The organism is Actinoallomurus sp. NBC_01490 (genome assembly GCF_036227085.1).
GTDB lineage: Bacteria > Actinomycetota > Actinomycetes > Streptosporangiales > Streptosporangiaceae > Actinoallomurus > Actinoallomurus oryzae.
Map to the genome: position 1 here is coordinate 5,215,606 of NZ_CP109433.1, position 230,686 is coordinate 5,446,291.

Genomic DNA, 230,686 nt, shown 5'->3' on the forward strand with positions numbered 1-230,686 from the left:
GGCGTCGAATCGCGAGATCGGGTTGGTGTACGCCTTCTCCGGGTCGGGGTAGCCGAGGGCCAGCAGCACGGTCGTGGTGTGTCCGGTTTCGCGGATCTTGAACGCCTTGTCGACGCTGGCCGGGTCGAACCCCTCCAGCGGCGTGGCCTCGACGCCGAGTTCGGCGGCCGCCATCATGGTCATGCCCACCGCCATGTAGGTCTGCTTCTCCATCCAGTGGTTCAGATCCTTGTAGCCGTAGTTGCGCAGGTTGAGGAAGTCTCGGGTCATTGATTCCCACAACTCCTGCTTGGACGGGTCGGGGAACCGGCCGTCGGCCCTCTCCTTCGTGAACACCGCCTCGAGATGGCTGTCGGGCAGATCCGCCCGGGTGGTGAGGATGATGGTGTGCGAGGCGTTCAGGATCTTCTCGCCGTTGTCCTGGAACCGTTCGCCCAGGTTGTTGGCGAGCCGCTCTTTGCCTTCGGGCGTGGCGAGGACGTAGAAGTGGTTGGGCTGCACGTTCACCGATGACGGCGTGGAGCGCAGGAACCTCAGCAGCTGTTGAAGGGTTTCTGCCGGGATGGTCTTGCTGGGGTCGAAATACCTGGTGAGGTGCTTGTTCATGAGCTTTTCGAGATTCATGGCTGCTTTCTTCTTGATCGGTGTCGATGTGACAGCGGTGACGATCGCGGCGAGTGCGTCGAGGTCGGGTGGGTAAGGGCGTAGAGCACATCCGCGCCGGCCTCGGCGAAGGCCGTCAGGCGCCGGATGGTGTTCATGCGGTTGACGGCGTCGTCGAAGTCGCGGATCGGTTGATCGGGATTGCCCGAGGTGTCCTCGATCCCGATGCCGGCCAGGCCGAACTCGACGGCGGTTTGCGTCGGCCGGCATCAGCGCCGAGAGGCCGTCCCATGCGTTCGGCATGAGGAGGCCACCGTCGCGGGTGTGCAGTGCCGTGAATCGCTCATCGAGTCCGGAGCCCGGCATGAGGCACCTTTCCCGGTTGATCGTTGGAGACAGTGACGGATCGAGCGGCCAGGTACGCCGCCTCGACGAGGACGCCGACGCTCATCCCGGCGTACCGACCGAGCTGACGGCGGGGAGGTCGATGTCGGTCTGGTTGACGTTGTTGATGAAGTTGGTCAACAGGACCTGCACCGCCACCGTGACGATCGCCAGGATCTGCGGGTCGGTGTACCCGGCACCTCGCACAGCCGCCAGGTCGGCGTCACTCACCTGCCCGCGGCTCTCCACCACCTGCTGAGCGAAGCGAGCGGCCGCGGCACGCTTGGGATCGACCGAACTCCCGGCCCGGGCCAAGTCGATGTCATCGCTCGACATGCCACCGAGTTCGGACGATACGTACGTGTGCATCGCCAGGCAGTAATCGCAACCGTTGGCTTGCGACACGGCGAGCGCGATGGTGTGCCGGGTTCTCGCGTCCAGTACCCGGCTCAAGGTGCCCTGCAGTGTCATGACGACGTCGAGGACGGTCGGGTTCGACGCGAGCGTCGCGAACATGTTCGGGACGAAGCCGAACTGTGCGCCGATGTTGTCGAGGATGTGCTCCACCCCGTCGGGGACCTCGTCAGGAGAGGGAGCGTTCAGTCGTGACATGGCGAATCAGCCTCCGGTGAGTCGGCCTGGCTTGTCCTTGAGAACTTTTGGGCTTGTCAGCCCACTTTTTGAGTGAACACCGCTCGAGACTGGGCTGTCAAGCCCAATCCAGGTATCGTCTGAAGCATGAAGACCACCTCAGGAGCTCGGGAGCCCCACAAGCTCACCGGCAAGGGACAGGCGACGCGGGCCCGCATCCTGGAGCACGCCGCGGAGCTCATCTACACCAAGGGGGTCCACGCGACGAACAACGAACAGCTCCGCCGTGCCGCCGGCGTCAGCGGATCGCAGCTCAACCACTACTTCCCGACCAAGGAGAGTCTCGTCCTGGCCGTGATCGCCTGGCAGGCCGAGCGCGTTCTCGGGTTCCACCGCGGCGAGCGATTCGCCTGCTTCGACAACCTCGACGCGTTCCGGGCCTGGGCGGCCTTCTACGTCGGCTACGAGCGCGCCTACCAGGAAGGCTGCAGCCTCGGCTCCCTGGCGAGCGAGATCATCAAGACGGACCTTGACGTTCACGACGAGCTCGCGAGTGCCTTCGACCAGTGGAGGGACATCTTCCGCGATGGAATCGAGCGCATGCGGCAGCTCGGCCGCGTCAGCGCCGAGGCAGATCCCACTCAGCTGGCCAATCTGCTCCTTGCCGCCTTCCAGGGCGGAATGCTCCTCGCCCAGGTCGCGCGGGACATCACTCCACTGAAAGATGCGTTGCAGACGGCCATCGACTACGTGCAGACCTTCGCGACGTCTCACGACGCCGACGTACTCCAAGCTCGGTAGCCGCGTCGAACAGCGGCTTCGACCCGTCCCCGGTCGTCCAGGCCCGCGTGTCCGGCCACCCCCGCCGGCACCTGCCGCGGGTCCGGCATGAACCGCTCGGCTCGAGTGCCGGCCTGCCGGCTTCGGTCATGGAAGAGCAGAAGCTGTGCCTGCTGGTGATGATCGGGGTTCGCGCCGATGGCCGCGAAGAGCTCATCGCCCTGGCTGATGGCCACCGGGAGTCCACCGAATCGGGGGCCGACCTGCTGCGTGACTGTGCCCGCCGCGGCATGCGCGCTACGCCTTGACCGGTCCCGCTATCCCTGGCAGACCGACGACCACCCCATCCACAGGTCTCGCTGCCGTTGGCGTCTGAAGGCGATACGTCCGTAGGGTCTCCGGTGTGTCGATGCGATATGTGGGAGTCGTTCCCGATGAAGAGTGGAGGGCGCTGCTGCGCGCCCACCTCGACCGCGCGGACGAGTTCCGGGTGCGCATGCCGGACGGGGAGGGCCCGCTCAGCCATGGACGGGCGCAGTTCGCGGCGCTGCCCGAGGTCACGGTGGGTCCGTGGAGTGGCATGCGCGACGCCGTCGAGTTCGCCGGACCGTTGACACCGGCCGTCCGGGAGCTGTTCGTCGAGATGGAGCCGTCCCTCGAGGAACTCCCTAAGCTCTGGGACTACAAACTCCTTCAGAACGGCGAGGTCATCCTGTCGATCGGCGACTTCCATGATGTGCTGATCGACGTGCCGAGCTGACCCGCTGTCGGTAGACCGCTTTGAACACATGCGGCCGGATCAGGCGGAGGCGCGTCGCACGAGTTCTGGTGCGAAGACGATCCGGCGCGGTGGCTCACCGGGGCCCTCGTCGATCCACTGGGCCAGCAGCCGGATCGCCTCGGTCGCCATCGCGCCGATCGGGTTGCGGAAGGTCGTGAGCGGCGGGTCGGTCCGCTCGGCGGTCCCGAGGTCGTCGTACCCGACCAGGGCGACGTCCTCGGGGACCCGCCGGCCGCGCGCCGCGAGCTCGCGTATCGCACCCGCGGCCATCAGGTCCGACGCGGCGAAGATGCCGTCGAGGCCGGGGAACTCGTCGAGGAGAACGCCGCAGGCTCGCGCGCCGCCGACCTCGGTGAAGTCCCCGTGCACGACCGCGTCGACGCCCAGTCCGGCCTCGCTCAGCTCCTGCCGCCAGCCTTCGAGCCGGTCGTGGCCGGCGTGCATGTCGGCCGGGCCGGCGATCGTCCCGATGGCCCGGCAGCCGCGGTCGATCAATAGCCGTGCCGCCTGACGACCGGCGCCGATGCCGTCGCTCTCAACGATGGACACACGATCGGTACTCGTCCAAGGCGACCCGATGAACACGGTCGGCAGTCCGAGGTCGGCCAGGCTCTTCGCGAGTCGGTCACCGCGGTGGTGCGAGGCGACGACGACACCGTCGACGAACCGTCCGCGCAGGTATCGCATCAGCCGCTGCTCCTCCTTGCCCGGCTGGGTGAGCAGCAGCACCAGCTGCAGGTCGTGCGCCTTCACCGACCTCGTGACCACGTGCAGCATCCGCGCGAAGAACGGGTCGGCGAAGATCCGCTCGTCCGACTCCGGCACGATCAGCCCGATCGAACCCGTACGCCGGGTCGCGAGCGAGCGGGCCGCGGCGTTGGGGATGAAACCGAGTCGCCGTACGGCGTCGTCGACGGCTGCCTGAGCCTGCGGGCTGACCCGCGCCCCGCCGTTGACCGCACGCGACGCGGTGGCCTTGCTGACACCGGCCAGCCGGGCAACCTGATCTAGCGTGGGCGTCTCGCCCTCGGACCGCACCATCGCCGCCTACGGTACTGGAACGGCGTTGCGTGCGATGACGTCGGCGTACCAGAACGCGCTGCCCTTCGGCGTCCGCACCTGGGTCTCGTAGTCGACGTGCACGATGCCGAAGCGGTGCCCGTATCCGTAGCTCCACTCGAAGTTGTCGAGCAGCGACCACACGAAGTAGCCGCGGACGTCGACGCCGGCATCGATCGCGTCGAGCGTGGCGTGCAGGTGCCGTTCGATGAAGTCGCGTCGAGCGTCGTCGTGCACCTCCCCGTCGACGACGACGTCGTCGCACATCGCACCGTTCTCGGTGATGTAGATCGGAGGCGCGGCGTACTCCTCGTGCAGCCGGACGAGCAGCCGGGTGAGCGCGGCCGGATCGATCTCCCAATCGCGGTCGGTCGTCGGCAGGCCGCGGCGCGGGAAGACGAACCCTCCGCCCGGGTACGGCGAGGTCCGCGGCCGCGCCGGCCCCTGGATCCGGCTTCCGAGCAGCTCGTCGGGGGCCGCGTCGTACGGCAGCGCGGCGGGTACGTCGCCGTGGTAGAAGTTCACGCCCAGGAAGTCCAGCGGCGCCGAGATGAGCGCGAGGTCGCCGTCGTGCACGTACGACGACCACGGCCGCCCCTCGAATGCCATGCCCTCGGTGTCGGCGGCCAGATCGTCGGCGTACCTCCCCCGCAGGAGCGGGTCGAGGAAGACCCGGTTGTGCAGTCCGTCGAGGCGCCGGGCCGCGTCGACGTCGGCGGGCCGCGCCGGGTCGAACGGGTCGGCGACGGTGAGGTTGAGCGTGATGCCGAGTTGCGGCCGACGGTCCGGCGTGGCGCGGCGACGCACCTCGTCGACGACCAGGCCATGCCCGAGCAGCAGGTGGTGCGCGGCGACGATCCCAGCGGCTCCTTCCTGACGACCTGGTGCGTGCTGGCCGCCGGTGTAGCCCATGAACGCCGAGCACCACGGCTCGTTGAGCGTGGTCCACGCCTCGACCCGGTCGCCGAGTGCGTCGTACACGCTGACGGCGTACTCGGCGAAGCGGTGAGCGGTGTCACGGTTGGTCCAGCCGCCGGCGTCCTCGAGCACCTGTGGCAGGTCCCAGTGGTAGAGCGTGGGCCACGGAACCATGCCCGCCTCGAGCAGTTCGTCGACGAGGCGGCTGTAGAAGTCCAGCCCCTTCTGATTGACCGCTCCGCCATCCGGCCGGACCCGTGGCCAGGCCACCGAGAAGCGGTATGCCGCGTGGTTGAGGCGCTTCATCAGCGCGACGTCCTCGGGCATCCGGTGGTAATGGTCGCAGGCGACCTCAGCGGTGTCGCCGGCGACGATGGCGCCCGGGACCCGGGTGAAGGTGTCCCAGATCGAGTCGGTACGCCCGTCCTCGTCGTAGGCGCCCTCGATCTGGAAGGCGGCGGTGGCAGCGCCCCACAGGAAGTGCTGCGGGAAGGCGCGGTATGTCGAAGTCATCCCTTGATGGCTCCTTGCATGATGCCGGCGACGAGTTGCCGGCCGGCGACGAAGAACAGGAGGAAGAGCGGGACCGTGGCCATGATCGTGCCGGCCTGCAGAAGCGCCATGTCGGCGATCCCCTGACCAGGCGCGATCTTGAGGTGGTCCAGCGCGGTCTGCAGGGTCTGGACGTCGGAGCCCTGGAGCACCACCAGTGGCCACATGAAGTCGGTCCACACCTGCATGAAGGTGAACAGGCCGAGGATCGCCATGGCCGGCCGAGCAGCAGGTACCGCGATGGACCAGAAGGTTCGGAACATCGACGCACCGTCGACGCGGGCTGCCTCGATCAGCTCGTCCGGCAGCGCGTCGACGAGGTACTGCCGCATGAAGAAGACGCCGAACGCGGTCACCACCCACGGCAGGATCACGGCCGCACGGCTTCCGCTGAGCCCCATGTTGCTGAACTCCTTCAGCATCGGGATCAGAGCGAGCTGGGTCGGGACCGTCATCGTTGCGACGATGAAGATCATCATTGGGCCGTTGCCACGGAAGCGCAGCTTGGCGAAGGCGAAGCCCGCGAGGGTGGAGAAGAAGACCACCGATGCCGCCGAGATGCCCGAGATCAGCACCGAGTTCCCGAGCGCAGACCAGAAGTCGATCTGATGGAAGACGCGGCGGGCGTTCTCGAAGAAGTGGCCGCCCGGGACGAGTGGCGGCGTGCTCGCCGCGGCGCGCTCCTTGGTGACCGAGCCGATCACGAACGACCAGTACAGCGGGAATACCGAGCCGACGACGAACGCCGCCAGCAGCGCATAGGTCATGAAGCCGGGACGACGGGCCATCAGGAGCTCCTTCGTTGCGCCGCGCGTGTCAGCAGGAAGCTGCCGAGCGAGACCACGATGATCAGCAGGACCTCGATCCAGGTCGCGGCCGCTGCCCGCGGATAGGGGTCGGTGGAGCTGTTGGCGGTGTTGAAGACGTACATCGTGAGCGTCTGGAACTCATAGTTCGCACCACCCTGGTGCTGCAGGTTCGTGTCGAAGAGCCGCGGCTCGGTGAAGATGTGCAGCCCGCCGATCGTCGAGGTGACGATCACGAAGAGCAGCGTGGGGCGGATGCTGGGCACGGTGATGCTCAGGAACTGTCTGACCCGGCCGGCGCCGTCGAGCGAGGCGGCCTCGTACAACTCGTTCGGGATCGCCTGCATCGCCGCGAGCAGGATCAGGGCGTTGTAGCCGGTCCAGCGCCAGTTGACCATCGTCGCGATCGCCAGCCAGCTGGCCGGACGGTTGGAGTGCCAATCGACCCCCGACAGCCCGAGCCCGTGCAGCGCGCCGTTGACCAGCCCGGACTGGTCCGCGAACAGTGAGCCGAAGATCAGCGCGGTCGCGGCCGGTGCCACCACGAACGGCGACAGCACGCTCATCCTCCACCATGTCCGCCCGCGTAGCTCGGTGTTGAGCAGAGCCGCGACGATGGTCGCGATGATGATCTGCGGGACAGAGGAGATCACGAAGATCCCGAGCGTGTTGACCAGCGCCTTGCGGAAGATCGGGTCGTGCAGGACGTGGCTGTAGTTCGCCCACCCGACCCCGGGCCCGTGCGCCACGCCGAACCGCGGCCAGGAGAAGAAGGACAGGTAGGCCGAGTAACCCAGCGGGTAGAGCCCGATGATCAGGAAGACCACGAAGAACGGCAGCACATAGACGTACGGCGACAGCTTCGTGTCGAGGAGTGAGAGCCGCTGGCGGAACGTGAGCCTGGGACGGACGGGAGGTGCTGTCTCGGCCGGCACGGCCCCCGCCGCCGTGCCGACCGAGGCAGGAGTGTTGTCGATCATCGACTCAGGAGAGACCGGCAACGGCCTGGACGAACAGCCGCCACGACTCGTCCGCCGACTTGCCCTCGTCGACACGCTGGATCGCCGACTTGAACAGACCGAGGACCTCGGCGTACTTGTCGCCCTTGTACGGCAGCTTCGGGTCGACCGCCTTCGCCCGGTTAGCGAGGATCTTCGAGGTGGGCGCGCCGTGGAAGTACGCATCGGTCGCGTTCTGCGCCGCCAGGACCTGTTCCGAGGCGAGGTTGGCCGGGTAGTTGCCTGCGGCCTTGAACGCCGCGACCTGCTGGTCCTTGTCGGTCAGCCAGTTGGCGAACCGCTTGGCCTCGGCTTGGTGCTTCGACTGCCGCGGTACGGCGAGGAACGACCCTCCCCAGTTGCCACCGCCGCCGGGGAAGGCGTCGGCGATGTCCCAGCCGGTCGAGTGCGGCGCGGCGGCCTTGATGTTGGCGAACATCCAGCCGGGGCAGGGCATCGTGGCGACCTTGTTGCCGGCCATGTCCCTGGTCCAGTCGGGGGTGCCCTGCTGGGCACCTGTGGAGAGCGTCGGGGCGTACTTGGCGACGGTGTTGAAGACCGTGCGCAGTTCGTTGTTGTCGACGTTCACCTTGTTGTCGGCGGTCTGGAAGGGGTACTTCGTCTGGTTCAACATCGCCTGCCCGACCGAGACGCTGTCGTCGATCCACTTCGCGCCGGGGACGGCCCTCTCGAACTTCACGCCATAGTCGAAGTAGGAGTTCCAGGTCGAGAAGATCTTCGCGACCTGGTCGCGGTCGCTCGGGAAGCCGGCCTTCTTGAACAGGTCGGCGTTGTAGCAGAACGCCTCCGGGCCGGCGTCGGTCGGATAGCCGATCTGCTTGCCGTCGGCGGTCTGCCCGGCCTTGTACTTGTACTCCAGCCAACGATTCGCGAGCGACGGGTCCTTCAGGTCGACGAACTGGTCGGAGGCGCCGGCGGCGAGGAACTCCGGCATCGAGTCGCCCTCGATCGCCACGATGTCGGGCAGCCCGGTGCCGGCCTGCAGGTCGGAGGTCAGGGTCTGCTTCCAGGGATCCCAGTCGGCAATCTTGGTCTGCTTGACCAGGAACGGGTGCTTCGGGTCGGCGTTCCACTGGTCGACCAGCTTGTCGTAGCCGAAGTCGCTGAAGGTCGTGATCTTGAGGGTGTCGTCCGGGCCGAGAGCCGTCTTGCTCGAGGAACCGCTCGAGCCGCCGCAGGCGGTGGTGAGCCCCACGATGAGGGCAGTGGCCGCGCCGAGCGCGGCCACCCGGCGTACGCCACGGCGGCCGCCGGGCTGGGAAAGGGGGTTGTGCATCGGAACGCTCCTGGGTCGGGCGTGTGGGGGGTGATGTGATGCGTGGAACCGGTTCCACGCATCACTGGCCGATGACTATGGCTCAGATCACAGGATCCCGTCAAGGAGTGCGCGAGAACGCCGATATTTTCGCGTCCGAAGACCGCCCAAGCGTGAGATCGGTTCCACAAAATGCGGAAAGGCGGCATGAAACGCTGTGGGCGGGCGAGTACCATCTGCTCCTCGCCCGCCCACACGAGGGCCGTGCCCTGCAGAACACCCAGATCGCCAACGGCGACATCCTGGACCGCGACTCCGAGCACGCCTGCTCCCGCTGCGGACCGGTCAGACCGGACCCGCCGAAGCTCCGAAAGAGTGAGCGGCGTGGTCAGACGGGCTGGCCCATGGGCCGGATGGTCAGGGTGTTGAGGTCGACGCCCGCCGGCTGGTCGAGGGCGAAGCAGATGGCCTCGGCGATGGGCTGGGGAGGCAGGGCGAAGGGGGGAACGCCGGCGCCCTGCCAGAAGGGGGTGTCGATCATGCCGGGGTTGACGAGAGTGACACCGATGCCGCGGGTCGTGGCGTGCAGACGCAGGTTCTCGGCGAGTCCGGTGGTAGCCCACTTGGTGGCCGAGTAGAGATTGGCGGGAGAGTTCTTCAGCCCGGCGACGCTGCCGATGAGAACCAGCCGTCCGCCAGTGGCCTCTAGGTGGGGCAGGGCGGCATGGGCCAGCAGGGCGGGGCCGAGGACGTTGGTGAGGACCATGGGCGACCACAGTGTCGGGTCGCCGGCCCCGATGGAGTCACCGGACATGAATCCGGCGTTGGCCACCGCCGCGTCAAGGGCACCGAAATGCTCCACGGTGCGGGTCACGACCGACTCGGTGGCCTGCCAGTCTGCCGCGTCCGCGACAAGACCCAGCAGCCGGTCGGGGTGGCCGGCCTCGTCGAGGAAGGTCTTCAGTTTGCTCTCGTTGCGGCCGGTGACCGCCACACGGTGGCCGCGGTCGAGGAGCAACCGCGCGGTGTGGGCGCCGATACCGCTGGTCGCGCCGGTGATCAGTACGGTCTTGCTGGGCATGGTCATGCTCCTGAGGTGTGGATGGGGAGGCGGACGGCGGCCCGCGATGAAGGGTGCCGTTCAAGTGCGCCGACCCCAGGAAACCGGCGCCGTCAGAGGCGGGCAAGGTCGCGCTTATGGGGGGTATGAACACAACCTCTCTATCGGCCGGACCATGAGTACCCTGGACGAATGGAACCCCCGTCCGAAAGCCACACCGGTGATCCCACCGACAATCGCTCGGACATCCGCGACTTCCTCATCAGCCGACGCGCCAAGCTCACCCCGGAGCGGGTCGGACTGCCCACCAGCCGACGTCGCCGGGTTCCGGGACTACGGCGCGAGGAGGTCGCGGCCCTCGCCGGCGTGAGCACCGAGTGGTACACACGGTTGGAGAAGGGCCACATCGGCGGTGTCTCCGAGGACGTGCTGGAAGCGGTCGCGCGGGCATTGCTCCTCAATGAGGACGAGCGCACCTACCTGCTCGATCTGGCCAGAGCGGCTCGCCCCACCCGCCGCAGGTCGCACCGTCGCAAGGACGTCAAGATCCCGTCCAGCGTCCAATGGATGGTGGACTCCATGACCATGGCCCCCGCCTTCGTGCGCACCGGCCGTTTGGACATCGTCGCGAGCAACGCGCTGTGCAGGGCCCTGTACTCACCGATGTTCGGCAGCGACACCACCGGTGACCGGGGCTGCGCCAACTTCCCCCGTTACTTCTTCCTCGACCCCGGCTCCCACGACTTCTTCGTCGACTGGGAGGAAGGCGCGAGGGCCACGGTCGCGATGCTCCGCGCCGAAGCCGGACGTGAACCTCACGACCGGGCCCTGCGTGAGCTTGTCGGCGAACTGTCCACGCTCAGCCCCGACTTCCGCACCATGTGGGCCAGTCATGACGTCCGAATCCATCACGAAGGCGTCAAGCGGCTGAACCATCCCGAAGTCGGCCGTCTGGAGATGACCTTCCGCTCCCTGAACCTGCCGCTGCCTCAACGGGCCGTACACGACCTGATCATCTACGCCGCCGAGCCGGGCACCCCCTCGGAGGACCGCCTCAAACTCCTCGCCAGTTGGACAGCACCGCAGACCGCACCCACGGAACCGATCCGCCCGCCCCGCTGACCTCACGCGTTCATGAGGTGGCTGTCCAAGAAATGCGAAAAGTGTCCTTGACCTGCAACACAGGAATTGCTGAGGGTCCTGTCGACGGCAAGGAAAGTGGAAGGCAGGCGGTAGCATGTCCGTGCCGGTGACCGTCCCCGAATGGCGTGAGTTCCTGACCGGTCCGGGCACCGAATGGCCCGGCACGCGGCCTGCGGGCGAGGACGCGGTCCGCGCCGCCGAGCAGCGACTCGGCGTCCCGCTGCCGCCCAGCTACCGCAACTTCCTGTTGGTCAGCGACGGCTGGGCCGAGATGCCGACCAACGCGGGCACGTTGCGAACGGTCGACGAGATCGGCTGGTATCCGGAGGCGGACCCCGAGATGTGGACCGCCTGGTTCGGGCCGGACATGGACTCGCCCGAGCTGGAGTCCGAGCTCAGACGGTGCGTACTGATCTCCACCGACTCCTACCAGGGCGACGTCTGGGTGCTCAGCGCGGACCACATCGGCGCGGACGGCGAGTGGCGGGCCTACGAGTGGTGGGCGGGCGACGGCGGCGACCTGCTGCCCCACGACAGCTTCGGCGCGCTGCTGCTCAGTGCACGCGACAAGTGGCTGGCCGAAGCGGAGGCCTGACGCTCACGTTGCGTGCGGTGTCGGTTCCTGCCACCGCGTGCCAGGCTGTTCCGCGACACACGGGCACCCGGCGAGCACCCGTGCGACGCGATGCCGGACCAGCATCCGGTGAAGAGGTTCATCCGGCGACGTGGCAACCTTCTGGCCGCAGCGCCGGCAATTCTTTTGACCTGCGGCCTTGTCAAAAGATCATGCATGATCAGAGCTGTGGATCAAAAGTCCACGGCTCTACGAGACGTGCCGCATTCCTTCAGCCCCGCCGCCAGGGTGTTCTGCCAGGAAGCGGCCGGCCACGACTGGAAGCTGATCGAACGGCACTGGCGCGACCTGATGCGGATGGCCATCTCCATCAGCTAGGGAGAGCCGAGCCGTCGACGCTGATGCGCCGGCTGCGGTCCAACTCCCGTAAGAACCGCCTTGATGGCGTTTGGGGGGCTTCTTCGTCAGCTCCTCAACGGGGCCAGGGGAAGGGTGATGCGCAGGCCGTCCTCGCCGCCGACGGCGACCGCTTGATGAGCGACACGGATCCGGGTGGCCGTTGCGGTCGGCTCTCCGTTGCCGAGGTTGCGGTTGTAGTAGGGGTGGGCACCGCTGGCGAGCACGAGGCGGAGGCGGTGGCCGGCCGCGAAGTGGTGACCGATGGGGCCGAGGTCGACCTCGACGGGTACGCCTTCGCCGAGGCCCGGATCTGTGACGCGGAGAATGCCGTCGGCGATGTTCTGCACCTGCCCGTTTTCGTAGACGTCCAGGACCCGCAGGAACAGGTCGGCGCTGGGCGCGTCCGAATAGAAGGTCGTGGCGGCGGAGGCGTGACCGGCCAGGTCCAGCGGCTCCCGCAGAGGAGGACTGGTGAAGACGCGCACATCCGCCCGTTGTTCGAGGGCGCCGCTGTCCCAGAGGCCGCTGACGTCGCCGGTGCCGATGGTGAGGAACCCGACGGACGGGGTGGGGTCGGCCGGGTCGTAAGTCCATTCCACGCGTTCGGCCAGCTCGCTGCGGCCGGTCAGCAATTGCCCGTCGGAGCTCGCGTAGAAGACGGTGGTCTCCGGTTCGTGCCACTTATCGAGCTCGTGCCAGCCGGCGTCGACGCCGGTGCGGTGGTAACGCAGGGTGCCGAAACGGTCCGTACCGTCGCCACGCACGTAGGTGTCGAACCAGGCGAGCTTCTCGGCCATGGAGATGCGCGGGTCGAGGACGGCGTGCGGCCACGGCCCGATGACGAAGCGGTACGGCACGTCGCCGGTGTTCCGGCTCAGGCGCTCGAAGTCGTGCCAGAAGTAGTTGCGGTGGTAGTCGTACCAGCCGTCGATGTGCAGGATCGGCGCCGGAGGGTCGTCCAGCAGTTCGGCGAAGTTCAGGGCCTGCCAGTGCGGGTCTTCGCCGTCGTGCACGAGGCGCTCCTGGTAGAAGTCGAGGGTGGTTCCGGTGGCGGCGACGTCCGCCTGGTTCAGCGGCAGATGGTTGTACGGGTTCTCGCCGACCTCGGCGCCGTTCGCCTGCTGTATGGCGGTCCAGCTGAGGGCCAGTTCGAGAGCGAAGCCGCCGCCGGGGTACCAGGAGCTGACCCGGTCGGTGCTGTACATCGCGGTGGCGATCGCCTTCAGACTGGCAGGCCGCGTGGAAGCGGTGGCCCAGGAGCTGAAAGCGTGGTAGCTGGCGCCGGTGAGGCCGAGGCGTCCATCGAACCACGGCTGCTTCTCCATCCAGCGAACGGTGGCGGAGCCATCAGCGGCTTCGTCGAAGTACGAAGTGGTGGTACGCGTGGTCTGCACGAGGCAGGCATATCCATGGGACGCCCAAGCGATCACTTCGCCCATGTAGAAGGCGGCCACTTCGGGCCTGAATGATGCGGGGTCGTAGGGCGAGCGGATGAGCACGGCAGGTACCTTGTCGCCCCCTGCCGGGAGCGCCAGGACGCCTTTGAGCTCGAAGCCGTCGTCGGCACTAACGATCACTCCGTCGATGAGTTCGACGGAGTGCGGGCCGAGCGGGCCGTACTGCTGCTCGATCGTCTGCCGCTGCTGCTCGTCAACGGTAGTGGTGCTCATTAGTCTCTCCTCGTGGCTGAGCGGATAGGAGCGGGTATTCGGTGCCTGGTGCCACGCCCTGCCGCGCACCGGAGCCCGTGCCCCAGGGGATGCGTGCCGCGGCAGGCGGTCCTCGAGCCAGTTGGCGGTGGCGAGGTGAGGCCCGATATGAGGCGCGGGCCGGTAGTTGGTGACGGGTGTCGCGGAGAAGTCGACCGGGAAGCGAATGAGCTTTTAGTCGCCTTCGGTAGGGTGCCGGGCGTCGATGAGGGCGTGGCGCGCGGTAGGGACGAGAGTGCGGCTCCATCCGATTTCGCCTACCGGGGGGATCGAAAGATCTGCCGCCGAGATGCTCGACCAGGTTGAAGGCGAGCATCGTGTCGGGGCCATGGGCACGTCGACCCATTGTCCTTCTCCCGTGGTCGCCCGACTGTGCAGCGCGGCGAGGACGGAGCTTAGGATCACGAGGCCGCAGATCTTGTCGGCCAGCACGGAGGGTGAGAACTGGGGCGTTCCAAACGCGCGCAGGTAGAGGTCCGCCATGCTTCGCCGCCATCGAGCACGGCGCTGCGCTTGTTGCGTCCCAGGTTCAACGTGATGGCGCTCACCGATGTGATGTCCAGCACGCGCAAGCCGGCCAGTGGACCGCTCATGCACTCGCCTCGGTCGGCTTCGCGTAGTGCTCGAGGCCCGTGACCGCCCGTCCCAGAGCGGGCTCGCCTGCCGAACTCGCCGACGAGATTCATGGCGTGATGATCAATTTGCCCCGCTTGGCCATGCCGTTCTGCTCGAGTTCGGTCAGCGCCGGGATGGCTTGCGAGAGCGGGACGGTGCGGGCGATCGGTAGCCGCAGTGTGCCCTGGCCGGCGGCTCGGGCGACCTCTTCCAGGTCTTTGGTGACCGGCCGGGCGATCATGGCGTGGAACGGTCCGGGCAGGACACTTCTTGCCAGGTTCGATGGGGTGGGGTGGATGCTGATGATGCGGCCGCCGGGCTTGAGCATCGTCCGCGCGGCTTTGACTGGAAGCCTGCCGGCGGCGACGAGGACGAGGTCGAACCGTCTCGCGAGCGAGGTGGGGTCGAAGCCGAAGTCGACGACCGGGTCGATGCCGAGGTCGAGTGCTTCGGACCTGGCCGTATCGCGGCAGCTACCCGCGACCGTGGCCTGGTGTGCGAGGGCGATCTGCGCGGCGGAGCGGCCGACGCCGCCGAGGCAGCTGTGAACGAACACGGCCTGGCCCGGCTGCAGCCGTCCCTTCGTGATCAGAGCCTGCAGGGCGGTGATCCCGACTGTCGGGATCGCGGCGGCGTCCTCGAACGAGAGGTTCTCGGGCTTGTGCACGATGCCCTTCTCCTGGGCGACGACCACGTCGGCGAACGCGCCTGCGGACTTGATCGTCGTTCCGCCGAGCACTTCGTCGCCGACGTGCAGTCGGGTGACGCGGTCGCCGACTGCCTCGACGACGCCTGCGAAGTCATAACCCATCGCGCGCGGGAAGCGCCGACCGGTCACGTGCTTCATGCGGCCGGCGCGGATTCCGAAGTCCATCGGGTTGGCCGCGGCTGCGCGCACACGGACCAGGACCTCGTCGGCGCCGGGCGGTGCCGGTTCGAAGTCTTCGAGCCGCATGACTTCCGGCCCGCCGTATTGGTGGTACTGGATTCGCTTCATCGTCGTCATCCCTTCATCGCTTCCCCGTGAGGTCTTTCAGGTGCGGTCACAGCGTGACCACGACTTTGCCGTGGACGTGGCGTCCGGCCTGCAGCGTCACGGCGTCGCGGATTTTCTCGACCGGAAATGTCGCGGCGATGGGGACGGTGAGCTTGCCGGCGAGGATCGCGTCGGTGATCTGGTCCAGGGCGTCCGTCGCCGCGGCGACGGCGCCGGTGGCGCGTACGCCGCCGGGAGGGTTGGGGCCCGCGGCGACCGTGGAGATCCGCTCGGGCGCCACGCCGAGCGCCAGCGCGGCCTCGGCCGTCTCCGTGCCGAACAGGTCGGTCGCTGCGGTCACCCCGCCGGGTGCCAGCGCCCGAATTCGGTCCACCAGCCCGGCACCGTAGGCCACCGGCTCGGCACCCAGCCGCCGCAGAAACTCGAACGTGCCCGGCGAGGCGGTGCCGATCACGGCGGCGCCGGCGAGCCTGGCGAGCTGCACGGCGAACACGCCCACGCCGCCGGCGGCTCCCCCGATCAGAACGGTGTCACCGGGCCGCGGGCCGATCGCCGCCAGAGCGGCGGCGGCGGTGGCGCCCGCCACCGGAAGCGCGCTCGCCACCTCATCGCTGATGCCCTCCGGCGTATGCCACAGCGAATCGGCAGGGGGCCTGACCACCACGAAGTCGGCGACCGCCCTGCCCAGGGCGCCGCCGTAGACGCGGTCGCCCACGGCAAAGCCCGTGACGCCGTCGCCGACCTCGTCGATCACCCCGGCTAGGTCGGACCCGAAGCCGGACGGCACGGTGATGCCGAACCGCGCCGCCGCCTCCGGCCGCGAGGCGATACCCCAGTCCATCGGGTTCAGCCCGGCGGCCGTCACGCGAACGCGGACCTCACCCGGGCCGGCGTGCGGCTCGGGAACCTCCCGCAGCTCCAGCACTTCGGGGCCTCCGAACGCTTCGTAGATCACAGCTCGGCTCACTGGCAGACTCCTTGCAAGGCAACTGACGGAACTTGGTTCCATCACCATACATGAGTGACGGGACCAAGTTCCGTACACTGTCCTCATGGCTCGTTGGGAACCGAACGCACCAGAACGGCTCGCTCAGGCCGCCCTCGACCTGTTCGCCGAGCGTGGCTACGAGAACACCACCGTGATCGACATCGCGCAGCGCGCGGGACTGGGGAAGACCACCTTCTTCCGGCACTTCCAGGACAAACGGGAAGTACTCTTCGGCCGCGGCACGATGGACGAACTGCTCGCCAAGGCGATAGCCGCAGCCCCGGCGGCCACCACCCCGCTCGAAGCGGTCGCGCACGCGCTGGACGCGGCCGGCAGAGAGGTCTTCACGCCCGCACGCCGCGAATTCATCGCCCGCAGACAGGCAGTGATCGCCGCGAACCCCGAACTCCAAGAACGCGAAGCGCTCAAGAACCTCGGCCTCATCGCATCAATGACCGACGCGCTCAAACGACGCGGCGTTCCGGACTTGACCGCTCGCGTGGCCGCAGAACTCGGCGCGCTCGCCTCCTCGATCGCCTTCGAACGCTGGAGTCAGACGAGCGACGGCGACGACTTCAGCGAGATCGCGCGACAAGCACTCGACGACGTGCAAGCATCCACAGCCCTCTGCTGACGCGGCGACTGCCTTGAACAGGCCGGAGATGGCTGCCACGACTCGCAGCCCCACGGGGTGATGCCCGGAGTGATGTTGCCCCGGTTTCGTAGACACGTTTGGTCTGCCCCGGGACCGGTGGAGTCGGATTTTTGGATCTCATACCACGGTGGGGGTGTTTTCGAACTCTATCGGGGTGAGCATGCCGATGCTGCTGTGCCGTCGTTGGCGGTTATGCCAGATCTTCAGATACTCGAAGACGGCGTTGGCGAGTTCGACGCGGGTGCGCCAGCGGTGCCGGTCGAGCAGTACGACCTGTATTCGCGACCAGAATGACTCCTCACCGCGTTGTCGTAGCAGTCCCCGACGCTGCCCATCGAGGGCACCAGGCCGGAGTCTTTGGCGCGCTGGGTGAAGGCCCAGGAGGCGAACTGCGTGCCCTGGTCCGAATGGATGATCGCGCCTTTCGGTGGTGTCCGGCTGTCGATGGCCATGCCGAGTGCGTCGGTCACCAGTGCTGCGGTGGGTGAGGAGTCGATGGACCAGCCGACCACCCGGTGGGAGTAGGCGTCCAGGGCGACGGCGCAGTACACCTTGCCTTCTCGAGTGAGATGCTCGGTGATGTCGGTGACCCGCAACTGGTTCGGGCCGGTGCGGGCGAACTGCCGGTCGACCAGGTCTTTGGCGATCTGGTCCGGTTTGGTGCGGCGCGGCGCATCAACAACTCGACCGCGCCGTGGCCGACGATGATGTCGCGGGCGAGCCTGAGTTCGGCGTGCACGCGTCGCGCACCGTAGATGCCACGTGAAGTCTGGTGGACGTCGGTGATGAGGTCGGTTCTGGGAATACCACATCGCGCACCAGCTCGACGGCACGCCGACTCGCATTGTGGCTACGCGGCAGCATAGCCCGGTGGTTGGGCATTCCTCCTTCCGTACTCGGCGGGGCTGAGCATGCCCGCGTCGAATGACGGCGGCAGGGGGCGCGGTTACCGGCGGCGGTACCAAGCAGGCCGCCTTGGCCTGTGTAGCCGCCTTTGCGGCAGATGGTGGTGGTGATCGCTAACAGCGATCCACCTGTAACGAATCCGTCACCCATCGTGCGATGCAGGAGGCGAACTCGCTTTCCCGTTCGGCCAGGTCAGCACGCGCCACCGTCCGGGCAGTAGCGCCCTCAACAGATGGGGACATGCCGACTCACTCGCACACTCTGATCGCTGACCGATACTCATTAATCACTAACGGCGATCTGGTGATGTAGTACTAGTGGGTCAGCGATCCGTGTCCGGTGTCGGGGTCGTTGAAGGAATAGTCGATTCCCTTGCCGGTCCGGTACCTGAGTGTGATCACCGTGTCGTCGACGCAGTTGGCCTGCCCCGTCGTGATGTGCTCTTCCACCATCAGACGGCCGGTGGAGGCTTTGGTGAGCTTGAGCTCTCCGCCGCATCGCAGCGTCGGGTACGAGGAACGGCCGACGACGGTGCCGACCCGGCCCTGGGTGAGGGTGAGTACCACGGGGTACGGGCTGTTGAGTGAATCCTCCTGGTCGACCGAGCCGTGCCACTTTCCCAGGAACTTGGCCGGCACGTCACCTCTGCCCCGCCCCGACGTGCCCGGTGAGGCGGTCGCCCCTGACTTCCGGGAGGACGAACGATCGGCCGATGATCCCGAATCCGGCACCAGCATCGTCACCGCCACGATGACGACGGCCGGCACGGCGACGATCGCCAGCAGGCCGATGACCAGGCAGGGAAAGCGTTTCCGTGGACGTGGCGGAGGCGGCGGCGGCGGCGGTGGAAACGGCGCATGCCGTACGCGGTGGGGGCGCACGACCGGCTGCCCGTGCATCGTGATGGTGGGCGACTGTTGCCGTCCGCTCGTGGAAGGGCCCGGTGGGTTCGTGGAAGGGTCCGGTGGGTTCGTGGAAGGGTCCGGGGTGTCCGGGCTGTGGCCGGTCAGGCGCGTCAGTAGTTCGGGGACGCCGGGGCGGGCCTTGGGGTCCTTGGCCAGCGACGCTTCGACGATGCCGCGCAGCGAGGGGTCGAGGCCGTCCAGGTCCGGCGGCTCGTAGACCACGCGGTGCAGGATCTCCGGGAGCGTACGGCCGTTGAAGGGGTCGCGTCCGGTGCCCGCGAAGGCCAGGACGCATCCCCAGGAGAACACGTCGGCCACCGGGGTGACCTCGCCGCCGGTGATCAGCTCGGGCGCCAGGTACGCGGGCGTGCCCACCAGTTGTCCGGTCCGGGTGACCGCCGTACGGCTGTCCAGAGCCCGGGCGATCCCGAAGTCGATGACGCGGGGTCCAAAGGATGAGAGCAGGACGTTGGTGGGCTTGAGGTCCCGGTGCACCAGTCCGGCGTCGTGGATGGCCGACAGCGCGGTCGCCATTCCCACGGCCAGGCCCTCCAGGTCCGATCCGCGCAACGGCCCCTCGGACTCGACCGCGTCCTGCAGAGTGGGGCCGGTGATGAACTCGGTGACGACGTAGTAGGGAGGGCGATCGATTTCGGCGTCGAGTACGGGAGCCGTGCAGAACCTGCGGACGCGGCGCGCCGCCCGGACCTCCTGCCGGAAGCGCTCGGCGAAGGCGGTGTCGCTGGCGAGTTCCTGGTTGATGACCTTGATCGCGGCCTGCCCGCCGTCATCGTCCTCGCCCAGGTACACCGTCCCCATGCCACCACGCCCCAGCCGGCTCAGCAGGCGATAGCCGCCCAGACGTCGAGGGTCGCCGGGCTGAAGATCCTCTGGCATGCGCGGTCCGTCCAAGGGCGAGGCGGCGTCATGATCAGACTACTGACCGCACACCGCCCAGGGGGCGAATCGTCCTAGTGCCGCATCAAGCAACGTTCGCCTTGTTGACGACCTCGCGTAGTCGCTGGTCGGTGGCGTGTTTGTTCCGCCAGATGATGTAGCGGCGGATCATGCTGCCTTGTTCCTTGTGGCTTGCATGGTCGGTGCCGTCGAGGGCGAAGTAGCGCAGGGCGGTGAACTGGGCTTCGATCCGGTTGAGCCATGAGGAGTTGGTCGGGGTGTAGGCGATCTCGACGTTGTTGGCTTCGGCCCAGTCGGTGACCCGATGGCATCGCTTGGTGGTCAGGTGCGGGGAGTAGTTGTCGCACACGATCGCGATGCGGACGGTTGCGGGATAGAGGCTGCGCAGGTAGCGGCAGAATTCCAGGAACTTCGAGCGGTTCTTGGTCTTCTTGATGTGCCCGTAAAGCTTGTCTTGGCCCAGGTCGTAGGCGGCGAACAGGTGCCGGACCCCGTGCGGGCGGGTGTAGGTCGCCCGCCGGCGGGGCCTGGGTTGGCGGTCGGGGTCCTTGTGCCGGCCGCCGCGTTCGGCCCAGTGGCGGCCCGGGTGGGGCTGGAGGTTGAGCGGGCCGAACTCATCCAGGCAGAAGACGACTTCAGGTTCGCCTTCCTCGGGGATGACCTCCCCATCGGCGACCGCGTACAGGTGCTCGATGCGGGCTTTCTTGGCGGCGTAGTCCGGATCGCGGGAGGTCTTCCAGGTTTTCACGCGTTGAAACGAGACGCCTTCCTCGCGGAGCAGGATGCGCAGGCCCTCGTGGCTGATGTCGTCGACCACCCCCTCGGCGACCAGGAAGTCGGCCAGCTTGGCCAGGCTCCAGGTCGAAAACGGCAGGCCGTGCTCGGCCGGCCTGGACTTGGCGATCTTCTTGATCTCCCGGCGTTCGGCCAGGGTGAACGTCTTCGGCCGCCCGCCGGAGTACTTCGGATACAGCGAATCGAAGCCATCGGCGTTGAAGTTGTGGAGCACATCCCGGACACGGTCACCGCTGGTGAATGTGACCTCGGCGATCTTGTTGACGCTCATGCCCTGAGCGGACAGCAACACCATCTGAGCCCGTCGCCAGGTCACCACCGACCCGGTGCCCCTGCGGATGATCCGCAACAGCCGACGGCCTTCGTCCTCATCGATCTCACGGACCCGTACCCGTTCTGCCACCCGCACAGACTGGCCGTGACCTACCGCCTGGGGCCAGCATCCCGACGGCGCGTCACCGCAACAGGGCAAACGTTGCTTGATGCGGCACTAGCTCGCCCGTGGCCTCGCTGCGCGCGGCAAGGCTCGCTACGGGAGCGTCGCGATGGGCGTCGAAGATCTCGGTACGGGCAATGTTGAGAGCGCAGGCCAGGCCGCCGTTGAAGTCGCCCTCCAGCCGCCGCAGCGGATGCCGGGCGGGCTCACGCGGGGTTCTCCCCAAGCGCGACGCCGCGCACCAAAAGCTCCTCCATCGCCTTTTGGCTGCTCGGCGATCGGCCATGTCAGCTTCTTCTGCTGAACCGAAGAAACCGCAGGTCGATGGTTAGGTGAGCGGTAGGGCGCCCGGGGCTCGAACCCGGAACCTATGGTTCAAAAGTCCACAGCTCTGATCGAATCGCCTATTTGATGCGCCATCGCGTCCTGCTCCGTAGTACCGCTACGTGCTATTTGATCCGCGTGCGCCATTAACTTCGTTGAGTGTCGGTCCGATGCTGCATCGGGTGCTGCCGGGCAGTACCGCGACATGTGGGCGAACTGTAACCGGTAGTCAGTATGCATTTCACGTGCAGTGTCCATTTCGAATATTGCAGGGAAATCGCATCGTCTTGGGTTCGGGTGAGATGAACTTCGACTTGGATAAAGCGCCGTACGATGACGGGGCGAAAGTGGTTGAAGGTTTCCTTTCTGCGGCAAGGCCAGAAGTTCTTAGGGTATCGATAAATGGTTTCGGTGATGTTCGGATCGAGATGGATCACGAGATTAAGCTCGAAATATTTCCGACGTCATCGAGCTCTCGGCCGGAGGAAAGGTGGAGGTTCCTTGCTCGTTTTGGAACCCACTACTCTTTTCCTGATGGGCTTGACCGCCCAGCTTGATGAGGCTGAAGCGGTGGTGAGTCGCTGCAAAGTCCAGTGACGCAAAGGCCGCCGGGGGCTGTCATGTCAGTCGAGGTTTTGGGGGCAGTCCGGGACTGCAGGCGCCAAGGGATGGTGGCCGGATAACAACCTGCGGGCTGGCGTCAATTCTTCCACTGGGCATGGCAGGTTAGTTTGGTATGTGAGTCCTAAGCGCGCCCAGGCGTCCGGCGATGAGAAGTTTCAGTGAGCGGCCAGCCGAACGCCTGAGCGGTCACCAGCTGGTCGTCGGCAACAACGGATTGTGCGTGGACGTGTACGGCAACTCGGGTACCCCGGATGCGGCGATCGAGCAGTGGTCCGGTAACGGTCAGTCGAGCCAGCAGTTCCAGTTCGCGCCCGGTTCGAACGGCTACGGGGAGCGGGCAGGCGCAGAACTCCGGTCAGGTGGTGGCGGTCGCCGGCGGTTCGACCTCACAGGGCGTCCCGGACATCGTGCAGCAGGCGCGTAACGGCGCGGCGAGTTCGATGTGGCGACCGGGGCGCAGTCCGACGGGTCATGGGCGTTCCAGAACCAGAACAGCGGCCTGTGCCTGGACGTCTACGGCGCGGGCAACAACGCGGGTCAGCAACTGGACCAGTGGCCGTGCAAGAACGCGGCCGGCGCTCAACCAGGAGTTCACCTCGCGGTGAGCCCTGCCGCGGACGTGACCGCCGCGGTCGGCAACGCCGGCCGGTCGGGGAGGCGCGCGACCCGCCGCCGGCCCGCATTCCGCCCGACCGCCCTTGGACGAGGGCGGGTGTTCCATGGCGCGCTCTCCATGGGTTCTTGCCGCCGCTCGCGCGGATGTCAGCCACGGATTCGTTTTCACTGGTTTTCACGCCGGTGTCACCGGCGCCGACGCACGGCACGGGGCGTTTCCAGGCGTGTCTCCTCGTCGGTTACACCTCATTAACAAGCCGGACATCGTCCTCTTGACAGGAGCTCGTACGCCTTGGATGGTGTGGGAGCGCTCCCACATCCGCCGGCCGAGCCCCCGCGCTCGAAGGGAGTCCTCGCCGTGACCCGGACGGAAACCACCACGCCCTCCGAGGTGATCAGGACGCCGACACTCGCCGACGTCGCGGCGCTCGCGGGAGTCTCGCCCGCGGCCGTCTCGCGCGTCATCTACGGCAGTGTCCGTGTCAGTCACCACACCCGCTCGCAGGTCGAAAGCACCATGGACCGGCTCGGTCACGTGCGCGACCGGGCCGTGCCGTACGGCCGTTCCATCGCCTTGGTGATCTGTGAGGACGACGGGCGGGTCTTCACCGACGACTCGCCGGCCCGGCTGTGGCCGCCGGGTGAGTCCGACGGCTCCAGCTCGGCGATCTCCAACGACGAAGGCAAGGGCTTCGACCGGATGTGCGACCCGGTCCATGGCGGCAACGCCCGCAACGGCAACAGCGCGCACTGGCGAACGCCCCGCTGTCCAGGCACTGGCTCTCGCCCAGTTCCACCAGTTGCCGCAGAACGCCTATCCGGCGGTGTCCTGACGGCACACGACGGAGCGAGGACGTCCACGGCGTCCCCCGCCCTCGCCGTGTCGCCGGCCGTCGCCCCCGGTGCCGTACGCGCCGGAGGCCTGAATCGCGTAACGCGAGATGAGGTGGTGTCATGCTCGTCCCCGGAACACACCCGAGGACCAGGTCTTTGTTGGTGGTGGCTTTTCTCCTGACGTTGCTCGCCGCCTTCACCGGCGGTGTCTCCCTCGCGCCGAAGGCTCGCGCCGCGGGTGGTGGTTACTGGCACACCAGCGGCCGGCAGATCCTCGACGCGAGCGGCCACCCGGTGCGCATCGCGGGCATCAACTGGTTCGGCTTCGAGACGGCGAACCACGTGGTGCACGGCCTCTGGAGCCGGGACTACAAGGACCTGCTGAACCAGGTGAAGTCGCTCGGCTACAACACACTCCGGCTGCCGTACTCCGACGACATCTTCAAATCCGGCACGGTACCCGACAGCATCGACTTCTCCAGCGGCAAGAACGCCGACCTGCAGGGCCTCACGTCGCTCCAGGTGATGGACCACATCGTCGACTACGCGGCGTCCGTCGGGCTGCGGGTCATCCTGGACCGGCACCGCCCCGACTCCTCCGGTCAGTCCGCCCTCTGGTACACCTCCAGCGTCAGCGAGGCCACCTGGATCGCTGACCTGAAGGCGCTCGCGACCCGGTACGCGAACAACCCGGCGGTCGTGGGCATCGACCTGCACAACGAGCCGCACGACCCGGCCTGCTGGGGCTGCGGAGACACCTCGATCGACTGGCGGCTGGCCGCCGAACGAGGAGGCAACGCGGTGCTCTCGGTCAACCCCGACCTGCTCATCTTCGTCGAGGGCATCCAGACCTACAACGGCGACTCCGGCTGGTGGGGCGGCAATCTCGAGGGTGCGGGCACCTACCCGGTGCGCCTTTCGGTGGCGAACCGGCTGGTCTACTCCGCGCACGACTACGCCACCAGCGTGGCCGACCAGACCTGGTTCCACGATTCTTCGTTCCCGGCCAACCTGCCCGGCGTCTGGAACCGGTTCTGGGGCTATCTGTTCACTCAGAACGTCGCGCCGGTCTGGGTCGGTGAGTTCGGCACCACGCTGCAGTCCGGCATCGACCAGCAGTGGCTCGCCGCGCTGGTGAAGTATCTGCGTCCCACCGCGCAGTACGGCGCGGACGCGTTCCAGTGGACGTTCTGGAGCCTCAACCCGAACTCCGGTGACACCGGCGGGATCCTCAATGACGACTGGACGACCGTCAACACCACGAAGGACGCCTATCTCGCCTCCATCAAGTCCACCGCCTTCGATCCGGTCGGCGACGGGGGAGGCGGCGGCGGGGGAGGGTCGGGCAGCGCTGCCTGCGTCGCCTCCTACCATGTGGACAACGACTGGGGCTCCGGCTTCACCGCCACCGTGACCGTGACCGGTTCCGGAACCACCGCCACGAAGAACTGGAAGGTGACCTGGTCCTTCGGCGGCAACCAGTCCATCACGAACGCCTGGAACGCCACCGTCACCCAGTCCGGCGCGAACGTTACGGCGACGAGCGTCTCCCACAACGGCGTTCTCAGCCCCGGCACGTCGACGACGTTCGGAGTGCAGGCGACCTACTCGGGCGCCAACCCCGCCGTCACCCCGGTATGCACCGCTGCATGACCCGTGCCTGATCGCGGTCCGAGAAGGGCGTCCGCGGTGACCGCGCGACCGCGTCCACCGACCGGCCCGTTGGCCGAGAACGGGTCGGTCTCGGTGGAGAGGCGCCCTGGGGTTGGCCGGTGGCCGACGACGGCGGACACGCGAAGGCATGACCCTGGAAGGGCGGATCGATGGTGAGCAACGCGGCGCCGACCTGGCGAGCCTGAGGTGCCTCAGGCTGGTGAGTAGCAGGGGGCTTGCCGTTGGAAGCCATTGCCGGGCGGCATGCCGGACAGGGTGGGTCCGGACCTCGTTGGTACGGGTTCCATACCGACGGCGGCGTCGCCGTTGTCGCGTCCGGCGCTCACGCTGATCGAAGCGCCGGACGCGACAACGGGCGCGGTGGGCGGAATGTCATCGCTGACGATCCGGACGGTCGATCGAGCTCCTTTCTTCCGCGGGTCGGTCGAAGGTGGTGGTGGGGCGGAGCAAATATGAGTCGGGGAGGTATGTCAAGCGCCCGCTGCGCATCGCGAATAACGCTACGAGCCTGACTGTGGCTCAGCTGGTGTTATCGGCGTGAATACACCTGGCCGGTGAAGCACCGTCATGAAAGTTTTCATTGGCGATTCACGCTCAGTGGGAGATCGTCGAAAGGTTTCGGTGGCATACCCGCCCACTGGGAAAGGTACGGGACAGAGGCGGACCGTGATCAGTAACCGAAACATTTTCGAAAGACTTGACATGTTTTCGGGGCGCTATCCACACTGATTCTCCGAGGCGGTTGGGCGTGCCCGGCGTGGCAAGGCCCACCAACTGGCGATGCCTTGGTGGTGTGCGTTCCCGGCGAAGGGACGCGGCGTCGATTCCGCGGGGCTGTCCCCGCGTTTCCGGCATTTCCCGTGCTTCAGTTATGGAGGCTCAGGAGTGAGCACCAGAGAAAAACTTTCGCCCGGAACCCGGCGATCCGTCCGCCGTTTCCGCCGGGCCCTGGTCGCCCTCGCCCTCGGCGTCGTCGGGACGACGACCGTCGCGCTGGCGGGGGCGGTTCCTTCGAATGCCGCGGAGAGTACGCTCGGCGCGGCGGCGGCGCAGAGCGGGCGGTACTTCGGCACCGCCATCGCCTCCGGCAGGCTCGGCGACTCGGTGTACACCACGATCGCGGGCCGCGAGTTCACCATGGTGACGCCCGAGAACGAGATGAAGATCGACGCCACCGAGCCCCAGCAGGGGCAGTTCAACTTCAGCGCCGGTGACCAGGTCTACAACTGGGCGGTGCAGCACGGAATGCGGGTCCGCGGCCACACCCTGGCCTGGCACAACCAGCAGCCCGGCTGGATGCAGAGCCTCAGCGGCAGCGCCCTGCGCCAAGCGATGATCAACCACATCAACGGGGTGATGGCCCATTACAAGGGCAAGCTCGCCTACTGGGACGTGGTGAACGAGGCCTTCGCCGACGACGGCTCCGGCGGCCGGCGCGATTCCAACCTGCAGCGGACCGGCAACGACTGGATCGAGGTCGCCTTCCGCACCGCGCGGGCGGCCGACCCGAACGTCAAGCTCTGCTACAACGACTACAACATCGAGAACTGGAACGCCGCCAAGACCCAAGGCGTCTACAACATGGTCAGGGACTTCAAGTCCCGCGGCGTCCCGATCGACTGCGTCGGCTTCCAGTCCCACTTCAACAGCGGCGACCCGTACAACAGCAACTTCCGCACCACCCTGCAGAACTTCGCTGCCCTGGGCGTCGACGTGGCCATCACCGAGCTGGACGTCCAGGGCGCCTCGCCCACGACCTACGCCAACGTGACCAACGACTGTCTGGCCGTCTCGCGCTGCGTCGGCATCACGGTCTGGGGGGTACGGGACAGCGACTCCTGGCGGTCCGGCGACACTCCACTCCTCTTCGACGGGAACGGCAACAAGAAGCCCGCCTACACCGCCGTCCTCAACGCCCTCAACGGCGGGTCGTCCTCCCCGCCGCCCGATGGCGGTGGACAGATCAAGGGCGTCGCCTCCGGCCGCTGCCTGGACGTGCCCAACGCGAGCACGACCGATGGAACCCAGGTGCAGCTGTGGGACTGCAATGGCAACAGCAACCAGCAGTGGAGCTACACCTCCGCCAATGAGTTCAAGGTCTACGGCAACAAGTGCCTGGACGCCGCCGGCACCGGCAACGGCGTCAAGGTGCAGATCTACTCCTGCCACGGTGGCGACAACCAGAAATGGCGCGTCAACTCGGACGGAACCATTGTCGGCGTCCAGTCCGGACTGTGCCTGGACGCCGCGGGCCAGGGCACCGGAAACGGCACCCAGATCCAGCTGTACTCCTGCTGGGGCGGCAGCAACCAGAAGTGGTCCGTCTCCAGCTGACCCGGGAGGTCCCCATGTACAGATCACGTATCAGGAAGAAGCGCCGCGCGCTGACTTCGACGCTGGCAACGGTGGCCACGACCGCGGCCGTCCTCGCGGTCGCGCCGATGGCCACCCCGGCTCGGGCCGACGTCACCGGTGCCCTGCGCGGCGTCGGCTCCAACCGGTGTCTGGACGTGCTGGGTCAGAGCCAGACCGATGGCACCTACCTGCAGCTCTATGACTGCTGGGGCGGCGCGAACCAGCAGTGGACCTCGACCACCGACGGCCGGCTGACCGTGTACGGCAGCAAGTGCCTGGATGTGCCGAACCATGCGACCGCCGCCGGCACGCGGGTGGAGATCTGGACCTGCAACGGTGGTGCCAACCAGCAGTGGCGCGTGAACTCCGACGGCACGGTGGTCGGCGTAGAGTCCGGGCTGTGCCTGGAGGCCGTGGGCGCCGGCACGGCCAACGGCACCGCGGTGGACATCGGGACGTGCAACGGCGGTGCCGGCCAGCAGTGGACCGGCCTGTCGGGCCCGCCCGCGACGTGCTCTCTTCCGTCGACGTACCGCTGGACGTCGACGGGTGTGCTGGCGACACCGCAGCACGGGTGGGTCTCGCTCAAGGACTTCACCAACGTCGTCTACAACGGCAAGCACCTGGTCTACGCGTCGAACGTGTCGGGATCCTCCTACGGTTCGATGGCCTTCAGCCCCTTCACGAACTGGTCCGACATGGCCTCGGCCGGCCAGACCGGGATGAGTCAGGCCACGGTGGCGCCCACGCTGTTCTACTTCGCGCCCAAGAACATCTGGGTGCTGGCGTACCAGTGGGGTGCGTGGCCCTTCATCTACCGGACGTCGAGCGACCCCACCAATCCCAATGGCTGGTCCTCGCCACAGGCGCTGTTCACCGGCAGCATCTCGGGTTCCGGCACCGGCCCGATCGACCAGACGCTGATCGGTGACGGTTCGAACATGTACCTGTTCTTCGCCGGTGACAACGGCAAGATCTACCGGGCGAGCATGCCGATCGGGAACTTCCCGGGCAACTTCGGCTCGTCGTACACGACGGTGATGAGCGACTCGACGGCCAACCTGTTCGAGGCGGTCCAGGTCTACAAGGTCCAGGGTCAGAACCAGTACCTGATGATCGTTGAGGCCATGGGGGCGAATGGGCGGTACTTCCGCTCGTTCACGGCCTCCAGCCTGAGCGGTTCGTGGACTCCGCAGGCCGCCAGCGAGAGCAACCCGTTCGCGGGCAAGGCCAACAGCGGGGCCACCTGGACCAACGACATCAGCCATGGTGACCTGGTCCGCAGCAACCCCGACCAGACCATGACCATCGATCCCTGCAACCTCCAATTCCTCTACCAGGGCAAGTCCCCCAGCGCCGGCGGCCCCTACGACCAACTGCCGTGGCGTCCGGGTCTGCTGACGCTGCAGCGCTAGCCCGCGTGATCACGGTGATCGCCGGCCGGTGACCGCCGGGGTGCAGGTGAGCCGGGTGCCCCTTCCGCAACGGAACCGACGGTGTCGAGTCGACCAGGTTCCCGCGCGGGAGGGGCACCTTCACAGAGCGGTGCGATCAAGAGGTGGATGCCGTGCGCGCGTGGCGGCGTGCGGAAGCTCGGACGGGGGAGGGCCGGTTCATCGACCTGCGGAGCGGGCGTCAAACCCGGACCGGTGCCCGCCGAACGGCGGCGTCGTGAAACCGGACACGGTCAAATGACCGTCGAACGAGCGAAAGCCCGGCCACCGTCTCCGTTGTCCGGGCTGCTGACCAGATGAAACCTGGTGGGTGATACTGGGATTGAACCAGTGACCTCTACCGTGTCAAGGTAGCCCGGGGGAGCGGGTGACCAGCGGGGATGCGTGAAGGCGCAGGTCAGCGGTGTCGATAGAGCGCCGTTGAAGGACGTTCGGCGAGGGCTGGAGAGGTTGGCATCGCCCATTCGACGCCCAACCTCGGACGGAGCCATCTCAAGACCATGGACGTGATTGCGACCAAGCCCTGCTGGGCTGGCCGGCGTCGCCCAGCTTCGGTCGGGATCGTCAAGGAAACGCAGCCTCTCGGTCGTTGATTGATGTCTGGCTACTTAGCGACCTCGATTTAGCGACCTCGATTCCAGCCACTGCTCGTCCGCGGCGAGATGGGGTTCAAGTCGGCGGGGGCGAACCGAAGGCACATCCTTTGTGCTTAGAGGTCGTTTCATTGGGGCGATCAGTAGGACCCTGCCGGCTCGATGGTGGAGCGTCTGGTTCCCGACGAGTTGTGGGAGTTGTTCGAACGGGTCGTGCCGCCGAAGCCGACACGACCCCAGGGCGGTGGCCGGCGCCGGTACGACGATCGTCAGGTGCGGGGACCTGACGGGCCCGAATTCTGTCGATCGCGGCAAGAACGGGTCGAAGATCCTTGATCGCCGAACGGGGTGGACTGCCGATCTCTGTCGGGATCTCGGCGGCCAGCACCCACGACAGTCAGGCGCTGGTGCCGCTGGTGCAGGGCATCCCGCCGATCCGTTCCCGGCGCGGGCCGCGTCGCCGCAGACCGGCCAAGCTTCACGCCGACAAGGGCTATGACTACGACCATCTCCGCGTGTGGCTGCGCAGGCGCCGAATCAAACCGCGCATCGCCCGCTGCGGCATCGAGTCTTCCCAGCGGCTGGGCCGGCATCGCTGGGTGGTCGAACGCACGATGTCGTAGCTGAACGACTACCGCAGACTCCACCGCCGCTACGAACGCAAGGCCGACCACTTCCTTGCGTTCGTCGCCAGCCAGCCGTAGGCCGGGACGCTCGCTGGCCAGAGGAGGTCACAAGCACACAAGGAGCATTCGGTCAATCCTGTGCGGCTTGAGGTGGTTGTCGCCCAGCTAGCCACCCGCAGCGTGAAGCCGAACGTATTGCCGTCTACCCTGCCGTACCCGCTGGCCGTAGATAGCCACCCTATGGGCCGGGTTCTGTTTGGGGCGTCTCTCTGATCTGTGACTTCTCGGTCGCGCGCTCGGTCAAGAAGGCAATCATGTGCTGCATGTTGATGAAGTTCCTGCCATAGTCGACCAGAGTCAGCGGTACCAATGGCCGACTGGACACCTCCACCTCACAACCAGCACCCATCGGACGGGCGGTGACGGTGACCCGTTCCCCCCAGCTTTGCAACGACATCCGTGTCACAGCGGTTATCTTCGGTCGGCCCGCGTCTACCCGCCGGACCTTCCACCTCCAGGATCGAGCCGCCCAATCGACTAGTCGGATGGCCTCCTCACACGACAAGGACAGGGCAACAGTCCGGTTATGACGAACTGAGCCCCATAGACCCGGCTCGATTCCAAGTCGTCGCACCCGTCTTACGTGTTGGATCGTGAGGATGGAGGCGACGATGACACCGAAGATCACTGCGGCCGGTACCATCACAAGGTCAGGCGGCCAGCTTACCGAAAGCCACATTGCGATTGTGAATATCACAAAACATTTGAAGAAAATGTTCAAAGCGGCAACGCTCGCCTTATTGGCAGCCACCATCACGGGCCTCCCAATCTGTTCCTCTAGTCCAAGCAAGCATTGCAGCAAGCGCTGGCAACCGACCGGTTTGGCTCATGCTTTGTAGTGGATCATGGTGCGTATGGTCGGTCGATGTGGTTGTCGCGGATCTGGACCGGGTGCACGCGCGGCCCGCGGACCGGTTTGTTCAGTCGGAGCTGCGCGAGCGGGTCCGGGAGTACATGTCAGGGCTGGAGTGTAAGAACGGGTGGACGCTGGCCGAGCATGCCGGTGCGATCGTCTCGGGACCGAGTAGGCTGAACCCAGCAAGACTCAGGCCAGCCCAGCTATTTTTGACCTGGTCAGGCGTAGTTCGGCAAGGAAAAGTTGGCGGCGGACCGCCAGGCTGCCGCCCTTGACCTCAAACGGATCATTTCGACAATGCATCTCATCTACCCGCTAAGTTTGCGGCTGTCTCGCGACAGGTCGCGGGACAGCCGCAGCCTGTTCCCCGCGAAAGATCAGATCGGATGCAGCCTAGTATTCTCCGACCGCAAGGTACCACGGCTCAGGCTCATGACTCCCGTAATACGAGCAAATGTACCAGTCGTATCCGTGACGCAGGAAATAGGCGGCCCCGCCCTCGCACTGCGTCTTCGTCTGATACCAGCCCACCCCCATTGACGAGGAGCTGGAGGATCGCGTACTAGCGGATGCCGTACCAGCGATCAGACTGAGGGTGGCAGCGGTGGTCACGCCCGCGATAACTGCCAAGCGAGCGATTCGTGTTCGCACTATTTAGCCCTTTCGTAAATGGTAGTTACGATGCTCCGGCCGCTCAATGTGACCGGAACCCACTCAAGGGACTGTCCGCTGCGACCGCATACCGGCAAGGGTTCCTATCTACTTTATTCGACCGTTCCTGCTCGGTAGCTCTGGCGGCCGGTGGTCGGCAGACAGGAGCGGTCGGCAGCCTCCTCACCGACCCTCTGCCGGGCCGCCACGTCCTGTCAGCGTCGAGCGCATCGCCCTCACCTCTGCGGGCCGGAACGGATAGCGCTGTGCGCGCTGCTGTGGTGTAGCGGTCACGGCTGGACCTGGAGGTACGTCTGTCGCCCGGGTAGCTCACCGAGCCGAACAAGCGGCGGATGATGCGCGGCCGCCCGACCGGAATCGGTCGTCTGGCTCCCGGGCATTGCGACTTTTTACCCCATCCACGGGAAATGCCACATGCCGTAACCCTCCTTTCAACGGAGGCCTAAGGCGACGACGCATGCTCGGCGCCATCGCCCTCACCGGCGTCGTGGCTGGCTGGACGCACGTAACCGGCACGACCCGTCACATACCGAGCCGCTCAAGGCGGGGAAGACGTATGGCCTCCGCTGGGACTTCCAGCCGAACGACTACGTCTTCAAGGCCGGTCACCGGCTCGTTGTGGTCGTGATCTCCACTTCCTACGACTACACGTTGCGCTATCCGGCCGGTGCGAAGGTCACGGTTTCAGCCCGGCGGCAGCGTCGCTCACCTGCCCGTCGTTCCTCGCTGACGACCCGGCCGCCGTGATCACCTGACGGCCGGTCGCGTGATCACGGCGCAGTCATTGCCGGCTGACGCATGCGCCTTGTTACCCGTCGGCGCCGTGTTGCTCAGGTGCCCGAACGCCCTGTTCACCGCACCCCCCGACCGGCGACCACCACAACCGGAGCTGGGCGGTAGCTCCCACCGACCTCGACATCCCCGGCTGAGATGCGAGGAGGTCCTCGACGGCCTGATCAACGAGTACAGAGCCGTGGCGAAGAAGGCAATGGTCACGGCCGTAATCGAGTATCTGCACCCCACAGGGCTCGCGGAGTTGAACCTGGCCGATCGTGGCCTCGGATTGTGATGGATAGTGGCTTGATTTATTTGCCGCCTAAAGAGTAAATAAATACTGTTTGTCCGTTTCTTGGGGGATCTTGCGGTATCTGTCGACGCCTTCATCCGTTCACACCGAGAGGCCTCCATGAGGATGATTCGCAAGCCTGCCTGGGCGAAAGGGCGCAGGAGATGGCTCGCCCTCCCACTGGCTCTGATGCTGTGTCTCCCCCTGATACCGGTTGCCAGTGGCGCGGTCACGCAACCCGGCCTCGTACCACCGGACCGCAAGTCCAGCTTCGAGCAGGACGGCGTGGCGCTGGTGCGCATCGTCGTACCCGACCAGGCCGGCATCGAACGGCTCCAGCAGATGGGCGTTGACCTGGCCGAGTACACCAAGCCGGTGGCCGGCGGCATCGAGGTGAACGCCGTCCTCAGCCCGCAGGAGTCCGCGGACCTCAAGGCCAAGGGCTTCGACGTCCGTGGCGCCATCGCCGACCAGGCCGACGCGGCAAAGGTGCGCCGGCAGCGGTCGCAGACGTTGAACTCGCTCGCCGCCCAGGCGCAGGGCACCGACACGCTGACCGCGCTGCGGGCCGAGTGGTTCACCAGCCTGCCCGACGGGCAGCGGTTCCTGAACGTCGAGGTGAAGACGAGCGACAGCTCGGCGACCAACATCCTCACCGTCGCCTGGGACAGCGGGCGGGGCACCGAGATCGGCTCGGGCGGCACCGCGACGATGTCGCGGTTCACCGACGACGGCCAGTACATGTACGACCGGTTCAACTCACCGCTGCCGGTGAACGTGACGCCCAGCAAGGTGCGGATCACCAGCACGAGCGGCGGGTCGGTCACCGTCTCGGTGACGAAGTGGCTGGGTGAGCCCCGCAAGAAGCCGAACCCGCACTACGTGAGCGACTTCGTCGACCACTACATGGACCCGGAAGAGGTCTATCAGCGGATCGACTCGCTGGCCAAGGAGTTCCCCGAGCTCACCCAGTTGATCAATCTGCCCTACAAGACGAACGGCTACCGCCGCGCGGCGCAGGCGCAGTTCGGCACCGCCGCCGCCAGCACGTTCTACGTGTCGTCGAAGGCGTATGGTTCGGACGGCGGCAATGACATCTCGGTGGCGCTGGAGAACCCGGGCACCGCCGGCGCCGCCCTGTCGGTGTCCGTTACCGGCAAGGACGTCGTCGTCCACCTCGCCACGGACGCCGCGGGACAGGTCGCGAGTACGGCCGCGCAGGTCGTGGCGGCGCTTGGCGCCGACGCGTCCGCGGCGAAGCTGCTCACCGCGAGCACGTACCGGGGCGACGCGGGAGCCGGCGTGGTGGCTGCCGCGCCGGCGACCAGGCTCTCCGACGGCCTGAAGGCTCCCGCGAGCGTCAAGCGTCAGCCGTTCCAGGTGCAGGCGTTGCGGATCGGCACGAAGCGCAACGGGTCCCAGCCCGGCGTCTTCCTCTACTGCCAGGAGCACGCGCGTGAGTGGGTCACCCCGCTGACCTGCGTGGAGACCGCCGAGCGGCTGCTGCGCAACTACCAGCACGACCCGGCCACCCGGAAGCTGGTCGACAACCTCGACATCTTCGTGGTCCCGTCGGTCAACCCCGATGGCGCCAACTACAGCATGTACGACTACAACTTCCAGCGCCGGAACATGACGAACTACTGCGGCCCGGCGGACTCCGACCCGGCACGCCGTAACGCGTGGGGCGTCGACGTGAACCGCAACTTCTCGGTCGGCTCGTACTTCGACGGCTACAGCGGCGGGTCCGCGAACTGCCGCGGCGAGACGTACTCCGGGCCGAGTGAGCTGTCCGAGCCCGAGGCCAAGAACGAGGTGTGGCTGACCCAGAAGTACTCCAACATCAAGTTCGCGATGAACACCCACTCCTACGGCGGCTACTTCATGTGGCCTCCAGGGGCGTACAAGCTGGACGGCCGGCAGACGCTGCCGCCGGTCGACCTCGGCACCGAGACCTACTTCTGGTCCGCGTCCGACCACATCCTCAACGCGGTGCAGCAGTGGCGCGGCACGGCCATCTGGCCCGGCCGCACCGGGCCGGTGACCGACGTCCTGTACTCGGCGGCGGGGAACAGTGCCGACGAGGCCTGGTACAACAAGGGCATCATCGGCTGGGACTTCGAGGTCGGCGCGGACAAGTACAACGCGCAGACCGGGGAGTACGACGAGGTCGGCTTCCAGCCCGACTTCGCCGAGGGCCACGAGGAGGCGATGGAGTTCGCCAACGGCCAGATCGGCATCCTCGAGGTCGCCCTGGCGTACGGCAAGGACAAGAAGGACCCGAGGTCCAGCCTGTCGGTGACCGGCCAGGACGCGAGCAGCACGAAGTTCACGTTCAAGGTGAACGAGCCGGCGACCGTCTATTACACACTCGACGGCAGCCGGCCGACGCTGAAGTCGCCGAAGCTCGAGGCCGCCGGCCTGCGCGAGGGCGCTGAGTCACTCACCGTTGACAAGACGACCGACGTGAGATGGTTCTCGGTCGACATCGCCGGCAACGTGGAGAACAACTACAAGCCGGACGGACGGCACACCGGCTACCGCCATGAGGTCGTGAGGGTCGGCGGTCACTAGGAAATGATCACGAGAGGGAGGTACCGGCTCCGGTCGGTACCTCCCTTCGTCGTCACCCGGCTCAGACGGTGAGGCGGGTGATCACGTCGGCAACGGATGGATTCACCCCACGGTCGGCGGGAGCAGCTCCTCCGGCAGGCCCTGGAAGGTGACCGGGACCTGGAAGCGCCGGATCGCGGCCGTGCCGACGGACGTGTGCAGTGGTGCCGTCGTCGCGGGCCACGGCCCGCCGTGGTGCATCGCCCGGTTGACCGCGACGCCGGTGGGCCAGCCGTTGTAGACGACGCGGCCGGCGTGCCGCGTCAGCTCGGCGACGAGTCCGCGCGCCAGGTCGGTGTCGGACGGCTCGGCGTGCACGGTCGCGGTGAGCGAGCCGGGTACGGCGGCGGCAGCGGCGCGCAGCTCCTCCTCCGAGGCGTACTCGACGATGACGGAGGCCGGGCCGAAGCACTCCTCCGTCAGTTCGGGCCGGGCCGCGAACTCCTCGGCGGTCACCGCGACCAGGTGCGCCCCGGCGCTCTCCGCCACGATGCGCGTCCCGGCCGCGAGCCGTTCGACCCCGGTACCGAACGCGGCCGCGATCTGCGGTGTGAGGAGTGACGGCGCCTCGACCGACGCGACCGCCTCCGCCAGCACGGCGTCGAGCCCGTGCCCGGCGGGCAGGAAGAGCAGCCCCGGCTTGGTGCAGAACTGCCCGGACCCCAGCGTGAACGAGCCGACATACCCGCGCGCGATCTCCTCCCCGCGGGCGGCCACCGCTCCCGGCGTGACGAACACGGGGTTGACGCTGCCCAGCTCGCCGTAGAAGGGGATCGGGTCCGGGCGGCTCACGGCGGCGTCGAACAGCGCCCGCCCGCCGCGCACCGAGCCGGTGAACCCGGCCGCCCTGACGTTCGGGTCCTTGATGAGCGCCAGGCCCGCCTCCAGCCCGTGCACGATCGCGAACGTCCCCTCGGGCGCGCCCGCCTCGGCGAGCGCGTCCGCGATGACCTCCGCCGTACGGACGGACGTGCGCGGATGCCCGGGGTGGGCCTTCACGATGACCGGGCAGCCGGCCGCCCACGCGGACGCCGTGTCGCCGCCCGCGACGGAGAACGCGAACGGGAAGTTGCTCGCGGCGTACACCGCGACCGGTCCGATCGGCAGCAGCGCCCGGACGAACCCGGGCTCGGCGGCGTCCCGCTGGAAGCCGTCGCGGCGTGCCTCACCGGCCAGCAGGCGCAACTGCCCGGTGGTACGTTCCAACTCCCCGGTAAGGCGGGCACGGCCGAGCGCGGTCTCGGCGTCGGCCAGCGGCACCAGCTCGTCGGCGGCCGTCTCCAGTGCGCCGGCGACGGCGTCCAGCAGCGCGGCACGGTCGGGCAGCGGCAGCTCCGCGAGCGGGCGGGCGGCGTTCGCCGCCGTCACGCCGAACGCGGCGACCGTGTCGGGGCCGGTCTCCGGCACGCCCGGCTCCAGACGCGCGCCGGTCCGCGGGTCGATTCCGTACAGCAAGGTCATCGCGGGTCTCCGTCGGCGGGGAAGCGGTTCAGGGCTCCGGGCAGCCGCGAGCCGAGCGGGGACATGTCCCCATCCGCGCCGAGACGCTCCAGGATGTCCAGCGTCAGGCGGCCGCGGTGCACCCGCTCCCGCATGGCGTTGACGGCCAGGTCGCGCAGGTGGCGGCCGACCGGGTAGACGCCGGGTGTGTTGCGCAGTCCGAACTTCAGGTAGATCGGCGCGCCGCAGCGGATCAGCTCGGCCGCGTCGTAGAGGCGGACGAAGCCGCCGAGGTCGTCGGGGGCCTCGACGTAGAAGTCCATGGGCGCGTCGCTCTGCGCCCGCAGTTCGGCGATCTGCCCGATGGTGAGGTCGCTCGGCACGTTGATGGAGTCGCCGCCGAGCCTCTCCCAGATCGTGTACGCGGCCGGGTTGACCGGTCCGACCAGTGCCGACACCTTGAACGTGACGTCCTGCGGCAACACCCCCGCGGCGCGCAGCCGGTGCAGCGTCCACAGCACGCCCTCGTCGGCGACGAGCAGGCAGCGCACGCCGAGCGCGACGGCGCGCTCGGCCTCCTCGACGCACTGGGCCAGCTGGTCACGGCCCCGGGCGCGCGGACCGGAACCTCCGGACGACGCCTTGACCCCGGCGCCGATGTCCCATGTGCCACGCGGGCCGACGAACAGGCACAGCTCGACGTCGCGCTCCTCGCACGCCTTCACCATCTCGGTGATCTCGGCGTCGGTGAGCATCCAGATGCCACTGCCCTGGCTGATGCGGTGGACCGGCACCTCCAGGCGGTCGATCTCCTCCAGGGCGGCGGCCAGGACCTCCGGCCCCTCGCATGAGGGCAGCTCGGTCCGCCAGCTCCCGCCGTCGGGGAAACGGGCCTCCGATCCGGCGGGGGCGGCGCTGCGGGCGGGCATGCCGAGCCGGTCGAGCAGATGCTCGCCGGGATGACGGGAAGGGCTCATCACGGACTCCTAGGGTTAAGAATGATCTTGCCGACGTTCTCGTCGCCCTGGCCGAGCAGCGCGACCGCGTCGGGGTAGGCCTCGAGCGGCAGCTCGTGGGTGACCAGGGGGGCGAGGTCGAGCAGGCCGGAGGTGAACGCACGTACGGCGTACGTCCAGGCCGCCGCCGGAGCGCCGAAGACGCTGGTCACCGTCAGCTGGCGGCCGACGATGCTCGAGGGGGAGAGCCCCTCCGGGGCTCCGCCCGGGATGCCGGTCAGCACAAGCCGGCCGCCCCGGCGCACCTGCCGGGCGGCCGCCGCCGCCGAGTCACGGGCGCCCGCGGTCTCCACGACGACGTCGAGGTCCAGCGCGTCGAGCCGGTCCGGGTGGAAGTAGGCCGTCGCGCCGCCCGCCCGCGCGACCGGCTCCCGGCCGGCGCGGGGGTCGCTGACGACGAGCTCGGCGGGGGAGGAGGCGGCCAGCAGCTGGATCGTCAGCAGGCCGAGGGTACCCGCGCCGACCACGCCGACCCGTTCTCCGGCGAGCGGAGCAGCCTGGAGAACGGCGGCGGCGGCGACCGCCGCCGGTTCGAGCAGCACGGCGGCCCGCAGGTCGGTGCCCGCCGGCAGCGGATGCAGCAGCCGCGCGGGCACGATCAGGTGGTCGGCGAACGCGCCGGGCCGGGTGAACCCGATCTCGTCGTAGCCGGCGCCGCACAGGTTGGTGTCCCCGGCGCGGCATCGGTCGCAGACCTGGCAGTTCACGAAGCCCTCGCCGACCGTCGGCCGGCCGACCAGGGACGGGTCGACGCCGGGCCCGGCCTCCTCGATCGTCCCCGACCACTCGTGGCCGGGGACGATGGGGAACGTCCGGTACGGCTCGGGGCGGCCGCCCTCGTACAGCTCGCGGTCGCTGCCGCAGATGCCCGCCGCGGCGACGCGGACGAGGACCTCACCGGGCCCGGGGCCGGGCACCTCTCCCTTGACCACCCGCTGGCGGCCCGGCGACTCCAGAAGTACCGACCGGCTCACTTGGTCCTGGCCGGGTCACGTAGGTGCCAGTTGTCGGCGAACAGGTTGAAGTTGGCGCGCTGCCGGGGGAACGCGGCGAGCGCGTCCAGGTCCAGCTCGACACCGAGGCCGGGGGCCTCCGGCAGGGTGAAGTATCCGTCGACGACCTCGGGGAGGCCGGGTGCCACGCCCTTGATCGCCGCGTCGGCGAAGTCGTTGAAGTGCTCCTGGATCTTGAAGTTGGTGGTGCAGGCGGCCAGGTGGAGGTTGGCGGCGGTGAGCACGGGGCCGCCGACGTTGTGCGGGGCGATGAGCACGTAGTGGGTCTCGGCGGTGGCGGCGAGCTTGCGGGTCTCGGCGATGCCGCCGATGTGGGAGATGTCGGGCTGGATGACGTCGACGGCCTGGAGTTCGAACAGTTCGCGGAACTCGAAGCGGTCGTGGATGCGCTCGCCGGTGGCGATCGGCAGGTCGGTGTGGGCGGAGACCTTGGCGAGGGCCTTGAGGTTCTCCGGCGGGCAGGGCTCCTCCAGCCAGCTCGGCTTGAACGGCGCGAGTAGCCCGGCCAGCCGGATCGCGGTCGCCGGGGAGAACCGGCCGTGCATCTCGACGAGAAGCTCGGCCTCCTCGCCGATGGCGTCGCGGACCGCCTCGACGAGGCTGACCGAGCGCATCGTCTCGGCGTGGTCCAGCTCCATCGTGCCGGTGCCGAACGGGTCGAACTTCAGCGCCTGGTAGCCGCGTTCGACGACCTTCTTGGCGGCGGCGTGGAAGGCTTCGGGGGTGCGTTCGACGGTGTACCAGCCGTTGGCGTACGCCTTGATCCGGTCCCGGACCTTTCCGCCGAGCAGCCGCCAGACGGGCTGGTCGAGGGCCTTGCCGACGATGTCCCAGCAGGCCATCTCGACGCAGGCGATGCCGGACATGACGATCTCGCCGGCCCGGCCGTAGTCGCCGTACTTCATCCGGTGGACCAGGTCCTCGATGTCGAAGGGGTCCGAGCCCCTGATGTGGTTGACCTCGGCCTCGGCCAGGTAGCCGATAAGCGCGTCGGTGTGGTTCAGCATCCGCGCCTCGCCCACACCGACGAGCCCCTCGTCGGTATGGACCTGGACGAACGTGAGGTTGCGCCAGGGCGTGCCGGCGACGTGTGTCGAGATACCGGTGATGCGCATGTGTACGAAGTGCTCCTCGTGTTGCGGGACCAGAGGCGGGGCCACCACGACCTCACGACACGCGGATGTTACCGGTCGCATAGGCAAAGTCAACGGCTAGAAGGTGGTGGGCCGTGTTTTCGAACTGTGTCTTGACATCAGATTTGTGACCGGTAACACTCCCGGACACGGCAGCGAAATCCAGTCGTAACCCCGGCGTAGCCGCCTGGCCCGACCCAAGGTGGGACATGAGATTCACTAAAATGGCCACGATGGCCACGGGGCTGTTCATGGCCCTCAGCGTGACCGCAGCGTGCGGCTCGAGCACCAAGACCGTCGACAAGAAGGGTGCGGCGGGCGCCGACTCGGCGAAGGGCGCGCTGGTCGGCGTCACCATGCCGACCAAGTCCTCCGAGCGGTGGATCCACGACGGCCAGAACGTGAAGGCCTCGCTGGAGAAGCTGGGCTACAAGGTCGACCTCCAGTACGCCGAGAACGACATCCCCACCCAGGTCAACCAGATCGAGAACCAGATCACCCGGGGCGCCAAGCTCCTGATCATCGCCTCGATCGACGGCACCTCCCTGACGACCCAGCTGCAGGAGGCGGCCGACAAACACATCCCGGTCATCGCCTACGACCGGCTGCTCACCAAGTCGCCGAACGTCGACTACTACGCCACCTTCGACAACTACAAGGTCGGCGTCATGCAGGCCACGTCCCTTCTCGTCGGCCTCGGGCTGAAGAAGCAGGACGGTTCCGACGGCACCGCCAAGGGACCGTTCAACATCGAGGTCTTCGCCGGGTCGCCGGACGACAACAACGCGACGTTCTTCTACAACGGCGCGATGGCCACCCTGAAGCCCTACATCGACAAGGGCACCCTGGTCGTCAAGAGCAAGGAGACGGACTTCAAGACCGTCGCGATCCTGCGCTGGGACCCGGCCACCGCGCAGAAGCGCATGGAGGACCTGATCACCAAGGCCTACGGCGGCGGCACGAAGGTCCAGGGCGTGCTCTCGCCGTACGACGGCCTGTCGATCGGCATCCTGTCCGCTCTCAAGAGCGCCGGCTATGGCACCTCCGGCCAGCCGTACCCGGTGGTGACCGGCCAGGACGCCGAGCTCGCCTCGGTGAAGTCGATCATGAAGGGTGAGCAGTACGCCACCATCTACAAGGACACCCGCCAGCTCGCGGCGGTCACCGTGAAGATGGCCGACACGGTCCTCAAGGGCGGCAAGCCCGAGGTGAACAACACCAAGGACTACAACAACGGCGACAAGGTCGTCCCGTCGATGCTCCTCCAGCCGGTCACGGTCTACAAGACCAACGTCCAGAAGACCCTCATCGACACCGGCTACTACACGGCTCAGCAGCTGCAGTAGCGGGCCTGGGGCGGGCGGCGCCGTGTGCGTCGCCCGCCCCTCCGCCGTGATCTGAAGGGCATGACATGACCGACGACGCGATTCTGCGGATGAGCGGGATCACCAAGGTGTTCCCCGGCGTCAAGGCGCTGCAGGACGTGAACCTGGTGGTACGGCGCGGCGAGATCCACGCGATCTGCGGCGAGAACGGCGCGGGCAAGTCCACCTTGATGAAGGTGCTGTCCGGGGTCTACCCGCACGGCTCGTACGAAGGCGAGATCGACTTCGACGGCGAGCCGTGCCGCTTCTCCGGCATCCGCGACAGTGAGAAGCACGGAATCGTCATCATTCACCAGGAACTGGCGCTCAGCCCGTACCTGTCGATCGCCGAGAACATCTTCCTCGGCAACGAACGCGCCCATCGCGGCCTGATCGACTGGAACCGGACCAACGCCGACGCCGCCGAACTCCTCGCCCGCGTCGGCCTGGACGAGAACCCGGTCACCCCGGCGATGGACCTCGGGGTCGGCAAGCAGCAGCTCGTGGAGATCGCCAAGGCGTTGTCCAAGGACGTGAAGCTGCTGATCCTGGACGAGCCGACGGCGGCGCTGAACGACGCCGACTCCGCGCACCTGCTCGACCTGCTGCGCGGTCTGCGCGAGCAGGGCATCACCTGCGTGATCATTTCCCACAAGCTCAACGAGATCAAGGCGATCGCGGACTCGACGACCATCCTGCGCGACGGCCGCACGATCGAGACCCTCGACATGGAGAAGGACCTCGTGACCGAGGACCGCATCATCTCCGGCATGGTCGGCCGCGACCTGGAGCATCGTTTCCCCGAGCACGAGCCGACCATCGGCGAGGAGGTGCTGCGGATCGAGGACTGGACGGTGCACAGCCCGACACAGCACGAGCGCCTCGTCGTGTCCGGCGCCAACCTCACGTTGCGGCGCGGTGAGATCGTCGGCCTGGCCGGCCTGATGGGCGCCGGCCGTACGGAGCTGGCGATGAGCGTGTTCGGCCGCAGCTACGGCGTCGGCATCACCGGCCGGGTCTACAAGGACGGCAGGGAGATCCGCATCAAGTCGGTCGGCGACGCCATCAAGCACGGCATCGCGTACGCCACCGAGGACCGCAAGCGGTACGGCCTCAACCTCATCGAGGACATCAAGCGCAACGTCTCGACGGCGGGGCTGCGCAAGCTCGCCAGGCGGGGATGGGTCCCCGACAACGAGGAGTTCCGCGTCGCCGAGGGCTACCGCAAGAGCATGAACATCAAGGCGCCGAGCGTCCTCGCGGTCACCGGCAAGCTCTCCGGCGGGAACCAGCAGAAGGTCGTGCTGTCCAAGTGGCTGTTCACCGACCCGGACGTGCTGATCCTCGACGAGCCGACCCGCGGCATCGACGTCGGCGCGAAGTACGAGATCTATTCGATCATCAACGAGATGGCCGACCAGGGCAAGGCCGTGCTGGTCATCTCCTCGGAGCTGCCCGAGCTGCTCGGCATCTGTGACCGCGTCTACGCGATGTCGGCCGGGCGCATCACCGGTGAGGTCTCCCGCGCAGAGGCCACGCCCGAGCGGCTGATGCAGTTCATGACCAGATACGACGAGGAGCAGATCGCCCAATGAGCAGCGTCGCACCGGCCCGCCCGGACAAGGGCGAGGCTCCGCCCCCGTCCCGCGGCGGCGTGGCCGACCGGATTTTCTCCGTCAACCTGCGGCAGAGCGGGATCTACGTCGCGTTCGCGCTGATCGTCGCGCTGTTCGCGATCCTCACGCACGGGAGCCTGCTCTCCCCGGAGAACATGTCCAACGTTCTCGTGCAGAACTCCTACATCCTGATCCTGTCGATCGGGATGATCCTCGTCATCATCGCGGGCCACATCGACCTGTCGGCCGGCTCGGTGGTCGCCGTGTGCGGTGCGATCTCGGCCGTGCTGATGGTCAACCACCACGTGCCCTGGCCGCTCGCGGTGGTGCTGACGCTGGTCGCGGGCGCGCTGATCGGCGCGTGGCAGGGCTACTGGATCGCCTACTTCGAGATCCCGGCGTTCATCGTGACGCTGGCCGGCATGCTCATCTTCCGTGCCCTCACGCTCACCGTGCTGGGCAACCAGGGCATCGGCCCGTTCCCCGACCAGGTCCGCACGCTCGCCAACGGCTTCCTGCCCGGCTACTTCGGCAACGTCGGACTGGGCCCGCTGGGCGGCGCGGACCTGTTCACCCTGATCGTCGGCGTGATCGGCGTCGCGGGCATCGTGCTCACCCAGTGGCGGGCCCGCCAGGGCCGCGCGGGGTACGGCCAGAACGTCGGTCCGCTGCCGGTATTCATCGTGCGGATGGCGCTGGCCGCCTTCGTCGTGATGTTCATCGTGGTGCAGCTCGCGCGGTTCAAGAACCTGCCCGTGGTGCTCATCCTGCTGACCGTCCTGGTCCTGGCGTACACCCTGCTCACCACCCGCGCGGTCTTCGGCCGGCACATGTACGCCCTCGGCGGCAACCTCCAGGCCGCCCGGCTGTCCGGCATCAAGACCAAGTCCGTGGTGTTCCTGCTGTTCGTCAACATGGGCGTGCTGGCCGCCATCGCCGGCGTCATCTTCGCCGGACGGCTCAACCAGGCCGGCCCGACCGCCGGCACCAACTTCGAGCTCGACTCGATCGCGGCGGCGTTCATCGGCGGCGCGGCGGTCCAGGGCGGCGTCGGCAAGGTCGTCGGCGCCATCACCGGCGGTCTCATCATGGCCGTGATCAACAACGGCATGTCCCTGCTGGGCGCGCCCAGCGAGCGGGTCATGTTGATCAAGGGCCTGGTGCTGCTCGCCGCCGTCGCGTTCGACGTTTGGGCAAAGCGCCGGGCCGGCACCTCCCGATAAATAGGATCAATCCCATGACCACTGAGCCCGACGACCGGGGCGACGCGCGGGTCACGGCGCGCCCCGGCCTTCGGGACGTGGCCAAGCTCGCCGGGGTGTCGCACCAGACCGTGTCCCGGGTCTTCAAGGATCACCCGAGGGTGAGCACGGAGACCCGGGCGAAGGTCCTGGCAGCGGCCGCCCAGCTGGACTTCCGGCCCAACGCGTTCGCCCGTGCCCTGGCCACCGGCCGGTCGCGCACACTCGGCGTGGTCAGCTTCGACGCGACCCAGTTCGGGCCCGCCTCGATGATCAGTGAGATCGAGCGCTGCGCGCGGGAGGCCGACTACTTCACCAGCGTCATCGCGCTGCAGTCGGCCAGCGAGCGTTCGATCGCCGAGGCGGCCGAGCGGCTGCGCGGCCAGGGCGTGGACGGGCTCATCGTGATCCCCGGCCATGCCCCGCTGACCCAGACCATCAAGCACCTGCCACGGGACCTGCCCGTTGTGGTCATGGAGAGCGAGACGATCGTCCCAGCCGTCGGGGTGGACCAGTACACCGGGCCGAGGGCGGCCACCCGCTACCTCCTCGACCTCGGCCACCGGACCGTGCACCACCTGCCCGGCCCGATGTCGTGGCTGGAGGCGCGCGAGCGCCACCGCGGCTGGCGCGACGCGCTGACCGATGCCGGAGCACCGGTGCCGCCGACCATCCCCGGCGACTGGAGCGCCGGGTCGGGATACGAGCGCGGCCTGGCGCTGGCGGCCGACCCGGAGGTCACGGCGGTGTTCGCGGCCAACGACCAGAACGCTCTGGGCCTGCTGCGCGCCCTGCATGAAGCAGGCCGCAGGGTGCCCGAGGACGTCAGCGTGATCGGCTTCGACGACATCCCCGAGGCGGCGTACTTCATCCCGCCGCTCACCACGATCCGCCAGGACTTCGCCGCCGTCGGCCGGTCCAGCGTGAACCTGCTGCTCGAGCAGATCGAGAGCGGTCGCCGCAGCGAGAGCAAGATCATCATTTCTACCGAGCTGGTCAGCCGGAACAGCGCCGGACGGGCACCCGCGTAGCCCGTCCCATCCCCGCGCTCGCTGCCCCGTGAAAGGAAGACCATGTCGGCCCATGCCGTCACCGCGTCCACCGCTCGTACGTCCGTGCGGCTCGCGGATGGAAGAGAGATCATCTACTTCGACGACGCGCCCGGGCAGGATCGTTCCACACCCGACCGGCGGGACCTGCCCCCGTACGCGCCCGCCGCCGAGCTGCGCTATGACGTGCTGCACGGCGAGGAGGTCCTCGTCGCCGCCCACCGGCAGAACCGCATCTACCAGCCGGCGCCCGGCGAGTGCCCGCTGTGCCCCTCTCGCGGTGACCACCTCAGCGAAATCCCGGCCGCGGACTACGACGTGGTGTCGTTCGAGAACCGCTTCCCCTCGCTCGGCGGCTCGGCCGGCGGACGCTGCGAGGTGCTGTGCTTCACCAGCTACCACGACGGGTCCTTCGCGGCCCTTCCGCCGGAACGGCTGGCCACCGTCGGCCGCGCCTGGGCCGACCGCACGGCGGCCCTCGCGAAGCGCCCCGACGTGGAGTACGTCTTCTTGTTCGAGAACCGCGGCGCGGCGATCGGCGCCACCCTGCCGCACCCGCACGGCCAGATCTACGCCTTCCCGTATGTCCCGCCCACCCCGCGCCGGATGCTCGCCGCCGCCGAGCGGTTCCTCGAGGAGCACGGCCGATGCCTGATGTGCGAGGTGGTCGCGCGCGAAGCCGCCGGGCCGCGCGTCGTGGCCGAGACCGATGGCTTCCTCGCGTATGTGCCCGAGGCCGCCCGCTGGCCGTACGAGGTCTACGTCGCCCCGCGCGTCTGCGTCCCCGACCTGCCCGCCCTCGACGCCGCACGGCGCGACGAGCTCATGCGCCTGTACGCCGACGTGCTGCGCCGCTTCGACGCTCTCTATGAGCACCCGACGCCGTACATGGCCTACTGGTACCAGGCCCCGGCTCGTACGAAACGCGACGCGGCGCACCTGTGCGCCCGCGTTTACACGCCCCAGCGCACCGCCGACAAACTGAAGTTCCTCGCCACGAGCGAGACCGGCGGCGGCGCGTACATCAACGACGTGCTCCCCGAGGCCGCCGCTGCGCGCCTCCGTGAGCTCTGAGCCGTTGCTTCATGCTCGACATGCTGGGGCGATCGTGTTCGTTCATGCCGACAAAGGCTTTCATGTATCCAAGGACGGCTACGAGTTCTTAGAGATCTTGGCGCTGCGGCACCAGCTGGACGATTTTGCAGCGCCAATCGGCCAAGCCGGCGTTCACGCCGGCCGACCTGTGCCGCACGAAAATAGGGTCGGGGTGTTGACCTGCGCGGTCTTGCTGCGGAGTAGTCGGTGGGGCCGGGAGTCTCGCGGGGTGCTTTTGACGTTCCTGCCGATCGGCTGTGGTTATCCGCGCTGGCTCGCTTGATCCCTCGGCATCGGTGGACCGAGGTGTTCGGTGTCAGTCCGGACACATTGTTGCGGTGGCATCGCCGGTTGGCGGCCCGGAAGTGGACGTATCCGCACCGGAAAACTCTAGGCCGGCCGTCCACGCCGACGGCGGTCAGGCGGTTGGTGGTGGCGATGGCCCGACAGAACCCGGGATGGGGGCACCGCCGTATGCAGGGTGAACTGGCCCGGCTGGGCCACAAGATCGCATACTCAACGGTGTAGGAGATCTTGAAGAAGGCCGGGATCGATCCCGCGCCGACCCGCAGACTGAGTTCGAGTCGATCATCGATGCGTTGCCCGATGAGCAGTGGCGCCTGCTGGCTGAGGTCGCGATCGGTGGCGGGTTGCGCTGGGGTGAGCTGGTCGAGCTGCGCCTGGGCGACCTCGATGTGGACAGTGGTGTGCTCACCGTGGCGCGTACCGTCGTCGAGCTGCGGCCGCGATTTCATCCGGTTGGCGGGCGGTTCCTGGTCAAGGAGTATCCGAAGAACGGGGAGTTCCGGAGGCTCAAGCTCAGCCGTTCGCTCATCACCTGGCTCGTCGCCTACGCCGAGGCTCGTCGGCTCAGGCCGGGCGATCTGCTGTTCACGGCGCCTACTGGGCCCCGGAGATCGCCGTCACGGGCCCTGTCCTTTCCCGGGGATCTGGGTGTTACGGCTCCGAATGCGGCGGGGCGCCGGTATCGGCATGGCACGCTGAGCGGATACCCGATGGGCGGATGCCGATGTGGGCACTGCCGGGGTGCCTACGCCCACTACCGGGCAGTGCGCCGCGCGGCCGGCAAGGACCATCCACGGTCCGGTCGGAGGCTGGACACCGACGGGCACATCCCTCGCGACTGGTTCCGCCAGCAGATCTGGGACCCGGCGGTCATGGCTGCCGGCATCGATCGAAGGATCCGAGTCCGGGATCTGCGGCACGCGCATGCATCCTGGGTGCTGGCTGGGGGAGCGGATTTGCAGACCGTCCGGGAACGTCTGGGCCACGCGGGACTGCGGGCCACCGAACGCTACCTGCACACCCTGCCGGACGCCGACGACACGGCACTCGAGGCGTTCGCCCGGACTCGAGCCGGTGTCCGCTGGGCGGCGGCACCGTAACATGGGCCACGGTCAAATGACGGTCAGACGATCGAAGCCCGGCCACCGTATCCGGTGTCCGGGCTGCTGAACCAGGTAAAACCTGGTGGGCGATACTGGGATTGAACCAGTGACCTCTACCGTGTCAAGGTAGCCCGAGCAGGCGGGCGACCAGTGGCGATGCGTGAAAGTGCAGGTCAGCGGTGTCGATTGAGCGCGGTTGAACCACGTTCAGCGAAACTCTGGGAAGTCGGCGTCGCCCAATTGTCGCCCAGAACTGCGGGTGCGCGATACGCAGCAGGTCCATCAGCCGGGGGTCGGCCGCCTTGCACGTGGTGGGGTCCGGGTACGCCATCGCCGACGGCGCCCTGGCCGTGCCCGATCATCGCCGAGCGGCCCCCGCCTGCCGGCACGCCGTACTACGGGGCGACCCCGCTGCCGCCCCCGACCGTGCCCGCAGGATCGGTGCGGATCCAGCGACGGGCGCACGCCAGTGGCCGGTTCATGGTTAACGGCCAGTTCATCAAGCTCGGGCCCTGGCACGCCGGCAAACTCTCACCGTCGTCATCGAAGACACCCAAGGGATTCTGCACGGCGAAAAGGACTCGTCGTCCGGCCGCGCCGCGACACCACACCCATCACCCGGCTCTACTCCGGACCGCAAGTCCAGCTTCGAGCAGGACGGCGTGGCGCTGGTGCGCATCGTCGTACCCGACCAGGCCGGCATCGAACGGTTCCAGCGGATGGGCGTTGACCTGGCCGAGTACACCAAGCCGGTGGCCGGCGGCATCGAGGTGAACGCCGTCCTCAGCCCGCAGGAGTCCGCGGACCTCAAGGCCAAGGGCTTCGACGTCCGTGGCGCCATCGCCGATCAGGCCGACGCGGCAAAGGTGCGCCGGCAGCGGTCGCAGGCGTTGAACTCGCTCGCCGCCCAGGCGCAGGCGACGTTCTGTACTCGGCGGCGGGGAACAGTGCCGACGAGGCCTGGTACAACAAGGGCATCATCGGCTGGGACTTCGAGGTCGGCGCGGACAAGTACAACGCGCAGACCGGGGAGTACGACGAGGTCGGCTTCCAGCCCGACTTCGCCGAGGGCCACGAGGAGGCGATGGAGTTCGCCAACGGCCAGATCGGCATCCTCGAGGTCGCCCTGGCGTACGGCAAGGACAAGAAGGACCCGAGGTCCAGCCTGTCGGTGACCGGCCAGGACGCGAGCAGCACGAAGTTCACGTTCAAGGTGAACGAGCCGGCGACCGTCTATTACACACTCGACGGCAGCCGGCCGACGCTGAAGTCGCCGAAGCTCGAGGCCGCCGGCCTGCGCGAGGGCGCCGAGTCGCTCACCGTTGACAAGACGACCGACGTGAGATGGTTCTCGGTCGACATCGCCGGCAACGTGGAGAACAACTACAAGCCGGACGGACGGCACACCGGCTACCGCCATGAGGTCGTGAGGGTCGGCGGTCACTAGGAAATGATCACGAGAGGGAGGTACCGGCTCCGGTCGGTACCTCCCTTCGCCGTCACCGGGCTCAGACGGTGAGGCGAAGCACCGGAGTGACACGGATGATGAGCCGGATCTTGCCGGGCTCGGTGGGCGGGACACCGAGATCGCCTCGAGGACCGGGCCATCGGCGGAACAACCCATACACCGCCTGCCAGGAACCACAGCATTCCGGCACATCCCGCTACGGCGCGCAACCCGCGCCCGCCATCGGATCCCATCGATCAACTGCCGTTTCGTCCACCTCGACGGCCGGCCTGGCCTCTTGGCCGCGGCAGTAACGGCTCCAGCCGCGCCCACTGCGCATCACTCAGGTCGAACCGCCTCGTCGCCGCTAGGGTGGCCACGAGGCCTCCGGTGAGTTGTTGATGCGCCAGGTACGGCACGCCGCTGCCCGAGAAGGCGCTGGTCGCGCTGCAGGTACCTAAGCCGAGCCCCGCGGCAGGCGAGGTCGGGTCATACGCGGCTCATGCGAAGCTACTGTAAGCGCGGTCACCGGCCGGGGGTGACCGTACCGGGCAGTCCGGCAGTGCCGTGAGCAGGTCGTAGAGCTGACGCGCGTTGCGGGGGGCGTAGTCGCGGTAGGCGTTCTTCATGATCACGTGTGTGCTGGATGCCTGCCGGGCGAGTTCGCAGATTCTGGGTGCCCACTCCTTCAGCTCCCGCGGGGAGTACAGGTACCCGAAACGCTCGTACTTGTCGTGGCCGATCCATGCGTCGCTGCGTCCATGGAAGCGAACCTCCGCCAGGTCGGCGGTGACCGCGGCAACGGGCGGGATCGAGCACGGACGGCCTTGAGGCATGTCGACGCACACGTAGGGGATCGCATACGAGCGTAGGAAGTCGAGCGTCTCTTCCCGGTTCTCCTCGGTCATCCAGGTCCGGTTGCGGAACTCCACCGCGATCGGCAGCGGCTCGCAATGCCGCTTGCACTCCAGGATGTGCTCCTTGTTGCGCTTGCCGATCGGGAACCAGCGTGGGAACTGGAACAGGACCGCCCCGAACTTGCCCGCCTCCCACAGCGGTGCCAGCGCGGTCACGAAGCGTTCCCAGACCTGCTCGACGACCGCCGTCTCGACGTCGCGGATGTAAAGATTCTTGGCATCTAGTGGGAGCGCCCTGCGCAGGTCCTTCGGAAACGCCGTTACGCGCGTGGGATGACATGTGAGGAGGGAGAACGCTTTGGCGTCGAAAGTGAAACCCTCCGGTGTGCGCTGCGCCCAGAGCCGCGTCGTACGCTGCGTGGGCAGTGCGTAGTAGGTCGAGTCCACCTCGACGAGGGGGAACCGGCTCGCGTAGTAGCGCAGTCGCTGCGCCGGCGTCCGGACATCGGGCGGGTACCAGCCCGACTCGAGCAGCGACTCGTCGGTCCATGACGCCGTACCGACCAGGACGTCACCCATGTTCCCACCTTAGGCGGATCGCCGACCCCGTGCGCGGAGCGTGGTGTGCGGAGTGCGGCCAGGTGATCTGTGGGCAACTGTTGCCTCCAGGCCGGTGAGATCGGGGTTGCGGATCCGCCCAATCGAGCATGACCGGTGTGGCGGGCACGGGGCGCGGGTAGCCAATAGCGGCGCGTCCGCGCAAGGGCGGGCGGTGCTGTACCGATTCAACTGGCCGGATCCGGATGGTTGGTGCCCATGTCAGGAGACATGCACGGAGCGAATACCCCGTCCTCCTCGGGCAGCTCTGATGCGGGGACGGCCTTGCCGGGTCACGACGGGCCCGATGCTGTCATCCGACTGCTGGTCAACTTGGAACACGTTCTTCTCTATATAGTCGCCTTCGGCCTTCTGGTGGTGGGCGCGGCTGTCCTGGTGTCCTCGACCGCCTCGGCCATCCTTCAACATGGATCCTGGACTGGACGCCTGATCACCAGCGTCGAACGAATCCTGCTTTTCTTGATCATCATGGAGATCTTCATAACGATCCTGACCCATGCTCGCGGTGGGCGTATTCAGCTGGAGTTCTTCATCGTGATCGGCGTCATCGCGCTCGTGCGGCACATCTTGTCGGTCGTCGTCAGGCTCACGATTCCGACGTCACCGCCGGCGAGCCGACCGCAGCTCTGGGACCTGGCGGTCGACGCTGGGGCCGCCTTCGTACTGGTCGTCGCCCTCGCGATCGCGCGCTGGTCCGCGCGGAGGACGGATGTCGCGTGACCGTCGGGGTTCGCGGCCGCCCGCGACCATCGCCGCCGCTGATGCTCCAGCCGTTACACAATCTCGCTGCCGCACGTAGGCCAAGACCACGGAGCCCCCGGGTGCAACATGCACTTCATCGCACGACGACTACAAACGACGACTGCCCCGTGGGATGAGGTTTCGCTCGCTTGCTGTGGGCGGCGGGCTCTGTGCATGCGCGGCGTGCTGTAGGCCAAGTGCCGCGTTCCCGGTCGAGCACGTCACTATCGTGGGCACCGGCCTCGGATCCAAAGAGACCGTACTCGGCCGCTTGACGCTGGGCCGGGTTCTGGTCGCCGGGGCAGTTGCGGGCGGCTGGATCGGCTAGGCGAACCGTCAAGAGACTGACGAGCCAGAGCCCCGTTGGCCAGCGCTGGCGGTGAACTGCCGGACGGCTCTGGGGACAACGTTGGTCATTCCACTGCGTGATTGATGCGCGGACTCGGGCGGTGGCCGAGAGGCCCAGAAAACGATGGAGATCTTTTACGGTTCGGCGTGCACGTCCTCGGGACTCTTGTCGGGGCGGAGGCCGCGCCAGCTCGGGTGCCGGAGCATGCCGTCGGCGGTCCGCTCGGTGTAGGCGACCTCGCCGACGAGTTCGGGCCGTACCCAGTGGGCGTCTCGCGCGTGGCTGCGTGGTACGTCGGTGGCGAATGGGCTCGTCTGGCGTTCCAGCGGCTCGAGCGTGGCCGCGAGGTCGCGCAGCATGGTGTGGGTGAACCCGGTGCCGACATTGCCGGCGTACTCCAGTCCTCGCTCGCCGGGGATGCCGACGAGCAGCGATCCGATCATGTCGGTGCGGCGGCCCTTGCCGGGCCGCCATCCGCCCACCACAACCTCCTGGTGACGGACGTTTTTGATCTTTAGCCAGTCGTCGGTCCGCCGTCCTGGCTGGTAGCGGGATTGTAGGCGCTTGGCGATTACGCCTTCGAGTCCCTGCCCGACGCTGGCCGCCAGCACATCTTGGCCGCTGTCCCTGAACCACGGCGGAGTCCGGATGCTCCGTCCGGATAGGGCGAGATTCTCCAACGTCGCGCGGCGTTCGGTATACGTCAGGTCGAGAAGAGATCGATCGTCTAGGTGCATCACGTCGAATACGTAGTACTTCACCGGTACGGTCTGGAGGAGATGTTCGGTCGGCCGCAGCACGTGCATGCGTGATTGCAGTAGCCCGAAGTCCGGTCGGCCGTCGCGGAGGGCGACGATCTCCCCGTCGAGCACTGCCAGCCGTCCAGCCAGCTTCACGAGCTCGGCGAGCTCCGGATACGAACCGGTGATGTCCCGGTCGTTGCGGGACAACGCCCGTATGCGCCCGTCCCACACGTAGGTGACCGCCCGGGCCCCGTCCCACTTGAACTCATACCCCCAGCGATCGTCGTCGGTCGGCAGCCTGGGTGTAAGAATCGCCTTCATCGGCCGGATCAGTGGCAGGTCTCCCATCGATGACACTTCGGAGTGCTACCCGCAACCGGTCGGTCCTGACCAAGACGACGTCCGCTAAACGACGAAGTCGCAGGTCAACGCCATGGCCGAATAAAGGACAGCCTTCAGGGGGCAGTATGGGCATCGAATCCGGACCGGAAGAGAGCGGCGCGTGCTTGTGATGCGACCGGGCTTCTGCGTACGGCAGGCGGGCTGTTCCGCCACTCCTGATGCTCCGGCGGCGAGTCGTACGAGCATTGCGGGGGGACGCGCGTGCTAGATGTACTCGGCCGTGAGGTTGGTGACACGCCGGGTTGGTGGTTGATCGATGAGAAGACCTCCGAGTGCGGTGGAGATAGCCGTCTTCACCCGTCTCGGAGGTCTTCGTGGCCCACGCTAACGCCCGGTTGACGTTCCTTGGCCGCTGTCTGCTCGTGGAGCGTGTCCGCGGCCAAGGCCGCCCCATCGCGCACGTCGCAAAGGAGCTGGGAGTCTCCCGGCAATGCGCGCACCGCTGGGTGCGGCGCTATGACGAGCACGGCCGGGCCGGGCTGGTCGATCGCTCTTCCCGGCCGCATCGCAGCGGTACCCGTACCCCCGCCCGCAAAGAGGCGCACGTGCTGGCCGCCCGGAGCCGGCAGCGGCGTGGGCCGGCGTTCATCGCCGCCACCACCGGCGTGCCCGAACGCACCGTCACCCGGATCCTGCGCCGTCACCACGTGCCTCGCCTGGCCGAGTGCGACCCGCTCACCGGCACACCCATCCGCGCCAGTCGCCGCACCACGCTGCGCTACGAACACGACCAGCCCGGTGATCTGATCCATCTCGACGTCAAAAAGCTCGGCCGCATCCCCGACGGCGGTGGCTGGCGCGCCCACGGCCGCAGCGAACCAGTCCGAGGACGCGGGATCGGGTACGACTACCTCCACACCGCCATCGACGACCACTCCCGCCTGGCCTACACCGAGGCCCTGCCCGATGAGAAAGGCACCACCGCGGCCGCTTTCCTGCTCCGCGCTGCCGCCCACTTCAACGCCCACGGCATCGACCGCATCCAGCGCGTCCTGACCGACAACGCCTGGTGCTACCGCAACAGCCGCGACTTCGCCGCCGCCCTGGCCACCCTGGGCGCCCGCCACAAACTCATCCGCCCACACTGCCCCTGGCAAAACGGCAAAGCAGAACGCTTCAACCGCACCCTGGCCAGCGAATGGGCCTACCGGCAGGTCTTCACCACCAACACCCAGCGCACCAACGCCCTGGCACCATGGCTGGAGTACTACAACACCCAACGCCCCCACACCGCACTCGGCGGCCACCCGCCCATCACCCGACTGTCACCAACGTGACGGCCGAGTACAGCTAGAGCATCGGCAGCGGCTGATGAACCATGTCCAGATGGACAGGGCCTCGCTGATCTATCAGCTCACGACGGCGAGTCCCGGCTCCGGCCGACTCTCGGTCGGCAAGCTGGCGTCGGGCGGTTCCGGTAGACGGTCCAGACTCCGCTGACCGACGGCTTACTCCGTCAAAGCCCGAGCCTCTATTTCGCGAACTGAGGCTAACCTCCTCTAGCGCGGGTGGGGCTGAAGGGACCAGATGAGCGGATGAGGCGCGCGCCAGCTGTCGTTTGGTCGATGGTGGCGGGACGGAAGGCCCTGTTCCGGTGCGGCTGTGCGGCCGGAGGATGGCAAGAAGTGAACGGAGGCCTGATCATGCGTACCAAGACCGCTCAATGCGTCCTTGACGATCTCGATCAAGCCGTGGCCGCAGTGATCTTCGGCGTGGATGGTGTGATTGTGGACACCACCCGAGCCTCGGCTGCGGCTTGGAAGTCGGTGCTCGATCCGTTCCTGCAAACCTATGCGCAAGTACACAGGACGGCGTACGTCCCGTTCGATGCCCGCGCCGACTACCTGCGGTACATGCGCCGTAGGCCACAGTTGGATGGGGTGCGCGATTTCCTCGCCTCCCGCGCAATCACCTTGCCCTACGACGATCTGCGCGCCCTCGCGGTGCGTCACGAGGAGTTCTTTCTCGGTGAGGTGCGCAAGCACGGCGTCTCACCGGTCGCCTCGACGGTCTCCCTGGTGCTCAAGCTACACCGGTGCGGAGCGGGCACCGCCGCGGTCTCCGAGCAGTGCTGCGGTTCTGAGCTGCTCAGGAGGGCGGGAGTGGCGGAGATGTTCGACGTGCTGCTGGACGGGTTGGACACTCCCGGTACCGCGCTTCCGGCCCGTCCGGACGCACGCCTGTTCCGGGAGGCGGCGGCGAGGCTGGGCACACCGCCGAGACGGACGGCCGTCATCGAGGCGTCGCCCTCCGGCGTGGCGGCGGCCCGGTGTGGTGGTTTCGGCGCTGTCATCGGCGTCGATCCGGCTGGTGGGGCGTCGAGGCTGGGCGAGCACGGCGCAGAACTTGTCATCGCGGACACCTCGGAGCTCCCGCTACATGAGCGACGCGTCGCCTGAACGACGGGCGCCATCACAACCTGGTGCGTCGGCCACGAGGGCTTCGATCCCCCTGGGGAGAAGCGTTTGCGGGAGGCGCTGTGCACGCCTGGCAATGGCAACTTTGCCACCTAGGGGCGGCCCCGGAGGCGGCGGTCGAGAACGCATTACCCGGTAACTGAATCGCCGGGTGTTATGACCGGATGTCGACGCGGACAACATGCAGGTGTCCATGGACGATGGGGTTCTGACGCTTCGCATCCCTAAAGCGCGCCAGTCCCAGGGCCACCGCATCGAGATCGGCGGCGGACAGCCCAAGGGCAAGGAGAACAAGGCGAAATGCAGCATCTGAAAGGCGGGGCGGGAATCTGAATCAGGCGGCCTGTTGAGCGGCGGCGGCCCTGGGCGACAGGTCGGCGAGCTGCAGCCGGCGCGCGGGCTCTTCGGGCACGGCGATCCGGCTCGTGACACGGGGGCCGGGGCCGACGTGGAGGAGCTCACCGGGCTCCAGCAGGCGCCAGCCGAGGCTGTCGTCCATCGGTTCGCTGGCGATCACCACGGCAGGGACGCGGGCCATGTCGGCGCAGTGCACGCGCATGCGGCCCGCCGTGCCGCTGTGGTCCAGATGGCGGGCGCCGTGGTGGCCGCCGCCGGGACGCTGAAGCACGTACAGCTCATGGGTGTCGGGGTAGCGAAGCGCCCAGAGTTCCTCCGCGCTCGCGAGGATCAGGTTGAGGGCGTAGAGCCGCAGATTCCGGGCCACCCACCGTGCGGCGCATTCGATGCCGCCGGCGACGTCACTACGCTTCCTGATCTCTCGGGTGATCAGCGCGAAGAGGCGCTCAGAGTCGGTCTCTCCTTCGACCATGGCCAGGTCCGTACCCAACTCCGCGTCGAGTTCGTCCAGATCCTCGATCACCCCGTTGTGCCCGAACAGCCGTCCGTCCTGCTCGAACGGCTGGGTGTTGCGGTACGCCACTCCACCGGTGGTCGCGTAGCGTAGGTGGGCCACAAAAACGGCCGATTTCACCTGCTTGGCCTGCTCGGCGAAACACTGGTCCTGGTAGGCGGCGATGGGGGTCTTGTAAACACGAGGGGTCCTGTCGGCGTCGAAGAAACCCAGGCCGGCCCCGTCAGGATTGCGATGACTCTGGTCGCTGAGACTGTCTGGTGCGTCCAGCAGCCAGAAGGTCGCGCAGGTGCGCTCAGGGGCGCTGCTCATGCCGAACAGACGGCACATATCACGACCTCTCTTACCGGACGACCGGCGTTAGTGATGGAAACTTGTCGCGTCGGCAGGGCCGTGGAAAGGCGCTGGCTGACGGCGTAGCCACGGGAGGAGGCTCCGCAGATCCTCCACGAGCCGGTCGGCCAGGTCGAGTGAGAAGCCGTTCCGGCACACCACGCGCAGAACCCCCAAATCCTGGCGGTTCGCCGGGAAGGTGTAGGCCGGCATCAGCCAGCCGAACTCCCGCAGCCGCCGCGACACGTCGAAGACGCTGAACCGGGTGACGTCGTCGGTGGTGGCGAAGGCGAATACCGGCAGCTGGTCACCACGCGTCAGCAGCCGGAAACAGCCGAGGGCTTCGATCTGCCCGGCCAGGTACATCGCCACCTCCCGGAGGGCCCCCTGCACTGCGCGGTAGCCCTGGTGGCCCAGACGCAGGAAGTTGTAGTACTGCGCGATGACCGGGGCGCCGGGCCGGGAGAAATTGAGAGTGAACGTGGGCACTTCACCGCCCAGGTAGTTCACGCGTTCCACCAGGTCCTCCGGCAGTGCGTTGCCATCGCGCCAGACCACCCAGCCGATTCCGGGATACACCAGCCCGTACTTGTGACCCGAGGTGTTGATCGAGGCGACCCGGTCCTGCCGGAAGTCCCATTCCAGCTGTGGCTCCAGGAATGGCGCGATCATGCCGCCCGACGCGGCGTCCACGTGAACGGGCACGTGCCAGCCCGTACGCTCCTGCAGTGCGTCGAGCGCGAGGCAGATGTCGGCGACCGGCTCGTAGCTGCCGTCCATCGTCGATCCCAGGATGGCCACTACGCCGATCGTGTTCTCGTCGCACGTCGCGGCTGCCTGTTCCGCGCCCAGGTGGAACCGGTCTCCTTCCATCGGTACGACACGCGCGTCCACGTCCCAGTAGTTGCAGAACTTCTTCCAGCACACCTGGGCGTTGGCGCCCATCACCAAGTTGGGGCGGGCGCCAGCGGCGTGGCGAACGGCGTTCCGATGCGTCCAGCGGCGCTTCAGCGCGATTCCGCCGAGCATGCATGCCTCGCTGGACCCGACGGTGGAGGTGCCGACCGGGTGCTCTTGGCCGGGGACGTTCCACAGTCGGCCCAGCATCGCGATGCAGCGCTGTTCCATTTCGGCCGTCGCTGGATATTCGTCCCTGTCGATGAGGTTCCTGTCGGCGGCGTCACCCATGAGCGCGCGGGCTTCCGGCTCCATCCACGTGGTCACGAAGGTCGCCAGGTTCAGCCGGGGGTTCACGTCCAGCATCAGCTCATCGCGGATCAGCCGCGACGCGGTCGACGGCGTCGTGGGAGCATCCGGCAACGTGTGCCGTGGCAGGACCGTCTTAACACCGGAGACCGGGTCGGCCTCTCCGAGCAGCGGGTTCACCGAGATCGGTCGTCGCCGGCCGTGCTCGCCCGTCTCCGACGCCATTGTCGCTCCCCCCCTGACCGGCGCTACCGGGGAAGAGTCTGGCAGGCGGCCATTACAGGTCGGGCAGGCGGCGGCAAAGCGGGGGTATGGGCTCTGTTCTGGCACGTGGCGTCTCGACATCAGGTCCGCATGAGGCAGGTCAGCCGGACCAGCGTCCGCGCGGCACGAAACCCACGAAACCGGCTCTGACGATCATTCTGGATTCGGGATAGGAGATCGTCCACAAGGGCCAGAGCCTGATCGCCCGGTGCGGGCAGCTGCGCCATGCGGGGCGGCGGGAGCTGCAACCCGTCGAGCGATGCGGGACTTCAGGCGGCCGGCCAGACCATCGGGGGCACTTCACCGGAATGCTTGCCCAAGCTGGGGCGCAACGGGTCTACGTCCCGACGTCATCCGCGGCTTGGCTCAGCGGCCCCTCGGATCGACCGCCTGGACGATCTCCCCGCCTTCGCGAGCAATCATCTAATTTCGAACAGTCGTTCGGATTTGCGGCGGCGTGCTTCGTGCTATTGCCGTAGGTAGGTCCGGCAGCGCCAAGGGGTAGGGGAACCTCATGCGTACCAGCTGGAATGGCGCGATCTCCTTTGGGCTGGTCACGATCCCGGTGAAGCTGTACTCCGCGACCGAGCCGAAAGATGTCGCGTTCCACCAGGTCCATCGCAAGGACGGCGGCCGTGTGAGGTTCAAACGGGTCTGCACCAAGTGCGGTCAGGAGGTGCCGTACTCCGACATTGCCTCGGGGTATGAGCTGCCGAGCGGTGAGATCGTCGTGTTGACCGACGAAGACCTGGCCAACCTTCCGTTGCCCACCAGCCGCCGTATCGATGTGTTGCTGTTCGCGTCGATGGAGCAGGTCGACCCGATCTTCTTCGACAAGCCCTACTATCTGGAGCCGGAGGCCCAGGGCACCAAACCGTACGTACTCCTACGCAACGCTCTGGAGAACTCCGGCAAGGTGGCCATCGCCAAGGTCGCTCTGCGGCAGCGCGAGTCGCTCGCCATCCTCCGCGTGCGCGAGGGTGTCGTCGTGCTCGAGACGATGTTGTGGCCGGATGAGGTACGCGAACCCGACTTCATGTTCCTTGAGGAGGACGTGGACGTCCGCCCTCAGGAGCTACAGATGGCCTCGTCGCTGATCGAAACGATGGCGGGTGACTTCAAGCCGGATCAGTACGAGGACGCTTATCGCAAGGCCCTCCAGCAGCTCATCGAGGCGAAGATCGAGGGCAAGCAGATCGTGCCACCGAAGCCGGAGGAACAGGTGCCGGCGGCCGCTGACCTGCTCAGCGCGTTGCGGGCCAGTGTCGAGGCCGCCAAAAAGGGCCGGCCCAGGGACGAGGCGAGACGGGACGGCGAGGCGGGGGAGAGGGAGGAGATCCGAGAGGTCGAGCAGGGCCAGGGCGCCAAAGCCAAGGCGAAGGGCGGCACACGCAAGTCCGCCTGAGCGCAGGTGCGGGGCTGGAGGCAAGAGGGCCGCGTTCAGGCAGCAATATCATGAGCCGCTTATTCAGGAGTCAGGGCCGGCTCTGAAGCGCATGGGGCTGGAGAGCAGCGATCACCGATGAGGCGCCTGCCCGGCGTACAAGCACATGTTCATCATGGCGCTGGTAACGGCGGCCGGCAGGGGTCCTCGGTCACTGCGGCGAGGTTCTGGTTTGGTATGCCGTCGAGGAGGCGAGGTCGCTGCGGCGATCCGTGATTCTAAGGAGCACTGACGCCTTCCGGCCACCCGCCGCACGGCACGGACGCCGTGCGGCCTGGTCTGGCCGCGCTATCGGCCGTTCCGCGCCCGTCCCAGATGCGCGGAGAACCAGTCCCGGGTCAGGCGCGCGATGCGCTCCAGCGTGCTGGTCTCCCCGAACAGGTGCTGAACATTTGAGACGATCTCCAGCCGCGCGTCACTGTTGAGCAGTTCCATCGCCTGACGGTTGTACTCAATGATCACGGGGTCGCCGCACCTGACGATCAGCAGCGTGGGCTGGCGTACCTCGCGCAAGCAGTCAGCGGCCAGATCCGGGCGTCCGTCGCTGGAGACGACCGTCCGGATGCCCGAGTGCCGTGCGGCGGTGCACAGTGCCGCCGCGGTGCCGGTATCGGCGCCGAGGAACCCGAGGTCAAGGCCGTTGAGGCGCTCGTCCGCCGACACCCACTCCAGCACCGCCTCCATCCGCCCGGTGAGCAGGCCGATGTCGAACTTCAGTCGGCCCTCCCGTACGTCGCGTTGCGCCTCCGCCGACGTGAGCAGGTCGGTTGTGACACTGGCCAGGCCGGCGCTTCCTAGGCTGGTGGCGATGTAGCGGTTGTCCGGGTCGCGGTGGCCGCTGCCACTGCTTAGCGCGAACACCACCGTGCCCTGCGGCCGGTCGGGGACGACCAACTCCGCGTCGAGCACGGCGCCTGTCGCCGGAATCCATCGGTTCTCCGTCACGACGACCACATCGCCTCTTCTCGTCAGAGCGTGGACGGGTAAGTCTCCGGTGCCTCGTCCCGCTCTCACCGGCTCGACGACACGCTTCTCGTCGATGTCGATGACGGCGTCGAACTGGATCGCCGGACGGGGCCCGGAAGTAGGGGCTGTACCGTTCGGTCTACGGCCGGTAGACGACGCCGATCGTCCGCTCCAGCCGAGTGGACTGCCTCGCCTCCACGACCGACGGGGCCGAACTGGATCACGAACTCTTTGCCGGTCTCGTCACGGAAGATCTCCACGTGGGTCGGCACCCCGAACTCGCGTACCAGGAACCCGTGATCGGCCAGCACGCGCCCCGCGTCCCGCCGATCACTGAGAATGAGTTCCGGCATGACCCGTCACCGCCGACCTCGGGCTGGTCGCAGGACGCCGCGCCGGGAGTCCCGCGACCTGCTGTCTCTTCGACCCTACGCCTCGCTCACCGGCCGGACCGGTTGGGTCATTCCAGCTGGTCGAGTATGCCGTGTAGGTGGGCCGCCACGAGTTCGATGTCGCATGTACCCGCGCTGTGCGACACGGACCTCCGCGGCGACCTCACATCGGTGGCGTCGGCTCCTGGTTGAGCGTGTCGGTGATCAGCAGGCGATGGATCGGAAGATCTCGGGGACGGTCGGCGGGGCTTCCCACGAAAAGCTCGTGGGTGGCGGCCATCGTGATGTCGGAAGCGGCCCCCTGCACGAACAGGACACGCACCGCCTCCTCGAGGGTGCCACTACGGGCGTGGCCAAGGTGAAAGGAGGTATTGTGTCGGGGTCACAACCGGATAAGGGCGATGGCGTCTCGCACGATCCGGATGGCGCTTCAGTGCCTGCGCCTGCTCCTCTAGATCACCTGGTGATCTGCAACCGTTCGCAGTCTCCTTGTCGCTGATCGGGGGAGTTCTACGTCGGGCAGCATCGAGGCTTGTGGCGTTATGGCTCTTCTATCTGATTTCGTCCGGATTATCGGTTTAGCAAGCCTTTGGATCTCGTCGCATGACCTTGATGTGGGCGTCGATCGGGTCAGATAACGGTCGGATCGGCTGGCCTGATTCAAGGCGCGGTGGCCGGTGGGCGTTGAAAAGTCCTCGTATTCGACGATGGCCTCGGCGAACGGAGCCGTGTCGCCGTCGCGTCCGGCCTGGAGGGACCCAGTCGGTAGCGCGTCCGATGATGTGATGTGAGGTGTGCGGGGCCCGTTGCTGGGCTCAGGGGAATTGGGGCCCATCAGGCGTCCAGAGCGAGATTGCGACGGCATGGAGCATGTGGGTGGCCCTCGTGGTGAAAGGAGATCCCGGAGGTCGAGGGGACGGGACCGAAGGTTCGTCGCCGGTCGGGAACGGTCTGGGGGACGCCAGCGCGGCGATTAATGCGCAGCAGTTTGTTAGTCAGAGCAAGTGGTCTGGGTGGGCTATTGCCCTGGTGTCTGGATCAGTATGCACGTCACGCGCAGCTTACCGGTGACGCCACTGTTCTGATTGGGTCCCCTGTGAATGGAGATTGCACGCTGGCGGGAAGGGTAAATAATCCGTCGTTGTGTTGACGTGGGCTGCATGGGTGAGAAACTCGAAAAAGGGGATGTGCCTGCGGGGATTGTTTTCCGGCTGGGCGCTCGACGACATGCGGCCACTGGCCGCTTTTCGTGATCGAGGGAATCGGGGTTTCGCTATGAGAGGCGTGGTGTATGAAGGGCCGCGGACGGTGAGGGTCGAGGACGTGCCGGACGCGAGGGTCGAACGGCCGACGGACGCGCTGGTGAAGATAACCAGCGCCAACATCTGCGGCTCCGACCTGCACATGTACGAAGGCCGTACGGACCTGGAGGCCGGTCGGGTGCTCGGCCACGAGAACATGGGTGAGGTGGTTGAGGTCGGCGAGGCGGTGGACCGGGTCAAGGTCGGAGATCTCGTGTGCATGCCCTTCAACATCAGCTGTGGCTTCTGTGAGAACTGTGAGAACGGGCTTACTGCCTTCTGCCTCATCGCGAACCCGGATCCGAACATGGCGGGCGCCGCGTACGGCTTCGCGGACATGGGGCCCTACAACGGCGGGCAGGCAGAACTGCTCCGCGTTCCCTACGCCGACTTCAACTGCCTCGTCCTGCCGCCTGAGGCGGGGGAGCGACAGACCGACTACGTCATGCTGTCCGACATCTTCCCGACAGGCTGGCACGCCACGCAGCTCGCCTGCGTGCGGGCGGGAGAGACGGTCGCCATCTACGGCGCCGGGCCGGTCGGCCTGATGGCGGCGCTGTCCGCGACGCTCAAGAGCGCGAGCAAGGTCTTCGTCGTCGACCGGCATCCGGACCGCCTCCGGCTCGCGGAGGAGATCGGCGCCATCCCGATCGACGACTCGGAGGGCTCGCCCGTCGACCAGATCCTCGACCAGACCGACGGCGTCGGAGCCGATCGTGGCTGCGAGTGCGTCGGTTACCAGGCCCATGACCCGGAGGGGCACGAGCATCCGAACATGACCTTGAACAACCTGGTCAAGTCGGTACGTTTCACCGGCTCCATCGGCGTTGTCGGGATCTTCATTCCGCAGGACCCGCAGAGCCCCGACCCGCTGTACAAGGAGGGTGAGGTCGCCTTCGACTACGGCCTCTTCTGGTTCAAGGGGCAGAGCATCGGCAACGGCCAGTGCAACGTCAAGGCCTACAACCGCGAGCTGATGCGTCTCATCCGGACAGGCCAGGCCAAGCCGTCGTGGATCGTGTCGCACGAGCTGCCGCTGAATCAGGCGCCGGAGGGTTATGAGCACTTCGACCATCGCGACACCGGCTGGACGAAGGTGGTCCTCCACCCGAACTTCGGCTGACCCGCAGCGCCGCGCTGAATGACCAGACCCCGCGGGGCCGAACCGGCTCCGCGGGGTCGCCTGTCGGAAGGCGACCCGTCCGGCTTGATCTCGCCCTCCAACATCACGCCCTCCAGCAGCAGGTCCGAGCCGACGTTAGGGGCATGATCAGCCGCAGCAGTTTCAGTCTTGATAGCGCTCATGGCCGGGCATGCTCAGGGCGCGGCGTCGAGCGGAACGACGTCGATCAGCTTCTTGTTGACGAACTCCTGGATGCCGAGCCAGGACAGCTCTCGTCCGTAGCCGGACCGCTTGATGCCGCCGAACGGCAGCTCGGGCGCGGTCCAGGTGGGATGGTTGATGAAGACCATGCCGCTTTCGATGCGGTGAGCGATCTCCTTGCCGTGCTCGATGTCGGAGGTGAAGACCGCGCCACCGAGCCCGAAGCCGGTGTCGTTGGCGATGGCGATCGCCTCATTCTCGTCCCGGACGCCGAAGAACATCGCCACCGGGCCGAAAAGCTCCTGGCCGTAGACCGGGTTGTCACGGCTCACGTCGGTGAGGATCGTCGGCTGGACGAACGCTCCCGTCTCCGGCACCGGAGGGCCGACCTCGGTCGCCCGGGCACCGTGCTCGACCGCCTCGGTCACCTGCGCCTTCAGCTTGTCGGCGGCCGACTGGGACGACATCGGCGGTAGGGTGGTCCGCTCGTCCATCGGGTCCCCGGCGACCAGCCCGCTCAGGGCCGCGGTGAACTCATCGAGGAACTTGTCGGCGATCTGTTCGTGGATGAGGAGCCGCTTGGTGGCCACGCAGCACTGCCCGCAGTTGTTGAGGCGGCCCCATACGGCCCAGTGGACCGTCGGGCCCAGATCGGCGTCGGGCAGGGCGATCAGCGGATCGCTGCCGCCCAGTTCGAGGGTGGTCTTCTTGATCGCCTTGCCGGCGCGCGTCGCGACGACACTGCCCGCATGGTCGCTGCCGGTAAGGGCCACCCCCATCACGCGCGGATCGTCGATCACCTTCCCGACCTGCTCCTTGGTGACGAAAAGGTTGGTGTAGACGCCGTCCGGCGCACCGGCCTCGCGGTAGAGATCTTCGAAGGCCAGCGCGCACCGGGGGACGCTCGACGCGTGCTTGACCATGACGACGTTGCCCGCCATCACGTTGGGAACCGCGAACCGCGCCAGCTGGTAGTAGGGGAAGTTCCACGGCTGTACCCCGAACAGGAGACCCAGCGGGCTGCTGACGACGACCGCCTCGCCCTCACGCGTGTCGATTGGAACAGGCTTGAGGAAGTCCTCGGCGTTGTCGGCGTAGTAGTCGAATATGTCCGCGCTCAGGAGCACCTCTTCGACGCTCTCACCGATCAGCTTTCCCATCTCCAGAGTCATCAGGCGGGCGAACTCGTCCCGCCGCTCACGCAGGATCCGGGCCGCGCGTCTGGTGACGGCCGCTCGCTCGTCGAAGCTTCGCCGATGCCACTCCTCGTACGCCGACCGGGCACGTGACAGGGAGTCCTCGAGTTCCGCGTCGGTGATCTCCGCGAACGTGGCGACGACCGCGCCACTGTAAGGATTGATCGATTGATAAGGCATGACTCCCCCCGAATATGCCTATCTGAGGCTGATCCCCGCCTTGTCGACGGCCGAAACGGCGTCAGGAGAGCCCGAGGAGCATACGGATCTCCTCCTGGACGGCGTCCAGATCGCCGCTCGCGTCGACGACGAAGACCGGCGCCTTGCGCCGGAGCCGGTCCAGCAGGGCGGCGATGCTCTCCCGGTGGTCCTCGATCCGGGTAGTGAGCGCCTCGGGGGTGTCGTCCTCCCGCCTCTCGAGGCGGCCGCCGCAGGAGTCGCAGACGCCCTCACGCCGGGGCCGGCCTCCGATGAGGTTGTAGTCGAGGCCGCAGTCGCCGCACATCCGTCGCGACAGCGCACGGTCGCGAGCCTGCGCGTCGGGCACGTCGAGGCAGATGACGGCGTCGAGGTCGTACCGCTCGAGGAAGAACTCCGCCTGCCGCCGGTTCCGCGGGGACCCGTCGAGGACGAACCCGTGGTTCCAATCGTGCTGCTCCAGGCGCTCACGCATGATCCCTTCCACGAGCGAGTCATCGACGAGCCGACCGGCCGCCATGGCCTCCCGCACGCGTGCGCCGATCTTGGTGTGGTGGCTGACATGCCAGCGAAGGATGTCCCCGGCGCTGATCCGCACGAGATCGAAGTCGCGGGTCAGCAGGGCAGCGTGAGTGCTCTTGCCGCTCCCCGGCACTCCTACCAGCAGATACTTACGCACCATAAGACCATCACACACTCCATGTGTCGCGTGCTAGGAGGGCGCCAGGCGAGTGGCGGCGAGAATCCGTTCGTTTGCACGGCGTGAGGCTGCGGAGGGGGCGTTATGGCGGCTTTCGGCGTTCCGGGCGCGAGGAGGGTCCAGGCTTGAAACGTAGATCTCGGTGGGTCGCCGAGCGAGAAGGTCGTGAGCTGGCACGCCGGGAGGCGTTGTATCGGGGGCCCATGGCGTAGCCCGCCGACCGTACCGTCGTTGTGGTCGAAGACGGCCCTCTGTGCGCGGCCGGACGGCGGTTCGGTGAACGGGGCCGGGACCTGCCCCCATCGGTGGTGGTCATCTGTAGGGCACCATGTCGGTGCGGGGGGCGTGCCGTCGGAGTTCGACCTGGTGGGCGGACGTCATCCACATCGACGAGACGCGAGCGTCGAACCGCTCGAGTGCATCGGCCGATGGGAACGCGGCGAGGCCACTGAGACCAACCTCTCCATGGTTTGAAGACCAGCCGCCGGTCAGGACACGTCAGGCGGTGAACGAGCGGGCGACCGCCGCGAGCTCGTCCAGCGTCCGGCACGTCTCCTCGGCCGGCAGCGTGGGCAGATCGAAGAGCACCCGGTCGACGCCGGCGTCGGCGAGCCGGGCGACGACCTCACGCTCGCCCGGCACGGCGTAGACGGATACGGGGACCCGGCCCCGGCCGGTCTCCACGGCACGTCGCTCCAGCTCGGCGATCCTGCGGGCGATCTCCTCGGGCCCCAGCCCGTACGTCGGCATCCAGCCGTCGCCGTACTCCAGCGTGCGGTCGAGCGCCTTCGGCCCGTTGCCGCCCACGACGATCGGCGGATGCGGGCGCTGTACGGGTTTGGGCCAGCAGAAGATCGGGTCGAAGTTCACGAACGTCCCGTGGTACTCGGCCTGGTCCTTGGTCCAGATCTCCTTCATCGCCTGCACACGCTCGCGCAGCAGCGCCATCCGGGTCTTCGGGTCGGTGCCGTGGTTTCGCATCTCCTCCAGGTTCCAGCCGGCACCGATCCCGACGACGGCCCGGCCGCCGGAGACGTGGTCGAGGCTCGCGATCTCCTTGGCCGAGGTGATGGGATCCCGTTCGACCAGCAAGAGAATGCCGGTGCCGAGCAGGAGCCGCTCGGTCACCACGGCCGCCGCCGTGAGGGTCACGAACGGATCGAGTGTCCGGTAGTACTTTCGCGGGAGCTCGTCCTCCTCGGGCCATTGCGACTGTCGTTCGACGGTGATGTGGGTGTGCTCGGCGACGAACAGCGACGCGAAACCGCGTTCCTCCAGTGCCTCCCCGAGCCGCGACGGTGCGATGCCCTCATCGGTTACGAACGTCGCGACCCCGAATTCCATCTGGCCCCCCGGTTGTCCTCTAGAGCGACTCATTCCAGCCCGAACTCCCAGGCAAACGCGGCCGGACGCCGTGGAATGTAGTCCGGCCGGACTCTCGTTGTCGCTGGAGATGCTCGTACGAGCGTTGCGGGGGTGCACCGTGGACCTCAGACGGTCGAAGGTCAGGTTGAGTCGTGCCCTCGGGGTGGCGCTGACTCCGAAGGCGGCCCGGGTGATGGAACGCCGGCCGACCCGTCCCGGTCAGCACGGCCGCGGGCGGATCAAGGACACGGACTACAAGGCGCGGCTGCTGGAGAAGCAGCGGTTGCGCGCCCAGTACAACATCGGCGAACGACAACTGCGCCGCGCCGTCAAGCGTGCGGTACGGCGGCCCGGCCGAACGGGTGAGGAACTGCTGTGCGACCTGGAGACCCGGCTGGACGCCCTAGTACTCCGCGCCGGTTTCGCTCCGACCATCTACCAGGCACGCCAGGCCGTCAGCCACGGCCACATCCGCGTCGACGGGCACAAGGTCGACAAGCCCGCCTACCGGCTGAGCGCAGGTCAGGTGATCGAGGTCGCGGAGCGTAGCAAGGCCAAGACACCGTTCGTCATCGCCGCGACCGGTGAGTACGCCGCGGAGCATCCGGCGTACCTACGGGTCGACCAGGACGCTCTGCGGGCCCAGCTGCTGCGACCGCCGGCCCGCCCGGAGATCCCGGTCATCTGCGACGATCGGCTCGTCGTCGAGTACTACGCGCGCTGACAGCCGCCAGGCCACAGGGCCGGGGCGGGCGGTGAGGTCCCGGAGGCGTCCGGAGTCCGCGACCATGGCGCGTACCGTGTCCCGGGCGCACCGCAAGTACGGCTCATCCCGGCCGTCGTGCCGATGGCCTGCCGCCTCCCGGCCCCGGCTCGTCGGGGGCGGAACGGTACCCATCTATCGCCTCGCCGAGCCACGCGGCTCGCGCAGCGTCAGGGCCGCGTCGGGTGACGGACCGGTCCCTCAGGGCACAGGACCACCTTCGCCCGGCCGATGTCGTACGTCTCGGGAACCGCGGCACACGACTGCCTTCATGATGTCCCCCCGATGCGCGCGTGGTGACGCTTGTTCCCATCACGACACCCGGGCGGGCCGTCGTCGCAGGGCGACCTACCGCGGGATGCGGGGCGGCCGGGCGGTGGCTACGGTGGAGTCATGGCCGTATCGATCGGTCTCGCCGATGCGGGTCGCTCGGCGATCGAGGTTTCGCGTTGTCCCTGACCGATTGACCGAATACACGCTCGCGGGCGTGTGGTCGCGTTCATCGCACGCCGCCGAGACGCTCCTGAGCGGGGAGGAGCGACCGTGGACTACCGTGAGTTCATCCAGGTCATGCAGCGCGAGGGCGGCATCGGCGGCGACTTGGCCGAGCGCGCCGCGCGGGCGACCCTGGTGACGCTGGCCGAGCGTCTGTCGCCCGGGCAGGCGCGCGATCTCCTCGAACAACTCCCCGCGGAGATGAAGCCCTGGCTCCACACCCAACGCGCCGCCGAAGGCTTCGACATCGATGAGTTCCTGCGCCGCGTCGCCGAGCGCGAGGGGGTTGACGTCGAGACCGCCGAGCGGCACGCGCACGCCGTGTTCTTCGCGCTAGGGCAGGCGGTGAGCCGCGACGAGATCGCCGATGTGGCCGACGAGCTCCCCCAGGACTTCGCACCGCTGGTCGCCGAGGCCCAGTGCAGGTTCTTCGACGTTATGCCGCCCGAAGACTTCCTGGCCAAGGTCGCCGAACGCGCCGGCCTCGACGCCGACGAGGCGCACCGCGCTACCGAGGCCGTACTCGAGGCGCTCGCCGAACGCATCGCCGGTGGGGAGGTGGACGACCTGATCCCGCGGCTTCCCCTCGCGTTGCACGGTCCGCTCAGACGCGGCCGGGCCACGAGCGGCGGGGCGGCGCGACGGATGCCGCTCGATCGGTTCGTGGACCGCATCGCCGAGCTGGCGGGCGTGGACCCGCTCGAGGCGCGCGAGTACGCCCGGGCGGTCTTCGCCACGTTGCGCGAGGCGGTACGGGACGAAGAGTACTTCGACGTCACCGTCCAGCTGCCGCCGGACTACCACGTGCTGCTGCCGGAGCCATGATGTGCCCCCTTCCGGCGTACTGCACCGAGGAGGCTCACGGGCCGGCGACGATGCGCGGTCGTGCGGCCGAGTGGAGCGCCGCCCTCGATCTGCTGGCCGCGGCGCACGAGGGACGCTCCGGAGTCCTGCTCGTCGAGGGCGAGCCGGGCATGGGCAAGAGCCGTCTCCTCCGCGAGGTGACGCGTACGGCCCGTGCGCGCGGCTTCTCGTTGGTGACGGCCGGCATGCTCGAGCTCAGCCGGATACCGCTCGTGGAGTCGCTGCTTTCGGCCCTTGGCGAGGACGTGATCGCCGACGGCGGGGGACCGTCCGCCGAGCCGGACCGGCGTATGTGGCGGGTTGAGAGGATCCGCGCCGGTCTCGACGAACGAGCAGGAGCCGGTCCCGTGCTGGTTAGCCTCGACGACCTTCAGCTGGTGGCGCCGACGGCCCTCGTGACGCTGCGGGCCTGGATGTCACAGCTCACGGGCAGGCCCGTCGCCTGGCTGCTGGCCCGCAGCACTGTGAAAGCGGGGAAGGCCGCCGGCCGCCTCTTCGACCTCCTCGAATACGACGGCGCGCGGCGGATCACGCTGCCGCCCCTCGACGACGACGCGCTGACCGGGATCGTCATCGACATGCTCGGTGCCGTGCCCGATCCGGGGCTGGCGGCGTTCGTCCGTCAGTCAGGAGGCAATCCGTACTTGCTCACCGGGCTCATGGCCGGGCTGCGCGGCGGGAATGAGATTCAGACCTGCAACGGCAGCGCACGCCTCGTCGCGGTTCGGCTGCCGCGGCGGTTCCAAGCGGCGGTACGGCACCTGCTTGACCAGCTGAGCCCGCAGACGCGCCATCTGCTGACCGTGGCCGCGATTATGGGCCGCTCGTTATCGCCGGACGCCGCGGCCGCGGTGCTTGGCACGACCCCGGCCGCGATCGTTCCACGGCTCGACGAGGCGCTGTCGGCGGGCGTGCTCACCGTCGCGGGGGAGGAGCTGGCCTTCCGGCATGGCCTGCTGTGGCAGGCGGTCACCGACGCCGTTCCGGTTCCCATCCGGAAGGCGCTGCATCGGCAGATCGGCGACGTCCTGTTCGGCCGGGGCGGGCCCGCGACGGCGGCCGCGGCGCATCTGATGCAGGGGGTCCGCGCAGCCGATTCCCGTGGCCTCGCCGAGCTCGACCGACTGGTCGACGATGTCCTGCCGGTCTCACCGCGGACCGCGGCGGACATCGCGCTTCGGGTGGTGAGCCTCACCGATCCCGCCGAACCGGCCTGGACCGACCGCACGCTCACCGCCGTCCGCACGCTCATCGAGGCGGGCCGGCTGGACGAAGCCGCCGGTCTCGCCGAATCGGCCCTCACCCGGCCGCTGACCGCTGCCACCCATGCAGGCCTGTGCTGCCTCCGGTCGGAGATCCTGCACATGCAGGGCAGGGCGGCCGAGGCCGCGGCGGACGCCGCGACCATACTGGCCGAACCGGGCCTGCCGGACCGGCTCCGCGACGTCGCCGAACTCGTGCTACTCAACGCCCAGGTCGCCGACCGTGACAGCACGCTCGCGCGCCAGCACGCGCAGGCGATCGTCGAGGCGCCCGGCGAGCACGGCGACGCCCTCGTCACCGGGGCGTTCATCACGCTCGCGCTAGCCGCGTGGGACGCGGACGACCTGGCCGAGGGCCTGCGGCTCGCCCGCGAGGCCGTCCGCCGGGCGGCGTCCACCGACGCTTGGTGCCTGCATCCCCGGATGATCCTGGCGATGCTCCTGACCGACGTCCGGCGGCTGGACGAGGCACGTTCGGTGATGGCGAGCGCGGGCGACGATACCAAGGTGCGCGGACGCCTCGTGTGGGCGGCGGCGCCCGCCGTGCTCCGCGCCCGCCTGCATCTGGCCGCGGGCCGTTTCGACGACGCGGTCGCCGTGGCCGAGGCGGGCCTGGCGGCCACCAGCGGGCCGGGCCCGCACGTGCTGATGTCATCCGCGCTGGGGGTGCTCGCCGTCGCCGCGCTGCGGTCCGGGGACCCGAACGCCGCACAGCGGTACGTCGACCGGGCACGGCCGGGGCTGTCGGAGTACGGTTCGCCGCATGCGGAGGCCCGCTTCGCCCTCGTGACGAGCCAGATCGCGATGGCGCGTGATGGTGCCGGTGCTGTGGCGACGGCGCTCGCGGAACTGTGCGAGCAGGTGCCCGGACACTCCTGGGCGTTGGTCAGCGACCCGACCGCGGCGGCCTGGCTGGTACGCACCGCGCTCGCCCTGGACGATCGCGCGCGAGCCGAGATCGTGGTCGGCGCCGCGGAACGGCTCGCCCGCCACAACCCGGGCTTTCCCGCCGTCGCGGCGGCCGCAGAACACGCTCGCGGCCTGCTCGACGGGGACGCGTGCGCGCTGGACCGCGCCTCCATGGACCACGCCGACCCGTGGGCACGCGCGTCCGCGGCGGAGGACCTCGGCGCTTTGGCCGCGAGCCGGGGCACCGGGTCACGGCAGGCGGCCATCGCCGGCCTGGACCAGGCCCTGGCCGGTTACGACGGCATCGGCGCGGCCCGAGACGCCGCCCGGGTGCGCCGCCGGCTTCGCCGGTTGGGCGTGCGGCGCCGCCACTGGACACAGGGCGACCGTCCCGTCTCGGGCTGGGGCAGCCTCACCGACGCCGAGCGCCGGATCTCCGAGTTGGTCGCCCAGGGACTGACCAACCGGCAGGTAGCCGACCAACTGTTCATCAGCGTGCACACGACCGCCTTCCATCTCCGTCACATCTTCCGCAAGCTCCAGATCGGCTCACGCCTCGAGCTGGCCCGACGGGTCATGGAGGAGAACCGGTAACGGACGCCCCCCGATGGCGACCGGCCGGACCAAGGAGGAAGGACCCGTGTCGGCAGGAGTACGGCCGGGTATCCGCAAAGGGACGCCCCGTCGGCGACCGTACGCCCTTAGCCGGTCGCGGTGACCGTTGATCTACGGGGACAGTGACGCCGGTATGGGCGCCACTCAGGAGAAAATTGGGGGGTATGCCATGACATTGCCGATGAGGCGTGCCAGAGCTGGCCGACTACACGGGATGGAGCCGGCCGCGATGCTGCGACGGGATCCTTTCGCGGACGTGCAGGAGCTGGTCAACCGCATGACAGGGCTCATTCAGCCCGCGGTCGAGACCGAGGCCGAACGGCCCTGGGTGCCGGTAGCGGAGATCGACGAGAACGACGAGGGCTACGTCGTCCGGCTGGAACTGCCCGGAATCGCGCCTGCGGACATCGACATCGGTATTCGTGACCGTGAGCTGTGTGTGAACGGCGAGGTCAGAGAGGAAGAAGAAGGCTCGAACGCGCTGCGCCTACGGACCGGGCGGTTCCACTATCACGCTTCGCTGCCCTCCGATGTCGACTCGGACAACGTGGAGGCGTCCATGGACGAGGGAGTCCTGACGCTGCGCATTCCCAAGGCCAAGCGAGGCCAGGGGCACCGCATCGAGATCACGGATGGCCGCTCCGGACGCAAACGGTCCGAAGGCGAACGGTCCGAAGGTAAACGCTCCGAAGGCGAGCGCTGACGACATCACACCCCGCTGCGCAGCTGCCCGGGGCGGCCTCGGACGGTCCCCGGCACGCCCGGGGTGACCCGAGCAGCTGGCCGCGGATCGAGGGGGAGCCATGGCAGTGAAGCTGAGTGAGCGGTCCTTCGAGTACGCGAAGAAACTGATCGACGAGGGGAGAGCCGTCGTCGATGAGATGGGCGAATGGAGCGAACACCAGCCGCCCACACAGCAGGAGAACGAGTTCATCGAGAAGTTCGGATTCGACGCCTACGGCAGGTGGTACCTCGGCATCGACGACGACTACTCCAAGGACGAGAAGTCAAGGTACAAGTTCCCCTACGGGGACTTCGACAGGGTTCACCGGTGCGGCGTGATCGCCGCGGAGGTGCGGGCGGCGCAGCGGAAGTACGACGACATCGAGGTCGCAGCAGCCCACCTGCACGGCATGCTCGACAAGCTGAAGTAACACCCCCAAGGTCTATCGCTGCCCGTTCCGGGCGACGCTGCCGACTGGAGCCGGCGGCGGTGCGCAGGGCTGGTGACCCGGACCGTACGCGTGATCATCGACTGGGCCGTCGACGAGCGCGGCATCCATCGCGTGGAGTGGGGTCGGTGCTCGCACCGGAGTGGCGGGCGGCGGCGGCCTCAGTCGCGCAGCGGGATCTTGAGCAGCAGCGCCGTGCCCTCGCCCAGGGGGCTCTCGAGCTGGAAGGTGCCGCCGAGAGCCTCGGTCCGGTCTCTTAGGCCGATGAGCCCTGATCCGCCGCTGAGCTTGGCGCCGCCGATTCCGTTGTCGTGGACCGAGACACGCACCGCTCCCCTGTCTATGGACAGGTCGACGCGAACCCTGTTCGCGTGCGCGTGTCTGAGCGCGTTGGTCAGTGCTTCGGACACGATGTAGTAGACCGCCACCTCGACGGGCTCGGGCAGGCGCCCGTCGATGCCCACGTTGAGCTCGACCGGCATCGCGAATCGGCGCACCAGTGACTTGAGGGCGGGTCGCAGCCCACCACGCGAGAGTGATGCCGGATGGAGCCCGCGCGAGATCTCGCGCAGGTCTTCCAGCACGTCCGTCAGACCCTGAGCGGTCCGGGTCAGTTGATTCCGGAGCACGTTCTGCCCGGGTTCGAGGCATTCCTCCGCCGCGCGTAGCTGAAGCCCGAGGGAGATAAGCCGCTGCTGCACCCCGTCGTGAAGATTGCGTTCGATGCGGCGGCGGGTCGCGTCCGAGGCCGCGATGACGCGGGCACGGGAGGCGTGCAGCTCGGCACCGATCTCGGCGCTGTCGATGGCGGCGCTGGCGAACACACCGAGCTGGAGGATGCGCGCCTCCGTGTCCTCGGGCTGCGCTTCGGTGCTGAGAGAGGCGATCATCCCCCAAACTCGTCCCTTCACCATGACGGGGCAGGCGACGACGGACCTGATACCGCGCTCGCGCGCCCATTCGCCCATCTCGGTCTCGGCGTGGGTGTAGTCGGCGATCCGCGCCGGCTTGCCGGTCCGTGCCACGATCTCGGTCGCGGAGCCGTTCTGGATCGGCCAGTGTCCGGCCAGCGGAGGCATGACGTCGGGGCTGCCCGGTCGGCTCCAGTGGCCGACCGATGTGGTGGTGTTATCCGGCTCGTAGCGGTTGATGACCACGTAGTCGGTCCCGAGAAGCTCGCCGATCTCGCGGGACACCGCGCGGAAGATCTTCTCCGGCGGTGCTGCCTGGGCGGACAGCATCGCCATCCGGCGGAGCGCCACCTGCTCGTCCGCGAGACTCCTGACCTGGATCTGGCAGAGCTCCAGAGCCGCCAGTAGAGATTCGAAGGCGCCTTCGCATCCGACCTCGCCCAGCGGGCCCTCGGGCTCGTCGGATTCAGGTTCCCGCTCCGCGGTCGTCAGGCACCGGCGGAGGGGCTCGACGATGGCGCGGACGGCCCGGGCGAAACTGTGGTCCGCAGTCCGTGTGCGGGGGCGCCGGACTTTCATCGGGGCGTCGCCAGTGGATACCTGTCATCGATCCGCATAATGGCAGCGTACGACGGGTGGGTGAAACCGATGCGCCTAGCAGGTGGCGCGGCGCGGGGGTTCGAATCCGCACCGATCACACGATTCTCACCCATCGGTGTTAGACATGGCCGGCCGTTGTCCTGACGGCTGCGCGGCCGGCGAGGTCGCCGAATCCGGTCGTGCCCGTTTCGCACCTGCTGACGTCGCTGCTCGTCGGGTTCGGGGCGGTGATGAGCGGGCTCGTGGTCGATCAGGTCCCTGTCGTCTCGGGTGAACCGCGGCTGTCACGCGGTGCTCGGCGGCGTGGCTGCTGTCCAGGCTGGTGGAATTCCCGCTGCCCGACGCGTAGCCCTGCCACGGCGCCCGGCGGCATCTGGGTCAGCTTGGTTGTCAGCCGCTGGAAGCACCTGGACCTAGATGCGCCTGGACGCCGGCGCGGGTGATACCCCGTCCGATCGTGGGATGCCGCGAACCCGTCCCGAGTCAAGGCTGGGGGCAGGAGGTGGTACTCATGCCCCCGACCGGCATCCCGCAGTTTCAGCGCCTGTTCCGTGCGGCCGCGAGCCTGGACATCGACAAGGACGACCTCAAGCGCTACGACGACTTCGTCGACGGCAAGATCTACGACCTGATCCTCATCGGCCAGGCACACGCGAAGGCCAACGCCCGCGACATCATCCAGCCGCACGATCTACCCGTGACCAAGGGCTTGCAGGAAAGCATCCACGAGTTCCGCAAGCTCGAGGAGGAGATCGAGCTTGAGTCGCTCCTGGAGCGGCTCGCCAAGCACCCGCCGTTCGAGCTGATGGTCGCGGACGAGACCGAGGCCGGCCTGCCACAGATCGCCGGAGGGCTGACCGTCGCGCTCGCCCGCGCGTTCAAACTGATCGATCCGAAGCTGAAGAACCCGCACACCGAGCACTGGGAACGCGTCGCCCGCGTGTTCGACCTCCTGCTGTAGGCCGGCACGAGACCACCCGACGGCGGCTGCACTACACGATCGGGGATGTCACGCGAGCGTCCCCCGACAAAGACTCCACCGCCGATTCCCATAAATTTCCACGCCCCGGCCCGATCTGGGGACTGCGCGCGCCCGCGCCATGGCCGGGCAACAGAACCGCCATGTCTACCCAGGATGAGGATGCGACCGGCCCCACGATGGGCGAGCGTCGAGATGTAGGCCTATCGACACAGGACCTCGGAATCTGAGCCGGTCAGGCTCCCTCCGAAGTCGAGGCTCCGTCGGACCGGCCGGGAGGATGGCATGGCTAAGGCAGTCGGAATAGATCTCGGCACCACGAACTCCGTCATCGCCACGACGGAGGACGGCCACCCCACCGTGATCCCGAACAGCGAGGGGTCGCGTACGACGCCGTCTGTGGTGGCCTTCACCGAACAGGGCGAGCGCCTGGTGGGGCAGCTCGCGCGCCGGCAGGCGATCCTCAACCCCAAAGGCACCATCTACTCGGCCAAGCGGTTCATCGGCCGCCGGTACGACGAGGTGGCCAGCGAGATCAACGCCGTCTCGTTCGACGTGGTGGCCGGCCCGGACGGGGCCGTCCGTTTCGATGTGCGGGGCAAGCTGTACGCACCTGAGGAGATCTCCGCGCTGGTGCTGCGCAAGCTCGCCGACGACGCCGGCAAGTTCCTCGGCGAGAGGGTGACCGAGGCGGTCATCACGGTCCCCGCCTACTTCAACGATGCGCAGCGCCAGGCCACGAGGGACGCCGGGAAGATCGCCGGCCTCGAGGTGCTTCGGATCATCAATGAGCCGACCGCGGCGGCGCTGGCCTACGGGCTGGACAAGGGCGCGAATGAGACGGTCCTCATCTTCGATCTCGGCGGCGGCACGTTCGACGTGAGCCTGCTCAGCATCGGCGAGGGGGTCGTGGAGGTCCTCGCGACGGCTGGTGACGGGCACCTCGGCGGCGACGATTTCGACCGCCGGATCGTCGACCACATCGCCGACGAGTTCCAGCGGGACAACGGCATCGACCTGCGCAATGATCCGCAGGCGCTGCAGCGCCTGTTCGAGGCGGCGGAGAAGGCCAAGGTCGAGCTGTCCTCGGTGACCCAGACGACGGTCAACCTGCCTTTCGTCACCGCGGACGCGACCGGCCCCAAGCACCTGAACACCACGCTGATGCGTTCGACGTTCGAACAGATCACGGGTGACCTGATCGAGCGCTGCGTCGGTCCGGTAGAGACGGTCATGGCCGATGCCAAGGTCACCGCGAACGACATCGACGAGGTGATCCTCGTCGGTGGGTCCACGCGCATCCCGGCTGTGCATGCTCTCGTGCGGCGCCTGACCGGCGGCAAGGACCCGAACATGACGGTCAACCCGGACGAGGTCGTCGCGCTGGGCGCCGCGGCGCAGGCAGGCGTCATCAAGGGCGAGGTGGAGGACGTCGTCCTACTCGACGTCACCCCGCTGTCGCTGGGCCTGGAGACGCTCGGCGGCGTCATGACCAAGATCATCGAGCGGAACACCACGATCCCCGCCCGGCGCACGGAGATCTTCAGCACCGCGGAAGACAACCAGACCGCTGTCGACGTGGTGGTCCTACAGGGCGAGCGCGAGCGGGCCGCCGACAACCGGGTCCTGGCACGGTTCCGGCTGGAGAACATCCGTCCGGCCCCGCGCGGCGTACCGCAGATCGAGGTCACCTTCGACATCGACGCCAATGGCATCCTCAACGTCTCCGCCCGCGACAAGGACACCGGCGCCGAGCAGAAGGTCACGATCAGCGAAACCACGAACCTCGACCAGTCCGAGATCGACCGGATGATCAAGGACGCCGAGCAGCACCGCTCCGAGGACGAGCGGCTGCGCGAGATGATCGACGCCCGCAACCAGCTCGACTCGATCGCGTACCAGGTCGAGAAGCGGCTGCAAGAGCTCGGCGAGGGCGTCCCCACGCACGAGAAAGCGCGCGCGGAGATGCTCGTCGGCGACGCCCGTCAGGCGATCAAGGAGGAGGCGCCGGTCGAGCGGCTCCGGAACCTGGCCGCCGAGCTGCAGCAGGTCTTCTACGGCCTCACCAGTGCCGCTGCCGGGGCGGGCCCGTCTGGGCCCGGCGGACCGGGTGGGCCGGGCGCGCCAGGCGGACCGGGCGCCGGTGGGGGCCCCGAAAGCGGTCCCGGTGCCGGGGGCGGCGAGGACGTGATCGATGCGGAGTTCACGACCGATGAGTGAGATGCGGCCGGAAGAAGAGGGCACGGGCTCGGCGATGAAGATCGCCGAACTGGAGGACCGCTGGAAGCGTGCCCTCGCCGATCTCGACAACCACCGCAAGCGGGCCGCCCGCGACACCGAGCGGCAGCGCTTCGCCGAACGGGCCCGTACCGTCGCGGAGTGGCTGCCCGTCGTGGACAATCTCGAACGGGCGATCGAGCACGGCGGCGCCGACTGCGAGGTCCTCCTCGAGGGAGTGCGGGCCGTACGCGACCAGGCGCTCGAGCTGCTCGCCCGGCTCGGCTTCCCGCGGCAGGACGATGTGGGGCGGACGTTCGACCCGACCCGGCACCAGGCGGTGGCCACCGTTCCCGATGCGGACGTGCCGGAGGGGACGGTCGTCGAGGTTACCCGCCCCGGGTACGGCTCGGGGGACGCCCAGTTGCGCCCGGCGCAGGTCGTGGTGTCGAAGGGACCACAGGCCGATGGCCCCGGCTCGTGACTTCTACGAGGTCCTCGGGGTGCCGAGGACGGCGAGCCAGGATGAGATCCAGCGGGCGTACCGCAAACTGGCCCGTAAGTACCACCCCGACGTCAACAAGGCCCCGGAGGCGGAGGACCGCTTCAAGGCGGTGTCCGAGGCGTACGCCGTTCTGTCCGACCCGGAGCAGCGCAAGCGCTACGACGCGTTCGGCGAGGACTTTCGCCGGGTGCCGCCGGACGTCGACCCGGAGACCTGGGCCCGGGCCCGCGCCGGCGCTGGCGCCAGCGGGCGGGCGGGTGCCGGCGCCGGAGGGTTCGGCGGTTTCGGAGGCGGCTTCGGCGCCCGCGGGGCCGAGGATGTGGACCTGGAGGACCTGCTCGGCGGCATCTTCGGCGGGCGCGCGGGGGCGAGGCGTCGCCAAGGCGGCTTCGGATGGGGTCCGATCCAGGGGGCCGACCAGGAGGCCGAGCTGGAGCTGACCGTGGAGGAGGCGTACCACGGCGGGCACCGCAGGATCACGCTCACCGGGCCCGGCGGCCCGCACACCGTCGACGTGGACATTCCTCCCGGCGTCACCGACGGCCAGCGCATCCGGCTCGCCGGGCAGGGCGGTCACGGCTCGGACGGCGGGCAGCGGGGTGACCTCTACCTCGTCGTCCGGATCATGCCGCATCCGCGGTACCGCGTCGACGGCCGCGACATCACCGTACGGCTGCCGCTCACTCCCTGGGAGGCCGCGCTCGGCACCACCGCTCCCCTCGACACGCCGGGTGGCGAGGCGAAGGTCAAGGTGCCGGGCGGCACGTCGTGCGGTCGGCGGTTGCGGCTGCGCGGACGCGGGCTGCCCAATCCGCGCGGCCGGCCGGGCGACCTGTTCGCCGAGGTGCAGATCATGGTGCCGCACCGGCTGAGCCCCGAGGAGAGACGGCTGTTCCAGGAGCTCGCCGCCACATCCTCCTTCGATCCGAGGAGGCGTTGATGAGATACGCGCTGGTGCGGCCGGCCCGTCCCGTGCGGCTCGACCTCGAGACGTTCGCCCGCGACGCGTGCGTCCATCCCGAACTGGTCCGCCGCCTGGTCACCCTGGGCATTCTCGACGCCGACCGGGACGCCTCCGGCGCGCTGTGGTTCACCCGCGACCAGCTCGCGACCCTCGCGCGCGTCCAGCGGCTCCACGCCGGCTTCTCGCTGAACTACGCCGCGCTCGGCCTCGTATGCGACCTACTCGACCGCATCGCCGCTCTCGAGGCTGCGCAGAGACGACGCGCCCACATACGCTCCGGAGGTCGACCATGGACCTGAACCGACTGACCGAGAAATCCCAGGAAGCCCTGCACGACGCGCAGACCAAGGCACTGCGCTTCGGGCACACCGAAGTGGACGCCGAGCACCTCCTGCTGGCCCTGCTCGACCAGCCGGAGGGTCTTGCCCCCCGGCTGCTCGCGGGGGCCGGCGTGGACACCGACCTGCTGCAGAAGGAGGTCGAATCGCAGCTCGGCAGACGTCCTCGGGTCAGCGGCCCGGGCGCCGCGCCCGGCCAGGTCTACGTCACGCAGCGGCTCTCCCGCCTGTTCGACACGGCCGAGCGCGAAGCGAAGCGGCTCAAGGACGAGTACGTCTCGGTCGAGCACCTCGTCCTGGCCCTCATCGAGGACGGACTGATCAAGGGGGTCACCCGTGACCGGTTCCTTGAGGAGCTGACCAAGGTCCGCGGCAACCAGCGGGTGACCTCGGCCATGCCGGAGGCCGCCTACGAGGCCTTGGAGAAGTACGGCCGCGACCTGGTCGCCGAGGCCCGTACCGGAAAGCTCGACCCGGTCATCGGCCGGGACACCGAGATTCGCCGCGTTATCCAGATCCTGTCCCGCAAGACGAAGAACAACCCGGTGCTCGTCGGCGACCCGGGCGTCGGCAAGACCGCGATCGTCGAAGGCCTCGCCCAGCGCATCGACCAGGGCGACGTGCCGGAAGGGCTGCGGGACAAGACCGTCTGGGCTCTCGACATGGGCTCGCTCGTCGCGGGCGCGAAGTACCGCGGCGAATTCGAGGAACGCCTCAAGGCAGTGCTCAACGAGGTCAAGGCGGCCGAGGGTCGCATCCTGCTGTTCGTCGACGAGCTGCACAACGTCGTCGGCGCCGGCGCGGCCGAGGGAGCGATGGACGCCGGCAACATGCTCAAGCCCATGCTCGCCCGCGGCGAGCTGCACATGATCGGCGCCACCACACTGCAGGAGTACCGCAAGCACATTGAGAAGGACGCCGCCCTCGAACGCCGCTTCCAGCCGGTGATGGTCGACGAGCCGTCGATCGAGGATGCCATCTCCATCCTCCGTGGACTGCGCGAACGCCTGGAGGTCTTCCACGGCGTGAAGATCCAGGACTCTGCGATCGTCGCCGCGGTGACGCTCAGCCACCGCTACATCTCCGACCGGTTCCTGCCGGACAAGGCCATCGACCTGGTCGACGAGGCGTGCGCGAAGCTGCGTACGGAGATCGACTCGATGCCCGCCGAGCTCGACGAGCTCACGCGGCGGGTGATGCGCCTTGAGATCGAGGAGGCGGCGCTGTCCAAGGAGGAGGACCCGGCCAGCCGGGCGCGGCTGGATGACCTGCGCAAGGAGCTGGCCGACCTGCGGGCCGAGGCCGACGCCATGCGGACCCAGTGGGAGGCCGAACGGCAGGCGCTCCGCAAGGTGCAGGACCTGCGCCAGGAGATCGAACGCGTCCGCCGGGAGGCCGACAAGGCCGAACGGAACTACGACCTGAACCGTGCCGCCGAGCTGCGCCACGGCCTGCTGCCGGAGCTGCAGCGCAAGCTGGAGGCCGAGGAACGGCGGCTGTCCGACAAACAGGGCGGCCGGCGCCTGCTGCGCGAGGTCGTGACCGAAGACGAGATCGCCGAGATCGTGTCTCGCTGGACCGGCATCCCGGTGAGCCGCCTCAAAGAGGGCGAGCGCGAGAAACTGCTCCGGCTCGACGAGGTGCTGCACCAGCGCATCGTCGGCCAAGACGAGGCCGTGCGGCTGGTCACCGACGCCATCATCCGGGCCCGCGCCGGGATCAAGGATCCACGCCGCCCGATCGGCTCGTTCATCTTCCTCGGCCCGACCGGCGTCGGCAAGACGGAGCTGGCCAAGGCACTGGCGGCGGCGCTGTTCGACACCGAGGAGAACATGATCCGGCTGGACATGAGCGAATATCAGGAGCGGCACACCGTCAGCCGCCTGGTCGGCGCCCCGCCCGGCTACGTCGGCTACGAGGAGGGCGGCCAGCTCACCGAGGCCGTGCGGCGCAAGCCGTACTCCGTCGTGCTGCTCGATGAGATCGAGAAGGCCCACGCCGACGTGTTCAACACGCTGCTGCAGGTGCTCGACGACGGCCGGCTCACCGACGCCCAGGGCCGCACCGTGGACTTCCGCAACACCGTGTTGATCATGACGTCCAACATCGGCTCGGACTACCTGCTGGTCGGCGTCACCTCCGACGGCGAGCTCAAGCCCGACGCGCGCGAGGCCGTCATGGACGCGCTGCGCTCGCACTTCCGGCCCGAGTTCCTCAACCGGGTCGACGACACCGTGCTGTTCAAACCGCTGACGCAGCGCGAGATCGAACAGATCGTCGATCTGATGTTCAACGACCTGCGGGCCCGTCTCGTCGACCGCCGGATGACGCTGGACGTCACGCCCGAGGCGTGCGCCTTCATCGCCCGGCAGGGCTTCGACCCGGTGTACGGTGCCCGGCCGCTGCGCCGGTTCATCGCCCATGAGGTCGAGACCCGGATCGGCCGTGAGCTGCTGTCCGGGGAAATCCTCGACGGTGCGGTCATCCACGTGGACCTGGAGGACGGTGAGCTCAAGGTCTCCTACGAGAACCCGTGAGGAGGCATCGATGATCGTCCAATGCCCGCACTGCGGCAAGCGCAACCGCGTGCCGGCGGTGGCCGACGGTACGCCGCGGTGCGGAAACTGCCACCAGCCACTTCCGTGGATCGCCGACGCCGGCGACGACGACTTCGCCGACATCGCCGAGCGCGCCTCCGTGCCGGTAGTGGTCGACCTGTGGGCGACCTGGTGCGGCCCGTGCCGCATGGTCAGCCCTGCGCTCGAACAGCTCGCCCGCGAGATGGCCGGCCTGATCAAGCTCGTGAAGGTCGACGTCGACCGGGCACCGAAGATCCAAGAGCGGTTCGCCGTCCAGGCCGTGCCAACCCTGCTCCTCATGCGGGACGGCAAGGTGATCGATCGGCAGGCCGGCGCCGCGCCCGCTCCGGCCCTGCGCGCATGGGTGGAGAAGAACATTGCAAGAGACACCTGACGTGCACGGCGCGTGGCCGCGGCTGGACCCTGAGCAGATACAGCGCCTGTCCGCGCATGGCGAGCGGATCCCGACCCGGCAGGGCGACGTTCTGTTCCGACAGGGCGAGCCGGACTACGACTTCTTCGTGGTTCTGGAGGGCTCGGTCGCGATGGTCGACGCCGACGAAGTCATCCGTGTGCACGGCCCGGGCCGGTTCCTCGGCGAGCTCGGCCTGCTCACCGGGCAGGCGGCGCTCGCCGGCGCCGTGGTCGACGAGCCGGGCGCGGTCCTGCGGATCCCGGTGGATCGCCTGCGCCTGCTGATCGCCCGGGACCCCGCGCTCGGGGACCTCCTCCTGCGTGCCTACTTCATCCGGCGTTCGCTGCTGATCGAGCTCGGCGCCGGGCTGCGGATCATCGGCTCCCGGTTCTCACCCGACACCCGGCGGCTGCGGGACTTCGCGGCGCGCAACCGGCTCCCGCATCGGTGGATCGACCTGGAACAGGACACACAGGCCGAGCAGGCGCTGAGGCGGCTGCACGTCCGGCCCGAAGACACCCCGCTGGTGATCCTCAACGGCGACCGGATCCTGCGCAACCCGAGCAACGCCGAGCTGGCCCGCGCGATCGGCCTACCGACAGCGGCGGCCCACGGCGACGTCGCCGACCTCGTGATCGTCGGTGCCGGGCCGGCCGGGCTGGCCGCGGCCGTCTACGGCGCGTCCGAGGGCCTGAGCACGGTCGTCGTCGACGCGGTCGCCACCGGCGGCCAGGCCGGCACGTCCTCCTGCATCGAGAACTACCTGGGGTTTCCCTCTGGGATCTCCGGCGCCGAGCTCGCCGAGCGCGCGGTCATCCAGGCCGAGAAGTTCGGCGCGCGGCTCGGCGTCCCGGCGGAGGCCACCGCGCTGGAGGTCGAGAACGCCGGCTACGGCATCGCCCTTGGCGACAGCGGCCGGATCAGCGCCCGCACGGTGGTGCTCGCCACCGGTGCCCGCTACCGGCGGCTCGACGTCCCTGGCCTCGAACGGTTCGAGGGCTGCGGCGTCTACTACGCCGCCACCGAGGTCGAGGCGCTGCAGTGTGTCCATGTGCCCGTCGCGGTCGTCGGCGGCGGCAACTCGGCCGGCCAGGCCGCCCTTTATCTCGCCAAGCGCGCGGAGCGGGTCAGGCTGTTCGTCCGGGGCGGTGACCTGGGCAAGAACATGTCCCGCTACTTGATCGATCAGATTGAGCGCTCCCCGGGCATCGAGGTCCACCTGCGCACCGAGGTACGCGAACTGGTCGGCGACGAGACGCTGGAGGCGGTCGTCGTCGAGGACGACCGCACCGGAGAACGGTGCGTCCACGAGGCCCGGAACCTGTTCATCTTCATCGGCGCCGACCCCTGTGTCGGCTGGTTGGCCGGCCAGGTGGAGCTGGACGGGAAAGGCTTCATCCGCACCGGCGACGACGCGCTGCCCCTGGAGACCAGCCTGCCAGGCGTGTTCGCGGTCGGCGACGTCAGGAGCGGGTCCGTCAAGCGGGTCGCGTCGGCCGTGGGCGAAGGCGCGATGGCCGTCCGGCTGGTCCACGAGCGTCTCAGCGGATGATTCGGACGGTGCAACGGAGGGTGAGTGACGTCCGGACCGCGGACCCCTCTGTGAACCCGGCGCGGGCGGGGCAACCCTGCCGCCGCCGCCTGGAGCGTGAGTGAGGTCTCCACGGCCCGCCGGGCCTGCGGCACCACACGGCACGGCGCCCACCAGCGTGCTCAGGGAGGCAGGGCGGGTTCCGGACGCAGGCGCAGCAGGGTCGCGGTCCCGTCCCCGCCGACGATCCGGACGTCGGTCTCGGCCGGTTCGGGGACCGTGAAGTCGATCTCCGTGGGATGGTCGATCATGTGGCGGAGAAGAACCGGGAATCGTGCCGAGTTTCCCCCGACTCCGATGACGATCACATCGTCGCGGGAATCGTAGGAGGCGTACGCGAACGGCAGCCGCTCGGTCTCGAACTGGTCGCCGAAGTCGGCGCCGAGCAGTTCGATGGCGGCGCTGTGACCGGCGTGATCCGCGCTCAGCGTGTCGAAGAACTCCGCCCACTTGCCGCGGTCGACCGTCGTCGCCTGGCTCATCTCGATCTCCTCCCCAAGGGTCACAGCGGCCGGCTCGCGCTGTCGGCCGGGGCCACCCGGGCCGCGGCCAGCACGCGTCGCGCCTCCTCGGCGAACGGTGCGTCGACCAGCACCTGGTAACGGTCGGCGACGACCGCGGGCACCGCGACGAACGACCGCCGCCGCCACGTGTGTGCAAACACCGCCCAGATGAGGCCGAACACGATGCCGAGCACGACGGCGGAGATCACCGATGCCGCCGCCCACGGACTGACGATCAAGAACACGACCCCGACCATAAGCCCGATCCAGCCGCCGGTGACCGCTCCGGAGGCCAAGGTCCGCCCCAGGGTGAGGCGGCCGAGTACGGCCTCCTGCAGCCTGAGGCCCGTGCCCACGATTTCCACGTGTTCCACTGGGAACTTTTGCTCGGCCAGAACGTCCACGATGTGCTGGGCCGCCTCGTGGCTACCGTACGTAACCAGCACTACCTTGTGCGGGCCTTCCTCGGCCCTGCCGGTTGACATGTGCCGTCGACTTCCTCTCGGATGATGCCTTGATGTCTGGTCGAATACGGCACCGCTCGTTGGCGGGACGGCTCCCACCGGCCCCGCGTCTACGCCGTCACGCCTCCCTGCCGTCCCGGACCGCCGTTGCCACGCCGTCCAGCGCCGACGCGATCGCCAGTGCGGCCTCGGCCTGAGCGGCCATGAGCTTCTCGTGACTCATCCTGGGATCCATGGTGAGCGGATCCATGGTGAGCGCCTCCGTGATGAAGAGACGGGCGGCGCTGGTGTGGTCCTCAACGGTTTCCATGCTCTGGACGCTATGTACTGCGGCCTCGGGCGACATCCCCTATTCGGCCAGACCGTCGCAGATGGGTCCTGGATCACCGGCCGAATCGGCGGTCTCGTCCTTGATCACTTGCCCGCCCTCATAACGAGCGGTATCAGCTCCACCTGCGAGGTCACCTCGAGTTCGCGGAAGGCGTGCCGCAGGTGGAAGGCGACCGTGTGCACGCTCATGAAGAGCCGGTCGGCCAGTTGGCGGTTGGTGACCGCTCAGATTCCGAGGTCCTGTGTCGATAGGCCTACATCTCGACGCTCGCCCATCGTGGGGCCGGTCGCATCCTCATCCTGGGTAGACATGGCGGTTCTGTTGCCCGGCCATGGCGCGGGCGCGCGCAGTCCCCAGATCGGGCCGGGGCGTGGAAATTTATGGGAATCGGCGGTGGAGTCTTTGTCGGGGGACGCTCGCGTGACATCCCCGATCGTGTAGTGCAGCCGCCGTCGGGTGGTCTCGTGCCGGCCTACAGCAGGAGGTCGAACACGCGGGCGACGCGTTCCCAGTGCTCGGTGTGCGGGTTCTTCAGCTTCGGATCGATCAGTTTGAACGCGCGGGCGAGCGCGACGGTCAGCCCTCCGACGATCTGTGGCAGGCCGGCCTCGGTCTCGCCCGCGACCATCAGTTCGGCGGGATCCGTGTGGCGAGCCGGGGCCGGGGGACGACCGCTCGGCCCCGGCTAGATTGGAAACGACAAGCCAGGACATCGGACTGTTCTCGGGCCGTGGCCGGAAAGGAGCAGCGGCAAGATGGGAACCGTCCGGTGTCACGGCGCGAGTGCGGCCGTACGGAACCGCCGATCTGTTTGTCTTCCCCGCGGGGCGGGATCCTGTGGCCGCGAGTCCCCACGCGGGGGTGGAAAATGATCATCGATCTGGTGGACACGACGACCCACAGCATCGAGGACGCGCTGACCGCGGCGCGTCACCGGATGGGCGGTCCAGCCGTCGGCAAGGTGCTCACCCTGGTGATCGTCACTACCGAGGCCGACCAGTACGACGCGCTGCGGGCATCGGCCGAGGCGTCGAGGGAGCATCCCAGCCGGATCATCGCGGTCATCCCGCGCGGCAGCGACGAGGCGACCCGCATGGACGCGGAGATCCACGTGGCCGAGGCCAGGCCGGGCGAGATCGTGCTGTTGCGGTTGTACGGCCTGCTGGTGCGGCACGCCGAATCGGTGGTGCTGCCCCTGCTGGTGCCCGACGCTCCGGCCGTCACCTGGTGGCCCAGGTTCGCTCCAGAGCGGCCCGGTGACGAGCCCCTGGGCCGCCTGGCCCAACGGCGCGTCACCGACGCCGCCGGCAACGCCGACCCTCTCGGCGCCCTCGATCGACTGGGAAAGGCGTACCTGCCCGGGGACACTGATCTGTCCTGGACACGCCTGACCCAGTGGCGTTCGCTGCTGGCCGTCGAGCTCGACCGGCCCCACGGCGAGGTAACCGGCGCGGCGATCGCGGCGGAGCCGCGCAACCCCAGCGCCGTGTTGCTGGGCGCATGGCTGGCCAGCCGGCCCGGCGAGCCCGACCGGCAGGTGGCACTGTACCGGCGCCGCGAGGCCGAACTGATCGCCGAGGAACTGCGGCGCCTCGAACCGGATGACGTCTACCGAGAGGCCCTCCAGGGGTGGCCGCAGAATGTCGTCGTCCGCGGCCCCCTGAGCATGATCTGAGATGAACTCGGAGGTGCGATGACCATGCTGGTCGACGTCGCGGTCGAGCGCTACAGGTTCGTATGCGGGCGCTGCGGCCGTACCTGGACCGCCGACTACGACGTGCAGTACGTGAGCGATGACGTCGGTGCGATATTCGCGTTCTACCGGCTGGACGGCGTGCCGGTGCCACCGCCCACCGGGGGCGAGGTCACCTGCCCGAACTGTGGCGCCATGGGGGTCGCCGTGATCCCCGAGGGACGTCGCGACAGCTCGCCCGCGCGGCTGGACAGCGACGAGCCCCGCCTCCGCGTCACCACCACCGACGAACAGCGCCGCGCGGCCGCTCCCCACCTGTCGGCCGTGGTGAGCCGGACATAGGGGATCTGGTCCGGTGCCGGGGACGGCCTGGTCGCGGCGGGGTGGTCGCGGTCGGCGGGCCGGGCGCGCTCCACGGGTCATTCGACGTCGCGGACGTCGGGATCGTCGAGGTCGAGCCAGCGGTCCACGGCCCGCATGACCTCCGCGCTGATCCTGCCCTTGTGGTACAGCCGCCGGAGTCTCTCGCGTTGAGTCCGCACCAGCTCGCGGCGCAGGCCGACGGCATCGGTGACCTCCTCCACCTCCTCGTCGAGTTCGGCCCGGATCCGGTCGATCCGGTCCTCATAGATCTGGCGGTAGGCCCGGGCGGTGCGCTCGTCCGCAACACCGCCTTCGACGAGCTCGTCGAGTCGAGCCAGCGCGGTCTCCAGCATCTCCCGGCGGGCATCGAGCGTCTGGATCCGGACGCGATCCGACTCGGCGAGGCCGAGCCGGCGCAGCAGAGCAGGCAACGTCATGGACTGCCCGATCAGGGTGATGAACACGATCGCGGCGGCCACGGAGATCTGCTCGCTACGGATCTCCGGCGGCAGATCGCGCACGGTTGTCGGCAGGGACAGCACGATCGCCAGAGTGGTGGCGCCGCGCATGCCGCTCCACCCGATGACGAGCCGGTCGCGCCACGGCAGGTGGTCGAAGGTGAAGTGCCGCCCCGGCAGGTACCGCGAGAGCGGGAACACGAGCAGCGTCCATGCCAGCCGCAGGACCACGACGACGGCCGCGACCACCATCGTGCCGATTACCGTCCGTGACCAGGGCAGGCCGGCCCGCTCACGGAACAGCGCACGGGTCTGCAGACCCAGCAGTACGAACAGGGCCGACTCCAGCATGAACACCAGCACTCGCCAGAACACCTGTCCGGGCAGCCGGGACGCCGGCTGCAGCATGCCCGCGCCGCGGGTGCCGAGATAGAACCCCGCGGTAACGGTGGCGAGGACCCCGGACAGGCCGAGTCGATCGGCCGGGACGAACGCGAGGTATGGCGTCAGTAATGACACGATGATCTGGCTGCCGGCGTCGCGGATCCGGCGGCGGATACGGGCGCTGACGAGGCCCACGACGAGGCCGTACGCGATGCCGCCGACGACCACCTCGGCCAGTCTGGTGGCGCCGTGGCCGAAGGAGAACGGCCCCCGTAGCGCTTCGACGGCGAGCCCGAACGCGGTCAGCGCGACGCCGTCGTTGATGAGGCTCTCGCCCTCGACGATGGTCACGATCCGGATCGGCGTGGCCAGCCGTTTCATGATCGAGGTCGCCGCGACCGGGTCGGTCGGAGCGATGGCGGCGCCGAGGGCGATGGCCGCCGCCCAGCCCATCGCGGGCATGGTCCACCACGCCGCGGACCCGGCGGCGACGGTGGTCACCAGCGTCAGCCCGACGGCGAGCGTGATGATCGGTACCGCGTCCGCCTTCGCCTCCCTCGGCGCGGTGAAGAACGCCGCGTGGTAGACGAGCGGTGGCAGGAAACCGAGCAGCACGAGCTGCGCCGGGAGCCGGGTCTCGGGCATGCCGGGCAGGAAGCCGGCCGCAGCGCCGAGGAGCACCAGCAGGATGGCCTCGGGGATCCCCGCTCGGGCGGACAGCGCGCGCGAGAGCAGCACCACCACCGCGATGGCAAGACCGACGACGAACAGGGACACGGGGCTCATGGTCGCGGTCCTTCCCCGGAGATGGGGCGCTCGAGCCTCGGCGACGCGCGGTCCGGGTATGGCGCCGTGACCGCGGAAAAGGCAGTTCGCACGGCGGCCGCGTCCCCAGCGGGCGTCCCGGCATCGTTCGGCGTCGACGGCCCTTGCATTGCAACGGGCACCGGGCAGAGTGAGGGAGATCGCGGACAGCCCGGCCGTCCGGTTCACCCACCCCGTGAAGTCGATAAGGAGCAGGCCGCGGGGGTCGCTCGCGGCGGTGCGTCGACTAGGACGACCGGGTCGAACAGTTCCTGGCGCTCGTCACTCCGGTGAGGATCGCCGGTCGCGCGAACGCTCCGGTGGCCGGCGTCGGCTCGCCGACCTTGGACAGCCGGGCGCCATGCTGGAGCGCCTCGGCCACCAGGCCCGCATAGCGTCCGGGCCGGTCCTGGAGGCCAGCGGCGGCAGGGCGGTGCGTGCGTCCATCGGTCCCCCGGCCAGCCCGCCAAGAGCGGCCGCGAACTCCTCGATGAACTTATCGGCGATCCGTGGCCAGCGTCGATGTGTAGCGGGATCGGTCTCGATGCGGTGGCTGATGTGGACCGGCGCGCCCTCCGGGTCAGTGGCCGGCGAGCAGATCGGTCTCCGCGGCGTCGAGCAGCCGCTGAAGGTGGAGGCCGTGTCGCACGTCCAATGGGTGCGGTCTGCGGTGCTCGACCGCATCCGCGAACTCCTCGACCATCGTCCCGACAGCCTCGCGCTCAGTCACGTCGCTGCAGTCGATCATGGCGGAGCCGCCCCGCCCGAAGATCTCGATCTCCGCGCGGGCGGGTTGGTCGGCCGGCGCGGTGGCCAGCAGCGAGGCCTCGCTGTACCGGCCGCCCTCGTGTTCCAGCAGCAGGCCCACCCAGCCGTGCGGATCGCCGTGCGCGCGGATGAGCGCCGTGTGGCCGAGGGCGGCGTCGAGAAGGCCTACCACGTCCGCCCCCACGTCCATGAGCACGCCCCGCTCGGCCCGCCACGCCGGCGCGTCCGAGGCCAGCGCCGCGGAGATCAGGCGGGCGGTGCCGCCGATGGGCCGCGCCCGCCTGACCTGGGTGTCAAGGTAGCTTCGAACGGCGGGTGCGTAGCGCCACGTCAACGCCACCTGAGAGACCACGTCGTCGGCGACGGCCTCGGCCAACTCCTCCGCCCCGGCCAGGTCGTCGGCGATCGGCCTGCTCAGCAGGAGGGCCACATGCCGTCCCGCCGCCGCCGCGGCGAGGAACGGCTGCGCGGCAGGCGGCACGGCGAACGCGACTGCGTCGCAATGCTCGAGCATTTCGGCGAAGTTGCCGAAGGAGGGAACCGAACATCGCGCGGCGAGGCTCCGTGCGGCTTCCGGCGACCTCGACCAGATGCCCGCGAACCGGATCGCGGGGGCGGACGCCAGCGAGGGCGCGTACAACTCGGCCGCCGAGCGGCCCGCGCCGACCAGTCCCACCGATACCCTCATACACCCACCGTAATCACCCGCCACGTCGTGGAGGAAGCGGGAGGGGCTGTGCCCCTCGCCCAGGCGGTAACTCGAGCCTTCAGGGCTTGCGGCCGACCGTGCCGTACTGGGGACGTGAGGTGCCGGTCCGTCGATATCGGCGAACTCCGGCCGCCAGTGCGAACAGGAGACCAGGCCCGGTCGAGCAGCTCCAGGCCGCCAAAGAAGCTCATGGTCTCCGCGCCGGTGTGGGTCGTGGTCGGCGGCGTGGCGCGCTGGCCTAATGGCCGCTACATCGCCCGGCCCCGCCCGCGGCCACGCGGACCAAGCACCTCAGCCGACCGCAGCGCCGGGCATCGTGGTGGGTAGGCGTGAACAAGGTGGGGTAAGGGGCGGAGACCGCCGCCACGTTGCCAGGGAGCAGGCCGTGTCATCGCTGTTGTGGCTGCGCCGGGCGTTCGCCACGTTCGAGGGCTGCGCGGCGCCGGTCTACGGGCTGGTGACCGCGGCCGGTGTGTGTGTCCCGCTGGTGGTGGGCCTGATTACCGGGCGTGTCGTCGAGAGCCAGCTCGTCGCTCTGGGGGCCTTTTACGTCGGGGTCATCGGCCCGCAGGGGCGCCAGGGCGTCCGTGCCCGCTCGATGATCATCAGGGTGGCCGTCGTGACACTCTTCTCCTGGCTCGGGGGCCTGGTCAGCAGCCATGACTGGCTGATGGTTGTGGTCACATCCGCGGTCGCAGCGCTAGGCGCGGCCATTCCCGAGCTGGGACCGATGGCGGCGCTGTGCACGCTGGTGGCGGCGCTGCGGCCGGCGACCAGCCCAGCGCTGTACAACGGATTGCTGGAGACGCTGGGCGGTGTGTGGATCTGTGTGCTGCTGCTGGCGCCGTGGGTCGCACAGAGGCTTCGGCCGCTGCGCGCTGGTATCGCCGCCGCCGCATGTTCGGTCGCCGACACACTCGACGATCTGGCGGGCCCTGACCTGGACCCGGGCGAATGGCCTCGTCGGCGCGCAACGGCGTATTCGGACCTTCACTCCGCTCGGGTCGCCTACGGCCTTTACCGCTCGGGCGGCTTCGAGGAACAGCGCCGACCGGCTCGGATCATTGCGGCGATCCACCAGGTGATGGACGAGGCAGCCGTCTTGGGTGCGCTGCGCCTGGAAAGTCGGCCGTATCCAACGGAGTGGCAGGCCGAATTCGGGGCGGCCCTCACCACCGTCGCCGTCCGGCTGCGCACGCTCGGCATGGCGATCGAGACGGATACGGACGACGTGCCGCCCGACACTGTGGCGGCGGGCTCGGTTCCGATGGGCCGGTCGGGCGAACACGACAGCCGGGGTGTCACCGGGAGGGCCGGCCTGCCCACCATCGCGCTGCGCCTTCACGCTGACCGGATCATCGGCCGGATGAATGCGTCGGCCGACACGGTGTGCCGGGTCCTAGCGCAAGAGCGGCGCATCGCCGGGCGACGACTGCCCGGGATCCGGGCCTGGTGGGGCCGGTGCGTCGAAGCGGTCAGGACCCGGTCGCCCCGGTTCCGGCACGCCGCACGCCTGGGTACGGCGCTGGCACTGACCATGATCCTGGCTATCGGACTGCACCTGTCTCACCCGCACTGGCTGATCCTCACCGTACTGTTCAGCCTGCGCGACTCGTACACCGGCACGGTACGGATGGTCCTGCAGCAGGCCGTCGGCACCACAGTCGGCGCCACAGCCGCCGCCGTTGCCCTGGCACTCATGCCTGGGCGGATCACCCTCCTCGCCTTGATCTTCATCAGCGGCGCGCTCGGGTTCACGCTCAAACCGGTGAACACGGGCTATTGGATCATGTTCGGCACGCCGATGACCATGCTCCTCATCGACTTCACCGCGCCGCTGAACTGGCGGGCCGGGATCCTGCGCATCGTACTCAGTCTCGCGGGCGCCCTGCTCGCGCTGCTCTTCGCGCAGCTGCTGTTTCCGGCCGGGATCCAGCGCCGGATAGCCGAGCGGCTGGCTCGGCTGCTACATACCCATGCCGCGCTCGCGCGTGCGGTCGCCGAACCGTCCAGGAGCCGCGAAGCCCGGATCCGCGGCGCGGACCGGAAGGCGGCGTCGGCCGCCGCCACGCTCGAAGCGGCCGGCACCAGGCTCAGACGGAAGGCTGGGTCACCCGACGAACAGATCTCGCGCATCGGTGAGACGGGTAGAGCCGCGCGGCGGCTACGAGATCGCCTGACGTCGCCGGCGTCCTTCGCCGCCGTCCCGGTCGGTCCCATCGCTATGGCCGCGCGTAAAGTCGCCGACCATCTTGACCAGGGCGCCGACGAGGTCCTCGCCTTTCCCGATCCGGGTTCGGCAACGCCGCAGGCCGAAGTCGGCATCCGCGATCAACGCCCACCGGAGCCACCCGGCCGTAGCCGGGCCGGCGTCCTCGGCCACATCGTCCCCGGTGCAACTTTCGTGGAGCCTGCGGGTATTGCAGGCATTCGCGACATGGTGTACGGGCTGATCGCTGACGCCGAGCGACTCAGGGAACTCAGCCGCGCGACGGTGGCCTGCCGGCCCGGCGGACGTTGACCGCGCGACGCGTGGGTGGCTGCGGTCGAGTCGACGGCAGCTCGCGAGGAATAAGAAGGCGGAGAACCGGGGGACTGGGCACCGCTCGGCGGATCTCACCCTTGCGGGGAAGGTTGTTCAAGGGCAAAGGCCCGGCACGGCAGTCGCGGGCCGCATCACGGCCGGGATCCAGCCGGATGACCTCGGCATACGCTGGCCGTGTGGAGCGCGCGCACGGACGGCCTGATCGAAACGGCGATCGCCGCCCGGAGGAGCAGCCGACCAGCGCGCTGAGCGCCGCGGAGGAATATCACCCGCTGAGCCTGGAAGACGAGCGATTGCTGCGGGAGGTAGGGCGCCACTGGGCATCGGTGCTCGCCGGACGGCGCGCGGACCGGGCGCTGCCGGTCGATCCGGCGCTCGGCTACTTCCGCGATGATCCGGTTCCGACGAGATTTGGACGCTTTGCTCCAGTTCGGATGTTCCGCGCGGAAGCGCCGGACGAACTCGTGACGACTGAGGCGGGAATCATGCCTGACTCCCGTCTCGGATTGGCGCTCGTAAGAGCAAAAAGGCTGGTACTGGGCCCGCCGCTGCAGACCACAGCGGTCGCGCACGAACGAATGCGCAAGCTGGTCGCATTGCCGGTGCTGTCCTCCGATCTGCTGTCCTCCGTCGCCTATGGGCCGGAGGCGATGCTGAGCGTCCTGATGCTGGCGGGCAGCGCGGCGCTGCGCCTGTCTCTGCCGCTCACCCTGGTACTGATCCTCCTGGCGATCGCAGTCGCGTTGTCCTATCGGCAGACAATCGCCGCCTACCCCCAGGGCGCCGGGTCGTACGTCGTGGCCGGCGACAACCTCGGACCTCGCTGGGGACTGGCGGCGGGCGCCGGACTGATAGCCGACTATGTGCTCACCGTTTCGGTGTCGATCGCGTCCGGCGTCGATGCGATCGCGTCCGCGGTCCCCGCGATCCGGCCGTACTCTCTTGTCCTCGGGCTGGCGGCGATCGCCGTTCTGCTCGCGGGGAACCTCCGCGGTGTCCGCCAGGCGGGAAATCTGTTCGCGATCCCGACGTACGCGTTTCTCCTGGCCATGTTCCTGCTCATCGCGGTGGGCATGGCGCGTGCCGCCGCCCATGGGTTCGCCGCCGCACCGCCACCGGCGATCAGGGCGACCGAGGGCCTCAGCCTGCTCCTGATACTCCGTGCGTTCACCTCCGGCGCCACTTCGATGACCGGCGTCGAAGCGGTGTCCAACGCCATACCGGTCTTTCGACCAGTGGAATGGCGCAACGCCCGGACCACTCTCACGCTGATGGTGGGGCTGTTGGTGGCGATGCTCGCGGGCCTGGTCGCGCTGGTCCATCTGGACGGAGTCGTGCCCCGGCCGAACCAGACCGTGCTGTCCCAACTGGCGGGTCGGACGTTCGGCCGCGGCCTGTTGTACGGCTATACCCAGGCCGTCACGACGCTGATCCTCATGCTGGCCGCGAATACCGCCTTCACCGACTTCCCACGGCTGTTGTACTTCATGGCTCGCGACCACTACGCGCCGCGGCGATTCCTCCACATGGGCGATCGGCTCGCCTTCAGCGACGGCATCGTCGCGCTCGCGGTCACGGCCACCGTCATCTTCCTGGCCTTCCGCGGACGCATCCAGTCGCTCATCCCGCTGTACGCGGTCGGCGTATTCCTGGCCTTTACCCTGTCGCAGACCGGGATGGTCGTGCACTGGTGGCGCGACCGTGGCGCCCACTGGCGGAAGAGCATCGCCGTCAACGCCGTCGGGGCGCTGGTCTCCGGTCTCGTGCTGCTCACGGCGGCCGTCACCAAGTTCACGGAAGGCGCCTGGGTCTTGGTCCTCGGTGTGCCGTTGCTGATCGTCGCCGCGCTGCGGATTCACCGGCACTACGCGACGGTGCGCGAGGTGCTCGCACTACGCCCGCCGCCGGAGAGCGCGGGTGAGCTTGCCGGCACGGTCGCGCCCGTTCCGCCGGGAAAGGCCGCGACTCCACGGTCGGCCGTTAGGGAGGAGCAGGAGAGTCCGGATGAGATCCGCGTGCTGGTCGTCGTGCCGGTCGCGCGGCTCGATCGCGCGGCGCTGCGCGCCCTCGCCTACGCCACCTCACTCCGCCATCCCGTGCTGGCTGTGCACATCAGTCCCGGTCAGGAGGAGGCCGAACGGTTCCGTGGGCACTGGAACACCTGGGGCGACCATATTCCCCTGGAGATCATCATCTCCCCGTACCGCGCGGTCATCGCGCCGCTGGCCCACTACCTCTGTGCCCTGTCCGCCCAGCGACAGGACATCATCGTGACTGTTGTCCTGCCGGAGACGGTCGTCACACGTTCATGGCACGGCATTCTGCACAGTCGGACTGCCGAGCGGCTACGCCGCCAACTGCGCGTGTTCCCTGGGATCGTGATCGTCAGCGTCCCGATTCACATGCCGTGAGGAGAGGCTCGAGTCAAGGAATGTCAGCTCGCGGTTACAGACCGTATCTTCGCCGCACTCGTCATCGAAGCGCGACGAAAACAGAACGACATCGAGGTCGCGGCGGCCCACCTGCGCAGCATGCTCGATGAGCTGATGTGACCGGACCGGCCATCAGGCGTCGCTGCACTGCGAAGACGCGACCGCGTTTCGGCACGGGCCCGCGGAGCGAGCGTGGCTGCGAACACGCCAGGTCGAATCGACCGGGGCCCGGGGACGAGACGACACCGGGCAACACGTAGGCTGAAAAAACAGCAGGTCGCGGGTCCACTGGCGACGTGGCTGCCGGCGGTGTTCCCGGATCTTGGGAGTTGTCGAGCCGAGTCGGCGGTGACTGCGATGCCCGAACGTATCTTCCGCGATCGCCGGGATGCGGGCCGTGCGTTGGTCGGCCTGCTGGAGGATTACCGCGGCCGCGACGACGTCGTTGTACTTGGCCTGCCACGCGGCGGAGTCCCGGTGGCCTATGAGGTGGCGACCTGCCTGGACGCCCCGCTGGATGTCTTCCTGGTACGCAAGCTCGGTGTCCCTGGGCACGAGGAGCTCGCCATGGGCGCGATCGCCAGTGGTGGGGTGATCGTTCTCAATGAAGATGTCGTCATCGGCTTCGGGATCGCCCCCGATGTCATCCGGGAGGTGGCCGAGCGAGAGAGCCGCGAGCTGATGCGCCGGGAACAGGGGTACCGGCAAGGTCGGCCGATGCCCGAGCTGTCCGGCCGGATCGTCATCTTGGTCGATGACGGTCTTGCGACCGGGTCGAGCATGCGCGCCGCCATTGTGGCGCTGCGGCGGCTGGAGCCGGCCCGGATCGTGGTGGCGGTGCCGGCCGCGCCCAGCTCCACATGTGAGGAGCTCAGGCTCGAGGTGGACGAGGTGGTCTGTGCCACGACACCATCGCCGTTCTTCGCCGTCGGCCGGTCGTACTGGGATTTCACCCAGACCACGGACGAAGAGGTGCGTGATCTACTGCGCGCGGCGGCGATAGCGAGCGCAGGCGCGGCCAAGGCCGGTCCGCCGTCGGACCTAGCGGTCATAGGGATGTCGGCCGCGCGTGTCGAGGACGGCGTTCCGCCGGAGCAGACCCTGTTCGGGCTGGTCGGAGACGCGCGCCTGGTGCTGATCGGTGAGGCCTCGCACGGTACTCACGACTTCTACGCAGCACGTGCGGAGATGACTCGCCGTCTCATCGAGGAGAGGGGTTTTTGCGGTGTCGCGGTGGAGGCGGATTGGCCGGACGCCTACCGGGTGAACCGCTTCGTACGCCATCGGAGCGAGGACGTGACCGCCGAGGAGGCGCTGAGCGGCTTTGAGCGCTTCCCGACCTGGATGTAACGGAACACGGCCGTGCTGGATTTCGTCGGCTGGTTGCGCGAACACAACGACCGCGTCGGCGACGAGAAGCGCAAGGCGGGCTTCTACGGGCTGGACCTGTACAGCCTGCGCCGGTCCATGCACGAGGTGATCGCCTTTCTCGAACGCGTGGACCCCGATGCCGCGCAACGCGCCAGGGACCGTTACGCCTGTTTCGACCACGCCAGCGGCGATGATGGCCAGTCGTATGGATTCGCGGCCGCCTTCGGCGCCGGGGAGACGTGCGAACACGAGGTGGTCGCTCAACTGGTCGAGATGCAACGGCGCGCGCCGGAGTATGCGAAACGGGATGGGCTGCTCGCCGAGGATGAGGCCTTCTACGCGGAGCGCAACGCGGTCACTGTACAGGCCGCCGAGAAGTACTACCGGGAGATGTTCCGCGGGCGGGTCTCCACCTGGAACCTGCGAGACCGGCACATGGTGGAGACGCTCGAAGCTCTCCTCGGCCATCTGGGACGGGTGCGGGGCGAACCGGCGAAGATTGTGGTGTGGGCGCACAATTCCCATCTCGGCGACGCGCGCGCCACCGAGACGGGTTCCCGCGGGGAGCTGAACGTCGGGCAGCTGGTGCGTGAACAACATCCCGGCCAGTGCCGCCTGATCGGCTTCACCACCTACTCCGGCACGGTCACCGCCGCCGACGATTGGGATGCTCCTGCCGATCGCAAGGTCGTACGTCCGGCCCTGCCGAACAGCGTTGAAGAGCTGTTCCACCAGGTGGGCGTCACGGAGTTCCTCATTTGGTTCGACCTGGCACCGCCGGCGGGTGAGGTGCTGCGTACCGCCAGGCTGGAGCGGGCCATCGGAGTGATCTATCGGCCGCAGAGCGAACGAGAGAGTCACTACTTCCGGGCACGCGTGGCCGACCAGTTCGACGCCGTGATCCACATCGACGAGACGCGAGCGGTCGAACCCCTCGAGCGGACCGCCCGATGGGAGCGCGGTGAGGCACCGGAGACCTATCCCTTCACCGTGTAGGAGGGCCCATGAACGCACTGAAGGGGCGATGACCGTGTCGGCGCGCCGTGGCCACGAACGTGTCGTGATCGTCGGCGCCGGCTTCGCCGGCTATCACGCCGCGCGGACGCTGGCTCGCCTGGCCGGGCATGCGGTCGAGGTGATTCTGATCAACCCCACCGACCATTTCCTGTACCTTCCGCTGCTCCCCGAGGTCACGGCAGGGATCCTGGAGCCCCGTCGGGTCGCAGTCCCGCTGGTCGGAACATGCCCGAGCGTCCGGCCCCTGCTGGGCACGGTGGAGGCCGTCGACATCGCGGCTCACCAGCTGACCTACCTGGCCCCCAACGGTGCGTACCAATCGCTCGGCTACGACCGCTTGGTCCTTGCCGTGGGCAGCGTCAACAAGCTGCTCCCCATCCCCGGAATCGCCGAGTACGCCTACGGATTCAGGAGCATGGCAGAGGCGGTCTACCTGCGCGACGCGCTCCTGCGCGACATCGAACTCGCCGAGGCGACCGATGACCCTGCCGAACGTACGGCCCGCTGCACCTTCGTGGTGGTGGGCGCCGGCTACACCGGGACGGAGGTCGCCGCGAACGGCCAGCTGCTCACGAATGAGGCCGCGATGCGCTGTCCGGGCCTGGCGGGCCAGCCGATTCGCTGGCTATTGGTCGACATCGCCGCCCGCCCACTGCCGGAACTCGACCAACGGCTGTCAAAGACGGCACACAAGGTCTTGAGTCGCCGGGGGATGGAGATCCGTCCCCACACGACCGTGGTCGAAGCGTCACACGAAGGAGTGCGGCTGTCGGGCGGGGAATTCGTGCCCACACGTACGCTGATCTGGTGCGTGGGCGTCCGTCCCGATCCGCTGATTGAGGCATTGGGCCTGCCGACGATCAAGGGCCGGCTGGTGGTCGACGCCTATCTCAATGTGCCGGGCCATCCGGAGATCTGGGCCTGCGGCGACGCAGCGGCCGTGCCCGACCTGACCCGCCCTGGCCAGATCACCGCGATGACCGCCCAGCATGCTCAGCGCCAAGGCATCACTGCCGCTCACAACATCGCCGCCACGTACGGCCACGGCCGGCGTCGGTCCTATGAGCACCAGGATCTGGGCTTCGTCGTGGATCTGGGCGGGGTCCAAGCCGCCGCCCAAGTACTGGGACTGCCACTGTCCGGAATACCGGCGAAGGTCGTCACCCGTGGCTATCATCTGGCGGCCGTCCCGAGTAACCGGCTGCGGATATGCAGTGACTGGACGCTGGATGCGCTGCTGTCCCGTCAGCTGGTCCAGCTGGGCATGGTGCCCGCCTCCGCGGTCCGGCTCGCCGCCACGGCGGAGGTGCGTGCACCTCCGCCACAGGCGCCGCACACGGCATGAGCGCAGGAACGTGGGATCTTCCCCCGGATGGGCGGTGTTTGCGGTGACTCCCGCGGCGATCCTGCGCTGGCACCGCCGCCGGGTCGCCCGCAAATGGATGTACACCGACCGGCGCCGATCGGGACGGCCGCCGACGGCTACCGCGGTCAAGAAAGGATCCTTCAGATGGGCCCGGAGAACCCCGAATGGGGGCACCGGAAGATCCACGGGGCGTTGGCTGGCCTCGGCCACCACGTCGGCCCCCTCGACGGTATGGCAGATTCTCAACGGAGCCGGGATCGATCCAGCACCGCGCAGGTCCGGGCCGACCTGACGACCGACCAGGCCTGCAAAATCATCGGGTGTGACTTCTTCACGGCGGATACCATCACGTTGAAGCGCCTGTCCGAGCTGGTATGCATCGAGTAGGGCACCCGACCGGGACATGGGTGGCTCAGCAGGCCCGGAACATGGCCATGGAACTGGATGCCCGAGTTGAGGCGCTGCGGTTCTTGGTCCGTGACCGGGACACCAAGTTCGCTACGGCCTTCGATGAGCTCTTCCGAGCCGACGGTCTGCGGATCATCAGGACCCCGCCCCAAGCGCCACGGGGGAACGGATCTGCGAGCGGGTCGTCGGAACCCTCCGCCGCGAAGTGCTCGACCGTACGCTTATCTTCAACGCGAGGCATCTGTCCGAGATCCGTCCGAATACGCCGAGCACTATAACGATCATCGTCCATATCAGTCCCGCGGTCAGCGACCGCCCGCAGTCGAGACGACTGTCACGCGGCCGATCACCGGCCCGGCTGACCTCCGCTCCATCCGGCGGCGACCGGTCCTGGATGACTTGATCAACCAATATCACCGGGCTTCCTGAATCTGCAGGTTCACGATCCGAACCCTATTTTTCGAGCGGCGCAGCGGCGGTGAACCATGGCGCCAAGATCAACGCCCAAATATCGCCCATAGACGACTGAGGCTCTGCCCTCCAGAGATGGGGGATGGCCTCTGACCTGCACTTTCATGTGGTTGGGCGATGCTGGGATTGAACCAGTGACCTCTACCGTGTCAAAAAAGTAGCTCGAACACGCGGGCACCGGCGGCTATACGTGAAAGCGCAGGTCGGCGGTGTCGATTGAGCGCAGGTGAACCACGTTCAGCGAGGCTCCGGGAAGTCGGCGTCGCCCAATCGGCGCCCAGACTGCGGGCACGTGATAGTGCCGCAGGTTCATCAACCGGGGGTCGGCCGCTCTGAGTGTGATGGGGGTTCAAGTCCGAGGGGGGACACGAACCAAACGCACATGGGTTCGTCCTCAGTAAGTCGTTCCTGCTCGGCGGCAGGTGATCGATGATGGCGAAGCAACGAGACCCTGCGTGTTCGTCCGACCTTTGGATCCGCCTCGCGACCGTGATCAGTGTCGTGCTGCTTGCCGTGATCGCGGCTGTCGTGAGCTTTGGCCATATGCGCGAGCTCGCGCTCCGGCACGGCGAGGCGCGGTGGAGCGCGACGCTCATCCCGCTCAGCGTGGATGGGATGGTCGTTGCGGCATCCATGTCTGTCCTGCTGGCCAGCAAGATGGGCAGGCGCGGTGAGTGGCTGCCCTGGGCACTCCTCATCGTCGGGAGCTTGGCCAGCCTCGCCGCGAACGTCGCAGTCGCGAACCCGACGACAGTCAGTCGTCTGATCGCCGCGTGGCCGTCTTTCGCATTCGTCGGTGCCTACCATCTGCTTCAAAGCCAGCTCCGCATCGGTCGAGTCGACATGGCCGCGCCGATAGAGGAACCGGCGACCGATTCTCAGGGCCGCTCGCTGGATGATGGGACCGAGGGCGCCTGGTTGTTGGTGAACCCCGGAAGGAGCCTTCAGCGGCAGGCGTGGGCGTGGGCGTTGGCCAATCGTTCAGCGGACGGTCGGCTGCCCGCAGGGGCGGTCATCGCGGAGCGCTTCAACCGTAGTCCTCGATGGGGACGCCTGGTCAAGCGTGCTGGTGACGCTGGCTCTTTGGAGCCGCCTCGCGACGAAGCCGCCTTCGGAGCCGGATGACCATTGCTTGCTCAGCGAGGGCGGCAGTGAGAACCGCCCGGACGAAGCCGCCCCCATCCGTTGAGCGTCCTGGTCGGCGACTTTGGGAGTCCTGGGGTGACGAACCTGCGGATTAAAAGCTCCCGGCCCCTATGCCATTCTGATGCTGTCAGTTCCAATCTGTGTCGATTAGCGCACGACTTCATTGATTTCGGCACCGGGTAGTGCCGATGGCTGACGGGCTATACTGCGACGTTCGAGCAAACACCGAGCAAACATGGGAACCGGTGCGCTGGGCGGGGTGCCGTTCATGCGGTTGGGCAACTACCCTCGGCCAAATTTGGGTGAATCAGTTACTTCACGGAACTCGGCGGACTTAAAATCTGCCTGGTGTCGAACGTCGCACAGCGTGTCAGTCGATGATCGGCTCACCCGGAGCCCGCTCATGGTGCTTGGCCATCCAGCGTCGGAGACGTTGACGCAGCCCATCAGGAGGCGCGAACCGCATCAGGTTATTCTCAGCCCGATGCGCCTCCGTTGTCAGCTCCGCGCCGATGCTCAAGAGCCACCATCGGTCTGTCTGCCACCACAGGAACAGCGCAGCTGGCCCCATCGCGAGCGCGGCACAACTGAGCAGAAACGTTGCGAAGCTCTGCGGCCTGTGGATGTCCCACCCCCTGGAGGAACCTACGAGCATGGCGATCACCGCTTACGACGTCGAGCGGCCAGGCGATCACCATCAAGCGCGATGCCTTGGGGCGCCTCTGCGTCCACCTTAGGAAGGTCATTCCCTCGGCCCTCGCCGTGAGGCGATTGCCGAATCGCTGAACTCTGCCGAGCCATGCCAACGCCGGCTCGAGGTCGCTCGGTGCTCGGGTGCGGCACGCGAGACAGCGCGCCAACCGGTTACGTATCAGTGGGATGCCGCTCCTTCGGTCGGTGGTTCTGCGGAGCAGCCGCATGCTTAGGCTCATCATGATGAGCGGATATATGAGCATTCCGACGGTGCCTTGCGCGTAAGTGGCGGTGCTGGAGTTTGCGTCGGTGATGTAGTTGATGCTGATACCGGTTCCGATCGCTATAGTCGCGGCGATCATCGGGGCGTGAAACAGCGAGAGTGACATATCGGCGGGTGCTCTATCGACGTGCCGACCCCACGAGTAGACCCGTTTACGGGTCGTCCACATTATGAGACTGATCAAAAACAAACCAATGATAAACGCGAGCGCCGCCGTGTCAAGGATCGTAATGATTGCTAATACCAAGCTGAGGGGCAATTGTCCTCCGGGGGTCGCTTGTATGATTCGACGGTCGCAACGGCGCGCGGGTTCCGCGTCAGAACCCATATGGCCGTGCAAAGGGACGCTGAGGTTGGTGTTACGGAATGGTGGGCATTCCTTGTGGCCACGGGCTTTGGTCACAGGCCAGCATGACGCCCGCCGCGCCACTCGATCCAGGCTCGAGGCCACGGGTACGGGGAGTTGCTGGCGGCGACGCGGAACAGTTTGAATAGATCGTCGTCAAGCATGGAAGGGGCCAGGAGCGGGCACAGCTCGATCGTCTGTTCCACGATGTCCGGGTGCTTGTCAGCGAGCAGACGAGCGAGGGCGGTCCGGTCGAGCCGCCCGGTCCGATGTAGTGCTGCGAGTCCTAGCATGCGGATTTCGGGTGCCGGGTCCTCAAGGGCTGCTTGGGCCATGGACTCTTCGTCTGTTCCTTGGAGGAGCACCGAGAGCGCGAGGTGGCGCATACCCGGACATGGGTTGCGGGTGGCCTGGGTGAGGATTTCTTGTGTTCCCGGATGGCCTGGCCACCAGGCGATCAGGGCCGTCAGGCTAGGCAGGTGGACGACGTGATCGGGATCGTCACAGGCGGCGGCCAATGAGTCGTGATCGGCATGAGGCAGGGGGGCGCCCGAGAAAAGCTGCCTGACATCCTCGCTCGGATCGCAGCTGTCGGCCGACGCCTTTCCCTCACTGGCGTATCCGCGAAGCAGCGAGATGGCTACGTGACGGACGTACCAGTCCGGATCACCCGTTGCCTTCCGCAGAAGCGCCGCGACGGCGTTGCTTGCGGACCATCGGGTGACGAGGCGCTTCATGGCGGCGATGCGTACCGCCCAATAGGCGTCTGCAGCGGCTGCCGCGACTGCAGCGAAGACCCTGGAGCGATCGGGCCCATTTGACAGTGCTTTGATCGCGACCATCCGGACACCGCCGTCGTCGTCGACTGCCATGCGCAGCATGAGCGAGTCCACGCCGGGCTCATCCCACCATCGCTGTGCAAGCGTCTCCGTCGCCCGCTGCCTAAGCGGCCCGCTGTCATCGGCTGCAGCATGGCGGAGGGCGTTGAGCGTATCGGGCGTATCAGGCCAGCGTGTGGCGAGCTCGTCAACGGCCATTGCGCGGTCGGTCCAGTGCCCATGCTCTGTGTCGCGGACGACTTCGTGCAGGTCGCGAGTGCGGCCCGGGTTTCGGCGGCCCGTGGCGTCTCGAGCGAGCGTGCGGATATCAGCATCGGGATCACGGCGGGCGTCGTGGAGGGCCTCCGTCGTCAGCGGATCGCCAGGCCGCAGGATCAGCAGCGCCTCTAACGCCGCCCGCCGAACCACGGCATTCGTGTCGCAGGTGAGCCCTGCTATCGCCGGGAGGGTGGCCGGGTCCTCCGGGTACAACGTGCCGAGCCGGGCTAGCGCCGTGGACCTGACCGTCGCGTCCTCGTCACGGCATGCGCGGATGAGCACATGCGTGATGCGGTTCGGATTGGAGTCAGGCCAGAGCCGGGCGATGTGCTGGACGGCGCTTTTCCTTACCCACCAGTGAGGGTCGCGGAGCCCTTGGGCCAGCACTTCCTGGGTGGCTGGCTCATCGGGCCCGGTGTTGGCGAGCACCAGCATGGCGTGGTGACGGGCCAAGCAGTCGGGTGCGCCCAACGCGGCGTCGACCGTCGTTCGGGTGCGGGGATCTTCCGGCCATCGATGCAGGAGGCCTGCAAGCGCAAGGACCGTGACCCAGTACTCACCATCGTGAAGAGCGACTTGGACGGCGCGGAAGGTCTCCGGCAGATTCGGCCATTTCAGCAGCAGCCTGGTCAGGGCTTGCTTGCGCACCGCCACGTCGGCGTCCTCGGCTGCGGCGACCGTCTGGGCGAGACTGGCCGTCTCAAGGCTGGGGCCTGCCCCGCTCAGTTGCCCCTGCGCGGTCAATGCCACCTGGCGTACCTGAACGTTAGCGTCCCGCCGGGCACGGGCGAGCAGCTGGGGAATTGCGGGGTGTTCCGGCCGACCGCGGGTCAGCAGTTTGAGTGCCTGCGACCGTACGTCCTCGCTGGGGTCGCGGGTGGCCTCCACCAATCGCTCGGACACCTCGTCGCGGCCGGCCCAGCACAGCCACAGCGCCTGAAGCGTCTCCTTTCTGGCGTAATCGTCGGAGTCGTATGAGCGTTCCAGCACCGTCGTCAAGGTCTCCGGGTGTTCGGGCCACCGCGCGGTGAGGAACTGAAGCGCGGCGCGGCGGACCGTCATGGACGGGTGGCGGCACCCGTCGCGTGCGGCGGCGAAGGTCTTTGGTTCGTCCGGGGCGCGTACGGCGAGCGTCTCCAGGGCCAGTTGGGCGACGTCCTTGTCCAGATCCCGCAGCGCCCGCTCGACGGCACCATGCGTGTCGGGATGGGAGGAGGCGCGTACGGCTATGAAGACGACCGCGTTGCGCCGAATTTCAGGGTCATCGTCTCGCGTGGCGGCGAGGACCTTAGTGAGCGTGCCGGGATGGTCCCGTCGCCGCGTCGCCAGAAGTTCGAGGGCGGTATCTCGGATCTCGGAGTCGCAGTCGTGGAGCGCCTCGTCGAGAGCCATCCATGTCGTCGGCTCGGCGTCCTGTAGCGCGACGGCGGAGATGAGCGCGGCACCGCGTTCGGAGACCAGAGGGGAACGCAGCGCCTCAGCCATGTCCTTGGGGGCGTGCCATCGATCCGCGAGGATGTTGTATGCGGTGCTGCGGGTGCCGTCGTGCGGGTCGTCGAGCGCGGCGAGCGCTGGTCCTGTGTCAGCCGAGCCTGCGGCCAGCGCCTCTAGCGCGGTCTGTCGGATGAGACCGAGCTGGTCACGGGTCGCCTGGACGAGCGCCGTATGCGCCTGCGGATTGTCAAACCAGCGGGCTGCAAGGGCTTCCAGGGCGCTCTTCCGTACTATCCACTCTTCATCTCGGGCGCCGATGAGCAGGACCGGCAGCACGTCCTGCTGTCCGCCCCAGAAACGGGCGAGAGTCTGCAACGCCGTGTTGCGTTCGACGGCTTCGAAAGAGTGAACCGTGCGCATACACGCGGCCCTGACCTGAGAATCGCCGGGCCAATGACGCGCCAGAACTTGGAGGGCTGCGTGACGTACCTCGGAGGCAGGATCGCTAGTAGCGCGGATGAGAGCGTGTAAGACCACGGGCGAATCGGGTGCGCGCCGGCCAACCTCGTCTACGGCGGCTCGCCGTACGTCGTCCTCCAGCGAGGTGGCGATTCGGTCGAGTAGTGAAGGGAGAGCGTCGGCAGCGCTACCTGAACAGCGCGTCTTGGCGACCAGCGCCGCGCATTGCACCTCGCCGTCGAAGCTTCGGGTCGCGTGCTGGAGGGCCAGCAGGGTGGCGGGGTCGTCTGGCCAGTGCAGCGATACCTGTTCGACCGCTGCGGCGCCTACTTGAGGATCGTGGTCGCGGATGGCGCGTAGGAGGGCGGGCAGTGTTTCAGGTTGGTCGGCCCAGCGGCTTGCCAGCGCACGCACCGCGGCCTTTCGAACGTCTTCGTCGAGGTCCGTGACCGCACGGCGTAGCACGGCGAATGTCTCGGGGATACGCGCCCACGGAGCATCGAGCGCCTGCACGGCGGTGCGCCGAACCTGCCAGTTCGGGTCAGCGGTGGCGCGGTGCAGCGCAGGCAGGGTGCCGGGATCGGTGGCCCAGCGTGCGGCGAGCTGCTGCAGGGCCGTTTGCCGGACGCCGTTTACCGGATCGATGAGCGCCTCATGCACGGCCAGCAGGGTGCTGGCCTCGGTGGGCCAATGAAGCGCGAGCTGCTGAACGGCGGCCTGCCGTACGTCGCGTCCGAAGTCGAGCAGGGCCCTGTGAATGGCGGTCAGGGTGTCCTCGTGGGTGGTCCAGCGGGCCGCGAGTTGTTCGACGGCGGCCTGCCGTACGACCACCGCGCTGTCGCCGAGTAGTCGTGAAACCAGCTCACGGGTGCCGGGACGGTCGGCCCACGCGTCGACGACGCCGAGCAGGCAGCCGTGTCGTTGCTCGGGCAGCGGCGCGTGCCGCGCGAGGTCGGTGAGGAGGAGCCGAACTGGCTCACTGTCGGCGTACAAGGCGGCGAGGATCCGTGGGCCGAAACGGCAGGCGCTCCACGTCACGAACCTGCGGGAATTGTTCTGGAACCAGTCGAGGTACAGCTCCCGACCAGGCCAAGATGAACCCACCGCAGTGGCCGCGGGTAGGATCATCGACTCCAGCAGCTCGTCCCGATCGTCGGAGAATGAGCGGTCGGCACGCCTGAGGATATCGATGATCGCCTGGAGGACCAGCCGGGCCGAGCTGGTCGTAGCCCCGACGTTGCGGATCTCGGCCAGGCATTGCGCGGCCAGCGCGGTGGCTCCGAGCGACGGACGGTCCAGCGCGGTCGAACGTGTCGGCTCGACGCTGTCGGCCAGGTGGGACACGAGACGATCGGCGACGGTCGCGTCTACCATCCCGGCGATGAGCCGCAGCACCTCTGCCCAGGCTGGGTTCTCCCAGCGGCGTTCGAAAACCTCGCGCCGCAGCTCCTCCTCGCTCAGTACTCGGGTCTTCTCGAAGCGGGTGACGACTTCGCTGGCGCAGAAGAACTCCAGTAGGGCGCGGTGGACGAACCCGTACACCCGCGGGCCGTAGCGGGCCAGCACGAAATTGCGCGCGCGGAACTGCTCGACCATCGCGTTGGCGATCGAGGTAGCGCGGGCAAGGTCGTACTGGAATCGCTCCCGCAGGTATTCGACGATCTCCGCGACCAGTTCTTCGAGCCAGATGTGGTTGCCCGCCAGGCCTTCGGACCCCATCTGCATGCGGTACGCGAGTCGCCGCAACAGATCCTTCTTGTCGTCCTCGCGGATCACGTCGGCATCGAGCCGAGCGTCGCTCAGGTGCTTGTTGACGTCCCAATGCTCGACCAGCACGCTCGCGGCGTGGTCGTAGACCTTCCAACGCTCGCGAGGCAACTCCCGGTGTTTGCCGATTATGGCCAAGACGGTCAACAGCAGCGGGTTACCCGCCAGCTCTTTGATGGACGGCGATTCCTCGATGGCCGCGGTCAGGCGTTCGCGACGCTCCTCGGCCAGCCTGGGCCGGTCGTGCAGGGCCAATCCATACCACGAGGTAAGGAACGTTTTCACCTGCTCACCGTCCAGGTCCTGGATGGTGAAGTGGCTGAAACCGGCCTCGTCTAGGCTGCGTCGCCGGTAGCCGACGATCCTCGAGGTCACCAGCACTCGCGCCGTGGGATGGGTGGAGGCGAACCACGCGATCTGGCGGGCCACCGCTTCCCGCTCGACCGGGTCGAACAGCTCGTCCAGCCCGTCGAAGATCACCAGAGTCTGGCCGCCGCGCTCGAGGTGGGCATCCAGCAGACCGTCCGGCAGCCCCAGCCCATCGGTGCGGGCACGGTAGGCGAGATAATCGGTGAAATTCTCGCATTGCGATCGGGTAAGCGCATAGTCGCGCAGCTCGATCAGCACCGGCTGGTGGTCGGCGAGCTCGCCCATACCTGCCGTGTGATCCTCGGCCAGTGCGAGCGCAAGGTAGCGGGCGATCGTCGATTTACCAGCCCCGGGATCGCCCAGCAGGACGCATAACCGCCCCGAAGCCTCGCCGAGCACGTCGAATGCCGCCCGCGCTGGCCGCGTCCGATACACTCGGCTGGCGCGCTCCAGATCCTCTCGGCTGAGGCCGTCAGGAATGTCGAACGGTGAGAGCTCGGACGCCTGCTGAAGCTTGCGCCACAACTCCTTGGACAGCTCGACGGGAGGGGCGTCCTCGCGCACGTTCGGCTCCACGAACACCTCGCTGAGCCAAAGTTGCAGGTACTCCTCGCGCTCGGGCGGGGTGAGCGCCTCCAAGTCCAAGCGGCCGTACTCACTGACCAGCCGCTGCCGATACGCTCGCCAAGCGGCAGCGTCCTTAGAGTCCGCCTGCGGCGCATCGGCGTCACTTCGAACACGGGAGTGGATCGCACCCGTGATGAGGGCGTACAGGTCGACCGGGGTGGTGAAGTACTCGCAGCTCCCGGTGGTCGCTAGCTCCTCACGTAACGCGTCGATGCGGGCGCCCGCCGCACCGCGATCCATTGCTCCCGGTGGCCACGGGACCTTGTCGCTCAGCAAAAAGGCCAGCCTCGGAACGTCCGCCTCGACAGCGGCGCGGTATTCCTGTTCGAGAAGGGGATCATGGCGCCAAGCGAACAGCCCAACATAAAGGTCGCAGTCCCGTACCGCCGTCAGACGTTCCTGCGCCGACCGTGCCGGAATGTCTTCGGCGCCCAGCCGCAGCAGCGCACGATGAACTTGTTCCCGGTGATCGTGTAGATCCTCTGGGGTCCAGGAGACGAACACCCGCAGCCGTAGCGGAGGCGTTTCGGCCCAGCCGTAATGGTGATGCACGTTGACGACCTGACGTTGAGCAACGTAGGCGTCTCGCTCGGCGGAAATGTCCTGGCGTTGCGGTTCGCGTGGAGAGCGGCTGGCCATGTGTGGAAGTGCGGGCTCAGTCGCCGAAATGATTGTGAGTCACGGTCTGGTCCCGCCCCGCCACGTAGGCGTCCCGGCCGGCACGGACCTGCTGCGCGACCCCGCTACCTGCCCAGCGGTCCAGGTCGGCGGCGAACGTCTCGTCGCGTTCGGCGTACCAGCGCAACGCTGCCGTCAGATCACGCGCAGCGGTCTCATCACCAGTCGCAACTGTCTCATCAAGGCTCTGAAGAGCTCGTCGATCGGCGCGGAACACCTCGCGGATCCGGCGCACCATGCCGGAAAATGCGCTGGTGGCGACGTGCTCGCCGACTCCCTGGGCGGCACCCGTCGCCACGAGCGCGGCCGTCGTCTCCGCCAGTATCGCCAGATCCATGGGCGCCACCTCCGCCTCGAAGATACCGCCTAAATCCAGAGTAAATGTGGCGATTGGCACGCCGAGAACCTCCGAAAAACGGCCTGGCGGGATCTAGCGGAACGAACTGAGGTCCACGCCGCGGTTGTCGTCGAACATTCGCGTGCAGGTCGAGGCGCAGGTCGTTCCTGATCGCCACCCGTTGTACCCACAACCATGAACCTCATCAGTCACAGGTGTCCGAGCGCAACCGAAATTCACTACATGGCCGATCTACGCCAACCGCGTACACCGGGCCTGCGTAACATGCGTCTCCCTGCCAAATAAGGAGTATTACCCTCAAATGGGGCAAACATCGCAAATGAAACAAATGGAAACTTGATGCTTCTCCAATGTTGCCGTGTCCGGGCGGTGTTGAATTGTCGTGTGGAGATCGGAGAGATCTGGGCATACCGCAGTAGGGCGCGAAGCCCTCAGTGTCCGGTTGAGTGCGTCGAGATCCTTGAGCAAGGGCCTAAACGATCTAACAGGTTCCTGGTCCGGTTTCTGGATGAGGATGAAAGGCAAGAGTGGGCGCCGCGGAACCGTCTTCTTGTGCTGTGGGCGGACCGGAATGCCTGGCTGGCGGACGAACAGCGCATGATCGCTGTGGTCCGGGTCTCCCAGCATGCCGAGGACACGCCTCACTTTGAAGCGGTCGAGTACCTGTTTCAGGTGTGGGATCTGATTGAGGGAGTGAGTATCGGATTCAACCAGCGCGAGGCAGGTTGCATCAAGATCGATGACTTAGCTGAACTTTGCATTGCGATTGGGCTGGACGCTCAGGAGATCGAAGCCGAGCCGTTGGCGTTTACCGACCGGCATGGCGTGTTCATCGGGCCCTGGCCGGTCGCACTTGAGGTCGCAGCGCGCGTCGCGAGGCCAACGCGGAGACCGTCATGGCCAAGGTGATGGCCGAAGAAGAATAGCTGAAGGTCACCGCCCTCTACGGCAGGTCATACCGCGGCCACACGGGAGAGACCTTTACGGTCTCGGCAGAAGACTGCGTTGATGATTGCCGGCGGACGCAGGCGGCGCTGGATGTGATCCGCAGCTGGTGCGGAACCGAGGTCATTAAGCGTCTCCATGAGCTGGAGGCCTTGCGAACCGAGGTGCGACGTCTTGGCGGACTCGTCGAACAGGCGATCTTTGAGCTGCGCAGCTGTGGGCAGGGCGCTATCGCCGCCACCATTGAGCGCGACCTGGGCGTCCCCATCTCCAGGCTGACGCCTCCGCGAAGTCGGCGCGTGTGACCGGTCGAGCATCGTGCGGCCCATTCGGTCGGTCCTCCTTTTCCGGGCGGTGCGGGCTCCCCTTCCGAAGATGCTGCCGTAGATCATCCGGCCCGGGTTCGGTCTCGAACGTGTCGGCGAACTGCGCCGGCCGCGCCGTGGGGTCCAGTTCATCGGCCCACGCGTTGGCCCACTCGATCCATGGCCGCATCAGCTCAGGTTCCCCATGGGCTTCAGCGGATTCTTGAAGGGCTGTGCAGAACTCGCGAATCTCAGAAGCGGCCACCCAGCCGGTGAATGCGTCGTGGAACGCCTGCTTGCGAAGCTGTTCGACGGCCAGCCCATGTGCGTCGGCCATCGCGGCTTCCCGTTTCTCCTGGGCGATCTGGGCTCGTTTCTCCTCGGCGATCCGGTGCTGTTCTTGAGAAGCGAGCCACTGCTCGTGTCGGCGCTGTTGTTCAAGTGCCTGTTCGTCCGCTTGATCGGCGCACCGCTCGATGACCTCGATGACCTCCTGCAGGCACCCCTCGATCTTCCTCCGCCCCGCATCCGCCCATGAGTCCGGGCTCTGGCCGCGCAGGCCGGGCAGCTCGATGCGCAGGCGCCCAGAAGGAACCAGCTCCAACTCCGGCCGGCCGATTCGCTGCCACGGGTAGCTACTTGCCCCTGAAAAAGTGGTCGTGCGGCTGGTCAGCAGATTTGGGGTGGTGAGGGGTCTGATTTCCTGCCGGTGACGGCTGGCTGGTTTCGGGGCCCGGGGCTGGCCTGGCGGTCACCGGCTGATCACCGTCATCCGCTGGAGGTTGTAGGCGAAGATTCCCAGCCCGACCCAGGTCTGTGCGCCCTCGAGGTGGCGCAGGCGGGTGCGGCGTAGTCCGAATCCTCGTTTGAGGTGGCTGATGCGGGCTTCGACGCCGACGTGCCAGTTGCGCATTCGCCGAAACGATCGGGTGTGTTCGTGTTCGCGTCGGGTTTTGCTGAGGGTGCCGCCGCGTTGCAGGCCGATATGTCGGACGCCGATGGCGGCCAGGGCCCTGTCGTTGGCGGCGGTGCCGAAGCCGCGGTCGCCGACCACGGTTGCCGGGGTGCGCCCGGTAGCGGCGATGACCTGCTCGAGGGCGGGGAGGAGCTGGGGAGCATCGCCCGGGTTGCCCTTGTTGACCTGGTGGAACGGGACGAAGCCGGCCTCGTCTTCAGCGATCGGGGGGTGTGGCCGAACTGGGTGGGGTGCTGGGGCTTGCCCTTGCGGATCGGGCGGGCGTCGGGGTCGGCCAGTGACACCATCCGGTCGGGGATGGTGCGGTTGCCCGCCGGCCTTTGCGCGGTCTGGGCCAGCAGCCGCCGGGTGCCGGCGACCGTGTCCTCCAGGTCGTTGACCAGCCGCTCCAGGTGTTTGGAGGGGCGGCGGGCCAGTGCCCGTCGGGTGTTGCGGGTCACTGCGGCGACATCGCTGAGCGTGTGGGTCGCGATGTCGGCGATCTCGCCGGTGAGCCGGTCGATCTCACCGAGGGCCTGCCCGGTGCGGCGCCGCAAGGTGCGGCTGATCTGCTTGAGCCGCCGCCCGGCCGAGCGGCTGCGGTCCCGGAAGGCGGTCTTGCGGGCCGCCCCGGCCGTCTTGATCCGCCGCACGAGCCCCCCCAGCTTGCGGACCCCGTGTTCCAGCAGGTCAGCGTCGGTGGGATGGTCGATGTCGGCTTCGACCACGGTGGTGTCGATACGCAGCTTGCGAGCCCGCAGCAGCCGATCCTCAGTGAGCTTGCCGACCAGCGCGGCGTTCAACTGCTCGAACACCTGCGGCCCGGCCTTGCGGACCAGCTTGACCAGCGTGGTCGGGTGCGGCACCCGCCCCTCCAACGGAATCCGGCAGAACCGGCGCCAGCCGATCGAGTCAGCCACCTCCCGGCACAAGGTCTCGTATCCGAGCTGGTAGCGATGCTTGAGATACAACAATCGCAACAGCGTGTCGACCGGAACCGACGGACGCCCCAACCGCGCGTCGAACACCCCACGCCATGGAGCGATGAACCGCTCATCTCCAAGTACGTGTCGATCCGGGCGAGCTCGTCCGGGAGCCGGGTCACCTCCGGTGGCAGCACGGGGCTTCCCCCCGAAGTGCGGACACCGGTTGTTATGCGGCTTGTGTCACCGTATAGGACAGTTGTTCGTAGTTGATCGGGCTGGTCTGGCCAAGGGCAGAGTGCCGACGGGTTGTGTTGTAGCGGGTGGCCCACCGGAACACCGCCAGCCGCGCCTCGCGGGCCGTTGACCAGCGCTGCCGGCCTTGCAGGGTCTCTCGCTTCAGACTGGCGTTGAACGCCTCGGCTGCGGCGTTATCGGCGCTGGTGCCCACCGCGCCCATCGACTGGATGACGCCGAGCCGGGCGCAGGCGGCGGCGAAGTCCGCTGAGGCGTATTGCGCCCCGTGATCCGAGTGGAAAATCGCGCCATCCAGGCCCCCGCCCCGCGTGCGGGCTGCGGCCTCCAGCGCGTCGATGACCAGTTCCGTGCGCATGTGATCGGCGATCGACCAGCCGGCCAGGCGACGGGAGCACAGATCGATCACCGTGGCCAGATACAAGAACTCGCCACCACCGACCGGCAGATAAGTAATGTCACCGACATACCGCTGGTTCGGCGCAGGGGCAGTGAAGTCCCGCCTGATCAGGTCCGGCACCTTTTGATACGACGGGGCCGGCACGGTGGTGCGGACCTTGCGGCGCAGATACACCCCGACGATCCCGAAGATCCGCATCACCCGCTCGATGCGCTTGTGGTTGACCTTCTGGCCGGCATCGCGCAGCTCGGCCGTGATGCGCGGCGACCCGTACGTCCCATCGTGTGCGGCGTGGATCCGCCAGATCTGTTCCGCCAGCGCCTCATCGGCACGACGCCGCTCGTCCCGGGCAGCACGGGTCTCACGCCACCGGTAGTAGCCCGAGCGAGAGACGTCCAGGACATGACACAGCCGCTTGATGCTGAACAGCTCCCGGTGGTCATCAACGAACTGGAAGCGGCTCACCAGTTCGTCTCTCCCGCGAAATATTTGGCCGCCCGGCGCAGGATGTCCCGCTCGGCCTCCAGCTCCCGCACCTTCTTGCGGAGCTGCAGGTTCTCTTCTTCAAGCACGGCGTCGGAGGCTACCGGCCCGGCATCGGCCTCCCGCCGCCGGTCCACTGCCTGGTCGCCGGCCTGCCCCGCCCGCCGGGCCTGCTTGACCCACAACCGCAGCGTCTCGCGGTTGACGCCCAGGTCCTTGGCCACCGACGCGTACGTCGCGGTCGGATCCGACAGATACAACGCCACCGCGTCGGCCTTGAACTCCTCTGAGTAGACCTTCATCGCCACGCAGGACCCCTCTCACCCCCAGACCTCCATGATCCAGGGCGCTCAGGGTGTCCACACCTCAGGGGGAGGCCCCCACCACTTCCCACAACGAGATTTGCTGGTCCGCGATCCGCAGCACCGGCCGCCACCTCCGCCGTGAACGACATCAACGTCATTCTCCCAGCGAAAGCATCACTAACGCAGAGATTCACCCAGGTCAGCAGTGCTCGGACGCCCGACTTTTTCAGGGGCAAGTAGCTAGCCGTCAACCGCCAATCACCGGCGGGCAGCGATCGCGGCAACTCATCACGTTCCTCCCGGACCTTGATCATGAACCGGTGGTCGCGAACCTTCACATGCAAGTGGCGGCTCTTGCGGGAGAAGAGCAGCACGTGACCTCTCCGCTTCGCCTTACGCGCCAGCGTCTCCACGATCTTCAGCGCTCGCGGCCATAGCGCGTCACTGACGTCAAGGACGGCCGGGTTCGCCTCTAACGCGGCGGACAGATCAGCAGCCACCTGCTCGTCGCGAGCCTTCAACCGCACACGGTTCCATTCGGTCTCAAGCTCCGCGCCCGCCTCGGCGACCTTGATGATCAAGTCGCCGCGATCACGCCCGGTATGGAGTAACCGGGAACCGGCAGGCACCAGCCCTCGCCGCTTGGCCGCGCTGATAGCCCGCCGATACTCAGCCCGTACATCCGGGGCAGGGTCCTTGATCCGGACGGTGCCGCCGTTCTTCGAAAGCAGGTCCATCAATTCAGCAGCCCCCTCCATCCGGCGGTCCGCCGTGCTGCGCTCGGAGTTCGCCCCCCGCTTGGTGCCCGATGCCTTCTTGACCGATGGACCCGGACGGTCGGGGTGGTGACCATGTTCGAGGTAGAAACAGCCGGCGTCTGTGATCTCCGCTTTCCAGACACCATCGCGGCGCGGAGTCACGACTAGCCCCCGATTCCGCAACGCGTAGACCGTGCTGGCCAGATCAGAGTCGCGGGCACTGATCGGGTCGACGCCATCACCGATCCGCCGCAAGACGGCGAGCTGCCGGTCATTCAAGGAAGTCCATCGCTGCATGTGATCAGGACATCGCAGTATGCATCCATGTGCAATCGATCCCGGAAACGCGAGTGTGGACGTGACCCGCTGATCTCGTGCCTCGTCGGCGGTGAGCGGGGATGCCGCATCGTTTCTACTCAGGCGTGGAAGCCGTGCTGTACGGCTCGCTGTCCATGTCGAAGGCTATCCAGTGGGTTCGCCGGACGACCGCGGTGAGTTGTCGATCCAGGCGTCACCGTGCGCGATTGTTGGCGCGCCTGTGAATGGCAGCGATTTCCAGGCGTCATATAGCTCATCGGTACGTCGGCTCAGCCAGCGATGTTCGCGGGAGGTGAGGACGCCGCGTTGCCGGTGGATGGCGTCACGGACGCTGGCGACCGGGTTCGGGAGATCTCTCAGCGTAGCGAAGTGTGAGCCAGGCGGTGCAGGCGCTGTAGCGTGCTCCCGATTTCGGCTGTCGTGGCGGGGACCGTGCTGGCCGGGACGTACTGCCAAACTCACGACCTGGGCGGACTCGATACGCTGCACTGGCGAAGACGACCTGTAGCCCGGCGGTATAGGCGTCCGGGGTGATGTGGTCGGCCGCCCGTATGGCGGCGATGGCGTTCGCTCCGGCGGCGCCCGCATGCGCAGTGACCTGCTGGTCGTGTGGGCGATGTCGGCTGCAGGGCCAGCGACGGAGGACAGTGGCCCCACATGCCAGCGTGGACGAGAAACTGACCGGTAAGAGGCACTCATGCGACGTCTGCTGAGGGCGCCCCCGCCCTCGTTGGGCTGACTACTGATGCGACGGGTTCATGTGACTTCGGTTGTCATGAGATGTGCACGAGTGCAGGCGACGTACAACTTCCTGTCGGTGTCGCGCTCTACTTTGAGACCGGCAGCTAGTGCATTCCGTTCGTCAGGGGTTAGTCGGACGCCTACTGCTTCCCACTCGCCGCCTTTGGCCTGATGTGTGGTGAGCCCCGGCACGGGGCGACCAGGGTACGCGAGACGGCTTTGGATCAGGGCTAGGCGACGCGTGTGGTTGTGATGGGCTGCTCTGAGGCGACGCGGTGAGATGCGTTCAACGAGGGCAGCCATCTGGGCATACGCGGCGGTCACGCTCGCTTTTCCTCCGGCTTGGAGTGTCTCGGTGATCTCCTGCAGCTGAGGTTCGATCTGCCTCAGGACGTCGTGATCTGTGATGGCTAGTGCCGTCATGGCGTTGTTTAGGTAGGTGGCGTCGAGGCTGAAGATACTGCGGGTTGCATGGTTTAGCAGCAAAGTGGCGGCAGCCTCTTCGTGCCCGCCCTTGAAGGCGTGGAACGCCAGGGGCAGCACCCCGGGGCCGAGTTCCCATAGCCCCTTCCACCGCAGTGCGAGTACCACGTCCAGGCCGGCCAGGTCCGCCTCGTGGCTCGTGGCTCGAAGACTGGCTGACTGTCCGGCGCGCAGTTCTTCCGCGAGTCGTTGCTGGCCAGGGTGTTGCCAGCGAAAGGATCGCGTCAGAGGCAAGGTGCGGAATCTCCTGCGTTCCAGGAGGAGTGGGACGACCTCGGGCCTAGCCCCTCGAAAGACGTACAAGGCTTGCCAGGGGTCTCCGACCAAGGTGACTGCCACGCCAGCTTCGACGACCGTTTCAATGATCCTAATGTCGAGATCGTTGGCGTCGAATACCTCGTCTACGATCAAGGCGCGCATCGTCGCCCCCAACCGGTCACGTACGTACGTGGCTATCGACGGATCGGCGATAGCCAACTCCAATACGTCGCGGATGTCCTGGTGGGTGCAGATGCCCTCTGCGAGCAGCGGCGCGCTCACTGTCGCCGGAACGGAGGAACGTGGAGAGGTAACGAACCCTCGGTGAATGTTTACTAGACCTTGAGCGACTGTGAACCAGTACCTCGTCCGATTCCAGGTCGAACCGCTGAATGACGCCCAACTGTCCTCGATCCTGAGCTCCGTGTGACCGTTGGGCCACCGGAGCAGACCTGCTTGTAGGAGGTCATGGGCGAGGTCGCACATGATGGTGTCCAGCGTCACGACTCGGTGCGGCCATGTGACGGCCCGCCTTCCCCACAGCCGTTGGACTCGGCGGACCAGGTTCAAGGTGGCAGCCCGGGTGAAGCTGACCGCTACGACAGCGCGCGGGTCGCGGCGGGCCTCTGACTCAAACCGATGAACTCCGAAGCGATGCGCTGAAACCGTGGTTTTCCCAGTGCCGGGTCCTGCCTCGATGAAGAGCCGTTTAGTTCTTGTGCCAATGGCCAACCGTTGCTGCTCGGTAAGCCCTGTGGCCCCGCTGGTGTCGTCGGACGCGGCATTCTCGGTCATCCGGGCGCCTTTTGGTCGCCGTGTCCGTCGTTGACCTCGTTGCGTTCCCCAGCATCGTTTTGGCCGGTCATCTCGCCTTCGGTTGTGTCAATGGCAGCCGGTTGCATCGTCGCGTAGAGAAAGTCGAGGGCCTCCGAGACTGGTGCGGGTACGCTGACCGGGGTTTCGGTTCGGCGTGCGTCCCGGATGAGGGCAGCAATGGCGAGCGCGAACTCGCCCTTACTGCTCGAGGCTGGGCCAGCAGGCGTGGGTGTGCCACTCTTCGGTTTCCTAGCGCTGCGGAAGAGCAGGTGAACTGACTCAGGTGTGATCGAGGTCGGCGCATCGACGTCGATCTCCTCTAGAGCCTGTGCAACGAGTTTCTCGTTGCCGCGGGTCAGCTCAGGCTCGAGAGTCGGATGACTATGCGTGACAAGAACAACGTCAGGGTCGTGCTCGTCTACCCAGGCTGGCTTCGTGGGAGCCTTCTCGAATGCGAGATCGCTGTCACGAAGCACAGCAACCCTCCTGCATAGCTCGTGGCCCTTGGTGGCGAGAAGGCGAACCGCCCATGAGCCTACTTTCGTTCCCATCGGCACGATGCTTAGCGCGTCGATGAATGCCTGCTTATCCGTGTCGTCAGCGGCCCATACCCATCCAAACTCGCGGGTTACAGCGGCATCGGTAACGCCTTCGACCAAAAGAAGCCGTTCCGCGAACAGCGCTGCTGAGCGGCTAGCGTCGAGGTGAAGGCGTGTCTTCCGCAAGACCTCGTCTCGGTTGGTCAGTGGCAGGTTGGCGACAGCCCGCGAAACGTGCCGTCCATCAAGTTCTCGGCGTACCACGACGATTTCTTCCGGGTCGCAGGACGTGATGATGTCTGTTGCATGCGTTGAGAGGATTATTTGCAGCTCAGGACGGCGCTGTGCCTCTCGACGCAGATATCGAACCAGAGAGTGCTGAAGCTGCGGATGAAGGTGGGCTTCGGGCTCTTCTATGACAAGCGTGACGTGGAAGGGTCCGTCAGGAAAGAACGAATCCTCGGCGCTCTCGCTCTCCGCGCGAGCCTGGCGAAGACGCTCTTCTGCATCTGCCAACTCCGCTTCTGCATCCACTGCGTCTTCTCCGGGCACGCCGGTAATCTTCGGCGTCTGAATGGAGTCTTCGGTACCTTCAGAGAACTTCGCTGCGGCCTCCGCTGCAGAGGCCGCCCGAGTGAAGTCCGGAATCGCTGCGAGCGTGACTGCTATGTGCAGAAGATTGACGTACCCGAGTCCAGCTACTTCCAGAGGAAGGGCATGTTCGCGCCCTTCAAGAGTGGCGAGCATCAGCTCGAGGACGCGGGCGAGGTAACGATCGTCGACGACCTGTCCGCGGATGAAGGGCCAGGTCCGGCTCACGCCGGCGGAAAGTGCACGCAGATGTTCGCTGACGCGCTGCTCCAATGCCGCAAGGAGGCCGTCAGTGGCAAGAGTTTCTAGCAAGCCAGAAGCGCGGGCGCGCAGCGAGGTGAGATCACGTCCTCGGCCACGGTTCTGCTGCTGGGCTCTCAGCAGCTCGACGAGTATGCGAGCCTCTCGGCGCGCGAGTTCGTCGAGTGGGTTACGCCATGCAGGAAGGTGGACCAGCAGCAGTGCGGCCTCGGTGTCGGTGGCAATGAGTGTTTTGGCGCGCACCCGACCCAGGTCGCGATGCAAGGTGTATATCCAGCTGGCGGCCACCGTGCCGGGTGCGCTCCGGCCGCTTTGTAGCTGCATGCTCGTTCCTAGCGGTCCCTCCTCCGTCAGGTCTGAAGCGAAGGAGTACTCGACCTCGATACTCCGCTCTGGGGGTCCCAAAGCCGCCGCCGATGGCCGGGGCAAGTGCGGGAACGTCTTTCTGTGACTCAGGTACAGCGCCTCGCTGATGGTGGTCTTGCCTGCCCCGTTCGCGCCGATGAGCACGCTGAACCGCCCCGGCAGGTTGACCTCCATTTCACCCTGCGCGGTCGCGCGGAGGCCCTTCACGCGCAGCCGACTCAGATGCATGAGCATCCTCCCCGTGGATCGTCGCTTGCCGTCTCCCCTGACGGACGTGTGCTGACGGCGACCAGGTCTGTTCTACCGTGCAGAGCTGCCGTATGTGAAGGACGGCCTTTTCTGGCCGCAAATGTCGGCCGCCGAGCTGAAGCAACTGTTGCGTGTCGGCGTACTCCTTGGAGTGCAGGGCTGAGTACGGATAAACGTGCAGAGGTGTCAACAGCGTTGGCTGGGATCGGTTTGGTGTTGGTGCCGCAGACCGTTGATCCGCCGGGGCCGGAGGTCCTCGGTGGCGCCCTCAAGCGCCCCGCCTGCCACACCTGGCTGGGCGTGAACGCCACGGAATCCGAGCTCGGCCACTTTGAGTTTTGGCTGGCCACTATGGATGGGTTCTGCCGCCTCCTCGCACGCGGCGACGCGATCGAAGGCACGCTCGTCGAGCCCATGTACCGCTGGGGCAGTATGGCCGTGTTCGATCTTGATACGTTCGCTTACCTCACTATGCGGGAGGCTCCCCGTGGCGACGACGGGAGGAGAATCTTCGAGCTGGGCGTGTGCGCATACGGCCCGCAGGGCGAACAGCTGGCCGACCGTGTCGCTGAGCAGATTCGCTGCTGGGACCGTCACGGCCGATCATTGACCAACACCTGGATCGAGGTTCACCCAGCCGGAACCGCCACCGATGTCGCCGGCCACCTGGTCGCGGAAAAACGGCACACGCGCATCATCATTAGAACTGCGCCGGCCGGCTGAGCTCCGAGGTCCCCGTTGCTCGATCGAGCGGCCTGGCGATCCAAATAGCTGGCAAGCACCTGACAACGGCAACCGGAGGTCTGGTGGACCTGGCTGAGTCGGCTTCTGAGCTGCTGCGGCGGCGAGACCTCGACCAGGAGGTCAGGAAGAACGCACCCGGCAGGCGGTGGACCGAGCAGGAGCGCGAGCAGTGCCGCGCGGTGGATGCCGACAACACGCGATGGCTCGCCGCGCTGGTCGCCGAGTACGGTTGGCCACGGATCAGCGACGTCGGTCTCGATGCGGCCCACGCTGCGTGGCTGATTGCTCAGCATGCGGACGCCGACCCCGTCCAGCAGCGGATCTTCCTGGCGTTGATGCGCGATGCGGTTGCGGACGGCGAAGCAAGGCTGAAGGACTTGGCCTACCTTGAGGACCGTTGCCTACGGAACGCCGACCAGCCACAACTGTATGGAACGCAACTCGTTTTGGCTGACGATGGTGAGATTGCCCCAGCTCCGCTGGCTGAGCCTCAGGCAGTCGACGAACGTCGCGCGGCGGTCGGCCTTGGCTCTCTCGCGGACTACCTGGAACTGGTCCGCGACCACAATCGATAACCCCCGGGGTTTGCTGGTCCCCAGCAACGGATGCAGCTGGAAACCTCCGGAGGAGGGGAGGACGTGTCACCGGGCACGGGGAAACACATCCGCCCTGCAGATGGCCCGGCCATGGGGGTGGCCCATCTGCTCTCCGGATCGCCGGGATACCCCGGGTGGATCGGGACGGCACGGCTGCGAGAGGGTGGGCCTATGACGAGCACGGCAGAGCTCTCTGCGGAGGCCATCAGCGAGATTGCCTCGGTGGTATCTGCTGACGCCGGGTTCGTCGGCTGTCGTTCGACGGTGTGGGTGCAGGGAACCTGGGCGGTGCTGAGTTTCCGCTTGGACAAGGACGAGAGCGATCGTCGCCGCGCTGTTGGGCTGGGTGCCATCACCGCTCCAGACATTCTGCAGTTCCTTCTCGGACTTCCCACAGGCAAACCCGTGGCCTTGGAGGCGTTGACGCCTGCGGAGCGATCCATGCTCCGGATGGTTCCGCACGGGACGGTTCTGGTGAGCGCGGGGATGGTGATCCGGCAGGCGGTGCCACCACTGGGGGTTGAGATGGCGATGGTTTCTGCTCGTTCTTGGCGGAAGGGGTTGGAGCGTGCTGGACGGTTTGCGCCCTTTTGCTCACGGGCGATGGTGCTTCGCACGCCGCCCCGTGATCTCGACGCGTTGCGCTTGGAGGCGGGGTTCTACGGCATCGGTGTCATCGTCGCTGCAGGGAGCGCCGAACCGGACGTCTTGGTAGCGCCTGCGAGGTTTCGCCGCAATCGGTTTACTGCGGCGGGTTGGCGATTCCTCGAAGAGGTCTACCGGCAGGTCAGGTAGTCGTTTGTTCTGCCCCCGAGCTGGCGGGTGCGGTCGGGGTATCGCGCAGTGGGAGGTCGGCCCACTTCTTGAGCGCTGGCGGAGGCTTGAATCTGCCGGGCTGCTCGATCCGGACATTCTCGGCGAGGTGGGCGTCGACCGCCGCCTTGCAGCGGTTTCGCCACCACTGCTGCCGGTCACCGAGTCGCTGGTGCTGGAACAAGCCGGGAAGCCAGCTGTTCCAGGTCGCGGCGTTGTGGGCGTGGGCGGCGGCTCTGATCACGTCAGTGCGGTCGTAGAAGGCGTCGAGGAACGTCCCACCACACCTCGGGCAGTAGCACCGCGGGGGAGTGGTGTTGGCGTAGGCGTCGGCGAGGAAATCGGCTGCGCTGTATCGCAGCAGTTCTGGGACCAGCACGCTGGGGTAGTGCGGGAACGGCTTGGACGATTCAGGTCGCTCCCCGGCGGGCACCAGATGCCGTACCGATCCGCCCGCGCCGATGGCAGCGAAGAAGCCGCCATGGGCGAGGACGTCGAAGCCGGCCAGGTCGGTACGCCACAGCCCCACGCCGGGCACCTCCTGGAGCAGGTCCCGTAGGTGTTCTGGAGCCGCAGCAAACGCCTTCAGCGGGTCGTACTGGCCCCCGAGGGCCAATGCCACCGGATGCGGAATACGCTTCAGCACCGCGGTGAGCTGTGCTCGTGACTCCCTGCGGAGCCAGGCGATCGATATCGGGACAACGACGATGACGTCGTCGCGGTCGATCGCTTGAGCAGCGACCATGATGGCTTTGAGGGCGTCGGAGGCACCGGCGGGCACGTATCGGGTGGGCGTCAGCGCGGCAGTGGCGCCGCGCTCGATTTGCGCTTGAAGCACACTGTCGAGGTCCCCGCCGAAAAGCAGGTCTCCGTCGGGCAGCGCGAATGGCGCCTCCCCGGTGGCGATCTCCTTCTCATACGCCGCGGCGTCTTCCAGGAGAACCCCGCTGTAGCCGCTCTTGGCCAGTTCAAGCGTGCGAGCGGCAGCATTGTCACCGCATAGCACCAAGCCGCCATAGTCGGGGTCGAGGTAGTCAGGCACTTCCTTGACGAATCGTGGCCTGTCCAGCATCAAGATGCGCTCGGCCACCGCGCTTGCGGCCTTGCCTTGGCGTCCGATGTGCGCGAGCGTCTGGCCGCTGTGGTCCGTGGGAACGGGACGGTCGTTCATCGGTGTACCTCGTGAACGGTGTCGGCGTCGGGGGAATCGCCGTCTTGAGCGGCGTCAGACAGATACAGCCTGCGAAATTCCTCAGGAAGAAGCCCAGCCGTCACGGCCACCCGATCAAGGCCTTGTGCGTGGGTGAGCCGCTCGACGATCGTGGTCACTTTGTCGGGGCGCTCGCGGGCGAGATCGCCCGGCTCGTGAGTCCGGTATCCGAGAGTGGACATCTCGACCATCAGATTGCGGTACTGCCAGTCGCTGATCGCGGCCAGCGTCACCGCGCGGCGAACCAGCGCTGCCATGGAGACCCCCCACCGGTGCTTCAAGGCCAGAAGACGGTTCAGGTCCAACCCGTTGCGGAGGTCAGCGGCGATGTCGGCGGCAGGCATCAGGAATTCACTGGCGAACTCATCGGCTTGGCGTTCCTGCAGTGTGGTGGCGCCCGGCTCGGGATGCATGACGATATGGCCCAGCTCGTGGCCGAGGCTGAACCGGAACCGGTCGCCGGGAGCGTGGGCGTTTAGGAGGAATAGCGGAGCTTCCACGCCGTTCCACTGGCTGACCGCGTCCACGTCGCGAGTCCCTAGATCCCGGATGAGGACCAGGCCCCCGGCCTGCTCGATGGTCTGTACGAGATCGGAGACGGGGCCCTCGGGGAGATTCCATAGCTTGCGCAACGTTCGTGCGGCGTCCGAAGGAGACTCCAGGTCGGTCACCGCGACGCGCTCGAAGTGATGCACATCCTCGGTAACGGAGGGGACCAGTCCGCGGACCTGAAGGCGGGTCAGCGCGAGTTCGGCGTGAATCCTGCGCAGCGCCTGCGCGCCGAGCGCCGCCTTCTTGCGGTGGTGGACCAGACCGATTCCCACCCCGTGCACGTCGGCGTCCACGCACAGCGTTCCAGGCGGGTAACGCAGTGCTCGGCCGTACAGTTCCAGGCGTGCACCGCTCACTTTCAGCCGGCCGGACTCTGCTTTGCTCACGTACCCCTGGGAGATGCGCTCGCCGGCCAGTGCTGACATGGCCTTCGCGACGTCAAGCTGGGTCATGCCGCGGGATTCCCGGGCGAGCGTCAACATCGTTGCATGCGCTGTCTCTGGCTCCATGGAAACCATCCGTCACCTCCCTAGCTTGATAGTCGTAAACATCAGATGCCTCAGATTATCACCTCAAAATATTCCTAATCCTTGAATTGGGTCGGCTCTGGTACGGGACCGTGCTGAGAGCGCCCAGGGGTGCGGCAACGATGTTGAGCGACCAGCGCTGGGCCACCGGGTGGCCTTGTTTGCTGGCCCGGGTGTCGATGCTGGGTGTCTTCATTTGGTTGCTAACCGGTCATAGCCAGCGGAACCCAGCCGATGAGTGCGTCTTCGTCGCCGAAGGCGGAAGGAAGGTCCTCGTGACCGAGCAGGGTTGGCAGGGCTTTGGTCACCAGGGAGACGGCGATGCCTTCTAGTCGTCGGATTTGGTGAAGTACGTGTTCAGGCGCTTTGATCGCCCACTCGTGGTCATGGTTGTCCGGTAGGTACCCGGTCACGGTGACGATCAGGTAGTCGCCGGAGACCTCGGCTTCCACCTCCCTGGCCGTGGGAGGAAAGTTCCCGTCGGGAGGAGCGAAGCCGAGCGTGGTGAACACCTCCAGCGTCGCGTTTCGCCAACCGCCGGATGAGTTGGGGATCAGCTGCAGTTGCTCGCATGATGGGTTGATCACCATCACGGGAAGGTCGTAGTCCTGGGGCTTGTCGTCGGCGCTGAGGTAACCGGCGACGAACGATGAGGTGGGGCAGCTCATCTTGACGCCCTCCGGCGGTGTGACGCCCGAGGGCCGACAGCCCGAATGGTGCATGCTGAGGAGGATCTTGTCGTCCTCGAATGGCCCGTCTGCGCTGATGTCGGCCTTGGCGCCCAGCGGTTCGCTACAGGTCTGGCAAGCCAGGGGCCACAAGTTGGTGATCCAGTGCTGTAGCCCGGCCTTGTCGATCAGCGTTTCGAGGGCGTTGTCGACGCTGACCGAGAACGATTCCTGCCCGGCCAGTTTGTCCTTGAGGACCTGCATGTATTCGGCCTGATGCTCGGCCCGCGCGATCACTTCCCGCGGCTGACCTTCTTGGGGGCGAGCCGGGACGGTTGCGAGAGCATCCACCTTGCTGTCCTCGCTGACCAAGACCTTCGCGCCCCAGGACTCACCCATCACCTCCCAGGCGTATTGGTCCTGTTCACGGCTCGCGCCGAGCAGCGCGGGCATGTCCCGGTTGCCGGTCATGATCACCAGACCGCCGCAGTCCAGGATCATCTGCCGCCACCCTTCGAAGAACTGCTTGTTGGCTGGCTCGTCGCCACAGTGGTAGCCGGTGATGAACGCGATGGCGCGGTCGGCTTCGCCGGGACGTACCAGGTCCAGGTCGGTGGTGGTCAGCTTGGCGACCATGCCTTCGGCGAATGGGGCCTGTACCCGTTTGTTCAGCCGCGTGAAGCCGAATGCTTCTGGGCCACCGTGCGGTGTGAAACTCCAGATCGGAACGTACGCCAGCGGGAGCGGCAGGCCGAAGGCCCCCGGCGGGAAAAGCACCCAGTCCAAGGTGTCCTCGGTGATGCCACCCCACTTCACGACCGCGCCCGTGAGTAGCCCGTTGTACCGGGCCTGCCTGAACTCCATCGCGCGATCACGGGTGGTGTAGGTCTGTTCGGTCTTTCCGGGCGGTGGCTCAACGCCGAGCGGATGACCGTGGAACACCAGAACGTAGCCATGACTGACTGCCGCCGACTCCCAAGCCGGGTCGAGTGCGAGCTTGCTCTTCGCCGCTACCCCGCCGTCGGCATTGCGCAGCACGACCATGTCCTTGGTGCGGTACACGCCCCACCCGTCGGCGAGCTCGACCGACCACACCGGGCCGGACAGGCGGTGAAAGCCACCCATGACCAGAGCCTCGGTCCGCAGCTCGTGGACAGTGCCGGTCAGAGTGTCTTTCATCGCCATCATGTGCAGGGGTTCGAACAGCAGCACCGGGGGTGCTTTTGTTGTACCGCCGGGATCAGGGGGCTGCGTCACGTCCGCGCCAGTCAAGAGCGCGTTCAGGGCGCCGCCAAAGACCGGATCGTCGAGGAAGGTGGCCCGACACGGCATCTCGACGGCGTCTGCGACCCGAGCCGCCAGCTCCTTGGCCTCTGTGGTTCCTCCTCTCGCCACATCCGTTGGCTGCGCCCACCAAGAGGGCTGCTCAGGGGATCCGTGCTGCTCACGTCCGGTTCGCTCGTGCCGGCGTCGCCGGTTCCTTGCCGCCTTGCCCATCGTCTTGTCTCCTGTTCAGCCGTGGGGTACCGGGGTGAGCACCGCCGAGTCCGCGGCATCATCGAAGAGCTGCACGACTTTCTCGTGCAGGATCCGGATCTGATCGGCGATGTCGCCACCCAGCTCCATCAGCTCACCGATCCGGTCGTGGAGCGCCTCGTCGAGTGACAGCCCGTGCTGACGCCGCAAGATCCGATCGATTTCCCGCAGGTTGTGCTCGACCTGGCTGACCAACCGCATGGCGGCGGTCTTACTCAGCCGACGCGCGGTCAGGCCGTCGCGCAAGCGCCACAGGGACTGGCGGGCCGTGCTCAGGTAGACCATGCCCATAAGCGGGGACTTCTCCTCGGACTTGGCCGCCGCCACCAGCACGGCCTGCAGCATGTCGATGTGATCGCCCACCGCTTCCACGCCGCCGCGTATCTCCTCCCGGTCTCGTACACCGGCCGGATCGGTGAACGCTCCGATCGACTCGACGCTCTCGGCGCCACCGCCTTTCGCGTAGATGTCGGCGAGCACGGCGTCGAAGTCGGTTGCAGCGTCGAGCTTGGCGATGACACTGGCCTTGGTCCCCAAGATCAACTCGTCCAGTTCATCGAATTCCTCGTAGGTACTCATCCCGCGTCCTCCTGCGTGAGCGCGCCGAGGTGGCGAAGCCGGCTCTTAGCCCGCAGCACGGTGTGCCGCACGGCGGACGGGTCGATGCCGAGCCGATCGGCGATCTCCCGATTGGAAAAGCCGTCATAGCGCAGGGCCATCACCTGACGCTGCTTTATCGGCAGGTCGGCGAGCATGGCGCAGACCGCACGCTCTTGTTCGCTGAGTTCAACTTTGTCCGCGGCCGAGGGGAATCCGGTCCGCTCGGGAACCTGCCCTGCAGGATCTTCCCGAGCGGGCCCGGCGGCCTTGGGCGAGGAGCGCCAGAATCTGCGCAGCGCGACCGTGCACACCCATCCCCACGGGTTTTCGATGATCGTGTCCCATTTTCGCCAGGCCTCGATGAACGCGACCTGTGTCGCGTCCTCGGCCTCGTGACGATTGGCGCCGTGGCTCAGCAGGAACCAAATCAGATTCGATCTCTTTGCCCGGACAAAGTCTTCGAAGTCCACCTTCGATACTTTCGCTCCCATGGCCCTCTCTGGGAACCCGGACGGGAGACCGGGAATAGGGGGGACCGTCGCATACGCGCTCTGGTGACCGTTATCGGCCAAGACGGTCCCCGATCGCGATGGATCGGCCGATCTCGACGATGAAGCCGTCACCCGTCCGGCTCGCGCGGTTCCCCACGAGCTCAATCGGCAAGTGCTCGAACTCCCGGCTCACGTTGACCTGTGCGAACGCCTGGGTAATCGCAGACAACAGGCTGAAGGCCTGGCCGGCGACCGCCAGGACGACATCGAATGAATCCATCCCCATGTCGACCACCTCGTTCCCCATCGAATCCAGGCGCTCATCGAGCGCGGCGTACGTGAGGTAGTGGGGGCGAAGGGCCAAATCCGTGACGCCTTCTGAAGAAAAAACTGAAGATCTCGTGGTGATCACACGACGGATGCGCCCACGGCATCATGAACAAATCGTTGACCAGCGGATTTTCTGGCTGGCCTTCGACGTCGGCGAGAGCTCAGCCCAGCGCGCGGTCACTTCATCAGACGGGCGAAGGTGGCGCGAGCGCGGTTGGTGACCTCGGTGTCGCCGTGCTCGGTGCCCCACTGCAGTCCGCTGAGGGCGTCCAGCGCTGCCAGGCAGGTCAGCGCCTGGCGCTCGTCGTGGGTGAAATTTCGGCCGTACCCGTCGAGGAATGCCTCACGAAGCTCTGGCCGCCTGTCCCAGCTGCCGTACTCCAGCCGGACCAGGTCCCGTACCGCAGGGCCGAGCTCGGCCCGCTCGAAGTCAATCAGCGCCAGTCGGCAGGTTCGCCGGTCCCACAGGAAGTTGCGAGGCATGAAATCTCCGTGTGTTGCCGTCACCGGTAGCCGCGGCTCGATGGCAGCCAAGGCAGTGGCGCATGCCCGGACGAACGCGACCTCCCGTACCCGGAGTAGTCCATCGGCGCGGCGAAGACGTTCTTCGCACCGTTCGATGACAAGCCCGATGCCCTGGACACCGGGCACCGTGATCGGCACGTCATGTATTCGGCGTAGAAGCCATCCGGCCTGCCGATATGCCTCCAGCTCCATCGAGGGCGAAAGCGAGAGGCCCTTCAGAACCTCACCCGGAAGGCCGCTGATCACGATGGCCGCCAGATCCTGATCGGCGGCGAGGAGCTCAGGAGCCCTGCCGCATCCCAACGACGGCACGACCTCCTCGTAGGCGGTGACCTCCCGCTCGTGAAACCGCAGGGATGGGTGTCGCTTAACGAAGTATTGGCGCGACGCGGCCGTGGTGATTTCCCATACCGCCGAGTTGTCCCGTGGCCACGACCGGTCCGCCACTGAGGTGATCTCCCCAACGACCTGCTGCACCAGGTCCGCCAGTGGCGGAGGTATATCCACGGGCTCTATTCAAGTCCTCCAGGGCCACCGTACGACTCAAGACACGAGGAACCGGCCGTCAGCGCGCCATGTCAGCCCAGACGACGGCGATGGGTTGTGCGCCGGTCCACGGCGAACCGGCCGGCGGCCCGAGGCTGGCGACGCGGGTGACTCGGGGACCTCGAGCCGCACGGATCGTTGGCTGCCAGTCCGTCATGTCGGGATGGTGGCTGATCGCAGGTCGGCTCTTCGCTTCGTTCCTGTGGCCGTGTTGGGTTGTCCTTCGGGCGGATTGCTTCGTCGGCAGGCAGACTTAAAGAAACCTCACCTCGGCGTGCGTTCAGGAGATGTTGTGATCCGTCACTTCACCGCCTCTGCGATTATCATCGCCGATGACCACGTACTCCTACTCAACAGCGCGAAGGGGATGGGCTGGATCTATCATCCCGGTGGACACGTTGAGCCGGGCGAAGATCTTGCACAGGCCGCAATTCGTGAGGTTCGTGAGGAAGTAGGGCTGGAGATCGAGCTCATCACCGAACGGCGGGCCTGCTTGTAATCGTCTATCGAAGGCTTCAGGGCTTTGCGCAACTCGCTGCCCATGTCGGTCAAGGCATGCTGAACATCGCCGAGCAACGACCGCCGGTCATGCGGTTGAGGAGGCTGACGCCCCGATCGCACTCCCTCGCACACGGCGATGACCTCGTTGAGAGCCATGATCGGACGCAGCTTCCATGGGAGAGCCTCGGGGGCGCTCCTCAGATATTCGGCCAGAAGAGCCGCATAGCCTGTCCGTACCGGAAAACTGTTCATCTTCGTGGAGGTTAGGGCACCGGATATCGCATATGGAAGCGATTTCCCTCAGACCCCAGATCCGCCGGACGATCACGACCATCGACCGATGCGAGGCGTTCTTAGGCGGATGACGGTGCTCATCTGCTCCTTCGTGGCTTGTCCGTAGCGGCGAGGTCTCGCCGGTAGGTGCTCAGTTCGTTGTCGTAGCGCTTTTCCCGCGTGATGAATGCAGCCACCCCGCCTTCAAGGACATCCTGGATCTCTTGGCGGACCTGCATGACCTCGATCGGGCCCACATGCTGTCGACCTTCGGACTCCTTGATCCGAAGACTTCCCTCGTGTGCTTCCAGCACGACGATCTGCTCGGCATCGCTCAAGACGGGAATGTTCGCGTTGTGCGTGACGATGATAACCTGACGCTTCCACCGGCTCTTCCGCAACTCGGTCACGATCAGCTGAGAGATCAAGGCGGTGTCGAGGTCATCCTCCGGTTGGTCGATGACCAGCGGCTCAGTGCCCTGATGAAGGACGAAGCTCAGCATTGCCGCGCTTCGCTGTCCAGGCGAGCCATGGGAGACGTCCTGCCAGTCCTCGGCACGGGTTGCGCGGCCGCCGCTCTTGAGAAAGCGCATGGTGATCACGTCATCGGCCATGAGCATCGAGAGCCTTAGCCGGACCGTCCCATCCAGATTCCGAAGTTTTTGCCACCAGGCCTTCCGCACCCCGGCCTCAAGCAATTCATCTTCGAGGAGCCGGTAAGCGGCTGGCCGGGAGTCGATAAGTGCATCTCGCCACATCGACAGGCGATCCTGGATGCCATCGGAGGGACCCGACCACAGCCACCTTGCTACGGTGCGAACGTCTGTGATGTAGCCGTCTGATCGCAGGTTCAACAGTTCCCGGACATCGCGCTCCCACCCGGCCCAGTCGCCATGTGTGGTGAGTTCGAACCGAAGTGATCCGCTGCTTTCATGTACTTTTTCCACGAGGTGGGTGCGTCTCCGCCGACGTCCGTCATAGAAAGCGATCAGGGCCTCCCAGGAGGTGGCCTCATCCTGCTTCAGCTGAGCAAGACGCATCTGCTGCGCAGCAAGGTCGGCCAGCGCGCGCTCAGTTGTCGAAAGGTCGTCGCGCAGCTCCAGATAAGTTTCGGGCTTGACGCCGGCTTGAGTTAGTTCTGCTTGATACGCAGCATCATCATCGAGGGCACGTTTTACTTCGTCGGCCCATGGGCCTTCCTGTCTGGCGGTTTCGGCTACCTTCGCTGCTGTATCAGCCTGCGCCGTAGCCGCAAGCAAGTCGTTCAGCAACTGAGTGCGGATATCATCGAGGCGATGGAGATGAGGTGTCCGTGCGCTCGGCGGCGCATTCAGTTGGCTGGTGCGGGAGCTTTGGCTGAGCAGGCCTTCCGCGTGCTGCCGAATGTCGTTGATCGTCTGGTCCAGCTGTGTCGCGATCGATTCGAGCTCGGCGCGTTCACGGAGGATTTTCTCGTTGTTCTCTCGGCGCGCTTTAAATTCGGGGTTGTCGAGGACGGCGACCCGTCGGCTGAGCTCTGCCGCTCGCGCCTGCAAATCGTCTTTACGGTCGAGCGCGGCTTGAACCTGCTGTCTCTCACGTACCAACCGTTCGCAACGATTCTCGAGAGTGGCTCTTCCATCTTCGAACTGACTCCGCGACCCATCGCCAGCGGCCTCGATCGCTTCATCGATGAGGCCGAGCAGGTTCCTCGAGGCCACGTACGGGTCTGACGGTACGGACTTGATCCGCTCGTACAGTTCCTTCTGGCCGAACAACCGAATCGGGAACGCGGTCTTGGTCGTGACGCCGCGGTCCGTCGTCGGGCCGTTCTCACGAGTCCATCGCGCGTTCTGTCGTTCGCCGGAGATGTCGAGGTGGTGTGTCGCGGTCAGCTCGGCGGAGCCGAATACGCGGTCGACGAAGTCTTCGGCCTCAGCTCGAAGGGAAGCCGGGAGACCCGCGGTCGTTCCATAGAGTTGTCTTAGCGCCGCTACAATCGTCGATTTTCCGGATCCGCGTCCGCCGATGATGACGTTTAGTCGGGGTGCGAAGCTAACGCTTATCGAGCTTGCGGAATTGCCCAGTTCGCCGCCGAGGCTTACCGACGCGACCCAGGCATGGTCGACGTGGTTCGGATCTGGCCGATCGGACAGTCGCTCATCCCAGTCGCAGATGATGCGGGCTTCGTGGTCGAGGAACGCCTGTCGCAGCCCCTCCAGCGAGGGCTCGCTCATCCGAATCCAAGAGAAACGGCTGCCGAGTTCCTCAAGGCAGTAAGCATCAGAAGTGCTGACGAATGCCAACCGCTTCAGGCATGGGAGATCGTCAAGGTCGCGCTCTCGAAACCGCTGGTTGAACCCCCGCTTGCCACTGTCCGTCTCTCCACCACCGTGATGATGTCCGACGTCGACGGCTGAGAGTCGATCGTGGTGCAAGGCCTTCCATCGAAGGGTATTGCCTACGGTCTTGGGAGACGCAAGGCCATTTTCGCTAAGCACATGTGGCGCGATGGCTAGCCAACCGTCTGGTAGACCATCAAGGATTTCCCCGATTGATCGTGGAGACGGCGCGGGCTCGCGACGTTGGGACGGATTGAACTTCGGATGCTCAGGCTCCCCGAATCCGCAGACCTTCGCGAGCAATATCTCGATGTCCTGCTCGGTCTTGTCCAAACCTCCGATGAGGATGAGATGCGCGCCGTCCGACCCGGTTCCCGTTGTGACCTCAACTCCTGGAAAGACAGTGATGCCTGCGCGAGCTCCCGCATCCTTCATGTCGCTGAGCCAGGTGGCCGTGTGGTGGTCAGCCAGAGCGATGACCTCGATGCCGCGTTTCGCTAAGTGGTCCATATAGAGATCGGCAAAAGCTTTGCGGTCGTCAGGCTTCTGGAAGTTGTAGCTTCTTCCCTTTGGCAAGTTCATGTGCCAAGCGGGAGTCGCTACCTGCAGGTCGCACTTGTACCACCTTGACGTCAACGTCGCCCCCGCTCGGCGTGCCTTGTGGCTCCATAAGCGCGGCACTGGTCGGCGCCTGGGCCGAAGGCCTAGATCGGTATGGATTGTGCGTGACGCCGCGCTGGCTCACTGAGCGGGCCGACGCGTCCCTCCCGTCACACAGCACTATCTTCGCCAGTGCAGTGGCCAATTGCAACGACATTCACGTATTTCGCCCATCGGGTCTTACGGCGAGGGCTTCGCTGTTCGGGCTCTTGCGGACCGCTCGCATGGTTCGCTGTTGCCCCCGGGCTCGGCGAAGCTTGTCCCTCGGCAGCGACGCTCGCGCATGCTAGTGGTCCGCGCTCCGACCCTTGCCCACGCAGGGCCGACAGTCACTGCCGCCACCCGAGCGTTATCCATCGAGAGCGCCACCTGGTGACGATCTGATCACGTGTGCCATCCGCTGAGGTGTGGTCCGGCGTCGTAGCTATGCGGTGCCGATGTGGCGTTGCCGTCTGAGGCCGAATCGGGGGACGGTATGACGGATCTTCCCTACCCGACCGAGCTCTACGTGGGTGTCAAGGTCAAGCGTGCTCGGGTTGCCGGGATGCTACGGGAGTTGCGGCCCTATCTCGGGACGGCTGAGGTCCCTCTGGCGTTGGTGACCACGACGAGCGTGCGTCCGTTGCTGAGCCACATCCTCGTCACGAATGAAAGAGTGCTGGCCTTCCACGCGGGCGATGTCGCCCGTGTCGGTTGGAAGGTTCATACCGGCCGGGCCGATGTGGCAGGCGCTGAGATACGGAAGTCCTTCGCCCATGTGGCCGCTTTGGTGGTCACTCTCAAAAACCGCCTGGAGCTGGGCTTCGGTGACGTGCAACCGGCGGACGCCAGCGTGTTGCTGGAGCGGATCGGTCACGCCGGCTCGCCGTCCAGGCAGTCGCGCCGGCGGTTCAACTCTCCGCCGGGGTGGCCGGTTCCGCCTGCTGGTTGGGAACCTCCGGCTGGCTGGCAGCCCGACCCGGCCTGGCCTGCGGCTCCTGCTGACTGGCAGTTCTGGATCGAGGCTCCACAGACGCCCGATCTCCGGGATCCCGGCAGCGGTTCCGCCGCCGTCCCTTCTCCCGATCAACTCGCCCCCGAGCCCACGCTTCCGGCGCCGGCACCGGCAGATGCCAACCCTCTACCGGCACCGCTGCCGGCCCCATCGGTGTCGGGGCATGGACTGTTCGGTGGCAAGAAGCGGATCGCCGAACTCGAGGCGGAGAACGCCCAGCTTCACGAGTGGATCCAGCAGATGCGGGGGATGGACGCCTTTCAACTACGCAACGAGACAGAACGTCTCCGCGCCGCGGTAGCCGAGCTCGGGCAGCAGGCGGCCGAGCAGAACACCGCACTTACGCAGGCACGTGCTGAGATCGTCGACACGCAGGAGATCGCGCTCCTGCAAGAAGCCGGCGTCTATGAGTACCAGCATCCGCTCAGCGACGCCGTCGCCTACAAGGGCGAACTGGAGCGGCTCAAAGACAAGTACAAGTCGATGGTCCGTAGCGACACGGCCGTACTGGCGACCACGACCTGGCACGTGAACAACTCCCTCGCCGAGGGACGGCGGATGGTGCGTGACATCTCTAAGCTGATGCTCCGCGCGTACAACGCCGAGGCGGACAACCTCGTGCGGACGATGCGGCCCTACAAGCTGCAGGCCTCCATCGACCGGCTCGGGAAGACGGTGCAGACCATCGCCCGGCTAGGCAAGACGATGAGCATCACGATCAGCCCCGCCTACCACCAGGCGAGAATCGCCGAACTCCGCCTCACCGCTGACTACATAGCGAAGGTGGAGGAGGAGAAGGAACGGGTGCGGGCAGAACGCGAACACCAGCGTGAGGAGCAGAAGGCCCTCAAAGAGTTCGAGCGTGAGAAGGCGCGGCTGCTCAAGGAACGCTCGCACTACCTGGCCGCGCTGGCCAAGCTGGAGGCCAACGCCGACGAGGTCGGCGCCGCTGAGATTCGAGGCAAGCTGTCGGACGTCGACCAGGCGATCACCGACATGGAAGGCCGCCAGGCCAACACCAGAGCCGGCTACGTGTACGTCATATCCAACATCGGCGCCTTCGGCGAGCGCATGGTCAAGATCGGAATGACGCGCAGGCTGGAGCCGATGGACCGGGTCCGCGAACTCGGTGACGCCTCAGTACCGTTCCGGTTCGACGTCCACGCCCTGATCTTTAGCGAAGACGCCGTCGAACTCGAGAACCGGCTCCACCACGCCCTCGCCGACAAACGGGTCAACCTCGTCAACCTACGCCGCGAGTTCTTCTACGCCACACCCACAGAGGTGCGGACCGTGGTCAAGGAAATCGCCGGACAACATCTCCTGGAGTTTCATGAGACCCCAGAGGCCATCGAGTGGCGCACCAGCCGCAACCAACGAGGGGCCGACTAGCCACCGGTCCGAACCCTGTGGGTGTCGAATACTGTGTCCACCTAACCGACTTGGGCGTATTCGTGGAGCAGGCCGCCGAGCCCGTCTCGTTGGATGGCCTTGATGTCGGCGTCGACGGGATCGGGTAATGCCCGGACCGGACTGGGTGACAGCGGCCCGCTGTCTGTCGGCAGAGGAGAGAAACGCTGTGTCGATGCGCTGATCCGGCTCATACGCAAGCTGCCGATCGGAGAGCAAGCCGCCCGCGGCCTCGCTTGGGTCGCAGGCCCGCGCATTCAAGGCGACCGAGTCACGGCCGACCAATCGCGGTCATCTAACGACTGGCTGAAAGAGATCCGTGTCGCAGTTGAAGAGCACGGGACGCTCCCGAAGTGGCAGGCCTTGGTTGACGCTCTCGTGGTTGCAGCGAACTCAGGGCTTGTCCCGTTCAGCAGCTAGCCGCGAGCCGCCGTGCTGCGGTGTCGCGTGCTATCGGGCTCTACGCGAAACCTACTGCGCTGCTGTGAAACCTGGGACGGATGAGTCATTCTCTGCAAAGTGGGGTGGGGCAGGATGAGAGAGACAGCGACGATGATCCCCGCCGATTAGGTCGCCATGATGGGACAGGAAGGTGTCTACACCTCTGAGGGAAGGCCCAGGCTGCGTAAGCTCGTCGTTACCAGAGCTTGTTGCCAGGGGGTGATGGAGTGGGCGAACCGGACCCCACCAGAGCGCTGGAGAATGCTGGGAGCATGGTGAGCAACGAGATCTCTGGCGGGTCATTCGGCGCGAATGTGCAGGCGGGAACGATCCATGGTGGTGTGCATGTTCATCACCAGCCATCGGCGCCCGTGGTGCCTAGGCAGCTACCCATTGTCTCGGCCCATTTCACCAATCGGGTCGCTGAGATTCAGTTGCTCGATGAGGAATTGGCCAGGCGGCGGGATGGCGCTCCGGCGCTGGTGCTGCTTAGTGGGCCCGGAGGTGCTGGCAAGACGGCGTTGGCCTCGTATTGGGGCAGCCGCGCGTCGGAGAGTTTCCCCGACGGCCAGCTGTACGCGGATCTCGGTGGGTTTCGCGCAGAGCAGCCGGTGGCGCCGGGTCAGGTGCTGGAGGGATTTCTACGCGCGTTGGGCGTGATGCCGGAGCAAGTGCCGGTCGATCTGGCGGAGCAGGTCGCGTTGTTCCGTTCGCTGACCGCGGAGCTACGGCTGCTGGTGCTGCTCGACAACGTGATATCGGCGGCGCAGGTCACTCTGCTGCTGCCGGGTTCCGCCGATGGCATGGTCCTGGTGATCAGTCGCTGGCGGCTGGGCGGGGTGCTGGCCCAGGGCGGCGGCCTGGTCGAGGTCGCGGCCTTGTCGCAGGATCACGCGGTGGAATTGCTTACGCGTTCGGCGGGGCGCGTCAGAGGGGATGTGGAGGGGCAGCAAGTGAGGGAGCTGGCGAGATTGTGTGGTCGGCTCCCGATAGCTCTCTGCGTGGCGGGTGCTCGGCTTGCATCGCGTCCGCGCTGGCCGGTCGGCCGGGTGGTGAGGGAGTTGGCTGACGAGCAGCGGCGCTTGACAGCGCTGTCGGTGGACGGGGAAGTCTCGGTGATGAGCGTGTTCGACGTCTCGTACGAAGGGCTGTCCGGGCAGCAGGCGCGTGCCTATCGGTGGCTGGCCCTCCAGCCGGGCCCCGACTTCGGCATCGAGGCGGCCGCCGCGGCAATGGAGCTGTCCATCCAAGAGACCTCCGAGGTACTGGAGACGCTAGTGGACGCTAGCGTGCTGGAGGACAGCGAGATCGACCGGTACCGCTTCCACGACTTGATTCGGTTACATGCTCGACGGCGAGCGGAAACGGAGGACAGCGAACGTGAGCGCGACGCTGTGCTCGCGCGTGTCACAGAGTATTACCTGTCCGTCGCGGTGACCGCTGACCGTGTAGTGATGCCCCTGGAATGGCATGTGGGGCCAGTGTACGAGCGGGACAGCGATGCGGCGACCGTCTACGCGACCAGCCTTGAGGCGTTGGACAGTCTGGAGTCCGAGCTTCCCAATCTAATGGCAGTATTACGGGCTGCGGCCCAGCGCAGGCTAGATCAGTTGGTGTGGCAGCTGTGCGAGGCCATGTGGTCGTTGTTTCTGTACCGTAAGCACTTCCAGGACTGGATCGCTGCCTACCGGCTAGGAATCGAGGCAGCGGGCCGGTGCGGTGATCAAGCTGCGGCATCCCGGATGCGTCATAGGCTCGGGATCGCTTTCCATAATCTATCCCGGCCGGAGGAGGCTCTTTGGGAAGGCAGAGCCGCGTTGACCGCAGCGCGTGCCGCTGGACATGAACTGGCAGAGTCCGCGGCACTGCAGCTGATGGGAATGGCCTTGCGTAACCTGGGCCGATTTGACGAGGCAATCGAGGCATTGCGGCAAGCGGTGGAGCTCGACCGCCGGACGGGGCAGGTTCGTAGTGAAGCCCTTGCGCAGCGAGTCCTGGGGCAGACACTCTACGCGGCCGGGCAGACCGTTCAGGCGGTTGATGAACTCGAACGGGCTTGCGAGCTGGCTGCAGGATTGTCCGACCCTCCCGTGGAGGCTATGAGCAGAGTCTGTCTCGCCGAAGCACTGACGCGCGCCGACCGTGCCTCTGAGGCACTGGCACTCGCACGGGCCGCCTGGGATGTCATGGAAGGTTCAGGCTCTCACCAGTACAAGGCCCGCGTCATGATGGCCTGGGGAGAGGCAGCGGAAGGAATCGGCGACCTGACCACCGCTCGGGACCGCCTGCTGAGGGCCCACACCTTTTTCACCGAGGCGGGAGTGCCAGACCTGAGACCGGTCCAGCATGCGCTGAGCAGGGTGGAAGCCTGTCTTGAGACGCAGCGGCCAGAAAATGATGAGGGACAGGCGACCCGTTGAGGTTGCCCAGGCGGTGCCCGGAGACGGTCCATGCATAGGCACACGCCGCTCGAAACCGTGGATCACCGCGCCCTGGGGCATCAACGATCTGCTCGGTCCGGGTACAAAAGACGGTGCCGTACCGCCCAGCAGGGACGGCCACCAGAGCGCAACCGGGCAGGCTCCTGAGCCAACTGCCACCCGACCAAAGGGCACCGCGTACCGATGACTGGGCGGCGCACATGAGCACATCGGCACTCTGCGCCCACTGCGTGGGCGCGTCTTCCGTGACCACAGTGAACCGATTGCCCCCCTCGCAAGGGCACGGCGTTAGCGGAAAGAGCCGCGTGCTCCAGGCCCACACGCCCACGCCGCATCCTTCTACGCTGTGCTGCAGACATCGCGTGATCCTGATGGCCTGCTCCAAGATGGGGCTGGGGCCTGAATCTGCAGCCCTGTTCTGGCGCCGACGGGTGTTCATGCTTCCTCCGCAGGAGCGAGGTCATCGGGGCGCGGGATCGGCCTAGGCAAAGGGACCGGGGCGGCCGATACTGCCCTCAGGGGTTCGCTCAGACCGAGTAAGCGGTACATCGTGCGGCGCAGGATGGCGGACGCCTCGCCTGGCCGGGACGTGATGAGCTCGGCTATGGGGCCGCGCCCGGTAGTACCTTTCTGGGGCTCGGCCACGATGCACAGCTGATCGGTCAGCCGGCGGTCCAGCCGTAGCCGGGGCGCCCGCAGGGCTATGGCCTCAGACAAGCTGCCGTGACGCACATTGCCCTCCGGAAGAGATGCCGCCAGCATGACCGGCGCGCCGATCGCGGCGGCGTAGCTTGTAACCGACCCGTAGTCTCCGATGACCACGTCGCTGGCTACCAGTGCCGCACGCCATCCCTCCTCAGGCGGCAACAGCAACAGTCCGGCCCGCAGGCAGTCCGCAGCCACGCTCGGACCATCCAGGGCCCGTGTATAGCCCAAATATTGGGGTGGAGAATCGCCGCTACCCGGTACTCATCAGGCGGTAACTCGCGCATCAGCCGGTCTAGCAGGTCCGGATGACGGCCCAGCGCGGACTCCGGCTGCCAGGTTGAGGTCACGGTCACCAGCCGCTGGGCCTTCCCAAGCCCCAGTGCGCCGCGGTAGCGGTTACGCGACGGCAGACTGGCCATCAGCCGGTCGAAGCAGATGTCGCCCGCCACGACCGCGACCGGGACTGCCTCGGGGCACGAATCCCGTAGTACGACGAGTTCATCGTCGTGTGTCAGGGGCAGTGCGGACGGCACCAGCCGTCCCCGGCACATCAACGTCGCACGGTCCAGACCGTGAACGGGCAGGGCATGTGGGCCGGAGCTTCTGGGACGCAGCCGGGAACCCATCGAGCCGGCCCCATGGGGCAGGAGTAGCACCTTCCCGTGAAGATGGCTCACCGCGCTGTCGCTCGCCGCCAGCACGAGATCGAATTCGCACTGCACGGCTTGGTGCCACGGGAGCAATAACCCGCCGTGCGCCCGTACGAAATCCTCCGCGCCGTCACACATGGTCCCATTGGGTGTTGGCGGCACCGTGAACATCACGACGACCCGGTGGTCTGCCTCCAGCAGCGGGAGTACGTCCATCAGCCGGGTCCCGGCGACGACGAACGGTACAACGACCAGCACCGTGCGGCACCCGGTACGCAGCACCCGGCTGTGCGCGTCCATACCGACCGGCCCGTTCAACCACCGCACCTCGGACATCACCGCACACCTCGTCGCGTACCGGCTGCGACATGATGGATTACCATCAGAGTGGTACGCCGTCCCGTCAGGGTTGTTCCCTCGGCTGCGTCAAACTCGTACGGTACTGATATGCATTCACTGTCCAACTCAAGCCTCCATGGCTCGTCACCTGGGATGAAGCTGACGAGCCTCAGGCTGTCCCAGGGAGTTGGACGGCCGACCTGCACTCTGTTGGATGTGATGCTTGCCTTGCAGGTCACGCGGCATATAGAAGCCGGTCTCCCCCGGGGCGGGAGACCGGCGAAGCGACTCGGATGTTAGAACATCCAGGTCGTTTCCGACGCGACTGCCACGGTAGGCACAGAATTAGGTTTTTGTCCCGTCGTGCGAAACATCCAGGTGGCGGGCGCAACAGTCGGCTTAGATGTGAATTCGAATGTTTTTTTCGTCTCGACGAACATCCATGTCGTCGAAACGGCCTCCTGTGTAGAAGCCGACTCAGGAACACGTGCTCCTGAGTCATTCAGCCGCTCGCTCAGGTTGGACGAACCATTTGCGCGATTGCCATGTGTGGCAACATAGGCAGCGCCGGCCACACTGGCCGCGCCCGTTACCATAAAGGCCATGACAGCCAGCCGGGCGACATTGCCTTGGCGGGCAATACTAGTCATTCCGTTCCGTTCTTCTAGCATGCAGACTTGATTATGGCGTTATGGGCGACCTTGCCCGTTCCGCATAACATCGGCAATCCTAGTATACGGACAGTGTCCGTAACCCTACCGGTCTGACTCAAATACTAAGGCCGGGCCGGTGATCAAGCCGCTGGGCAGCGCGTAGGGCCCATAGTACGAGAGTTCGTCAGTGCCAAGTCAAACCAGGCTCAAGCCTCCAGACTGACCGAAAACCGCATGAATATGGCATTTCAGCCGATACGGTGAGACGATCCGTCGGGGAGATATGAGGACCATCTTCCGGGGGATGGCCATGGACGTGGCGGTGAAGCTCCTGGGCCCGATCGGTTTCTGGGCCGATGGACGGCGACATGGGCTCGGGTCGCTCAAGGAGCAGGCCGCTCTAGTGATTCTCGCGTTGGAGGCTGATCGATCGGTTCACCTGGAGACGCTCATCACGCGTATCTGGGATGACCATCCACCAGCCCATGCTCGAAGCAACTTACTCAGCTACATCTCGCGACTGCGTCGTCGGCTAAGACACGCCACGCATGGACACGTCCACATCGTCTCTGTGCCCGATGCCTACCGGCTCGTCCTCGATCCAGAGAGCGTGGACCTTCACCGGTTCAGGCGACTGCGCCGTCAGGCCGATGCCATTGCCCAGAGTGGTGAGGCCGAGCACGCTGTCACCCTGCGGCGTGAGGCAGAGGATCTCTGGTCTGGCGATGCCCTCGGTGGCCTCTCTGGTGATTGGATGCAGAGGGTCCGTGCAGGACTTGAGGCCGAGCGCCGCTCGCTCACCTTGGACCGAATCGACGGCGAGCTCCAACTGGGCCATCACGGTCGTCTAATTGGAGAGCTGCGGCAGCTGGCTGCACAGCACCCGCTGGACGAACGGATCGCAGCTCAGCTGATGACCGCCTTGTATCGGTGTGATCAGCAAGCTGAAGCCTTGCAGGTCTACCGCGAACTCCGCGCCCTACTGGTCGAGACGCTCGGTGCGGAGCCGGCCGCCCGAGTGCAGGAAGTCCACCAGCGCATCCTGGATCGTGATCTCGATCTGGCGATAACCCCCCGCTATCGAAACAATCGTAGTCAGGGTCAGCCTTGCACCTTGCCGGCCGACCTCGGAGATTTCATAGGCCGCACAGGCGAGCTCAACGCTTTAGACAGCGGACATCACACGACACAGGTAATCACTGGAATGCCTGGCCTCGGCAAGACCACCTTGGCCATACGCGCTGCTCACCGGCTCGCACGCAGGTTCCCCGACGCGCAGTTATTTTTGGGCCTGGCGGCACACGACCCAGGGCGCGCTCCACTCAGTCCATCGCAGGCACTCAACACACTGCTGCGTACGATCGGAGTCCCAGCAGCAAAGATTCCCTCTGCCCTCTCCGACCGCGCCGTGCTCTGGCGCGCGGAGATGGCCAATCGCCGAGCGGTCATCGTCTTAGATGACGCAGCCGACGAGGAGCAGATACGCCCACTGCTGCCCGCGACGGACGCATGCCGCGTACTGATTACGGCGCGGCGCAACCTATCCGGTCTGCCAGCCGCTGAGCACATCGCACTCGACGTCCTGCCGATGAAAGACGCAATCTCATTATTCGCTCAGATTGCGAGGTGCGGAAACGATGATACCGTTGAAGAAGCGATACGTCTATGCGGACAGCTCCCCCTTGCAATACGATTGGCGGCATCCCGTGTGCGAAGCGGCGAAACTGTCGATGAATTAATAGAAGAGTATAGCGTCGAGTCGTCCAGTCTCCGCGCTGGGTCCGACGAGATGCGTGCAGCGTTCGACCTCTCGTACCAAGAATTGAGCTCTATTCACCAGGAGGTCGCCCGGCGACTGTCGTGGCATCCCGGTGAGCACCTCACGGAAAATGCTGCAGCATCCCTGGCTGGTCTGTCCAGCATTGAGATACGCGCCACGCTGGCGACGTTGATCGAGCATCATCTTCTTGAAGGAAGCACAGATACCACCTACCGATTCCACACCCTGGTCCGCTTATATCTGCGCGAATGCAGCAAGAATGAAGACGGCCCGCTTATGATTCGTCGGGCATTGAAGCGACTTCTGAACTATTACCTGAATTCGGCAAATCAAGTCGATCGTCTCTTGCATCCTCACCGTAGACGCCCTTCCCTGGCTAGTCGGGAGAAGATGCCATGTGTCGAGTCGCGATCAAGCGCGCACGCGTGGTTCGAGTCAGAGTGGAGCAGCATGCTAGCGGTGGCGCAGTATTCGACCAACCATGAATGGCATGAAGAGGGTGCAAATCTTGCATATTTGATATCAAAGACTTTGGAAGAGTCTGGCTTTTGGGAGGAAGCGTTAACGGCACTTGAGGTCGCTTTCCGATCTGCTCAGGAAACAGGCGATCAACCGGGAATCATTCGTGCGGCGCTCGATCTATCATTCCTCAAATTCCTTGGAGGTGACGACGACAGCGCCCTCAAATATGCCGACCAAGCGCTGACCATCGCACGACAGTGCGCGGACAATCACGGCAGTGCAGACGCCCTGGACAGAATGGGCATCGTGCACTGGTCTCGTGGCCGCTATCGAGCGGCACTGGCGCATTGTCAGGAGGCCATTCACCTCTATCGTGAAATCCGCGATCGAACAGGTGAAGCCACTGCCCTCAATCATATCGGCATCGCCTGCTGGCACCTTGGGCGTTACGACGAAGCCGCTTCCAACATTCAATCGGCCCTTGCAATTTACCGTGATACCCAAAACGACCGTGGCGCCGCTATGGCGCTCAATAATCTCGGAGACGTGCAGCAGAGTCGCGGCTATCACCGCGATGCACTAGGTTCATATCAACAATCACTTGCAATATTCGACAACATCCTTGGTCGCCATAATCGCGCAATTCTATCTAATAATATTGGCAACGTATTTCGCTATAAAGGAAACTATCGTGAAGCGCTCGATTCATATCGAGCGGCACTTGCAATCTATCGAAGAACCGGTGACCGCAGGGATATGGCAGATACCTATAATGGTATTGGTATAACATTTTTTCTTATGGATCGATACAGTGAAGCTCCGATCCATCATGAGAAGGCATATGATATTGCGACGGATATCAAGAATCCGTATGAGCGTACGAGAGCATTGATTGGGATGGCCAATACATGCAAAGAGATGGGAAATTATTCCCGCGCTTTGCAGAAATTTGACGAAGCACTGCTAATAGCTCGGGGAATGAGTGACCTTTATCAAGAGGCAAAAATCCACTCCGGGATCGCCGATGTAACGCTTCGAATCGAGAACGGTGAAACGGCGAAGATCCATTGGCGGCAGGCGCTCGACATATTTCAAAATCTTAACGTTCCGGAAGCGCTTGAAGTCGAGATGCGTTTGCAAGCACTAGATGATCTGGCATCATGAATATCGCGATTTAGGTAAGCAGAGTGCGGCTGGGCGGTGATCTCATGCTCCGGCGAAGCAGCTGACCCGGCTTAAGATGCTTACGCGCTGTTGCCGCTCTGCTCGCGAGTGGAATCCTAACCTTCTCGGCCCGTATGAGCCTCGCCCGGTCCCTGCGGATCTCGTCAGCGAGGTGAAGTTGTGGACGACTGCAAGGGGTTACGCTGTCCCGGTCGGTCGTCCAGCGCTCGGATCCTGCTCCGACGGAACCCTAAGCGGCTCCTCGGGTCATCGCCTGCCCTACGTCATCGTCAAACTCGACAAACAGAATAGGCCTATCCGGATTCGTCCGGGTCTCCTCAGTTGATGGTCAGGCCGCCGTGTACGTTTCGAAGCTGGATGACCTTTTCGGCCGTCCCGTTGAAGACGTTGGTGACACCTTCGTTGTTCGCCGTTGCGTCTACCCTGGTCTGCCGGAGGCGATCGTCAACCACGACGCGGAACTCGGGGTCCTCGTCCATGGCACGCTGGAATGCAGCCTCAAGATCGTCGGCGAAGCCGGCGTCTGCTTCCATCACGCGACGCAGAGCCTTAGCCAGTCGAGCGATCCCTGCGCCATCATCGGGCCTGGCGATCGCACCCACTAGAGCCTCCTCGTCGGCGGCTCGTCCGCTGAGTTTGTCGCGCACTTTTCGGCCAAACGCGACGATGCCGTCCTTAACGGGCTGTCCGGTGAGCTCGACCGCTTTGCCCGCCGCTGCCGCGGCAATCGCCAGAGTTAACGGGTCTCCCATCGATCACTCCCAAACGTAAGGGCTGAGGTGACCGCAGAGCGGCAAGAACCTAAAGATCATATGACACCCACTGTGGGGGTTGGAGATCACCTCAGAGGAACACGGTCACAGAACAGTTCACCACGCAGTCCGGCAAAACACCAGCGCCCTGACCCGGCTCCGTTTTTTGCTTGTCTGATGCCGATCGTGTTCCCGTCATCCCCCGTCAAATACCCGGTCGGGTTTGCTGGATGGTGCCTGGTACCCTCCGAAAGCAGGGTGGTTGTGCAGAAGTGTGTCGATCGCTGATGTTTCCCGGTCACGGCATTACCTTGCTCGGGGCTAGAACGCTCACCCAGCCGCACGAGATCAGGTCGGTGAAATCGGCTGTGCTGGCTGCGGGAACATCTGCCCGGGCCAAGTCGGCGCCCCTGCTGCGCGCTCGTCGAACGGATGCGAGGGATCATCCCTCCACCTGGAAACGAGCGATTCCGGCTGATCGGTCGTGCGGGGGGCTGCCGAAGACGGCGTGCTTCGCGGCCCGGGCAAGGGAGGCCTGTGTGGTCGCGGGGATCCCGATTCTGTTGAGGTGGAAGATCACATGGAGTGCGATCACCGCGCGTAGACCTCGGGTGAGTCGACCGGTTTCGCGCAGGGTTCGGAGTGCTGCGCCGGTGTCGGTGAACGCGGCGAGCCATTCGCTCGCGATGGTGTCCGTGCTGGCCGCACCGAGCAGAAGGTGACGGACGTCGCCGGTGAAAGAGGCCCAGGCCTGGGAGCGAGGGATAGGTGGCTGGAGCCCATCGCGCTGTTCGGCGACCGTTGCCCAGACATCACCCTGCTCGGTCCAGTCCAGGCCGGCGGCCCGCATGAGCGCGGTGCACAGCACGAGCGAGTGTTCCCGTCGGTCGGCGGGGTCGTCGTGGAGGTAGGCGAGTAGGTGGCGGCTGTCGCGGTGGAAAAGGGTGTGGGCGGTGTCCATGCTGGCCTCGCCGCCGAAGGCGTGAGTCTCGGGTTCGTAGATGTCACCGGTCCAGGTGACGTCGGCGGTGAGCAGCGGGTGCACCAGGTCGTCGCCGCCGGCCTCCTCGGTGGGGAGGTAACGGATGCGCCATGGGCCTTTGCGGATCCACCACCATGCGGTGATGAGCCCGTCGGCCTCGGCGGCGGGCAGGATGCGGACGAGGTGGCCGATGGCGTGGCGTTCGCGCTGTTGGCGGTTGCCGGGGTAGGCGATGTTGACCTGGCGCCAGGGAGTCTCGCGGAGGGGCTCATCCATGGGCGGGCCTTTCACAGGGTTAGTAGAGCAGGAGGCAGGCGTCCCACAAGATCGTCGTTCCGGCGACGGCCAGGGCGGCACCGGCCGACCCGTCGAGGAACCCGGCCGGCTCATCCGCTGCCGTGGTTGCGTGCTGGTGCAGGTGCCGCAGGGATGTGAGCGGTATCGAGGTGAGGGCGTCAGCGGTGATGCGGTGCCCGACCGCCAGGACGCCGGCGGTGCCGTGGCACAGGCTTCGGTCGATGAGCCGGGCCGTCTGGGCTGGGTCGTTCACACAGCCGGTGAACGCGGTTTCGGCGTTGTGCTGCCGGGTCGTGTCGCCGAGTGCGCGGGCGGCGAGTTGCTGGGCGCGGGCGATGCCGGGTGTGCCGTAGCACCAGGACGGCCGTAGTGGACTCCGCTGGCTCGGTTCGCCGCGGCGTATGTCGTCGAGCGTGATGATCTGCGGCCACCAGGCACCGCTGTCGGCTCGCTGTTCCCAGGTGTCCAGCCATTGACAGATACGGGTGATCGCTTCCGTGTGCCCGTCGACGGTGACGCCGTCCCTCATTGCGAGAGCGAGGAGTGCGAGCGGGCCGGTGACGCCGTGGGCGATCCCGTGGTTGCTGTGACCTCCGACCGGCGGCGGCTGCTGGTAGTTGGGGCCGGTCGTGCACCACCAGCCGGGAAGCCCGCCGATGGGCTCGGTGAGCCGGACCAGATAGGCCAGTACGTCCCGGAGTAGATCGAGGTAGCCGATGCGGCGCAGAGTGACGCCTAGTCCGGTCAGCCCGCGGATCAGGTCGAACTCGGCGTAGTGCTGCGGCGGGTGGTGTTGGTCGATGCGGCGGTGGGCGGCCTCCAGCCGGCGGCGGGTCACCGTCGCGGTTCCGGCGGCGGCGACGGCCCGTGCCTGGGCGAGGTTGGGATGATCGGATCCGGCGAGGACGAAGGCGAGGGCGGGAGCGCCGTAGTAGAGGCTGGCGCTGTCGGCGATACTGACGCCACCGGCGACAGCCTGTTCCAGCGCTTGGCGCGCCGGACCCCATCGGCCGGTCTCCAGGTGCAGCAGGGCGATGCCAACCGGCCCTTCAGCGAGGGACTGTCCCGCCGTCATGAGCTGCGCCGGGCGAGGTCAGCGTGGGCGACGGCGCGGGCCAGACGTAGGCACTGCTGTTCGGAGGCGGTGTCCACGCCGATCATCCGGGCGTGATGTAGGTGTAGCAGGTCTGCCAGCACCTGGTCCGGATCGAGGCCGTCGCGGTCAGAGAGAGACCGGTAGGTGACCAGCGCTGCGGACAGATCATCGCCGCCGTAGGGGACGCGGGCGAGGGCAAGTTGGGCGGCTTTCAGCCGTGGGCCGCTGCGGCGGGGGACGTGTTCGGCGAGCCAGCGCGAACCCTTCCCGCCGGTGAAGGCGTCGGCGATGGCCATCATCCCCGCAGCCGCGGCGGCCTGCCGGTCGCCGGACAGCCGCTGGAGAGCGGCGGCCGAGTCGGCGGCGAACACCGCCTCGGCCGCAGCGCGGGTCGGCCCGGTCCCGTGGCGGGTCTCGGGCCGGTAGGTGTGCAGGGCGTAGTCGGACAGGACGGCGCCGGCGTGCAGCTGCTCCGCCCATTCGGCGAGGTCGCGGGCGGCGTCGGCGAACGTTGTGGTCTGCAAAGGGATCCGTAGCCGCAGGTGGGGAGCGGGGTCGGGGTAGCGGAGGAACCACCAGCCTGCGGGCAGGTCCTCGTGCCGCTTGACCAGGTGGGCGAGGATGTCGTCGCACCGGCCGTACAGGTGTGCGTTCAGCCATGGCGACGCTCCGGGCCGGTGCTGCAAAGTGCCGGCGGCTCGCGCGGCGCATGGCCGGCGGGGTTGGGTGTCGGTGAGGGTGAGCAGGAGCTCGGCGGGTCGGCCATCGAGCCAGCCGGACGGTCCGGGGACCTCGGTGAGGACGGCATGACCTCGCCGGTCGAGGTGGCTGCGCAGCACCGTCAGGTGAGCGGGCTCGTCCAGGTCCAGGCGGATCCGCACATCGTCGTCGCCGATGAGCACCTCGCGCGGCAGCCGGTGACGTGCGCGGTACGGCTGCCACGCCTGCAGCCACTGCGGCCACGACGCGGTGCGGGCGGGAAGCGTGGCTTGGCCGAGCAGCCAGCGGGCCGGGTGCAGGATGGACCGGCCGCGCCGTACCCGGGGCAGGAACGGCAGGCTGCGGGCGTGTCCCCAGTCGAACCTGCTGCACGGAGCCGTCCACGCCGTCCAAATCTCGGCCAGGAACCAGGCGAGGGGCTGTTGCATGGCCGGCAGCACACAGTTCAGCAGTAGCGGTTCGACCGGCCGGCCGGTGGTGCGGGACACCAGCCACAGCCGCTGACCGTCGCCGGCCACCGACAGATCCTCCACCGTCAACTGCGGGTCCGGGCAGAAGTCGCCGACCGGCAGGACGGGCAGTAGCTCGGGGGCGCGGGCGACGGCGGCCAGCCGCGTCTTCAGGGGAGGCCCGGACAGTTGCACCGTGTCCGCGCCGGGCAGCGCGGTCGGCAGGCTCGCGTAGACGCGGCGGAAACGGTCCAGCTCGGTGGGAGTGAGCAGGTGCAGGAAACGGGCGGCTGCGACCCCGGCGTGGCGGGCCCCGCTGACCACCGTCAGGGTGAACGCACCCCGGTCGAGATCGTGTGACGTCTCGGCGGCGAGGGTGAACCGGAGCTCGGTGTGCGGGATCGGCGGCCGGTCGTCGTCGCCGCGCAGTCGGCCGATCAGCTCATCATCGAGTACCACCTCGGCGCAGCCGTCCAGGGCGGACTGCTGGGCGAGTTCGGCGAGCGTCTTGTCGCGGGCGGTGACCATCGTGGGTTCACGGCGGCGGGGTGAGCCCCGGTACCCGGCGGGGAATCCCAGGATTTGCAGAACCTCGCGCAGCGGCACGGCCGCCCCCGGCCCCCACCGGTCCAAGAACGAGGCATGGTAGGTGGTCCAGCCTGGCGGGGGCGGCGCCACGGCGACGAGTGCGGACGCGGCCTCCCGCGCCTCAGCGACCACCGCCGCGGGCAGCGTCACCGAACAATCGACCCGTAGATCGACCGCGACTTGCCCACCGAAGTCGGGGAGGTCGCGGTGGCGGGTGAGGTGCGCGGCCGGGTCGGTCACGGTCATCGGCGGCCGGACCGCCGACAGCAGCACCCCGGCTTCCACGAGAGCGGCCAGCAGCTGCTCGGCTGCCGCCGTGCCGGCGGGCAGTATCTCGGCCACCCGCGCGGTGAGGTCTCCGAACATGATCGGAGACGCGGCGCTCTGCACCGCCAACCAGACTGGGCCGGTCAGGTCAATCTCGACATCCCATACGCGGCCGCCGTCGGCGCGAGCGCAGGGCAGCACCCATCGATCCCTATCCCCCCGTGGATACCCGCGTGAGTTCGTCACCACGGCGACCGTACGGAGGGTGGCCAGGTCCCGTTCGGCCAGTGCTGTGTGTTGGGCGATGAACTTTTCATCGGGCCGGGTCGCAGCGTAGTGCTCCTCGCCCCAGCGGATCGCCGCATGGGAACCGAACTCGACTGGTGCCACCCCGGCGAAGGTTCCGAATGGGGTCGCGCGGGTCGTCCACCGCAGCAGATATCGCACCGTCGCCTCGACCAGGCGCCGTAGCCTGCGCTCGGCCATCGGCTCGCCGGCCACGGCGTGGGCGATCTGGCCGGCCAGTTGAGGCGCGGCGGGCGTGATGGCCGCTGCGAAGCCTGGTAGCGCCCATGCCTGGCTCAGCCATTTCAGCCACTCCTTGGGCTGGTCGGCGGTCAGGTCGGGCCAGGCGGGAAGGGTCAGAGCGTGGGGGTAGGCGGCGGCCCTGATTAACGCCGCGTCGGCGACGTGGAACATGCGTTCACCGTTCCAGGGTGATCAGGAAGAGGCCGGGCCCGGCCCCACAGCGAGCCCGGGCCCGGAGGAGTGGACGGGGTGTCAGCGACCGCCGCCGGAGCAGGCGTCTGAGCCGGTGTTGCCCGAGCCGCAGTTGTCGTCGGTGCTGGTGGCGTACGCGCTCGTGGTGGGCCCGGCGTCGACCAGGCGGACGTTCAGTTGTTCCATCAGTGGGTTCCCTTCTCGTGGGTGGGGGTGAAGGCGAGGACGAGGCGGCTGTGCCGCTTGTCCAGGACCGCCCCGTCTGGCAGGTCGCCGTCGGGGGTATGCGCGGGGAGGACGTGTAGCACCGGCGGCGGACAGCCGGCGTCCACCCACGCGCGCATGTGCTCGACCATCCGCCCGGCCGCCGCGGAGGCCGCCGGTCCGTGGGCGTATGCGCCGAGGTCGAACATCCGGCCGGTCCAGCTCAGCTCCGACCGGTAGGCGAACGTGCCGTCGTGGATGGTCGCGGGGGTGCCGAACTGCCACGACGGGGCGACGGTGCCGGCCTTGATCGCCGCCTCCTGCGCCGTTAGCACGACGAACTGCTCCACCTCGCGTATGAGGCGGATCGCTAGCCACAGGTCCAGGTCGGACAGGACGGTGCGGGGCGGCAGGCTCACCCCTGCCCATGCCTCCTGACGCGGCTGCGTGAGGAGACCGCCCATCGCGTCGGCGTCGACCTGCTGGCCTTCATCGAGCCGTAGGTGGACGCCGTCGGCGATGTCGACGTATTGCATGCCGTGGGCTCCGGCGCCCTGCACTGGCACGAACCCGCACTGGCGGTGGCTCTCACTGTCCAGCCGGTCGCCGGAGCGGCGCAGCGCCCACGATCGGGTCATCCCGTGCGTCCGCAGCGGCACGACGAGGACACCGTCGTCGGTGAGCTGGTCTCGCCACGCGGGTGGGATGTCCCAGGCGCCGGCGGTGACGATGATGAGGTCGTAGCGGCGGCCCGGCTCGATCGGCTGTTCGGCGTCCGCGCACACCACGGTGACGTCGTTGTAGCCCGCCGCTGCCAGGCAGGCGGTCGCCCGATCGGTCACCTCGGCGTCGATGTCGACGGTCGTGACCGACCCGGACGGGCCGACGAGCTCTCGCAGGAGCGAGGCGTTGTATCCGCCGCTGCCGATCTCTAGCACGTGACGGCCTTCCAGGCCCTCAAGCGCGTCCGCTGCCTGACCGAGCATCTCCGCGATCAGGAACGGCGCCGAGACCGAACTGACGCTTTCCTCACCGCGCCGCTTGGTAACGACCGCGGTGTTCTTGTAGGCCTCCTCCAGCGGCTTACCTGGCGTGTAGAGCTCGCGGGGAACGGTCCGCATCGCTGCTTCCACCTCGGGGCGTAGCGTGAGCCCCTTCGCCGCGTGATCGGCGGCCAGCCGGTCAACCATGTCGTTGCGGAGCCTCTCGCTGCCCGTGGTGGTGCCGACGCTCATGAGATGTCCTCTTCCGATGTGTAGGCCGCCGCGGCTCGAGGTGGCCCCTGGTCTTCTTGCAGGCCGACCCGGGGGCGGAATCCGGGTCGGCGAGCGACCCGAAGTCTGTCGTCTCCCGCTGTGTCATGCTGCCGGAGCAGCGGCTCGGTTTCAGGCAGGGTTTCGAGCCGGTTACCGCACAACACCTGGTGGAACTTAGCGAGCGCCCGCGCGAAGTTCTCGGGGGCCACGGTGCCGCTCATCTGCCGACCGCCGCTCGGCCGGCCTCGATGGTGGCCTGTTGATCGAGCTGCTTGCGGAGCGTCTCGGCGTCCTCGCCGCACACGGTGTGATGCATCTCCGCGTACATCTCCTCTTCGGTCAAAAGACGACTCCGGGTGGCCCACCACCAGCCCGCCCCGCTGGACCGCCAGATCAGCCACCCGGGGAAGTCGCGGACGAGCCGGTCGAACTCCTCCGCCGTCACCTGGTCGCCGGTCGTACGGGTCATGCGACATAGCGAAGCCGAGAGGTGACCCTCCAGGGAAGGGCGTACTTCCTGACGATTCGAGCGCTCGAAACACACGGGGTGTGAAACTCGCACACCCAGTCTGGTCATAGCCCGCGAACAGTGGGTCAGGCCGTGTTTACATTGCGGCAGCAATGGCGGATACGCGGGGGCGACCTGATGAGCGAGCCGAACATCCTCCTGGACGCCCTTCTTGATGAGGCCGGGATCTCCCGCGCCGGGCTCGCTTCCCGCATCAACCGCCAGACGAGCGAAACGGGCAAGCCGACCCAGTACGACCACACGTCGGTCGGCCGCTGGGTCGACAAGAGCGCGATCCCACGCGGAGATACACCGTCGCTGATCTGCGAAATCATCGGCCACAAGCTCGGACGGACCCTGACGCTCGCCGACATCGGGATGGATCGCGCACTTGCAACCCACGAGGATGTGCCACTACGTCGCACCGTCGACAGCGCCATCGCGCTCTGGCGCGGTGACCTGAAGCAATCGGTCAGAGTCTCGCGGCGGACGAACACGCTCCACGGAGCCGCGGCGATCGCTCCCGTCTTCGAATGGGAGAACCCTCCCGACGACATCGACGTCTCTCACCACGGCACTGCGGCCGTGGGCATGAGCGACGTCGATCGGATCCGGGACGCGCGGAACACCTACGAACAGATGTACCGGCGTGTCGGCGGCGTACCGGTGCGCCCTCGCATCTTGAAGTTCCTCAGCCAGCGCGCCGCCCCGCTCCTGCGCGGCACGTTCGACGACCGCACCGGCCGCGAGTTGTATCGGGCTGTCGGTGGCCTGGTCGCGCTGGCCGGGATAAGCGCCTACGACTCCGACCACCAGGCACTGGCCCAGCGCTACTTCCTCCACGCTCTGCGGATGGCAAAGGCCAGCGGACAGCGCAGCTTCGGGGGCTACGTCGTCGCCTTGCTCGCCAACCAGGCGATGTACCGGGGAAACCTGCGCCTGGTCATCCAGTACGCGGAAACGGCGTTAAGAGGGGCGCGAGGTGAGCTGTCGCCGGCACTGGTGTCGGATCTGCACACGTTGCAGGCGAAGGCATACGCACGCATCGGCGACGCCAACTCCTGTCATCGACACATGCGCGCCGCGGAGAGACGAGCCGCACGTATCGACCCGGCGAACGAACCCCGCGAGACCGGCTACGTGCAACCTGGCCTCATCGAGACCCAGCACGCCGATGCGCTGCGTCGCCTCGGCGATCTCAAAGCGGCACAGGAGTACGCCGAAGAGGCCGTCGCCACCGCCTCAGCGTCCCATCTCCGCGGCCAGGCTCACCGCTACGCCACCCTCGCCTTGGTCCTCAGCCAACGCGGGGAGGCCGAGGCCGCGATCGCCATCGGCGATGAGATGCTGCAGCGTGCCGAGGGCATGGAATCCGCCCGCATCCATGATCGCGTCATCACGGTCGCGAGAGCACTTCAGACGCACGACTCGACCGCCGTCCGGGCCTTCCTCGAACGCGTACGCCACCAGGCCGGCACATCCCTATAGCGTGGTGCCGCTGCCCGAAGCCCTCATGTAGGAGCGGTCTGTATGCGTTGGAGAGTCCACTCCGAGACAGAGCTGTACCGCGACGAATGGCTGGACATCCGACTCGCGGACGTCGAGATCTCCGGCGGCCGGCACCTCCAACACCGGCTGATCCGCGCGCAACCCGGCGCCGGCGCGGTCGTCGTTGACGATCGTCAGCGCGTCCTGCTGATGTGGCGCCACCGGTTCATCACCGACGCTTGGGGCTGGGAGATCCCGATCGGCGGAATGAATCCAGGTGAGGACCCGGCGGCCGCGGCCGCGCGAGAGGTCGAAGAGGAGACCGGCTGGCGACCCGGACCGCTCCGGCCAGTGGTGGTGACGCATCCGACACCCGGTATCAGCGACAGCCAACACACGATCTTCCGCGCGGACACGGCAACATACGTCGGGCCACCGCAGGAAGACTGGGAATCCGAACGGATCGAATGGGTTCCGCTCAGCGAGATACGCGAGCTGATCGACAAGCAAGACATCGTCAGCGGCACGACCCTAGTAGCGCTTCTGTACGTGCTGGCGAGCGGCTGATCGCCGCGCGGAGATCGGTCGCCGTTTCCTGCAGGCCCAATGCCGGTTCGTCGTGGACCGGCGATCGCGGGCATGACACATTGGAATAGCCCGTGCTGTTGGGCGTGGTTACGGTGGCTGCGGTAAGACCGTGTCCTTGAGGAAGCCGGCCGAGATGGAGGGCCGCTGGATGGCCCGTGACCAGGTTTGCCCGTCCTGTCGATTGGCGTCGTTGAGCAGGTACAGCTCGGACTTACTGTGCGCCGCATGCCTGCGGGCCTCGCGGGGGACCGGTACGTCGGTGCCTGGGTGGTTGTGGGATTCCGAGCCGATGCGGCGAGCGCTCGCGCGTCTTGACGTCGGGGCGGTGGTGGCGATCATGCGCGCCGCGACGGGTCTTTCCCAACTCGACTTCGCGAACATCGTGGAGGGTTGGTCTCAGTCCACGGTGAGCCTGATCGAACGGGGGCGGCGGGACACGCTGTATGACGTACGTGAGCTGCTGCGTTTCGCGGACACCGTCGGCATGCCCCGCGAGGCGCTGCTGCCGCTGATCCTTGGCGATCCCGATGCGATTCTGGGTAAAGACAGTGGCTCGAAGCTTGCGGAAGGACTCGAGGTGGATCGGCGGTCGTTCAACGCGATGGCGGCAGGTCTGACGGTGGGCGTGGCCTTGCCATTTATTCCGGTCCCGACTCGTGTCGACGCTGCGCACGTGCGTTATCTGCGGGCATGTCTTGACCAGATCCGCAGTCGCTATCGAGACGCCGGTGGAGGCGCCGCGCTGGAGGAGGCGCTCCGGCATTTCGCGCGGGCTCGGGCGATGTTGGATGAGTCCGACTACACCACCAGTATCGGCAGGCAGTTGCTTGTGGTGACGGCTGAACTGGGGGAGGCGGCCGGCTGGGCGGCCTACGACCGCAACGATCAAAAGCTCGCTCGGCAACTGTACGGGGAGGCCGAGCTGCTGGCCGGTAGCGCTGAAGACGCCGTAGTCGCGGTGCACGTGTACACGAACCTCGCCCAGCAGTCGACATATCTGGCGCGCGTGACGGGCCGGCGTGGGATCGCCCGAGAGTCCCTGCGGTTCGCGAGCAGGGCCGCCGAGCTCGCTCGGCATGAACCCTCACCACGCCTGCACGCCCTGATCGCCTTGCGACAGGCGCTCGCGCACGCGGAGCTCGGTGACGAGATCGCGTTCCGCTCGCAGATCACCACCGCACGCCGAGAGCTGGAACGCGGTTCGCACGCCGCTGATCCGGCCTGGGCGATGTTCGTCAGTGATTCGGAGATCACTGGATACGAAGCCTTGGGATATGAGGCGATCAGCCGTGTACAGCAGGTGAACAACGGGCGGGCGACCGCGCTGTATCGCGCGGTCCTGGACGACCCGGACCGGTCGACCTGCGACAAGGCGTACTACCGCGCGCGGCTGGCCGACGCACTGCTGAACGACGGCGATATCAGCCTGGCCATAACCGAAGGGGCCGTGATCCTGCCCTCAATGACCGGCGGGCAAATGACCTCGGCGCGTTCGCTCGCCGAGCTGCGCCCGCTGCGGGCAGCGGCTGAACAAGCCTCCGCTGAGGAGTTCTGCGTCCGCTTCGACGCGGCCGTGCGCGCGCTGGCCGCTTAGATCGGGTAGGGAGAGCGATGGTGCCCGAGCTGACGTTTCGCCGCTATGACGCTGCGAGAGCCAAGACCATCAGGGACACGGTGGAGCTGATCCACCACGAGGCGTATGCCGCCGCGATCGAACGGGGAGACCCCTTCGAGTCCGGTGACGCGCCGATGAAGCGCTTCGACATCTACACCGGCCGTGCGGGGTTCGACCTGGTCGTCGCATTCCTGGACGGTCAGCCGGTCGGGCAGGCATGGGGGTGGGCGCTCGGCCCGGATAGTGCCTGGTGGAAGGGGCTCGTCGGCGACGTCGAGCCGGGGTTCACCGATGAGGACGGAACGCGGACCTTCGCGTTCAGCGAGTTCATGGTCCGCGTCCGCTATGCCGGCCGGGGCATCGGTCATGCCCTCCACGACGAATTGCTCGCGTCGCGAAAGGAACAGCGGGCGACTTTGCTCGTGCGCCCGGAGAACACAACCGCCTATCGGAGGTACACCCGGTGGGGCTGGCGCAAGGCGGCCGAACTGCGTCCCGCCATGCCTCATGCCCCGCTGATGGATGTGCTGATCCTTCCGCTACCACTAGGACGCTGAGATCTCAGGTTCGGTAGGTGCCGCATCTCATAGCGGTACCTGGTCGTTTCGCGGAGTCCCCGTCCACAGGGCGCGGCCGGGAACCGGCCGCGATCTCGAATCGCTGCCGTGTGGCTCACTCGATGCCGAGAGTCGCGACCAGACGCGTGAGCGCGTCGGTTTTGGCTGCGGCTTTTGAGCTGCCCGTGCCGGTGGTCGTGAGGTGCTCTCCGATGCGGTTGTCGACGGTCGCCGCGGTGGCGATGTGTGTCGGCCGGTGGAGGGGACCGATGGTGGAGAAATCCCACGTGAGACGTCTTAGCCGGCCGATGTGGACGAGGTGGTTCGCGGCGTTCGCCACTCGCCCGGCCCGGAGCTCCTCGCGCCAGCTTCTGCCGGGTCGAGAACCTTTCCGGACGGCGCGTGCGAGTGAGTCGGCGGCTCGGTTTCCTCGGCTCGTGTGATGCGCGCGAACCCACACCCAGGTGATGTGGTGGCTCGCGGAAGCCTCTCGCAGCTCGTCCCACAGGTCGCGGTGGGCGCGCGGTGTCGCCTGCCCGGTTGCGCCGTCGACGACGGTTTCGTGATCGCAGTGCAGCGTGACGCATGCGGGCCGATGCAGAGCTCGTAAAGCGTGTATAGCGGCGGCCAGTTCGGCCCGAGCGCTGTTGGATTCTGGCAGGCGTCCGCCCAGCTTCCGTACTTCCGCGCTCGGGCCGGCTCCCCATCGGATGATGGCCGCCCAGGCGGACGGGCCGTAACGGTTACCTCCGGGTGCCGATCCGTCCGTCCATACGAAGACGAGCGGTAGCCCGCAGTCGCTTCGCTGATCCATGCGGGCGCGCATGCCAGGTGGGATCTCGCCGAGCAGCTCAGCGGTACGGAGCAGCCCATAGACGCGACGCTTACCGATTCCGAGCTCGTCAGCGATCGCCTGCTTAGAGCTGTCCGGGGCACGCATGAAGATCTCGACCGCGGCCGAACGCAGTCCTCGATCGGGATCCTCGGCAGTGGGCGGGACACGACCGTTGCGGCGGGCGGCCCACAAGAGCCGCCTAGCCTGTTTCGGAGGAACGCCGAGCTCTTCCGCGAGAACCTCATCGGTGATGTCGGGCTCAGCGGTCGCTGCGGCGATCACGGCGGCACTCCGGGATGGGGCCTGTTCAAGTCGCCGGGACGGCACAGGACCGCCGGGGCTTTCTTCTGGTTCGGGCATCATCGGCGCCGTCGGCTACTCGATTGTCGGATAGGTGCCGCCGCGGTTGCGGAACGTGACGCGGGTCATCAGGATGCGGCGCATGGCGCCGTAGCTGCACTCGAACTGGTCCGCTACCTGCCGAATGCTCCACCCCTGCTTATAGAGCCGGACCGCGTCTTCCGTCATTTGTTGCCAGTCCGCGCTGGGCTCAGGGTTGTCGGCCAGTAGCGCCTGTATCGCGGTTCGGCTGTAGCGGCGGTGGCCGCCGGGGGTGCGCAGCGGTGTCAGTTTCCCTTCGCGGGCCCAGCGGGCGATGGTCGTCGTGCGGACGCCGAACAGTTCGGCGGCTTCGCGCGGTTTGAGCAGGTCATTAGGTTCTTGGGCGAGCATGATGTCTTTCTCTGTCAGCGCCCGGCCCTGAGCCGTCTCGCTTCCCCGGGACGCGCCGTACGGGGGCTTCGGCGGCGTCCACAGTGGCTCAGGGCCGGGAGTCCATGGGTGCCTTGATCAGATGCGTGCGAGCGAGTGCGGCATCGCGGATGAGGTGTCTGGAAGGTCGATGGCAGCCCAGACGGTCTTGCCGCCTTGGTCCTCCAGGCGCCAGCCCCAGTCCTTCGAGCAGGCTTCGACCAACAGCAAGCCACGTCCGTCCACACGGTCGACGGACTCTCGCTGGCGATCGGGGGCTGCTTCGCTGCTGTCCCAGACTTCGATCAGCACGGTTCCTGCCTGCCGGGAGACAGCGACTCGGAACACTTCTCCGATCTTCAGGGCGTTTGTGACCAGCTCGACCGTGACGAGTAGGACGACGTCAACAACGTCGCCGAGCTTCCAGCCGGTACACGCGAGCCGCACCAACACGCGCGCCTGTTCGGCTGCGATCGGATGCGGAGCAAGAGGCAACTGGTACGCCGCGCTCTCGGCTATCTCAGGCGGCGCTGAGCTATGTCCAGGATCGACTATTAATTCACGTGATGCGCACACTTGCCCTCCATTGGATTTGACCGAGCCGCCTGCTTCCATGCGACCGTGCAATTTAACGGCGGTGGGTCTGTCACCTTGCCGGGAGGGTTTTCGGCACCTCAACGCTGATACGTCATGCGGTGCGCTATAAGGTCATGACACATCGGAATATTCAACGACGTACACAGACTTGCTCATGGCGAATGGGTGATGGCGCTATGCGGTAAAATTAAGAAGTGGGTATATGGCCTAATTAGCTATATCGAAGACTGCGATGACCGTCCGTCCGTTCGCGTCACCGGTCCAGTCCCAGCGACTGGCCAGGGTCGCGACGGTCTTCAGACCACGTCCGGACTCTTCCAGCGGGTCGGGTTCGCGTGCTGCGGGCTCGCTTGTTCCACCTTGGTCGGTTACACCGATGGAGATGCCGGAGGGCCACCGCCGTACCTCCACGGTGAAGCGGCCGCCGGGCAGGGCGGAGTGTGTGTGCCTGAGTGCGTTGACGACGAACTCTCCCACTGTCGAGACGGCGTCGTCGGCGAGCGCGCAGCCGCTTAGGAGGTACGCGACGAACTCGCGGGCCGGTTGAGCCTGCTCGGGACGACCCGGGAAGGTGCGCCGCCAGCGCATGGCGTAACGGTCGTCCCCGAGGTCATGGCTGGCATCGGTGAGTGGCATGGACATGCGAATGCTCCTTTATGGTCGGCTGCGGTCCCGGCCTGGGGGGCGCTCGATGAGCGACAGCCGGGACCGCAGCTCCCTCACCGGCGGAGCAGCTCGGGGGAACCGCCCCGCCGGGAGCCTGGCAATCATGCGTCGCAAGGACAGAGGCCAGTCGCCGAGGTCACCCGCCCGCCCGTGACCGGCTGACCGGCCAAGACCTGCGCTGACCTCACGCTTCGCCTTCCTTGCACTACGCATCGTGCAGGGCATGAGAAGGTATCCGCAACTGTTTCAAGAAACTATTTCAAGATCGATCTTGGCTGTGAGGCTCAAGATGGTTGCCGCCGCGGTCCCCGCTGGGCAGACTGCTGCGAGTGTCGACGAGGCAACCCACAGTGCGGGAACGCCGGTTGGCCGCTGAGCTGCGCCGTCTCCGCGAATCGAGTGCGGTGACCCTTGAGGAGGCAGCCGAGCGGCTCGGCTGGAGCAAGACCAAGCTGTCGCGGATCGAGAACGTCCTACGGCGTGTCGCCGTCCCGGAGGTCCAAGGCCTCCTGGACCTCTACGGAGTCGCCGGCGGCCGCCGCGACGCGCTGATCGCGTTCGCGCGGACCGCCCGTCAACGTGACTGGTGGGACACCGAACCGCTGCGGACCGACTACGCGACCTACATCGGCCTGGAGGCCGAATCCGAAGCGCTGAGCTGCTACAGCATGGGAGTCATCCACGGTCTTCTGCAGACCGAGGAGTACGCCCGCCACATCATCCGAGCCGCCCTGATGCGCTTCAAGCCTCCCGCCGAGGTCGACAGGAGAGTGGCCGTACGCGCGGCGCGCCAAGCCGTACTGACCGAGCGAGACCAACCTCTGCGGTTCTGGTCGATCATCGACGAGGCAGTACTCGATCGCGAGATCGGTGGGAAAGAGGTCATGCAGGCGCAGTACAAGCGCCTACTTGAGCTGGCAGAGCTGCCGAACGTCATGCTCCAGGTGATGCCGGCCAGCGTCGGCGCCCATCCGGGCGTCATCGGTTCGTTCTCGATCCTGCAGTTCCCTGAGCAGTACTTCCCGAACGTCGTCTATGTCGAGAGCATGACCGGTGCTCTGTACATTGAGGACGAGGGCCAGGTGCACACGCACACCCTCGCCTTCGAGCAGATGCAGGCCACAGCGCTCAGCCCGGACGATTCGACGGCGTTGCTCGCACGCCGGGCGGGACGTTGACCGCAGAGAGGGACCGCATGCCCGACCGTGACATCTCCGGAGTGGTCTTCCGCAAGAGCACGCACAGCGATGGCGGGGAAGGCTGCGTCGAGGCAGCGACGCTGAACGGATCCCGGCTCGTACGCGACTCCAAGGACCCTGACGGTCCAACGCTCGCGTTCACGCCGTCAGCGTGGGCCGTCCTCATTGAAGGGATCAAGCAGGGCAAGTTCAACTTGGACTAGCGTCGGCTGGCGCGGTCAGGTCTGCCAGACCTGCTGTGGTTCAGGATGTTGCCTCGGCCGACGCCGCCTATACGCTCGGTGTGTCACGCCTTATCAGCGGAGGCAGGCGAGTGAGTCCGGCCCGAGCGTCCCCATTCCGCCCTGAAATCGCGGTCGGCGGTGGCGCATGCGGAGGGGTGGCCGGATCGAGGCGCCAGCGGACGACCGAGCTGGAGGAGGCCGCGGTGACCAGTTCATCTCTCCTCGGGCCAGCTGTGATTGTCGTCGCGGCCCATGATGCTTCTCCTGCCGAACGCGCGGGTGGCGAGGTGAGGGTTCCCAGCACGTTGCCGGTGCCGATAGCAAACAAGATGACGGTGCCCTGTCCGGTGAGCTCGGCGAGGTGTCTCGATCTTTGCCCGCGAGTGCCGACGGCGCAAACCGACGCTGTCGCCGGACGTGGAACGGACTGTACGGTCCGGCCGCTTCCACCCAGGGCTAGGTGCCGGTCTGGGCCACGGAACATCGGGAAGGTGCTCCGATGGGCGGCCTCCGGGAACCGTCCACGTCACAAGGCGGCACACAGTCGCCTGTCATGCCGATGATCGGATGGCGCGGAATCGGCGGGACAGTAGTGGCGTTGACGCTGCGCCTGGACTACCCGTTGGTCTCGTTCGACATCGGTCAGTCTTCGGCCCGACTAGAGGTCGGATCGGCGGCCCAGCGAAGACGCCCACGGGTCGATTCGGCCGGGACCACGCGAACCGCCTTCTTCGTTTTCGGCTGGTTCGTGGTCGTCTCTTCGGGCTCCAGCGTCACATCGCCAGAGATCTCGAGGCTGAACGCGAACTTGAAGTCGTCACCCAGCAGAGGGAAGGGAATGGACCAGGGCACGACCAACGATTTCGCCTCGGCGCGAGCAGCGAGGTCGGCGTAGGCTGATGGCTCGTCCTCGTACCACAACACCAGCTCACCAATGCCAACCTCGGGTTCCAGCCCGGAGACAGTGTCCGCGATCACTCGCAGACCAATGCCCTTCTGATTCGCCAGCGCACCGATGTTCTGCGGCAGCCCAATGGGGCGCTTCGTCGCGGCACTGATGCGAACCAGGTCTTCGACGGCCGCCACCAGGACCGACGGGATAGGGGACTCGCCGCTTAGGGTGAAGGCCTCCTTGGCGACGGTGAGGCCGAACTCGTCCCGTGGTCGCAGCAGGTTGTCGTTTCCCCAAGCGGCACAAAAGCGGAGCATTGGCAGGACGCGTTGCACCGGTTCACCGGCCCACCGGTCGCCGAGCAGATTGAGACCCACCTTCATTGAGCCGGTGGTCGCTCCTGTGGGCATCGCGTAGAAGTCGACGGTGATGTACCCGTCAGCGTCGACGCCATGGCGGTACTCACCTCCAGCCAGTCCGCGTCCCTTCAGACGGAACGAGAACATCCTCTCCGCGAGGCTGGCACCTTCAGCGTCCTCGATGACCCACAAGGACCGCGTCGTCGGCTCGTCCTCGAACTCCCCGAGCGCCGGGCCGATCTCCAACATATGGTCGCCCGCAGGCAGCGGCTCCCCGAGGCCGCCCGGCATATCCAGGGTAAAGTCCTCGAGGACGTCGCCTTCCAAGACCACTGGCGTGCCGTAGTCGCGCCACCGCTCCCATGCCTTACGCTGCTCGGAACTCATCCGCTCGGGATAGACCGTGTAGCCCCCGGGGATGGGACGGTCCTCCAGAGCGCTGTCGTACTTGGTATAGACGTGCCAGGTGACGTGCGGCGCATCCCGGCCTGCTCGGCCGATGACGCTTGCGATAAGGCCTGGACCAGGCGTGATGCGAGGGAGCTCCATGGTCACCTGGTAGTCGTAGTTGAAGTGAGGATCCGCGGCGTTGAGGCGGTGATGGAGCTCTGCAAGGGAGTCGGTCGCGTTGGCCGGTTCCAGCTTTTCCGGGTCGGCGGTAATGCCTTGCAACCCTGCCAGGTTGCTTATCTGGGCAAGTGCCTCGCGGACTCGTTCCAGGCCTTCACCGAGGTAGTAGTCACGAATGTTGGGCGACTCCAGCAGCAGTTCCTCGATCGAAGTCAGGCCGAACACCTCGACCGGGAACGGCGCCTTTAGGTCGGAGGCGAGGTCGAAGAGCCACTTCTCCTGTTCACGCGTGAGATCCATGGGCAGGGCCAGGTACCACTTGAAGATCCTGTATCCGAAGGTCGTCTCATTGTGAGTGGCGATGGCTCTGGTCAGAGACTTCTCGATCTGGCGCTTGCGCGAATCGTTGAGACCGTCCGCGAACTTTTTGACCTGGTAGTTCTCGACCTGCAGTTGTGACCGGCCAGGCACCGGAACCAAGACGTCCAGACCGCCGTCGCCCTGTGAAGGTTTGATGCGTCGAGCGTGCTTGTGCCGACGGCACAGACCAACGGCGATCATCCGTTCAATCGTGTCGGGGTCTACGACCGTCCAAGGAATCGCGGTCATCTCGGATCGGCCTCGTCTTGCATGTATGGCATGCCACCCCACCCCTCCGAACATCTTGCTCACCAGCAGGCTGACCCCGCGCCAACGTGCCACGTGACAGGCGTCTCTCCCGGCCATGCCGCGTTGAGCAAGTCGTGGCCGGCTGGCGTCTGGACCCGCGTCGTGGGCGAGGCTTCCAAATCGTTCCTTGAGCCTCGCTGCCCACCGAACTGGCCGGTTGTCGCTGGGAGAACGAGACTCACGTGGATGGCGTCAACCAGTCCGTCATGATCGACTACCGCATCGCGGATCCCGCAGGATACGCCATGAAGCCACAAGATCACCGCAGTTCAGAGCGGTAAGCCCAGAAATATAGCGAAAGCACAACGTGTCACGCTTTGTTCAGGGATCGGACAGCCCGCATCATGTTGCGATGAGCAACGAGACTAAGCCGTTCGTCGTGCTGATCACGATGGACCGTGAGACGTCCTCGATCGTCTTCACGCGTTCTGACGGCAAGGAGGCTCGGTTTCCTCTGCATGCCTCGCCGTTCACCGACACCAGCGCTTTGTCCAGTCTGAGTTACACGCCATCTTTCGATGCGCTTCTTGCCGTCACCCGCGCTGGTGACGACATCGCCTTCGAGCTACCGAAGCAGGGCGGCGGCGACCAACTCGCCGACCGTCTCGTCGTGTACCTGGATCAAAACCAGTGGAGTGCGCTCGCTAATGCCCTGCACGATACCGGTGGAGTCACGGACGAAGATCGCGACGCCGCGCTACACCTCACGGAGTGGGTGCGGCAGGGCAAAGTCATTCTGCCAGCGTCCGCGGGCCACTACTACGAGACTGCTAAGTGGTCCAAGACCGACAAGCGGTACCGCCTCGGGCTCACGATCCTCCAGCTCAGCCGCGGCTGGCAGATGCGCGACCCGCTTCAGGTCCGGCGCGACGAGCTCCATGCGGCGCTGCGCCGTCAGGTGACTGGCATGGCTGGCACTCCGATACCGGCCGTGTTTACCCTCGCGCCGAACGTGCTGCACTCGGCTCGGGAACGCACAACAGATATCTCACCGCCAGGCTTCCAACCGGCTGCAGCGTTCCAGCATGAGGCTCTGACATCCGCTACTGCGCTCATCGACGTAATGCTCGACTCCGAACGTCTCGAGCCGGGACCTGACATCGGCTGGACCGAAGCGACTCAGCGATTCAGTGATTGGCTTGATAGCGAGGACATCGACTCACGGCAGAAGCGCAAGCATATAGACGCCTCCCTTCTGTCTGACTTTCAGACAGAAATCGTAGATGAGGCTCGCGCTGCGGGAATATCTTCCGAACAACTTCATCACTGGAAAGAGAAGCAAGCGATCGAAGACATCCGCAGCCTTCCGGCGACGGGTCTCTTCTGCGAGATCCTACGGGACAGGCATCTCAATAAAGGGATTATCTGGAAGCGAAATGACCTAATAGATACAGTTTATCTCTCTTGCGCGGCCGGATATGCATCATTTGTAGTATGCGAGGGCCAAATGGCGAGTTTTTCCAAACAAGGAATTCGGCGCTTGAAGCGGTCAACGCAAGTGTTTCGCAAGATACGCGATGCTGTGCCAGTGATAGAAGAGGCATTGGCTGCATCGCGAAATCGTAGCGCCGGCCTTGAGGCCTGACTGCGGACATCTGCAACTACAACCCACGCCACAATCGGAAGCCTCACAGGATGGGCCGGAAGTCCTCGCAACTGGTGGCGAATTGTATCTGCCGTGCATGCAGACTTGACCAAATCGTAATGCCGGACGGAGAGCTGGTGCCGCCAGGAGTCCCATCGCGGCGGACGGGCGCGCCCTCGACGTTCAGTCACACATCCCTGAGTCGCACTTTATTCTTGCCGAGCAATGCATCGATGTCGCACGGAAGGCAGCGAAAACGCTAATTGATTAGTTGCCCTGCAGCGGCGATTGACCTGCCCGGGAGAGCATTGTACGGTAGCCGTCGGTGCCATTTCCGGAAATATATAAAGGAGAGGATTCTTAGGTTGGCCGAGCAGAGTTATAGCGGACCCCTGTCGCCACTGTCCGATGTTACGGAGGTTGCTGAGGCGATCAGTGGCGTGCTGTGCGATTTGTTCACTGACTACGAGCCGACGGACGAGGACGGGCAGCGGTCGATATTTGCAATCGGCGCAAGTCTTTTGCGCGGCAATTCCGATAATGATGAACTTATTCGAGTAGCGCATGAGGCGTACCGTGAGATCACGGAGCGCCCGTACGCAGAATGGATGGCTGAGATCAGTTACGACGCCATCGCGCATCTGGCTCAAGCATTGGTCAACTCCAGAGAGCGGCCCGACACCCAGATCATCGGACCTTCCACTCTTGAGATGCTCATCCGTGATGAAACATCGCACTCCACATTGACAGCACCCGCCGGAACCCGCATAGTCCAGCAGGTGTCGACACCCATTGGTACCTTCACGGTCACCGTAAGTGCACCTTCCACGGAGTTGCTTATGCGGTTGGCTTTGCGTCGGACTGGGATTAAGCGGTCAGCCGTGTTTGATCGGCAACAACTGTACGCCTACCTCATGGAACAGGAACAGCGACGGGCACTTACTGAGGACGTCACCGCCCGTATCTCTGTGCATCGGCTCCTAAATGTCATGGCATCACCGGGACTTAGGTCGTTGCGGATTGAAGGTTCCCATGAAACCGATTCGGCAGAACTGGAGGGGGTAGCGACTGCTTTCCGGGTTCGGCTTGCCTACGAGAGCGATATCGTGTTGGCGCCGGTCCTTGATGTCAACTGTCTCCCCGTCTCCCCTTCGCAGCCAAGCTTGATCCGCCAGCTACATGCCAGGAGAACAGATTTCGTTGAAGCGATCAGCGGCGGAGTCACTCCGGGATTCGTGGGTGATCATCTTCTTGGTCAACCCACGAGTGTCGATGAGGAGCTTTCGTTGAGGTATCTGCGTGCCGTTGCAGCAACCGATCCATTCTCAGCATTTATGGGCTACTATCACGTTCTAGAACACGAGATGGAGGATGCATGGTTTAACAACTTGCACAGGCGCGTTTCCGCTGCGGGAGGCGTCTTGCAACGACCGGTAAGTGATGTACGAGCAGCTGAACCGGACGCCGCAATAATGCTGAATGTAAATCGAAACGAGATCAAGTTCACCGAGCTGAAGGCTCTGCAGAGCCTACTAGAAGATCGTGTCGATGTCGACGATATAAGAGCGGATCTCGCCCATCATCTTGATGGCGCCCTCGACTACTTTTCGACCGGCTATCTTCCTTTTGCCGAGGTGCCCCATCTGGACTTCGCGAAGACGCAGAACGCTGCTGGCCAGACAGAGCTTAAGACCCTGCTTGCGAAGCGCATCTATAGGGTCCGGTGCGCGATTACACATAGCAAGGCGTCGAGCACCCGCTACAGCCCATATACAGACGATCTCTACCTCGGCCGCGAGGTCCCGCTTGTCAGACTCGCCGCCGAACAACTTTTGATACCGTCCGATCACCGCCTCTAGTACATACCTGTATAGTCGACGGCCCTTTCATGACATGACTAAAAGTTTCCGTCTCGCGGGCATTCCATCATTGCTTCCGCTCGTCTGGCTCGGCGCGCGCTCAACTCAGCCTTCCCTAGGTGTTCCCCCTTGGGCACGGACGAGTAAGAGCCCGATCGCGACGAACGCCCGCTCATGCCGCGTACCGGCACTGTGGCCCGGAGAACCAGCAGTCCCTTCTTCTGTGCAGCCTCGCTAGCTCTAGATGTGAATGACCAGCCGAAGAGCGAACCACCTTCGGCTTAAGGTGGGTGTCCCGGCGGAGCGCCGGTGATCAGATCTCGGCCACTCTTGGGGCCGGACTTGTGTCGGCGCTTTCAGGTCTCTGGTTTGAGGCGGCTGATGAGGAAGTCACCGACCTGTTTGTAGGCCGCGATCTCGTTGTCGCGGTTGGTGAAGCCGTGGCCTTCGTCCTCATAGACGATGTAGCGCACATCGACGTCACGGCCGCGGAGCTTGTCGACGAGTTGGTCGGCCTCGTCTTGGGGGACGCGGGGATCGCGGGCGCCCTGGATGACCAGCAGGGGCGCGGTGAGCTGGTCGACGTAGGTGATGGGGGAGCGCTCGGTCAGGAACTGCGCATCGGCTACAGGGTCGCCGAGGATGATGTTGACGAAGGCTCGCCAGGTGGGCGGGCAGGCGGCGGCGAGGGTTACTAGGTTGGACGGGCCGTACAGCGAGACTCCGGCGCTCCACAGATCGGGTAGCCGGGTCAGGCAGGAGAGTGCGCCGAATCCGCCGTACGATGCGCCGGCTACGGCGAGGCGGTCCGAGTCGATCCAGCTCAGGGACGAGACATAGGCCGCTGCGTCTTCGAAGTCGCGAAGGTCGACGCCGCCCCAGTCTCGATAGATCAGGGTGCGGAAGGTGACTCCGTACCCGGTCGAGCCGGCGGCGTTGGGGGCGTAGATCGCGATTCCCTGGTTCAGCAGGTACTGGTAGAGGCCCGATCGTTCGTAGGTGAAGCGCTCCTGGGCCTCGGGGCCGCCATGGATCCACATGACGACGGGGAACGGGCCCTCGCCGTGTGGGCGGTACAGCAGTCCGTGTATGTCTCGGCCGTCTCGTGCGGTGAAGGTGACCGTCTGCGGTTCGATGGGCTCGATGGTGGCCAGCGCGGGTGGGCGGCTGTCGGTGATGTAGGTGAGGCGACCACTGGTCAGGTCGAGGACCGCGATTTCGGCCGATCGTGTCGCGGTTTCGAGGTGGAGGGCGGCGATCGTTCCGTTGCTGGAGAGGTCGATCGCGTTGATGACGCCCGGCGGGAGCACTGGCTGTGTGGGCGCGTTGCCTCCTCGTCGGACATTGAGCACCGATCGGCCGTTCTCGTTGACGATCCACAGCAGCGTTTCGCCAGCCTCCCGTACGGTCTCGATGTCCCAGTCGGCAGTGACGGCGGGCCGGAGGCTGTGGTCATCCAACGAGTAACGAGCGCCGGCGATGAACTCGCCCCAGACCGTGGTGAGCAGGTAGAAAGCACGCGAGTCCGCGGTCCAGCCGACGGGGTCGAAGTGGGCGCTCCCGTCCGTCACCTTGACCGGATCCGCGTCCGGCTTAGCAAGATCGACGAGATAGCAGTCAGAGTCGATGTTGGAGTTGAAGCCCTCCACCACCAGCCAGCGACCGTCCGGGGAGACGCGGCCAGCCTGGTAGGAAGCCTTCCCGACGGGGATATGGCGGTGTTCCCGGCCGTCGTGGAGGTCGCGGATGATGAGGTCCTGGACAGTCTCGTCCCGGTCGTTCGCCGCGTAGATCAGGTAGCGGCCGTTCGGGTCGTACGGGTCGGCGGCGAGCCGGTACTGGCGATTGTCGGCTGCGGAGAGCTTCTCGGGCGTGCCGCCGTCGGCCGGGATTCGGTAGATCTGGTACTGCTCGTCGCCGTCGCGGTCGGCCATGAATACGAGGGACCGGCCGTCGGGCGCCCATGCGATCTGCCGTACGGCCTGGTCGGGGAACTCCACGAGACAACGCGGTTCCCCTCCGCGTACGGGGGCGACCCACAGCCCGTAGTGGCTGGAGACGTTGCTGGAGTAGGCGACCTTGGTGGCGTCGGGCGAGAGAGCGACGCCTGGCTGGAAGCGGGCTTTGGGGACGAAGGCTGTCAGGTCGAGCATCACTGTCCCGGGGGATCGGCGCGCCGGCCCGGCCGGCGCGCGGGGTCATTGGATCCAGCCGCGGCGCATGGCGGCAACGACGATGGCGATGCGTGTGTCGACTGCGAGACGTTTCTTCAGGTTGGCGAGCCGGCGTTGCACGGTCGGCAGGCTCACCTTCAGCCGGTTCGCGATGGCCTCATCGGTGAGACCCTGGGCGAGTAGCGGTAGGATGCGCTCTTCGACCGGCGGTAGCCCCGTGCTCGACTCCGGCCGCGTTCCCACCGGCATCGCGCGCTCCCACAGCAGCTCGAAGTACTCGCGAAGCGCACCCGCGACGACCGCCGAGCGAATGACCATTGCGCCCTCCATGCCGGTGGGCGTGAGCGGGAGCATGGCCACCGACTCGTCGGCGAGTTTCAACTTCATGCCGATGCGGGGGAGAAGGCGTGCCTCCTCGCCGTGTCGTATTGCCTCCTCGACGGTGCGTCTTCCGATGGTGTTGTCCAGCAGAGATGCCTCGTAGATCGCCCTGCATCGCAGGCTCTGCTCGAACGCCGGCGGTGGGCTGTAGCCGGTGGCTTCGTCGAGCGGTGTTTCAAGACGAGCGTTCTCCAGGCTCATCCAGTCGTCCTGGGCGACGTTGACCAGCGCGTGCGACAGGCGCGTTATTTCGGCGCGGTCGGTGACGATCTCAACCAGCCGGTGGCGGAACTCGCCGGATTGCGGGCGCGTGCGATCGATGCGCGAGAAGCGGCCGTGTCCGTCCATTAGCAGCTCGCAGTCGGCGAGCAGTTGATGTTGCCTTTTGCGCAGAACCCCCTGAAGCGCCATCTCGGGCGGCGCCGGTACGAAGTGAGGGGGATTCGGGCTGTCCGAGCCGACGTGAGCCATCCCGCAATCGAGCAGCTCCTGGAGCATCTCGGGACCGCCGACGAACTGCTCGGCCTCCGACGCGGGGCATCCATCGGCGGCGACAAGCTTCTCGAATACGGCCAGAACATCGTCTCTGACCAGGCCTTCGAAGAGTCGCTGGACGCCGCCCGGCTCCCAGGAGCTCATTCGTCGACTCCTCCGGTCCGTGCGAATTGGACCAAGATGTCGAAGTGCGTCGATTTGCCATGACAGGCCGAGTGTCGAGTGCTGATGTGATCACCTCACTAACAACTTTTAGTCATCGTACATGCGCACACCGTAGTCAATCGCGACCTGCGTGCGACGACACGAACGGATGGCCTTGAGCCATAGGACTTGAGAGGCGTGACCGTCGGCGTGCTGCGTACCGCTCGTCGAGCCGACGGAAGGCGGCTCTGGCCGCGACGGTGATGAGATCCCATCACTGTGGAGTGCTCCCTCTTCTCTGCAGGTCAGACACACAGTTGCCTTGACTGGCGAAAGCCCGGCACATGGCCGCGTACATCGGGGGGTAAGGCACATGGCCACCAGAGATCGTGAGGTGAAGGCCGCGAGGCGGCTTCCGTCCTTGGCCGTCGTCGTCTGCTCGGCGTTGTTGGCGGGGGCGCCACAGCCGCAGCACCGCGTAGAAGAGATCGCGCACGCGACGTCAGTTGGTCGGCCGTACGGCCACGGCTGCGTGCCTGACGGGATCCCTCCTGAGGGCCAGGCGTACGCGCAGGAGGTCTGTCGGGAGATTAGGCCTTGGCTTCCCCGTTACAGCGAATCAAATGAAGCGCACATCGTACGGTCGGCCGGTCCCCACGCGACGTTGCGCCAGCGTGTACGGCATGCCCGAGGATCCACCCCCAGAGCGCATCGAGAGGCGACGGCCGGCAAGAGGCATCCCGGTGCCTCCGAAGTGCGTACGCCTCGTGCGAGGCCGCGGCCTCCGCAGCATGTCTCGACCCATGCCCCGGTCTCCCCGTCCCAAAGCGGGGGTTCGCGGCCTTCTCACAGTTCTCGCCCCGAGCCGTCACCGGACCCTCGTATCGCGAGGCCGGTATCGCCGCCGCGCCCCGATGCTTCCCGGCCCGCGGTCGTGGCGTCGTCGTTCTCCCCGAGGCGCCGTACGGAGAAGCCGCTGCGGCTTCCGCTGACACTCGCGGTTCTGTTGATGCTCGCGATCTCGATGCTCGTGCTCAGCGCCGGTCGCTTCCCGGCGCTCGCGCGGCATGTGAGCCGACTTTCGCGGCTGAGGCCCACCCGTCATGCGTCGGCTGCGTACGAGGTCGTCGCCTCAGATGGGGTGGCCCGACGCCCTGAGGTACGAGCGGACCCTGGCGAACCCACCCAGGGCTGGTCATGTGCGGGGCCGATCGCTGTGGACGTGGCGTCTGCTGGAGGCGTGATCGGGGTGAGCGGCGCCGACGGTGTACGCGCAGCGTTGAGGGCCCTGACGGCCTCGACTCGTCACACCGTCATCATCACCGCGGACTGTGCAAGAGAGCTGTACGGAGAGGACGTCCCCACGGAGCATGCGACCGTGGCAGCCACGCTCGATGAGGCGATCGGCCTCGTGCACGCCGCGTCGGTGGAGCGGATCAGAACCGAAGAGCACGGCGGCTGGGAGAACGACGGGCGGCAAATCTGGCTATGCGCGAAAGCCGACGCCCAACAGGCCCGGCTTCGCTCCCTGTTCCAGAGCGCTGGCCGATACGGAGTCCACGCCGTGTTGCTCGGACACTGGCCCTACGGTTTGTCGCTCACCGTCGACGACGAAGGAAGGATTCTGTCCGCTCCGCCGAATGCTCAGGAGCTGACCGGCTCATACCTTGCGACGATCCCACCGGAAGCGGCCGAGGTGTCATCCCCCCGCGCGCTTCCTGAGACGGCCGGGGCGAGTACTGATACGCCGCCCATCGGTGCAGAGCCTGCGGTGGAGGCGACGACAGGGTTGCGTCTGCTGATCCTCGGCCCGGAAGCGATCCAGCTCCATGGCGACGAATTGGCAGGCCTCTTGGAGCGCCGGTTCTCGTGGGAAATTGCAACGTACCTCGCCTGCCATCCGGACGGCGCCACAGCAGACGCCATCATAGAGGATCTGTGGCCGAGCGAACCCCTGATGAGCGCCCGTAAGCGGTTCACTGATGCTGTCTATCATCTACGACGCGCTCTCAGAACCGCGAGTGGTAAGCCTCAGGAGAAGTTCGTGGTTCTCCGCATGAACCGCTACAGATTCGACGAGAACGTGTTGGACGTCGATCTGTGGGACTTCAACGCTGCTGTAATCGCTGGCCGGTCCGCCTCGGATAACGCCGAACGTTTGGCTCACTACCGACGAGCGGTCGATCTCTACCGCGGTGAGTTCGTCCACGTCGGCGACGGTCTATGGGCGGAGACGTTCCGGCATGACGTCCGCCGTAAGGCCCTTGCCGCGTTCGAAGGAGCCGCCTCGTTGCTGGAGCAGCAGAATCCGGCGATGGCGATCACGATGCTGGAAGGCGCTCGCGAGATGATGCCATGGAGCGAAGAGGCCGACCGCCGCATCATGCGGATCTACCAGCGACTTAACCGTATGAATGACGTTAGGATCGCCTACGAGGCACTCACCGAGCGGCTTGCTCGCTTCGGCGAGAAGCCAAGTGCTGAGACCCGGGAGCTCCTGCGCACGATGGCGGCGGCCGGTAACTCGATGAACTGACGGGCGCGAATTCTCGGGGTGTCATCGGTGGCCTTACCGGACGGCCCACCGAGTCGATCCCCTGTCTAGAAGCGGTGATGGCAGACCGCGCATCGACCCTGGTCATGCGCGGTCTCCATCTCTCGAATGAGGGGCCCGACATGCATGTGGTGTAGCACCTCTGCCAGATGTTCCGGCCGTGGCCTTTAACATCTGCCGTTTGTCGAGGTCGCATTAATCAATCAACTTACTTTTCCGCAATCCTATATCGCATGTCTGCCGACTGCTGTTTGTGTTCCTTTCTACCGCTGAAGCCCGACCTGCTCTGCATGCAGGAGAGTGGCTCTGACCTGGGAAAACGCTAGAAAATTTGCCACCTGGGGGGCTCCCAAGCGCGAGCTTATGTGGTCGAATAGAAGTAGCGAAAGGGAAGTGATCGCGGGGGTGGAGAATGTCGAACGATACTACTCGGGAACTGCTCGTCATCGTCGATGTACCTGACCTGTTGCCAGAAGCCCACACGCAAAGCTGTGACCGGATGGCTGAGTTCGTGCCATGCGTGTCGGCGAAGCGTGGTGCCCAGTGCTCCGGATTCGTGTCCGATCTCGATGAGGTGCGAGAGCGCTTCCCGTCCGTCGTATGGTGCGAATGCATGGACGATGTCCTTTCCCGTGGCGTCGAGAGCGACACGTCCTTCACGGACGACTTGGAGCACATCCAGACGATCCAGAGCGCTGGCCAGTCGGTGGATGTGTACTACCAGTGGGAGTACGAGGGTTACGTCTTCGCTGTAGACGGTCGCGTCGGCGCGCGTCTGTCGTTCGATGCGATCAGAGATGAAGAGGCGCGACCTTCAATCTTTGCCGAACGTGCTGCACGCGCCGTCAATGCAATCCGCTGGGCGGAGCAGGACTGGAAAAACCGTAAAGCTCACCCAGCGTCCTGATCGGATCTGGCGAGCCAGAATCCAAAACATCATCTCTTGGGGGGAGAGATAAATGTCATCAACTCACGTGCTCGACCTGTCTGCCGATATTACGGCACGACTGGCTCTGCTATGGCGTATAGACGCCGATCACATTCTTGGTATCGGAAGCGACGGTCGTACCAGTGACGGGCGAATTCGCTATTCGTATCACCTGTCCCGAAAGGGATGCACGATCTTCGAAGGCCGTGACTTCTGCTCAGGAAGCAACGCAAAGCCCACCGTCGAGGCGCTCTCCCATGCGGCAGGATGCCTTCTCGGTTTCCTGACCGTGCGGCCCGGAGACGTCGAAGAAGACTACTTCGCCGAATACACGCCCCAGCAACTCTCGTGGCGCGACGAGTTCGCCGAAGAGCTGTCGATCTACGCCCAAGATCGCTCCTGCGGCTACTGCGGAGGCGACCACGATTCGCCGACCCGTCTCCACTGCTGAACGCCACTCGCCGGGAGGAGGTATCCCATGACCCGCAGCGCGTCACCGCAACTCACGACCACGACGCCACAGATCTACGTCGCCTGCTTGCCCGCCTACGTCGCCGGACGTCTGCACGGTGAGTGGATCGACGCGAGCCAGGACGCCGAGGAGATCCGCGCGGAGATCGCCGAGATGCTCGCGCGATCGCCGGAGCCGGACGCCGAGGAGTGGGCGATCCACGACACCAGCGGTTTCGACGGTGTGCCGATCGGCGAACACGAGTCGCTGGAAAGAGTCGCCGCGCTCGCAGAGCTCCTCCTCGACTACCCAGGGGCCGTCGTAGCGGCCTTCCTCGACGGGTGGGGAGAGCGTGGCGCCGATGAGCTGATCTCGGCCTTCAGAGACGCCCATGGCGGGTGCTGGACCAGCGTGGGCGAGTTCGCCGACGAAGTGCTCGTCTCCGACGACGTGAAGGAAGCGCTCGGAGAAGAGCTCTACGGCTACCTCGGCCTCGCACGCTACGCGCACGACAGCGAGGCCGACGGTGGCTTCTCCACCGTCGGCACTCCCAGCGGCGTGCACGTGATCTGGAAGAACTACTGAGGAGGGCACGCGATGTACAGCAACGATCATCTTGACGGCGTCTTCGGGTACGTGCGTGCCGACGAGCTCCGCCGGTGGGATGTCCTGTTCGCTCCGGTCCGCCAGGTCGTCGACGACCCGTCGGCAGCGGACCCCAAGACCGTCGAAGTCGAGACGGCGATAGGCCCACAGGAATACGGCTCCGACACCCTCCTGTGGACCTACCGGCCCAACAGCACGAACACGGGCTGCGGCGAGTGCGGTGCCGAGCCCGGCGTGCCGTGCAATCCCATGACCTGCTGCGCTCTTGAGATGCTCGCTGACCTCTCCGAGAGAGTACGCGAGCACCACGAGCGCTAAGACGGGGCTCTATGCCGTGTGGGCCGGACGGGTTGGCCGTCCGGCCCACGGTCATTCACAGATCAGCAGCCCGTCCACCACATCGGCGTGGGGCGGCCCGTGAGCCTGTGCCACGCCGTCGAGACGGCCACCACGTGCGGCGCCGGTTCGGACGTGTGCTCAGTCGTGGTCGGGATGGTGGGAACCGCAGCGGCACCGGCTGCGGTGGCGGTCGTGACGCGACGAATCCAGCTGACTCCCTGTCCTGTCATGCGTTGCACGCCCTTCTCTTTTCGGTGGCGGTGTGGGCCCGCCCTGGGCGGCGGGCCCCTCGTCCGGCCGGAGCGCCGGCCTGACGAGGTCAGTGGTGGCGGGCATAGGGCCGGGTGAAGCCCACGACTCCGCCGGGGTAGTTGCGGTAGGACTGCACGCGTACGTTCGTGCCGGTGTGGGGGGCCACGAGCATGAGGCCGCGCGGGACGTCGTAGACGATCCCGACGTGCCCCGGCCCGGAGTGACCAGGGCGGTAGTCGAAGAAGACCAAATCGCCAGGTGCTTCCTGGCCTGTCGGCACGCGCGGACCGAACCAGTACTGGGCGTCCGACAGCCGGGGGATGGCGATGCCGGCGGAGCGGTACGCCATCATCGTGAGACCCGAGCAGTCGTAGCCGGTGGGACCGGTGCCGCCGTAGATGTACGGCTTGCCCACCTGTGCTCTGGCGTAGGCGATGACTCTGGCCGCGATCACCGTCGGAGCGGACACCGGACCATCGAGATCACATCCGTCGTCGCCGGTGGTCTCGGCGATCTTGCCTGCGGCGTACCCGCGCGCCTGGGCGATGACGTCGTCCACGTACGAGGTGGAGTGGTTGTAGGCGAAGATCGCCTCACGTAGACGTACGGGCGCGCCGTTGGCTCTGAGGTAGCGTGCTGCGGCCGGAATGGCGTCGGCGGGATTCGTGATGTCCCTGCGTCCGTCCGCGTCGCCGTCGACGCCGTACGCGGTCCACGTGGCGGGCATGAACTGCATCGGGCCGCGGGCGCCTGCGCTGTAGGTGCTCAGGTCACGTCCGTGGTGCGATTCGATGTGGCCGATGGCGGCGAGGATCGTCCACGGGATGCCGTACGCGTTCCCGGCGGCCTGGTAGAGCCGGAGGTAGGCCGCCGGGATGTCGCGTGCGCCGCCACTCGCGCCAGGTTGGGCACTGGCCGGACAGCCGCCGTCCACCCTGTTCCCGGCAGAGGTCAGCGCGCCGGTCGCGCCGCCGATCAAGGTCGCCATCAATACGGTTCCTGCGCCTGTCGCGGCGCCGATGACGGTCAGCGCCGGCATGGGACACCCGTCGGTTCTGTCGGGCGTGTCGTCCATGCGCTCGGCTCGAGACCCGACGATGCGGAGCCGGCGCCTGCCCGCTGTTGCTCGGCCGGTCGGGCGAAATCCACCAGCGAGCGCCGGTCGTCGCGGTGTAGGTCGGCCCAGATCGGACCGCTTGGGTGTCGGAGCGTCTCGTCGTACGAGGCGGTCAGTACGGGCACGGCTGCGGCGGAGCAGGAGCGGCGGAAGTTGGCCTCTCTGCGCGCAGAGGTGAAGTAGAAGAGCAGCGGCGTGCTGATGCCCGTCGCTCGGATGAGACGTCCGTAGCCCTCGGTCTTGGCGACGACGCGGGAGAGCGTTTCGGTGCCGTTGTCGTACTCCAGGAAGAAGTCGAGTCGGCGGTCGGCGGTGCTCCATCGGCCGTGCCCGTCGGGTTGGACGAACTTCTTCCACGTGGCCGCGCACCGTGCCTCGGGCCACCACTCGGCGAGCCAGCCTTGCCCGGCCGGAGTCGCCAGGCGAGCGAAGAAGCCATTGACGCCGAGCAGGTGTCCGAGCTTGGCGGACAACATCACGGCGCCGGCCCGATCGCGTCGCCAGCCCAGCTCTTTAAGGGTGAGGCCGCGCTCGGCGGCGACCACCTCGGCGCCGGCGGTGTTCAACAGCCAGTGGCAGGGCGCGGACCCGCCGCCCGGTCGCAGCGGGCGGACCTTGGTCAGTACGTCGAGCCGGTGCAGGACGAGCAGCCGGTGATCGGCGGTGTCCCGGTTACCGGCGAACGCGAGGTCGGCGACATGCTCGGTGGTGAACACCTTGTGTTCGAGGAGCATCCGCAGCAACCAACGGTCGCGCGCGGTCAACCGGGCCGACAGCAGGCTGAGCAGGTCGTGCCCTGGTCGCCGGGACCTGGTGGTCTCGGTGGACATGATCGATCCCCCCGTCTCAGGCGGCTCTATCGCGGATCTCCCGGAAGTGGGCCCGGCGTCATCTCGGCCGTGCGCTTGCGTCCGTAGCGCTCTCGTGAGGCCTTCCGGACGGCCCGCTCCCGGCCGAGTACGGGCGGCGGCAGCGGGCGGGTCCGGAGCGTGAACGCGCTCGTCAGCGTGCCGTGGTCGATTAGTCGTGCGGCGGCCTGGAAGGCGGCCAGATTGGCGAGGTCGTGCGCGCCCAACTGCGGCGCCATGTGGCGCTCGAGATGGCGGGCGTCGCTCGGAGACACCGTGAAGATCAGCTTGTTGCGGGCGTTCGCGGCGATCGAGTCCCGAAGCTCCTGCGGCAGCTGGGTGAGGTTCTGGTGGGCGAGGATCAGAGCGGCTCGGTAGGAGCGGGCCTCGGCGAGCATGTCGTCGATCCCATGCGGGAGCGTGAGGAAGTTCTGGCACTCGTCCACGTAGACCGCGCAGTCGGGCCGATCGGCGTCAGGACGCCGCGCGCGGGCCTGGACGGCCTGCCAGGTCTTGGCGAGAACGAGTGATCCCAGGAGCCGGGCGGTGTCCTCTCCGAGCACACCTTTGGGAAGACGCGCGATGAGCAGGCCGCCAGTGTCGAGAAGCCGGCCGATGTCGACGGTGCTCCGCCCTGCGGCCAGGACGTCGCGGGCAAATCCGCGCAGCAGGACCGCGCGGAGCTTGTTCATCACCGGCCCGGTCACCTGAGCCCGCTGAGCGTCGGAGAGCTTGTCGTACCAGCTCCAGAAGTCGGCCACGAAGGGGTTCCTGACCGACGCCATGGCGCGAGCCCGATACACGTCGTCGTCGAGTAGCCGGGGAACGTCCGCCAGAGTCGCGTCCGGATTGGCTGCGGCGGTCAGGAGGGCGGAGCGAAGGATGTCATCGGTGCGGGGTCCCCACGAGTCGGCGTAGATGCGTCGGAAGATCCCCACTACCACGTCCGCCGTCAGCTCCGGGTTGGCACCGTCGAGGATGTTCACGCAGGGCGGTGGCGCGTCGTCGTCGGGATCGATCAGCGCGACGTTGCCGACGAGTCTCTCGGGGAGACGTGGAAGGACGAGCGTCGAGTCGCCCTTGGGGTCGATGGAGACGAACCCGCGTCCTGCCTGCGCGTCGTCGAGTTGCATGGACAGCAGGCCGGTCGTCTTCCCTGTGCCGGTCTCGCCGATCACATGGAGGTGATGGCGAGCGTCCGCGACGCGGACGCCGACGGTCCTGCGGGGACCCGCCTCGGTTTCGCCCAGCACTCTGACGCCGGGACCTTCCGACGGCAGTGCTGGCGGTGGTGGTGTCGGCCTGGCTCCGGCAAGGTCCAGTCCGGGCACTGTCTCATCGATCGGGATATGGCAGAGGGCGGCCAACTCCGGCACGGACAGCAGGTCTCCGTGCCCCATCCGCCGTGTCCGCAGTGCCTCGCAGCTGCGGAGCCGCTGGCGGCGTAGGTAGTTGAACCCGGTGTAGGCGGCGTAGGAGGAGGCGATGGCGTGTGCCCGGCCGTGTGTCCATGTCTGTCCGCAGGGGCTGGTGTCGCCGGTGGCGACCACGTACCGTACGACGGTCTCCAGCCGCGGGCGGGATGCCTTGGCCAGGATGGCGCGTACCTCGGCAGGAGTCTCCGCGGGACGCGCTGTGCTCGTACCGGGCGCGTTGACTGCGCCCACCGGCAGTAGCTCGAAGAGACCGGCCTTGACGCTTGTGACGGCGCCGGGTGAGCGGAGCGCGGTCGCGTACCGTCCCGCTCGGCGGAGCCTGCGGCCGGTGACCGGCCGGGCGAGCACCTGGACCACCACGCGTTCAGAGGCGGTGAGTGATCCGGCGGCGGCCAGCAGTCCGCGGAGCGGGTCGATGTCGAAATCCGAGCGCAGCGGATAGTGGTCGGGGCGGGCGAGCCGGAGCCGACCGGCCACAGCATGGACGCGTGATGCGGCCGGCTGATCCGCCGCATGGGCGGTACGGGTCGCCGCGCCCGGCCATGAGCCTTCGATCGCCCGCTCGACCAGCCCGGGTGGAATCACTCCGGGGATCCACAGCCGGATACGCACTCCGGTCTCGGTGAACACGTATTCCCAGGTGACGTGCGGCACGCCGGTGATGGGGCGCAGCCAGCGAGGCCGGAGCAGGCCGAGCAGGTGTGTCCACAGCGCCTCGGCTCCCGCGATGTCCACCGATGGTGGCGGCAGGATGTCGATCACGCGGGCGTACGGGATCAACCGGGCCTGCTGCCATCGAACCAGCGCGGTACGCGCCAGCACGCCGGCGATCGCCATCATGAGCGCGGTGCCGGAAAGCATCGCGGCGTTCGTCGCGATCAGGCTTGAGAGGTAGTCCCACGCCTGTCGCATGCTCGCCATCGGGTCGTCGAGGAACCGCGCGACGGGAGACAACCGGGCTTGAAGCGACCACGAGCTCATACCGACGCTCCGTCGGCTTCGAGGTCGGCGAGCTCGGCGGGATCGGTCGTGCAAATCGTGTGCTCGACAGGAGAGGCCAGCGTGCGCAGGGCCACGCGCTGGGAGCCGCAGCTCAGGAGTGCCTCGCCCCGGTCGGCGGCGAGCAGGAACGCCCGCTCGCCCTCGGACAGGCGGAACGCCTCACAGACCTGGTCGATCGCTTGTGGCGCTTGGCGGAGCAGGATCTGGGTGGCGCTGTTGCTGACCACCGCTCGCCCGAGGTCGGATGCCAGGACGTCGGCGGCGTCTTGTGTGACGACGGTGAGGCCGGCCCAGTGTTTCCGCGCGGACTTGGCGAGCCGGTACAGGAACTTGGCGCCTTCTCCGTCGCGCAGGAGCAGCCATGCCTCGTCGACGATGACGAACCGGCGTTTGCGGTCGCGCGGGTCGCTGACGGTGCGCCAGATCGCGTCCAAGGTCAGGAGCGTGGCGACGGTCTTCAGCTCCTCGGGAACGTCGCGCAGCGAGAAGACGACCAGGTGGCCGTCGGGCCGGGTGGTGGTCGGTCCGTCGAAGAGGTCTCGGAAGCTCCCGGCGACGTACGGGGCCAGGCGCGCGGCGACTTCGCGGGCCTTGGGGTCCTCGCTCGCCTCCAGCGTGGCCGCCAGGTCGCGCAGCAGCGGCGCGGGCCGACCCCAGGTGCGTGGGTCCTCGGTGATACCGACGGCGTTGTAGGTGGCGAAGACCGCGCGGTCCAGCGCTGCCCGTGACGCGGGGTCCAGCGAGTCGCCGAGGAGTACGGCGGTCAGGGTGTGCAGGAACAGTGCTCTGCGGGTGAGCGCGTCCATGGTCTTCTCGGAGCCGGAGGGTAGGTCGAACGGGTTGAGGCGTACGCCGGGCGCGCCGAGGGCGATGCAGGCTCCGCCCACGGCGTCGGCGAGGCGCGTGTACTCGCCTTCGGGGTCGATGACGGCGATCTCGACACCCGCGTACATCGAGCGCAGTGCTTCCAGCTTGGTGAAGTACGACTTGCCGGCGCCGGAGCGGGCGATGATCACGGCGTTGTGGTTGTCCAGCGCCCACCGGTCCCAGGTCACCAGGGAGGGGGAGGAGGCGTTCGCCCCGTACAGCACCGATGTCTCCGACAGGGGAGAGGCGAGGTCCGGTGAGGTGAAGGGGAAGGCGGCGGCGAGCGCGTGCGTGTCCATCGTTCGCCGGGTGCCAAGGGCGTCGAGCCCGAGGGGCAGTGTGGATGTCCAGCCCTGCAACGTGCGGAAGGTCGCCGGGCGGGCGTCCAGTAGCAGCGATGCCGCCAGCGTGCGGACCCGTCGTACTTCCCTCGCTAGTTCGTCTTCGCTTGTTGCGTGGACGGTGATGTAGAGGGCGACGTGGAAGAGCTTGGCGTGTCCGCGCGCGAGACCGGATGCGAGCGCGTGGGCGTCGTCGGCGGCGGCGTCGGCTTCGAAGTCGACCAGCCGTCCGCGCTCGGCGTCCGACCGGGCAGAGGACTCGAGCCGGGCGAGTTGTTTGCGGAGGCGGTCGGCGGCGACCTGGTTCGGGATCGGCTCGATGTGCAGTGCGACGTCCGTACGGCCGGGGTCGGACAGCAGGGGCTCAAGCCAGCCGGGGCCGACCTCGGCCGGGTAGCCGGTGATCGCGAAGGTGGCGCATACACCGTCACCGAGGACCAGGCTGCGGGCGCCGATCTCCACTCCGTCCGGACCGAGCGGCAGGCCGGGAGTCGCGGTACGGCGGCGGGTGAACAGATGCGCTGTGAGCGGTCTCATCGGCCCGTGATCACCTCGTCGGTGTTGGTGACGGAACACGGCGTCGGGTTGTTCGGGTCGCAAGCGGTGGCGAGTACGGATGCGACCGCGGGCCCGTCGAGTACGCGAGCGTCGATGCCGATCGCCGTCAGGGCGGCGGCGATGTGCTCGGCCTGCCGCAGGGCCGGTCCGCTGTCGGCTTCGCTGGTGGTCTCTGAATCGCGGGCGATGAGCAGGACCTGGTGCCACAACAGCTCGGAGCGGGCGGCGAGGTCGGCGAGGAACTCCGCGTGTTCCCGCGCGGCGGCTTCGAGCTGCGGGTCAGGGAGTCTGGGGGCGGCGTCGAAGACGCGTTCGGCCAGGGGCGCCAGGTTCATACGCTCGGCGCGCACGAGGATCTGGATCGGTGAGGACAGCCCGTGCAGGCACCGGGCGAACCCGGCGACCATGGCTTCTTGCTCGCCGAAGGTGGCCAGCGCGAAGCTGACCGTCCCGCAGGCGATCATCGTCGCACCGCCGTGATCGCCCAGCTCGATGAGCCCGTCCGCGCGGATGCCGGTGACTGGCAGCGCGAGCGGCGCTGGAGGACTCGGCACGACGGTGGCGAGGTAGTCCGGCGTCGCCGGTACCTCCCCGGGGATACGCCGTCGGGGCGCCAGATGCTGCTTCACGGCCGCGACGGCGAGACGATCCAGGCTCAGGCCATCGCGGCGTACGAGCGCGAACGCCACGGCGGCCGAGGCAACCGGTACACAGCACGCGATGAAGACGAGCGGTGGAACGAAATGACGGGTAGCCATGAACGCCGCCCACAGCACCGCGGCGGTGCCGCTGAGAATGGCGACCTGCCGGGCGGTCAGGCCGGCCAGCACACGATCCTCGCGATCGATGTCGGCGGGGATGCGCGTCGCGTACGGTTCGCGGGTCATCGCTGATCACCTCGTGGCGTCCTGGGACTCTGCGGAGGCTGTCCACCTTCGCGTGGCGTGGACCTGTGGGGCGGCGGCGCACTCTCGCTTCGCGGACGGGGTCGGCGTCCGGGATCGAGATCGGTGAACAGCGGTGGCTGCGTCGGCCGAGTGGGAGGGCGGAAGGGCAGGCGGAGCTGTTCGGGACGCGTCGGCACCGGCAATTCGCCTTGCCGCCAGCGCGGCGGGGCGTCGGCCTTGGGCCGTAGCGGCAACTGGAGCTGGATGCCGCGTTCCGGCATCGGCTTCAGCGGCGGCAGGTGCGGCAGTTCCAGCTGCCGGCCATGCGCAGCCGGCCACCGCAGCGGCAGCTCAGGCTGCACCCACGTTCCGGGACGCGTCGGCGGGTTGGGACCGAGCGGTGGCATCGGCCGAGTGGGACGGGGGCTGGTCGGAGGCATCGGCGGGCGTGGCGGTGGGACTGCGCCCTTGCTGCCGCGTGTGCCGGTCAGGGCGCCGGTGACGCGCCGCAGGACAAGGACGGAGAACAGGAAACGAGCCGCGCTGCTGATGGGGTTACGGCCGAACGCGCCGCGCCACACGGCCTTGGAAACCCAGGACGGCACGCGCGCGAGGATGTAGAGCAGGCAGACGACGAGCAGCAGGTCGACGATGCCCTTCTGGCTGGGGATCCCGACGAGGGGCACCTTGTCGCCGTCCTTGGCCGACAGGACGTCGACGGCGCCGGCGAAGACCAGCGATTGAACGACCTGGATCGCGAGCATCCCAGTGATCGCTCGCCACCAGAGACGAGCTATGCCGTCGGTCTGCGGCAGCGCGTGAAAGATCAGCGCCAGGGGCGCGGCGATAACCAGCAGCATCGTGACGGTGACCCGCATGATGTAGCCGCCCGCCACCATGAGCGCCAAGACGACCGCGACCAGCGTGATCAGGCCGGACAACATGCCGAGCGTGGCGATGTTGCCAACGAGGAAGCCCTTGATCACCTCGGCGGCGCCGTGCGGATCGGCATGGGCGGAGCCGTAGTCGATGAACGCGCGCGCCAGGGCGTTGGCGACCTTGATCGCCTGCTCGACGATGAGCTTGCTGCAGTTGGCGGCGAGGAACGCCAGCAGCAGGCGCATGAGGATGTCCTTGCTGGCCGTGCCCGGCGCGATGGCGTGGCCGGCCATCAGGAGAATGCCACCGATGACGACCAGCACGACGAAGCTCGTGTCGGCGATGGTTTCGCTGACCGACCACAGCGACTGGACGTGCTTCATCGAGGGACTATCCAGATCCGGTGTGCTCAGCAACGTCTTGCCGAAGAAATCCATGACCGGCGGAATCGCCGACGTGGTGAGGCCGGTGAACCACGAGTCGATCGCCCTGCCGACCTCGCAGCTCACCTCCCACGGCGGGCAACCCACCGGAGGCGGCGGTGGCGTGACGACCGGCGTTGGGAGCACACTCCGTCCCGCACAATGCGGTATGGGCTCGCCGGGGAAGATCTGCACGCTGGGGCAAGGGCTCGGGCTCGCAGGTGCCGGCGCTTGCGGGTGTGGAGCCGGGGTTGGCGAGGCGGCCGGATTCGGTGCTGGCGGCGCCGCGTGGGCCAGACCGGTACTCGTGAATAGCGCGGCGGCGGCGATGAGCAGTAGAGAGACCCATCGGGCGGGATGTCGTCGTGGCATGGTCACGCTCCGACGATTCGTTTGAGGATCTCCACGAGCACCGGTGCCAGCGCCGCGACGCCGTAACCGATCGCGGCGTACTTCAGCGCCTCCTTGGCCTTGCTGACCTCGCCCGGGTCGCCTGCCGCGAGCAGCATGCGCAGGCCCCCGACGGTGAGGAACAAGGTGGCCAGCGCCACCAGCAGACCGATCAGCCACGTCCGCAGGTTGTTGATCACCGTCTTCAGGTCGGCAGGCGCGGCAACGCCTTTTTCTGACGCGTATACGGCCGTTGCGGCAACTGCGACGGTCGTGCCTATCGCGGCGGTTATGACCGCAGTACGTGCTAGCCCGTTGAGCCATGCCATCCGAATGCCTCCCTCCGCAGGCATCGCGCCCGTCGCTATCGCTGGCATCGAATGAAAGAGGCGTCCAGGAGGCGGGAATCGAGCCGATCCCCTTTCTGGTCGGCATGCGTGTTCCGGTGAAGCGGCCGGTGGCCTTCTTCCCGCCCCTGGATGGCGCCAGTTCCGATTCGCCCTCACTACGAACTGCGAATGAGAAGTCGCCGATCTTCGAAGATCACGATGAACTTTTGTCTTCTTTGATCCAGGCGGTCAGTCGTGCCTCAGCCGACTTCCGGCGGCACCAGGCGGTGGTGACAGGTAGGCCGAGACGCTGGGCCACGGCGCTCAGGGACGTTCCCTCCAGCCGGGAGGCTCCGATCAGCTCGGCTTCCTCGCGCGTGATCACGCCGGCGTTGACCGCGGAGGCGAGCACGAAGTCCGGATGGCCGTCCCACGCTGGGGTCAGCGAAGGCTCGGGCAGGCTGTCGAGATCTCGGGTGCGGGCCGCATAGGCCATAGCGCCGTACCGCATCCGACGGACTTGGTTGTAGGCCGTCGCGCGCAACTTCGCGCAGACCATGGAGCCATCGATGTCGGCCTCGGCGAGGGCCTCGTAGAACGCCGTCACCAGCTCGGAGTCCAGATCCTCCGGATCGCCGCTGTAGTCGCGCACAAGCCGGGCCGCCGCCGTGCGAAGCCCAGGCAGAGCCAGACCGACCGCGACCGTGGGCCATGGTTCACCGCTGGCGCGGACGAGCCGGACCAGCTCGCGCCACACGACGTCGCGGGCCACCGGCTGTAGCAGCGGCAGCAACTCCACCAGCTCCCGGACGCTGATACGGCGGGGCGGCAGCCCATGACCGAGGGTCCGGCCGTTGAGGGTCGGTGCGTCGGTTCGGGAGCAGATTTCGCAGAACGCCTGCGCGGCGCGATCCAACGGTGTGGGCCGGTTCCCGTTAACGAATATGGCGTCACTGTTGACAGACATGATGAGCTCCTTCCAGCTCCGGTGAATTCCGGAGCGGGCCCATCTACACATCCGTCATTCGCAGCGCAATCGCGCAGCATCCGTTTCTGATACGTCCGGCCCAGACGAATCCGCGACGAGTCGCAGACGAAGATCAGGCGAAGCCGGAAGATGTAGTCGCCATCGAAATACGAGAAGGCCGGATCGCAGTTCGTTGATGAAGCGGTCGGTGGCCAGGGCCGAGAAGCCTCATGGCCGCACGATCAACCGAAACGAACACGCACGACAGCAGACGTGACAGAGTCACGCCGGTCACAAGGGCCGGTCGGCGCACACGTCCGAGAATCGGATCAATGTGCACCGGCTACGGCGGCCTCGACCTCGCCGCCCGCGCTGTTTACGGCGGGGACATGGGCTGGTGCGCCGAGAACGACGCCCACGCGACCGTCCTGCTGCACCGCCGGTTTCCCGGCGTGCCGAACGTGGGTGACCTGACCGCCGTCGACTGGAGGCAGGTCCCGGCCGTGGACATCGTCACGGCCGGCTTCCCGTGCCAGGACATCAGCTACGCCGGCCGCGGCGCCGGCATCCAGGAGGGAACCCGTAGTGGACTGTGGCTCACCATCGCTGACGCCCTTCGCGTACTACGACCCGGACTCGTCCTGCTGGAGAACGTGGCCGCCCTCCGCACCCGCGGCCTCGCCACGGTTCTGGGGGACCTGGCCGCACTCGGGTACGACACGGCATGGACGTGCCTACGCGCCGCCGACGTCGGAGCTCCCCACCGCCGCGACCGGATCTTCATCGCTGCTGCCCACCCCGCAGGCCCGCGAGTCCCGCGGACGGACCTGTCCGCAGCAGCGCCGGAAGGGACGTCACCAGGTGAACCTGTGCGATGTGGCCTGTGCCGACCTGCTGCCCACCCCAAGTGCCTGCAACGCCAACGACGGCGAACGCCTCAGCTCCTGGCTGGGGCGCAGAGCCCGCCAGCAACCCAGCCGTTCGATGCCGCTCAGTGTGGCCGTACGGCTCCTGCCGACCCCTCGCGCCACCGACGGGACCAAAGGCAGCCCGAACCAGCACGGCTCCAAGGGCGACCTCACTCTGCCCTCCGCGGCACTCCGAGTCTCGAACCGGCCGCCGAGGTCGACTGGGGAACCTACGAACCGGCCATCCGCGAGTGGGAAACGATCCTCGGACGAACGGCACCCCCACCCACCGAACGCGGAACCAGGGGACAGCCCCGCCTGAGCGCCCGCTTCGTCGAGTGGATGATGGGTCTTCCCGCCGGCTGGGTCACCGACCTCCCCTTCACCCGCACCGCCCAGATGCGCCTCCTCGGCAACGGTGTTGTCCCGCAACAGGCGATCAGAGCCTTCCGAGTCCTCCACGACAGGCTGGGCGGGGACGCATGTGGAGGGCCGATCGCATGACCTCCCGACAGCCCGCGACTGGCAGACGACCGTCAAACGAAGATCACGCGACGATCGGCACGTCGTATGCCCCTGTGGTTACAAAGGGCCTGCTCAGGGGCTCCTTTACGGCTTGTGACTCCATACCGTGTCCGAGCACGCGACACGAGAAGCCGAACCCCTCGGACACGAACGACCGACTGGGAACTGTGGAGCGGGCGGCGGCGTGAGTACGCCGGTGCTTCACACGCCGGCTGAGGCGGCGGAGCTGCTCAAGGTGCGGGAGTCGTGGCTGCGGAAGAAGGCGGCGGCCCGGGTCATCCCGTGCACCTTCTTGGGCAAGCATCTGCGCTTCAGCGACGAGGACATCACAGAGATCGTCCGGTCGGGCACGCGGAAGCCGAGGGGTGCCACTCCGCCCGCCCGTTCCCGTTCTCTCCACCGCGAGAAGAGGTTCGGGGGAGTCGGCTCTACGGAGGAAAAGGAGAGAGCCACGCGATGGCCCACGCACAACGACATGGACCAGGTTGGCGAGCCAGATACAAGAAGCCGGACGGAACCTGGGGCTCGCAGTCGGGCTTCGAGACCAAGGCGGCGGCGCTCGACTGGGGAAACGAACAGGAGCTTTTGATTCGCCGGCATCTGTGGATCGACCCACAGGAAGCCGAGACGCCGTTCGGTACATTCGCCGAAGCATGGCTGGCCAGTGCCCGACTGGCCATCACGACCCAGGCTAAGTACCGGTCCTACCTGGACAACCATCTCCTCCCGCAGTGGGAGGACTGGCCGCTGGTCCTCATCTTCAACAACCACCTGGAGGTTCAAAGCTGGGTCACCGAACTCCACGAGGAACTGGCCGAACCAACAGTGGCGTCCGTCTTCGCGATGTTCTCCACGATCATGAATGTGGCAGTGCGAGCGCGGAAGATCCCGGCCAGTCCGTGCCAGGGAATCCGTGTTACATCGGGGGAGTACGAGGCGGACCGGCAGGTGGCCACGCCCGTGCAGTTCCTGCGAGGCGCTCTTCGCCTGAACGACAGCTTCGGTTACTCAGGCTTCGTCCTGGCGCTGATGGACGGCTACACCGGCGCACGTTGGTCTGAGCTCGTCGGTCTCCAGCCGCACGAGTACGACGAGATCAATCGCGCCATCCGAGTGGTCGAGCCGTTGGCCGAGGCCCAAGGTCAACTGGTCAAGGCCAAGCGCACCAAGTCCCCGGCGGGCAAGCGGTGGGTGCAGCTTCCTCCGTTCCTCGCCGATCTGTACGAGGCGCTCCTGGAGGACTGCGACCGTTCCTTCGTCTTCGTGGGGGAGAAGGGCGGCGTTCTGCGCCGGAGCAACTTCGGGAGGCGGTTCTGGCGCCCCGCCTGGGACGGTGTTGCACAGGATCGACAGACGGGCAAGCGGGTCCCGCCGATCCTGCCCGGCTTCACCTTCCACGAAGGACGGCACAGCCACCGGACGTGGCTGGCCGATGACGGGATCCCCGAGATCGGCCGCGCGGCCCGCCTGGGTCAGAAGATGCGCGGCATGGGCGGCATCTACGAACATGTGACGCCCGAGACCAAGGAACGGATCCTCACCGTCCTGCAAGCCCGCTGGGAGTCATCACTCCTCGCACTGCGGCCTCAGGAGCAGACGGCGCTCATCGCGCTCCTGCCTCGGATGGAAGAAACGATCAAGCAACTGACAGCCGTGCAACAGGCGGCGGCGAACCAAGGCGCCAAGATCATCGCCCAAATATCGCCCATAGACGCCTGAGGCCCTGCCCCTCCAGAGAGGAGGCAGGGCCTCTGACCTGCGCTTTCACGTGGTGGGCGATACTGGGATTGAACCAGTGACCTCTACCGTGTCAGGGTAATCCGATTATTCGTCCGACCAGTGCTCTATTGAGAATGAGCAGGTCAAAGGCCTCCGTTCAAGGCCGTTGAGGGACGTTCGGAGACGTTCGGCGTAGTAATCGTCTCCAGTTTCCCTCCAGATCTTGCGGGGAGCCGCCGAGCAACTGGAAGACGGTGGCCCTGCGCGACCACCTTGCGGGAACCAACGAGGCGCTCTGGCAGCACGCGGCTAAACATCCGCGGCCGCACAGGCCCATCTGAAACCCTGGCTGAGTAAGCCTCCCGGCACGTCGACACGACCGGGCTGCGTGACGTCGACGTGGCGCGAGCGATTCCACCGGCAGAAAGGCTGGTTGCTTTCCTGGATCGGGGCGGCAGGCTGAGATTGTTCCTCGCTAAACCTGTTCAGCGTGAGGCTGGGGCCGTCCTGCTGAGGTGTGAGGTCGACGGCCGGCCACCGGAGACCGTCCCGGATCTCGCAGCGGTCCTCGTCGAGTTGCGGGCCCGCGCGGCCATCACCACCGCCGCCCACGCCTAGGGACAGGTCGCGGTTGCGTCGCCAGAGGGCAACCTGCTCGCGATCTTGTCGCAGCTGAACGGTCGGGCGGCGGCGTTCGACCACATCACGCAGTTTCACCAGGCCCGTGTGAACGCAGATTAGGTCCTGGTGGCCGACCGGGTCCGGCACAGCCCACGTACGGCTCAGGCGTGGGATGACCTGTCCGATGCTGTCCGGACGGCGCGAGAGAGCCGGCCGCCCGGCGCGCGTCCAAGATGCTGGAGGACCTCACCGATGAGATCTGTCCACCAGCCGGTGAATCGGCGCCCGAGGGTCACCTGTTGCGGGAGGCGATAGCGCGACGCGATTTCGACGGTTACGTCCAAGCGCTGCTCGACGTCACGGCGGCACATCGGCGCCGTGAGCGTTGGCAACGCTGCAGGACCTTGTTGCAGCGGCTAAGAGGTCCTAACAGAAAGGTCAGCGGACGAGTCTGCGCCAGCAGATGATGGCGGCGGCGAGGGTGAGGAAGGCTTCGTGGATGTCATCGCGGATCTCCCAGCGGATGCGCAGCCGACGGAACCAGTGCAACAACGCGATGGTGCGTTCGACGACGTAGCGGTGGACTCCCAGGCCGGAGCCATGAGGTGTGCCGCGGCGGGCGATCAGGGGTTTGATGCCCTTGGCCCAGACCAGACGCCGGTACTTGTCGTGGTCGTAGCCACGGTCGGCGAGCAGGTGGTCGGGCCGCCGGCGAGGCCGTCCGACCCGACCCCGCACGGGCGGGACCGCCTCGATCAGCAGCGGCATCAGCTGGGTGACGTCGTTGCGGTTGCCGCCCGTCAGTGAGACGGCGAGCGGTGTGCCATGGCCGTCGGTCAGGACGTGGTGTTTCGAGCCCGTCCGCGCGCGGTCGACCGGGCTCGGTCCGCTTTTGGGCCGCCCTTGAGCGCCCGCACGTGTGAGCCATCGATCACCGCCCTGGACCAATCCAGCTTCCCGGCCGCGTGCAGTTCAATCAACAGCACCTGGTGCAGCCGATCCCACACCCCGGCCTCGTGCCAGTCCCGCAACCGCCGCCAGCAGGTCATCCCCGACCCGAACCCCAGCTCCTGGGGCAAGAACTCCCACGCGATACCCGTATGCAGCACGAACAGGATCCCGCACAGCACCTTCCGATCGTCCAGCCGCTTGCGGCCTGGATGGCGCGTACGCCGCTCCACCTTCGGCAACAGCGGCTCGATCCGCTCCCACAGACTGTCCCGCACGATCCACGGTGGCTGCTCGCCCTTCCTCACACCGAAGATCAAACAGGCAGAGCCATCCTCACCGGGCATCAGTGATCATTTTGTTAGGACCTCTAATACTGCAACGACAGGTTGTAACCTGAGCTGTCGCACTGGTAGTTGATCTTGGCATGTTGGCGGAGATGGTAGCTGGATGGTCGGCGGGGTTCACCGCGTTCGTGGGCCGGTTCGCGGCTCGCTTCCCGCGGGTCGAGTCACGGCGACAGATGCGTGCCTACGTGCGGGGATTGCTGAGTGAGGCGGAACGGAAGAACGGCTGGACGCTGGCCGAGGCCGCCGGGGAGGCCGGCCCGGAACGCATGCAGCGCCTCCTGAACTTCTATGCCTGGGATACCGACGGAGTGCGTGATGACGTACGCGCTGCGGTTGTTGAGGTGCTCGGTGATGCGAAGCGAGGCGTGCTGATCGTTGACGAGACGGGATTTGTGAAGAAGGGCACTAAATCTGCTGGAGTGGCGCGTCAGTACTCCGGAACCGCAGGCCGGATCGAGAATAGCCAGATCGGGGTGTTCTTGGCTTATGCCTCGCCGCGGGGGCGGGCGTTGATCGATCGAGAGTTGTACCTGCCTAAAGAGTGGACCGACGACCGTGATCGGTGCCGGCAGGCGGGGATCGGTGATGAGGTGCGGTTTGCGACCAAACCCGCGCTCGCGCGGAACATGATCGCCCGGACCGTGGAGGCCGGTATGCCGTTTGGATGGGTCACCGGGGATGAAGCCTACGGCTCGGATACGAAATTTCGTATGTGGTTGGAGGGCGTGGATATCGCGCATGTCATGGCGGTCGCCAAGAACGCCATGGTGGTGTCGATGCAGATGACCAAGGTCCGCGTCGATCGCCTTGTCGCTGCGCTGCCTGCTCAGGTGTGGGAGCGGTTTAGCTGCGGTGATGGCGTTCGGGGACAGAGGATCTATGACTGGGCTGCGATCGATATTCGCCCATTGCGCCGTCCGGATTGGGGTCACTGGCTGCTGGCCCGACGCTCGATCAGTGACCCGACCGATATCGCTTACTACGTCTGTTTCGGACCGGCCGACACGGCCATCAGCGAGTTGGTGAGGGTCGCCGGTTCACGGTGGGCCATTGAGGAGACCTTCCAGACTGCTAAGAACGAGACCGGCCTGGATCACTATCAGGTTCGCGGTTATCAATCCTGGTATCGGCACATCACGTTGTCGATGGTTGCGGCGGCGTTTTTGGTGATCACGCGGGATGTTGCGGAAAAAGGGGCTCTGCATCCGGCGGCGAGACCAGGCTGATTCCCTTGTCCGTCAACGAGATCCGTCGTCTATGGAATCGGATCACGGAACCCTTGACCTACACGATCGACCACGTCATTCACTGGTCGAACTGGCGCCGAAGAAGCCAAACTCGCGCTCGTATCAGCCACTACAAGAGACGGGGCCATCACGACCTGTCGTTGCAGTACTAACAGCGGGGCGCGCCTGTTGGCTCTTGGCATGCCTGGCGATCATCAAACATACGTTCTAATCTGCGGCTCATGGGTGACAACGAGCGTGACCAGGTGATCGTCAGCGCTCTGCACACTCATACCCAAGGCCTGCAGGGCCTTGCCCGGGGTGGGCGGCACGCCGGTCCGGCGGAGGGTTCGGTCAGGAAGTTCTCGCTGACGCGATCGGAGGCCCGGCCGTCGGCTCCAAACAGGGGCGGCGGCCGGGCCTTCGGTCCGTCTCAATAACGATCATTTTCGAGACGCGTATGACGCGCGGGCCGTTGGGGTGGCAGGCGGTTGTCACGGAACGTGTCACAGAACGAAGGCCCATGGTCGACCTCGTTGACGAGCTCCGCGAGAAGGCCGCGCGGCGTCGCGCCGGTCAGTGAGCTTGATTGGCGCGAACCTGACCAACGCGGACTTGTATGGCGCAGACCTGTCCGGGCGCGCATCTGTCGGGGGTGAAGGGCATGACCCCGGACATGATTCGTAAGCAGGCCCGCACTGACGCCCGCACACGTTTCTGATTCGACCGGGGCATGAGTCTGGTGCTCTACAGAGGAGTCAGCGGAGGCGGCGTAGGTGGGGGTCCCAGCGGAGTCGCGGCAATATGCGGATCCGGGCGTCGACCGCGGTGACGCCGTCGGGACGGGCGATTAGCGGGTTGATGTCGACCTCGGCGATCTCCGGGTGGTCGTCGGCGAGGCGCGACAGGCGGAGCAGGACGTCCTCCAGTGCCGCCGTGTCGACGGCGGGGGCGCCCCGGTGGCCCTGCAGAAGCGGTGCCCCGCGAATCGAGCGGATCAGTTCGGTGGCGTCCAGGTCGGTCAGCGGGGTGAGCCGCGCGGCCTGGTCCTCGAGAACGTCGGTGGCCACGCCGCCGAGGCCGAAGACGATGAGCGGGCCGAACAGGGGTTCCTGGATGATCCCGCACAGCACCTCCACGCCCGTACGGGCCATCCGCTGGACGAGCACGCCGCGGAGCCGGTCGCCGAAGAGCGTCGCGAACCGCCCGTAGGCGCGGCGCACATCCTGTTCGCCGCGCAGGTCCAGCTCGACGGCGCCCACGTCGCTCTTGTGCACGAGTCCGGGAACGTGGGCCTTGAGCGCGACGTGCCCGCCGAGAGCCGTCGTGGCGTGTACGGCCTCGTCGGCCGAGGTGGCCCAGTACCAGTCGATGACCGGTACGCCATAGGCGCCCAGAACATCCATGCACGCGACGGGTGCGAGCCAGTCGCCGTCGGGCGATTCAGCGAGCGCACGCTGGATGATCCGTGCCACCGAAGGAGCCGCGACGTCTCTCAACTCCGGCTCGCACCCCTGGGGACGGGCGAGCCATCGGCTGTAGGACCAGGCGCGAGCGACGGCACGCGCGGCGTGTTCGGGGAAGGCGTACGACGGGACGCGACGCCTGCCGGGCCCCGGCCGGATACACACGGTCTCCTGCTGGCCGAGGACGACGGCCGCCAGGGGACGCGCGACACACCCCATGGTGATCGCGGAGCTGAGGTCGGCGACCGCCGTGGGCACCACGATGGCGATCACCGCGTCCACCTCGGGGTCGGCGGCGACGACGTCCAGGCAGCGCCTGAACCGCACGGGGTCGATGGCCGCGGTGGTGTCGACCGGCCCGCCGCAGGCGGCTCCCGGCGGTACGAGCCGCGTCAGCTCCCGTACGGTCGCCTCACCGAGTGTCGCTGCGGTCAGTCCCGCGTCGGCGCAGGCGTCGGCGGCCAGGACCCCGGCGCCGCCCGCGTTGGAGACGACCGCGACGCGGGGCCCGGTCGGCAGCGGCTGGTGGGCGAGCAGTGCGGCGGTGTCCAGGAGCTCGCCAAGGCCCGAAGCGGCGATGACGCCGGCCTGCTGGAACAGCGCCTCCTGCGTGACCGCTGGGGTGGCCGCCGCGACCGTGTGGGAGGCCGCCGCCCGGCGGCCGGCCGCGGAGCGGCCCGCGACGACGGTGAGCAGCGGCATCCGGCGTCCGAGGCGCCGGGCCGTCCGGGAGAACTTGCGCGGGTTGCCGAAGGACTCCAGGTACAGGACGCCCAGCCGGGTGGCGGGGTCGGACTCCCACCACAGCAACAGGTCGTTACTGCTGACGTCGTACTTGTCGCCCGTCGAGACGAAGGTCGATACGCCGATGTCCAGGCGCGACAGGTGGTCGCGCAGGGCGATGCCGATGCCACCCGACTGGACGACGATCCCGGCGCCACCGGCACGGGCCGCGTGCGCGGCGAACGTCGCCTCGAGCCGCATGGTGGTATTGGCGACGCCGAAGCAGTTCGGTCCCACCATCCGCATCCCGTACCGGCGGCAGATCGTGGGCAACGCGCGCCCGTGCACCCCCGAGGTGATCACGACAAGCGATCGCACACCGTGACGCCCGCATTCTTCGGCGACATCGGCGACCGCCTCCGGTGGCACCGCGATCACCGCGAGGTCGGGGCTCTCCGGCAGCGCGGACACCGATGGAAAGCACGCGGCCCCCGCCAACTCCCGCCCCGCCCTCGGATTGACCGCGTAAACCGGGCCACCGAAATCATTGAGAAGGTTGTGCAGGATCGCGCCGCCGACGGATCCGGCCCGGCGACCGGCCCCCACGACCGCCACGGACGCCGGGCACAGCAGGTGGCGCAGGCTTTCGACGTCGGCGAACCGTTCGCGCTCGGCGACGGCGTCGAGGTAAGCGCCATCCCCGGTCAGCGGGATCGTCACCTCCACGACGCCGTTCACGATGCGGCGGTCGATCGGCAGGCCCACGCAGGCGAACACCTTCAACATCGGGATGTTCTGAGCCAGAGTCTCGGCGCGGAACGCCAGGAGACCTCGCGATCGGGCCAGTGACACGAGATGCTCCAGCAGCAACGTTCCCACGCCTCGGTTGTGCATCCCGTCGGCGACGGCGAGCGCGACCTCCGCCTCGCCGGGCGTCGCGGTGCGGTCGTACTCGGCCACGCCGACAAGCTCCCCGGCGAGCCAGGCGCCGAGCACCGCGTGATCGGGGTCGGGCTCCCGGCACAGACGCGCCGCCACCTCATCGGCGAGCCGCGGGCTGATCCCGAAGAACCGCAGATAGAGGTTCTCCGGGGACATGTCCTGATGCAGCTTGTGCACGGCGTCGAGGTCGCCCGGCCGCATCTCGCGGATCGCCACCGCCGTGCCGTCCGTGAGCAGCGCGTAGACCCCCTTCCGGGGCACGGGCTCCGCCATGTCTCCCAGCATCGGACGGCGACTGCGCCCAGGCAGCGGGCCGAGGTCATCCACGCGCGGGACCTTCGGTCCGTCCTGGACCGCAGGGATCGGAAAGCCCGGTGTTCGGGTCCGAGGACACCGGGGCGTCGGCCCAGAAGTCCCCTCAGCAGCGGGAAGACCGCCTCTACACCGCGCGCCGGTCATCGGGCGGAATGGGAGGTGGCAGGCGAAGTGAGGAGGAAGCCGATGAGTGTGCCGGCCCGCAGAGAGGCCAGAGGTATGTTCCCTGACCTGTTCGACCTGTTCGAAATGCCGCTCACGGCCCTGCGGCCGTTCACCGGTCAGACCGGTCAGGTCATCCGGGTGGAGGACGCGGTGGAGGACGATCGGTACGTCGTCCGAGCCGAGATGCCCGGCATCGACCCGGAGAAGGATCTGGAGATCAGTGTGTCGCGCGGCGTGTTGACGGTCCGCGCCGAACGCCAGGAGTCGCGGGAAGGACGCCGCCATTCCGAGTTCCGGTACGGCTCCTACGAGCGGCACATCCGGCTGCCGGAGAACATCAAGGAAGACGAGATCAAGGCCACCTACGACAAGGGCATCGTGACCATCACCGTGCCGCTCGAGGAGCAGAAGGAGACCACTCGGCGAGTACCCGTCGAGCGCTGATCTTCTCCCAAACGGGGCGCGAACGTCGTTCTGGTCCACGACGACGTTCGCGCCCGCCATGATGCGCCGATCTCACGGCTCGGGCCGGATGATCTCCTCCGGAGGCCGACGAACGCTCTGGCTTTCCCGCTCGGTGACTCCCAGACGCATGATCATCTGTGGATGTCCGCCGTCGCAGAAGTGCGTGCGGAGGAAGTCGCGTAGCTCCGGGATCTCCAGCGCCTGGGTGTGGAAGGCGGCGGAGACGTCGCTCCCGGCGGCGTGCAGCAGTACGCGTTGCAGCGCCTGTCCGGCCTGGAGCCACGCGGCGCGCTCGTCGGTCTTCGTGGTCAGCAGGGCGACCACGCCCGGTGCGCCGTGGCGTTCGTCGCTGGTGAGGCCCCAGCCGTGGCCGCGGGCGAAGTCGCGCTGCGCGAAGTGGGGATCGGTGCGTTCGGGGTCGCGCGGGTAGGCGTCCTCGTGTACGCCGTCCCGCCGGCCGCTGCCGGGACGCGGCGCCCAGCGGGCCATCTCGAGGCAGTAGTCCGGCTTCTGGCGCAGCATCTGCTCGGCGACCTCGGTGAGGGCACCGAGCGCGATGCGCGCCCTCGGGTCCGCGACGACGCGGAGGGCGGCGTTCTCGTCGAGGGCACAGGTACGCAGCGCCTGCAACAGCCCGGCCGGCAGGCCTTCGGGACGGAAGCCGCCGCGGTGGGTGCGGCGGCGCCGGATCTGGTCATACATCCGGTTCTCATCCTCGCTGGGGGGCTGAGCCGGTTCCAGCGTGACGTCGGCGATCAGGCCGGGGCGTTCCGGGTCGGAGGCCATCCGTATCCGCGGGGTGAGGCCGAGGCGGCGGGCGGCGAGGCGGAGCGTACAGAGCGCCGCGCCGCAGCTGATCAGCATCTCCCGGCCGTCGGGGTCGGCCACGTTCAGCCGGCGGTCGGGGTCGGCGTGCAGGGTCACCGTGGAGCCTCGCGTGCCGAACCACCAGGGCTGGGTGTTGTGCACCGACGGCGCCCACGCGGCGGCGTCGACGAGAAAGTGCGCGGTGTCCTGTTCAGATACCTCGTGGGCGATGTTCACGATTCCTCCTGCGGGGATAAGGACCGCACCACGGCCACGGGACAGTGCGTGGAGTACAGGACCGCGTGGCTCACCGAGCCGAGCTGCAGACCCGGAAAGCCCCCGCGCCCACGCGAGCCGACCACGAGAAGGTCGCAGCGCGCTGAGGCGCCCGCCAGAATCCGTACGGCGCGGCCGTGCACCGCTTCCCAGCACACCTCCACATCCGGGAACTCGGCCCGCCAGGGCATCAGGAACTCGCCGAGCGCACGGCTCTTCTCGTCGCTGATGAGGGCCGGGTCGTAGACCAGCGGCTGCATGTCGCCCGGTCCCTCCGAGCCGGGATGCGGCCAGGCATGGAGCGCGCGGAGCCGTGCCTTTCGTGCGGCCGCCTCCTCGAACGCGAAGCGGACGGCCTGCCTTTCCGTCTGCCCCCCGTCGATCCCTACGGTGACCTCGTGCCACGGAACGTGCTGCGCCTCACGAACGACCACGGCCGGCACAGGCGCGTGCGCGACGACCTGCAGAGCCGTGGAGCCGATCGCCAGCCGGGCGGCCAGGCCGGTCCCGTGCGAGCCGACGACGACCAGGGCGGCGGTACGCGCCCGCTCCAGCAGGACCCGGGCGGGCGAGCCGGTCTTGAGCTCGCTCACGACGTGCAGGCCGGGGGCCCGCTCGCGGGCGGCGGAGGCAGCTGTCTCGAGCACCGACCGGCCCCGTGCGATCACCTCGTCGGGTACCACTCCGGACTCCGGGTCGATCGGTGTCCCGTACAGCCAGGGAATGGTGTGGATGAGGTAGAGGGTGTGGTCGCGGCGCGCCGCCTCGTCGGCCGCCCACTCGACCGCGGACATGCCGCAGTCTGACCCGTCGGTGCCCGCGACGACGACGGCGGCCGAGGCGGAGGGCCGGTCACTCGGCTTCATCGGCGGTCTCGTTCTCGCAGACGATGACATCGCACGCGGCGCCGGCCAAAATCTCGGGCACGGTCGCGCCGCCGAGCGGCTTACCGTGCCGAGAGTTCACCCGCGCCCCGATGACGAGAAGTTCGGCGTGTTTCGCGATGCGGCACAGTTCCGTGCTCGTGTCACCGCGGGCGATCCGCAACCGGGTGGAGATGTGCTGGAGGCGTGGAAGGAGCCGCGCGACCTCCTTGCGCAGCCCTAGCCAGGCCACCGGAGTCCGCCGGAGCCCGCCCGGCCGCGGAGTCACGCGGATGGCGTCGAGCCGCGCATGTCGGCGGCGCGCCTCCGCCGCCGCTCGTCGCAGTGCGACCGTGGCGTTCGGCGAGCCGTCATGGCCGACGGCCACGTACCCGGGTCCTGGGACGATGACCTGCATCGATGACCTCCCCATCCGTAACACTCGCTTCTGCCGTGGCCCGATCGTGAGTGTCGAACGGCCTTGGGCCACAGGACCTTCGCCCCGTTCAGGACATCGCCACGCCGGTCAGGCTGGGCAGTGGGATGGCCATGTCGTGGATCTCGGACGGACTCGCCGATCGGCATGGCCCGCTATGCGCGGTGGAGCATGTCGAACGCTCCTTCGGCTGGGTGGTGACGTGGCCGCTGCATGATGTGGTGCGCTGTGGGCACCAATGTGACCGGGGAGGTCGCCGCGCTGGGGGAGGAGCGGGAGGAACGACGTGACTGAGCGTCCGTCCGGATCTCTTCTCGCCGCCAACGGATTCTTCCGGGGCATGCCGGCCCACTACCTGGACGGGCTGGCGGCCGTGGCCCGCACCGAGGGCCTACGTGCCGGTCACCGTCTCTTCGACGAGGGCGGTCCGGCGGACCGGTTCTGGCTGATCCGGTCCGGTCGCGTCGTGCTCGATCTCCATGCGCCCGCCCGCGGCGACTTGATCATCGAGTCGCTCGGACCCGGGTCGGTGCTGGGCTGGTCGTGGCTGTTCCCGCCCTACGAATGGAGGTTCGGGGCCGTCGCGGCGGAGCCGGTCAACGCCATCGCGTTCGACGCCGCGGCGGTACGAATCCGGTGCGCCGCCGATCCCGCGCTCGGGTACGAGCTGACCCGCCGGTTCGCCGCGGTCATGCTCGACCGGCTGCAGAACACCCGCATGCGTCTCCTCGACCTGTACGGCGCGCCGGCCGGAGGTGCCTGGTGACCGCGATGGCGCCGACGCCGTACCGGGTGATGTCCCGGCGGGTGGAGACCCACGATGTGGCGACTCTCACCCTCGAACCGTGCGGCGCGGCGATCGCGCCGGTCCGGCCCGGGCAGTTCACCATGCTGTACGCCTTCGGCGTCGGGGAGGCGCCGATCTCGGTGAGCCGCGCCGGGTCCCTCCTCGAACAGACCATCCGCGACGTGGGCGCGGTCAGCCACGCCCTGCACGAGGCCGGGCCTGGACAGATGTACGCCTTGGAGCACCGTGACTCCTACGGCGACATCACTCGACGGCCCTGCACGCCCGCCTCGCCGGAGGCGGGCGTTACCTGACCGGCCCGCTGGCGCGTTACGCGCTCAACCGGGACCGGCTGTCGCCGCTCGCCCGTGACGCCGCACGCACGGCGGGCCTCGGACAGGTGTGCCGCAATCCGTTCCAGAGCATCGTCGTACGCGCCGTCGAGGTCGTCTACGCGGTCGAGGAGGCGCTACGGCTCATCGAGGCGTACCGGCCGCCGCCCGGACCGTTCGTCGCCGTACCACCGCGCGCGGGCATCGGGCACGGGGCGACGGAGGCTCCGCGAGGCGTGCTGTTCCACCGCTACGAACTCGACCCCGCCGGCGTGATCGGCTCGGCGCGCATCGTCCCGCCGACCTCGCAGAACCAGGCGGCGATCGAAGACGACATGCGCGCCGTGGTCCAGGCGCGCCTCGAACTGGACGACGATGCGCTGACCGCGGTGTGCGAACGGGCGATCCGCAACTACGACCCCTGCATCTCGTGCGCGACGCACTTCCTCGACCTGACCGTGGAGCGCTCGTGATCGTCATCGGAGTCGGCAACGAACTCCGCCGCGACGACGGCGCCGGTCCGGCCGTCGTCGACGAGCTGCGGAGCCGGCCGGTGGAGGGGGCGACCCTTGCGGTCTCCGACGGAGAGCCGAGCCGCCTCCTCGATCTGTGGGCCGGGGCGGACCTCGCCGTCGTGGTCGACGCCGTTCCGTCCACCGACGAGCCCGGCCGTGTCCGCGAACTCGACGCCGTGGGCGGTGCCGTGTCGGACACGAGCAGCCACGCTCTGGGCCTCGGCGTCGCGACACGGCTGGGGGAGGCCCTCGGCCGGATGCCCGCCACGATGCGGATCTACCTCATCGAGGGCACCGACTTCGGCTTCGGACCCGGCCTGAGCCCGCCGGTCGTCCGGGCCGTATCCAAGGTCGCCGTCCGGATCACGGCACTCAGCCGCGAAACTCGTCACTAGCCCGAAAAGGCGAGTATTGCAGAATGTCCGATGTTTATCGCGGTAGTGATCCGGCGATCAACCTGGCGTGCTCGGCGTTCCGCGTGGGGGATCATCACCTAGCGCGTCCCGGGAATTCGTCCTTGGCCGGCCCGCGCCGTCGGCGGCTGGGGGCTGAACATGGCCGGTGATGAGCATCGGAGAGGTCACGATGACCGATCGGCCGCGCCGGGGGCTTCCGACCGGGGCCCGGACTGGTTCCGGAGCGGGCTGACACGCGGAGAGGAGGTCGTCGAGCCGGCGACGTGGGCGGGGTCGGTGCCGACCGCGGGCGGGGTGACTCCACGGGTACGCCTCGGCCGCCGATGGTTCAACCTGCTGTGGCTGCTTCCGCTGGGGTTCGCGATCCTGCTCGCGTGTGTCGCCGCCGCCAAAGGGCTACGGAACATGCCGTCGGTGGAGCGGTTCATCGGCGCCTATCCGGGCACCGACGTGAGGGCGGATCGCGGCGATTATCTGGGTATTCCGGCATGGGCGCGATGGTCGCACTTTTTCAACCTGTTCTTGATGGTGTTCATCCTGCGGTCGGGTCTGCAGATTTTGAGCGATCACCCCAGGCTGTACTGGAGTCGGCACTGCACCCCCGGACGCGAATGGTTCCGCTTCCAAAAACCGGTTCCCGCCGAACCGCTGTGGACCGCCAAGCAGGACTCGATCGGCCTGCCCCGCCACGTCGGGCTCCCAGGGATCCGGCACTCGATCGGCCTGGCCCGCTGGTGGCACCTCGGCGTCAACCTGCTGTGGCTGCTCAACGGGCTGGTATTTTACGTGCTGCTGTTCGCCACCCCCCAGTGGAAGCGCCTTGTCCCCACCAGTTGGACGGTGTTCCCGAACGCGGCGTCGGTGGCCGTCCAGTACCTGTCACTGGACTGGCCGAAAGAGCATGGCTGGGTGGCCTACAACGGATTGCAGCTATTGGCCTACTTCGTCACGGTGTTCATCGCCGCGCCCCTGGCGTTGGTCACGGGGCTGGGCATGTCGCCGGCGCTGTCGACCCGGTTCCGGCGGATCAGCCGGGTGGCGAGCATCCAGACCGCACGGTCGCTGCACTTCCTGGTCTTCTGCTGGTTCCTCCTGTTCATCGTCATTCATGTGAGCCTGGTCTTCTCGACCGGTCTGCTGACCAACCTCAATCACATCGGCTCCGGCCGTGACGACAACAGCTGGCTCGGATTTTGGATCTTCATCGGCTGGATGGGGGTGGTCATCGTCGGATGGGCCGCTGCGACACCGTTCACGCTGCGCCATCCACGCGTCATTCAGCGCGCCGGGCGCATGCTCATCGGCGGCTTCCTGCGCTGGTTCGAACACGTGGATCTGCGTCCCGGCGAATACAACGAAAAAGACATCTCGCCCTATTTCTGGCACAACGGCCGCTACCCTGACTTCACCGAGTACAAGACCCTGCAGGCGAGCGGATTCGCCGACTACCGGCTGCGAGTCGGCGGCCTGGTCGCCCACCCTGTCGGGCTGTCCCTGGAGGAACTACGCGCACTGCCCGTCCACACCCAGATAACGCAGCACTTTTGCATCCAGGGATGGTCCGGCGTCGCCAAATGGACCGGCGTGTCCATGGCGACCATCTGCGACCTGGTCGAACCCGATCCCCGCGCGAAATGGGTGGTGTTCTACTCCCTGGGCGAAGGCGCCGACGGCGGCACCTACTACGACGCCCACCCCGTCGAACACATGCGTGGTCGGCTTACGATGCTCGCCTACGATATGAACGATCGGCCACTGTCGTTCGGCCACGGCGCGCCCCTGCGGCTGCGCAACGAGCTCGAACTCGGCTTCAAACAGGTCAAGTGGATCAAGGCGGTCGAGTTCGTCGCCGACTTCTCCGACATCGGTAGCGGCTATGGCGGCTACAACCAGGACCACGAGTTCTTCGGCTACCGACAGCCTCTGTGACCCGACTCATCGCACCCAGGTGCCGTGTCACTCGGGCGATCACGTCGGCGAACTCAGCCGCCGATGATGCGCGCCCGAATCCGAGAAGACGGCCAACCGCTCCCACGCCCGCCTCCGAGGGCCCTGCGAACGAGCGAACGCACAGCGGGCCGGCGCTGGGGTGTGGACCTTCGGCCCTGTCCGGCCGCCTCTGCGTCGTCGAAGGTGGTGTTCGTGCCGTGTGGTGTCACCGAACGTGGCAGAGGGCCAGAGGGGGCTGAGATGGTTCGGGGCTGGGAGTTCTGGATCGATCGTGGTGGGACGTTCACCGATGTCGTGGGCAGGCGGCCCGATGGTGTCCTCATCACGCACAAGCTGCTTTCGGAGGATCCGGATCGGTACCGGGACCCGGCCGTTGCCGGGATCAGGCATGTGCTCGGCACACCGGCCCATGTCCCCGTTCGGGCCGGGCTGATCGAGTCCGTGCGCCTGGGCACGACGGTGGCCACGAACGCGTTGCTCGAGCGCAAGGGTGAGCCGACCGTGCTGGTGATCAGTGAGGGTTTCCGCGACGCGCTGCGGATCGCGTACCAGAGTCGTCCGCGCCTGTTCGATCGGCGGATCGTGCTTCCGAAACTGCTGTACTCCCGGGTGATCGAGGTGCGTGAGCGTGTCGGCGCGCACGGGGAGGTGATCGTGCCTCTCGATGACGACGCGGTGACCTGCGACCTACGGGAGGCGTACGAGGCGGGCTTCCGCTCAGTCGCCGTCGTCTGTATGCACGGTTACCGGTATCACCGGCACGAGTCGCTCATCGGCGAGATCGCACGTGGGATCGGCTACACCCAGGTGTCGGAGTCGCACCGGACCAGCCCGCTGATGAAGCTGGTGTCGCGCGGCGATACCACGGTCGTGGACGCCTACCTGTCCCCGATCCTCGACCGCTACGTCGAGCAGGTGTCGGAGGAACTCCCCGGCGTGCGGTTGATGTTCATGCAGTCCAGCGGCGGGCTCACCGACGCGCGTACTTTTCGTGGAAAGGATTCGATCCTGTCGGGCCCGGCGGGCGGCGTGGTCGGAATGGCCCGCACGTCCGCGGCGGCGGGCCACCGCCGCGTCATCGGATTCGACATGGGCGGGACCTCCACCGACGTCTCCCGCTACGCGGGCGAGTTCGAACGCCGATACGAGACCGAGGTGGCCGGGGTCCGGATACGGGCCCCGATGCTCAGCATCCACACGGTCGCTGCGGGCGGCGGTTCCGTACTCCGCTTCGACGGCGGCCGCTACCAGGTCGGCCCCGATTCCGCCGGGGCCCATCCCGGACCGGCGTCGTACCGCCGGGGTGGTCCACTGACCGTCACCGATGCCAATGTCATGCTCGGCAGGATCCAACCGGAGCATTTTCCGCACGTCTTCGGATCGACCGGGGATCAGCCGCTCGACGCCGAGGTCGTGCGGGAGCGCTTCGCCGCGTTGGCGACGCGGCTCGGCGACGGTCGTACGCCCGAGCAGGTGGCGGCCGGCTTCCTGGAGATCGCGGTGGCGAATATGGCTAACGCGATCAAGAAGGTCTCCGTTCAGCGCGGCTATGACGTCACCCGATACGTGCTCGCGACGTTCGGCGGGGCGGGCGGCCAGCACGCCTGTGCGGTCGCCGACGCGCTCGGCATGACGCAGGTGCTCATCCACCCGCTCGCCGGTGTGCTCTCGGCCTACGGCATGGGGCTGGCCGACGTGACGGCGATGCGCGAGTCGGCGGTCGAGCGGGCGCTGGACGCGGACGTCCTGCCGGAAGTGACCGGGATCCTCGGAAAGCTTGAGGCGGAGGCCACGGCCGAGCTTCAGAACGAGGGAGTGGCGGACGATCGGATCCGCTCGGTGCGTCGTGTGCACCTACGGTACGCGGGCACCGACACCGCCCTCGTGGTACCGGCTGGCACGGTACCCGCGATGGTCCACGAGTTCGAGGAACGCTATCGGCAGCGCTTCTCCTTCCTCATGCCGGACCGGCCGATCGTCGTGGAGGCGGCGTCGGTCGAGGTCATGGGCGAATCCCGCGGGGCGGCGGCCGCGGCGGCGAGATGGCGCGGGCGGCACGGCCGTACGGTGTCCGCACGTGTTCCGGTGTATGTCGCGGGTTCGTGGTCTGAGGTCGATCTCTGTCACCGGGAGCACCTTTGCCCGGGAGACACCATCAAGGGGCCGGCGATCATCGCGGAGGCCAACGCGACGACCGTCGTGGACGTCGGCTGGCTGGCCGTGGTGGACGATCTGGGCAACTTGACGCTCACCCGGGTCGAGGCCCGTCCCGCGCGGCGGGCGGTTGGGACCGACGTCGATCCTGTCATGTTGGAGATCTTCAACAACCTGTTCATGTCCATCGCCGAGCAGATGGGCGTGCGCCTGCGGAGTACGGCGCATTCGGTCAACATCAAAGAACGCCTGGACTTCTCCTGCGCGTTGTTCGACCCCGCGGGCAACCTCATCGCCAATGCGCCGCACATCCCCGTGCACCTCGGCTCGATGGGCGAGAGCATCAAGGAGGTCGTCAAGCGTCGTGCGGGCCGGATGAGACCCGGCGACGTGTATGTCCTCAACGATCCGTACCACGGCGGCACCCATCTTCCTGACATCACCGTCGTCACCCCGGTCTTCGGCGAGCGAGCGGGCGACGAACGCGGACCAGCCGCGGGACCGGGAGAGATTCTCTTTTTCGTCGCGTCCCGCGGTCACCACGCCGAGATCGGAGGGATCACCCCCGGATCGATGCCGGCATTCAGTATCCGGATTGAGCAGGAAGGCGTTCTCATCGACGACTGGCTTCTCGTGGACGGCGCGGCGGCCGACGCACGGGGGGAGGGCGGCCGGTTCCGGGAATCCGAGACGATCGACCTGCTGCGCTCCGCGGCTCACCCCTCCCGCAACCCGCTCGACAACATCGCCGACTTGCGCGCTCAGATAGCCGCCAACGAGAAGGGCGTCCAGGAACTGTGCGCCATGGTCGGGTACTTCGGCCTCGACGTCGTCCACGCCTACATGCGTCACGTGCGGGAGAATGCGGAAGAGGCCGTGCGCCGGGTGATCTCCGTATTGCGGGATGGCTCCTACACCTATGAGCTCGACAACGGTGCGATCATCAAAGTCGCCGTCCGCGTGGACCGCGCCGCCCGGATGGCGGAGATCGATTTTACCGGCACCTCACGGCAACTGGAGGACAACTTCAACGCCCCTTCTTCGGTCGCCATGGCCGCCGTGCTCTACGTCTTCCGGACCCTGGTGGCCGAGGACATCCCGCTGAACGCCGGCTGTCTCACGCCGATCCAGGTGAAGATCCCACACGGCACGATGCTCTCCCCCGAAGACCCGGCCGCCGTGGCCGCGGGCAACGTGGAGACCTCACAGGCGGTCACCGGTGCGCTGTACGCCGCGCTCGATGTCATGGCCGAGGGCTGCGGAACGATGAACAACGTCACGTTCGGCGACGACCGTCATCAGTACTACGAGACGGTGGCCGGCGGCTCCGGAGCCGGCGACGGCTTCGATGGCACCTCCGTCGTGCAGACGCACATGACCAACTCCCGGCTCACCGATCCCGAGGTCCTGGAATGGCGCTACCCCGTGCGTCTGGAGAGCTTCGAGATCCGCCATGGCAGCGGCGGTGCCGGGCGCTGGCGAGGCGGAGACGGCGGCAGGCGCCGGATCCGTTTCCTGCGGCCCATGACCGTGACCACGCTCAGCAGTCACCGGCGTATCCGTCCATACGGCATGGCCGACGGCGGACCCGGCGAAGTCGGCCGGCAATGGGTGGAACATGGTGACGGCTCCGTGACCGGCATGCGCGGGTGCGACTCGCTGCCGGTCGCTGCCGGGGACGTCTTCGTCATCGAGACGCCGGGCGGTGGTGGCTATGGCCGTCCGAACCCACCGCGGTGAACCGGCGGCTGGACAGTGTCACGTTTCCCTGGCCGGTTGGGGTATCGGCGCGAGATGGTCGATGAACCATTCCCGCGCGAACCCGGCGGCCGCCTCGAGGGCCCCTGGCTCTTCGAATAGATGTGTGGCGTCCGGGACGACCGCGAGCCGGTTCTCGCCGCGCAGCCGGGCCTGGGCTTGGCGGTTGAGGGTGAGCACGACCTGGTCGAGATCACCGACGATGAGCAGGACAGGTGCGGTGACGCCGGTGAGGCGTGGGATGGCCAGGTCGGGCCGGCCGCCGCAGGATACGACGGCGGGGACGTCCGCGTCCGGTTCGGCGGCGGCCCACAGTGCGGCGGCGGCGCCGGTTTCGGTGCCGAGGTAGCCGATGGGCAGCCCGCCCATCTCAGGCCTTTCACGCATCACGCCGGTGGCGCCGGCCAGGCGGCGGGCCAGCAACTCGATGTCGAACACATTGGACCGGTCGACCTCCTCCTGGACGGTGAGCAGGTCCAACAGCACCGTGCCGAGCCCGGATCGGTTCAGTACCGTGGCGATGAAGCGGTTACGTGGGCTGTGCCGGCTGCTGCCGCCGGCAAGGGCCAACACGACGAACCCGCAAGCACCCTCGGGCACGGTCAGGCGGCCCGCCAGCCGTATCCGTCCGGCGCGCACCTCGACCTCCTCCTCGCGTGTCGGCAGGACGACGCCCGTTGCGCGCGCGGACGGGACGCGCTCGGTCGTCTGCCGCAGGCAGTCCGCCACCGCCCCGTCGGAGACGGGAGCGAAGTCGGCGTACCATTGCCCGATCGCGGCGAATGTCGCGGGTGTCTGCAGGCAGACCAGCTCATCGGCATCCTGTTCCAGCATCGCGATGCGGTGCGGCGATGCGACAGGTATCGCGAGCACCACACGAGCCCCGCCTTGAGCGCGCACGACCTGGCAGGCCGCCCGGGCCGTCGAGCCGGTGGCGACGCCGTCGTCCACCACGATCACGGTCCGCCCGCGCAGCGGCAACCGAGCCCGGCCGCCGCGATAACGTCGTGCGCGACGTTCCAGCTCGACGCGTTCGCGTGCCTCGACCGCGGCCAGTTCATTGGCGGACACCGCCGCCACGCGCACGATCTCCTCGTTGATGATCCGTACGCCGTCCTGACCTATCGCGCCCATCCCGAGTTCCGGCTGGAACGGCAGGCGCAGTCTGCGGACCACGATCACGTCCAGCGGTGCGCCGAGCGCCCGAGCCACCTCGGCCGCGACCGGCACCCCTCCCCGCGGAAGGCCCACCACGACCACGTTCTCGCTCCGCAGATGCCGCAGGCGGTCAGCCAGACGCCGCCCGGCATCGATTCGATCAGCGAACGCCATGACCACAGACTCGGTCGGCAGAGCCGAACACGGCCAGAGGCGATGGTCCCCGTGCTCGGAGGCGTTCATCTCCTCCTTGCGTGTGGGGGTTTCGCCAGAGTCCGTCATGATTCGTGAGTCACGCGCATCCCGCCCGTGGTGTGAAGGTTGCTGTCCGCGGCTCGCCGTACGACCACCAAGGGCCCTCTCGTGCGATGCAGTACGGCATGGCTGACCGAACCCACCCGCAGGCCGGGGAACCCGCCGCGGCCCCTGGCTCCCACGACCAGCAGTTCCGCAGCACCGGAGGCCTCGATCAGGACATCGGCGGGCGCGCCTTCGACGACCTGTTCGAGTACTGGTATGTCGGGATACTTGCTTCTCCATCCCGCCAGGGACTCCGAAAGCAGCCGGGTGCCTTCCCGTTCGACCGCGGCGTCGTCGTAGCGGATCGGGCGCATCTCCGGTGGGTAGGCGGGATGGGCCCAGGCATGAATCGCCCGTAGTCCCACGGCGCGCAAGGACGCCTCCTCCAACGCGAAGCCCAGGGCGTCGATGGAGCCCGCGGAGCCGTCGACACCGACGACGATCTCGGCTCGCCGTGGCCGACTGTCGGTGTCGTGCGGCACGATGACGACCGGGCACGGGGCGTGTTCGGCCGCCTGGCGGCTCACCGAGCCGAGCAACAGTCGGGTGAAGCCTCCGGTCCCGTGTGGCCCCAGCACCAACAGGGCGGCGTCTTCGGCTTCCTGGAGCAATGTGAGGGGGATGGGTCCGATACCGAGCCGGCAATCGACCCGCAGGGATGCGAAGGTCCGGGCCCGTTCTTCGGCGATACGCAGGACCTGTAGCCCTGCGGCCTCCGGCCGTGGCGCCTCCATTTCGGACTCGGCCGGCGCCTCGACGTTGTACTCCCAGCGGACCGCGACGTGCACGATCCGCAACGGCAGCCGTCTTCGTCCGGCCTCGGCGGCGGCCCAGTCCACGGCGTTCAGCGCCGCCGCGGAGCCGTCCACACCGACCACAACGGGTTTGCTCACGGCACCTGACCTTCCGTAGTGGCCGGCCGGACGATGAGCAGGGGGCACGGCGTGTGATGGATCAGCGCCTGGCTGGTCGAGCCCAGCAGCATCCCGGTGAATCCCCCGCGGCCCCGGCTTCCCACCACCAGCAGTTGCGCGTCGGCGGCCAGTTCGAGCAGTCGCTTCGCCGCCCGTCCTCCGGTGACAACGCGCCGCACGGTGACGTCGGGATACTTCTCCTGCCATCCGGCCAGCCGTTCCGCGAGCACCTCCTGCTCCCTCGTCTCGATGTCCTCCCAGTCGATGAAGTACTGGCGAGCGGAGGCGTACGCGATGTCGGAGGGGTACTCGACCCACGTGTGCAGCACCACCAGGTCGGTGCCGCGCGTCGCCGCCTCTTCAAAGGCCGTCGCGAGCGCCGCCTCACTGGTCGGGGAGCCGTCCACGCCGACCACGACCGGTCCATGCGACGGTGGCGTTCCGCCGGCGCCGGTACTGCGGATCACTGCTACGGGGCAGTGACCGTGGGCGACCAGGGCGACGGCGGTGGAACCGGTGAGGAGGCCGCGGAAACCACCCGACCCTCTCGCGCCCAGGACCATCAGGTCGGCGTCGTGGGAAATGCCGATCAGCGCCCGTACGACATTGTCGACCCGCAGGATGGTATCGATGTCCAGTTCGGGGTGATCTCGGCGGATCTCGGTCTTGGTCTTGGCCAGTTGCCGCCGGCCTTCCGCCTCCATCTCCGTGAAAAAGTCACGGGGCGCCGGGAACTGGGCGGCGACTGACGAGACGTCGACGACCTGGATCAGCCGCAGCGGTACCTGCCGGCGTACGGCCTCGTCGGCCGCCCAGCGTGCCGCCTGCAGGGCCGGAACCGAACCGTCCACACCTGCGACGACCGTTCTCCCGGTGCTGTTCTCGGCCATGAGGAATTGCCTTTCGCCGTATCCGGTAGCCATGCGCCCACTGTTTCGCCTGGGAACGCGGGCGGACAGTGCCGAAGGTCCCGTCTCGGCCAGGACCCGACCTCGTCGCCACAGAAGTGCGTGGTCACTTGAGGATCGGAAGGTGGCGGACCAGGGCCGTATGTCCCCACGGCCGTCCGAGCCCGAGGGTGTCGCCGGCCTCGACCAGGGCCAACCCGATGATCACCAGCGCGAAGATGAGCCGGTAGTCCATGAAGACGTTGTTCTCGGGCGGGAGCACCGTGCTCCACATCATGACGCACAAGATGGTCCCGGCGACTGCGGCGATCCGCATGCCGATGCCGAGGATCAGCGCGATGCCCAGCCCGGCGAGTGCGAGCATGAACAGCCAGTCGGCCCACGCCGTCCCGGCGATGCCGTTGTAGAAGCCCTTGAGCGGGCCCTTCGCGGCGTGCTTCAAGAACCCGTAGGTGGGCTGGCCGCCGTTGATCCACGCTTGCTTGCTTGTGGTCTCGTGGCCGAGCCCGAAGAGCTTGTCGAGGAAGGCCCACAGAAAGATCCAGCCGAGCGAGAGGCGGACGAGTGCCCACACGTAGTCGGCGGCTGCCGCCCTCATCGACGTTCGCCGGCTTGGCGCGTGCGCCCGCGGCGTGCGTGGAACACGGCTCTCGTGATCAGTGCCGGACACTCGTCCCCCGTTCCGCTCTTCGGGAGCCTGGTCATGGTGCCCCCGTCAGCGCATCGCGTCCTTGGCTTGCTGGAAGTCGTTGGCGTGGCCGGCTTCGTCGCTGGCGTTGTGGGTGAAGAAGCGCGCGGCTTCGGTGTCGCCTGCGGCCTTGGCGCGTTCGGCGAACCTGGGATACATCGTGGTCGACTCGTAGCGTTCACCGGCGATGGCCTTCGTCAGGTTCTGGTGGGTGGTGCCGACGAGTCCGGCCAGGTCTGCTTCTTCGGCGAAGTGTTCCTGGCGCTCCACGTCGGCGTTCCTCGTGAACAGGCGTCCGACGTCGGCGTTGCCTTCCTTGTTGGCGTGCTTACCCCACAGGGTGTACTTGGCGTATGCGGTCGCCTCGCCGTGCATCGCGGTGTCGAGGTTGGTCTTGGTCTGTTCGGAGCCGACCTTGGGTGTGCCGGCCGGGACCTGGACCGGATGCACCTGCGGTGCGGTGGGAACGGTTCCGCGGCCGGTCTGGACGACGCCGAGCGCGGTGCGGAACGCGTCACGGTGACTGGCCTCGTCGTGGGCGATCTCGGAGAAGCGGTCGGCGGCGTTGTCGTCGCCGGCGCTCCTGGCCTGCTGGGCGAAGCGGGGATACATGGTCACGGCCTCATAGGCCTCCCCGGAGATGGCCGATCGCAGGTTGGCCGCGTTGTCACCGACGGTGCCGCTCAGGTCGGCGGCCTTGGTGAAGTGTTCGTTCAGCTCGATGTTGGCGGCACGTTCGAACAGGTCGGCCACTGATGACAGTCCCTCCCGCCGGGCCTGTTCGGCGTACAGGCGGTAGGAGACATTGGCGAACGCCTCTCCGCGCATCGCCGTCGCGAGGTCGGCACGAGTCTGCGGGCCGGGCGGACGGGCCGATGCCATGGCGGCAGTGGTGGTACCGGTGGGAGCGGCGATGGCCGCAGTGGCGAGAGCGCCGTAGGTTGGAGCGCTCAGTGCGATCGTGGCCGCGCTGCCCAGCAGCGCGCGTACGGCAAGACGCATCATGTTCACCTCAGCTGGGATACGAAGTGCCCGCGGCGCTAACCCACGGACCCGGTCGGCCATGGCGTCCAGGACTGCCTTCGTCACTAGGCGAAATGGCCTCTTGTTGCCATGGTCGAAAGTCGACGGGGGGCCGCTACAGGGGCCCTCGTCCCATTCCCGTGAGGACCTTTGGTTCTCCCGTTCCTGATCCCGTCGGCTCGTTGGGTGACACCAGGCACACCGGTGGCAAAAGGCCGAGCGTGGAACCTAACTCACCGGTGATCAGATCTCTGTGGGCGCGTGTCCGCCCGCCTGCGCGGTGACGGCGTGGGTCCCGGCTGCTGGTGGTGAGGGCCGTCCGGGGTGAACGAGGCGGTCGAGGCGTACCGCGGCGTAGCCGAGGACGGAGAGAGCCAGCGTGATCGCCAGGTCGGCGGCGGTGAGTGGCTGGGTGCCGAGGAGTTCACGCAGCGGCGGAAGGTACAGGCCGGCGAGCTGCAGTGCGAGGGCGGAGGCGACCGCGGCGAGGAACAACGGGTTGGCCCATGATCCTGGTCGGGATCGGGAGCCGAGAGCGACTCCGAGCTGGGCGGCGCCGAGGGCGAGGAACGCCATGCTCTGCCACGGCCGGCCGGTGTGGTGTGCCCAGACGGCCGCTCCGAGGGTGACGGTGGTGAGGACGACGGCGATCCGGAGGACTCGCTGCCACAGGCCGGCGCCCATGATGCTCTGGGCGGGAGGTCGGGGTGGCCGGTCCATGGCGCCGGGTTCGGCGGGTTCGCCGCCGAGAGCGACGCCCGGCAGGCCGTGGGTGAGCAGGTTGATCCACAGGATCTGGGCGGGCAGCAGTGGCAGAGCGAGGCCGAAGAGGGGGCCGAGGAGCATGACGGCGATCTCAGCGGTCCCGCCGGACAGTGCATAGATGAGGAAACGGCGGATGTTGGTGTACACGCGGCGGCCTTCGTCAACGGCCGCGACCACGGTGCCGAGATGGTCGTCGGCCAGGACCAGGTCGGCGGCTTGGCGGGCGACTTCGGTACCCCGTCGGCCCATGGCCACGCCGACGTCGGAGCGGCGCAGTGCCGGTCCGTCGTTGACGCCGTCTCCGGTCATCGCGACCACCTCGCCGTGGTCGCGCAGGGCGGTGATGATCTTGAGCTTCTGGCCGGGAGTGGCACGGGCGAACACGGTGGCGCTGGTGAGATCTACCTCCCGGAGGCCGCGGCAGTCGACGACCAGGTCTCCGGGGCGCATGACGCCCAGTTCGGTGGCGATGGCGCGGGCGGTGCCCGGGTGGTCGCCGGTAATGAGTATCGGGCGGATCCCAGCGTGGCGGCAGGCGGTGATGGTGGCGGCCGCAGCCGTACGGGGCGGGTCGAGGATCGCGATCAACCCGAGGAGGCGCAGGCCCTTCTCCAGATTTTCTTCGGAGCCCGGTGGCGTCGGTCGTTCGGTCTGGGCCACCGCGAGTACGCGGTAGGCGGCCTGGGCGAGGCGGTCCGCGTGGTCGGCGGCCCAGGCGAGCAGGTCCGGGTCGTCGGCCAGGACCGCGGGGTTCAGCATCGCTTCGGGAGCGCCCTTGCACACCACCTGGAAGCCGCCGTCGGGGAGCCGGTGCACGGTGGTCATCCGCTTGCGGTCGCTGTCGAAGGGACGTTCATCGCAACGCGGGAACCGCGCCTGCAGGGCGCCGCGGTCGATATCGAGTTTCGCCGCCGCGGCCAGGAGGGCGGCTTCGGTCGGATCGCCCAGCGCGGCCCACTCTCCGTCGGCCGTGGCGGGCGGGGCCAGCCGGGCGTCGTTGCACAGCGCGGCGGCGGTGAGCAGGGCAGTCATCCCGTACGGCTCAGGCCCGTGGAGTTCCTCGTCGCCGAGGCGGATCGCGCCGACGGGCGCGTACCCGGAACCGGTGACGGCAGCTTCGCCTGCAGGCGTCCAGATCCGGCGTACGACCATCCGGCCCTCGGTGAGGGTGCCGGTCTTGTCGGTGGCGAGCGCGGTGACCGACCCGAGCGTCTCGACGGCCGGCAGCCGGCGGATCAGGGCACTGCGTGAGGCCATCCGGCGGGCGCCCAGCGCGAGTCCGAGCGTGACCACGGCAGGAAGCGATTCGGGGACCGCCGCGACCACCAGGCTGATCGCGGTCACGACCATGAGTTCCCCGGGCAGGCCCCGGACGAGCCCGTCGGCCAGGACGATCGCGCACAGCGCCACGGTGACGCCCGCGAGCAGGCGGCCGATACCGATCAGGTGCCGCTGCAACGGCGTGATGCTCGGGCACTCGGAGAGCATGGCCGCGATCTGCCCGGTCGTGCTCGCCTTCCCGGTCGCGGTGACGACGGCGCGACCGCGGCCCTTGACCAGCGCTGTGCCCGCCGACACCGAGGTGTTATCGGGGACGCTTTCCCAGTCCGCGATCTGTAGGACGGGGGTCTTGCCCACCGGTAGCGATTCGCCGGTCACGGCGGACTCGTCCACCAGCATCGACGCCGCCTCTGTCACGGTCGCGTCGGCCGGGACGATGTCGCCTTCGGCCAGCACCAGCACGTCCCCGACGACGACCTCGGCCGCCGGAATCTGGCACTGAATCCCGTCGCGGAGCACTCGTGCGGACGGCGCGGTCAGGCCGGATAGGGCACTGATCGCGCGGTCGGCGCGAATCTCCTGGCTCACCCCGACCGTGGTGTTCACCGCGATGACCAGGACGATCACGGTCATGTCGGTCCAGTCGCCGGTGGCGAGGGTCAGCGCAGCCGCCACCAGCAGCACCACGATCAGCGGGTCGCGTAGTTGAGCACCGACCCGGCGCCACAAGGGCACCGGGGGCCGTTGCGGCAGAATGTTCAGCCCGTCCCGCACCAGCCGCGCGGCGGCTTCGCCCGATGACAGCCCGGTCGAGGGTCCTCTCGATGTTGTCCCGCGTTCGATCAATCGCTGTCCTCACAGGTGTTGTGTCTTCGCGTGAAGGTCAAGGGATTTGGCTCCAATAGTGGAAAAGGACCGATACCTTTGACAGGGGCGAAGGTCCCGCCGTAACGGGCCCGGCTTCGATCTCACGCGCGCCGACCTGCTGACCGAGGCGCAGCCCGAAATCGGCAGGCTGGATGCCAGATGGGCTTTCGCCCGGCGGGGGATCGGCGATGGCGCCTACTCGCGGGTGCAGAGAAATTTAGCCGCAGTCTCGATAGTGACCAGTTCTGGGTAGTCGTCCTCGTCGATGCGGCGGCCGGCGCGGTCGCTGAGGGCCTCGACGAAGTTGAGGAAGTCCAGGGAGTCGAGCTCCAGGCGTTCACGCAGGTCATCGTCGGCCTCGAGTTCGTCGAGCGCGGGCCCCGGCGCGATCTCCTGGAGGGTCTTTTTGATCATTTTCCGTGCTTCGTCGGGTGTCATCACAGCTCCTCGGGTCGTTGCAGCAGCCGGGCGACGGCCTGCAGGTAGCGACCGCCGGTGTATCCGTCGGTGGCGCGATGGTCGGCCGCGAGGGTGGCGGTGACCATCGGGCGGACGCCGATGAGCCCGTCGACCGCACAGGGTCGTTCCACGGTGGTGCCGAAGCCGACCAGTGCGACCTGCGGTGGGTAGATCACGCCGTGGACGAACTCGACGCCCTGGTCGCCCAGGTTGGTGACGGTGATGGTGGCGTTGGTCAGCTCCGACCCGCGGAGCCGCCCGGACCGGGTACGGCTCACCAGGTCGCGCAGGGCCGCCATGAGTTCGGTGAGGCTCAGCTGGTCGGCGTCCCGAATGGCCGGTGCCATCAGCCCGCCGCCACGCAGCGAGATCGCCACGCCCAGGTGTACGCCGTCGCCGGGTACGAAGCCCCCGGCGGCCCAGAAACCGTTAAGCCGCGGAAACTCCCGCAGCGCCACGGCGGCCGCCTTGAGCAGTAGCGCGGATGGGATGAGCCGCTCGCGGACCGGTAGGCGCCGGTTGTGCTCGTGCATCCATTCCAGGGCGTACGTCAGGTCGATGGTGTTGCCCAGGTAGTAGTGCGGGATCTCGCGTTTGGATCTGGCCATGGCGCGGGCGATCGCCTGGCGCATGTCGGCCTGCCGCTCCTCCGCGTCGACCGGCTTGGACGGCGGCACGGCGACGACTGGTGCGGGTTCCGGCGGTGCCGCTGGAGTGATCTCGGCGGGCACGGCTTCTGCGGGCCGTTCGGCCGTCCTTCGGACGTCTTCGGCTCGTACGGCGCCGCCGATGCCGGTGCCGCGTACGGTGGCCAAGTCCGTGCCGAGTTCGGCGGCCAGGCGGCGGGCGAGGGGAGAGGCCTTGATGCGTGTGGGGCCGGCGGCGGCGCGCTCGACGTCCTCGCGGGTGATCACACCAGATGGACCGGTGCCCCGGATGCTGCTGAGCGAGACATTGTGCCGGTGGGCGAGGCGTCGCACGAGCGGTGACTCGACGTGCGGAGGCTCGGTTTCCGCTGGAGGGGCGGGGGCTGCGGGCGGGGGTTCGCGGCCGGCGCCGGTGGGTCGTTCGACGGGCCGGCCGGCCGGCGTCGCGGCGGGTTGCTCGGTGCTGATGGTGGCCAGGACGGTGCCGACGGGAACGCGTTGTCCCGGTTCGATGAGAAGCTCACCGACCGTGCCGGTGTCGAAGCATTCGACCTCGACGGTGGACTTGTCGGTCTCAACGACCGCGACGATGTCGCCCTTGGATACGTGGTCACCCGGCCGGACGAGCCACTGTGACACGGTGCCCGCGTCCATATCGGCGCCGAGAGAGGGCATGCGGAACTCAGCCACCGTCGCCCACCGCCCGCCGTACGGCGGCGAGGACGTTCTCCACCTGGGGGATCGCCGCGTCTTCCAGGTGTTTGGCGTACGGGATGGGGACCTCGGCGGTGCAGGCACGCTCGATCGGCGCGTCCAGGTCATAGAAGGCCTGTTCGGCGATCCGGGCGGTGATCTCCGCCGACAGGCTGCCCGAACGCCAGCCCTCGTCGACGAGCACGACGCGATGCGTCCGCCGGACCGAGTCCATGATCGTCTCGTCGTCGAGCGGCCGCAGCGTGCGCAGATCGATGACTTCGGCCTCGATCCCGTCACCGGACAGCTCCTCGGCGGCCATCAGCGCTTTGCCGAGGGTGCCGCCGTAGGTGATGACGCTGACGTGTGAACCGGGACGGCGTACCGCCGCACGAGCGATGTCGACGGCTCCCGCGTCCGCCGCCAGTTCGCCGGAGGTGTTGTAGAGCCCGCCGTGCTCGAAGATCAGTACGGGATCGGGATCCTCCAGCGCGGTCCCCAGCATGCCGCGGGCGTCCTCAAGTGTCGCCGGAGCCACGATCCGCAGGCCCGGAATGTGCGCGTACCAGCCTTCGAGGCTGTGGGAGTGCTGGGCGGCGAGCTGGCGGCCCGCGCCGGTGGTCATGCGGATCACCAGCGGCACCCCGATCTGCCCACCGGACATGTGGAGCAGTGTGGCCGCGTTGTTGAGGATCTGGTCGAGGGCGAGCAGGCTGAAGTTGACCGTCATGATCTCGACGATCGGCCGCATTCCCGCGATGGCCGCGCCGATTCCGGCGCCGACGAAGGCCGATTCCGACAGCGGGGTGTCCCGGATCCGGTCCGGGCCGAACTCCTCGAGCAGGCCGAGGCTCACCGCGAAACATCCGCCGTAGAGTCCGACGTCCTCGCCCATGAGGAAGACACGGTCATCCTGCCGTAGCGCCTCGCGTAGCGCCTCGCGCATGGCCTCCCGATAGGTGGTCTTCACCGGCTCGTTCACGATGGCCCGCCTCCCGGGGAGCCCGGGCTGTAGACGAAGCGGGTCAGGCTCTCGACCGGCTCCAGCTCTCCCGCCTCGGCGAATTCGATCGCATCGGAGATCTCGCCGGCCACCTCCTTGTCGATCACGGTCATCTCGTCGCTGGAGATCTTCTCCTGCCGCACCAGCGCGTCGATCGGGTCGTGACGCTTCCACTCCTCGATCTCCGTCTTGTCCCGGTAGCGGTCGGGGTCGTACATCGAGTGGGCGCGGAACCGGTAGGTGCGCAGCTCCAGGAAGTGGGGGCCGCCTCCTTCACGTACGGCCTCGGCGGCGTGCGAGGCCGCCTCCTCGACGGCGAGGACGTCCATGCCGTCGACGGGCCAGGCAGGCATCTCGTACGTCGAGGCCCGCATCGCGAGGTCGGTCTGCTTGTGTTCGATCCTCAGCGCGGTGCCCATGGCGTACAGGTTGTTCTCGCAGCAGAACAGGACGGGCAGCTCCCACAGCGCGGCCAGGTTGAGGCATTCGTGGAATTCGCCTTCGGCGACCGCGCCGTCGCCGAAGAAGCACGCGGTCACGCGCTGCTCACCGCGCATCCGGTCGGCCAGTGCCAGGCCGATCGCCAGCGGCAGACCGCCGCCGACGATCGCGTTGCCTCCGTAGAAGCGCCGCTCGGTGTCGAACAGGTGCATCGATCCGCCCCGGCCGTGGCTGCAGCCGTTCACCCGGCCGTACATCTCGGCCATGATCGATGAGGCGGGTATGCCGCGGACCAGCGCGTGGCCGTGTTCCCGGTACGTGGAGACCACGTTGTCCCCGGGAGTGAGCGCCTGCAACGCGCCGACCGCCACGGCTTCCTCGCCGATGTACAGGTGGAGGAAACCGCGGATCTTGGCCGCGCTGTACAGCTCCACGCACTTCTCCTCGAAGCGGCGGATGCGCAACATCTGGCGCAACAGTTCCCGGCGATGTTCGGCCAGGGCGTTCTTGGCGCGAGTCATGACGATCTCTCAAGCGTCGACACGTCGCCCTCAGGCAGGCCCAGCTCCCGGGCCTTCAGCAGGCGGCGCATCACCTTGCCGCTACGCGTGTGCGGCAGGTTCTGGTCGAACGTGATCTCCCGGGCCGCCACGGCGCCGAGCCGCCGACGGCCGAACGCGATCAGCTCACGTCGCAGCTCCGGGCTCGGCTCATGGCCCGGTTTGAGCGTGACGAAGGCCTTGACGATCTCCCCTGCCACTGGATCGGGCTTGCCGATGACGCCCGCCTCGGCCACTGCGGGATGTTCCATCAGCGTGCTCTCGACTTCGAACGGGCCGATCAGGTGGCCCGCCGACTTGATCACATCGTCCGCGCGTGCGACGAACCAGAAGTAGCCGTCCTCGTCGATCCTGGCGACGTCGCCGGTGAGGTACCAGCCGCCGGCGAACGTCTTGGCATACCGCTCCTCCTCGTGCAGGTAGCCCCGGAACATCGACGGCCATCCCGGGCGCAGCGCCAGCTCGCCCTCGCCACGATCGATCACTTGGACCCGACCTCGCGTCACGCGAGCCCGGCCGTTCGGGCCGCGTTCGAGCACGGCGGCCTCGATCCCGGGCAGCGGACGGCCCATCGAGCCCGGCCGGATGTCCATTCCCGCGAAGTTGCTGATCATGATCGCGCCGGTCTCGGTCTGCCACCAGTTGTCGTGGACCGGCAGGCCCAGCGCCTCCTGCCCCCAGACGACCGCCTCGGGATTGAGCGGCTCACCGACACTCGCGACGAACCGTAGGGCCGACAGGTCGTAGGCCTTGGCGACCTCCGCGCCGTGCCTCATCAGCATCCGGATCGCGGTGGGTGCGGTGTACCAGACCGTCACCCTGTGCTCGGCCAGCACGCGGTACCAGCGGCGCGCATCGAACTCGCCCGCATCGGTCACCATCGTCAGCCCGCACACGAGCGGCGCGATGACGCCGTAGGACATGCCGGTCACCCAACCTGGATCAGCCGTACACCAGAACACATCGCCCGGATGCAGGTCGAGAGCGAAACGCGCCGTGGCGTGATGCGCCACGACGGCCTCGTGGACGTGCACGGCGGCCTTCGGCCGGCCCGTCGTACCGCTGGTGAAGTGCAACAGCGCCATGTCGTCTGGATCGGTGTCCGGGATGTCGAAGCCGTCGCTGCACGCGGCCAGCGTCGCGTGGAAGGACAGGGCGCCCTCCGGCGCGGTCTCCCCGACGACCAGGACGTGCTTCAGCCCGGGCAGCCGATCCCGGATTGCGGCGATCTTCCGCCGGTACAGTTCCTCGCTCGTCACCAGAACTCTGGCGTCACCGAGCCGGAGCCGCTCACAGATCGGCTCGGGCCCGAACGCCGAGAACAACGGCGCCAGCACACTGAGGTTCTTCAACGTCCCCAGGACCGTCACGTACAGCTCGGGTACGCGGCCGAGCAGGGTGAACACCCGGTCACCGGGACCGATACCCAGGGCACACAAGGCGTTCGCGAATCGATTGGTCAGCCGACGAAGATCCTCATACGTCAGTTCCGTGACACGGTCGTTGTAGCCCACACAGCGCAATGCCACAACGTTTCCGCCCGAGCCCAGCGCATGCCGGTCGACGGCTTCATGGGCGATGTTGAGCCCACGACCGCCCGGCAGCCCGGACAACTCTCCCCGGGCCCGCTCCCAGGAGAACTCCCGCCTGGCCGCCTCATAGTCGGCCAGATTCGGCGGTGATCCCGATGCCCCCTGTTTACGGATCGGCTCGAACTCCACGGCGATGCCTCCGTTTCATCATTCGACATCCACGTTCACCGACGTCGCTTCCGCACGCCAGGGCCGTTCGGCGTCGCCTCAGACACCGAAGGTCCTTGCGGCCGGCCGCGTCAGGGGCGGTAGACGCGGCCCTCGACTCCCCACTCCCCGTACGGGGGTTCCTGGCCCGCGTCGATCGCGCGAATCGCCGGCCGGCCGATGTGCGCGAAGACCAGCCGTCCCACGCCATGCCGGCGCGCCTGGTCCGCGGTCGCCGAGACCGCCGCGTGGCCGCCGACCCCGCGGGCGAACCGGATCGGCCGCCGCCATCCCGCGGCGTCCGCGAACATCAGATCGGCTCCTCGCGCCCACCCCGGGAACTCCCAGAACTCCGGCGCCCACACCACACGCCGCCCGCTCACCTGAATCAGGTAACCGAACGTGGGGTGCGAGGTGTGGACCACCGGCAGCGGCTGGACCACCAGACCACCCGCGCGGAAGTCCTTGATCACAGGCTCCACGTTCAGCCCGCGGCCGTACCGCCGGATCTGCGGCAGCAGCTCCGCGCGGGCATCGCAGACCAGCCAGAGGTCCACCGGCGGGGCGGGCACGCTCGCGCCTCCACCGTCCAGCATGACCCGGTGGCGCTCATGGGTCACCAGGAGCCCGGCAGGCCGATACCGGGGCGAGTTCATCGCCCCGACCCCTATGAGAGTGAGTTCCTCGGCCACGAGACCGATATGCCCCGATCGGGCGGCGCCGGGACCTTCGGCCACGGCCGGGATGCGCTGTCGGTCCTTCCGGACAGGACTTCGGCCTCATGCCCGGCGGCGCGACGGCCGCCTATCGTCCGGTTGAGTGCCTAGGAGGGAACCCATATGAGGCGCCGAACCGTGAAGGACGTGATGACCAAGGCGGTCGTGAGCGCGTACCGAGGCGCGTGCTTCAAGGACATCGTCCAGGTCATGATCAAACGCGGTATCACGGCGATGCCGGTGATCGATGAGGGCCATCGCGTGGCCGGTGTCGTCTCCGAGTCCGATCTGCTCGCCAAGGAGGAACACAAGAACGGCGGGAAGCGGCGCCGGCTCGGCCGACGCCGTGACCGGTCGTGGGCGAAGGCTCAGGCGTTGACCGCCGAAGACCTGATGAGCTCACCGGCGATCACTGTCCATCCCGAGGCGACGATCGTGGAGGCGGCTCGGCTGCTGGACGCCCACCGGATCAAACGCATGCCCGTGACCGACGATCAGAACCGTCTCGTCGGGATCGTCAGCCGCCGCGACCTGCTGAGCGTCTTCACCCGTACCGACGAGGAGATCCGCGACGAGGTCCGGCACGAGGTCTTCGCCCTGGCCGACCCCACACAGGTCTCGGTCTACGTCCGTCACGGCGTGGTCACCCTTGGCGGCACGATGCGGCAAAAAGATCTGATCCCGATCGTCGTACGGCTGGCCGCCGCCACGGATGGGGTCGTCGGCGTGATCGACGAACTGAACCGCGACATGGCGGGCGCCGAGCCATAACCTCCGCCGTCACCGTGGATGCACGACGCGGACGACTCCGGGAACGGTCCGGGCGATGACGTCGGCGATCCGCGCCGACCGCTCATCGGCGTCCCCGGACAGCTCGACGATGCCGTCGTGCACGGCCACACGCGCGGTGATCGTCTCGGCCGACAGGTCCCGAAGAGCCGCGACCACGTCGTCGCGGATCCGTTCGTCGCCGTACGCCAGGATGCCCATCAGATCGCGTCGGCTGACAATGCCGGCCAGCTCAGAGCCGCTCATGACGGGAACGCTCTTCACCCCGGTCGTCATCATCAGCTCGACGAGATCCAGAACATCGTCGTTCTCGCGTACGGTCCGCACGTTCGGCGTCATGACCTCGGCGACGATCGCCGGCGGTGGCGACTCCGGCGCGGCGGCGGGACGGGCATAGGCACGCGGATCGGCCTCGAACTGCCCACGCAGCAGATCCATTTCACTGACGATCCCGACCATCCGATCTTCGTCGTCCAGCACCGGCGCGGCCGTGATGTCACGCTCGTACAGCACGTGGACGGCCTGCTTCACCGTCTGCTCCGCCGGGAGGGTCACCACCGGGGTGGTCATCACCTCACGCACCAGCATGCCGATCACCTCCAGAATCCCATCGCACCGCGCCGCCGCCCTGCCCGGCAGAGGCCAAAGGTCCCGCGGCGACCGATGCGGCACCATCGAGACTCGCCGAAGGCCGACTCGATCGACGATCGGTGCCCTGGGGATGAGGACCAAGGGCCCTGTCAGGGCTCGGACGCGTATGCGTACATTTCATGTACGGCGGAAGGAATGGTCATCGCGATGATCGCTGAGCGGCGGCATCCACTTCGCGGACACGACGTTGACGAACGGTTGGAGGCGGCATGACGACGCTCGAGAAACGCTCGGTAGCCGAAATGATGTCAACCTCGGTGCTTGCTGTCACTCCCGACGAGTCTATCCTCATGGCTTGGGAACTCATGACACAAGGCCATTACCATCATCTCCCTGTGATCGATTCCGACGGGCACTGCGTCGGCATTCTAATGACGGAAACTCTCGCCAGGAACTGGCCGGTCGGTGGCCCGGACCAAGTGCGGCACCCAGTTAAGGATCTGCTGACAGGGGCGCCGCCGCCCGGCGTGAACCCAGACGATCCGATAGCCATCGCGGCCCATAGGATGTTGCATGGGGAGACAGATGTCGTTCCTGTTGTCAACGATGACGGCCGGCTCGTCGGCCTGCTCACCGCCACAGATCTGATCGCCGCTCTTGCCGGCGAAAAGGAACCGTGCCAAAAAACTTCGGCAGTGACACCGTCTTTGTTCCGTCTGGAGCCGGTGCCTCAGCAGCCGGTACCGTGAGCGTATTTAGTTATCCGTTCGGTGCTTGGAGATGCTCTCGGTGTTCGATGCGGGCGGTAGGTCCGGGGAACACCAATGACTCGTGGTCATCATCGAGCCAGCGCACGACATACGGAGGTGTACCGTCCGCATGACGCAGGGCGACGATGAGCCCTGATCGGCGTCGGTCGCCCAGATTGGTGCCCTCGATCACCAGCCAGTCTCCTACCTTGGCCTTCACGTTTCCTCCCCGAATACGGCTGAACAGGCGCTCCTGGGGCGGGCGGGTCATCGGGGCGGCGTTACTGCGACCGGACACGGAGCCGCGAACAGCGCGGCCTGTGTCACCGGTCCCAGACGATTCGCCGGCACCGCGCCGACCCCGCGACTCCCGAGTACGAGCAGGACCGCGCCCCTCGCCATCTCGTTCACCGCCCTCTGCGGCCGTTCGTTCATGAACTCGGTCGTGACCGCGACCTCCGGATAGCGCGTTGTCCAGGGCTGCAGGCATTCCTCGAAGCGTTCCTTGGCCGCGTACCGCATGGTCTCGGTGTCGGTGAACGGCAGGCGATTCGGCCCTGGCAACGCCGAGGTGTCCCACCAGGCGCACAGTGCCGTGACCGAGCCACCGCGCAGTTCGGCCTCGGCGAAGGCGAAGGCCAGGGCTGCCTGGCTCGCGGGGGAGCCGTCCACGCCGACCGTGACCCGTACGCCGTTCTGGCGGGTGGGGGGCAGGGTCGGGCGCACCACGATGACGGGCCGGTCCGTGTGTGCGGGAACCTGCATGGCACCCGATCCGACTTGGAGATCCTCGAAACCGCCGTGCCCCCGTGAGCCCAGGACGACCAGTTCCGCGTCCCGAGCGGCCTCCAGTATCACCGCCGCGGACGTCCCCTTCGCCAGGTGGGTTCGGACCTCCAGCCTTTCGGTGAGCTCGTGGACACGGTCCACGCCGGCTGCCAGGACGGTGGCGCCGACGTTCTCGACCTGATCCAGAATTTCCCGCGCAAGCGGATGGAACGGATAGGGCCAATGCCAGGCGTGGCAGAGCACGAGCGGCAGATCACGCAGCTGCGCCTCCTCGGCCCCCCAGCGCAATGCCTGTTCCGCTCCCGGTGATCCGTCGTATCCGACCACCACCGGACGCCTGCCGTCGAGATCGTCCACCCGTCATCTCCCTTCGGCCGGGGCGCCTACCGGACGGCCGCTGCGGGCCGGCTCGGGGATTCGGCGTCGTGGCCGCGTTCGAGCGGATGATCGATACCTGCCTTGCGGGCTTCCCGCTCGATGAACTGGGACACCGCCCGTACGCTGTCGAGGAACTGGGCCGGGAAGACGATTGTGGAGTTCTTCTCCACGGCGATCTCTCCGAGGATCTGCAGGTTCCGCAGTTGCAGAGCGACGGGATGGTCGGCGATGACGTCTGCGGCTTCGGCGAGCCTGTCCGCGCTGAGCGCTTCGCCTTCCGCCGCGATGATCTTCGCTCTCTTCTCCCGTTCCGCCTCGGCCTGCCGTGCCATCGCCCGTTGCATGGGCGTCGGCAGCTCGATGTCCTTCAGCTCCACGAGCAGCACGTACACGCCCCACTGCCGCGTGATGCGTTCCAGGATGTCCTTGATCGACTCGTTCAGGCTCTCGGTATCGGTCAGCACCTGGTCCAGCAGGGAACGACCGACCACGTTCCGGACGGTGGTCTGCGCGATCTGCCCGACCGCGACCTGGACATTCTCGATCTCCACGATCGACTTCACCGGGTCCACCCGGCGGAAGTAGGCCACTGCCGCGACGCCGATCGAGACGTTGTCCCTGGTGATGATCTGCTGCGACTGGATCGGCATGGTGACCGTGCGCATGCTCACCTTCCGCATCCGGTCCACCAGTGGGATCATGAACCGCAGACCGGGCTCGCGAACGTTCCGCACCTTGCCGAGCCGGAACACAACCCCCCGCTCGTACTGGCGGACGATAGCCACGCCAAGATTGGCCATGGGAACCACCTTTCACACGCCTGAGCGCCGCCGCCGCGCATGCGCCGTCAGCTCTTCGCGGCTCCCGCGGACGCGGGCCGGCCTGCCGTCGCGGGCACGGGCGGGGACGGCAGTGGCGTCCAGCGGTTGGCGATGCGGGCTTGGATCTGCGGCATCGTGGTGTATTCCAGGTCCTCCAGCGGGAGCCGGTGCGGCTCGAAGGGGCCGTGCCTGCGCAGGTAGTCCATGGCGAGGTTAGCCTGGTGGCGGGCCTCGTCGAAGGACGGATCGGCGAACAGGTCACGTGGCCCGACCAGCCGACCGTCATGGATCTGGAAGCCCAGCGCCACGACCCGCGGCGGTCCGTCGAACCGTGCCGGGTGCGCGTGGCCGACAGATACCGGCATGAACGGCGCATGGTGGGAACCGCGCATACTGCCACCCACGGTGAACGGGAACGCGAACGGCTCCAGGACCTCGCCGAGGGCCGGCAGCCCGGACTGGGCCCGTACGATCATCACCGGGTCGTCCTTGCCGACGTACTTGCCGGCGATCAGCGACAGCCGCTGCGTGCTCGTGGCCGCGGCGGTCTCGCCGAGCGTCTTGGAGTGGACGCTGTGCACGACGTACCGGGCCGGCGCGCCGATGTACATCAGCATGTCGTACAGCTCGGCCGGGCAGTCGAAACAGATCCACTTCTCCTCGAACAGGTCATAGACCTCGAAGACGAACCCGGCATGCATCTTCGCGTCGATCACCAACCCCGCGGTGTTGAACGGGTCGGCGAACATCTTGTACAGCGGGTAGTTCCACGCTCCCGGCTCGGTCTTGTCGGCCAGGAAGCACACGACCGGTTCAGAGGGCCGTTCGTCGAACTCCAGTTCCGCATAGCCGGGTCCCATGCCGCGCAGGTTGCCGGAGAACGCGTCCGACAGCAGGTCCTGACCCGCGCCGTACAAGCCGAGCTCACGGGCCACGCCCGTGGTCGTCTGGAACGTATCCCACGCGAAGGAATGGATCAGTTCGCTGTCGACGCCATAACGATGCGTCATGATCAACGAGACGTCGTCGCCGCAGGAGGCGACGTGGCCGTCGATCAACAGCTCGCTCCGTACGGCCCGATCCACCGCGTGGTGGGCTGCCGCCATCATGTCCGGATGAACGGCCGAATGACCGACGAACCCACCGGTGTCCGCCTTGATGATGCTCAACGTGATCATAAAATCACCCACTCTCACTACCACCATCAAGGCCGGCGGAATGCTGGGGGAGAGTCCGTCGTCCATCGACATGAGGACCTTCGACTCCGTAGCCCGCTTGCGGGTGGTGAACTCGCTATCTCGGCGTGCGCATCAAGCTGATCACCAACCACCGGCTCGTCGGCATGATCAGTGGTAACTGGTCAGGTCTCGGAGATCGTTGTTTGTAGTCCGAGTTGCGATGGACGCTCAGGATTCGGTGCGGTGTCGGGGATTGCGATGTCCGGGGCGTAGTGTCCGGTTGTGTCGGATGACCTGCTCCGCCCTCGGCTGAGGTGCTTGCCGCGCTGGTCGTGTCGCTTCGTGCGGAGTTGACCGCTGTTCGTGCGGAGTTGGAGCGGGCGCAGACACGGATCGCGGAGTTGGAGGCGCGGCTGGCCGCGAATTCCGGGAACTCCAGCAAGCCGCCGTCCTCGGACGGGTTGGCCAAGCCCGCGCCGAAGACCCGGTCGCTTCGGGGGAAGACCCACCGAGCCGGGCGGGCAGCCCGGCCATGACGGCAACACACTGCGGCAGGTGGATCGGCCCGACCATGAGGCCGCCCCGCGAACCTGGGCCGTGCGGCGATTGCGGGCGGTCGCTGTCGGGTCGCCCGATCACCGCCGTCGAACGGCGCCAGTCCTTCGACCTGCCACCGGTGAAGATCGAGGTGACCGAGCATCAGCTCATCGAGCGGGAGTGCGAGTGCGGGCACCGCACCCGCGCCACCGCGCCGGCCGGGGTGGACGCCCCGGTCCAGTACGGACCGCGTATCGCCGCGGTCGTCGTCTACCTCTACGTCGGGCAGTTCTTGTCCAAACAGCGCACCGCGCAGGCGCTCGCCGAACTGTTCGGCACCCCACTGTCGGCGGGTGGGCCGGCTGCACCGGGTGCGCCGGGTGCACTGCGCCCGCACCGACAAATACACCCTGGTCGCTGCCACCCCCGACGCGGCACCGCGGGTATCGACGACCTTGGCGTTCGCGGCGGCTTTCACGGCGTCGCGGTGCACGACGCGTGGGCGCCGTACGACACCTACCTCGCCCCTGACCATCAGCTTTGCTGCGCTCACGCTCAGCGGGAACTGCAGGCCGTCACGAACTGCGGCCCGACCGGCGAATGGTGCTGGGCCGGCCAGGCCGGCGACGCTCTCGTCGCGATGCAGCACCACCGACTGGACGATCACGGCCGACAACAACGGATCCGAACGCGACATCCGCATGATCAAGCTGCGGCAGAAAGTGTCCGGGTGCCTACGCACCCTCACCGGCGCCCAACAGTTCTGCGCGATCCGAAGCTACCTGTCCACCGCAGCGAAACACGGCATACACTTCTTCGAAGCCCTCGTCATGCTTACCGAGGGACAGCCTTGGACACCCAACACCGCGTAGTCGCGGCTCCATCGACCACGACCCGCCCGGTCGAGTTGGAGTTGCCGTTCGCCACATGGAGCTGTGACCAAAAGTCACTTCGCCGTCTATTCGAAGATCCGCCACGCCCATTACCTAAGCCAGTTGACAAGGTACTAGCCTTCTTGAGGCCGTCAAACAGTCGTTGCCAATACTGATCTCGTTTGGACCGACACTATGAGTTCGACATCCACGGAAACCTCATTCCTTGTCACCGAGGTAAGGGATCACGCCTACCGGGACGGGCTGCTCGTCAGTGGGAAGACGCTCGCCGGCAAGGTTCAGCCGGGAATGGTGCTGCGCGACGAGGCACGAGCGCAGACACGGGTGATACAGCTGGAGTTTCTTTCACCCCGGGACGTGCGGCTGGGCGAAGTGACGTTCCTGGTGGAACGCACCACACCGAGCCCGGCACGGCCCGACTTCGTCCTCACCGAAGTGCCGGCCAACGCACTCGATCTCCGGACCTGGGGACTGAGCGCCGACCCGAAGAAGCGCCTCTGGGCGGCCAGCAACTGGCGGACGCCCGCGGAGCTGCTCGCTCAGCTTGCAGAGGACGCGGACCGCGGTGTCCAGGCATGGGCGCTACGGAACCCGAGCACGCCACCGGAGAAGCTGGTGCAGGCGGCCGGCAACCGAAATCTCCGCGACCATGTGGCCGGTAATCGGAGTACGCCAGGCGATGTCCTGGCCCAGCTGGCCAACGATGACACCGTCATGGTCCGCGCGCACGTGGCGGACAACCAGTCAACGCCAGCTCAGGCGCTTGAACGTTTGGTTCAGGATCCCAACCCCCTGGTCAGCGAGAGAGCGCTGACGACGCTCGATCAGAGGCGCCAGGAACTGAAGGATGAGTGACCTTCCGTAGCACCTCAGGCGGCGCCGGAACGACGCCGTGTGCTGGTGACCTGAGATACCCGCTGTGGTACCTGACCAGTTACGATCAGTGAAGCCGACCTGTCTCGCCATCTTTCCGGGCAGGCCGTCGGTCATTTCGTCGAGGAGGTCTGCGCGAGCGGTTGACAGGGTCAGAAAACCGAGGCGCTGCCCCTCAAACGCTCAGTGGCCTGCGACGGATTCGGCGATGTCGGCGTTGGCGAGTTGCACGAGCCGATGTCCCAGATCGATGAGCGCCCGGCCCGCGGCCAGCTCGTCGCCGATCTCCGGTACGGCACGGTCCCGTGGGTTCCGCCGGGCATGGCCGCTTCCCTCGATCATCATGCCGTTCATCGTGGTGAGCGTGGCACGCACATGAGTGTTCTTGCCGTCCTCACCGATGTTGATCTGCACACTCCATTGTTTGGTCTTCATGGCATTTCATCTCCGTTCTCAGCGCGCTCGCGTTCGGCGGCGGCGACGTTCTGTTTGACGGTGAGGAAACTGTCCGGGGTGACTGAGATGGAGTCGATGCCTGCCTGAACGAGGAGGCGGGCGAAGTCGGGGTCGTCGCTGGGCCGTTGCCCGCACAGTCCGACCTTGCGGCGCCGGCCGTGGGCCGTGGCAATGAGGTGCTCGATGCTGCGGGTGACGGCCGGGTTCCGTTCGTCGAACAGCTGGGCCAGGGCGGTGGAATCGCGGTCGACACCGAGGGTGAGCTGGGTCAGGTCGTTACTTCCGATGGAGAAGCCGTCGAAGCGTTCGGCGAACAGATCGGCCAGGATGATGTTCGCGGGGATCTCGGCCATGACGTAGACCTCCAGGCCATCCTGGCCTCGCGTCAGACCGTGTGCGCTCATCGTCTGGAGCACCTGGTCGGCCTCGTCGAGAGTACGGCAGAAGGGGATCATGACGATCACATTCCGCAGCCCCATGTCCTCGCGGACGCGTCGGATGGCGCGGCATTCCAGGGCGAACCCGTCGCGGTAGCCGTCGCTGTAGTAGCGGCTGGCGCCGCGCCAGCCGATCATCGGGTTGTCTTCCGTCGGCTCATAGGCCTCGCCACCGACGAGCCGTGCGTACTCGTTGGTCTTGAAGTCGCTCATCCGGACGATCATCGAATCGGGCCACCGGGAGGCGGCGATGCGGGCGACGCCCTGGGCGAGGCGTTCGACGAAGTACTCGGGCTTGTCGTCATAGCCGCGGGTCAGTTCCGCGATCCTCCTCCGGACCGTTTCGTCGGTCCGGGCGAAGTGGATCAGGGCCATCGGGTGGATCTTGACGTGGTTGTTGACGACGAACTCGATGCGGGCCAGGCCCACGCCGTCGGCGGGCAGGCGCCACCAGCGGAAGGCCGCCGCCGGGTTCGCCAGGTTGAGCATCACCCGGGTACGCGTGTCTGGGACGTCGGCCAGGTCGAGCTCACGCTCTTCGTAGTCGAGAATGCCGGCGTAGACGATGCCCGTGTCGCCTTCGGCGCAGGAGACGGTGACCTGCTGCCCGTCGGTGAGCGTGCCGGTGGCGTTCGTGGTGCCGACGATGGCGGGGACGCCGAGTTCGCGGCTGACGATGGCGGCGTGCGAGGTGCGGCCGCCATGGTCGGTGACGATGGCGGCGGCCCGCTTCATGATGGGCTCCCAGTCGGGGTCGGTTATCTCGGTGACCAGCACGGCACCAGGAGTGAACCGGTCGATCTCGGCCGCGCTACGCAGGACGCATACCGATCCGGTGGCGATGGCGTCGCCGATCGCGAGCCCGCTCGTGAGCGGCTCGCCGCCGGCGCGCAGCCGGTAGGAGCGCAACAGGGCGGCCTCGCGGCGTACCTGAACCGTCTCGGGCCGGGCCTGGACGAGGAACAGCTCGCCGGTGCGTCCGTCTTTGGCCCACTCCATGTCCATGGCCACGCCGTAGTGGCTCTCGACGGCGGCGGCCCACCGGGCGAGGGTCAGGATCTCCTCGTCATCGAGCACGTGCGTGACACGTTCGGCATGGTCGGTGTCGACCATCCGTGTGCGTTCACCCGACGAGCCGTCAACATAGATGATCTTGCATTGCTTGCGTCCGCAGGTCCGGGACAGGATCGGGCGTCGGCCGGGCGCGTCCAGCAACGGCTTGAAGACCAGATACTCGTCCGGATCGACCATCCCGCCGACGACCGTCTCACCCAACCCCCACGAGGCATTGATCAACACCGTGCGCGGGAATCCGGTCTCGGTGTCGATCGAGAACATCACCCCCGCGCCGGCCAGGTCGGAGCGGACCATCTGCTGGACGCCGACGGACAGTGCCACCTTCAGGTGATCGAAGCCGAGGTCCTCGCGATAGTGGATGGCCCGATCGGTGAACAGGGAGGCATAACAGCGCTTGCAGGCAGCGAGTAGGTCCTGTTCTCCGTAAACGTTGAGGAAGCTTTCCTGCTGCCCGGCGAAGCTGGCCTCGGGCAGGTCCTCGGCGGTCGCGCTGCTGCGTACCGCGACGTCGGGATCGGTACGGCCGAGCGCCGCGCCGAGCCTGCGGTATGCACTGGTGACGGCTCGAACGATATCGGTGGGAAGGTCGGCCGCGAGGATCGCCCGCCGGATGGTCCGGCCCACCTCGGTCAGCTCCACGCCGTGGTGCAACCGGCCGACCTGCTCGGCGATGACCTCGCGCAGGCCGCCCATCGACAAAAACTCCTGGTAGGCGTCCGCGGTCGTGGCGAATCCGCAGGGGACTCGAACACCGGCCTTTCCCAGATTATTGATCAGCTCGCCCAGCGATGCGTTTTTGCCGCCGACCATGCCGACGTCCCCCCGGCCGAGGTCGGGGAACCAGATCACGAGATCGTCCGTACGCGTCACGATCGTCTCCCTCCCGCGACAGGCCCGCTGGTCACTGGTCATAGGTCAGGGCGGCTCGCCGGCTGCGGGGCGCGAGCGAGATGGTCGACGAACCATTCGCGCGCGAGGTCGGCGACCGCATCGAGGGTTCCGGGCTCCTCGAACAGGTGAGTGGCGCCCGGTACGACGGCGAGCCGGTTCTCGCACCGCAGTTGCGCCTGGGCCCAGCGGTTCAGCTCGAGTACCACCTCGTCGTGGCCACCGACGATGAGCAGGGTCGGGGCGCTTACCTCGGCCAGGCGAGGAGCGGCCAGGTCGGGACGGCCGCCGCGGGAGACAACGGCGGCGACACCGGCGTCCGGCCCGGCGGCAGCCCACAGCGCCGCACCGGCACCGGTGCTCGCCCCGAAAAGGCCGACAGGCAGTCCCTGAACCTCCGGCAGGGCGTGGAGCCACGCGGTCGTGTCGACCAGGCGTCGGGCCAGCAACTCGATATCGAAGACGTTGGCCCGGTCGACCTCTTCCTCGACGGTGAGCAGGTCGAACAACAGTGTGCCGAGCCCCGCCCGGTTCAACGCCGTGGCGACGAAGTGGTTGCGGGGGCTGTAGCGGCTGCTGCCGCTGCCATGGGCGAACAGGACGAACCCACGTGGACCTTCCGGGACGGTCAGGCACCCGGCCAGCCGTACCGGCCCGGCTTGCACATCGATCTCCTCATTCCGCGGCAGGACCGTGCCCACGCCGGTGGGCTGCCCGGACAGAGCGGCGGCCTGGCGAAGGCAGTCGACGACCTCTTGGTCGGAGGTCTGGGAGAAGTCGGCGTACCACTGCCCGATCGCCACGAACGGCGTCGGCGTCTCCAGGCAGACCAGCTCATCGGGATCGCGTCCCAGCCGCTCGGTCCAGTCCGGCGGGGCCACCGGGACCGCGAGCACCACACGCGCCGCTCCATGGGCGCGTGCGACCTGGCAGGCCGCCCGTGCCGTGGACCCGGTGGCGATCCCGTCATCGACCACGACCACCGTTCGCCCTCTCAGCGGTATCCGGACCCGGCCCCCGCGGAAGCGCTCGGCGCGGCGCTGCAGCTCGGCACGTTCGCGCGCCTCGACGGCGGCGAGCTCGTCGGCGGAGACATGCGCCATGCGCACGATCTCCTCGTCGATGACGCGCACGTCATCCTCACCGATCGCGCCCATTCCCAGCTCCGGCTGGAACGGCACGCCCAGCTTGCGCACCACGATGACATCCAGCGGCGCGCCAAGCGTCCGTGCCACCTCGAACGCCACCGGAACACCGCCGCGCGGAAGGCCGAGCACGACCGTGTCCTCGCCCCGCAGATACCCCAGGCGGGCGCCCAGCAGCCGTCCCGCATCCACGCGATCAACGAACATCAATGACCCTCCCACCTTCACGTTTCGTCGGCGAAGACCGGAGTGGCCAGGGCCGATGGTCCTCCGTGGGGGTGTCCCTCCGCCCCGGACGCCCGTGTGAGGGTCGATGGGAGAGCCCGTACGACGGTCGTCGAGATGCCATGGTCCCCGCTGATCGAGGACGTTGGTCCCTGGGACGGCGGGCGACCGCGGGGAAGAGTGAGGTTGAGCCTGCGAGACGAACGGGGGAGCTCAAC

The 230,686-nt window shown here is 67.1% G+C and carries 186 protein-coding genes and 8 pseudogenes (1 of these 194 cut by a window edge); 90 read left to right on the forward strand and 104 right to left on the reverse strand.

Going from position 1 to position 230,686, the window contains the following annotated elements; genetic code table 11:
• Both OG417_RS24505 and OG417_RS24510 read right to left on the reverse strand, forming a co-directional pair.
• A protein-coding gene (locus OG417_RS24505) for a nitroreductase family protein (RefSeq protein WP_329260511.1) crosses the window boundary here: on the reverse strand, positions 1 to 624 show its 5' portion. The gene continues 24 nt to the left of window position 1, outside the view; the window shows 624 of its 648 coding nt (coding positions 1-624); the start codon lies at positions 622 to 624; the stop codon falls past the left edge of the window.
• Positions 625 to 1,050: 426 nt separating this feature from the next.
• Complete coding sequence (locus OG417_RS24510; RefSeq protein WP_329260515.1) at positions 1,051 to 1,599, reverse strand: carboxymuconolactone decarboxylase family protein; 549 nt, start codon at positions 1,597 to 1,599, stop codon at positions 1,051 to 1,053.
• Between the two features lie 126 nt (positions 1,600 to 1,725).
• Between OG417_RS24510 and OG417_RS24515 the strand changes: the two genes are divergently transcribed.
• The 3 genes and pseudogenes from OG417_RS24515 to OG417_RS24525 all read left to right on the forward strand — a co-directional run bounded on the left by OG417_RS24515 (position 1,726) and on the right by OG417_RS24525 (position 3,118).
• Positions 1,726 to 2,379 (forward strand): TetR/AcrR family transcriptional regulator, encoded by a 654-nt coding sequence (locus tag OG417_RS24515; protein WP_329260518.1) that lies wholly within the window; start codon positions 1,726 to 1,728, stop codon positions 2,377 to 2,379.
• A gap of 128 nt (positions 2,380 to 2,507) precedes the next feature.
• Positions 2,508 to 2,657 (forward strand): annotated as a pseudogene (locus OG417_RS24520) (IS256 family transposase); the annotation flags it as partial.
• A 110-nt stretch (positions 2,658 to 2,767) separates the two neighbouring features.
• Positions 2,768 to 3,118, forward strand: coding sequence for a hypothetical protein (locus tag OG417_RS24525; RefSeq protein ID WP_329260521.1), 351 nt, complete (start codon positions 2,768 to 2,770; stop codon positions 3,116 to 3,118).
• Positions 3,119 to 3,157: 39 nt separating this feature from the next.
• Here the strand turns inward: OG417_RS24525 and OG417_RS24530 are convergent, their stop codons facing one another.
• From OG417_RS24530 to OG417_RS24555, 6 genes are all read right to left on the reverse strand, one after another.
• Positions 3,158 to 4,180, reverse strand: a complete 1,023-nt coding sequence (locus OG417_RS24530) for a LacI family DNA-binding transcriptional regulator (RefSeq protein WP_329260524.1) — start codon at positions 4,178 to 4,180, stop codon at positions 3,158 to 3,160.
• 6 nt (positions 4,181 to 4,186) lie between these two features.
• Positions 4,187 to 5,629, reverse strand: coding sequence for a glycoside hydrolase family 1 protein (locus tag OG417_RS24535; RefSeq protein ID WP_329260527.1), 1,443 nt, complete (start codon positions 5,627 to 5,629; stop codon positions 4,187 to 4,189).
• Positions 5,626 to 6,456, reverse strand: a complete 831-nt coding sequence (locus tag OG417_RS24540) for a carbohydrate ABC transporter permease (RefSeq protein ID WP_329260529.1) — start codon at positions 6,454 to 6,456, stop codon at positions 5,626 to 5,628. The genes OG417_RS24535 and OG417_RS24540 overlap by 4 nt, the downstream gene beginning before the upstream one ends.
• Positions 6,456 to 7,454, reverse strand: coding sequence for a carbohydrate ABC transporter permease (locus tag OG417_RS24545; RefSeq protein WP_329260531.1), 999 nt, complete (start codon positions 7,452 to 7,454; stop codon positions 6,456 to 6,458). The genes OG417_RS24540 and OG417_RS24545 overlap by 1 nt, the downstream gene beginning before the upstream one ends.
• Positions 7,455 to 7,458: 4 nt before the next feature.
• Positions 7,459 to 8,769 carry an ABC transporter substrate-binding protein gene (locus OG417_RS24550; RefSeq protein ID WP_329260534.1) on the reverse strand — a complete coding sequence of 437 codons (1,311 nt, stop codon included), beginning with the start codon at positions 8,767 to 8,769 and terminating at the stop codon, positions 7,459 to 7,461.
• 367 nt (positions 8,770 to 9,136) lie between these two features.
• Positions 9,137 to 9,829 (reverse strand): SDR family oxidoreductase, encoded by a 693-nt coding sequence (locus tag OG417_RS24555; RefSeq protein WP_329260537.1) that lies wholly within the window; start codon positions 9,827 to 9,829, stop codon positions 9,137 to 9,139.
• A gap of 171 nt (positions 9,830 to 10,000) precedes the next feature.
• Here OG417_RS24555 and OG417_RS24560 point away from each other — a divergent pair, with 171 nt between their 5' ends.
• From OG417_RS24560 to OG417_RS24570, 3 genes are all read left to right on the forward strand, one after another.
• On the forward strand, positions 10,001 to 10,930 hold the full coding sequence (locus OG417_RS24560; protein ID WP_329260539.1) for a helix-turn-helix transcriptional regulator: 930 nt from the start codon (positions 10,001 to 10,003) through the stop codon (positions 10,928 to 10,930).
• Between the two features lie 115 nt (positions 10,931 to 11,045).
• Positions 11,046 to 11,546 carry an SMI1/KNR4 family protein gene (locus tag OG417_RS24565; RefSeq protein WP_329260541.1) on the forward strand — a complete coding sequence of 167 codons (501 nt, stop codon included), beginning with the start codon at positions 11,046 to 11,048 and terminating at the stop codon, positions 11,544 to 11,546.
• Positions 11,547 to 11,741: 195 nt separating this feature from the next.
• A complete protein-coding gene (locus OG417_RS24570; protein WP_329260545.1) occupies positions 11,742 to 11,903 on the forward strand; it encodes a hypothetical protein in 162 nt (53 codons plus the stop codon).
• A gap of 86 nt (positions 11,904 to 11,989) precedes the next feature.
• Here OG417_RS24570 and OG417_RS24575 read toward each other — a convergent pair whose 3' ends face one another.
• The 4 genes from OG417_RS24575 to OG417_RS24585 form a co-directional block, all read right to left on the reverse strand.
• Positions 11,990 to 13,594, reverse strand: a complete 1,605-nt coding sequence (locus tag OG417_RS24575; RefSeq protein ID WP_329260548.1) for a CocE/NonD family hydrolase — start codon at positions 13,592 to 13,594, stop codon at positions 11,990 to 11,992.
• Between the two features lie 213 nt (positions 13,595 to 13,807).
• On the reverse strand, positions 13,808 to 14,116 hold the full coding sequence (locus OG417_RS54385; protein ID WP_442875722.1) for a CoA transferase: 309 nt from the start codon (positions 14,114 to 14,116) through the stop codon (positions 13,808 to 13,810).
• Between the two features lie 199 nt (positions 14,117 to 14,315).
• The gene (locus OG417_RS24580; protein WP_329260551.1) at positions 14,316 to 15,245 is read right to left on the reverse strand and encodes an NADP-dependent oxidoreductase; all 930 of its coding nucleotides are present in this window, start codon (positions 15,243 to 15,245) and stop codon (positions 14,316 to 14,318) included.
• 46 nt (positions 15,246 to 15,291) lie between these two features.
• Entirely contained in the window at positions 15,292 to 16,212 is a 921-nt protein-coding gene (locus tag OG417_RS24585; RefSeq protein WP_329260554.1) for an NADP-dependent oxidoreductase, read from the reverse strand.
• 85 nt (positions 16,213 to 16,297) lie between these two features.
• Here OG417_RS24585 and OG417_RS24590 point away from each other — a divergent pair, with 85 nt between their 5' ends.
• Entirely contained in the window at positions 16,298 to 16,867 is a 570-nt protein-coding gene (locus tag OG417_RS24590; RefSeq protein ID WP_329260556.1) for a TetR/AcrR family transcriptional regulator, read from the forward strand.
• A gap of 138 nt (positions 16,868 to 17,005) precedes the next feature.
• Here the strand turns inward: OG417_RS24590 and OG417_RS54390 are convergent, their stop codons facing one another.
• The 4 genes from OG417_RS54390 to OG417_RS24605 all read right to left on the reverse strand — a co-directional run bounded on the left by OG417_RS54390 (position 17,006) and on the right by OG417_RS24605 (position 20,815).
• The gene (locus tag OG417_RS54390) at positions 17,006 to 17,167 is read right to left on the reverse strand and encodes an IS3 family transposase (protein ID WP_442875760.1); all 162 of its coding nucleotides are present in this window, start codon (positions 17,165 to 17,167) and stop codon (positions 17,006 to 17,008) included.
• Positions 17,092 to 17,535 carry a DDE-type integrase/transposase/recombinase gene (locus OG417_RS24595; protein ID WP_442875761.1) on the reverse strand — a complete coding sequence of 148 codons (444 nt, stop codon included), beginning with the start codon at positions 17,533 to 17,535 and terminating at the stop codon, positions 17,092 to 17,094. Before OG417_RS24595 ends, OG417_RS54390 begins: the two co-directional genes overlap by 76 nt.
• Positions 17,536 to 18,108: 573 nt before the next feature.
• Positions 18,109 to 19,596 (reverse strand): serine/threonine-protein kinase, encoded by a 1,488-nt coding sequence (locus OG417_RS24600; RefSeq protein WP_329260561.1) that lies wholly within the window; start codon positions 19,594 to 19,596, stop codon positions 18,109 to 18,111.
• Between the two features lie 85 nt (positions 19,597 to 19,681).
• Positions 19,682 to 20,815 (reverse strand): IS630 family transposase, encoded by a 1,134-nt coding sequence (locus tag OG417_RS24605; protein WP_329245751.1) that lies wholly within the window; start codon positions 20,813 to 20,815, stop codon positions 19,682 to 19,684.
• A gap of 1,126 nt (positions 20,816 to 21,941) precedes the next feature.
• On the opposite strand from OG417_RS24605, the gene OG417_RS54395 reads away from it, so the two are divergent.
• From OG417_RS54395 to OG417_RS54405, 3 genes and pseudogenes are all read left to right on the forward strand, one after another.
• A complete protein-coding gene (locus tag OG417_RS54395; RefSeq protein WP_442875723.1) occupies positions 21,942 to 22,220 on the forward strand; it encodes an RICIN domain-containing protein in 279 nt (92 codons plus the stop codon).
• A gap of 18 nt (positions 22,221 to 22,238) precedes the next feature.
• Positions 22,239 to 22,664 (forward strand): RICIN domain-containing protein, encoded by a 426-nt coding sequence (locus OG417_RS54400; protein WP_442875724.1) that lies wholly within the window; start codon positions 22,239 to 22,241, stop codon positions 22,662 to 22,664.
• A 138-nt stretch (positions 22,665 to 22,802) separates the two neighbouring features.
• Positions 22,803 to 22,889: pseudogene (locus OG417_RS54405) on the forward strand (LacI family DNA-binding transcriptional regulator); the annotation flags it as partial.
• A 53-nt stretch (positions 22,890 to 22,942) separates the two neighbouring features.
• Here OG417_RS54405 and OG417_RS24610 read toward each other — a convergent pair.
• Positions 22,943 to 23,098 carry a hypothetical protein gene (locus OG417_RS24610; RefSeq protein WP_329260564.1) on the reverse strand — a complete coding sequence of 52 codons (156 nt, stop codon included), beginning with the start codon at positions 23,096 to 23,098 and terminating at the stop codon, positions 22,943 to 22,945.
• A gap of 309 nt (positions 23,099 to 23,407) precedes the next feature.
• On the opposite strand from OG417_RS24610, the gene OG417_RS24615 reads away from it, so the two are divergent.
• The 7 genes and pseudogenes from OG417_RS24615 (at position 23,408) to OG417_RS24645 (ending at position 35,175) form a co-directional block, all read left to right on the forward strand.
• Positions 23,408 to 24,898 carry a cellulase family glycosylhydrolase gene (locus tag OG417_RS24615; RefSeq protein WP_329260567.1) on the forward strand — a complete coding sequence of 497 codons (1,491 nt, stop codon included), beginning with the start codon at positions 23,408 to 23,410 and terminating at the stop codon, positions 24,896 to 24,898.
• A 906-nt stretch (positions 24,899 to 25,804) separates the two neighbouring features.
• On the forward strand, positions 25,805 to 27,253 hold the full coding sequence (locus tag OG417_RS24620) for an endo-1,4-beta-xylanase (RefSeq protein WP_329260570.1): 1,449 nt from the start codon (positions 25,805 to 25,807) through the stop codon (positions 27,251 to 27,253).
• A gap of 14 nt (positions 27,254 to 27,267) precedes the next feature.
• Complete coding sequence (locus OG417_RS24625; RefSeq protein WP_329260572.1) at positions 27,268 to 28,689, forward strand: non-reducing end alpha-L-arabinofuranosidase family hydrolase; 1,422 nt, start codon at positions 27,268 to 27,270, stop codon at positions 28,687 to 28,689.
• A gap of 794 nt (positions 28,690 to 29,483) precedes the next feature.
• Positions 29,484 to 30,025 (forward strand): annotated as a pseudogene (locus OG417_RS24630) (IS5 family transposase).
• 593 nt (positions 30,026 to 30,618) lie between these two features.
• Entirely contained in the window at positions 30,619 to 30,846 is a 228-nt protein-coding gene (locus OG417_RS24635) for a hypothetical protein (RefSeq protein ID WP_329260575.1), read from the forward strand.
• A gap of 1,184 nt (positions 30,847 to 32,030) precedes the next feature.
• On the forward strand, positions 32,031 to 32,282 hold the full coding sequence (locus OG417_RS24640) for a CocE/NonD family hydrolase C-terminal non-catalytic domain-containing protein (RefSeq protein ID WP_329262514.1): 252 nt from the start codon (positions 32,031 to 32,033) through the stop codon (positions 32,280 to 32,282).
• Positions 32,283 to 32,790: 508 nt separating this feature from the next.
• Positions 32,791 to 35,175: a M14 family metallopeptidase gene (locus tag OG417_RS24645; protein WP_329260578.1), complete on the forward strand. Its 2,385-nt coding sequence runs from the start codon at positions 32,791 to 32,793 to the stop codon at positions 35,173 to 35,175.
• A 102-nt stretch (positions 35,176 to 35,277) separates the two neighbouring features.
• On the opposite strand, the gene OG417_RS24650 is transcribed toward OG417_RS24645, so the two are convergent.
• From OG417_RS24650 to OG417_RS24665, 4 genes are read right to left on the reverse strand one after another with little or no spacing between them, the layout of a single operon-like run.
• Positions 35,278 to 36,675, reverse strand: coding sequence for an aldehyde dehydrogenase (NADP(+)) (locus tag OG417_RS24650; RefSeq protein ID WP_329260581.1), 1,398 nt, complete (start codon positions 36,673 to 36,675; stop codon positions 35,278 to 35,280).
• The gene (locus OG417_RS24655; RefSeq protein ID WP_329260584.1) at positions 36,672 to 37,631 is read right to left on the reverse strand and encodes a hypothetical protein; all 960 of its coding nucleotides are present in this window, start codon (positions 37,629 to 37,631) and stop codon (positions 36,672 to 36,674) included. The genes OG417_RS24650 and OG417_RS24655 overlap by 4 nt, the downstream gene beginning before the upstream one ends.
• Positions 37,631 to 38,644, reverse strand: coding sequence for a zinc-dependent alcohol dehydrogenase (locus tag OG417_RS24660; protein WP_329260587.1), 1,014 nt, complete (start codon positions 38,642 to 38,644; stop codon positions 37,631 to 37,633). The genes OG417_RS24655 and OG417_RS24660 overlap by 1 nt, the downstream gene beginning before the upstream one ends.
• Positions 38,641 to 39,798, reverse strand: coding sequence for a mandelate racemase/muconate lactonizing enzyme family protein (locus OG417_RS24665; RefSeq protein WP_329260590.1), 1,158 nt, complete (start codon positions 39,796 to 39,798; stop codon positions 38,641 to 38,643). Before OG417_RS24665 ends, OG417_RS24660 begins: the two co-directional genes overlap by 4 nt.
• A gap of 227 nt (positions 39,799 to 40,025) precedes the next feature.
• Here OG417_RS24665 and chvE point away from each other — a divergent pair, with 227 nt between their 5' ends.
• The 7 genes from chvE (at position 40,026) to OG417_RS24700 (ending at position 49,037) form a co-directional block, all read left to right on the forward strand.
• Positions 40,026 to 41,162 (forward strand): multiple monosaccharide ABC transporter substrate-binding protein, encoded by a 1,137-nt coding sequence (gene chvE, locus OG417_RS24670; RefSeq protein ID WP_329260592.1) that lies wholly within the window; start codon positions 40,026 to 40,028, stop codon positions 41,160 to 41,162.
• Positions 41,163 to 41,227: 65 nt separating this feature from the next.
• Complete coding sequence (gene mmsA, locus OG417_RS24675; RefSeq protein ID WP_329260595.1) at positions 41,228 to 42,775, forward strand: multiple monosaccharide ABC transporter ATP-binding protein; 1,548 nt, start codon at positions 41,228 to 41,230, stop codon at positions 42,773 to 42,775.
• Complete coding sequence (gene mmsB / locus OG417_RS24680; protein ID WP_285578870.1) at positions 42,772 to 44,019, forward strand: multiple monosaccharide ABC transporter permease; 1,248 nt, start codon at positions 42,772 to 42,774, stop codon at positions 44,017 to 44,019. The genes mmsA and mmsB overlap by 4 nt, the downstream gene beginning before the upstream one ends.
• A gap of 14 nt (positions 44,020 to 44,033) precedes the next feature.
• On the forward strand, positions 44,034 to 45,068 hold the full coding sequence (locus OG417_RS24685) for a LacI family DNA-binding transcriptional regulator (RefSeq protein ID WP_329260598.1): 1,035 nt from the start codon (positions 44,034 to 44,036) through the stop codon (positions 45,066 to 45,068).
• A 42-nt stretch (positions 45,069 to 45,110) separates the two neighbouring features.
• On the forward strand, positions 45,111 to 46,160 hold the full coding sequence (galT, locus tag OG417_RS24690; protein WP_329260601.1) for a galactose-1-phosphate uridylyltransferase: 1,050 nt from the start codon (positions 45,111 to 45,113) through the stop codon (positions 46,158 to 46,160).
• 620 nt (positions 46,161 to 46,780) lie between these two features.
• Positions 46,781 to 47,587 carry a tyrosine-type recombinase/integrase gene (locus OG417_RS24695; RefSeq protein WP_329260604.1) on the forward strand — a complete coding sequence of 269 codons (807 nt, stop codon included), beginning with the start codon at positions 46,781 to 46,783 and terminating at the stop codon, positions 47,585 to 47,587.
• 1,087 nt (positions 47,588 to 48,674) lie between these two features.
• Positions 48,675 to 49,037, forward strand: a complete 363-nt coding sequence (locus tag OG417_RS24700) for a chitobiase/beta-hexosaminidase C-terminal domain-containing protein (RefSeq protein ID WP_329260606.1) — start codon at positions 48,675 to 48,677, stop codon at positions 49,035 to 49,037.
• A gap of 500 nt (positions 49,038 to 49,537) precedes the next feature.
• On the opposite strand, the gene OG417_RS24705 is transcribed toward OG417_RS24700, so the two are convergent.
• Positions 49,538 to 50,473 carry a DUF72 domain-containing protein gene (locus OG417_RS24705; RefSeq protein ID WP_329260609.1) on the reverse strand — a complete coding sequence of 312 codons (936 nt, stop codon included), beginning with the start codon at positions 50,471 to 50,473 and terminating at the stop codon, positions 49,538 to 49,540.
• 237 nt (positions 50,474 to 50,710) lie between these two features.
• Between OG417_RS24705 and OG417_RS24710 the strand changes: the two genes are divergently transcribed.
• Positions 50,711 to 51,232 carry a phosphate-starvation-inducible PsiE family protein gene (locus OG417_RS24710; RefSeq protein ID WP_329260611.1) on the forward strand — a complete coding sequence of 174 codons (522 nt, stop codon included), beginning with the start codon at positions 50,711 to 50,713 and terminating at the stop codon, positions 51,230 to 51,232.
• Positions 51,233 to 51,736: 504 nt separating this feature from the next.
• Here OG417_RS24710 and ligD read toward each other — a convergent pair.
• Positions 51,737 to 52,693: a non-homologous end-joining DNA ligase gene (gene ligD, locus OG417_RS24715; protein ID WP_329260612.1), complete on the reverse strand. Its 957-nt coding sequence runs from the start codon at positions 52,691 to 52,693 to the stop codon at positions 51,737 to 51,739.
• 368 nt (positions 52,694 to 53,061) lie between these two features.
• Between ligD and OG417_RS24720 the strand changes: the two genes are divergently transcribed.
• On the forward strand, positions 53,062 to 54,024 hold the full coding sequence (locus tag OG417_RS24720; protein WP_329260615.1) for an IS481 family transposase: 963 nt from the start codon (positions 53,062 to 53,064) through the stop codon (positions 54,022 to 54,024).
• Positions 54,025 to 54,390: 366 nt separating this feature from the next.
• Positions 54,391 to 55,146, forward strand: coding sequence for an HAD family hydrolase (locus OG417_RS24725; protein ID WP_329260618.1), 756 nt, complete (start codon positions 54,391 to 54,393; stop codon positions 55,144 to 55,146).
• A gap of 352 nt (positions 55,147 to 55,498) precedes the next feature.
• On the opposite strand, the gene OG417_RS24735 is transcribed toward OG417_RS24725, so the two are convergent.
• Together OG417_RS24735 and OG417_RS24740 are read right to left on the reverse strand one after the other, a co-directional pair.
• Positions 55,499 to 56,365: a class II glutamine amidotransferase gene (locus OG417_RS24735; RefSeq protein ID WP_329260622.1), complete on the reverse strand. Its 867-nt coding sequence runs from the start codon at positions 56,363 to 56,365 to the stop codon at positions 55,499 to 55,501.
• 30 nt (positions 56,366 to 56,395) lie between these two features.
• Positions 56,396 to 57,799, reverse strand: coding sequence for a glutamate decarboxylase (locus tag OG417_RS24740; RefSeq protein ID WP_329260625.1), 1,404 nt, complete (start codon positions 57,797 to 57,799; stop codon positions 56,396 to 56,398).
• Between the two features lie 553 nt (positions 57,800 to 58,352).
• Between OG417_RS24740 and ku the strand changes: the two genes are divergently transcribed.
• Positions 58,353 to 59,243 (forward strand): non-homologous end joining protein Ku, encoded by an 891-nt coding sequence (gene ku, locus OG417_RS24745; protein ID WP_329260629.1) that lies wholly within the window; start codon positions 58,353 to 58,355, stop codon positions 59,241 to 59,243.
• 327 nt (positions 59,244 to 59,570) lie between these two features.
• On the opposite strand, the gene OG417_RS24750 is transcribed toward ku, so the two are convergent.
• The gene (locus OG417_RS24750) at positions 59,571 to 60,227 is read right to left on the reverse strand and encodes a dienelactone hydrolase family protein (RefSeq protein ID WP_329260631.1); all 657 of its coding nucleotides are present in this window, start codon (positions 60,225 to 60,227) and stop codon (positions 59,571 to 59,573) included.
• A 576-nt stretch (positions 60,228 to 60,803) separates the two neighbouring features.
• Entirely contained in the window at positions 60,804 to 60,962 is a 159-nt protein-coding gene (locus tag OG417_RS24755) for a hypothetical protein (RefSeq protein WP_329260633.1), read from the reverse strand.
• 986 nt (positions 60,963 to 61,948) lie between these two features.
• Here OG417_RS24755 and OG417_RS24760 point away from each other — a divergent pair.
• Entirely contained in the window at positions 61,949 to 63,064 is a 1,116-nt protein-coding gene (locus OG417_RS24760; RefSeq protein WP_329260635.1) for a glutathione-independent formaldehyde dehydrogenase, read from the forward strand.
• A 194-nt stretch (positions 63,065 to 63,258) separates the two neighbouring features.
• Here OG417_RS24760 and OG417_RS24765 read toward each other — a convergent pair whose 3' ends face one another.
• The 3 genes from OG417_RS24765 to OG417_RS24775 all read right to left on the reverse strand — a co-directional run bounded on the left by OG417_RS24765 (position 63,259) and on the right by OG417_RS24775 (position 66,703).
• The gene (locus OG417_RS24765) at positions 63,259 to 64,641 is read right to left on the reverse strand and encodes an NAD-dependent succinate-semialdehyde dehydrogenase (protein WP_329260639.1); all 1,383 of its coding nucleotides are present in this window, start codon (positions 64,639 to 64,641) and stop codon (positions 63,259 to 63,261) included.
• A gap of 61 nt (positions 64,642 to 64,702) precedes the next feature.
• Positions 64,703 to 65,338 carry an adenylate kinase family protein gene (locus OG417_RS24770; protein WP_329260642.1) on the reverse strand — a complete coding sequence of 212 codons (636 nt, stop codon included), beginning with the start codon at positions 65,336 to 65,338 and terminating at the stop codon, positions 64,703 to 64,705.
• Positions 65,339 to 65,857: 519 nt separating this feature from the next.
• Complete coding sequence (locus tag OG417_RS24775) at positions 65,858 to 66,703, reverse strand: LLM class F420-dependent oxidoreductase (RefSeq protein WP_329260645.1); 846 nt, start codon at positions 66,701 to 66,703, stop codon at positions 65,858 to 65,860.
• A 109-nt stretch (positions 66,704 to 66,812) separates the two neighbouring features.
• Here OG417_RS24775 and rpsD point away from each other — a divergent pair, with 109 nt between their 5' ends.
• The 5 genes from rpsD (at position 66,813) to OG417_RS24800 (ending at position 72,786) form a co-directional block, all read left to right on the forward strand.
• Positions 66,813 to 67,448, forward strand: coding sequence for a 30S ribosomal protein S4 (rpsD, locus tag OG417_RS24780; RefSeq protein WP_329262536.1), 636 nt, complete (start codon positions 66,813 to 66,815; stop codon positions 67,446 to 67,448).
• A gap of 582 nt (positions 67,449 to 68,030) precedes the next feature.
• The gene (locus tag OG417_RS24785) at positions 68,031 to 68,807 is read left to right on the forward strand and encodes a DUF2267 domain-containing protein (RefSeq protein ID WP_329260647.1); all 777 of its coding nucleotides are present in this window, start codon (positions 68,031 to 68,033) and stop codon (positions 68,805 to 68,807) included.
• Positions 68,807 to 71,611: a helix-turn-helix transcriptional regulator gene (locus OG417_RS24790; RefSeq protein WP_329260650.1), complete on the forward strand. Its 2,805-nt coding sequence runs from the start codon at positions 68,807 to 68,809 to the stop codon at positions 71,609 to 71,611. The genes OG417_RS24785 and OG417_RS24790 overlap by 1 nt, the downstream gene beginning before the upstream one ends.
• Positions 71,612 to 71,861: 250 nt before the next feature.
• Positions 71,862 to 72,335, forward strand: coding sequence for an Hsp20/alpha crystallin family protein (locus OG417_RS24795; RefSeq protein ID WP_329260652.1), 474 nt, complete (start codon positions 71,862 to 71,864; stop codon positions 72,333 to 72,335).
• Positions 72,336 to 72,435: 100 nt separating this feature from the next.
• The gene (locus OG417_RS24800; RefSeq protein ID WP_329260655.1) at positions 72,436 to 72,786 is read left to right on the forward strand and encodes a hypothetical protein; all 351 of its coding nucleotides are present in this window, start codon (positions 72,436 to 72,438) and stop codon (positions 72,784 to 72,786) included.
• A 179-nt stretch (positions 72,787 to 72,965) separates the two neighbouring features.
• Here the strand turns inward: OG417_RS24800 and OG417_RS24805 are convergent, their stop codons facing one another.
• Positions 72,966 to 74,294 carry a GAF domain-containing sensor histidine kinase gene (locus tag OG417_RS24805; protein ID WP_329260658.1) on the reverse strand — a complete coding sequence of 443 codons (1,329 nt, stop codon included), beginning with the start codon at positions 74,292 to 74,294 and terminating at the stop codon, positions 72,966 to 72,968.
• Positions 74,295 to 74,826: 532 nt separating this feature from the next.
• Between OG417_RS24805 and OG417_RS24810 the strand changes: the two genes are divergently transcribed.
• The 8 genes from OG417_RS24810 (at position 74,827) to OG417_RS24845 (ending at position 83,864) form a co-directional block, all read left to right on the forward strand.
• Positions 74,827 to 75,276 (forward strand): DUF1931 family protein, encoded by a 450-nt coding sequence (locus OG417_RS24810; RefSeq protein ID WP_329260661.1) that lies wholly within the window; start codon positions 74,827 to 74,829, stop codon positions 75,274 to 75,276.
• A gap of 303 nt (positions 75,277 to 75,579) precedes the next feature.
• On the forward strand, positions 75,580 to 77,514 hold the full coding sequence (gene dnaK / locus OG417_RS24815) for a molecular chaperone DnaK (RefSeq protein WP_329260664.1): 1,935 nt from the start codon (positions 75,580 to 75,582) through the stop codon (positions 77,512 to 77,514).
• The gene (locus OG417_RS24820; protein WP_329260667.1) at positions 77,507 to 77,995 is read left to right on the forward strand and encodes a nucleotide exchange factor GrpE; all 489 of its coding nucleotides are present in this window, start codon (positions 77,507 to 77,509) and stop codon (positions 77,993 to 77,995) included. The genes dnaK and OG417_RS24820 overlap by 8 nt, the downstream gene beginning before the upstream one ends.
• A complete protein-coding gene (locus OG417_RS24825; RefSeq protein WP_329260670.1) occupies positions 77,979 to 78,956 on the forward strand; it encodes a DnaJ C-terminal domain-containing protein in 978 nt (325 codons plus the stop codon). Before OG417_RS24820 ends, OG417_RS24825 begins: the two co-directional genes overlap by 17 nt.
• Positions 78,956 to 79,279 (forward strand): chaperone modulator CbpM, encoded by a 324-nt coding sequence (locus tag OG417_RS24830; protein WP_329260674.1) that lies wholly within the window; start codon positions 78,956 to 78,958, stop codon positions 79,277 to 79,279. Before OG417_RS24825 ends, OG417_RS24830 begins: the two co-directional genes overlap by 1 nt.
• Positions 79,270 to 81,855: an ATP-dependent chaperone ClpB gene (gene clpB, locus OG417_RS24835; RefSeq protein ID WP_329260677.1), complete on the forward strand. Its 2,586-nt coding sequence runs from the start codon at positions 79,270 to 79,272 to the stop codon at positions 81,853 to 81,855. Before OG417_RS24830 ends, clpB begins: the two co-directional genes overlap by 10 nt.
• Before the next feature lie 10 nt (positions 81,856 to 81,865).
• Positions 81,866 to 82,291, forward strand: a complete 426-nt coding sequence (trxA, locus tag OG417_RS24840; protein WP_329260681.1) for a thioredoxin — start codon at positions 81,866 to 81,868, stop codon at positions 82,289 to 82,291.
• Positions 82,275 to 83,864 carry an FAD-dependent oxidoreductase gene (locus OG417_RS24845; protein WP_329260685.1) on the forward strand — a complete coding sequence of 530 codons (1,590 nt, stop codon included), beginning with the start codon at positions 82,275 to 82,277 and terminating at the stop codon, positions 83,862 to 83,864. The genes trxA and OG417_RS24845 overlap by 17 nt, the downstream gene beginning before the upstream one ends.
• Before the next feature lie 161 nt (positions 83,865 to 84,025).
• Here the strand turns inward: OG417_RS24845 and OG417_RS24850 are convergent, their stop codons facing one another.
• The 5 genes from OG417_RS24850 to OG417_RS24870 form a co-directional block, all read right to left on the reverse strand.
• Complete coding sequence (locus OG417_RS24850) at positions 84,026 to 84,385, reverse strand: DUF5335 family protein (RefSeq protein WP_329260688.1); 360 nt, start codon at positions 84,383 to 84,385, stop codon at positions 84,026 to 84,028.
• Positions 84,386 to 84,405: 20 nt separating this feature from the next.
• The gene (locus OG417_RS24855) at positions 84,406 to 84,891 is read right to left on the reverse strand and encodes a general stress protein (protein WP_329260691.1); all 486 of its coding nucleotides are present in this window, start codon (positions 84,889 to 84,891) and stop codon (positions 84,406 to 84,408) included.
• 97 nt (positions 84,892 to 84,988) lie between these two features.
• Positions 84,989 to 85,180, reverse strand: coding sequence for a hypothetical protein (locus OG417_RS24860; RefSeq protein ID WP_329260694.1), 192 nt, complete (start codon positions 85,178 to 85,180; stop codon positions 84,989 to 84,991).
• Between the two features lie 104 nt (positions 85,181 to 85,284).
• Positions 85,285 to 85,407 (reverse strand): helix-turn-helix transcriptional regulator, encoded by a 123-nt coding sequence (locus OG417_RS24865; RefSeq protein WP_329262545.1) that lies wholly within the window; start codon positions 85,405 to 85,407, stop codon positions 85,285 to 85,287.
• Between the two features lie 266 nt (positions 85,408 to 85,673).
• Entirely contained in the window at positions 85,674 to 85,832 is a 159-nt protein-coding gene (locus OG417_RS24870; RefSeq protein WP_329262555.1) for a DUF1931 family protein, read from the reverse strand.
• 237 nt (positions 85,833 to 86,069) lie between these two features.
• On the opposite strand from OG417_RS24870, the gene OG417_RS24875 reads away from it, so the two are divergent.
• Both OG417_RS24875 and OG417_RS24880 read left to right on the forward strand, forming a co-directional pair.
• Positions 86,070 to 86,876: a glucose-6-phosphate dehydrogenase assembly protein OpcA gene (locus OG417_RS24875; protein WP_329260696.1), complete on the forward strand. Its 807-nt coding sequence runs from the start codon at positions 86,070 to 86,072 to the stop codon at positions 86,874 to 86,876.
• Positions 86,877 to 86,894: 18 nt separating this feature from the next.
• Positions 86,895 to 87,236, forward strand: coding sequence for a hypothetical protein (locus OG417_RS24880; protein ID WP_329260698.1), 342 nt, complete (start codon positions 86,895 to 86,897; stop codon positions 87,234 to 87,236).
• A gap of 77 nt (positions 87,237 to 87,313) precedes the next feature.
• On the opposite strand, the gene OG417_RS24885 is transcribed toward OG417_RS24880, so the two are convergent.
• Both OG417_RS24885 and OG417_RS24890 read right to left on the reverse strand, forming a co-directional pair.
• Positions 87,314 to 88,885, reverse strand: coding sequence for a Na+/H+ antiporter (locus OG417_RS24885; protein ID WP_329260701.1), 1,572 nt, complete (start codon positions 88,883 to 88,885; stop codon positions 87,314 to 87,316).
• Between the two features lie 598 nt (positions 88,886 to 89,483).
• Positions 89,484 to 90,359, reverse strand: coding sequence for a Gfo/Idh/MocA family protein (locus OG417_RS24890; RefSeq protein WP_329260703.1), 876 nt, complete (start codon positions 90,357 to 90,359; stop codon positions 89,484 to 89,486).
• Positions 90,360 to 90,765: 406 nt separating this feature from the next.
• On the opposite strand from OG417_RS24890, the gene OG417_RS24895 reads away from it, so the two are divergent.
• The 6 genes and pseudogenes from OG417_RS24895 (at position 90,766) to OG417_RS24920 (ending at position 101,115) form a co-directional block, all read left to right on the forward strand.
• Positions 90,766 to 92,901 carry an FUSC family protein gene (locus OG417_RS24895; protein ID WP_329260706.1) on the forward strand — a complete coding sequence of 712 codons (2,136 nt, stop codon included), beginning with the start codon at positions 90,766 to 90,768 and terminating at the stop codon, positions 92,899 to 92,901.
• Positions 92,898 to 95,336, forward strand: coding sequence for an APC family permease (locus tag OG417_RS24900; RefSeq protein WP_329260709.1), 2,439 nt, complete (start codon positions 92,898 to 92,900; stop codon positions 95,334 to 95,336). Before OG417_RS24895 ends, OG417_RS24900 begins: the two co-directional genes overlap by 4 nt.
• Positions 95,337 to 95,714: 378 nt before the next feature.
• Positions 95,715 to 97,724: pseudogene (locus tag OG417_RS24905) on the forward strand (erythromycin esterase family protein).
• Positions 97,725 to 97,752: 28 nt separating this feature from the next.
• Positions 97,753 to 99,090 (forward strand): NAD(P)/FAD-dependent oxidoreductase, encoded by a 1,338-nt coding sequence (locus OG417_RS24910; RefSeq protein ID WP_329260713.1) that lies wholly within the window; start codon positions 97,753 to 97,755, stop codon positions 99,088 to 99,090.
• A gap of 165 nt (positions 99,091 to 99,255) precedes the next feature.
• Positions 99,256 to 99,498, forward strand: coding sequence for a hypothetical protein (locus OG417_RS24915; RefSeq protein ID WP_329260716.1), 243 nt, complete (start codon positions 99,256 to 99,258; stop codon positions 99,496 to 99,498).
• A 924-nt stretch (positions 99,499 to 100,422) separates the two neighbouring features.
• Positions 100,423 to 101,115 carry a DUF2637 domain-containing protein gene (locus OG417_RS24920; RefSeq protein ID WP_329260718.1) on the forward strand — a complete coding sequence of 231 codons (693 nt, stop codon included), beginning with the start codon at positions 100,423 to 100,425 and terminating at the stop codon, positions 101,113 to 101,115.
• A gap of 1,396 nt (positions 101,116 to 102,511) precedes the next feature.
• Here OG417_RS24920 and OG417_RS24925 read toward each other — a convergent pair.
• Positions 102,512 to 108,850 (reverse strand): HEAT repeat domain-containing protein, encoded by a 6,339-nt coding sequence (locus OG417_RS24925; protein ID WP_329260721.1) that lies wholly within the window; start codon positions 108,848 to 108,850, stop codon positions 102,512 to 102,514.
• Positions 108,851 to 108,866: 16 nt separating this feature from the next.
• A complete protein-coding gene (locus OG417_RS24930; protein WP_329260723.1) occupies positions 108,867 to 109,226 on the reverse strand; it encodes a hypothetical protein in 360 nt (119 codons plus the stop codon).
• Between the two features lie 573 nt (positions 109,227 to 109,799).
• Between OG417_RS24930 and OG417_RS24935 the strand changes: the two genes are divergently transcribed.
• Positions 109,800 to 110,156: a hypothetical protein gene (locus OG417_RS24935; RefSeq protein WP_329260726.1), complete on the forward strand. Its 357-nt coding sequence runs from the start codon at positions 109,800 to 109,802 to the stop codon at positions 110,154 to 110,156.
• A gap of 44 nt (positions 110,157 to 110,200) precedes the next feature.
• Here OG417_RS24935 and OG417_RS24940 read toward each other — a convergent pair whose 3' ends face one another.
• Positions 110,201 to 110,521: a hypothetical protein gene (locus OG417_RS24940; RefSeq protein ID WP_329260729.1), complete on the reverse strand. Its 321-nt coding sequence runs from the start codon at positions 110,519 to 110,521 to the stop codon at positions 110,201 to 110,203.
• A gap of 181 nt (positions 110,522 to 110,702) precedes the next feature.
• Between OG417_RS24940 and OG417_RS24945 the strand changes: the two genes are divergently transcribed.
• On the forward strand, positions 110,703 to 111,035 hold the full coding sequence (locus OG417_RS24945; RefSeq protein ID WP_329260732.1) for a hypothetical protein: 333 nt from the start codon (positions 110,703 to 110,705) through the stop codon (positions 111,033 to 111,035).
• A 213-nt stretch (positions 111,036 to 111,248) separates the two neighbouring features.
• Here OG417_RS24945 and OG417_RS24950 read toward each other — a convergent pair.
• The 5 genes and pseudogenes from OG417_RS24950 to OG417_RS24970 form a co-directional block, all read right to left on the reverse strand.
• A pseudogene (locus OG417_RS24950) lies at positions 111,249 to 112,545 on the reverse strand (ISNCY family transposase); the annotation flags it as partial.
• 59 nt (positions 112,546 to 112,604) lie between these two features.
• Positions 112,605 to 113,821, reverse strand: a protein-coding gene (locus OG417_RS24955; RefSeq protein WP_329237797.1) for an IS3 family transposase whose coding sequence is annotated in 2 segments (ribosomal slippage) — positions 112,605 to 113,512 and positions 113,512 to 113,821 — 1,218 coding nt in all. Because the reading frame shifts where the segments join, the coding sequence is not laid out codon by codon here.
• Positions 113,812 to 114,873 (reverse strand): hypothetical protein, encoded by a 1,062-nt coding sequence (locus OG417_RS24960; RefSeq protein ID WP_329260736.1) that lies wholly within the window; start codon positions 114,871 to 114,873, stop codon positions 113,812 to 113,814. The genes OG417_RS24955 and OG417_RS24960 overlap by 10 nt, the downstream gene beginning before the upstream one ends.
• Before the next feature lie 777 nt (positions 114,874 to 115,650).
• Positions 115,651 to 117,171: a UvrD-helicase domain-containing protein gene (locus OG417_RS24965; RefSeq protein WP_329260739.1), complete on the reverse strand. Its 1,521-nt coding sequence runs from the start codon at positions 117,169 to 117,171 to the stop codon at positions 115,651 to 115,653.
• Positions 117,168 to 119,177 carry an ATP-dependent nuclease gene (locus OG417_RS24970; protein WP_329260742.1) on the reverse strand — a complete coding sequence of 670 codons (2,010 nt, stop codon included), beginning with the start codon at positions 119,175 to 119,177 and terminating at the stop codon, positions 117,168 to 117,170. The genes OG417_RS24965 and OG417_RS24970 overlap by 4 nt, the downstream gene beginning before the upstream one ends.
• A gap of 234 nt (positions 119,178 to 119,411) precedes the next feature.
• Between OG417_RS24970 and OG417_RS24975 the strand changes: the two genes are divergently transcribed.
• From OG417_RS24975 to OG417_RS24985, 3 genes are all read left to right on the forward strand, one after another.
• On the forward strand, positions 119,412 to 119,921 hold the full coding sequence (locus OG417_RS24975; RefSeq protein ID WP_329260745.1) for a hypothetical protein: 510 nt from the start codon (positions 119,412 to 119,414) through the stop codon (positions 119,919 to 119,921).
• An 83-nt stretch (positions 119,922 to 120,004) separates the two neighbouring features.
• Entirely contained in the window at positions 120,005 to 120,517 is a 513-nt protein-coding gene (locus OG417_RS24980) for a DUF6624 domain-containing protein (protein WP_329260749.1), read from the forward strand.
• Between the two features lie 192 nt (positions 120,518 to 120,709).
• Positions 120,710 to 121,333, forward strand: coding sequence for a hypothetical protein (locus tag OG417_RS24985; RefSeq protein WP_329260751.1), 624 nt, complete (start codon positions 120,710 to 120,712; stop codon positions 121,331 to 121,333).
• Here OG417_RS24985 and OG417_RS24990 read toward each other — a convergent pair.
• From OG417_RS24990 to OG417_RS25020, 7 genes are all read right to left on the reverse strand, one after another.
• Entirely contained in the window at positions 121,326 to 122,522 is a 1,197-nt protein-coding gene (locus OG417_RS24990) for a hypothetical protein (protein WP_329260754.1), read from the reverse strand. The two genes, OG417_RS24985 and OG417_RS24990, sit on opposite strands and share 8 nt — an antisense overlap.
• The gene (locus OG417_RS24995) at positions 122,519 to 123,631 is read right to left on the reverse strand and encodes an ImmA/IrrE family metallo-endopeptidase (protein ID WP_329260757.1); all 1,113 of its coding nucleotides are present in this window, start codon (positions 123,629 to 123,631) and stop codon (positions 122,519 to 122,521) included. Before OG417_RS24995 ends, OG417_RS24990 begins: the two co-directional genes overlap by 4 nt.
• A 212-nt stretch (positions 123,632 to 123,843) precedes the next feature.
• Entirely contained in the window at positions 123,844 to 125,805 is a 1,962-nt protein-coding gene (locus tag OG417_RS25000) for a hypothetical protein (RefSeq protein ID WP_329260760.1), read from the reverse strand.
• 15 nt (positions 125,806 to 125,820) lie between these two features.
• Positions 125,821 to 126,423 (reverse strand): hypothetical protein, encoded by a 603-nt coding sequence (locus OG417_RS25005; protein ID WP_329260763.1) that lies wholly within the window; start codon positions 126,421 to 126,423, stop codon positions 125,821 to 125,823.
• Positions 126,420 to 126,914 (reverse strand): RNA polymerase sigma factor, encoded by a 495-nt coding sequence (locus tag OG417_RS25010; RefSeq protein ID WP_329260766.1) that lies wholly within the window; start codon positions 126,912 to 126,914, stop codon positions 126,420 to 126,422. Before OG417_RS25010 ends, OG417_RS25005 begins: the two co-directional genes overlap by 4 nt.
• Positions 126,915 to 127,005: 91 nt before the next feature.
• Positions 127,006 to 127,347 (reverse strand): hypothetical protein, encoded by a 342-nt coding sequence (locus OG417_RS25015; RefSeq protein ID WP_329260768.1) that lies wholly within the window; start codon positions 127,345 to 127,347, stop codon positions 127,006 to 127,008.
• Between the two features lie 95 nt (positions 127,348 to 127,442).
• Positions 127,443 to 128,267: an aminoglycoside phosphotransferase family protein gene (locus OG417_RS25020; RefSeq protein WP_329260771.1), complete on the reverse strand. Its 825-nt coding sequence runs from the start codon at positions 128,265 to 128,267 to the stop codon at positions 127,443 to 127,445.
• Positions 128,268 to 128,628: 361 nt separating this feature from the next.
• On the opposite strand from OG417_RS25020, the gene OG417_RS25025 reads away from it, so the two are divergent.
• On the forward strand, positions 128,629 to 128,835 hold the full coding sequence (locus OG417_RS25025; protein ID WP_329260773.1) for an NUDIX domain-containing protein: 207 nt from the start codon (positions 128,629 to 128,631) through the stop codon (positions 128,833 to 128,835).
• A 373-nt stretch (positions 128,836 to 129,208) separates the two neighbouring features.
• Here the strand turns inward: OG417_RS25025 and OG417_RS25030 are convergent, their stop codons facing one another.
• Positions 129,209 to 132,112 carry a TrlF family AAA-like ATPase gene (locus tag OG417_RS25030; protein WP_442875725.1) on the reverse strand — a complete coding sequence of 968 codons (2,904 nt, stop codon included), beginning with the start codon at positions 132,110 to 132,112 and terminating at the stop codon, positions 129,209 to 129,211.
• 454 nt (positions 132,113 to 132,566) lie between these two features.
• On the opposite strand from OG417_RS25030, the gene OG417_RS25035 reads away from it, so the two are divergent.
• A complete protein-coding gene (locus OG417_RS25035; protein WP_329260778.1) occupies positions 132,567 to 134,477 on the forward strand; it encodes a DUF4041 domain-containing protein in 1,911 nt (636 codons plus the stop codon).
• 731 nt (positions 134,478 to 135,208) lie between these two features.
• A complete protein-coding gene (locus tag OG417_RS25040) occupies positions 135,209 to 137,356 on the forward strand; it encodes a tetratricopeptide repeat protein (protein WP_329260781.1) in 2,148 nt (715 codons plus the stop codon).
• A gap of 851 nt (positions 137,357 to 138,207) precedes the next feature.
• Here OG417_RS25040 and OG417_RS25045 read toward each other — a convergent pair.
• Both OG417_RS25045 and OG417_RS25050 read right to left on the reverse strand, forming a co-directional pair.
• Complete coding sequence (locus tag OG417_RS25045; RefSeq protein ID WP_329260784.1) at positions 138,208 to 139,071, reverse strand: hypothetical protein; 864 nt, start codon at positions 139,069 to 139,071, stop codon at positions 138,208 to 138,210.
• Between the two features lie 299 nt (positions 139,072 to 139,370).
• Complete coding sequence (locus tag OG417_RS25050) at positions 139,371 to 139,745, reverse strand: hypothetical protein (RefSeq protein ID WP_329260787.1); 375 nt, start codon at positions 139,743 to 139,745, stop codon at positions 139,371 to 139,373.
• 292 nt (positions 139,746 to 140,037) lie between these two features.
• On the opposite strand from OG417_RS25050, the gene OG417_RS25055 reads away from it, so the two are divergent.
• On the forward strand, positions 140,038 to 143,133 hold the full coding sequence (locus OG417_RS25055; protein ID WP_329260789.1) for a tetratricopeptide repeat protein: 3,096 nt from the start codon (positions 140,038 to 140,040) through the stop codon (positions 143,131 to 143,133).
• 338 nt (positions 143,134 to 143,471) lie between these two features.
• Here OG417_RS25055 and OG417_RS25060 read toward each other — a convergent pair whose 3' ends face one another.
• The 7 genes from OG417_RS25060 to OG417_RS25090 all read right to left on the reverse strand — a co-directional run bounded on the left by OG417_RS25060 (position 143,472) and on the right by OG417_RS25090 (position 150,954).
• Positions 143,472 to 143,906 carry a hypothetical protein gene (locus tag OG417_RS25060; protein WP_329260793.1) on the reverse strand — a complete coding sequence of 145 codons (435 nt, stop codon included), beginning with the start codon at positions 143,904 to 143,906 and terminating at the stop codon, positions 143,472 to 143,474.
• A gap of 442 nt (positions 143,907 to 144,348) precedes the next feature.
• On the reverse strand, positions 144,349 to 145,164 hold the full coding sequence (locus tag OG417_RS25065; RefSeq protein ID WP_329260796.1) for a thiopeptide-type bacteriocin biosynthesis protein: 816 nt from the start codon (positions 145,162 to 145,164) through the stop codon (positions 144,349 to 144,351).
• Positions 145,165 to 145,183: 19 nt separating this feature from the next.
• Positions 145,184 to 146,260 carry a lanthionine synthetase C family protein gene (locus OG417_RS25070; RefSeq protein ID WP_329260799.1) on the reverse strand — a complete coding sequence of 359 codons (1,077 nt, stop codon included), beginning with the start codon at positions 146,258 to 146,260 and terminating at the stop codon, positions 145,184 to 145,186.
• Positions 146,257 to 149,004 carry a lantibiotic dehydratase gene (locus OG417_RS25075; protein ID WP_329260803.1) on the reverse strand — a complete coding sequence of 916 codons (2,748 nt, stop codon included), beginning with the start codon at positions 149,002 to 149,004 and terminating at the stop codon, positions 146,257 to 146,259. The genes OG417_RS25070 and OG417_RS25075 overlap by 4 nt, the downstream gene beginning before the upstream one ends.
• 81 nt (positions 149,005 to 149,085) lie before the next feature.
• Complete coding sequence (fxlA, locus tag OG417_RS25080) at positions 149,086 to 149,211, reverse strand: FxLD family lanthipeptide (RefSeq protein WP_329260807.1); 126 nt, start codon at positions 149,209 to 149,211, stop codon at positions 149,086 to 149,088.
• Positions 149,211 to 150,464, reverse strand: coding sequence for a methyltransferase, FxLD system (fxlM, locus tag OG417_RS25085; protein ID WP_329260810.1), 1,254 nt, complete (start codon positions 150,462 to 150,464; stop codon positions 149,211 to 149,213). Before fxlM ends, fxlA begins: the two co-directional genes overlap by 1 nt.
• Before the next feature lie 238 nt (positions 150,465 to 150,702).
• A complete protein-coding gene (locus OG417_RS25090) occupies positions 150,703 to 150,954 on the reverse strand; it encodes a hypothetical protein (RefSeq protein WP_329260812.1) in 252 nt (83 codons plus the stop codon).
• Positions 150,955 to 151,131: 177 nt separating this feature from the next.
• On the opposite strand from OG417_RS25090, the gene OG417_RS25095 reads away from it, so the two are divergent.
• The 4 genes from OG417_RS25095 to OG417_RS25110 all read left to right on the forward strand — a co-directional run bounded on the left by OG417_RS25095 (position 151,132) and on the right by OG417_RS25110 (position 155,241).
• Positions 151,132 to 152,481, forward strand: a complete 1,350-nt coding sequence (locus OG417_RS25095) for a transcriptional regulator (RefSeq protein WP_329260814.1) — start codon at positions 151,132 to 151,134, stop codon at positions 152,479 to 152,481.
• Between the two features lie 42 nt (positions 152,482 to 152,523).
• On the forward strand, positions 152,524 to 153,048 hold the full coding sequence (locus OG417_RS25100; RefSeq protein WP_329260817.1) for an NUDIX hydrolase: 525 nt from the start codon (positions 152,524 to 152,526) through the stop codon (positions 153,046 to 153,048).
• 310 nt (positions 153,049 to 153,358) lie between these two features.
• Positions 153,359 to 154,663 (forward strand): helix-turn-helix domain-containing protein, encoded by a 1,305-nt coding sequence (locus OG417_RS25105; protein WP_329260820.1) that lies wholly within the window; start codon positions 153,359 to 153,361, stop codon positions 154,661 to 154,663.
• Between the two features lie 20 nt (positions 154,664 to 154,683).
• The gene (locus OG417_RS25110) at positions 154,684 to 155,241 is read left to right on the forward strand and encodes a GNAT family N-acetyltransferase (protein ID WP_329260823.1); all 558 of its coding nucleotides are present in this window, start codon (positions 154,684 to 154,686) and stop codon (positions 155,239 to 155,241) included.
• 115 nt (positions 155,242 to 155,356) lie between these two features.
• On the opposite strand, the gene OG417_RS25115 is transcribed toward OG417_RS25110, so the two are convergent.
• The 4 genes from OG417_RS25115 to OG417_RS25130 all read right to left on the reverse strand — a co-directional run bounded on the left by OG417_RS25115 (position 155,357) and on the right by OG417_RS25130 (position 158,065).
• Positions 155,357 to 156,358, reverse strand: coding sequence for an RNase H family protein (locus OG417_RS25115; protein ID WP_329260827.1), 1,002 nt, complete (start codon positions 156,356 to 156,358; stop codon positions 155,357 to 155,359).
• Positions 156,359 to 156,451: 93 nt separating this feature from the next.
• Complete coding sequence (locus OG417_RS54410) at positions 156,452 to 156,808, reverse strand: helix-turn-helix domain-containing protein (RefSeq protein ID WP_442875726.1); 357 nt, start codon at positions 156,806 to 156,808, stop codon at positions 156,452 to 156,454.
• A gap of 117 nt (positions 156,809 to 156,925) precedes the next feature.
• The gene (locus tag OG417_RS25125) at positions 156,926 to 157,402 is read right to left on the reverse strand and encodes an ATP-binding protein (protein WP_329260829.1); all 477 of its coding nucleotides are present in this window, start codon (positions 157,400 to 157,402) and stop codon (positions 156,926 to 156,928) included.
• A gap of 228 nt (positions 157,403 to 157,630) precedes the next feature.
• Positions 157,631 to 158,065 (reverse strand): ATP-binding protein, encoded by a 435-nt coding sequence (locus OG417_RS25130; RefSeq protein WP_329260830.1) that lies wholly within the window; start codon positions 158,063 to 158,065, stop codon positions 157,631 to 157,633.
• A gap of 374 nt (positions 158,066 to 158,439) precedes the next feature.
• On the opposite strand from OG417_RS25130, the gene OG417_RS25135 reads away from it, so the two are divergent.
• Entirely contained in the window at positions 158,440 to 159,267 is an 828-nt protein-coding gene (locus tag OG417_RS25135) for a helix-turn-helix domain-containing protein (RefSeq protein ID WP_329262564.1), read from the forward strand.
• A gap of 17 nt (positions 159,268 to 159,284) precedes the next feature.
• Positions 159,285 to 159,491 carry a DUF397 domain-containing protein gene (locus OG417_RS25140; protein WP_329260833.1) on the forward strand — a complete coding sequence of 69 codons (207 nt, stop codon included), beginning with the start codon at positions 159,285 to 159,287 and terminating at the stop codon, positions 159,489 to 159,491.
• Positions 159,492 to 160,154: 663 nt separating this feature from the next.
• Here OG417_RS25140 and OG417_RS25145 read toward each other — a convergent pair.
• Positions 160,155 to 161,942 (reverse strand): hypothetical protein, encoded by a 1,788-nt coding sequence (locus tag OG417_RS25145; protein WP_329260836.1) that lies wholly within the window; start codon positions 161,940 to 161,942, stop codon positions 160,155 to 160,157.
• Positions 161,943 to 162,354: 412 nt separating this feature from the next.
• Here OG417_RS25145 and OG417_RS25150 point away from each other — a divergent pair, with 412 nt between their 5' ends.
• Positions 162,355 to 163,587, forward strand: coding sequence for a hypothetical protein (locus tag OG417_RS25150; RefSeq protein ID WP_329260840.1), 1,233 nt, complete (start codon positions 162,355 to 162,357; stop codon positions 163,585 to 163,587).
• 365 nt (positions 163,588 to 163,952) lie between these two features.
• Positions 163,953 to 165,446, forward strand: coding sequence for a hypothetical protein (locus OG417_RS25155; RefSeq protein ID WP_329260845.1), 1,494 nt, complete (start codon positions 163,953 to 163,955; stop codon positions 165,444 to 165,446).
• A gap of 356 nt (positions 165,447 to 165,802) precedes the next feature.
• Here OG417_RS25155 and OG417_RS25160 read toward each other — a convergent pair whose 3' ends face one another.
• Entirely contained in the window at positions 165,803 to 167,599 is a 1,797-nt protein-coding gene (locus tag OG417_RS25160) for a S9 family peptidase (RefSeq protein ID WP_329260847.1), read from the reverse strand.
• 45 nt (positions 167,600 to 167,644) lie between these two features.
• On the reverse strand, positions 167,645 to 168,640 hold the full coding sequence (locus OG417_RS25165) for a helix-turn-helix transcriptional regulator (protein WP_329260851.1): 996 nt from the start codon (positions 168,638 to 168,640) through the stop codon (positions 167,645 to 167,647).
• Positions 168,641 to 170,018: 1,378 nt separating this feature from the next.
• Between OG417_RS25165 and OG417_RS25170 the strand changes: the two genes are divergently transcribed.
• From OG417_RS25170 to OG417_RS25190, 5 genes are all read left to right on the forward strand, one after another.
• Positions 170,019 to 171,176, forward strand: coding sequence for an AfsR/SARP family transcriptional regulator (locus OG417_RS25170; RefSeq protein ID WP_329260854.1), 1,158 nt, complete (start codon positions 170,019 to 170,021; stop codon positions 171,174 to 171,176).
• A gap of 430 nt (positions 171,177 to 171,606) precedes the next feature.
• A complete protein-coding gene (locus OG417_RS25175; protein ID WP_329260856.1) occupies positions 171,607 to 172,101 on the forward strand; it encodes a hypothetical protein in 495 nt (164 codons plus the stop codon).
• Between the two features lie 52 nt (positions 172,102 to 172,153).
• Positions 172,154 to 172,573: a hypothetical protein gene (locus OG417_RS25180; RefSeq protein ID WP_329260859.1), complete on the forward strand. Its 420-nt coding sequence runs from the start codon at positions 172,154 to 172,156 to the stop codon at positions 172,571 to 172,573.
• A gap of 27 nt (positions 172,574 to 172,600) precedes the next feature.
• The gene (locus OG417_RS25185) at positions 172,601 to 173,158 is read left to right on the forward strand and encodes an antirestriction protein ArdA (RefSeq protein ID WP_329260862.1); all 558 of its coding nucleotides are present in this window, start codon (positions 172,601 to 172,603) and stop codon (positions 173,156 to 173,158) included.
• Positions 173,159 to 173,170: 12 nt separating this feature from the next.
• Positions 173,171 to 173,497, forward strand: a complete 327-nt coding sequence (locus OG417_RS25190; protein ID WP_329260864.1) for a hypothetical protein — start codon at positions 173,171 to 173,173, stop codon at positions 173,495 to 173,497.
• A 340-nt stretch (positions 173,498 to 173,837) separates the two neighbouring features.
• Here OG417_RS25190 and OG417_RS25195 read toward each other — a convergent pair whose 3' ends face one another.
• The 8 genes from OG417_RS25195 to OG417_RS25230 form a co-directional block, all read right to left on the reverse strand.
• Positions 173,838 to 174,758 (reverse strand): C40 family peptidase, encoded by a 921-nt coding sequence (locus tag OG417_RS25195; RefSeq protein WP_329260866.1) that lies wholly within the window; start codon positions 174,756 to 174,758, stop codon positions 173,838 to 173,840.
• 38 nt (positions 174,759 to 174,796) lie between these two features.
• Positions 174,797 to 175,717 carry a replication-relaxation family protein gene (locus tag OG417_RS25200; protein ID WP_329260868.1) on the reverse strand — a complete coding sequence of 307 codons (921 nt, stop codon included), beginning with the start codon at positions 175,715 to 175,717 and terminating at the stop codon, positions 174,797 to 174,799.
• Between the two features lie 26 nt (positions 175,718 to 175,743).
• On the reverse strand, positions 175,744 to 178,152 hold the full coding sequence (locus tag OG417_RS25205; protein WP_329260871.1) for a type IV secretory system conjugative DNA transfer family protein: 2,409 nt from the start codon (positions 178,150 to 178,152) through the stop codon (positions 175,744 to 175,746).
• Positions 178,149 to 179,918, reverse strand: coding sequence for a VirB4 family type IV secretion system protein (locus OG417_RS25210; RefSeq protein WP_329260874.1), 1,770 nt, complete (start codon positions 179,916 to 179,918; stop codon positions 178,149 to 178,151). The genes OG417_RS25205 and OG417_RS25210 overlap by 4 nt, the downstream gene beginning before the upstream one ends.
• Positions 179,915 to 180,826: a PrgI family protein gene (locus OG417_RS25215; protein WP_329260878.1), complete on the reverse strand. Its 912-nt coding sequence runs from the start codon at positions 180,824 to 180,826 to the stop codon at positions 179,915 to 179,917. Before OG417_RS25215 ends, OG417_RS25210 begins: the two co-directional genes overlap by 4 nt.
• A complete protein-coding gene (locus OG417_RS25220) occupies positions 180,823 to 182,214 on the reverse strand; it encodes a hypothetical protein (protein ID WP_329260881.1) in 1,392 nt (463 codons plus the stop codon). Before OG417_RS25220 ends, OG417_RS25215 begins: the two co-directional genes overlap by 4 nt.
• A gap of 287 nt (positions 182,215 to 182,501) precedes the next feature.
• On the reverse strand, positions 182,502 to 182,846 hold the full coding sequence (locus OG417_RS25225; protein ID WP_329260883.1) for a pilin: 345 nt from the start codon (positions 182,844 to 182,846) through the stop codon (positions 182,502 to 182,504).
• Positions 182,847 to 183,060: 214 nt separating this feature from the next.
• Positions 183,061 to 183,813, reverse strand: a complete 753-nt coding sequence (locus tag OG417_RS25230) for a hypothetical protein (RefSeq protein WP_329260886.1) — start codon at positions 183,811 to 183,813, stop codon at positions 183,061 to 183,063.
• A gap of 332 nt (positions 183,814 to 184,145) precedes the next feature.
• On the opposite strand from OG417_RS25230, the gene OG417_RS25235 reads away from it, so the two are divergent.
• The 3 genes and pseudogenes from OG417_RS25235 (at position 184,146) to OG417_RS25245 (ending at position 186,965) form a co-directional block, all read left to right on the forward strand.
• On the forward strand, positions 184,146 to 185,225 hold the full coding sequence (locus OG417_RS25235) for a DNA cytosine methyltransferase (RefSeq protein ID WP_329260889.1): 1,080 nt from the start codon (positions 184,146 to 184,148) through the stop codon (positions 185,223 to 185,225).
• A 217-nt stretch (positions 185,226 to 185,442) separates the two neighbouring features.
• Positions 185,443 to 185,580: pseudogene (locus OG417_RS25240) on the forward strand (helix-turn-helix domain-containing protein); the annotation flags it as partial.
• A 122-nt stretch (positions 185,581 to 185,702) separates the two neighbouring features.
• A complete protein-coding gene (locus OG417_RS25245) occupies positions 185,703 to 186,965 on the forward strand; it encodes a tyrosine-type recombinase/integrase (protein WP_329260891.1) in 1,263 nt (420 codons plus the stop codon).
• Between the two features lie 309 nt (positions 186,966 to 187,274).
• Here OG417_RS25245 and OG417_RS25250 read toward each other — a convergent pair whose 3' ends face one another.
• On the reverse strand, positions 187,275 to 187,682 hold the full coding sequence (locus OG417_RS25250; RefSeq protein WP_329260893.1) for a hypothetical protein: 408 nt from the start codon (positions 187,680 to 187,682) through the stop codon (positions 187,275 to 187,277).
• 342 nt (positions 187,683 to 188,024) lie between these two features.
• Positions 188,025 to 188,881, reverse strand: a pseudogene (locus OG417_RS25255) (IS5 family transposase).
• Positions 188,882 to 188,973: 92 nt separating this feature from the next.
• Here OG417_RS25255 and OG417_RS25260 point away from each other — a divergent pair.
• Positions 188,974 to 190,110 carry an IS701 family transposase gene (locus tag OG417_RS25260; RefSeq protein WP_329262569.1) on the forward strand — a complete coding sequence of 379 codons (1,137 nt, stop codon included), beginning with the start codon at positions 188,974 to 188,976 and terminating at the stop codon, positions 190,108 to 190,110.
• 579 nt (positions 190,111 to 190,689) lie between these two features.
• Entirely contained in the window at positions 190,690 to 190,797 is a 108-nt protein-coding gene (locus tag OG417_RS54415) for a pentapeptide repeat-containing protein (RefSeq protein ID WP_442875727.1), read from the forward strand.
• Between the two features lie 71 nt (positions 190,798 to 190,868).
• Here OG417_RS54415 and OG417_RS25265 read toward each other — a convergent pair whose 3' ends face one another.
• Positions 190,869 to 193,514 carry a bifunctional acetate--CoA ligase family protein/GNAT family N-acetyltransferase gene (locus OG417_RS25265; RefSeq protein ID WP_329260898.1) on the reverse strand — a complete coding sequence of 882 codons (2,646 nt, stop codon included), beginning with the start codon at positions 193,512 to 193,514 and terminating at the stop codon, positions 190,869 to 190,871.
• 261 nt (positions 193,515 to 193,775) lie between these two features.
• Between OG417_RS25265 and OG417_RS25270 the strand changes: the two genes are divergently transcribed.
• Positions 193,776 to 194,165 (forward strand): Hsp20/alpha crystallin family protein, encoded by a 390-nt coding sequence (locus OG417_RS25270; RefSeq protein ID WP_329260901.1) that lies wholly within the window; start codon positions 193,776 to 193,778, stop codon positions 194,163 to 194,165.
• A gap of 72 nt (positions 194,166 to 194,237) precedes the next feature.
• On the opposite strand, the gene OG417_RS25275 is transcribed toward OG417_RS25270, so the two are convergent.
• From OG417_RS25275 to OG417_RS25285, 3 genes are read right to left on the reverse strand one after another with little or no spacing between them, the layout of a single operon-like run.
• The gene (locus OG417_RS25275; protein ID WP_329260903.1) at positions 194,238 to 195,230 is read right to left on the reverse strand and encodes an Acg family FMN-binding oxidoreductase; all 993 of its coding nucleotides are present in this window, start codon (positions 195,228 to 195,230) and stop codon (positions 194,238 to 194,240) included.
• Complete coding sequence (locus tag OG417_RS25280; RefSeq protein ID WP_329260905.1) at positions 195,227 to 196,135, reverse strand: universal stress protein; 909 nt, start codon at positions 196,133 to 196,135, stop codon at positions 195,227 to 195,229. Before OG417_RS25280 ends, OG417_RS25275 begins: the two co-directional genes overlap by 4 nt.
• Positions 196,122 to 196,550 (reverse strand): universal stress protein, encoded by a 429-nt coding sequence (locus tag OG417_RS25285; protein WP_329260907.1) that lies wholly within the window; start codon positions 196,548 to 196,550, stop codon positions 196,122 to 196,124. Before OG417_RS25285 ends, OG417_RS25280 begins: the two co-directional genes overlap by 14 nt.
• Positions 196,551 to 196,854: 304 nt before the next feature.
• Between OG417_RS25285 and OG417_RS25290 the strand changes: the two genes are divergently transcribed.
• The 6 genes from OG417_RS25290 (at position 196,855) to OG417_RS25315 (ending at position 204,462) form a co-directional block, all read left to right on the forward strand.
• Complete coding sequence (locus OG417_RS25290) at positions 196,855 to 197,334, forward strand: cyclic nucleotide-binding domain-containing protein (RefSeq protein ID WP_329260910.1); 480 nt, start codon at positions 196,855 to 196,857, stop codon at positions 197,332 to 197,334.
• Entirely contained in the window at positions 197,331 to 197,669 is a 339-nt protein-coding gene (locus OG417_RS25295) for a hypothetical protein (RefSeq protein ID WP_329260913.1), read from the forward strand. The genes OG417_RS25290 and OG417_RS25295 overlap by 4 nt, the downstream gene beginning before the upstream one ends.
• Before the next feature lie 86 nt (positions 197,670 to 197,755).
• Positions 197,756 to 198,160, forward strand: a complete 405-nt coding sequence (locus OG417_RS25300) for a nickel-dependent hydrogenase large subunit (protein WP_329260916.1) — start codon at positions 197,756 to 197,758, stop codon at positions 198,158 to 198,160.
• Positions 198,157 to 198,597 (forward strand): hydrogenase maturation protease, encoded by a 441-nt coding sequence (locus OG417_RS25305; RefSeq protein WP_329260918.1) that lies wholly within the window; start codon positions 198,157 to 198,159, stop codon positions 198,595 to 198,597. Before OG417_RS25300 ends, OG417_RS25305 begins: the two co-directional genes overlap by 4 nt.
• Before the next feature lie 159 nt (positions 198,598 to 198,756).
• Positions 198,757 to 200,547 (forward strand): molybdopterin-dependent oxidoreductase, encoded by a 1,791-nt coding sequence (locus OG417_RS25310; protein WP_329260920.1) that lies wholly within the window; start codon positions 198,757 to 198,759, stop codon positions 200,545 to 200,547.
• Positions 200,548 to 200,808: 261 nt separating this feature from the next.
• Positions 200,809 to 204,462 (forward strand): hydantoinase B/oxoprolinase family protein, encoded by a 3,654-nt coding sequence (locus tag OG417_RS25315; protein ID WP_329260921.1) that lies wholly within the window; start codon positions 200,809 to 200,811, stop codon positions 204,460 to 204,462.
• Positions 204,463 to 204,480: 18 nt separating this feature from the next.
• Here the strand turns inward: OG417_RS25315 and OG417_RS25320 are convergent, their stop codons facing one another.
• The 12 genes from OG417_RS25320 to OG417_RS25375 all read right to left on the reverse strand — a co-directional run bounded on the left by OG417_RS25320 (position 204,481) and on the right by OG417_RS25375 (position 218,582).
• Positions 204,481 to 205,812 carry a phosphoribosyltransferase family protein gene (locus OG417_RS25320; protein WP_329260925.1) on the reverse strand — a complete coding sequence of 444 codons (1,332 nt, stop codon included), beginning with the start codon at positions 205,810 to 205,812 and terminating at the stop codon, positions 204,481 to 204,483.
• A 104-nt stretch (positions 205,813 to 205,916) separates the two neighbouring features.
• Positions 205,917 to 206,831 (reverse strand): universal stress protein, encoded by a 915-nt coding sequence (locus OG417_RS25325; protein WP_329260927.1) that lies wholly within the window; start codon positions 206,829 to 206,831, stop codon positions 205,917 to 205,919.
• Positions 206,828 to 207,775, reverse strand: coding sequence for a universal stress protein (locus OG417_RS25330; RefSeq protein WP_329260930.1), 948 nt, complete (start codon positions 207,773 to 207,775; stop codon positions 206,828 to 206,830). Before OG417_RS25330 ends, OG417_RS25325 begins: the two co-directional genes overlap by 4 nt.
• Before the next feature lie 91 nt (positions 207,776 to 207,866).
• Complete coding sequence (locus tag OG417_RS25335) at positions 207,867 to 208,358, reverse strand: DoxX family membrane protein (RefSeq protein WP_329260933.1); 492 nt, start codon at positions 208,356 to 208,358, stop codon at positions 207,867 to 207,869.
• Between the two features lie 117 nt (positions 208,359 to 208,475).
• On the reverse strand, positions 208,476 to 209,453 hold the full coding sequence (locus OG417_RS25340; RefSeq protein WP_329260935.1) for a rubrerythrin family protein: 978 nt from the start codon (positions 209,451 to 209,453) through the stop codon (positions 208,476 to 208,478).
• Between the two features lie 261 nt (positions 209,454 to 209,714).
• Complete coding sequence (locus tag OG417_RS25345) at positions 209,715 to 212,363, reverse strand: cation-translocating P-type ATPase (RefSeq protein ID WP_329260937.1); 2,649 nt, start codon at positions 212,361 to 212,363, stop codon at positions 209,715 to 209,717.
• 216 nt (positions 212,364 to 212,579) lie between these two features.
• Entirely contained in the window at positions 212,580 to 212,822 is a 243-nt protein-coding gene (locus OG417_RS25350) for an acyl carrier protein (RefSeq protein WP_329260940.1), read from the reverse strand.
• Positions 212,822 to 214,180, reverse strand: coding sequence for a dihydrolipoamide acetyltransferase family protein (locus OG417_RS25355; RefSeq protein ID WP_329260943.1), 1,359 nt, complete (start codon positions 214,178 to 214,180; stop codon positions 212,822 to 212,824). The genes OG417_RS25350 and OG417_RS25355 overlap by 1 nt, the downstream gene beginning before the upstream one ends.
• A complete protein-coding gene (locus tag OG417_RS25360; RefSeq protein ID WP_329260946.1) occupies positions 214,173 to 215,165 on the reverse strand; it encodes an alpha-ketoacid dehydrogenase subunit beta in 993 nt (330 codons plus the stop codon). The genes OG417_RS25355 and OG417_RS25360 overlap by 8 nt, the downstream gene beginning before the upstream one ends.
• Complete coding sequence (gene pdhA / locus OG417_RS25365) at positions 215,162 to 216,148, reverse strand: pyruvate dehydrogenase (acetyl-transferring) E1 component subunit alpha (protein ID WP_329260949.1); 987 nt, start codon at positions 216,146 to 216,148, stop codon at positions 215,162 to 215,164. The genes OG417_RS25360 and pdhA overlap by 4 nt, the downstream gene beginning before the upstream one ends.
• Complete coding sequence (gene acsA / locus OG417_RS25370; RefSeq protein WP_329260952.1) at positions 216,145 to 217,908, reverse strand: acetate--CoA ligase; 1,764 nt, start codon at positions 217,906 to 217,908, stop codon at positions 216,145 to 216,147. The genes pdhA and acsA overlap by 4 nt, the downstream gene beginning before the upstream one ends.
• 110 nt (positions 217,909 to 218,018) lie before the next feature.
• Positions 218,019 to 218,582: an MBL fold metallo-hydrolase gene (locus tag OG417_RS25375; protein ID WP_329260955.1), complete on the reverse strand. Its 564-nt coding sequence runs from the start codon at positions 218,580 to 218,582 to the stop codon at positions 218,019 to 218,021.
• 183 nt (positions 218,583 to 218,765) lie between these two features.
• Here OG417_RS25375 and OG417_RS25380 point away from each other — a divergent pair, with 183 nt between their 5' ends.
• Positions 218,766 to 219,413 (forward strand): CBS domain-containing protein, encoded by a 648-nt coding sequence (locus tag OG417_RS25380; RefSeq protein WP_329249032.1) that lies wholly within the window; start codon positions 218,766 to 218,768, stop codon positions 219,411 to 219,413.
• 9 nt (positions 219,414 to 219,422) lie between these two features.
• On the opposite strand, the gene OG417_RS25385 is transcribed toward OG417_RS25380, so the two are convergent.
• A complete protein-coding gene (locus OG417_RS25385; RefSeq protein WP_329260959.1) occupies positions 219,423 to 220,019 on the reverse strand; it encodes a CBS domain-containing protein in 597 nt (198 codons plus the stop codon).
• A gap of 272 nt (positions 220,020 to 220,291) precedes the next feature.
• Between OG417_RS25385 and OG417_RS25390 the strand changes: the two genes are divergently transcribed.
• A complete protein-coding gene (locus tag OG417_RS25390; RefSeq protein WP_329260962.1) occupies positions 220,292 to 220,771 on the forward strand; it encodes a CBS domain-containing protein in 480 nt (159 codons plus the stop codon).
• 10 nt (positions 220,772 to 220,781) lie between these two features.
• Here the strand turns inward: OG417_RS25390 and OG417_RS25395 are convergent, their stop codons facing one another.
• From OG417_RS25395 to fbp, 4 genes are read right to left on the reverse strand one after another with little or no spacing between them, the layout of a single operon-like run.
• Positions 220,782 to 220,991, reverse strand: a complete 210-nt coding sequence (locus OG417_RS25395) for a DUF1918 domain-containing protein (protein WP_329260964.1) — start codon at positions 220,989 to 220,991, stop codon at positions 220,782 to 220,784.
• 47 nt (positions 220,992 to 221,038) lie between these two features.
• Positions 221,039 to 221,917, reverse strand: a complete 879-nt coding sequence (locus OG417_RS25400; protein ID WP_329260967.1) for a universal stress protein — start codon at positions 221,915 to 221,917, stop codon at positions 221,039 to 221,041.
• Positions 221,918 to 221,943: 26 nt separating this feature from the next.
• The gene (locus OG417_RS25405; RefSeq protein ID WP_329260970.1) at positions 221,944 to 222,738 is read right to left on the reverse strand and encodes a slipin family protein; all 795 of its coding nucleotides are present in this window, start codon (positions 222,736 to 222,738) and stop codon (positions 221,944 to 221,946) included.
• Positions 222,739 to 222,785: 47 nt separating this feature from the next.
• Complete coding sequence (gene fbp / locus OG417_RS25410) at positions 222,786 to 224,009, reverse strand: fructose-1,6-bisphosphate aldolase/phosphatase (protein ID WP_329260974.1); 1,224 nt, start codon at positions 224,007 to 224,009, stop codon at positions 222,786 to 222,788.
• Between the two features lie 260 nt (positions 224,010 to 224,269).
• On the opposite strand from fbp, the gene OG417_RS25415 reads away from it, so the two are divergent.
• The 4 genes and pseudogenes from OG417_RS25415 to OG417_RS25425 all read left to right on the forward strand — a co-directional run bounded on the left by OG417_RS25415 (position 224,270) and on the right by OG417_RS25425 (position 226,222).
• Positions 224,270 to 224,473, forward strand: a complete 204-nt coding sequence (locus tag OG417_RS25415) for a DUF6444 domain-containing protein (RefSeq protein ID WP_442875728.1) — start codon at positions 224,270 to 224,272, stop codon at positions 224,471 to 224,473.
• A gap of 35 nt (positions 224,474 to 224,508) precedes the next feature.
• Positions 224,509 to 225,064, forward strand: a pseudogene (locus OG417_RS54420) (IS66 family transposase); the annotation flags it as partial.
• Positions 225,065 to 225,136: 72 nt separating this feature from the next.
• Entirely contained in the window at positions 225,137 to 225,346 is a 210-nt protein-coding gene (locus OG417_RS54425; RefSeq protein WP_442875762.1) for an IS66 family transposase, read from the forward strand.
• A gap of 195 nt (positions 225,347 to 225,541) precedes the next feature.
• Positions 225,542 to 226,222, forward strand: a complete 681-nt coding sequence (locus tag OG417_RS25425) for a hypothetical protein (RefSeq protein WP_329260980.1) — start codon at positions 225,542 to 225,544, stop codon at positions 226,220 to 226,222.
• A gap of 201 nt (positions 226,223 to 226,423) precedes the next feature.
• On the opposite strand, the gene OG417_RS25430 is transcribed toward OG417_RS25425, so the two are convergent.
• Genes OG417_RS25430 through OG417_RS25440 form a run of 3 tightly spaced genes read right to left on the reverse strand, consistent with a single transcriptional unit; the run spans position 226,424 to position 230,450 of the window.
• On the reverse strand, positions 226,424 to 226,675 hold the full coding sequence (locus OG417_RS25430) for a DUF1876 domain-containing protein (protein WP_329260983.1): 252 nt from the start codon (positions 226,673 to 226,675) through the stop codon (positions 226,424 to 226,426).
• On the reverse strand, positions 226,672 to 229,080 hold the full coding sequence (ppsA, locus tag OG417_RS25435) for a phosphoenolpyruvate synthase (RefSeq protein WP_329260986.1): 2,409 nt from the start codon (positions 229,078 to 229,080) through the stop codon (positions 226,672 to 226,674). Before ppsA ends, OG417_RS25430 begins: the two co-directional genes overlap by 4 nt.
• A gap of 38 nt (positions 229,081 to 229,118) precedes the next feature.
• Complete coding sequence (locus OG417_RS25440) at positions 229,119 to 230,450, reverse strand: phosphoribosyltransferase (protein ID WP_329260988.1); 1,332 nt, start codon at positions 230,448 to 230,450, stop codon at positions 229,119 to 229,121.
• Positions 230,451 to 230,686 lie beyond the last annotated feature (236 nt).

Bases quoted from the DNA above. Each gene is read 5' to 3' on its own strand.
- OG417_RS24510 (WP_329260515.1), bottom strand. From the start codon at position 1,599: ATGTCACGACTGAACGCTCCCTCTCCTGACGAGGTCCCCGACGGGGTG.
- OG417_RS24515 (WP_329260518.1), top strand. From the start codon at position 1,726: ATGAAGACCACCTCAGGAGCTCGGGAGCCCCACAAGCTCACCGGCAAG.
- OG417_RS24525 (WP_329260521.1), top strand. From the start codon at position 2,768: ATGCGATATGTGGGAGTCGTTCCCGATGAAGAGTGGAGGGCGCTGCTG.
- OG417_RS24530 (WP_329260524.1), bottom strand. From the start codon at position 4,180: ATGGTGCGGTCCGAGGGCGAGACGCCCACGCTAGATCAGGTTGCCCGG.
- OG417_RS24535 (WP_329260527.1), bottom strand. From the start codon at position 5,629: ATGACTTCGACATACCGCGCCTTCCCGCAGCACTTCCTGTGGGGCGCT.
- OG417_RS24540 (WP_329260529.1), bottom strand. From the start codon at position 6,456: ATGGCCCGTCGTCCCGGCTTCATGACCTATGCGCTGCTGGCGGCGTTC.
- OG417_RS24545 (WP_329260531.1), bottom strand. From the start codon at position 7,454: ATGATCGACAACACTCCTGCCTCGGTCGGCACGGCGGCGGGGGCCGTG.
- OG417_RS24550 (WP_329260534.1), bottom strand. From the start codon at position 8,769: ATGCACAACCCCCTTTCCCAGCCCGGCGGCCGCCGTGGCGTACGCCGG.
- OG417_RS24555 (WP_329260537.1), bottom strand. From the start codon at position 9,829: ATGCCCAGCAAGACCGTACTGATCACCGGCGCGACCAGCGGTATCGGC.
- OG417_RS24560 (WP_329260539.1), top strand. From the start codon at position 10,001: ATGGAACCCCCGTCCGAAAGCCACACCGGTGATCCCACCGACAATCGC.
- OG417_RS24565 (WP_329260541.1), top strand. From the start codon at position 11,046: ATGTCCGTGCCGGTGACCGTCCCCGAATGGCGTGAGTTCCTGACCGGT.
- OG417_RS24570 (WP_329260545.1), top strand. From the start codon at position 11,742: ATGATCAGAGCTGTGGATCAAAAGTCCACGGCTCTACGAGACGTGCCG.
- OG417_RS24575 (WP_329260548.1), bottom strand. From the start codon at position 13,594: ATGAGCACCACTACCGTTGACGAGCAGCAGCGGCAGACGATCGAGCAG.
- OG417_RS54385 (WP_442875722.1), bottom strand. From the start codon at position 14,116: ATGGCGGACCTCTACCTGCGCGCGTTTGGAACGCCCCAGTTCTCACCC.
- OG417_RS24580 (WP_329260551.1), bottom strand. From the start codon at position 15,245: ATGAAGCGAATCCAGTACCACCAATACGGCGGGCCGGAAGTCATGCGG.
- OG417_RS24590 (WP_329260556.1), top strand. From the start codon at position 16,298: ATGGCTCGTTGGGAACCGAACGCACCAGAACGGCTCGCTCAGGCCGCC.
- OG417_RS24600 (WP_329260561.1), bottom strand. From the start codon at position 19,596: ATGCCAGAGGATCTTCAGCCCGGCGACCCTCGACGTCTGGGCGGCTAT.
- OG417_RS54395 (WP_442875723.1), top strand. From the start codon at position 21,942: ATGAGAAGTTTCAGTGAGCGGCCAGCCGAACGCCTGAGCGGTCACCAG.
- OG417_RS24625 (WP_329260572.1), top strand. From the start codon at position 27,268: ATGTACAGATCACGTATCAGGAAGAAGCGCCGCGCGCTGACTTCGACG.
- OG417_RS24635 (WP_329260575.1), top strand. From the start codon at position 30,619: ATGACACCGAAGATCACTGCGGCCGGTACCATCACAAGGTCAGGCGGC.
- OG417_RS24645 (WP_329260578.1), top strand. From the start codon at position 32,791: ATGCTGTGTCTCCCCCTGATACCGGTTGCCAGTGGCGCGGTCACGCAA.
- OG417_RS24650 (WP_329260581.1), bottom strand. From the start codon at position 36,675: ATGACCTTGCTGTACGGAATCGACCCGCGGACCGGCGCGCGTCTGGAG.
- OG417_RS24655 (WP_329260584.1), bottom strand. From the start codon at position 37,631: ATGAGCCCTTCCCGTCATCCCGGCGAGCATCTGCTCGACCGGCTCGGC.
- OG417_RS24665 (WP_329260590.1), bottom strand. From the start codon at position 39,798: ATGCGCATCACCGGTATCTCGACACACGTCGCCGGCACGCCCTGGCGC.
- chvE (WP_329260592.1), top strand. From the start codon at position 40,026: ATGAGATTCACTAAAATGGCCACGATGGCCACGGGGCTGTTCATGGCC.
- mmsA (WP_329260595.1), top strand. From the start codon at position 41,228: ATGACCGACGACGCGATTCTGCGGATGAGCGGGATCACCAAGGTGTTC.
- mmsB (WP_285578870.1), top strand. From the start codon at position 42,772: ATGAGCAGCGTCGCACCGGCCCGCCCGGACAAGGGCGAGGCTCCGCCC.
- OG417_RS24685 (WP_329260598.1), top strand. From the start codon at position 44,034: ATGACCACTGAGCCCGACGACCGGGGCGACGCGCGGGTCACGGCGCGC.
- galT (WP_329260601.1), top strand. From the start codon at position 45,111: ATGTCGGCCCATGCCGTCACCGCGTCCACCGCTCGTACGTCCGTGCGG.
- OG417_RS24700 (WP_329260606.1), top strand. From the start codon at position 48,675: ATGGAGTTCGCCAACGGCCAGATCGGCATCCTCGAGGTCGCCCTGGCG.
- OG417_RS24705 (WP_329260609.1), bottom strand. From the start codon at position 50,473: ATGGGTGACGTCCTGGTCGGTACGGCGTCATGGACCGACGAGTCGCTG.
- OG417_RS24710 (WP_329260611.1), top strand. From the start codon at position 50,711: ATGTCAGGAGACATGCACGGAGCGAATACCCCGTCCTCCTCGGGCAGC.
- ligD (WP_329260612.1), bottom strand. From the start codon at position 52,693: ATGGGAGACCTGCCACTGATCCGGCCGATGAAGGCGATTCTTACACCC.
- OG417_RS24725 (WP_329260618.1), top strand. From the start codon at position 54,391: ATGCGTACCAAGACCGCTCAATGCGTCCTTGACGATCTCGATCAAGCC.
- OG417_RS24735 (WP_329260622.1), bottom strand. From the start codon at position 56,365: ATGTGCCGTCTGTTCGGCATGAGCAGCGCCCCTGAGCGCACCTGCGCG.
- OG417_RS24740 (WP_329260625.1), bottom strand. From the start codon at position 57,799: ATGGCGTCGGAGACGGGCGAGCACGGCCGGCGACGACCGATCTCGGTG.
- ku (WP_329260629.1), top strand. From the start codon at position 58,353: ATGCGTACCAGCTGGAATGGCGCGATCTCCTTTGGGCTGGTCACGATC.
- OG417_RS24765 (WP_329260639.1), bottom strand. From the start codon at position 64,641: ATGCCTTATCAATCGATCAATCCTTACAGTGGCGCGGTCGTCGCCACG.
- OG417_RS24775 (WP_329260645.1), bottom strand. From the start codon at position 66,703: ATGGAATTCGGGGTCGCGACGTTCGTAACCGATGAGGGCATCGCACCG.
- rpsD (WP_329262536.1), top strand. From the start codon at position 66,813: ATGCTCGTACGAGCGTTGCGGGGGTGCACCGTGGACCTCAGACGGTCG.
- OG417_RS24790 (WP_329260650.1), top strand. From the start codon at position 68,807: ATGTGCCCCCTTCCGGCGTACTGCACCGAGGAGGCTCACGGGCCGGCG.
- OG417_RS24795 (WP_329260652.1), top strand. From the start codon at position 71,862: ATGCTGCGACGGGATCCTTTCGCGGACGTGCAGGAGCTGGTCAACCGC.
- OG417_RS24800 (WP_329260655.1), top strand. From the start codon at position 72,436: ATGGCAGTGAAGCTGAGTGAGCGGTCCTTCGAGTACGCGAAGAAACTG.
- OG417_RS24805 (WP_329260658.1), bottom strand. From the start codon at position 74,294: ATGAAAGTCCGGCGCCCCCGCACACGGACTGCGGACCACAGTTTCGCC.
- OG417_RS24810 (WP_329260661.1), top strand. From the start codon at position 74,827: ATGCCCCCGACCGGCATCCCGCAGTTTCAGCGCCTGTTCCGTGCGGCC.
- dnaK (WP_329260664.1), top strand. From the start codon at position 75,580: ATGGCTAAGGCAGTCGGAATAGATCTCGGCACCACGAACTCCGTCATC.
- OG417_RS24820 (WP_329260667.1), top strand. From the start codon at position 77,507: ATGAGTGAGATGCGGCCGGAAGAAGAGGGCACGGGCTCGGCGATGAAG.
- OG417_RS24825 (WP_329260670.1), top strand. From the start codon at position 77,979: ATGGCCCCGGCTCGTGACTTCTACGAGGTCCTCGGGGTGCCGAGGACG.
- OG417_RS24830 (WP_329260674.1), top strand. From the start codon at position 78,956: ATGAGATACGCGCTGGTGCGGCCGGCCCGTCCCGTGCGGCTCGACCTC.
- clpB (WP_329260677.1), top strand. From the start codon at position 79,270: ATGGACCTGAACCGACTGACCGAGAAATCCCAGGAAGCCCTGCACGAC.
- trxA (WP_329260681.1), top strand. From the start codon at position 81,866: ATGATCGTCCAATGCCCGCACTGCGGCAAGCGCAACCGCGTGCCGGCG.
- OG417_RS24850 (WP_329260688.1), bottom strand. From the start codon at position 84,385: ATGAGCCAGGCGACGACGGTCGACCGCGGCAAGTGGGCGGAGTTCTTC.
- OG417_RS24855 (WP_329260691.1), bottom strand. From the start codon at position 84,891: ATGTCAACCGGCAGGGCCGAGGAAGGCCCGCACAAGGTAGTGCTGGTT.
- OG417_RS24860 (WP_329260694.1), bottom strand. From the start codon at position 85,180: ATGGAAACCGTTGAGGACCACACCAGCGCCGCCCGTCTCTTCATCACG.
- OG417_RS24875 (WP_329260696.1), top strand. From the start codon at position 86,070: ATGATCATCGATCTGGTGGACACGACGACCCACAGCATCGAGGACGCG.
- OG417_RS24880 (WP_329260698.1), top strand. From the start codon at position 86,895: ATGACCATGCTGGTCGACGTCGCGGTCGAGCGCTACAGGTTCGTATGC.
- OG417_RS24885 (WP_329260701.1), bottom strand. From the start codon at position 88,885: ATGAGCCCCGTGTCCCTGTTCGTCGTCGGTCTTGCCATCGCGGTGGTG.
- OG417_RS24890 (WP_329260703.1), bottom strand. From the start codon at position 90,359: ATGAGGGTATCGGTGGGACTGGTCGGCGCGGGCCGCTCGGCGGCCGAG.
- OG417_RS24910 (WP_329260713.1), top strand. From the start codon at position 97,753: ATGACCGTGTCGGCGCGCCGTGGCCACGAACGTGTCGTGATCGTCGGC.
- OG417_RS24915 (WP_329260716.1), top strand. From the start codon at position 99,256: ATGGGCCCGGAGAACCCCGAATGGGGGCACCGGAAGATCCACGGGGCG.
- OG417_RS24920 (WP_329260718.1), top strand. From the start codon at position 100,423: ATGGCGAAGCAACGAGACCCTGCGTGTTCGTCCGACCTTTGGATCCGC.
- OG417_RS24925 (WP_329260721.1), bottom strand. From the start codon at position 108,850: ATGGCCAGCCGCTCTCCACGCGAACCGCAACGCCAGGACATTTCCGCC.
- OG417_RS24930 (WP_329260723.1), bottom strand. From the start codon at position 109,226: ATGGATCTGGCGATACTGGCGGAGACGACGGCCGCGCTCGTGGCGACG.
- OG417_RS24940 (WP_329260729.1), bottom strand. From the start codon at position 110,521: ATGGGCCGCACGATGCTCGACCGGTCACACGCGCCGACTTCGCGGAGG.
- OG417_RS24945 (WP_329260732.1), top strand. From the start codon at position 110,703: ATGGGCTTCAGCGGATTCTTGAAGGGCTGTGCAGAACTCGCGAATCTC.
- OG417_RS24960 (WP_329260736.1), bottom strand. From the start codon at position 114,873: ATGCAGCGATGGACTTCCTTGAATGACCGGCAGCTCGCCGTCTTGCGG.
- OG417_RS24965 (WP_329260739.1), bottom strand. From the start codon at position 117,171: ATGACCGAGAATGCCGCGTCCGACGACACCAGCGGGGCCACAGGGCTT.
- OG417_RS24970 (WP_329260742.1), bottom strand. From the start codon at position 119,177: ATGCATCTGAGTCGGCTGCGCGTGAAGGGCCTCCGCGCGACCGCGCAG.
- OG417_RS24985 (WP_329260751.1), top strand. From the start codon at position 120,710: ATGACGAGCACGGCAGAGCTCTCTGCGGAGGCCATCAGCGAGATTGCC.
- OG417_RS24990 (WP_329260754.1), bottom strand. From the start codon at position 122,522: ATGAACGACCGTCCCGTTCCCACGGACCACAGCGGCCAGACGCTCGCG.
- OG417_RS24995 (WP_329260757.1), bottom strand. From the start codon at position 123,631: ATGGTTTCCATGGAGCCAGAGACAGCGCATGCAACGATGTTGACGCTC.
- OG417_RS25000 (WP_329260760.1), bottom strand. From the start codon at position 125,805: ATGGGCAAGGCGGCAAGGAACCGGCGACGCCGGCACGAGCGAACCGGA.
- OG417_RS25005 (WP_329260763.1), bottom strand. From the start codon at position 126,423: ATGAGTACCTACGAGGAATTCGATGAACTGGACGAGTTGATCTTGGGG.
- OG417_RS25035 (WP_329260778.1), top strand. From the start codon at position 132,567: ATGACGGATCTTCCCTACCCGACCGAGCTCTACGTGGGTGTCAAGGTC.
- OG417_RS25040 (WP_329260781.1), top strand. From the start codon at position 135,209: ATGGTGAGCAACGAGATCTCTGGCGGGTCATTCGGCGCGAATGTGCAG.
- OG417_RS25045 (WP_329260784.1), bottom strand. From the start codon at position 139,071: ATGTCCGAGGTGCGGTGGTTGAACGGGCCGGTCGGTATGGACGCGCAC.
- OG417_RS25050 (WP_329260787.1), bottom strand. From the start codon at position 139,745: ATGCTAGAAGAACGGAACGGAATGACTAGTATTGCCCGCCAAGGCAAT.
- OG417_RS25055 (WP_329260789.1), top strand. From the start codon at position 140,038: ATGGACGTGGCGGTGAAGCTCCTGGGCCCGATCGGTTTCTGGGCCGAT.
- OG417_RS25060 (WP_329260793.1), bottom strand. From the start codon at position 143,906: ATGGGAGACCCGTTAACTCTGGCGATTGCCGCGGCAGCGGCGGGCAAA.
- OG417_RS25065 (WP_329260796.1), bottom strand. From the start codon at position 145,164: ATGGATGAGCCCCTCCGCGAGACTCCCTGGCGCCAGGTCAACATCGCC.
- OG417_RS25070 (WP_329260799.1), bottom strand. From the start codon at position 146,260: ATGACGGCGGGACAGTCCCTCGCTGAAGGGCCGGTTGGCATCGCCCTG.
- OG417_RS25075 (WP_329260803.1), bottom strand. From the start codon at position 149,004: ATGTTCCACGTCGCCGACGCGGCGTTAATCAGGGCCGCCGCCTACCCC.
- fxlA (WP_329260807.1), bottom strand. From the start codon at position 149,211: ATGGAACAACTGAACGTCCGCCTGGTCGACGCCGGGCCCACCACGAGC.
- fxlM (WP_329260810.1), bottom strand. From the start codon at position 150,464: ATGAGCGTCGGCACCACCACGGGCAGCGAGAGGCTCCGCAACGACATG.
- OG417_RS25090 (WP_329260812.1), bottom strand. From the start codon at position 150,954: ATGACCCGTACGACCGGCGACCAGGTGACGGCGGAGGAGTTCGACCGG.
- OG417_RS25095 (WP_329260814.1), top strand. From the start codon at position 151,132: ATGAGCGAGCCGAACATCCTCCTGGACGCCCTTCTTGATGAGGCCGGG.
- OG417_RS25100 (WP_329260817.1), top strand. From the start codon at position 152,524: ATGCGTTGGAGAGTCCACTCCGAGACAGAGCTGTACCGCGACGAATGG.
- OG417_RS25105 (WP_329260820.1), top strand. From the start codon at position 153,359: ATGCGGCGAGCGCTCGCGCGTCTTGACGTCGGGGCGGTGGTGGCGATC.
- OG417_RS54410 (WP_442875726.1), bottom strand. From the start codon at position 156,808: ATGCTCGCCCAAGAACCTAATGACCTGCTCAAACCGCGCGAAGCCGCC.
- OG417_RS25130 (WP_329260830.1), bottom strand. From the start codon at position 158,065: ATGTCCATGCCACTCACCGATGCCAGCCATGACCTCGGGGACGACCGT.
- OG417_RS25140 (WP_329260833.1), top strand. From the start codon at position 159,285: ATGCCCGACCGTGACATCTCCGGAGTGGTCTTCCGCAAGAGCACGCAC.
- OG417_RS25145 (WP_329260836.1), bottom strand. From the start codon at position 161,942: ATGACCGCGATTCCTTGGACGGTCGTAGACCCCGACACGATTGAACGG.
- OG417_RS25150 (WP_329260840.1), top strand. From the start codon at position 162,355: ATGAGCAACGAGACTAAGCCGTTCGTCGTGCTGATCACGATGGACCGT.
- OG417_RS25160 (WP_329260847.1), bottom strand. From the start codon at position 167,599: ATGCTCGACCTGACAGCCTTCGTCCCCAAAGCCCGCTTCCAGCCAGGC.
- OG417_RS25165 (WP_329260851.1), bottom strand. From the start codon at position 168,640: ATGAGCTCCTGGGAGCCGGGCGGCGTCCAGCGACTCTTCGAAGGCCTG.
- OG417_RS25175 (WP_329260856.1), top strand. From the start codon at position 171,607: ATGTCGAACGATACTACTCGGGAACTGCTCGTCATCGTCGATGTACCT.
- OG417_RS25180 (WP_329260859.1), top strand. From the start codon at position 172,154: ATGTCATCAACTCACGTGCTCGACCTGTCTGCCGATATTACGGCACGA.
- OG417_RS25185 (WP_329260862.1), top strand. From the start codon at position 172,601: ATGACCCGCAGCGCGTCACCGCAACTCACGACCACGACGCCACAGATC.
- OG417_RS25190 (WP_329260864.1), top strand. From the start codon at position 173,171: ATGTACAGCAACGATCATCTTGACGGCGTCTTCGGGTACGTGCGTGCC.
- OG417_RS25195 (WP_329260866.1), bottom strand. From the start codon at position 174,758: ATGGCGACCTTGATCGGCGGCGCGACCGGCGCGCTGACCTCTGCCGGG.
- OG417_RS25200 (WP_329260868.1), bottom strand. From the start codon at position 175,717: ATGTCCACCGAGACCACCAGGTCCCGGCGACCAGGGCACGACCTGCTC.
- OG417_RS25205 (WP_329260871.1), bottom strand. From the start codon at position 178,152: ATGAGCTCGTGGTCGCTTCAAGCCCGGTTGTCTCCCGTCGCGCGGTTC.
- OG417_RS25210 (WP_329260874.1), bottom strand. From the start codon at position 179,918: ATGAGACCGCTCACAGCGCATCTGTTCACCCGCCGCCGTACCGCGACT.
- OG417_RS25215 (WP_329260878.1), bottom strand. From the start codon at position 180,826: ATGACCCGCGAACCGTACGCGACGCGCATCCCCGCCGACATCGATCGC.
- OG417_RS25225 (WP_329260883.1), bottom strand. From the start codon at position 182,846: ATGGCATGGCTCAACGGGCTAGCACGTACTGCGGTCATAACCGCCGCG.
- OG417_RS25230 (WP_329260886.1), bottom strand. From the start codon at position 183,813: ATGTCTGTCAACAGTGACGCCATATTCGTTAACGGGAACCGGCCCACA.
- OG417_RS25235 (WP_329260889.1), top strand. From the start codon at position 184,146: ATGTGCACCGGCTACGGCGGCCTCGACCTCGCCGCCCGCGCTGTTTAC.
- OG417_RS25245 (WP_329260891.1), top strand. From the start codon at position 185,703: ATGGCCCACGCACAACGACATGGACCAGGTTGGCGAGCCAGATACAAG.
- OG417_RS25260 (WP_329262569.1), top strand. From the start codon at position 188,974: ATGGTAGCTGGATGGTCGGCGGGGTTCACCGCGTTCGTGGGCCGGTTC.
- OG417_RS25265 (WP_329260898.1), bottom strand. From the start codon at position 193,514: ATGGCGGAGCCCGTGCCCCGGAAGGGGGTCTACGCGCTGCTCACGGAC.
- OG417_RS25270 (WP_329260901.1), top strand. From the start codon at position 193,776: ATGTTCCCTGACCTGTTCGACCTGTTCGAAATGCCGCTCACGGCCCTG.
- OG417_RS25280 (WP_329260905.1), bottom strand. From the start codon at position 196,135: ATGAAGCCGAGTGACCGGCCCTCCGCCTCGGCCGCCGTCGTCGTCGCG.
- OG417_RS25285 (WP_329260907.1), bottom strand. From the start codon at position 196,550: ATGCAGGTCATCGTCCCAGGACCCGGGTACGTGGCCGTCGGCCATGAC.
- OG417_RS25310 (WP_329260920.1), top strand. From the start codon at position 198,757: ATGGCCGGTGATGAGCATCGGAGAGGTCACGATGACCGATCGGCCGCG.
- OG417_RS25315 (WP_329260921.1), top strand. From the start codon at position 200,809: ATGGTTCGGGGCTGGGAGTTCTGGATCGATCGTGGTGGGACGTTCACC.
- OG417_RS25320 (WP_329260925.1), bottom strand. From the start codon at position 205,812: ATGGCGTTCGCTGATCGAATCGATGCCGGGCGGCGTCTGGCTGACCGC.
- OG417_RS25330 (WP_329260930.1), bottom strand. From the start codon at position 207,775: ATGGCTACCGGATACGGCGAAAGGCAATTCCTCATGGCCGAGAACAGC.
- OG417_RS25335 (WP_329260933.1), bottom strand. From the start codon at position 208,358: ATGAGGGCGGCAGCCGCCGACTACGTGTGGGCACTCGTCCGCCTCTCG.
- OG417_RS25340 (WP_329260935.1), bottom strand. From the start codon at position 209,453: ATGATGCGTCTTGCCGTACGCGCGCTGCTGGGCAGCGCGGCCACGATC.
- OG417_RS25350 (WP_329260940.1), bottom strand. From the start codon at position 212,822: ATGACACCCGACGAAGCACGGAAAATGATCAAAAAGACCCTCCAGGAG.
- pdhA (WP_329260949.1), bottom strand. From the start codon at position 216,148: ATGACTCGCGCCAAGAACGCCCTGGCCGAACATCGCCGGGAACTGTTG.
- OG417_RS25375 (WP_329260955.1), bottom strand. From the start codon at position 218,582: ATGAACTCGCCCCGGTATCGGCCTGCCGGGCTCCTGGTGACCCATGAG.
- OG417_RS25380 (WP_329249032.1), top strand. From the start codon at position 218,766: ATGAGGCGCCGAACCGTGAAGGACGTGATGACCAAGGCGGTCGTGAGC.
- OG417_RS25385 (WP_329260959.1), bottom strand. From the start codon at position 220,019: ATGCTGGTGCGTGAGGTGATGACCACCCCGGTGGTGACCCTCCCGGCG.
- OG417_RS25390 (WP_329260962.1), top strand. From the start codon at position 220,292: ATGACGACGCTCGAGAAACGCTCGGTAGCCGAAATGATGTCAACCTCG.
- OG417_RS25405 (WP_329260970.1), bottom strand. From the start codon at position 222,738: ATGGCCAATCTTGGCGTGGCTATCGTCCGCCAGTACGAGCGGGGGGTT.
- fbp (WP_329260974.1), bottom strand. From the start codon at position 224,009: ATGTCGATGGACGACGGACTCTCCCCCAGCATTCCGCCGGCCTTGATG.
- OG417_RS25425 (WP_329260980.1), top strand. From the start codon at position 225,542: ATGAGTTCGACATCCACGGAAACCTCATTCCTTGTCACCGAGGTAAGG.
- OG417_RS25430 (WP_329260983.1), bottom strand. From the start codon at position 226,675: ATGAAGACCAAACAATGGAGTGTGCAGATCAACATCGGTGAGGACGGC.
- OG417_RS25440 (WP_329260988.1), bottom strand. From the start codon at position 230,450: ATGTTCGTTGATCGCGTGGATGCGGGACGGCTGCTGGGCGCCCGCCTG.